Here is a 230686-nt window from a genome sequence, read left to right on the forward strand (position 1 = left end):
TGCTTCTAAAATCGACACAGATTTCTTGGCGAACTTCTGTGCAAACATTATCTGTAATATTACGAGACGTGAATGAGACAATTTAGGTAGATACATGTAAAAATCGCAATTGCCGATTAGTGAGGATAGTTTAAAGGAGGTCTTGGCATAAATCATTGGACCCGCACTGATCAGCCTACAACTGGCAAGAACTTCTAAATGAAATCAAAGACAGAGGGTAAAAGCCACCCCCATAACTCATCTCAGACGAATTGATAGACATAGTAGATGCGATGTATACAGCCTCTAAGGACACTTGTATCATGCATAGGTTGCATCTAAATAGACGCAGTATAGTGGTTAGTAAAATATATTTTGTAAATGAATAAAACAATGAAAAGGAAGATCTTTTTCTGCTAGAGCATAATGTGTCTTATTCCTGTACGCTTCACTAAAATATGAGGATCTCTTAAAATCTCCAAATGCTCATGTTGAAAAATATTAATAATTACTATATAGGGTGTGGACTAAATTGAATAAGAAAATTTCAACCTTTCGTGAAAAAATTATAAACGATATATATTCATTAGAAGAAGATGGTGTTTATAAAGATTTTGAACTAACAGTTGGAATTGCAACTGAATGGATAACTGGTTATGTATTAAATGCTTTACCAAAAAAAATAAAAGCCAGAAAGTCAGAAAGTTATTTATTGAAGAGTTCAAGAATTCAAGGTGGTTGGGGATTTAATTCAAATGTGGTAGCTGATGCTGATTCAACAGCCATAGTTATTGCTGGAATGAGTATTGAAAACGTTAAAAATAAGGATATAGATTTTTTAGAACAACATATTAGAGAGAGCGGGGGAGTCTCCACCTATATTGAACGTGACCTGTTATTAGCTTTTAATGACAATAATAAATATTTTCCAAAAGCTCCTTTAAATATCTATAGAGGCTGGTTACAGGAACATTTATCAACCTCATGTAATACACTTATTGCATTAAAATCAGTCTTATCAGACAAGAAAAAAGGAAAAATGGAAACATTTATAATGAATAATTTTTCTGATGGAGTTTGGTGGGACTATTGGTGGAAAGACTGGTACTATCCTACAATGGTTGCTGTACTTGCGCTTGAGGGCGATATATCTAATTATTACAAGCATAAGATTATAAGTTACATAAGTGAAACACAATTGATAAATGGTGGATGGGGTAAAAAAGAGTTCGAACCCTTTGCTACATCTTGTATTATGATTACACTAAAAACACTTGGATATGAACAATCAATTTTGTATACGGATGCAATTGAAAGCTTTATAAATAATTCAGATTATCGCGTTAACTTGTCTGGTAGAGCTAGAATGAAGGTGCCATCTGCTGATGAATTATCACATTTTAAAGGTACAATAGTAAAAGACAACGGTATTTTTACTTTAGCTACAATGTATAATGCACTTAATTATTGAATTGTAAATTGAATGGATGGATGTACATGAACCATATGTTTCCGGAAGAAGTCTATAAAATTGTTCGAGAAAAAGAAAAAGAAGCATTTCAAAAACATAGATTGAATTATGAACTTAGAATCACGCCATATTCATTATTTCCATATTTTTTTATTAAGGATTCAAAAAATCCCCGTAAGTATGGTGATTTATTTTGTTTAAGTCATCTATTATCACAGCAAATGTTTTTATTAGATAACTTTTTGGACGAACAACAACCCGTATCATCAGACTTATTAAAATGTTTTCACTGTCTTTCAGTTATTAATAGAGATTTATCAATAAAATTTGGTAGCTCAGTGTATGAACAATTAGAAAATTTGTTAGATAGAACCTTTAGTGTAGCAAAAAAGGAGGAAATATATAGAAAAAATGAACTCAATATTGATTCAGTAACAATTCACCCGTTAAATGATCAAGAATATCATACTTTCGTCATTGACAAAGTAGCTAGTTGGGAGATAGTTCCCTACATAGTAGGGATAATTGACGAGGTGAGTTCTAATCAATGGATACGTACATTGCAAAAGATGGCTTTGGTGAATCAGATGTTTGATGATATTATTGATTGGAAAGATGATTTACATAAACATCATTGGACTCATTGGACTCAACACCTCGCATCGATTTATAGTGTAAGGGATCCTTCAATATTGATACAAACATTAAAGAAAGACGAAAGTTTTATACAACTTATAGGCGATAGTTTATCCCGATTACTAACAACTTCTACTACTATTTGCGAGGATTTAGAAACACAAGGGCTTTATCAATTAAGTGATTGGTGGACTCGCTCCAAACTAACTACTATAAATAAAATTAACAAGAAAATAACAAGCAATAAGTAGTGAACCATAGTTATTGGATTATATTCTTTCTAGTTTTCGCAGTATAAAAGCTTTAAGTGGATCAGGAGGATCGATATGCTACTAGAAGTGGAAAAAATAAAAAAAAGTTATAAAGTGAAAAATAACATTGTAGAAGCAGTGAAATCAATAGATTTTAGATTAGAATCAAGAAACATCACTGCATTTCTGGGCCCGAACGGTGCTGGGAAAACAACTACAATTAAAATGATTGCAGGCCTAATTCACCCCGACTACGGTGACATACGAATTAATGGAAAAAGCGTTATTAATAAAGGACGTTTTGCTCTTAAGGATATAGGCGCTGTCCTAGAAGGAAGCAGAAATTTATACTGGCGTCTTACACCATTGGAAAACTTTGAGTATTGGGGAGGAATTAAGGGAGTATCCCGTTTAAAGACATTGCAAAGAGGCAAAGAACTAATGAGTGCCTTTGGTTTAGAGAGTAAGCTAAATAGTACTGTACAACAGTTAAGCCGTGGGATGCAACAACAGGTTGCTATATGTACGGCGCTTATTCACTCCCCATCGTTATTGCTTTTGGATGAGCCAACATTGGGATTAGATTTGGAGGCTTCGGATCGTATTCAGTCATTGTTAGAGGTTCTTGCTAAAGAGCAAGAAGTAGGTATTTTACTAACAACACATCAAATGGATGTGGCAGAACGATTATCAGATAGTGTTGCTATTATTAACAATGGGCAAATAATCAAACAAGGTTTTACTAAAAATGTTCTAAAGCAATTTAGTAGTGGTGAGACTTATATATTTGAATATGTTTTGGAGATACCAAGCGAAAAAAGGGAGCTATTAAGTAAATATAGGCCTGAGTATATAAATTTATCAACATTTAAAGTTGTCTTAACAGATGCACAAACGCCTTATGAAATTATTGATTTATTAGAACCATATTCAATACTACGTGTGGAAAAAGACAGTGCAGACTTGGCAACTGTTTTTAGATTCTATACAAGTAATCAAAAGAATTAAGAGATTAGAGAGGTTATAATAATGATTTTACACGCGTTCATTGCTGAATTTCGCAGAAATATTATTGAGTTTAAACGCTATCCTACGGAGTTTATCAGCCAAGTGTTTTTAGTGGTTGTAATTTTTTACGGTCTATTTTTGGGAGGGAAGTATATTACTGGAGGAGAAGTATTCGGAGATAGACTATCTGGTGTAGTCATCGGTTATGTTATGTGGGTATTGGTGTTAGATGCGATTGGAAGTATGGGCTATACTATCTCCGAGGAGTCTAAAAATGGTAACTTAGAACAAGTTTTTCTTAGTCCTTTAGGTGCAACAACAGTACTCTTTGTAAGAAACTTGGCTAACTTAGTATATTTAATGTTTTTTATCTTAATTGTTGTGGTTTTTATTATGGTATTGACGGGTCATTATTTAAGTCTTTCAATCATGAATTTAATTCCTCTCCTAATGGCTGTTGGTATTGCAATAGGAATAGGTTATATAGTTGCCAGCATGACAATAATATTCAAAAGGACTGATCAATTTTTAAATATGATTCAATTTGCCCTTTTGTTTGTAATCATGACACCTTTCACTGACTTTGGTGGTAACTGGTCATTGGTAGCTATTATCGTACCTTTTGCCCCAATGGTTGGACTGCTTAAGGAAATGATAATTAATGATTCTTCCCTTTTAGAAACAAGTTTATTGTTTTGGTGGAGTTGTATTAATTTGATAATTTGGTTAGGAGTAGGAGTATTTACTTTTCGTCTAGCTAACAAAAGAGCTAGGAAAATGGGAACACTTGGACATTATTAAAATCTTGAATGTTCATGTTTGTTTGATTTAAATGGTTGGAGCAATTACCTTTTAAAATAAAATATTTTCTTGTGTCAGAATGATTGGCGAAATCGCCTTAATATAAGGTTGGCATTTCGGTGATATTTGTATAAAGTGAAATGTGGTAGATTTTTTAAAGGGCTTCTGGTTTTTTAAGCTGGAACCCCTTTTGTAAATTGATTAATTAGTTCTTCTTTTTCAACTTCGTGTTTTTGCTTAAGTTTTTTATTTCGTAGATTCTTTGTCTAAGACGGTCGGTATGTATCCGAATATTCAGTTCTACATCTGCTTAATAGTTGAGGATTAACACTGTACTTTTGTGATATCTCATTTTGTTTCTTTTTCTTTTTTTCTCATAGTATTTTTATCTGATTTTCCATTTTTAGTGTCCAAACCTATGTATACATTATAGCTCTTCACAATACTTTCCTCCTCTACAGATAAGAATTATATCTCCACAATCAATTTTATGCCTTCGAAAATCCAATACGAGCTAATAACTAGTCTAAATCATTCAATATCTGTATTAAATGAAGGGTATAATGGCGGTTCTTACGATAAGTTCACCAACTGATTTTACTAAATGTTTTTTGTCACTAACTTTTAAACTCCAAAAAAATCAAAATTCATCATCTACTAATTTCCAAATGATAAAATAAAGTTCCGCTTTGTTCCACTGAGCCACATTATAAAGATTCCAGTTTTAAATTTTATAATTTATTCATTTTTTCAATTGTTTGTCCATATAATGTAACAGTTTGGTCGTGGATGAGGGTGATATTGATTGCTGGAGGTATATTTTGAATCAGACAAAGAAGTAATTAGCTTTTGTGAACATTTATTTCGCAGTCATAAACAAATTGAGTTGAATTGGAAAACAGATGATAAGTGGGGGAATCATCTGCAGTTTAAGGAGCATGTAGCTACAAAGGAATTGATGGATGCCATTACAGATACAATGGCAAATGTGTTTATGACTCACCGGTTACGTACAATGGTAAATCGAATTATTCAGGAGCACTACTATTATACGAACAATGAAGAGATTGAGCGAATTCATGATCTGACCTATTGGATTATAACTGGTGAGGATGAAGAAAGTAAGCGGCTTCGAGAGAACAAAAATCATCATGCATTTTTAAAGTCTTTATTTACTGAAAGCTTAAAAGAGAGTTTTGTTATTCACTTTGATTCCATCGTGAATTTCCGTTTGAAACCATTTAAGGATAAACTTATTTATTTTGTTGGCTTAGCAATTGATGAATTCAGGCGAGAAGAAGACCATCAAGCGTTTGTGGACATGCTTCGGGCATATGTGGAGAAGAAAGAACCAGGTTTACCAGTTATTCATATATTACAAGGAAGTGACTTTGCCTTTTTTAAACAAAATGGGAAGCAGATGACAAACATAGAGCTACGGGTTTTAATGAAACAGGAGCCACTCTATATTGTTGGCCTGCATGACAATGAATTTAATCTTGCGCCACTAATTGCAATGGCACCTGAAAAGCTAAAAATTTATGGCGATGATCCGGCAGAACCGAAAACATTAACGGTAATTAATGTTTTCCAAGAAAAAGTGGATTTCGAACCAATTAGCAATTTTCCTTTTCCTTATTATTTTAATAAATGATTTATCTAGTACTTGATTTTCCTCGAATGTAAAGCTATAATACACATTATACAAATGGAATGAATGAAAAGTATTGAGAAGGACATGATTATTTGCATTCGTATAGCTATGAAGAGAAGGAAGTCAAAGGCTGGAAGCTTCCTCTATACAAACAAATAATTACCACCTTTGAACTCTGTCAGTGAACCTAAAAGTAGTTGACAGCGTAGATTCTGCGTTAAAGAATGAATGAAGCCGTAATTAAATTACGGGAATTAGGGTGGAACCACGATGTATCCAACACTCGTCCCTTTGCATTAGTGCAGAGGGATGGGTGTTTTTTAATTTGTATCCAAAAAGCGGAAGTTCCTTTAGTTGCTGGGTGCTAGAGTGGACGTGGCTGTTTTGGCAGCTAAATTATTCGTATCATTCAAATTTATAGGTTTAAACGAGGAAAAGGAGTGTTTCAATTGGCAGAAATTATCATTACATTTCCCGATGGAGCTGAAAAGAGCTTTCCGCAAGGTACAACAGGGGAAGAAATCGCAGCATCCATTTCATCAGGGTTAAAGAAACAAGCATTAGCAATTAAACTGGATGGTGAGCTTGTAGACTTACGCCGTGGACTAGAATCTGGCGGGAAGCTTGAAATCATTACGTACAAAGATGAAGAAGGCATCGAAGTGATGCGTCATTCAACTGCGCATTTGCTGGCACAAGCTGTGAAACGACTTTATAAAGATGTGAAGTTAGGTGTAGGTCCTGTCATCGAAGAAGGATTCTACTATGATATTGATATGGAACATACCTTAACTCCAGAAGATCTTCCGAAGATTGAAAAAGAAATGAAGCGTATCATTGATGAAAATTTAGAAATTAAGCGCGTAGAGGTATCACGTAATGAAGCCCAAGTTCGATTCCAAGCTATCGGTGATGACCTAAAGCTTGAATTAATTGATGCGATTCCGGAAGATGAACAAGTAACCATTTACGAGCAGGGTGAATTTTTTGACCTATGTCGCGGAATTCATGTCCCATCAACAAGTAAAATTAAGGCATTTAAATTGCTAAGCATCTCTGGAGCTTATTGGCGTGGAGATAGTAACAACAAACAATTGCAACGTATCTATGGAACTGCATTTGAAAAGCCAAAAGAGCTTGAAGAACACTTACGTATTTTAGAAGAGCGAAAAGAACGTGATCATCGTAAATTAGGTAAAGAACTTGATTTATTTACTGTATCGCAAAAGGTTGGTCAAGGATTACCATTATGGTTACCAAAAGGAGCAACTATCCGTCGCAACATAGAGCGTTATATTGTTGATCTGGAGGAGCGTTTAGGATATGATCATGTCTACACTCCAGTACTGGGAAGTAAAACATTATATGAAACAAGTGGACACTGGGATCATTATCAGGACGATATTTTCCCGCCAATGGAGATGGACAATGAAACGTTAATTCTTCGTCCGATGAATTGTCCGCATCATATGATGGTATTTAAAAATAATTTATGGAGCTACCGACAACTTCCTGTTCGGATTGCAGAGCTTGGTACGATGCATCGTCACGAAATGAGTGGAGCACTTGCAGGGCTTCAGCGTGTGCGTGGGATGACATTGAACGATGCGCATATTTTTGCCCGTCCAGATCAGTTGAAAGATGAATTTGTCCGTGTTGTTGAATTAGTTCAAAAAGTATACAAAGACTTTGGTATTGAGGATTACTATTTCAGACTTTCTTATCGCGATCCGGAAGATAAAGAGAAATATATCGATAATGATGAAATGTGGGAAAAAGCACAAGCAACGTTAAAAGAAACAATGGATGATATGAACCTTGAATATGTGGAAGCAGAAGGCGAAGCAGCATTCTATGGTCCGAAGCTTGATATCCAGGTGAAAACTGCACTTGGTAAAGATGAAACATTATCAACGGTTCAATTGGACTTCCACTTACCAGAACGCTTTGATTTAACTTATATTGGGGAAGATGGAAAAGAACATCGCCCAGTCGTTATTCACCGTGGTGTTGTTTCTACAATGGAACGTTTTGTTGCATTCTTAATTGAGGAATATAAAGGTGCATTCCCAACTTGGCTTGCTCCTGTTCAAGTGAAGGTTATCCCAGTTTCTCCACAAGTACATCTCGATTACGCAAAAGATATTGTAGACAAACTTAGATTACAAGGTGTACGAGTCGAATTGGATGAACGCGATGAGAAAATCGGCTATAAAATCCGCGAAGCACAGACACAAAAAGTTCCATTTGCCCTCGTATTAGGCGATAAAGAGGTTGAAGGAGATGCTGTGAGCTATCGCCGTTATGGGGAACAAAAAACAGAGTCTCTTGCATACGATGATTTTGAAGCACTTATTAAAGAGGAGATTGCAGAGAAAAAATTAAGAAAGTAAGGTATTTTTCAGCTTAAAAGTTCTGTAGAAAACCTATTTTTTTGTATTGTACCTGCAGTATGCTATACTATAAGTAATAGAAAATGTGTATTTTTAAAAAAAGTTGACATAAATGATAGATGATGATACACTAATAAAGTTGATAAATTGAATGATCTTAAGACAAGTAGAAGCACCCGCTTCTCACCTGATTGACGCCGTTATGGTAGTTGACGGGTTCCGAACTCTTTTTTATAAAGTTATTGGAGACGTGTGGGTGCATGAAGTGCCCACACTTTTTTCATGCATAAAATCTTGTCAAGATAGATCAGTAACAAAAATATTTGGAGGTGGCTGGCTATTAGCAAGGATATGAACGTCAATGAGAAGATTCGTGCGAGAGAAGTACGACTTATCGATTCAAATGGTGATCAGCTGGGAGTTAAAACACGTCAGGAAGCATTGGAAATTGCACAAACACGCAATCTCGACTTAGTACTTGTTGCTCCAAACGCAAAACCACCAGTGTGTCGTATCATGGACTACGGGAAATATCGATTTGAGCAACAGAAGAAAGAAAAAGAAGCACGTAAGAAACAAAAAGTAATTAATATTAAAGAAGTTCGCTTTACTCCAGGAATCGGAGATCATGACTTTGAAACAAAGTTGAAAAATGCTCGTAAATTCTTGGAAAAAGGGGACAAAGTGAAAGCAGCAGTTCGTTTTCGTGGGCGTGCAATTACGCATAAAGAACTTGGGCGTGAAGTGTTAGATCGCTTTGCAGAGGAAGTTAAAGATATTGCTACGATTGAAACGAAACCGAAAATGGAAGGCCGTAACATGTTCATGATGGTTGCGCCATTAGCTGAAAAATAATCTAGCTTATAGTAAAGTGTTCAAGTTAAAATCTTTTTAAGCTGAGGTGCTTGAACCAATTCAAGGAGGAAATTATTATGCCTAAAATGAAAACTCATAGCGGAACAGCGAAACGTTTCAAACGTACAGGTTCTGGAAAATTAAAAAGATCTCATGCATATACAAGCCATATGTTTGCAAACAAATCTCAAAAACAGAAGCGTAAATTGCGTAAAAGTGCAGTGGTTTCTTCAGGAGATTTCAAACGTATCAAAGCAATGATACCTAAATAAGTTAAAAAATAAACGAACCGATTGAATATATATTGATTTACAATTGTACTAGGAGGGAATTATTATGCCACGTGTAAAAGGTGGAACAGTAACACGCAGACGTCGTAAACGCGTCCTTAAATTAGCTAAAGGTTATTATGGAGCAAAGAGTACTTTATTTAGAGTTGCAAAACAACAAGTAATGAAATCAGGTCAATACGCTTATCGTGACCGCAGACAGAAAAAACGTGATTTCCGTAAATTATGGATCGCACGTATTAATGCTGCTGCTCGTTTGAATGATATTTCTTACAGCAAATTAATGCACGGTCTTAAATTAGCAGGAATTGAAGTAAACCGTAAAATGTTGTCAGAGCTTGCTATTAATGATGAAAAAGCATTCGCACAATTAGTAAGTCAAGCAAAAGACGCTTTAAAATAATGATATTAAAGGGGCCAAATCCGAATTATGCTTGGATTTGGCCTTTTTCTCTTTATAACAGAATACATAGACAAAAACTCGAATATCAAGGAGGAACGAGAATGGAAGAACATAGCTCGTTTATTATGTATCTAATTAGTGTCAATATCATAGGCTTTATCCTAATGTATATTGATAAACGAAAGGCGATGAAAAAGCAATATCGCATTCCAGAGCGAACGTTTTGGGCATTGGCTATTCTTGGTAGCGCACTTGGAACATATATCGGTATGAAATTATTCCGTCATAAAACAAAGCATCGCTCCTTTATGATTGGTATGCCAATTTTATTCATTGTGAATATCGTTTGCTGTATCTATATTTTCTTCTTTATGTCATAAAGGCTCGTCTCTTGTCATATACATGTACTGTAAGCGGGGATGGTGCCGGGCATGATTTGGTTTCAGGTTGGTGCAAGACCAAGGAGGTTGTTTATGGAGTTATTTGGGAACTATGTACTGGCTTTTGTTGAGATGGGAGGTTTATTCGCACCGCTTTTCTTTATTTTATTCCATTTACTTCGGCCATTGTTTTTCCTGCCAGTCGTATTTATTTGTATCTCTGGTGGTGTATTATTTGGCCCGATGGCAGGTACCGTTTACTCCATTATAGGCATTACGTTATCTAGCATGTTTTTCTATCTAATGATTGACCGCATGCCGAAATCATTAGATCGGCTAATTCGTGTCAAACAGAAGCTATTGGGAAAGCATGGAGAATTGAACACGTCACAGGTTACCTTACTTCGGCTCATACCGTTTATCCATTTCCATCTGTTGTCACTTTGCCTTATTGAGGTTTCCTCAAGTTTCAAAGGGTATATGAAATCATCCTTATTATCCAATATTCCTTTAGCAGCGATTTATACCTTTATCGGTGGTTGGTTATCCAACCTAACTCCACTTCATCTCTTCGTATTTTTAGTAACCTTATTACCACTGCTGTATATTTTAAGGAGCAAAGAAATTATTATTAAATGGCAGGACTTCTTCCCAATATCGGAACATGAAAATCACTCATCTATTAAAATATAGGTGAGTGATTTTTTTGTCATGCATAAACGAGCTGTAATAACCCCAATGAATGAAGTTTCACTTTATTCAATCGGTGTCAAAATTAATTCATTGATTGGATGCTTCCACGTGATTTTTGCATATGGATAATGAATTAGGATTTCTTTCTCTAAAAAATATAAATCATCTCTCGTAAAACCACGTAGCTCGATTGGATCCCGTACAGTAATATGGATATCAACTACTTCAAAAGAATCTTCTGTTGTTCCAAGATATTTTTCACCATCAAATAGGCAGCCTTTATAAACAAGCTGCAAGTTTCTCTTGTTATCATACGTATCATCGTGGAAAAAGAAGTCATTGGATTCCTTAGCGATCCGCACCCTTCTTTCAGGATTACGAATATATTGAATCCACGTATAGACGAGGAGAACTAAGGCAATTACAATTAAAACGCGGAATAAAAGAACTACAACCATGTCACATCGTCTCCCTGTTTTTACTTTTAGATACATAAAAAGCCTTTTAGATGTTCATACGAACTAAGGTCGAGATAGGTTTCACTTATTTTTAAAAAACATGATACAATATGGAAGCGTACTAAATCTAGCTTGAATCAGGACTTTCTTCTTTAAAAAATCTTACCAGTATACATATATGAAATAACATAACATGTTATATATAATTGACTGGCATAAAATATGAATAAAATGGGGGATAGAAATGACACATACATTAAAAATTAAGCTAATCCATGAAGATGCGAAAATGCCATACCGCGCGAATGAAGGCGATGCGGGCTTAGATTTATTTTCAATAGAGGAAGAAATTATCAAAGCTGGAGAAGCTGCATTAATACGTACAGGAATCCAGATGGAATTGCCGAAGGGGACAGAAGCACAGGTTAGACCGAGAAGTGGGTTAGCTTTAAAACATGCTATCACGGTATTGAATAGCCCAGGAACAATTGATGAAGGATATCGAGGAGAAATCAAGATTATTTTAATTAACCATGGAAAAGAAGATTTTAAAGTAGAAAAACAAATGAGAATAGCTCAGATGGTTATTGCTCCGGTCTTAAAAGTAAAACTAGTTCAAGAGGAGGATGCATTATCTAGCTCTGATCGAGACAGCGGAGGTTTTGGTTCTTCTGGTGTATAAAAGTAAAGCTAATAAAGATACCCCTATTTGACGTTGTTCGTTTGATACATACTTTTTTAAAAAAGAGATACATTAGTAGAAGTAGATAAAACGTATTCAGGTTTGTGGTTTTCTTTATGAAGCGTATAATGAGTAGTACATAAACTAAACACGGGAGGTTTTTTTACATATGACCAAGTTAGATGAAACGCTAACCATGCTTAAAGCATTAACGGATGCAAATGGCATTCCGGGTAATGAAAAAGAAGTAAGGGACGTATTTGAATCCTATATTCGTCCACTTGCTGATGAGGTAACAGTAGATAATCTTGGAAGCTCGATTGCTAAAAAAGTTGGCAAAGCGGATGGCCCGAAAATTATGGTTGCGGGTCACTTGGATGAAATTGGCTTTATGGTTACGCGCATTGATGATAATGGTTTCGTTTACTTTCAAACGGTTGGAGGCTGGTGGAATCAAGTTATGCTAGCACAGCGTGTTACGATTATGGGAAGTAAAGGAGATATAACAGGTGTTATCGGCTCAAAACCTCCGCATATTCTAAGTGCAGAAGCACGTAAGAAGCCATACGAAATTAAAGATATGTTTATTGATATTGGGGCATCCAGCAAAGAGGAAGTAACAGAATTTGGTGTGAAGCCAGGCGATTCGGTTGTACCTTATTTTGAATTTACACCAATGAAAAATGAAAAATTATTGCTTGCAAAAGCATGGGACAATCGAATTGGACTTGCAATTGCCATCGAAGTATTGAAGCGATTAAAAGATGAAGAACATCCGAATGTTGTCTATGGTGTAGGTACGATTCAGGAAGAGGTAGGCTTACGTGGAGCAAAGACTTCAGCTCACGCAATTCAACCCGATATCGGCTTTGGTGTTGATGTAGGAATTGCCGGAGATACTCCTGGAATTAAAGAGAGTGATGCAGATAGTAAACTCGGAAAGGGTCCACAAATTGTCTTATATGATGCTTCCATGGTGTCACATAAAGGCTTGCGTGATCTTGTTGTGAAAACTGCTGATGAGAAGAATATTCCGTATCAATTTACATCGATGGCGGGTGGAGGTACCGATTCCGGATCCATTCATTTAACAGGAAACGGAGTACCATCCCTATCTATTACGATTGCAACACGTTATATTCATTCCCATGCTGGCATTTTACATCGAGATGACTTCGAAAACGCAGTAAAATTAATTGTGGAAGTGATTAAGAAATTAGATGCAACCACGGTTAGAGAGCTTGCATTAGCATAAATAGATGAACATTTTTATAAATACATGCTTTTTGACTTTTGTAAACTCGGAACAGGCAGATTTAAGCCAGGTTCCGGGTTTTTTATTAGCTAATTACTCGTTAGTTATAATTTGTAACTATTGACAGTAAGAAATGTACATGTTATATTTATATTGAATTAAAGATGTTTTAATTACGATATATTCTTAACTACATGGAGGAATTATAAATGAACCAATTACAAGGGATGCACCATGTTACTGCCATTACAAGCAGTGCGGAAAAGAACTATGAATTTTTTACTTTTACATTAGGAATGCGTCTTGTTAAAAAGACAGTTAACCAGGATGACATTCAAACCTATCATTTATTCTTCGCAGATGATGAAGGAAATGCTGGAACAGATATGACGTTCTTTGATTTTCCAGGAATACCAAAAGGAGTTCATGGAACAAATGAGATAGCTAAAACATCCTTCCGCGTGCCGAGTGATGCAGCATTAGAATATTGGGTAAAACGTTTCGATCGTTTAGAAGTGAAGCACACAGGTATTAAAGAACAATTCGGTAAAAAGACATTATCATTTATTGATTTTGATGAACAGCACTACCAGTTAATTTCTGATGAACATAATGCAGGGATTGCTTCAGGTACACCTTGGAAAAATGGGCCAATTCCATTAGAGTATGCAATTACCGGATTAGGACCAATTTTTGTCCGAATTGCTCAATTTGATTATTTTAAAGAGGTGCTTGAAAAAGTATTCGGGTTTAAAGAAATTGCACAAGAGAAAGATTTTCATCTATTTGAAGTTGGAGAGGGTGGAAATGGAGCACAAGTAGTTGTTGAACATAATACCGTGCTTCCGGTTGCTCGTCAAGGCTATGGTACAGTACACCACGCTGCCTTCGCAGTAGAAGATCGCGCTGAACTCGATGAATGGAACAAACGCATGCAGGGATTTGGCTTCCAGACGTCAGGCTTTGTTGACCGTTTCTTCTTTGGATCGCTTTATGCTCGTGTTGCACCACAAATTTTATTTGAATTTGCAACAAAGGGACCTGGATTCATGGGCGATGAGCCATATGAAACACTTGGTGAAAAATTATCATTGCCGCCATTCCTTGAGAAGAAACGTGAACAGATTGAAAAAATGGTGCGTCCAATTGATACAGTGAGAAGCACCATTCAAATTGAAAAAGAATATGAATAAGAGTTGAGCACGGCTGTGATGCAGCCGTGCTTTTTACGATCTAATTTATAATTTTTAAAGTCAGTATAGCTGATAATGAATTGTAAAGATTAACAAAAATTCCTGTTCAACTTAGCATTTTTTATTAGAAAACGAGCATTTATCTTTTAAAGGATTTTCTTAAATAAGTAGTTTAATGTAAACTGAATTTATAGGAATGATGTATGGAAGTATGTGAAAAAATCTACTTTAATTAACGGGAAGAAGAGTTGAACATGGAAATATATTTTTTACAGTAGTTATTGGAGGTAACAAAGAAATGTCTGGAATTACATTTTTAGCGTCATCCAAACCTTTTATAATACCAGATGAAATTCAAGATTATAATAATCAGACTATTTTTGAAAAAATGGAAGATTGGGTAAGTCTATCGGTGAATGAAGTAGATAATTCTGTATGGGAACAATCTGTAGTAGGACTTTTTACAATGCCTTACATTTATGAGATATCTGGTGCAAATAATAAATTGTTTTTATTATATCTTGAAAAGTATATGGAAGAAGGAGATGTTTTGGAACTTATAGATATTCCAGATCAACACGCCTTCGAATACTACAAGAGAAAGTTATTAGAAGAGACTGAACCGATTATAATTAATGTTGGAAGTTTCACTTATCAAAATAAAAATGGAAAATATCAGTTAAACCCTAAAAGGTGGGTAGAGGAATTAAGTCACAAAAATTACTTAACTCAATATGGTGTCACAACAATTGTAAAATATTAGGTCAATACTATCTGTCATACCGTATTTGGTTTTGATTTTGATTAAGTATTATTTATATAAAGTAATTAAATTTGTTCTTGGAGGGATTAGAATTGAAGAGACCAATTGGAGTTCAGATAGAGGGCAGTATTTATGCAAATAACAGTGACGATTTAACACAAGAAGAATTTTTAGATGCGTTTATTGAATTTGTTGAAAATAGAGGTTGGAGTTTTGGTGGAGGTAGTTTCTAAATCGATGAGGAGGGAAACCATATAGATGATATCGAATAGATTGTTTCACTAACGGGTGCAAGAGTGAAGCAAGCCTTGGTTTTTGCTGGTGTAGCAATTTGGTTACGGGCTAATCCGATTTATTTTTAAAAAAATAGAAGTAATAATCAAGGTATTGACGCTGTTCCACTATACCAGCAAACATCAGAAATGATTGTACTGCAATAGCGTGTGCCCTTGAATTAATGCGTCCTCCTAGAAGTAGTTTTACATTATCATTTTTAATTCCGTAATAATGGGGGATGTATTTATAGTAATTAGAAAAAATACAAACTGAACGAGATAGGGAGAAGAAATATATGGCTTATATTTTATTAATTATTGGCTTTGGATTGTTGATAAAAGGTGCTGACCTTTTTGTTGACGGATCTTCCAATATTGCTAAACTGTTACGGGTTCCGTCTATTTTAATCGGCTTAACCATTGTGGCTTTTGGAACCAGTTCACCGGAAGCAACTGTCAGTATTATTGCAGCACTGGAAGGAAGTGCAGATGTTGCACTGGGGAACGTAGTTGGAAGCAATATTTTTAACATTACCCTTGTTGCTGGCGTGGCAGCTTTCTTATATCCTTTGAGAGTTGAAAATGAGACTATTAGAAAAGAAATCCCATTTACCTTACTCGCAAGTGCGGCATTGCTAATTCTTATGAGTGATATTGCATTGCAAGGATCTGGTAGCAACTTGCTGACACGCAATGATGGATTTATCTTTTTATTGTTCTTATCCATCTTTATGTACTATGTAATTGAAATTGGACTTAAAAGCCGAAAAGATACAGCAGACGAACCAGTCACTGAGGAGATCAGCTGGGGTAAAAATATATTAATTACCATATTAGGGTTGGCTGCAATTATATTTGGGGGGGATCTGGTAGTAGCTAACGGTACAGAAATTGCTTACTCTCTTGGCATGAGTGAAACATTGGTGGGGTTAACGATTATTGCAATTGGAACATCCCTTCCTGAACTTGTTACTTCCGTCTCTGCAGCACTGAAAAAAGAAAGTGAAATCGCACTCGGCAATATTGTCGGGAGTAATATTTTTAATATCTTATTTGTGCTTGGTGCCTCGGCTTCTATCTCTCCATTAGCGGCAAATGATAAAATGTTTATTGATGTCATTCTTATGATTGTACTGACTATTATATTATTGGTATTCTCAAGAACCAGCTTCAAAGTTGGAAAGCGGGAAGGATTAGTGCTTGTCGCCGCCTACATTATTTACTTAGTGTATATTATATTACGGAATTAATGAAATAGCCGTTCATTTTTTATAGGCGTAGATCTTGATATACATGCAAGATTGTTAGCTTACCCGGATAATATACTTATATAATACAAACGGACGCAAAAGTTAAACGAAGCGAATATTAGAACAGTCGCTTTTTTCTTCGAGGGTTATTGTTTGAATAGTATGCTATTATTACAAAAGGAGTTATCTTACTAGTGGGCAGAAGAGTTGAATACGACACCGACACAAGAGGAAATCTATAGTGTTGATTAGGCTTTTTAGATAGTATAGTGATATTCAAAGGAGGAGAAAGCCCTTGGATAAATTATTAGTTTTCTTAATTATTGTAATAGCAGTGGTCTTCGATTACTTTTGGTTGGATAGGGAAGGAAAACGTTGGAGTTGGACGAAGAATTGGACCAAGTTTCAAAAAGGGTTATTGTTTTCTGCTTTTTTAATTCTAGCAGCAATAACCTACATGTTATCGTACCTCACAAGTTCTACACCATAACTACTCATTTCTTATAAATGTTAACTCACACTGATAGGAGGAGCTATGAGCGTTCTTAAAGAACGGCCACCCAACTACCATTTGAAATGCTTGCTCTACAGGGAAGGTTTATACTCGAAAGCATCTCCCCATAATACAAACCGATTCTCGGCAACATAAAAAAGGAAACTCCAAATCATCGGAATTTCCTTTAAAATAAATCTAGGCAAGATAACTCCCCATAACTTTTCGAACGTAATTTTGTGTTTCATTAAACGGTGGAATACCTTGATATTTTTCTACATTTCCTGGACCAGCATTATAAGCTGCTAAAGCAAGTTCAATGTTTCCGTTATAACGTGTAAGCATTTGGCTTAAATACTTCGTACCACCATCAATGTTCTGGCGTGCGTCATAGGAATTCGTTACACCTAATCCTGCTGCTGTTCCTGGCATGAGCTGCATCAATCCTTGGGCGCCAGCAGAACTTTTTGCCATCGCATTGTAATTGGACTCATGCTTAATAACAGCGTGGATCAGGTTTTCATCAACCCCATATTTTTGTGCTGCTTCGGTTATATGCGCTTGATAATTCGTAGGACCTGGCTGATTACTATAGTTTGGTGCAGCAGCCACAACGTTATAACTAATATCTGGTTTTGCATTGTATATATTATATGGCATGTTGTTTCGATAATCTGTAGGTATGCTATTCAGTCGTTGCGCTTGATTTATTTTCTCTAATAATAACTGTTGAAAGGGTATCGCCGACGTTTGGCTGGGTTCTGATAACGTTGCAGCAGAATTACCTGACATAATCGATAGTGCTTGATATTGTATCATTTGCTGTAAATCTCGTATTTCCATCGGGAATCACTCCTTTCCAATCCTTCTATCTATTATTTTACGATTAGTGGACAGGTTTAGCAATACTAAAATGTGACAATTTGTTTATTTGCTTCCTTAAGCAGATTCTTATAAAATGGATCTTCTCCAATACAAATAATGCTATCACAAAGCGTGCTGATCTCATCCATATCATGAGAAGTATACATAATCATTTTATTTTCCTTTATCGCGAGATTTTTCAGGTGATTACCAATTTCCTTTCTGGATTTCAAATCGATGCCAACGGTTGGCTCATCAAGAAGCAACAGGTCGGGCTCATGGATTAAACTAATCGCCATGTTCAGCTTCCGTTTCATTCCACCGGATAACGTTTTAACAGGTTCTTTCCATTTATCCAGCTCCATATCCAGACAAAGCTGTTGTAATTCTTGTTTCGACCTTCTTTTCCATGAAAGCTTTTCAAAAAAGACCATGTTTTCTTCTACGGAAAACTCTTCCCAAATTGCAATATCCTGAGGAACATAACCAATCTGCTTACGTACCTCTTTTCGTTTTTCACGGTATGACTTTTCATAAAGTACAATATTACCGTTTGTAGGGCTTGCTAGGGTAGCCAGAATGTTTAATAACGTAGACTTACCCGCGCCATTTTCTCCAACAAGACCAATAATTTCACCGGGCTGCACGGAAAAGGAGATTTGGTTTAAAATTAGTTTTTTTCCATAGGATTTTGTAATCGATTGTACTTTAAGCATTTAATTTCTCTCCTTTTGCAATCCAGATACTAACTAGGGCAAGGGGGACTAAAAGCCATGGATTCCAGAATGTTTGATCCAAGAACGGTTGAATCGGGTTAGCATCTAACAACCAGGGAAAACGTTTTGTCAGTCCATCGATAGGAAGTATAGCCCCGCTTAAAATAATTAAGAATAAGACTAGAATAAATGAAACACTGTAATAGAAGTAGCTGTTTTTAAACAGTAATGCTAGTAAAAAAGCACTTGTACTGATAAGAATTCTAAATGAAATAATTGCGCCAATCAGGTTGAAATCGATACTTTCACTGAGCAATTGTTTAAAAACAACGATACTTAAACCGTCGAATAACAAGAAAGCTATTACATAAAATCCAAGATTTTGGATTGCATAATTTTTATACGTAAAACGCATAAAAGCAAAACGCGGCATAAGTCCTGGACGCCGCTCTTTAATCAGCCAATCGGTCAATAAAAGCGTGGATAAGATGCTGAAAATCGCCCACAGTCCCCATGTATTTAAAATGGAGATGTCATTCTTCATTCCTACGCCTTCATCATTATAAGAAGAAAATGTCGTGGCAAGTAAATTTTCCTGTGCTTGAATTTCATTTGTTTTCGCAATAATTTCATCAAAAGAAACCATTGCTTCAGGTTGTAACCTTTCTTGCAAATCGGTAATGGTATGAGCTGCTTTCACTTTTCCCGTGTCCTGCTGCACATAGGAAATAAGCATTTCTCGAATTGGTGTATAGGCAAAAGAAAGGTTGGATTGATAGCTCGTTATAAGGCGATTACGACTGCCGTGTAAAATCTTTGCTTCATATCCGTCTTCTATTATAAATGCACTATCCAATTCATGACTTTCGATCTGACTGCGCGCTTCTGATTCGCTCAATTCATAGACGCGTAGAAGAGGGGAAGATTTCATTGTTTCAAGTAATGAATTTGCAAGCTCGCTATCTTCTTTAACTACCATACCAATCGGGATTTTACTATCCTCCTGTACTACATTTGTAATTTGTATCATACAAACAGTCGCAAGTATTGGAAGGAGAAACCAAAATAGATGGGAAATCCAGTGTTTCTTCCAGTGCATCAATCGAGTGTGGATGATTGACATCATATGGCAACACGCTCCTTCCAAATTGAAATACTAGTCAATATGAATGCTGCAGCAGCGTTCATTAGAAGGAGGGGAATATAATCTGCATAGAGTCGGTTGTTTAATAAAATATCTTGTATCCAGCTTAAAGCTTCATATGAAAATAAATAGGGCAGCAGATTTTGAATCCACAATGGATAGTAAATAACTGGAATAATCGCACCGCTTATGATAATGGACACAAACGTGAATACGGATTGTACGAGTAATCGAAGCTTATGTGACTGGGTAAGTGATTCGATAATGGCAAGACATTGCACGAAAATTCCACTATATAACAATGTGAGTAACGTAATTCGAATGTAATCCTCCAGAATAACGGTTTCCACCAAGATAGTTTCTAAAGCGATAAAAGATAGCCCAGCAAAGGATGCTGTAACGATGATGGTAATAAACATTTTTGCGATTGTCTGCTGAATTTCGAGTACACCATAAAGTCGCATCCGATTTTTTAGACGTGTTGGATTTTCTTTTGTAAAAAAAATATAAATGGTTAAGAGCCAAATCGAAACAAGAATAAACCAGCTTCCGACAGTGAAATATTGAATGGGAGACGACGTTGCTAGGTTTGTGATTTCTCGTTCCATTAAAACGCGGTCACGTCCAACTGTATAGAATAAAAACTCCTTAAATTGCTCGAAAACAAAATCATTTCTCTCTTCATCATCCATATTGAATTCCCGTGCATAGGAATTAATTGCAAGAATATTTGCTTGTGAGGCACGTATGTGACGGGAAACACTTTCAATAAGCTCGTTTACCATAAGGCTTTCTGCTTGTTGATTTGCATTTCCGGTTACAGGAATCTCCACTGATTGCCCTTGCATTAGATGGCTTGTGAAATTATCCGGAAACGTAATGTAAGCACTAATGCCATTATTTTCTATTGCTATTTTAGCTTCATTTTCGGTCATACTATGTATTTCTATAAATGATCCCAGTTGGGAAGAATGTTCGATAAGCTGGACGATCAGCTCAGTTTGTTCATTTTCATCTAAATTGACTAAGCCTACTTGAACGGTTTCATTCTCTGAAGGTATAAAATATGTAATTATAATTGCAGCAGCTAACCCGACAATAATAACCGGAAACATGAAAAGAAGAGGAAGTGATGACCACTTCCTCCTTAGCTGCATTAAATGATTTTTTATAAATAATTGTATGTGTCTCATGTAATGCATTGTGGCACGCTCGTTTCGTGTTTATAAATTAAAGGTAGTTTAAAAGCCGTTAGAACTAATTAGAATCCCATTCCGCCACTAGACATAAGGCCGAACAGCCATTGCTGGAAGCTTGGTGCTACATCGTTTTCAAAGTATTCCTGTAGTTCTGTAGTAGACATGCTACCTAAATCCTTCACATTATCTTCACTCAATGTTTCAACAGAATCAATTGTTTGGCCTTCTGTATTCATATTTAATGTGAACATATCTTGACTTAAGTCTGGAGTCTCTAAAGAAATTTGATGTGCTGCATTCATTTTATCAGCTTCATATGTTGCATCTCCTGTCCAATGCAAGCTTCCGCCGCCGCTAGCAGGATCTTCAACAGTGAACACACGATTAAATTCACGTGTACCATCTGCAAGTGTTTCTGTTCCGTCATAGGATAGAACAAAATCTTCAACTGTTAGATTGATAGAATCTGTAGCTTCGTTACCCTTCCAGTTCAAATCACCTGCAATATTCATTGTTCCTTCTTCGTATGCATCTGAGAATGCAACGTCATAATCAAAGAATTGATTTTTATCTGTTAACAATTGTGAACCGGTAATAGAAATTTTCGCTAGTTCCTCAGCATTCGTTCCCATTTCAAGAACGAATTCACGTTGGACAATCTTATTGTCAGCAATCCATAGTGATGATGTTAATCCATCTGGAATCTGCAATTCTTCTATACCATCTTTTGCTTCTGTGATACTAGCTTCAAAATCTTCAGTAAATGTATCCAATTCATCTTCCATATAGATACCGCCAAACTGCTGGGCAACCATTTGTTCCTTGGTGATTTCTTTTAGTTTATCATCCTTTTCCATCTTATCCAATACAGTAGTTAAGATGTCCTTAAATTGCTGCTCAGTAAGGTGTAACTCAATTTTTTCGGAATTAATAGATTCGCCATTAACTTCTACCGTCTCATCGCTGCTTGTAAATGCGTCATCTGGCAATTCATCATAAATCAATTTGAAGTATTCATCTTCTATATGTGTTTTGTATTCTTCAGGGAAGATTTCTCCTGCACTTTCAAACAGCGTATCTAACCCAAGTGTTTCTTCACCAGTAAATGTTGCTGGATCTACTTCATGAAGGAGTGGACCAAAATCTTGATCATTTAATTGTAAAACTTCTTCTAAGAAAGGCACCCCAACCATAACTTTCTCATCTGTTACAAAAACTTGAAGATCATTTATCTCCATCCCAGCGATATTAGCTGAAATCCCAGTATAAACTTGTTTGTTTTCCATATCGGTTTGAGAATCAAGCTTTATACTAGAGTTGTTAATTAATGTTGCAGGATCCATGCCGTATCCCATGCTTCCTGCTGCTGGATCATTGTATTCAGCAGTTAATTCAAGTGATGAAGCAGTTTTGTCAGTTTGCGTTTTTTCATACCAGTCAAATTCCGGTTGATAACGTTCCTCCGCTCGTTCCACCATGTATTCCCACGTATCTTTTTCAGCTAGAAAATATGCATTTTTCGGAGAATCCTTAATTAGCATAAATGCTAAGGCTGTTCCTCCGGCTAATACGACAATACCGACAATAAGTGCAATTAACCCTTTGGAAATTCCTTTTTTCTGCTGTTCATTCGTTGTACCTTCCACAAACTTACCCCTTTCTTTTCCTTCCTCTTACTTAGTTTATTATGAATCTCTGAAACATATAATAACAAACTGTTTCAACTTTTTATATCATTTAAAAACAAACTAGTCAAATGGTGCTAAAAAAAATACGAAACATCGTAATCCAAAAGGCTTTTGATCGTTTTAAATTCAAGATAATTTAGTAGGTAATTCAACTTATTGAAATGGTATAAAAAGTAAAAAACAATCTGTGAAACAAGAAGTAATTATAGGAATCTTACCACTGGTTAGGTAAAAATACTTATTTTTATTTGATTTTACAGTTTAAAGAAAAAGTCACAGTTGAGGATGTTCAAGGGAATATGATGGATTTTATAAGGGAGGGGGAGGTGATTGACAACCTCCTCCGAATAGTTTCTTATTGTAAATTTTGTGTCGCGGCTTTAACACCTTGTTCTAATGCATCAACCATTTCTTTTTTATCTTGCTCTTCCGATTGATTCCAAATTAATTCAAATAGCACACCAAGACCGGGAAGCATTTTTTCTTCACCGTTTTGTATAGCGTCAACAATCGTTGACTCCAGTTGCTGCTGATCGTTGGTTGCGATATTAGACAGAATTGCTTTTCGTAAATTTAAATCCATATAGACACTCCTCCACTTTTCAAATTATGGATAGTTTGACCAACGTATATAAAAATATGTATGATGGATAAAGAAATAATAAGAAGGATGAAACCAATGATTACGTCAGTAAAAAATGAAAAAGTAAAACAATGGAAAAAACTCCATAAGCGAAAAGAAAGAACACAGGCTGGTGCGTTTCTTGTAGAGGGATTCCATTTAGTGGAGGAAGCGGTAAAGAGTAATTGGACGGTTCGTGAAGTTATTATACAGGAGGGGGTCGAGCTGCCAAGCTGGACAGACAACTATCCAGTCGTTTCAATTAGCGACAATGTGATGGCATACATCTCCCAAACTGCGGCACCACAAGGAATTATTGCTGTTATTGAAAGTCGACAACAGACACAGCGCAGTGGCAATCATTTACTCCTTATTGATTCGATACAGGATCCTGGAAATTTAGGAACAATTATTCGAACTGCAGATGCTGCAGGGATGGATGGGATTATGCTTGGAGATGGAACAGTCGATCTTTATAATGATAAGGTCATTCGTTCAACGCAAGGTTCTATTTTTCATATCCCAATTATTCATGCAAACCTGGGAGAGATGGTTTCAGCATTAAAAGAAGAAGGCTTTACAATATGGGCAACAGCTTTAGAAAATGCGTCCAATTATAATGATATAATCCCAGGTAATAAAGTGGCGATTATATTAGGTAATGAAGGGGCTGGAGTACAAGCTGATTTGATTGAGCAAGCAGACAGGTCGGTAAAGATCCCAATCTATGGCCAAGCGGAATCATTAAATGTAAGTATTGCAGCAGGAATTCTTATGTATCACCTAAAAAGATAATCTTGCAAGTGGGTTCGAAATTATTTATAATGAATGTAATCTCAATATGTAAGCAAAGAAGGAGCTCGTTCCTATTTAGAATGTGATTCAGGGAGGAAATGCCTAAGACTGGGAGCATTTCTATCGCAATAATACGAACAATTCACTCTGGAGCTGGCACTTGGACCTTCAATCTGAAGTAAAGGTGTTCCGGATATAAATCCGTTATCAAGTTATAAGTTGGGCAGCAAACGTATGCTTTTCATACATACATTCTGTCAACAAGGGTGGTACCGCGAAATAATAGCCTCGTCCCTTTTTGGGATGAAGGCTTTTTTTATTTGTACAAAAGCAACAGGTATTCCACTTAGATGGCGTGGTCGACTTGCCAAGTTTTTAAAATCACATATTCAAGGAGGTAATTATCAATGAAAGAACAATTAGAGGCTCTACAGGCTGATGCATTGCAAAGAATTGCCGCAACGGAGACAATTCGAGAATTACAAGATATTAAAGTTGCGTATCTAGGGAAAAAGGGATCCTTAACGGGAGTTCTTCGTGGAATGGGCAAGCTTTCGAAGGAAGAGCGTCCAGTTGTCGGGGAAATTGCTAACCATGTAAGAACTGCAATCACAACGGCACTTGAAGAAAAAACAGAAAAGCTAGAACAAGCGGAACTGGAGAAACAACTTGAAGAAGAGACAATTGATGTTACATTACCTGGCCGTCCAGTGAAGGTAGGTGGTCCTCACTTATTAACGAATATCGTTCAAGAGATTGAGGATTTGTTTATTGGCATGGGCTACGAAGTAAGAGAAGGCCCGGAAGTCGAGACAGACTACTTTAATTTTGAAGCATTGAATTTACCGAAGAACCACCCAGCGCGTGATATGCAGGATTCGTTCTATATTACGAATGAATTATTGCTTCGTACCCATACATCACCAGTTCAAGCACGTACGATGCAGGAATATAACGGTGAAAAGCCTTTTAAAATGATTTGTCCTGGAAAAGTGTACCGCCGGGACACAGATGATGCAACACACTCTCATCAATTTACACAAATTGAAGGGCTTTATGTAGACAAAAATGTGCGCATGAGTGATTTAAAAGGTACGTTGGATAAATTCGCTAAGAAAATGTTTGGTGAAGACCGTGAAATCCGTTTGCGTCCTAGTTTTTTCCCGTTTACAGAGCCTTCCGTAGAGATGGATATTTCTTGTAAGGTGTGTGATGGAAAAGGATGCAGTGTGTGCAAAGGTACTGGATGGATTGAGATTCTTGGTGGAGGAATGGTTCACCCTAAAGTACTTGAAATGGGCGGATATGACCCAGAAGTATACAGCGGATTTGCATTTGGAATGGGACCTGAACGAATTGCCATGCTGAAGTACGGTGTGAATGATATCCGGAACTTCTATGCAAATGATATCCGATTCTTAAAACAGTACCATAAAGCATAAGTGAGATCACGAAGGAGGTAAAACAATTGTTAGTATCATATAACTGGTTAAAAAAATACGTTGATTTAGGAAATTTAACGCCTGAAGAGCTTGCCGCAAAAATTACGAAGTCAGGGATTGAAGTAGAGGGTGTCGAATATGTGGCAGAAAAGAGTACCAATGTTGTAGTCGGCTATGTAGAGTCATGTGAAAAACATCCCGATGCAGATAAGTTGAACCTATGCCAAGTTGATGTAGGTGAAGAGAAATTACAAATTATTTGTGGAGCACCGAATGTGGCACAAGGTCAAAAGGTTGCTGTAGCAAAGCCGGGAGCAGTTCTTCCAGGTAATTTCAAAATAAAAAAAGTGAAGCTTCGTGGAATTGAATCGAATGGTATGATTTGTTCCTTAAAAGAGCTGGGTATCGAAGAAAAATATATCCCAACCGATATTGCAGATGGTATATTTGTATTTCCAGAAGAGGCAACAGTCGGAGAACCTGTTGATGAGCTGCTCAACTTAAATGACGCTGTCCTTGAATTGGATGTTTTAGCAAATCGTGCAGATGCTTTAAGCATGCTTGGTATTGCATATGAGGTTGCAGCAATACTTGATCAGCCGGTAAAACTGCCGGATGAGGCAGTTCAAGTGGAAGAATCAGCAACAGTAGCTAATTATGTTTCCGTTGAAGTCGAAGCAGCAGAATTAAATCCCTATTACGGGGCATTTATGATAAAGGATGTGGAAATCAAACCATCTCCATTATGGATGAGAAATTACTTAATGGCAGCTGGCATTCGTCCAATTAATAATGTTGTTGACATTACAAATTATGTACTCCTCGAATATGGCCAGCCATTACATGCGTTTGATTATGATAGATTTGGCTCTGAAAAAATTGTTGTACGCCGGGCGAAACATGATGAGACTCTAACAACATTGGACGGACAAGAGCGAATATTAACTGACGAGAATCTTGTAATCACAAATGGTAAGGAACCTGTAGCATTAGCTGGTGTTATGGGCGGATTGGATTCAGAGGTTGCGAGTGAGACAACGAATGTTTTACTGGAAGCTGCTTATTTTGATGCCATTACAGTTAGAAAGACGGTAAAACAAACTGGTCTGCGCAGTGAGTCCAGTACCAGGTTTGAAAAAGGAGTCGATCCAAACCGTGTCCGTAAAGCAGGAGCTCGTGCATGCTTACTGCTGCAGCAATATGCTGGTGGTAAAGTAATAGCTGGGACTGCTGAATTTGATAGGTTAGACCGAACAGAAAAAGTCGTCGAAATTGATACACCACATATTAACAATCGACTAGGAACAGAAATGACAACGGATGATATTGCTTCTATCCTTAAGCGACTGCAATTTGACTATAAGCAAGATGACGATCATTTCACGGTACACGTACCTACTCGTCGTGGTGATATTACACTATTTGAAGATATGCTTGAAGAGGTTGCTCGAATTTACGGGTACGATAATCTTCCATTTACATTGCCAGAAGGTGCTGGACAGTCTGGAGGCTTGACCGTAAGACAGCATTTAAAGCGCCGGGTTAAAAACTTTGTTCAAGGTGCAGGTTTAATGGAAACATTAACCTATTCTTTAACAAATGAGCGGGATGTAAAACGTCTAATCAGCCCAGAGGTTGCAAGTTCAGCTGCGTCGCCTGTTGCTTTGGCAATGCCAATGAGCGAGGATCACAAATATCTTCGTCTTAGTATTTTACCGGAACTATTAAACGTTCTATCCTATAACCGCGCCCGTAGTCAAGTAAACCTTGGCTATTATGAAATGGGAAGTATTTTTATTTCGGGACAAAATGAACTATCAGAACAGCCAGATGAACAACTTCGTATCTCCGGAGCTCTAACTGGCATATGGTCGGAGCAAGCTTGGCAGCAAGAGAAAAAAGAGGTTGATTTTTATGTTGTGAAAGGAATTGTTGAAGGATTATTTGATTTTCTGCAAATCCCAGTGACATATAGTCAAACCAAGGTGACTGATATGCATCCAGGAAGATGTGCGGTAGTAAAAGTTGCTGATAAAACTGTTGGGTTCATTGGTCAGCTGCACCCAACACTTCAAAAACAACTTGACTTAAAAGAAACGTATGTATTTGATTTAAATCTGGAAGAAGTCTTTGCGGCATATGATGCTGTACCATCCTTTACTGCAATTCCGAAGTATCCTTCCATTGCTAGGGACATTGCGTTTATTTTAGACAAGAATGTACATGCTGGAGACGTGAAAAAGGTTATTGAGGAAGTTGGCGCACCACTTGTTAATCGTGTAGATATCTTTGACCTGTATCAAGGTGACAACTTGGAAGAAGGTAAGAAATCCATAGCGTACAGCCTACTTTATCAACATCCAGAAAAAACGTTGAAGGATGAGGAAGTAGAAGAATCTTACCAAAAAATAATCGCAGCCGTTAACGAAAAATTCAACGCCTATGTAAGATCTTAAACAGATAAAAGGCTTTCCTGCTACTCGTTGTAGTGGGAAAGCTTTTTTCAGGTTTAAATAAAAACAAGCACCGGGAAGTATCAAAGCGATCGTTGCTGCTCCAGCACGCTACCCAGCCAACTCAAAACACGCTACAAAAAATAGAGCATACCAGACAGCACTGGAATGCTCCAATTCATTATACTACACCAATACATGCAGTAATTATCAATCGTTATAATTCTTTTTAGGTGGTAATCCCCAACTAATTTCATCCAGTCCGTTTTCTTGCAAGATAGCGTTCGTTTTTGAAAACGGCTTGCTCCCGAAAAAGCCCCTATGTGCAGATAATGGACTAGGGTGTGGTGCACGAATAATGTAATGCTTGTTTGTATCGATTAGTTTTGTTTTACTTTGTGCTGCACTTCCCCAAAGGATATAAATAACAGGATCTTTTTTTGTGTTTAACACATCAATTACACGGTCAGTGAACGTCTCCCATCCCTTGCCTCGGTGTGAGTGGGCTTCACCAGACCTCACAGTTAGAACTGTATTTAAAAGAAGTACCCCTTGCATTGCCCATTCAACCAGATAACCGTGTGCAGGGGGTGGCAGACCAAGATCAGCGTGTAATTCCTTAAATATATTACGTAATGATGGTGGAATTTTCACCTCAGGCTGTACAGAAAAACTAAGCCCGTGGGCTTGATTTGGCCCGTGATACGGATCTTGTCCAAGAATCACAACTTTTACCTGACTAAACGGGGTGTAATGTAATGCATTAAAAATATTTTGCATCTTTGGGTAAATCGTATGTGTTTCATATTCTGTTTTCAAAAATGCTCGTAATTGCAGATAATATGGTTTTTGGAACTCACTTGCAAGTAAGGGTTCCCAGTCGTTTTGTAAAATGTTTTGCTTCATTATAAAACCCTTCCTATATAAGTCTATAAATAACGCTGAGCTTTTTTGGTGTTGGCAAAATGTGTCTTGGCGTATTTATCTAATATGGCAGCACCTTTTGTATTGATAACCTTTGCGATTGTTTGATCCACTTTAGCAGAGGCTCCTTTAGGAAGCGGGATACCAATGGCCTCAGAAAGCTTATCCATTTCTTTCACAAAGCTTGTTCTGGCAATAATAGATGCTGTAGCAACGGCGATTGAATGGCTTTCGGCTTTTGTAATAAAATATGTCTTTTCCGGCAGCTGTTGTTGTTCTGTGCCGATATGTCTACTATAGACAGCTGGTTCACAAAATTGGTCAATCAGGATACCATCAAGTTCAACCTTACCAATTTTATTTAATAAATTTGTAATTGCGTGATGGTGAAGCATGGCCTTCATTTTCCCTTGTGACCAGCCTTTTTTCTGTAGCCTATTGTACTTTTCATTCTGTAAAACAAGCAACGAGTATGGAATTTGAAGCTTGACGATATCCTTTGCTAATTTAGAAATAATCGGATCTGTAAGGTTTTTCGAGTCCTTTACTCCAAGCTCTTTTAGAGTGGCAAACTGACTTTTGTTCACATATGCTGCAGCAACGGTTATTGGACCGAAATAGTCACCAGTTCCAGCTTCATCCGAACCAATGTGACTACTTGTAAATAAGCTGGTATCCGGCGTATATCGTGTTTTGATTTGATTTTGGCTCGTCTTTTTTACTGTTTTAGTTGCTGAGGTACTCGAGCTTGTCTGCCATTTTCCTGCCTCTAATTCAGGTGCACTCCCTTGGAATAGAACCTTGCCAGATTTATAGGCTGTTATGACAGCAGCGCTTGTTTTCGCACGAAAGACAGCTCCAGGTGGGGTTTGTGTCAAAGCGCTTTTATAATGTAATTTCATTTCATTTATTGTATCTATTGGTAATACATGTACCTCTTGTCCCATCTACATCTCTCCAATCCTTGCATATATTGACTATAGCAAAATAGCTTTCATAATGAAATACTTCTTTTTAAAAGTACTTCGTGTTAATATTAAGTGAAGAATTTTTTGTTTGCAGGAGGTAACACCACATGGACGAGGGCGAAAAGCAACGTATTACAGTTGATATATATAATAGAACATATACAATAGTGGGACCAGAGTCAGAAAGTCATGTTCGATTAGTCGCAGGTCTTGTCGATCAGAAAATGAAAGAGCTGCATGAAATGAACCGGCAATTAGATACAACAAGATTAGCAGTCTTAACTGCTGTAAATACAATGAATGATTACCAAAAACTGAAAGAAGATTACGCAACCTTATTGGGGTCGCTTAGAAAGAAAGAGGATAAGTAAGTTATGTTAGACTTTATATTATTCATTATGTTGCTTTTCGGGTTTTTCATGGGCCTGAAAAGAGGATTTATATTACAATTACTCCACTTAACTGGATATATTATCGCATTTATTGTGGCAGTGAAGTATTATGATGTATTAGGTCCAATGCTATCACTTTGGATTCCATATCCAGAACTGTCGGAGGAAAGTGCATGGGCAGTCTTTCTGCAGTCGTTACCACTTGAGACAGCTTTTTATAATGCAATTGCGTTTGCGATTATCTTTTTCGCGGTTAAAATTGCATTGCAAATCATAGCTTCCATGCTCGACTTTGTAGCATCCATACCCATTATTAAATCCGTTAATAAAATTCTAGGCTCCGTTCTGGGGTTTTTAGAAGTATATTTAATTATATTCATCTTGCTGTATATTCTGGCGTTAACACCAGTTGAGACAATCCAGAATTGGATTAGCAACTCTTCAATAGCAGTTTTCATTATTGAGAAAACGCCTTATTTCTCAGAAAAGCTACTAGAGCTTTGGTTTACCTATACAGGTGGGGAAGCAAGTTAAATTTAAATCGTTATGATTTGATTACCGGAGACTGATTCATCGTATTAGGGATACGCTTGTAAGTTCGGAGCAGGTGGTATGAACTAAATAGAATCAGTCTTTTTTTAGAGGTTGCAGTTTTATATGAATACTTATGGAATAGGTGATAGTTGTGGCAATTAATAAAAAAGATGTTATTCAATTATTAGAGAGAATAGCCATTTACTTGGAGCTAAAAGGAGAAAATCCATTTAAAATATCGGCATATCGAAAGGCAGCTCAAGGCTTAGAACAAGATGATCGGTCATTAGCTGACATTGAGGATTTTACAAAAATCAAAGGAATTGGTAAAGGTACAAGCAATGTCATTGTAGAATTTATTGAGCAGGGTGAATCTCAAGCTTTGAAGGAACTAGCTGAGCAAGTACCGCCTGGATTAATTCCGCTACTAAATCTGCCAGGCCTTGGTGGCAAAAAATTGTCTAAGCTTTATCAAGAGCTTGGAGTTATTGATGCGGATACATTAAAAGAGGCTTGTCTAAGCGGGAAAGTAGAAAATCTTGCAGGATTTGGCAAAAAGTCAGCAGAGAAAATTGTCGCTGCATTAGAGGAGTCAGGGAAACGTCCAGAAAGACTGCCAATAGCGATTATGCTTCCATTAGCAGAGAGAATTGAAGCATATTTAACTGAAATTGAAGAAATTGAATCCTTTTCACGGGCTGGAAGTCTTCGCAGAATGCGGGAAACAATAAAGGACCTTGATTTCATCATTGCAACTTCCAATCCATCCGCTGTAAGAGAGGCACTACTTGTCATCCCGAATTTAAAGGAAGTCATCGCTAAAGGAGATACAAAGGTATCGGTAACATTGGAGGATGTGTATGATATCAATGTCGATTTCAGGTTAGTTTCAAAGACAGAGTTTGCAACGACCTTGCATCACTTTACTGGCTCAAAAGATCATAATGTTGCATTAAGACAGCTTGCTAAATCAAGAGGAGAGAAAATTAGCGAATATGGAGTAGAAGTAGAGGAAACAAACGAAGTACGGACATTTTCAAATGAAGCAGAGTTCTTTCGTTATTTTGGACTCCAATTTATTCCGCCAGAGGTAAGAGAGAACACGGGGGAAGTGGAAGCATTTAAAGAAGAAAAAAGATTGATTGAGCTTGCTGATATAAAAGGCGATTTACATATGCATACAACCTGGAGCGATGGTGCGCAATCACTGGAAGAAATGGCGAGCCATGTTCGTGCCATGGGGTATGCCTATATGGCAATTACCGATCATTCCAAATACCTCCGCGTAGCAAATGGGCTAGATGAATCGCGCTTGCGCAAGCAGAGAGAGGAAATTGCAGCTTTAAATGAAAAGTGGACAGATTTTCATATTTTCGCAGGGGTAGAAATGGATATTCTACCAGATGGCTCACTTGACTTCTCTGATGCGTTTCTTCGTGAAATGGATTATGTAATTGGTGCCATTCATTCTAGCTTCAACCAATCACAAGAAAAAATAATGAAGCGACTATATTCAGCATTAGAAAATCCATATGTATCATTGATCGCCCACCCTACTGGCAGGCTCATTGGAAGACGAGCAGGTTACAATGTTAATGTAGAGAAATTGATTGAGAAGGCAAAAGAAACAAATACAGCATTAGAAATCAATGCCAATCCGAACAGACTTGATTTATCTGCTGATTGGGTGCGTAAAGCTCAGGAAACGGGTGTAACAATCGCAATCAACACAGACGCTCATAGCTACCAAATGCTCGACCATATGGCATACGGAGTAGGAGTAGCTAGAAGAGGATGGCTTGAGAAGGATACCGTTATGAACACGTGGTCTAAAAAGAAACTCATGGATTATTTTAATCGTAATAAATAAAGGAATTTTGAAAAATCCTTTTAAAATGACAAGTAGGAATCAGTTCAGCTAACAGCGGTTCCGTTCTGTGGTCAATTTCGAAAACAGCGCGTCTTGTGGTTACCGGGCGCAGAGAGCTAAGCTGATAGAACTCATCGGTTCTTTTTGAACATGTGATATTTAAATAAGAAGCCTATTTAAAGGAGTAATTAAGCATGAACGAACGAATTCTCCGTGTACTCGAATTTAAAAAAATAATAGAAAATCTATCCATGCACGCAGCTACAACATTAGGAAAGGATTTTGTATCTAAGTTAAAGCCTGCGACAGAATTAAAACAGGTTATCGAGCTGCAGAATGAAACAGACGAAGCGAGCCAAATTGCTCGTTTAAACAGAACTATTCCGTTAGGGGGCGTCACAGATATTCGCCCTAGCTTGAAACGAAGTGCCATCGGTGGTGTGCTTTCAACACATGAATGTCTTGATGTTGCCAATACGATTTATGGTGGAAGGCAGGTAAAGTTGTTTTTTGATCAACTCGAGCTTGAAGAAGAAATACCAATTCTTGAAGGATTGGTGGAACGAATAACACCACTTCGTGAACTGGAGATGGAGATAAAAAATTGTATTGATGACCGCGGCCACGTAATAGACAGCGCATCAGCAAGCTTACGCAGTATTAGAAGCTCCATCCGGACGTTTGAGAATCGGATTCGAGAAAGATTAGAGAGCTACACAAGAAATAATAGCAGTATGCTTTCTGATGCAATTATAACAATCCGAAATGATCGCTATGTGCTCCCAGTAAAACAAGAATATAGAGGCGCAATTGGTGGGATTGTTCATGATCAGTCGTCATCAGGTCAAACCTTGTTTATGGAGCCTAAAGCTATTGTAGACTTAAATAATCAGTTGCATGGAGCGATTACAAAGGAAAAGCAAGAAATAGATCGGATTTTAAAAGAATTAAGCCAATCTATTGCAGTAGAAGAACATGATTTGGACCAAAATGTCATGCTGCTTGGTCAAATTGATTTCATATCTGCACGTGCTAAATTAGGTCAAGAAATGAAAGCAGCCCGACCAAAAATGAATGACCGAGGGTTCATTCAAATGAAGCAAGCAAGACATCCATTAATTCCAATTGATGAAGTGGTTGCTAATGATGTGGAGATTGGGAAAACGTATACCTCGATTGTAATAACAGGTCCGAATACAGGAGGAAAGACCGTTACACTGAAAATGGTGGGTCTTTGTACATTAATGGCGCAGTCCGGTTTACAAGTTCCCGCACTAGATGGCTGCGAGCTCGCAGTGTTCAAGGAAGTGTTTGCTGATATTGGGGACGAACAATCGATTGAACAAAATTTAAGTACATTTTCTTCACACATGACAAATATAGTAGAAATCATTAAGGAAGTAAATGATCATTCACTTGTGCTTTTTGATGAGCTTGGTTCAGGCACAGATCCACAGGAAGGTGCTGCACTAGCGATGGCCATTCTTGATGAAGTTGTTTCTCGCAATGCACGGGTAATTGCAACAACACATTATCCAGAGTTAAAGGCATATGGATACAATCGCAGCAATGTTGTGAACGCATCGGTTGAATTCAATGTCGAAACCTTGCAGCCTACCTACCGGTTGCTTATCGGAGTGCCTGGTCGAAGTAATGCATTTGAAATATCGAACCGATTAGGCTTGAATAATCATATAATTGAAAGAGCTAAAGGACTTGTAGGTGTTGATTCGAAAAGCGTTGAAACAATGATCGCTTCATTGGAAAAATCGCATTTAGAGGCGGAACGGGATTATGAAAAAGCACATGCAGTATTACTTGAAAGTGAGAAATTACGTGAAGACATCACAAAAGAATGGAAGCAATTAGAGCAAAAGAAGGAAGAGCTGTATAAAAAAGCTGAAGAAAAGGCAGAAAAAGCCCTGACGAAAGCTCGAGAAGAGGCGGAACGAATTGTAAACGAAATCCGTCAAATGAAAACAAATGTCTCACTAAAGGAGCATGAGTGGATTGAGGCTAAGAAAATGCTTGAGGAAGCTCAGCCACATTTGACCCAAAAGCAAAATAGACAGCCAGACAAAAAAGCTGCTGAACAAAGAGTACTTCAACCTGGTGATGAAATTAAGTTGCTAACTGTAAATCAGAAAGGTGAAGTTTTAGAAAAAGTAAATGATAATGAATTTTTAGTGCAGGTCGGAATCATGAAGGTTAAAGTGAAACGACATGAATTACAGTTTCTTGGTAAACCAAAGCAAACAATGGAAAAACCAATAGCAACGATAAAAGGATCGAATTATCATGTAAGTACAGAGCTGGATTTGCGTGGGGAACGCTATGAGGATGCCTTACTGAAACTAGAGAAATATATTGATGATGTTTTGTTAGCTGGCTATCCAAAAGCCTATATTATTCATGGTAAAGGTACCGGTGCTTTAAGAAAAGGAGTACAGGAATTCGTGAAGCGACATTCTCAAATTAAGAATGCGCAGCCAGGAGGAAGTGGCGAAGGTGGCAGTGGTGTAACTGTTCTTGAATTTTAATAAGCGGATATCTGTGCTTGTTACTATTTTAGTTAGGAAAGTATCTTACTTTCCTAACTGCATCTACAATTGATGCGTTGCTAAATGGTATGGCAAATTTCTAGAGAAGTAGGAGAGGTCGACTGTTATGGAAGGATTTTGGGAACATATCATCGTAGTTACAGCAGCCCGCTACAGTGTATTTGTCTTATGTACACTTGTCTTCTTAGCAATTTTTGAACTTGTAACATCTTATAAAAATTGGGAAGAAATAAGAAAAGGCAATCTTGCTGTTGCGATGGCAACGGGAGGAAAGCTATTTGGGATTGCAACGATTTTTCGCTATTCAATTGAACATAATGATTCTCTTTTGCAGTCAGTTGGATGGGGTGTTTTTGGTTTTGTTTTATTATTAATGGGTTATCTCATGTTTGAATTTCTTACCCCGCTTATGAAAGTAGATGAGGAAATCGGGAATGGAAATAAGGCTGTCGGCTTCATTTCCATGATTATATCCGCGGGATTAGCATTTGTAATCGGAGCCAGCATTGGATAAAGAGAGGGGAGATCAACAGTGGTATTAGATCGTTTAGCAAAAATATTAATTGTTGTGGCAGTGATTTTTGTAGTAGTAGGTATATTTTACTTAATATAAGTGGTTATTATATGACCAGCTTCTTATTCACTCCTCTTTTATTTTGTTACATAATAAAAAATCAAAAATTAATTAAAAAGATTTCAAAAAATAGAAATTAATCGGTATAATGGTTATAGTATAGTATAAAGGGGAGTGAAAAATGAAACCTAACCGAAAATGGCATGAACATTACCCGTCTGAAATACCTACGTCACTGAAGTATGAGAAAAAAGCCTTACACGTATACTTGGCAGAAAGTGCAAAAGCGTACAAAGAAAAGAAAGCGCTTTATTTTATGGGGAAGGAACTTTCCTATCATGAATTGTTTTTGAAATCAAAGCAAATGGCGAATTATTTACAGTCTCTAGGAGTGAGGAAGGGGGATAAAGTAGCTATAATGTTACCGAACTGTCCGCAGGCTGTTATAAGCTATTATGGTATTCTGATGGCGGGCGGAACGGTGGTTCAGACAAATCCACTGTATACAGAACGTGAATTGGAATATCAGCTAAATGATTCCGGCACTTCGGTAATTGTTTGTTTAGATATCTTGCTTCCTCGAGTTACAAAAGTAAAAGGAAACACAGAATTAAAACATACAATTGTTACAGGAATTAAAGATTACTTGCCATTTCCGAAAAACCTGATTTATCCGTTTATCCAGAAACGAGAGTATAACATGGTTGTTAAAGTAGAACAAAGTATAGATACGCATGTATGGCAATTAATGATGGAAAAGACACCGGCGGAATATATGGAGCCTGAAATAGATCCAGTTGAGGACTTAGCATTATTACAATATACAGGCGGTACAACTGGTCATCCAAAAGGTGTTATGCTTACCCATTATAACCTTACATCGAATGTCGAGATGTGTGAAAGCTGGTTATATAAAACAGAGAATGGAAGAGAAATTGTGATGGGTGTGCTTCCGTTTTTCCATGTATATGGAATGACCACCGTCATGAATCTCTCGATTAAGCAAGGTTCAAAAATGATTCTCATGCCAAAATTCAATGCATTAGACGTACTTAAAGCAATTGATAAACAAAGGCCGACCTTATTTCCCGGTGCGCCGACCATCTATGTTGCTTTACTGAACCATCCAGATTTGAAGAAATATGATCTTTCATCGATTAAAGCATGTATTAGCGGCTCAGCTCCATTACCAACTGAGGTTCAGGAACAGTTCGAGAAAATAACGAATGGGAAATTAGTTGAAGGCTATGGATTAACAGAATCGTCACCAGTAACACACGCGAACTTTGTCTGGGAAAACCGAGTGAATGGTAGTATCGGTGTACCATGGCCAGACACAGATTGTAAGATTTTTAAGATGGATGCAATCGATGAAGAAGCAGAAGTTGGGGAAGTTGGAGAGATTGCGGTAAAAGGGCCGCAGATCATGAAAGGTTACTGGAATAACGAAGAAGAGACGAATAATGTATTAAAAAACGGATGGTTATTTACAGGTGATTTAGGTTATATGAATGAACAAGGCTACTTTTATATTGTTGATCGGAAAAAGGATATGATTATTGCAGGGGGATATAATATTTATCCACGTGAAGTAGAAGAGGTTCTTTATGAGCATGAAGGCATTCAGGAAGCGGTGGTAGCTGGTATACCAGACGCTTATCGTGGAGAAACAGTCAAGGCCTATATTGTTCTTAAGCAAGATTACAGTATCACTGAAGATGCGTTAAACGAATATTGCAGAAAGCATCTTGCAGCATACAAGGTTCCGAGAATATATGAATTCCGCAAAGAACTACCTAAAACTGCAGTTGGTAAGATATTAAGAAGGAAGTTAGTTGACGAAGAGGTAGCCAGACAGACAGAAGAGTCTGTAACATCTATTTGAGCCTTGTGCTCTTCTTTCTTTATTTGATTATGGACAAGGTATATTATTGACAGAATAGTCTGTAGCAGTTAAAATGAAATTATGAATGACTATTCACTCAGTATGCAAAGTGAAACACATCTTAGGAGAAGACGCATGAAAAATAACAAACCCAAATATAACCAAATTATAGAAGCGGCAGTAAAAGTCATTGCAGAGAACGGCTATCATGGATCGCAAGTATCTAAAATTGCTAAAGCAGCTGGTGTTGCGGATGGTACAATCTATCTTTATTTTAAGAACAAAGAAGATGTGCTTGTATCTGTTTTTGAAGAGAAGATGGGTGAATTTATTAAGCAAATCGAAGAATCAACTAATCAAAAGCAAAATGCAAATGAGAAATTATTTACACTAATTAAAATGCATTTTGAACAGCTTTCTGCCGATTATCATTTAGCGATTGTTACCCAGCTGGAATTAAGACAATCTAATTACGACCTTCGCATTCAAATCAATAATGTTTTAAAGCGATATTTAACTGTATTGGATAATATCCTGAAAGAAGGAATACAGCAACAACTATTTCGTGATGATCTAACGATTCCGTTGGTACGCCAGATGATTTTTGGTACTTTAGATGAAATCGTAACGAATTGGGTTATGAATGAGCAAAAATATGACCTGAATAAACAAGTTCCAGCTGTTCATGACTTGTTTATGAAAGGGCTTTCGGTAGATTGAATCGAATCAGATTAAATCTAAGTATATAGAAGGAGGATATAATTAAATTGACAATGATTATGTATGAAGTTGAAGGAAATGTAGCGTATTTAACCATTAAAAGTCCACCCGCAAATGCATTATCACGGGGTCTTCTAAAAGACCTAAGTGAACAGCTTAACCGAATCGAACAAGAAAATCGTGTAAAAGCTGTTGTGTTAAAAGGGGATGGTAGGTTTTTCTCCGCGGGAGCTGATATTAAGGAATTTACCGATTTACAGAACGCATCCGATTATGCATCACTTGCAACAAATGGTCAGCGTGTCTTCAGTCGAATGGAACAGTTCCCTGTACCGATTATTGCTGCTATTCATGGTGCTGCATTAGGTGGAGGGTTAGAACTGGCAATGGCTTGCCATATCCGTATCGTAACAGAAAATACGAAACTTGGGTTACCTGAAGTGAACCTTGGAATTATACCTGGTTTTGCAGGTACACAGCGATTGCCTAGATATGTAGGTGCAGCAAAAGCATATGAAATGATACTTACTGGTGAACCAATTAGTGGAAGTCAGGCAGCTGCATGGGGTCTCGCGAATAGCGTTGTCGCTGAAGAAGAGCTTTTAAGTGAAGCTACGAAACTAGCAAACAAGATTGCGGCTAAAAGTAAACCAGCTATTCAGCATATCATGCATCTTGTTTCCGTAGCTAAAACAGAGGCATTTTCCAAAGGGGAAGAAGAAGAAGCTAATGCTTTTTCGCAAGTTTTTGGAAATGAGGATGCGCGAGAAGGGATTCAAGCATTTTTAGAAAAGCGTCAAGCTAATTTTAAAGATAAATAAGATAATATTTAAATTGATTAGGAGGATACTAGATGAATATTTACGTACTTTTAAAGAAGACCTTCGATACTGAAGAAAAAATTAGTGTAGCTGGCGGAACAATTGAAGATGAAGGTGCTGAATTCATTATTAACCCTTACGATGAGTATGCGGTTGAAGAGGCAATTACACAGCGTGATGCTCATGGAGGGGAAGTAACTGTTGTGACAGTCGGAGATGAAGACTCTGAAAAACAGTTACGCACAGCCTTAGCAATGGGAGCAGACAAAGCAGTACTAATTAATACAGAAGAAGACTTGGATGAAGGAGATTCTTTTACAACTGTTAAAATTTTAGAGGCGTACTTTGAAGATAAAGAAGTAGATTTAATTTTAGCAGGAAACGTGGCAATTGATGAAGCAAGTGGACAGGTTGGACCACGATTAGCTGAATTACTTGGGTTTCCATATGTTACAACCATTACTAATTTGGATATCAAAGATGAAACAGTTACGATTGAAAAAGATGTAGAGGGTGATGTAGAGATTATTGAAACAAGCTTGCCTTTATTAGTAACTTGTCAGCAAGGCTTAAACGAACCTCGCTATCCATCACTTCCAGGAATTATGAAAGCAAAGAAAAAGCCGTTGGAAGAGCTTGAAATTGATGATTTAGATTTAGATGAAGAAGATGTGGAAGCGAAAACGAAAACAATCGATATCTATTTACCACCTGAAAAGGAAGCTGGAAGAGTACTAGAAGGCGAAATCTCAGATCAAGTTAGTGAATTAGTTTCCTTACTTAAAAACGAAAAGAAAGTGTTGTAAAGAAAAAATAACGAGTTTAAAAACGATAAAATGGACCGAGGTCTGCTAAATTTGAAACGTCATTGGACTGAGATTACTCAGCCCGATTTACACTGGACGTGATGACTTCGACGTTTAACAGGGACGTATCGGTTCTTAGTCGAAAATCTCTTGTGCCGATGTGTTAATTTACAGGACTTTTTGAACAACTTCCTTTAGGGATGAAAGGGGAAATGACATGAGTGATAAATATATAGTAATTAGTGAAGTGAGAGATGGAGAATTGCGTCATGTATCATTTGAAGCAATTGCGGCAGCGAAAGAAATTAATGCTGATGCTGAAATCGTTGGTGTAGTTGTTGGTGATGGAAGTTTGGAAAGTTTGGCAAAAGAACTTATTTATTATGGTGCAGATCGAGTAATAAGTGTTTCTCATGAAAAACTGAAAACGTATACATCTGAAGGCTATGGGCAGTCGATAATGGCAATTATTAATGATGAAAATCCAGCCGGTATCATTATGGGGCATACTTCGATTGGGAAGGATTTATCACCGAAATTAGCGAGCAAATTAGAGACAGGACTTATTTCAGATGCTGTTGCAATTGAAAAGGACGATGATCAGCCTGTATTTATTCGTCCAATTTATTCAGGGAAAGCTTTTGAAAAGAAGATTATTACAAACGGAATTACTTTTGTGACGATTCGACCGAATAATATTTCCGCATTAGAAAAAGATGAATCCCGTTCAGGAGATATAGAGACAAAAAACGTTGATATAGCAGATATCCGAACCATCGTAAAAGATGTCGTTCGTAAAGCTTCTAAGGGAGTAGACTTATCAGAAGCAAATGTAATTATTGCTGGCGGCCGGGGTGTTAAAAGCGAAGATGGATTTAAGCCATTATATGAGCTTGCAGAGGTGTTAGGTGGAGCAGTCGGTGCATCACGTGGGGCCTGTGATGCAGAGTATTGTGATTACGCTTTACAAATTGGGCAGACTGGAAAGGTTGTAACACCAGATCTCTATATTGCAGTTGGAATTTCAGGCGCTATCCAGCATCTAGCCGGGATGTCTAACTCCAAAGTAATTGTAGCAATTAACAAAGATCCAGAAGCAAATATCTTCAATATTGCTGACTATGGAATTGTTGGTGATCTATTTGAAGTTATTCCGTTACTGATTGAGGAATTTAAGAAAGTGAAATAATCAATTGGATCTGGTGATAATATTCATCAGGTCCCTATTTTTTATCACGTATTAAGAGGCTGTAATACCCCCCATTTCTATACGTAACGGAATCCAAAAATAGTGAAAGAGGGAGGAAACAATCCGTAAATCCCTAATGAATGAAGTTTCACGTTATAATATGAAGCAAACTATTAGGAAGTATATACATCAGGTGATATACTCATAATAAGATTTATTCAATCTTGAGTTTTTATTAGGAGGTATATAATAATGGCAATTAAAAATGTATCAGATCAGAACTTCGCACAAGAAACTTCTAAGGGGCTTGTTTTAGCTGACTTTTGGGCACCATGGTGTGGACCGTGTAAAATGATCGCTCCAGTTCTGGAAGAAATAGATGGAGAAATGGAAGAAAAAGTACAAATCGTTAAGCTTGATGTGGACGAAAACCAAGAGACTGCTGGTAAATTCGGTGTAATGAGTATCCCTACACTATTACTGTTCAAAGATGGCAACGTAGTGGACCAAGTAGTAGGTTTCCAACCAAAAGAAGCTTTAGTAGACTTAATTAACAAACACGCGTAAAACGTGTATAATGAAATTAGAACAAATCCCTTGTTACGAATGTGACAAGGGATTTGTTCTAAAGAAAAAGGGGATACTTAAAGGATTTGAATGCAGATGAATGAGACAATAAAGGGTAAATTGGCTATATTGCCAGCACAGCCGGGTTGTTATTTGATGAAGGATAGGAATGGAATCATTATTTATGTTGGAAAGTCAAAGATGTTGAAAAATCGTGTTCGCTCTTATTTCAGAGGTGCGAATGACCAGAAAACACAACGTCTTGTACAAGAAATAGAGGATTTTGAGTACTTTGTAACTTCTTCTGAGATCGAAGCACTTATACTAGAGATGAACTTGATTAAAAAATATGACCCAAAATATAATGTGATGCTAAAGGATGATAAATCTTATCCATATTTGAAAATCACATCGGAAAGACATCCGCGCTTGCTCATTACACGTAAAGTTAAAAAGGATAAAGGCAAGTATTTCGGACCGTATCCAAATGTTTTGGCAGCAAGAGAAACAAAGAAATTACTGGATCGACTTTATCCGTTAAGAAAATGTAATAACCCACCAGGACGCCCTTGTTTATATTATCATATGCACCAATGCAAGGCGTGCAGCGAGAACCCCCCGTCAAAAGAGGAATATCAGTCCATTGTTCAAGAAATTGCTTCCTTTCTGCAAGGGGGATATAAAGAAATTAAATCAAACATAATGGCGAAGATGTATGAGGCTAGTGAACAGCTTCAGTTTGAACGTGCAAAGGAACTGCGTGATCAAATTCAGCATATTGAAGTCGTAATGGAACAACAGAAAATGACAATGAATGATCAAGTTGATCGAGATGTTTTTGGATACAGCTATAACAAAGGCTGGATGTGCATTCAAGTATTTTTTGTGAGGCAAGGAAAGCTGCTTGAAAGAGATGTGACGATTTTCCCATTCTTTGATGAACATGAGGAGACCTTCATTAGCTTTGTTGGTAGATTTTATCTACATGAAAACCATTTAAAACCAAAGCAAATACTAGTGCCTATTGGTACACAAGATGAACTACTGCATAAGCTACTTGAAATCGACGTGCATACCCCATTGCGTGGAAGAAAAAAAGAATTGGTGCAGCTAGCTATGAAAAATGCAGAAATTGCGCTAGAGGAAAAATTTCTATTAATTGAACAGGATGAAGAAAGAACGATTCAGGCGGTTGAGAAGTTAGGGGAGAGACTTCACATTGAAACGCCGCGTCGTATTGAAGCTTTTGATAATTCCAATATTCAAGGGACAGATCCAGTATCAGCGATGATCGTGTTTGAAGATGGAAAACCAAATAAAAAAGCGTATCGCAAATATAAAATTAGAGATGTAAAAGGTCCAGACGATTATGAAACAATGCGAGAAGTAATCCGAAGAAGGTATACAAGAGTACTGAAAGAAAACCTGCCACTGCCCGATTTGGTGATTGTTGACGGTGGAAAGGGTCAAATGTCAGCAGCTCTGGATGTACTGGAAAATGAGCTTGGTCTTGATATACCGCTCGCAGGACTAGCTAAGGATGATAAGCATAAAACAAGTGAATTGCTTTACGGAGATCCTCCAATTATGGTACCGCTGGAACGTCAATCTCAGGAATTCTACCTTGTGCAGCGTATTCAAGATGAAGTGCACCGGTTTGCTATCACATTCCATCGCCAGCTTCGTGGTAAAAACTTATTCCAATCGGAGCTAGATAAAATACCTGGAGTTGGAGAGAAGCGAAGAAAGTTATTGCTAACGCATTTTAAATCGGTGAATGAAATTCGGAACGCGAAAATAATGGATATTACAAAACTTGGCATACCTAGCAACATAGCAGAAATCGTAATTAATCACTTGAATAAAGAAGATTAAAAGAAAGGCAGGAGCATGTTTCGTAAATGCTCCTGCCTTTCTTTTGTGGATCCACACAATGCTGGTAAAATTATATTTTATGTAGTCTAGTTTGTTATAAAAACAGAAAATTCAATTTGGTGAATACGTTTGTTAATCTCTTCCACACATTCGCACTCAATTCCTTCTACTTGTTGAATGGCTTCTGCCAAAAATCCAGCTTCAAAGCGAAAGTCCACATTGAAAGGTGCATTTAACCGTAAAACAACGGAGTCGGATAGTAAGTGGAATACAAATACTTTTTTATTTTGTTTCATGAGATCCAATGTTCCCCAGCCAAGCTTGTCGAACAAGTATACAATGTCATCAAGTGTCGTTATTTCAAACTTACGTGCGAGATTTCTTCCCATAAAATATAGTATTGGTTCTGTATCTTGTCCAAGTAAATCAGGTAAGCTTACATATCTTAGGATGTCGTAGCCAGCCCCTGGTGTGTTTAATTCTTCAAGATGTGACAAATTTAATGGTTGATGCTTGTTTGACATCCTTTTCATCCTTTCCAACAAATCCAAAATAGTTTCCTTTCTCACATAAAGTACGATCAGAAGAACTACTCATATTATCTATTTAAATTGATAAAAAAACAAGTCATGTCATTCATTTTTTTCTTATTCTCAATTAAAAAAACAAGGATCTTTCCTTTGTTTTATTAAGGATATGTAAACTTATTTAACTAGAAGTCTGGGTTTCTATTCTATTCTAATTGAGAATCTAGTTTTCTTGACGCTTTTTGTAGTTAGAAGTACAATAAATGTGTTACGAATTTGTGCTATTTTATAAAGTCTGCCTTTTTCAAATAAAAGCGCTTCATTACTTTGTGGATAGCTACATATTATCTTATATTATTGAACGAGACTAAGGGGGGTAAACATGGCAGAGCATCGTGAGTTTTTTTACAGAAGATTGCATTCGTTATTAGGTGTTGTTCCAATCGGCCTTTTTATGGTTCAGCATTTAGTAATCAATCATTTTGCTGTGTATGGAGAAGAGAGTTTTAATCGGGCAGCAGGATTTATGGCAGGGCTTCCATTTGTATTGCTTTTGGAGATATTTGTCATTTATCTACCAATTTTGTTTCACGCAATCTTAGGGGTATATATTGTTTTTGTTGCACGAAACAATACGAGAACTTATGGCTTCTTCCGTAACTGGATGTTTAGGCTACAGCGAATCACTGGTATTGTAACACTTGTTTTCATTGCATGGCATGTATGGGAAACACGAGTGCAAATCGGCTTAGGTAATGTAGACCTTGATTACAGCTTGATGGAAGGGATTTTAACAAATCCATTCATGTTTTGGTTCTACGTTATTGGTGTAGTTTCCGCAGTATTTCACTTTGCTAATGGTTTATGGAGCTTTTTGGTTACATGGGGCATTACGCAGTCACCAAAATCGCAGAAGATTGCTACATATGCAGTAATTGTTGTCTTTTTTGCAATCAGCTATCTCGGTGTTAGAACATTGATTCAATTTGCGTACGGAGTTTAATAGAACAACCTCTAGAAAGAGAATAGGAGTGAGCTAACAAAATGAATAATCGTAAAGTCGCTGTTGTCGGCGGTGGATTAGCTGGATTAATGGCTACCATAAAAGCAGCCGAGGCAGGCGTAAAAGTAGATGTATTTTCTATCGTTCCTGTTAAACGCTCTCACTCTGTGTGTGCTCAAGGTGGTATTAATGGCGCTGTTAATACGAAGGGAGAAGGAGATTCTCCGATGATCCACTTTGACGACAGTATTTATGGTGGGGATTTTCTAGCAAACCAGCCACCAGTAAAAGCAATGTGTGAGGCAGCACCTGGAATTATACATATGCTCGATCGTATGGGAGTTATGTTTAATCGTACACCAGAGGGGTTACTAGATTTTAGACGATTCGGTGGTACACAGCATCACAGAACAGCATATGCAGGTGCAACAACAGGGCAGCAGTTATTATATGCGCTTGATGAGCAAGTTCGTCGCTTTGAAGTAGAAGGCCTTGTAACGAAATACGAAGGCTGGGAGTTCGTAAAAGCAATACTTGATGAGAATGGTGTAAGTAGAGGGCTAGTTGCTCAGGATATTAAGACACATGAAATTAAAGCGTTTCGGTCGGATGCAACGATTTTTGCTACTGGGGGACCAGGAATTATCTTTGGTAAATCAACAAATTCCATGATTAATACAGGATCTGCAGCAAGTATTTTATATCAACAAGGAGCTAAATATGCAAATGGTGAATTTATTCAAATTCATCCGACTGCAATACCTGGTGATGATAAGCTTCGCTTGATGAGTGAATCTGCCCGTGGTGAAGGTGGTCGAGTTTGGACATATAAAGATGGTGAACCATGGTATTTCCTTGAAGAAAAATATCCAGCATATGGAAACCTTGTGCCAAGAGATATTGCAACACGTGAAATATTTGATGTATGTGTAAACCAAAAACTCGGTATTAATGGCGAAAATATGGTTTATTTGGATTTATCGCATAAGGATCCAAAAGAATTGGATATTAAACTAGGCGGAATTATTGAAATCTATGAGAAGTTTGTTGGAGAGGATCCACGTAAAGTACCGATGAAAATCTTCCCAGCAGTTCATTATTCTATGGGTGGTTTATGGGTTGACTATGATCAAATGACAAGTATTCCAGGAATATTCGCTGCAGGAGAATGTGATTATTCACAGCACGGTGGAAACCGACTTGGAGCAAACTCCCTCTTGTCTGCTATCTTCGGGGGAATGGTTGCTGGACCGAAGTCAATCGAATATATTGATAAACTTGATGTCCATGTCGATGATTTATCTGAAGAAATGTATGCTTCCTATGAAAGTGAAGAAAAAGCTAATTTTGAAGAGCTTATGAATATGGAAGGTACAGAAAATGCTTATCAAATTCATAAGGAACTCGGTGAATTGATGACAGATAATGTAACAGTAGTTCGGGAAAATGCAAAGCTCGAGAAAACTGACGAGAAAATAAAAGAGCTGCTCAAGCGCTGGAATAATATTAATATCAATGATACATCTCGTTGGAGTAACCAGGGCGTTATGTTTACACGTCAGTTGAAACATATGCTTCATCTTGCTCGTGTTATTACGATCGGTGCTTTAAATCGTAATGAGAGTCGTGGTGCACACTACAAGCCGGAATTTCCGGAACGTAATGATGAGGAATGGCTAAAAACAACAATTGCTGAATTTAACGCAGAGACCAAGTCACCGGAATTCAGCTACGAGGAAGTCGATGTATCGTTGATTAAACCTCGTAAACGTGACTACACTACAAAACACTAAGGGGGAGTAAGTAGTAATGGCTGAACAAAGTACAGTTACATTTATTATAACTAGACAAGACGGCCCGGATTCTGCTCCTTATGAGGAAACGTTTGAAATACCTTACCGGAAAAATATGAACGTTATATCCGGACTCATGGAGATAAGACAAAATCCAGTGAACGCAAAAGGGGAAAAATCAACGCCTGTTATGTGGGATATGAACTGTCTGGAAGAAGTTTGCGGGGCATGTTCCATGGTTATCAATGGAACGGCCAGGCAATCGTGTGCAGCTTTAGTGGATCAGCTCGAACAACCGATTCGTCTCGAGCCGATGTCAACATTCCCAGTTATTCGTGATTTGATTGTTGACCGGGAACGGATGTTTGATGCACTAAAACAAGTAAAAGCTTGGATTCCAATTGATGGTACACATGATTTAGGTCCTGGACCAAGAATGCCTGAAAAGAAACGCCAATGGGCTTATGAGCTTTCTAAATGTATGACGTGTGGGGTTTGCTTAGAGGCTTGCCCGAATGTTAATGACAAATCAAATTTCATTGGGCCTGCTGCAATCTCTCAAGCTCGCTTATTCAATGCGCACCCAACTGGTGAAATGAATCAAAGTGATCGTTTGAATGGATTAATGGAGGATGGCGGTATTGACGGCTGTGGAAACTCACAAAACTGTGTACAGGTTTGTCCAAAAGGTATTCCATTAACAACATCTATTGCAGCAATGAACCGTGCGACAAACATTCAAGCGTTCAAAAATTTCTTTGGAAGTGACAACGCACATTAATTACTAGGTTGATAGATTATAAATGACCCTCTCCGTATTGGTGGTGAGGGTCATTTGTTTAACCACGCGGATTTGACTCTAGGTAAATTTAGATGACAAGACTTTTTTACGTGTATGTTGCAGCGCAATTGAAAGAAACTCCAAACTAATGATTATTTGCTTAATCTCTGGAACAATCGCCGTCCGGGATCGCTCCGGGCGGATGCTATCCGTGGGCATGGCTTCAGCCTCTTCGGAAGAAAACCACGTCCTGCGAGACTTCAGACACGTGCTGTTCCCACACAGGACAAGGAATGCTTCGACAGCTTTTACATCGCACGAATAAAATTGGTTTTTATTATCGAGGAGTCACCGCCCTGCGCTCACCTGGACTGGTAGCGCATCGATATCGTATTTATTAATTCCACAAGTAATAATTGGTGAGCATATACTAGCGGAGGAAATATACGTAGACTCCTGTGGGAAGAAGAGCATCGGTGAGACTACGCAGTGCGGCAGCACAAGGAGGCTCACCAGCTCCCCTTTGGATGCGCGAATTATATTTCCGGAGCGGGTAGACGCACAATCCATTTAAATACACTAATCCATAGTTTATATCAATTTGTAACTAAAAATATGTGTAAGTTAAGTAACTACCTACTCAATCTAGTTTATTCTACTTATGTGTATATAGAATTTTGATAGTAACCAGCTTGGAGGGGATCGTATGAAATCGGTTAATTATATTGATAATATGGATCAATGGCGTTCTGAATTTAGCTTTTTTACACCTATAAAAGTACGTTTTTCAGAAACGGATATGTATGGACATGTAAATAATGTTTCAGCATTTATTTATTTTGAAGAAGCGCGAGTCGACTATCTTAATTCGCTGGGTATTTTTAACAATCTCAAGAGCGAAGAAGAGGCAATTATAGTAGCAGATTTGCAATGTGATTACTTGCAGCAAATGTACTTCGATGAGCGTCTTAAAATGTATGTAAAAGTAGCAACGATTGGAAATACTTCGTTCGATGTACATTACATGGCTGTAAAAGACAACGAAGAAATTGCTCTAACTGGACGAGGACGAATCGTTTACATTAATCCGCAGAAAGGTCGTCCCACTCCAATGCCTGACGAAATGAAAAAGCTTTTAGGTGAATGTCCTAGTTGCGCTTATGCAAATAAGTAAGTTTTCTTTCTTATTTGCCAAACAAAATCGACTCCCCTGTAAAAGGGAAGTCGATTTTTTCAAAGCTTTAATTCCCCCATGCGAAGAAGTTCAACTACGGCTTGAGACCGCCCCTTAACTCCCAGTTTCTGCATAGCATTTGAAATATGGTTCCGGACAGTTTTTTCGGAAATAAACAATTCTTGTGCTATTTCTTTTGTTGTCTTATCCTGCACTAATAGTTCAAACACTTCTTTTTCGCGTTTGGTCAGTAATTGCTTCGGTTTATACTTGTTGTCCTTCAAATGTTACCCCCTCCTTGCTCTATAGAGCTACAGTTATGAAGGGAAATTATTTAGTCAATAATAGCTTATGAAGACCGTCAGAATCGGTGCGTACATTTAATGGAAATATCGAATTAAAATATAATGACCGGTTTTAAACAATTAAAGGCGAAAAAAGATAACGTTACCATATATATGCTTTTTTATTGAAAAAGTAATGATTAGTTCCCAATTTAGCGGATATCGTTTAATATATAATAAAGTAATCCATAAAAAGTGTTTTTTTGATTAACTGACGGTTTCTTGGACAAGTAGGGATTTTCCTATGATAGGCAAAATTATTTCGTTTTGAATATACTATGCAAAGAATATATCCCTTATTTAGGGACATCATGTGATAAACTATTCGTTAAGGAAAAATCTAGGGGGTAAAACTTTGGAAAAAGAAGTATTAGAACCAGCTGAATCGATAAAAAAAATGGAGAAGCAGCTCCGTTATATATCTGGAATGATCAAACAGAATGGTCGAAAAATCTTAAATAATTATCCAATCACATCACCACAATTCGTTGCTTTGCAATGGCTGTTAGAAGAAGGTGATTTAACGATTGGAGAGCTATCCAACAAGATTAGTCTAGCCTTTAGTACAACGACAGATTTGGTTGATCGCATGGAGAAAAATGAACTTGTTGAAAGGGTACGTGATACTAACGATAGAAGGGTAGTTCGAATACATTTATTAGAAAAAGGGAAAACAATTATTCGTGAAGTAATTCTGGAAAGGCAGGATTATTTAGGCAAAGTTCTCAATAAATTCAGCGAAGATGAGAAACATTCACTAAATCAATTGTTAGATTTCCTCTATCAGGAAATGAAAATAGTGAATGAGAAATAACAACAAAGAGGAGAAACAATTTTGGATAGAGCAATTGGTGTAATCGACTCGGGAGTTGGTGGCTTAACAGTAGTTCATGAACTCATGCGTCAGCTGCCAAAGGAGAAGTTAATTTATTTAGGGGATACGGCAAGATGCCCATATGGGCCAAGGTCTGAAAAGGAAGTAAAGCAATTCACTTGGGAAATGGTAGAATTTTTATTAACAAAAAATATTAAAATGCTGGTAATTGCATGTAATACAGCAACGGCATTTACATTGAAAGACCTTAAGGAAAAATTGGATATTCCTGTTATTGGTGTGATTAAGCCTGGTGCAAGGGCAGCAATTAAATTTACAGAAAATAATCAAGTCGGGATTATCGGAACGGAAGGCACTGTAAAAAGTGGTGCATATGAGCTAGCTTTAAAGAAAATTAAATCTGATATTCATGTAACTGCACTAGCCTGCCCTTTATTTGTCCCGATGGTAGAAAAAGGAGTTCTTGCAGGGAACCAGGCAAGAGAAGTGGTGGAAGAATCACTGGTTCCACTAAAACATGGTAAAGAAATGGATGTATTGATTTTAGGGTGTACCCATTACCCACTATTAAAAAATACGATACAAGAAGTGATTGGAAATCATGTAACCGTTATTTCTTCAAGTGAAGAGACTGCTAGAGAAACAAGTACCATTTTAGATGTTCATCATTTGTTGAATAAAGATGAACAATCACCTGTTCATCAATTTTATGCAACTGGTGACTTGGAAATTTTTATCGAAATTTCGAAAAGTATTTTTAAGGATTCAAACTTCCAAATGCTTACAATCAAAAAAGCGAACCTTAGTAAAAATCAGGTATTCTGAAAAAATCAGAGCCTGATTTTTTTTTTGAAGAAGAAAATATCATATTTTCATTTGTGTAGAATGCGATTTGTCATCTACCCGAATATATTTTTTCTGTTATTGATTGGTCTATTTTCGTTGAGGGCTCGTATATATAATAGTACAAACCATCGTAGGAGGTAATGGCATGCATAAGCGAGCAAAGCTTTTGATTGGTACGATTAGTATTTCGGTGATTCTATCTGGCTGTTTTCAGGGAGAACAATCGATGGAAGAGATGGACCCACCTCCGAATGCTGAGGCAGTTGATAATTTGGAAAATATATCTGAGGAAGACGTTATGAATGAAGAAAATGCTGAAGGAGAAGTCGATCCGGAAGAAACAGTTGCAAGACATTTATTTTTAATTGATGCAAATGGAATGGTGGCACCTCAAACAATTGAATTGCCAAACACAAAACAAGTTGCTACCCAGGTGGTTGAATACCTTGTTAAAGGTGGTCCCGTGACCGAGATGTTACCGAATGGTTTTCAAGCTGTGTTACCTGAGGGAACAGAGGTGCTGGGGATAAATCTTCAAGAAGATGGCACAATGATTGTAGATGTTTCAGAAGAATTTAAGGCATATGAGGCAGCGGATGAGCTGAAAATATTAGAATCAATTACCCACACATTGACACAATTTGAAAATGTATCAAAAGTGAAGCTTTGGATAAACGGACATCCACAAACAGAAATGCCAGTAAACGGTACGCCAATTGGTGAAGGATATTCGCGGACAAATGGTATTAACATTGCAGACACAGACACATTAGATTTACTTGAAAGCAGAGCTGTTACAATGTACTATCCTTCAGAACATGGCGAGAATCGCTATTACGTACCAGTCACACAACATATCGAAGTAACGGAGGAAAATGAATATAGCTCGATCGTTCAAGCGCTTATTGATGGACCAGGATATAAGACAAATGTTGTTCATGTTTTTAACCCGGATACACTATTAACAAATTCGCCTGATTTAAATGATGGTATACTCGAGCTTGTTTTTAGCAAAGATATTTTACAGGATTCGGAACAAGCTGTAATTGCTGATGAAGTAATGGAAACGTTGGTAAGGACATTAACAGAACAGGAGAACGTCGAGGCAGTTGATGTGAAAGTGGAAGATGTGGACCAGCTCGTTAATGAAAATGGTGAAGAGTATACGGAACCAGTAACTAAGCAAGCATTTACTCCAACAGAGAAACTTTAATCGAAAGAGGCTGCAACTTTTGCAAGCCTCTTTCTTAAATGATGGGAGATTTTTAGCTTCAACATGCAAAAAGCTGAAGCTTACACATGTTTTATGATTCAATAAGAGTAAGTAATATTAAGTGTATCAACGTGTTGCTTTTGCAAAAAATATGATAAGCTATTGTTGTAAGAGGAGGAATATTTATGAGAAATGATCAACGAGAAGTGAATAATTTAAGGCCAATAAAGATTACGAAAAACTATATTAGTCATCCTGAGGGTTCTGTCTTAATAGAGGTTGGAAATACGAAGGTAATTTGTAATGCCAGTATTGAAGACCGTGTTCCTCCGTTTATGCGAGGACAAGGTAAAGGATGGATTACTGCAGAATATGCGATGCTGCCGCGAGCAACTGCCCAACGTAATATTCGTGAATCTTCAAAAGGGAAGGTAAGCGGAAGAACGATGGAAATCCAACGATTAATTGGTCGAGCGTTACGTGCAGTTGTGGATTTAGATAAAATTGGTGAACGAACAGTATGGGTAGACTGTGATGTTATTCAAGCAGATGGAGGTACACGAACGGCATCGATTACAGGAGCATTTATTGCAGTTGTGCTTGCTTTTGGAAAGCTTCTGGAAACAAAAGCAATCTCAAAAATGCCAGTACGTGACTACTTAGCAGCAATTTCTGTAGGGGTCTTACCGGATGGTAAGGAAATATTAGATTTAAATTATGAGGAAGATTTCCAAGCACATGTTGATATGAATATTGTTATGACTGGCTCTGGTGAATTTGTAGAGATCCAAGGAACTGGAGAGGAAGCAACTTTTTCAAATAAGCAGTTACAGGCGATGCTAGGACTTGCTGAAGAAGGGCTCCAGCAAATCGTTGAAGTTCAGAAAGAACTAATTGGTAATTTAGCAGATCGTATAGGAGAAACAAATCCTGCAAAATAATAGGAGATCAATGATGAAACAAATTATAATTGCGACAAAAAACCAAGGAAAAGCAATAGAATTCAAGGATTTTTTTGCTAAGAAATCAATCGAAGCATTATCATTACTTGATTTAGACCAATCGACCCCAGATGTGGAGGAAACGGGATCAACTTTTGAGGAGAATGCTGCCTTAAAAGCGGAGCAAATTGCTACACTATTAGACATACCAGTACTTGCTGATGATTCGGGTTTAATGATTGATGCACTGGATGGGCGTCCTGGTCTTTTTTCTGCCAGATATGCTGGAGAGCCGAAAGACGACAAGGCAAACATTAATAAAGTTCTAGAAGAATTGAAAGAAGTAAGTGAAGACAAACGCACTGCGCGGTTTATTTGTGTGTTAGCTGTTGCTATTCCTGGTGAAGCAACAACCTTCCGGACCGGATATTGTGAAGGCAAAATAACCTTTTCGGAAAAGGGAGAAAATGGCTTTGGGTATGACCCGATTTTCATACCAGATGGATATGAAGTAACAATGGCAGAATTGAATCCGGAAGTGAAAAATCAAATCAGTCACCGTAGAAATGCGATTATTCAGTTGGAAAAATGGATACATACGTTATAAGTAGTTTTATATGCTTGCCTTTAAACTGGAGGTGATGATTTGGCAGAAGTATTAATTTTAAGTGATAGCCATGGTTTGACAAATGAAGTTGTTGCTATAAAAGAAAGACACGATGTGAAATGGTTAATTCATTGTGGTGACTCAGAGCTGGAATTTGATTCAGAGGAACTGCAAGGATTTTACCGAGTGGGCGGTAATTGCGATTTCGATGTTCGGTACCCAGATGAACAAACAATTGAGCTTGATGGCTTAACTTTTTATATTACACATGGACATCTATATGATGTGAAAATGAACCTTATTCGTTTATCGTACCGAGCGGAAGAAGAGAGAGCGCAAGTAGTTTGCTTTGGTCATTCACATATCGCTGGAGCAGAACAAGTTGATCATAAGCTTTTTATCAATCCAGGAAGTGTCCGATTACCTAAAAATAGAATGGAAAAAACGTATGCCATTATGCAATGGGATGACCCTTCTGATATAACAATTCATTTTTATAATTTAGATGGGGAACATGTGGAAGATTTAAAACAAAGTGCATCATTATAAAATTATTTTCAGGAAGTGTCTAGACACTTCCTGAAATTTTTAGGTGGAAAGTGTTGACAAAAGATTGATTCCTGCCTATAATAATTCTTGTCCGCTAAAAACAGCGAGAACAATCTATATTATTTTACATATACAGTTAAGTAGTGCATACTTTCACAACATATTCATACTTACAGAAAAAAGATGCGGGTGTAGTTTAGTGGTAAAACCTCAGCCTTCCAAGCTGATGATGAGGGTTCGATTCCCTTCACCCGCTCCAAAACATAATTGTCCCAGTAGCTCAGCTGGATAGAGCAACAGCCTTCTAAGCTGTGGGTCGCAGGTTCGAATCCTGCCTGGGACGCTTCTTAAAAGCCTTGTAAACATTTGTTTACAAGGCTTTTTTTATTTTAAAAATTGCATAGAGAACAGTTTAAGCTACTGATTAGGTATCAATTAATATCTCCCGTAAATAATTAACGACTTTCCTATACTAAAACTTAAAAAGCAGCATTGTTCATTCTCTATCATCAGTAATATTAACTTCAACGTTTTGCTGAGAATCTACTAGATTCAATCTTCTTATCTAATAAATATTTCAATTATATTTAAATATTTATATTGACGCACCTCAATCGAACTGTGTATAATCTAAATCGTAAACATTACGAATAGTAATGATTACGAATAAGTTAAGTTGAAAAGGAGCGTGTTAGGAATGAGAACTTCATTTTCAAAAGGGTTAGGTATACTAACACTCAGTCTACTAGTATTGGTTGGTTGTCAGGAAGCTGAACCGCAAGAAGGAGTTGCAGAAGGGCATATGGATACATCCTCAAGTGCATTGCATGATCATAACAGCAGTAACGATCATCAAGTAGCCGAGGATGTTGACGTCCAGGGGGTAGCAGATCATTATCATACAGGTGATATTGTTAAATTAACAGCTGTATTTGAAGAAGAAAGCGAGTCTGATCATTGGCATTGGTACATAAGAGATAATCAGGATGCTGAATGGAATCTTATCACAGAACAAAAAGGCAGCAGTTTTAAAGGCGAGGCAAATCGTAATGGTCAGCAGATAAAGGCAGTTCTATATAATGATGAACATGAAGCCTATGTACAATCAGTACCGATAGAAATTGTCATTGATGACCATGATAGTCATAGTCATCATCCACATGATGAACAAATCTACAATGGCTATTTTGAAGACAGCCAAGTTAAAGATCGAGAACTCTCTGATTGGGAAGGAGACTGGCAATCTGTATATCCATATCTAAAAGATGGTACATTAGATGAAGTGTTTACTTATAAATCAGAACATAATGGAGATAGAACTGCTGAAGAATATAAGCAATATTACGCACAAGGATACGAAACAGATGTTGATCGTATCATCATAGAAGAGGATACTGTAACATTCTTAAAAAGTGACAAAGAGTTAACAGGTGAATATGCTTACGATGGTTATGAGATTTTAACATATGAAGCAGGAAATAGAGGGGTTCGATATATTTTTAAATTAGCAGAAGATAGTGATGAGCTCCCTCAATTCATCCAATTCAGTGATCATAATATTTATCCAACAGATGCTGGACACTATCATCTGTATTGGGGAAATGATCGTGAAGCATTATTAGATGAAGTAGAAAACTGGCCCACTTACTATCCAAAAGATATGGATGGAGCTAGTATCGTGCACGAAATGATTGCGCATTAGAGGATAAAATGGAATAGAAGGATTGGTGCGTTGAATTGGAATTATACGCACCAATCCTTATTTAGTTTTATAGTTCCCGTATTAATTTAACTCCCATACCCAGTAAAATGTTCATTTATACCAGACGGTTTGTACAATCAAACAACTCCATATAGCAATATATTATTAGTATGGCCGGCCGATTTATACGTTATGAGGGAGGGAAAAGTATGTGTTTTTTCGATAATTTCTTTTTCGGAGATGTAAGAGGTCGCAGAGATCGTGACCGTAATCGTTCAAGATTTGTTTGCGAATGCCGAGAATTGAGGGGAGATCGTGATCGGAACCGTGACAGGGACCGTGATAGACGAGATGGATGCAGGCGCAATAGCCGTAGACGTTCTCGAAGATGTGGAGGATTTTAGAATCCTATCGTTATAAACGTTAGACCATACTTTCTTCACATTTGGATATTGTATAGAGCAAAACAGTCAACCCCCACATCTCTTAATGTATTTGATCGAACCCTCGCCAAATTCGGCGGGGGACTTTTACTAAAATTTATTCAAAAAGTGCTACTTCGTACGTATATACTTTTTCTGAATTTTTTCCGTATGATATAATATAAGTAAAGATAAAAGTTGAGGAATTTGAAGATGGACTAAATCTATAGTGTCTATAGGTTCAAAAAGTACGAATCGATTTTAATAACGATCCCTCTTTCACAATACGCGCCGTTTCGACGAGCTCCTATAGAACAACAATGGTTATTCCACCTCAAACCTTTTCTTTGAAAATTGCAATCATTCACATATTCATTTATACTTAAATGAGTAAAATTATTAAGCTTCGGAGCTGATTTTTTAAAAATCGAGTATAATAGTAGCGCTTACAATTGGGCGTCTAGAGTTTTATTGCTTAATTAAAATGCTGCTAAAGAGAAACCTATCATTGCAATTAGGTTTCTCTTTCTATATTGTTGTGTTTAATTTCTTTCAGTTTGGGTATTTATACAAATTAAAGAAATTCATATACTATATACTATAGAGAAAAGAGGTGAATCAATGAGTTCGAGATCAGAAAATGTAATACTCTTTCCGAAGCTCCAGAAAAGACTTGAGGAAGAAAGTTTATTTGCTTTACAAGAGAAACGCTATGAAGAGGCTTTAAGTAAGCTAAATCTTCTGTTAAGCTACCATATCGATAATCACGAAATTCTAATCGGAAAGCTAATTTGTCTAATGGAGCTAGGTCGAACAGCGGAAGCACAAGATCTATGCGAAGAATTGCTTCAATTCAGGAATGAAGATTATTATCACTATGTACATATTTACTTAACGATCCTTTTTCAGACGAATCAATATGATTTGTTAATGGAGCAGGTAGAATATGAATTTGAGAGTGGCGAGATTCCTGATTTGCTTGAGGAGCAATTTAGGCAGTTGTACGATATGAGTGAAAAAATGAAAATGGATTTAGCAGTAGAGAATAAAGGATCTATCATAGAAGAATTGTATGAAGCTATTAATCAGGATAATCATTTAGAACAATGGCGTATTGTAGATCGAATGCGGACTATGAAAGTGCAGCCTGATCGGGATGTTTCATTACTTTTAACAAATGAACATGTTCATCCTGTAATTAAAACGTCTCTTCTAATATGGTTGAAGGAAAATAATGTATCTGACGAAATAGAAATACATAAATTTAGTTTAAGCATGGGTATAGTACCTTTTGATTTAGAAGACATGAAGGACAATGACATCTATAACAAAATCCTATTTATTTTACGGGATATGGAGCAGGAAAACCCGACACTTTTTCAATTATTGAAGCAGCTTCTCTACCGCTATGTTTATGTTATTTACCCGTTTATGCCGCCCTTTGAAGAAGTTGACGAAATTGCAGAAGCGATTAAGAAAATAGGAAAGCAGTATTTACATATACCTACAAATAGTGACGAAGAAGTATCAGAAGCAATAGCACGAATTATGAAAGAGATTAGTATGTGTGATTCTTTATACTTAAGTATAATCGAAGAATAGATTAACGAAGCAGTAAATGCTTGAAAGCCGTACGAATTATGTTATAATGAGATGGTTGCAAATTCGAATATAACTATCATTCACACATTAGATTATGAAAATTGATTGATACAATAGATTTTGGAGGGATTTTGAATGACAGCAAAATGGGAAAAACAAGAAGGTAACAAAGGACAGTTAACGTTTGAAGTACCTGCTGAGGAATTTAATCTAGCATTGGACAAAGCGTTTAAAAAAGTATCTAAGGATGTACAAATTCCTGGTTTCCGTAAAGGGAAAATTCCACGTGGAATGTTTGAAAAACGTTTTGGTGTAGAGTCACTTTATCAGGATGCGGTAGATATCGTATTACCTGAGGCATATTCAAAAGCAATTGACGAAACAGATATTTTCCCAATTGCACAACCAGAAGTAGACATTGAGCAAATCGAAAAAGGTAAAGATTTGGTATTCACTGCGATTGTTGAAGTGAAACCAGAAGTTACGTTAGGTGACTATAAAGGACTTGAAGTAGAAGAAGAGTCTGTAGAAGTTACAGATGAAGATGTTGAAAACGAAATTAATACGATCCGTGAGCGTCACGCTGAACTTGTTGTGAAAGAAGATGGAAAAGTAGAAGATGGCGATACAGCAGTTATCGACTTTGAAGGATTCTTAGATGGTGAAGCATTCGAAGGCGGTAAAGGTGAAAATCATTCACTAGAAATTGGTTCAGGTTCATTTATTCCAGGATTTGAAGAAAAATTAATTGGTAAAGAAGCAGGAGAAGAAACAGAAATCGAAATTACTTTCCCTGAAGAATACCATGCAGAAAACTTAGCTGGTAAAGATGCTGTATTTAAAGTTAAGATCCATGAAATAAAATCAAAAGAACTTCCAGAACTTGATGATGAGTTCGCTAAAGATGTTGATGACGAAGTGGAAACACTTGATGAATTGAAAAAGAAAAAACGTGAAGAGCTTGAATCACAAAGAAAACAGGATGCAGATAATAAAAAACGCGAAGCTTTAATCGGGCAAGCATCAGATAATACGGAAGTTGATATTCCAGATGCAATGGTTGAGACAGAACTTGATCAAATGCTGAGAGAATTTGAACAGCAATTACAAATGCAAGGTATGACACTTGAAATGTACGCTCAATTCTCTGGACAAGATAAAGATGCATTAAAAGAGCAAATGAAAGAAGATGCAGCAAAACGTGTTAAAACAAATCTTACACTAGAAGCAATCGTGAAAGCTGAAAACATTGAAGCATCTGATGAAGATGTAAATGCAGAGCTTGAAAAAATGGCATCTATGTATGGCGTTGAAGCTGATCAATTAGTACAAATGCTAGGTGGAAGCAATGAAACAATTAAAAACGACTTAAAAATTAGAGCGGCAATTGATTTCCTTGTGGACAACAGTAAGGTTGCAAAGTAATAACATCAAATTATTAGTAAAACAAGGTGCGATTCATATCGCACCTTGTTTTACATTATTAGAGATGTAATTGTACGTTTAAAAAAGGTGGATAAGTAGGTCCAGTGAGACTTTCGCATGTTGCGATGTGACTTCGAGAATCCCGCACTTTGATTGTCAGCCGTCCGTTGACATAGCAAAGTGTCATCTTCACTGAGATTTCTGTGTAACCTCTGTAAATAAGTGAAATTTATCTTGTGTCTACATCATATAGTAACAATAACCAAAATGCTGAAGTTAAATTTATTGACTTTTTCTGTTAAATATCCATAATAGATAAAACAAGGTAAATTTATTTTTAGTTTGTTGTTTTTGAAAATAGAATCGTCGATTTACCGTATTTAGCTTGATGGAAAAAGTATATTGTTTTGTTTTTTAAATTGTATCTGATATGATGACTATAAAAGTTGAAAGCTGAATTTATTTAGCTCGTTTAGGGGTGAAATGGTATGTTTAAATTTAATGAAGAAAAAGGACAATTGAAATGTTCATTTTGTGGTAAGAGTCAAGAACAAGTACGTAAATTAGTCGCCGGACCTGGTGTTTATATATGTGATGAATGTATTGAACTTTGTACAGAAATCGTTGAAGAAGAACTAGGTACAGACGAGGATATGGAAATGAATGAAATTCCAAAGCCAAAGGAAATCTGTAATATTCTTGATGATTATGTCATTGGCCAGGATAAAGCGAAACGTAACCTTGCAGTTGCAGTATATAATCATTACAAACGAATTAACTCAACCAAGAGCACAGATGATGTAGAAATATCAAAAAGTAATATTGCAATGATTGGACCAACAGGTAGTGGTAAAACATTGCTTGCTCAAACGCTTGCTCGTATTATTAATGTTCCGTTTGCGATGGCAGATGCGACTTCATTAACAGAAGCAGGATATGTTGGAGAAGATGTCGAGAATATTTTACTCAAACTCATTCAGTCTGCAGACTATGATGTTGAAAAGGCAGAAAAAGGAATTATTTATATAGACGAAATAGATAAAGTCGCTCGTAAATCGGAAAACCCTTCGATAACAAGAGATGTATCGGGTGAGGGTGTACAGCAAGCGTTGCTGAAAATCCTTGAAGGTACAGTTGCAAGTGTACCACCACAAGGAGGACGTAAGCATCCGCATCAAGAATTTATTCAAATTGATACGACAAATATTCTATTTATCGTTGGTGGAGCATTCGATGGAATTGACCAAGTAATTAAACGTCGTCTAGGTAAGAAAGTAATCGGTTTTGGCTCGAACGAGAAGCAGGAAGATCTGGATATGGGTGAGCTGCTTTCCAAAGTATTACCGGAGGATTTATTACGCTACGGCTTAATTCCAGAATTTATCGGGCGTATTCCAGTAATCGGAAGCTTGACGCCATTGGACGAGGATGCGCTAATTGAAATTTTAACTAAGCCGAAAAATGCACTCGTTAAACAATATCAAAAGTTATTTGATATGGATAATGTGAATTTAGAATTCGAAGATGATGCACTTATTGAAATTGCTAAAAAAGCAATTGAGCGCAAAACAGGTGCCCGTGGATTACGCTCCATTATCGAAGGGATTATTGTTGACGTAATGTTTGATCTGCCTTCTCGTGAAGATGTGGAAAAATGCATCATTACGAAAGAAACAGTTACTGACGAAAACGGGAGCCCTAAGTTGGTTTTCCATGATGGAACCGTTAAAGAAGGAAATGAAAAGCATCCGAAAGAAAGTGCATAAGCTGAGGCTGATTGAGCAGGTACTACATTGTTAGAAAAACTAGGGCATTCGCCAGAATTTTTGGGAGTGCCTTAGTTGCACTTATGCAGTTAGTTTTTTTACTATTACTTAACTGCCTAAAAGGAACTGACTCAGTCAGCTCCTTTTTGTTTATAATTATAAACTTAGGTAATAATAAGCACAAAAGCGGAAGCGTCCGGTTAGCGACGTACGGACTGGACTGAGCCGTAGGAGATAAAGGAAACACGGCGACCGTAGGGAGTCGATGTTGACTTATCGTACGGAGGTGAGGGAAGTCTCGCTAGTCGTTGGGCGCTGAAGCTGGATGTGGCTGTTCCGGGAGTTACGATAACCTTTGTATTCTTGTTTTATTGCCTGTAAATAACGTTGAAATAAATAGAATACAGATTTAGAAATGAAACCATTTACAAGAGGAAGATTTTTCTATAAACTGAAGAAATACATAATGAATTTTTTAACACGAATGGTTTAAGATAACTAATTAAATACATATTTTATGGAGGTACAAATAATGACGAAAGAAAACATTCAAGTCCCCCTCCTTCCTTTACGTGGACTACTCGTGTTTCCGTCAATGGTTCTACACTTGGACGTAGGTAGAGATAAATCGATTGCTGCATTGGAAAAGGCAATGATGGACAATCAGCATATTTTCCTGGCAACCCAGAAAAAAGTGAGCTTAGATGATCCGGAACCAAGCGATATTTTTAATGTTGGTACATTGGCAAAAGTAAAACAGATGTTAAAGCTTCCAAATGGTACGATGCGTGTGCTTGTTGAGGGAATTTCGCGTGGAGAAATTCTCCGATATACGGAATCTCAAGATGAATTTTTAGTTGAAATCGAAAATTTGGAGGAAACGCATGGCGAAAAGCATGAAGAAGAAGCGTTAATGCGTTCCCTCCTTGAGCAATTTAAGCAATACATAAAGCTTTCCAGGAAGTTAACAGATGAGACCTATGCAACGGTTTCTGATATCGAGGAACCAGGTAGACTCGCAGATCTCGTCGCATCTCATTTAACGTTGAAAATAAAGGACAAACAGCAAATTTTAGAGATGATAAATGTGGCTGTTCGAATGAAGCATCTCATTAAAGTTATCTCCAACGAAAAAAAGGTTTTGGATTTAGAAAAGAAAATTGGACAACGTGTAAAAAACTCCATGGAAAAAACACAAAAGGAATATTATCTTCGTGAACAACTAAAAGCGATTCAAAAGGAGCTTGGCGATAAAGACGGCAAAACGAGTGAAGTAGATCAATTAAGGGAGAAGATTGAAAACTCCGATATGCCGGAGCATATCTTGAAGGTTGCTTTAAAAGAGTTAGGAAGATATGAAAAAGTACCACAAAGTTCTGCTGAAAGCTCTGTTATTCGTAATTACTTGGAATGGCTAATTCTCTTACCTTGGACAAAAAAAACACAAGATACAATTGAAATTAAACGTGCAGAGAAAGTGTTAAATCATGATCATTATGGTCTCGAAAAAGTAAAGGAACGAATTTTAGAGTATTTAGCTGTACAAAAGCTAACCAATACAATAAAAGGACCGATACTTTGCCTTGTAGGACCTCCGGGAGTAGGAAAAACTTCTTTAGCAAAATCAATCTCCAAGGCGATTAATCGAAATTTCGTACGTATTTCATTAGGAGGAGTTCGGGACGAAGCAGAGATACGCGGACATCGCAGAACCTATATTGGAGCAATGCCGGGTCGTATTATTCAAGGAATGAAGAAAGCTGGAACGGTTAATCCAGTATTCTTACTGGATGAAATCGATAAAATGTCAAATGATTTTCGCGGGGACCCGTCTTCCGCGATGCTTGAGGTGTTGGATCCAGAACAAAATAGTTCGTTCAGTGACCATTTTATTGAAGAAAACTATGACTTATCTAATGTGCTTTTTATTGCTACTGCAAATAACGTAAACAGTATACCTGGTCCCTTATTGGATCGTATGGAGCTTATCTCCATTGCGGGTTATACGGAGGTAGAGAAGCTGCATATTGCAAAACAGCATTTACTGCCAAAGCAATTGAAGGAAAATGGATTGAAAAAAGCTAATTTACAAATCCGGGAAAACGCAATTCTTAAGCTGATTCGCAGATATACAAGAGAAGCTGGAGTTCGTGGGTTAGAAAGACAGCTGGCAAAACTATGCAGAAAAGCAGCCAAAATTATTATTTCCAAGGAAAAGGAAAAAGTAATTGTAACCGAAAAAAGCCTGGAAGATTTACTAGGGAAGCCAGTTTTTCGCTATGGCCTAATGGAGCAAGAGGATCAAGTAGGAACAGCAACAGGCTTAGCATATACATCTGCAGGTGGTGATATTCTTTCCATTGAAGTAACCCATTATCCTGGTAAAGGCAAATTAACGCTCACAGGGAAATTGGGCGACGTAATGCAAGAATCTGCCCAAGCTGCATTTAGCTATGTACGTTCCAGAACAAAGGAATTTAATATAGAGTCCAACTTTTACGAGAAATATGATATTCATATTCACGTACCAGCAGGCGCAACGCCAAAGGATGGACCGTCTGCTGGAATAACAATAGCAACAGCTCTTGTATCATCTTTAACAGGCAGGGCAATTAGGAAAGAAGTAGGGATGACTGGGGAAATTACACTCCGTGGACGTGTGTTGCCAATTGGAGGTTTAAAAGAGAAATCATTGAGTGCACATCGAGCTGGATTAACAACCTTGATTATCCCAGAAGAAAATGAAAAAGATATAGAAAATATACCAGAAAGTGTTCGAAATGACTTAACTTTTATCACGGTGAATCACCTTGATCAAGTACTTGAGCACGCACTCGTGGAGGAGAAAAATGAAAGTAACTAACGCCGAAATCGTCATTAGTGCCGTTAGCAAGAAGCAATATCCAGGTGATATGCTACCAGAAATAGCATTAGCAGGACGCTCAAATGTAGGGAAATCGTCATTTATAAACAAGCTAATTAATCGGAAAAATTTAGCCCGTACTTCATCAAAGCCGGGGAAGACACAAACTTTAAATTTTTATAAGATTAACGAAGCCTTTTATTTCGTGGATGTACCGGGCTATGGTTATGCGAAGGTTTCAAAAAAGGAACGTGAAAAATGGGGAGGTATGATGGAGGAGTACTTTACGACAAGAGAAACATTAAAAGCCGCTATCCTTGTCACCGACCTTCGTCATGAACCAACAAAAGATGATTTGCAAATGTATGATTTTCTTAAATATCATGAGCTTCCAGTAATTATCATCGCAACGAAGCTTGATAAAATACCAAAGAATAAACGAGCACAGCATGTAAAACGAACAAAACAAACATTCGAAGTAGCACCAGATGATATTGTCATTCCATTTTCAGCTGAAACAGGTGAAGGGAAGGACGAATCATGGTCTGTCATTACCCATTATTTGAAAAACTAATGAAAAAAAAACCTTGTCTGAGGAGCAATCTCTGACAAGGTTTTTTTTGTCGTTCAGCCTAGTACTGTATTGTTCATGATCTTTGTCATATTATCGATCAGATTTAGGAAATAAACAATCGTATTTTATCCAGATCTTATCGCCTCAACCTTGGTAACGCATCTTACACCTAGTAACCGAACACTGAATATTAACATCCTGCTGCACATTCTTGAACTGCCAACCACATATTAGTGACAGTCCTGAAAACTTCTTGATTAGAAAGATTTTTTAGAAAACAGGAGTATATTTTAGAAAAGATGGGTATATGTATGCTGAAGGGAGTTATTATGCAGTAGGATCTGTAAATGTACATATACTGATGGATATCGTATTATAGCCAGTTCGTGTGCTATTTCAATTATTGCTATACTTTAATACATGGTAAAAGTGGAATGGTGGTGGCTGATACTATTTCAACTTACAGATCAGAGATGATAGCTGTTATTTAAATGAAAAAGGGGATGTGGAGAAAGGTGAAAAAACTGAAAATTGCGTTATTTTTGATGGTATCTATGATCTTACTAGCAGCTTGTGGAAATAGCGAATCTGCTAATGGAGATTCAAATGCAGCTGGTGATGGTGCTGCATATAATTTAGTTGAAGATGGCAAGTTAACATTTGCAGCTTCTGGTGAATTCAAACCATTTAGCTATATGGAAGGCAGTGATATGGTTGGTTATGATGTAGCTGTTGGAGAAGCGATCGCTGAAAAACTTGGCCTTGAGCCGAATCCGCAGCGGGCAAAATTTTCAGGCATTGTTACTGGAGTAACGGAAGGTCGTTATGATATCGCAGTTGCAAGTCATACAATAACAGAAGAACGTTTGCAGCAGGTAAATTTCTCTGAGCCTTATTACTATTCCGGACCGGTTATTTATACTAGACCTGATAGTAATATACAGACAGAAGACGACTTAGAAGGAAAAGAGATTTCTGTGGCCAGAGGTACAACATATCTTGAAGTGGCAGAGCAATATACTTCAAGCATACCTCAAGTAGATAGCGATGTAGTTGCTCTTCAATCGTTAGCAAGTGGTCATCACGATGCCGTAATCACGGATGATGTGACAGGATTTACAGCCATTGATGCAGGATTAGAAATTGAAGGGAAATTTCAGCTTGATGTCGCCGAGCAAGCAGTAGCGGTAAAAAAGGATAACACTGCATTGCTTGAAGCTGTAAATGAGGCCCTTGAGGAGATGAGAGAAAGCGGCGAGCTTGCCGCCTTATCTGAAGAATGGATTGGCGGTGACATTACCGAAGAGCCTGAGATAGAAGAATAAAACATGTGAATGTGCGCATCCGAGCATGCGCACATTCTTATCTAAAGGGGAGTTGAAGCACTTGGAAGACATACTGCATTTTTTTGATGTTTTCATTGGTAGTTATGATGTATTTCTCGATGGTTTATGGATTACGGTGAAGCTATCTGTTGTATCCTTATTAATTGCCATCGTTATTGGATTATTTGTAGCATTGCTTAAAATATCAAACATAAAAATTTTTGAATGGATTGCCGACGCTTACATATGGATTGTTCGTGGAACACCATTAATCGTACAAATTTTTATCCTATATTATGGTTTAACAGATATTTTATTAATTCCGATGTTCTGGGCTGGTGCTGCAGGATTAGCTTTTCATAGTGGAGCTTATATTGCGGAGATTATTCGCGGAGCCATCCAATCAATAGATAAAGGTCAGCGAGAAGCAGGTTTATCACTTGGGATGAATAAAGGTTTGACGATGAAACGAATTATTTTGCCCCAGGCATTCCGAAGAGCGGTTCCATCATTGGGAAATCAATTTATTATTGGAATTAAGGATTCATCCTTAGTTTCCTTTATTGGCATGCAAGATTTATTTGGTGTAGCAAGCACAATGGGCTCGAACACCTTTGACTATTTGCCTTACTACATGACGGTAGCCGTTTATTATTTACTAATCGTACTTGTATTGACGTTTATCGTGAATAAGATCGAAAAACGATTAGCAGTTAGTGATTAAGAAAGAGGGGAACCTAAATGAGTGAAGAAAGAGAAATGATTCGTGTAGAGCAGTTAAACAAGTCATTTGGTGAACTGCATGTTTTAAAGGATATCGATCTAACTGTAAAAGAAAGCGATGTTGTTGTATTAATTGGAGCTAGTGGTTCTGGTAAGAGTACGTTGCTGCGCTGCCTTAACTTTTTAGAAATAAAAAATAGCGGAAGTATTACTATTGATGGAGAACAAATTGAAAAAAAATCACATGACTTAAATAAAATCAGACAAAAAGTTGGGATGGTATTCCAGCATTTTAATTTATTTCCTCATATGACAGTGCTTGAAAACGTAATTGAAGCACCGACACAAGTTAAAGGTGTGAAAAAAAGCGAAGCAATAAAAGAAGGAAAGATATTGCTTGATAAGGTCGGACTAGGAGATAAATATGATGTGTATCCATCTAAATTATCCGGTGGGCAAAAACAGCGTGTAGCCATTGCACGTGCGTTAGCGATGAAGCCCGATGTGATGCTTTTTGATGAACCAACTTCAGCGCTTGACCCAGAGCTTGTCAATGAAGTGCTTGCAACGATGAAGGGATTGGCAGAAGAGGGCATGACGATGGTTGTGGTGACACATGAAATGGGGTTCGCTCGTGAAGTTGCGGATTGGTTGGTATATATGCATGAAGGAAGAATTGTAGAGTATGGTCATGCAGATGAAATTTTTAATAAGCCGAAAGAACAGCGAACTCGGGATTTTCTGAGTTCTGTATTGTAAAAAATCCCGGGGTCTCTTCAATCCCCGAGATTTTTTATTTACGTTTTAATAAGAAAAAGCCGATTATAATTAGGAGTACTGGCCAAAAGCGTTCCAATAAATCGATAACAGTATACAGCCAATCAAAATAGATTGGTAGATTGACAGAAAAAATTAAAAATACAGCTAGCGTGATAAGAATTAGACCAGTAAATAACCCTTTCTTTGTTTTAATAAATCGGACAAGAAAGGCAATCCCGACAATCAGTATGTAAACAGCCCAATGATCAATCCAAAAGGAATAGTGCTGGACACCATGTAAATGAATGCCAATTCCAAGTACAATTGTACCTGCCAGTAAATTTTGGTAATATTTTGAGCTGTATCCATGAATCAATAATGCAAGACCTATAATAATAAGTAAGGTTTGCCATGAATAAAAATTCGTTAAGATAGGTATTTTTAATTCGCGAAGCAGAAAATAAATCCCGATACCAATTAGTAAATAAGCAAGCAATGAATGTTGTTTTTTCACTTTCATAAAACCCCTCTACACCTGTGTTGAATTCTTGATTATCTGTGTGCAGTATGGTAAAGTACACACTAGTTATAATAATTATTATGTAGAAACTATTTTAATACTATATTTGAAAGAAACATTTCTTTAATACCTTTCTATACTAACATATTGTTTCCTTTTCTGTTCACAATTTCAGAAAATGGAAAAGGGAATGCATGTTATAATGGTAGGTGAGTTATTATATAGCATATACAATCGTTTAAACCGTGTAAATTATTTTGGGGGTAGACAAATTGCATATTTTAAAAGTTGGCTTCAATTATAAAACAGCCCCTGTAGAAGTTAGGGAAAAGCTTACATTTTCAGAGCAATCGCTTCACGAGGCGATGACTGAATTAAAAAAACGAAAAAGCATTCTGGAAAATGTGATCGTTTCGACATGTAACCGTACAGAAATATATGCGGTTGTTGATCAATTGCATACTGGCCGTTACTATATTAAACAATTTTTGGCTGATTGGTTCCATCTTGATAAGGAAGAATTCTCCTCCTATTTACGGATAACGGAAGATGATGGCGCCATGGAGCATCTTTTCCGTGTAACTACAGGTCTTGATTCGATGGTACTGGGAGAAACCCAAATTCTCGGTCAAGTGAAACAGGCATTTTTAACATCACAACAAATGAAAGCAACTGGAACTGTATTTAATGAATTATTTAAACAGGCAATCACTTTTGGGAAACGCGCTCATAAAGAAACGGCAATCGGTGAACATGCAGTCTCCATTAGTTATGCTGCTGTCGAACTGGCTAAAAAAATATTTGGAGACTTACAAAATAAGCACGTAGCTATTCTTGGAGCCGGTAAAATGGGCGAACTTGCCGCTAAGAACCTGCAAGGGTCTGGAGCAACTAAAATAACTGTTATTAATCGTACATTAGCAAACGCTAAAGACTTAGCTGCGAAATTCCAAGCCAAAGCAGAGAGTATGGATAATTTATTACCTGTTATCCAAGAAGCGGATATTTTAATTAGTTCTACAGGGTCAGATTCAATCGTACTAACGAAAGACATGCTTGAACCAATTCAGAAAAAGCGTAAGGGAAAAGCTTTGTTCCTTGTGGACATTGCTGTACCTAGAGATATTGATCCAGACATTAGCAATTTAGACAATGTCTTTTTATATGACATTGATAATTTAAATCATATAGTGGATGAAAATTTAGAAACAAGAAAAGCAGCTGCAGAACAAATTGAAATTTTGATGGAAGAAGAAATCGTGCTGTTCAAGGAATGGCTGAAAACGCTTGGTGTTGTTCCGGTTATTTCGGCTCTACGTCAAAAGGCGCTATCTATTCAATCTGAAACAATGAAAAGTATTGAAAGAAAAATCCCGGATTTGACGGTGAGAGAAAAGAAAGTAATCAGCAAGCATACAAAAAGTATTATTAATCAGCTGCTGAAAGAACCTGTAACACAGGCGAAAGAGCTTGCAGGAACCGATAATGCCGATCAGTCCTTACAGTTATTCATCGATATTTTTGGTATTGAAAAAGAAGTAAAAGCAGAATTTGAAAAACAGGCAAAAAAAAATGAAACAATGGAGTTAATATCAAAAGAAGAGAAGTCCTCCTTTTCGGCTCAAAATAAGTTTACAACGGCGTAGAAAATCATAGCAATCGTTCTGGCGGTTGTATAGGGATTTTATGCTTCGTGGACGTTAATCCTTCAAAATTATAAACAATTCTATCTTCGCAGAAAGGATTATTACATGAGATGAAGTGGATCTACGAAATAATTTTGATTCTATTTAGCCTTAGTTTAATTGGTTTTTTTATCGATTTTATACATCACAACCGGAAAGCAAATAAAATTGCTTTCTGGTTGATTTGTGTGGTCTGGTTATTGCAAACCGTTTTTTTCTTTTATGAAGTATTTGGTGAGAAAGGCTTTCCTGTTACGAATCTAGTGGATAGTCTATTTTTCTATTCTTGGGTATTGATTACACTATCCATAATCATCAATAAGCTTTTCAAAATCCGGTTTATTGTGTTTTTCATTCAAGTATTCGGCTTTTTTATATTATTATTATATTTTGCTGCGAGCACCACGCATAACCAATTGAATGACTCGATTCAATTTGTCCATGAAATATTAATTGCACATATTACGCTTGCAATTGTTTCCTATGGTTTCTTTACGGTTGCATTTTTACTCTCTATTATGTATTTAATTCAATATCGTTTCCTAAAAAGGAAAAAAGGGTTAAAATGGATGTGGCAATTAGGAGATTTGAAGCAATTGGATCGTTATAGTTTTATAGCCATCTCGATTGGGGTACCGCTATTATTAATTGCGATTATTTTAGGGGTAGTTTGGGCTTATTTTTCTGCCTCTGAATTTTATTGGTTTGACATGAAAACAATTGGCTCACTGCTTGTTCTAATTGTGTATGTCGGATATTTGGTTTTGCGCCTCGTTGTAGGATATGTTGGAAAGCCGTTAGCAACCTACAATACTGGAGCATTTTTAATATTGTTAGTGAATTTCTTTCTATTCAGCACGTTATCGAATTTTCACTTTTAAAGAACAAGTATGTTAAGGAGGTACACAACGAATGCGGAAAATTATCGTTGGGTCAAGAAAAAGTAATTTAGCTTTAACACAGACAAAATGGGTGATTGATCAGTTGAAGGCAGCTGGTGTTAAAAATGAATTTGAAATCAAGGAAATTGTTACAAAAGGTGATCGAATTTTGGATGTAACATTATCCAAAGTAGGTGGAAAGGGTCTTTTTGTCAAAGAGATTGAGCAAGCTATGTATGATAAAGAAATTGATTTAGCAGTACATAGCATGAAGGACATGCCATCAGAGTTACCGGAAGGCTTAATGATTTCATCAATCCCGATAAGAGAAGATCATCGAGATGCTTTTATTTCTAAAAACAATGTGAAGCTAACTGATCTACCAAAAGGCGCCATAATAGGTACAAGTAGCTTACGTCGCTCAGCCCAAATTCTTGCAGAGCGTCCAGATATTTCGATCAAGTGGATCCGCGGAAATATTGAAACGAGACTTCGCAAACTGAACGAAGAAGACTATGACGCGATTATTCTTGCTGTATCTGGATTGAAACGTGTTGGTTTAAGTGAAGAGTTGATTACAGAATACCTTGATCCGGAAATCGTTGTTCCAGCTGTTGGACAAGGGGCGCTCGCAATTGAAAGTCGAGCAGATGACGAAGAGATTCAGGGAATCCTGCAAGCTATTAATGATGATTTGACAACGAGAACGGTTACTGCTGAACGAACGTTTCTACATTTACTCGAGGGTGGCTGTCAAGTGCCTATTGGAGGCTATGCCTACCTGGAAGAAGATGAAGTCATATTAACAGCACTCGTAGGAACACCAGACGGTAAAACGATTTTAAAAGAAACGGTGCGAGGAACAGATCCGAAAGCTGTTGGAAAAGAAGCTGCGGAGGCTTTAATCAGCCAGGGTGCTAAGGAAATTGTAAATCGCGTAAAAGAGGAGCTCGACAAGTAATGGAGCAAACCTTACATGAAAGCAAAATTCTAATAACGAGAGAAGCAAGCCAAGCAAAAGAATTCTCGAAAAAGGTACGAGAGCTTGGTGGTATACCGATTGAGGTTCCTTTGCTTGCGATTTCATGTAAAGATACAGAAGCATCCCAGCACATCTTTTCCAAAATGGGTGAATTCAAGTGGATTTTTTTTACAAGTGCAAATGGGGTCCATTGTTTTTTTACCCTTGCGAAGAAATATAATATGAAACAGCTTCAAGGGCAACGATTAGCTGCTGTTGGTCATAAGACAGATTTAGCACTTAAAAAATATGGCTATCAAGCGGAGTTTATTCCGACAACATATCATGCTGAGGCAATGGCAGAGGAGTTTCTGCAGCAGTTCCCTAAGGCGGGGAAAATTTTGCTGGTTCGAGGGAATCTTTCGCGTGATACGCTTCCAGTGGAATTTACAAAGCACAACGTGCCACATGTTTTGTTGGAGGTTTATGAAACAGGATATAATTATGCAATGAAAGGTCGATTAAACGAACTGTTAACGGAAGACTTGATCGATTTTATTACTTTTACAAGTCCTTCAACAGTTGAGGCGTTTGTCAAAATGGTTGATACGATTCCAAAGAAAAACTATATTTGTATTGGAACAACAACCGAGCAACGTGCGACTGAACTCGGAATCCAATCTATCACACCGCCTGAGGAATTTACAATTGAAGCGATGCTGAAAACGATATGTAACTACATAAAGAAAGGATAGATTACGATGTCACAATCAATCAATTTTAAACGTCATAGACGGTTACGCTCTTCAAATGCGATGCGTTCGATGGTGCGCGAACACCATCTGAGAACAGAGGATTTTATTTACCCGATTTTTGTTATTGAAGGTGAAAATATTAAGAGCGAAGTTCCTTCCATGCCTGGAGTTTATCAGCTTTCTTTTGATTTGCTGCTTGATGAGGTAAAAGAAGTTTTTGAACTCGGTATACGTTCAGTAATTTTCTTTGGCGTAGTATCAGAGAAGGATGAGATAGGAACGGGAGCTTTTGCTGAAGATGGTATCATTCAACAGGCAACAAGACTAGTTAAAAAGGAATTTCCAGAATTGCTTGTTGTTGCAGATACATGTCTTTGTGAATATACTTCACATGGTCATTGTGGCGTTATCCATAATCATGACGTCGACAACGATGAATCCTTGCAGCTTTTAGCAAAAACAGCTGTCTCACAGGCAGAAGCGGGAGCCGATATTATCGCACCTTCTAATATGATGGATGGATTTGTAGCTGTTATTCGACAGGCGCTTGATGAAGCGGGTTATTCACACATTCCGATTATGTCCTATGCTGTCAAATATGCTTCAGCTTACTATGGTCCTTTCCGTGATGCGGCAGACAGCACACCACAATTTGGTGATCGAAAAACATATCAAATGGATCCAGCAAATCGACTGGAAGCCCTTCGAGAAGCGGAATCAGATGTCGCGGAAGGTGCGGATTTCTTAATTGTAAAACCAGCTATGTCATACCTGGATATTGTGCGCGAAGTACGTGACAATTTTAATTTGCCAGTAGTTGCTTACAATGTCAGTGGTGAATATTCCATGGTCAAAGCTGCAGCTCAGAATGGCTGGATTGATGAGAAAGCATTAGTAATGGAGAAGCTAACATCCATGAAGCGTGCCGGAGCAGATTTAATTATTACCTATTTTGCAAAAGATGTTGCGAAATGGCTTAAAGAAGATAACTAGAGGAGGCGGACTAAAGTGGTAAGATATAATCAATCTGTAGATGCGTACAAAGAAGCAGTTGATCTAATGCCGGGCGGGGTGAACTCTCCTGTACGTGCATTTAAGTCTGTTGGCATGTCACCAGTATTCATGGAGTCTGGTAAAGGATCTAAGATTTATGACATTGATGGCAATGAATATATTGATTATGTGTTAAGCTGGGGGCCATTAATTTTAGGCCATGCTCCCGACCATGTTGTAACAAAGCTAAAGGAAGTCGCTGAAAAAGGGACAAGCTTTGGTGCACCGACGCTGCTTGAAAACAAGCTAGCGAAATTAGTGATTGATCGTGTTCCTTCAATTGAAATGGTTCGAATGGTAAACTCAGGAACGGAAGCAACGATGAGTGCGATTCGTCTTGCTAGAGGGTATACCGGCAGAAATATTATTCTTAAATTTGAAGGGAACTACCATGGGCATGGAGATTCGTTATTAATTAAAGCTGGCTCAGGTGTTGCAACACTTGGATTACCAGATAGCCCGGGAGTTCCAGCGTCCATTGCTCAGAATACGATTACGGTTCCATATAACGATGTAGAAAGTGTTAAACTTGCCTTTGAAAAGTACGGGAAAGATATTGCAGCAGTTATCGTTGAACCAGTATCAGGGAATATGGGTGTTGTACCACCTAAAAATGATTTTCTGCAAAACTTGCGACAAATCACAGAGCAAAATGGTACACTCCTTATTTTTGATGAAGTCATGACTGGATTCCGTGTTGGTTACCACTGTGCACAAGGACACTTTCATGTTACGCCAGACCTGACTTGTCTTGGTAAGGTTATTGGTGGGGGATTACCTGTTGGAGCTTATGGTGGTAAACGCGAAATTATGGAAAGCGTTGCTCCTGCAGGTTCCATTTACCAAGCAGGAACCTTGTCAGGAAATCCACTTGCAATGACAGCAGGTTATGAAACCTTATCTGCATTGACAGAGGAATCATATGAGGAAATAAGCAAGAAAATAGATCGACTTGTAGAAGGATTCAAGCAAGCTGCGGCGGAATATGATATTCCTTTACATGTTAATCGAGCAGGTTCAATGTTTGGTGTGTTTTTTACAAATAAAGAAGTCATCAACTTTGAAACAGCTCAGCAATCAAACTTGGATTACTTTGCCCAATATTATCGTGCCATGATGGAAGAGGGAATTTTCCTGCCGCCATCGCAATTTGAAGGATTATTCCTATCAACTGCGCATACCGATGAAGATATTGAAAAAACAATCCAAGCAATCCGAACAGCTTTTTCTAAAATTGAAAAGTAAAAACTCAATCGTGAAAACTCCGGGCTAGTGACATGCGGACTGGACGTGGCGTTCACATTGAGAAAAAATAAGCCATTCCAATGGGGACATCCTTATATTAGGATTGTTCCAGATTGGAATGGCTTTTTTCATGCATATCTCTGTAGGTGGATTCATATAGATTATAAAGACATATCGGCATATTGGTTATATGTTGGCAGAAAAGAAAGTATAAAACTTTCCTTTTTGCAAAAGTGCAGGCGAAGGCGTTCGCTCAAGGATATTAACGAATGCCAAGTTTTTTAAAGAGGAGGGAATTCATTTGGCAGGCGATTCCAAAGCATTCACTTTTGATCTAGAGGAATCACTCTATTTTGAAAAGGGACAGGAAGTTGCGGAGTTAAGAGGAATAGCATTAGAACCTGAAATATCTATCCAGCCCTATGAGGAATATATTTCGATTCGCGGGAATATTGAGCTTCAAGGAGAATACGAAAAAGTAGAGTCTGAGCAAGATGATCGCTCACTGGATTTTGAAGACTTTCAAGCGAAACGTTATGTAGAAAAGGTAATAGATGAGGAAGGATTAGCTGCATTTTCTCATCGGTTTCCGGTAGAAATTTCTGTCCCGCCTTATCGTGTAGCAGACTTGAATGAGGTTACGGTACATGTAGATTCTTTTGATTATGAAATACCAGAACCAAGTCACTTAAAGTTGTACGCAACCATTGAAATACACGGGATTAATAGTGAAGTAGAGCACCAGCGTCAAGAAACGAAGGAAGTTAAGGATACAGAAGAAAAAGAAGTAGATACAGTGGTGGAGGGTAATTCTGTCTCTGAATTAGACTCATTCGAATTTGAATTAAGAAAACCACAAGAAGAGGAACTAGCTCTTACCGATTTATCGGAGACAGAGCTTGATGCAGGACCATTAGATGAACAAAAAACTGTTGAAAAAGAAGAAATACAAACAAGAGAAGAGAAGGATTTCGTTCAAGTAGAAGAAACAGAGGAAGCAGCAGAAACAGTGGAGAATACCGGGGACATTAGGTCAGAAGAAGCGGAACAAGAAGATCATGATCCAGATCGATGGAAAAAGAAATCACAAACATTAGCAGAATTTTTCAAACAATTGTCAGATGAAGAGGCAGAGACAACGGATATAGAAGCAGAAGAGACAGAAGAGTTGGTCACTGAAGAGGATATTGTTGCAGCTGAAGTAAATGAAACAGATAATTATGAAGAGCGTGTTCCAGAAGATGCAAGTTTATTATCGGATATTTTTAGAGAAGCAAAAGAAGAGCAGTTTACGAAAATGAGACTTTGTATTGTACAAAATCAAGACACAATAGAAACAATTGCTGAACGATTTTCCGTAAGCCCACTCCAATTGATAAAACAAAACCAGCTTGAGGATGACTTTGAGGTCCATGAGGGACAGTTGTTGTATATACCTGTCAATTAATAATCGAAAATGCCCCCTGACACTTACGAAACAAGGGGGTATCTCCTTTAGTAGGTGGTGATAAATGATGGAAGTAGTGAAAGACATACTGCAGGCTTATCGAATCTTTCCAACTGAAATCGAAAAGGTTACCGATCGTCTCTATCACATTAAAGACAGTCGTCGTGACTATGCCTTAAAGAAAAGTACATTAAAGCAAGAGGATATTGCTGCATGGGAACATGTTTATTATGTAGCAAATGAGAAAAATCTGTCAGAAATTGTGCCCGTTTATCTAACAAAAGATGGCAAGCTATATGAAGATGTAGATGGTTTCGTTTACTACCTTAGCCCTTGGCTGCTTTTTGCGCCTCGTTCAAGCAGTGAAACATCGATTGAGCGAACGATGGGACTATTAGCACATATCCATGACAGAACTCAGCAAAGTCAACGGATTTCAAAATCCAGCTTAAATAAAAACTTTCATACATACCAAACGTTCTGTGAGCAGCTTCCAAATGAATTATATTCCTATGTGCTTCGCTTTGAACAACAAGCCTACATGTCTCCGTTTGAATTGCAGGTTTGCACGCATTATCGAGATATAGAAACTGCATTAAACCGGATAAATGGAGAGGTAAGTGAATTTCTTGATCAGTCAGAAGAAGAAATAACATGGAATCTTTCCCTTTGCCATGGAAATCTCGCGCTTGATCATGTTTTGAACAACCATATTATTAATTGGGAGCAAGCGCGTTATGATCATGTCGCAGTGGATTTAACAAACTACTTCCATCAGTTAACCGGTGAATACGATCAACCAAATGAGTTAATAATGGAAGGTTTCAAAGTATATAAACGAAAGTATGATCTTGAAATGTTTGATATGAAATTACTATCCATTTATTTACTTAATCCAGCTGATTATATGACGATCATCCGAGATTATGTGAAAAGTACAAAAGAAAAACCACTGACTTATCAAGTCAGTGCATTACAGAAACAATATCGCAAGCTTATTTTTGCATTAAAATGGACAGATTTTATAAAAGAAGAATATGAAACAATAAATTTTGATGATCTGTCAAATTAAATCCATTCCAAATAAAAAGCGATTAATAGTCCAATTAATACACCTAATAAAAGCACATCAAAAGTCGTTGGGATTAACAACGTGCGGATTAACTGGAATATCGTGATCGGTAAAAGAATTCTCTCGAAGACAAAAAGGCATTGTCTTGCCCATGGTGGAAGTTTGTAACGATAAAATCTTGCCACAGGTAGCACCTCTTTCCTTTCTAAGCACATTTACGCTCTTTTTCTATACTATGTATGAATACACCAAATTGGTGCGGATAACAATAATAATAGTTGACGATACTCTAAGTAAGCTATAAAATAATATATATAATTATGTGAAATTATAACGTAAACGCGATGATAGGGAAGAGTACAAAATAAACGCCTTTAGAGAGGGAAATCATGAGCTGAAAATTTCCTAGGTAGATTGTTTTGGAAGGTCGCCCTTGATGCAGTTTCTTTGAAATTAAAATTTAAAGTAGAAGAAGCCGGTATTGACCGTTATCAATCAATGAAGTGTACAAACAATTTTGGTTTGTAAACAAAGGTGGTACCACGGAATCTAACCCTTTTCGTCCTTTATTTTTAAGGATGAAAAGGGTTTTTTGATTTTTAGTGACTGTTAAAAATAGGAGGTAAAGCAATGAGCACAAATGAACAAACGTCCCTTCCGTCGAAATACAATCCGGAGGAAGTGGAAAAAGGTCGTTATCAATTTTGGTTAGAAGGGAAATATTTTGAAGCTACTGGTGATCCAGATAAGGAGCCATTCTCGATTGTTATTCCGCCACCAAACGTTACAGGTAAGCTGCATTTAGGTCATGCATGGGATACAACAATGCAGGATACTATTTCTCGCATGAAGCGTATGCAGGGCTATGATGTATTATGGTTACCCGGTATGGACCATGCTGGAATCGCAACACAGGCGAAGGTAGAAGCGAAATTAAAGGAGCAAGGAACAAATCGTTATGAATTAGGACGTGAGAAATTCCTGGAAAAATCTTGGGAGTGGAAAGAAGAATATGCAGACTTTATCCGTTCTCAATGGGAAAAGCTAGGTCTAGGACTGGACTATTCACGTGAGCGTTTTACGCTGGATGAAGGTTTGTCTGATGCGGTAAAGGAAGTATTCATTAAACTATATGAAAAGGGTCTTATTTATCGTGGAGAATACATTATTAACTGGGATCCGCAAACAAAAACTGCCCTATCCGATATTGAAGTAATTTATGAAGAGGTCCAAGGTAAGTTTTATCATATGCGTTATCCAATTAAAGATAGTGATGAAACAATTGAAATTGCGACAACACGTCCAGAAACAATGCTTGGTGACACCGCAGTTGCTGTACATCCGAAAGATGAGCGTTATAAGCATTTAATCGGCAAAAAAGTAGTGTTGCCAATAGTTGGTCGTGAAATTGAAATTGTTGCAGACGATTATGTAGATATGGAATTTGGCTCAGGAGCGGTTAAAATTACACCGGCCCATGACCCGAATGACTTTGAAATTGGTAACCGTCATAATCTAGAACGCGTTCTCGTTATGCATGAAGATGGCTCCATGAATGAGAACGCCGGTAAATATCAAGGGTTGGATCGTTTTGAATGCCGTAAGCAAATAGTGAAAGATTTGCAGGAACAGGGCGTTCTATTTGAAATTGAGGACCATATCCATCAAGTTGGACACTCGGAGCGCAGTGGTGCAGTTGTTGAGCCATACTTGTCAACACAATGGTTCGTTAAAATGGAACCATTGGCTAAAGAGGCGCTGGATTTACAACATGAAGAAGGTAAAGTTAATTTTGTACCAGAACGCTTTGAGCGTACGTACTTTAACTGGATGGAAAATATCCGTGATTGGTGTATTTCTCGTCAGCTTTGGTGGGGACATCGCATTCCAGCTTGGTACCATAAAGAAACAAAAGAAATATATGTTGGAAAAGAAGCACCGGCTGACATCGAAAATTGGGAGCAGGACGAAGATGTACTGGATACATGGTTCTCCTCTGCATTATGGCCATTTTCAACGATGGGCTGGCCGAATGAAGAATCTGCAGAGTTTAAACGCTACTTCCCAACCGATGTACTTGTAACAGGTTATGACATTATCTTTTTCTGGGTAGCGCGGATGATTTTCCAATCGAAGGAATTTACTGGTGAAAAACCGTTCAAGGATGTACTTATTCATGGATTAATCCGCGATGCAGAAGGTCGGAAAATGAGTAAGTCACTAGGAAATGGTGTTGACCCGATGGATGTTATTGAGAAATATGGTGCCGATTCATTACGTTATTTCTTGTTAACTGGATCAACACCTGGTCAAGATTTACGCTTCCATTGGGAAAAAGTGGAGTCAACGTGGAACTTTGCGAATAAAGTATGGAATGCATCTCGCTTCTCCTTAATGAACATGGAAGGCTTCACCTATGAAGATATTGATTTAACTGGAGAGCTAACACTAGCAGATAAATGGATTTTAACGCGTTTAAATGAAACGATTGATCATGTGACGAAAAACACAGCGAAATATGAGTTTGGTGAAGCTGGTCGTCATTTATATAACTTTATTTGGGATGAGCTTTGTGATTGGTATATTGAAATGGCAAAACTTCCATTATATGGTGACGATGAAGCGAAGAAAAACACAACCAGATCTGTACTTGCACACGTTCTTGATCAGACAATGCGGATGCTGCACCCATATATGCCATTTATTACAGAAGAAATCTGGCAGCAGCTTCCACATCAAGGGGACTCAATTACGATAGCAAATTGGCCAGTAGTTGAAGAGAAGTATCATGATGAAACAGCAGCTGCTGAAATGAAACGGCTCGTAGCAATCATAAAATCGGTTCGTAATAGCCGTGCAGAGGTAGATACACCGATGTCGAAGCAAATTCAAATGCTAATCCAAGCTGAAAATGAAGCCGTAATGCAAGAATTAGAAGGAAATCGTGGTTATTTAGAGCGTTTTTGTAACCCAAGCGAACTAACAATTTCTGTTAACCTTGATGTTCCAGAAAAAGCGATGGCTTCTGTCGTAACTGGCGCTGAAATATTCCTTCCTTTAGAAGGGCTGATTGATTTCGATAAGGAAATTGAACGGTTAGAGAAAGAGCTTACAAAATGGACGAAAGAAGTGGAGCGGGTTCAGAAGAAGCTTTCCAATCAAGGATTCGTTAGCAAAGCACCAGCCGCAGTTGTGGAGGAAGAAAAGCAAAAAGAAGCAGATTATCTTGATAAACAAGCAAAAGTGAAAGCAAGACTTGAGGAGTTAAAGGGTTAAATCAAACTAATGCAAAAATCGGAAGTCCAATTTGAGGACTTTCGATTTTTATCTAATGCGCTGTTTTATATGACCAACATATGTCTCAAGGATATTTATATCACTACACGCACTTAATGTTCTCGAGCCGACAACATCCTCAATCTCGTTGAACAGAAGCTTACCATCATGTCCAATTAAAAAGTCTATCCCAACCATACCGAAGTCAAAGTGATCGATAATTTTATGGATCAGTTTTCCCTCCGAGTCATTTAGTGAATAGAGTCTCGCGTCTCCACCTAATGTAAAATTGGCTCGAAAATCGGTCGTGCTTTCGCGTAATACTGCACCAATAATTTCTTTCCCAACGACAAACACACGAAGATCTTTCCCCATCTGAACGGCTGTTGGTTGCATGATAATGTTGCCCTGGATTGACTTTCTGCATGTCAGCCAATCCTGCTTGTTCGTTATATAAAAAACCTGCTTGCCGCCTCTGCCACTCACTTCTTTCACAATAAATGGATAGTCAAGTGACGGAATGTCCTGCATTAACTCTTTTTTACTGTATATCGTATCAACCATCGGTAATCCAAGCTGATTGATATGATGATGCGTAAGCGCCTTATCATTGCAGATCGTAGCTACGGTAGAGGAATTAAAAACGGTAACACCCTTTGCCTCCAAATGAAGGTTCAATAAAGGCTCGATTGTCCTAACGATAGCGAAATCCGGCAGCTGTACGGGCTCGTTATGAATAAGCGCTTGCTGTTTATTTTGCATGATTCCGATTGTCAGATCTTCTCGGTGAACAAGCTGTAACGACAATTCTTGTAAACTTGCTTCCTCGATAAACCACTCAATAAATGCTTTGTTTCGGATGGCATCTTCTTCCTGATAAATGAGCCAACCAGTTTTCATGATAATACCCCCAAAATATGTTCCATGATGTAGTCGGCTGCATTAATACCAGTACAGTCTAGTAAGTTTCGGATATGTGCATTCGAGTTAATTTCACAAACAAGCCGTTTATCATCTGGACCAATTAACAAATCGACTCCTGCAAAATCTGCATTAATTGCTTTCGTTGCGGCAACGGCTAGCGCTGCTTCTTCCTTCGTAGGCGTATACACGCTCATTGCCCCTCCAGATGTCACATTCGCGCGAAAATCATTTATATTAACTCGCTCCATCGCTGCAACAACTTGGTTGCCAACGACTTGTAGGCGTAAATCCTTTCCGTAACTGGAGGGAATAAATTGTTGGAATAAATAAGGTTTGCCTTGGATGGCATCGATTTTAGTAATAATCTCTTCTAGACTATGTAATAAATAGACCTGTTCTCCAAAGGACCCAAAGGCTTCTTTAATAATTAACGGTAGACCTAATTGTTCGATAGCTTTCTCGACTAATTTATGATCAATGTTTCCGGTTGTGAAGATTTTCGGTGCAACAATTGTTTTAGGCATCGGGATGTTGTGAGTTGCCATGTATTGATAGGAAGCGATTTTATCATCGCTAATTTCAATTGCTTTTGAGCTGTTAAAAACTGTTATCCCTAGTAATTCAAGCTGTCTTGCCAAATAAATATCTTTATCAGCAAAAACGACAAAATCTGGAAGCTCTGCTTTATCTAGTTGAACAATTCCAAGCTGATCTGTAGCTAATAGACTGAGTAATGCATTGTTTTTTAAAATTTTCATGTCAATGCCTTGTTTTGTTGCAGACTCTTGAATCATTTCCGCATAATCAAGAAATTTATTTCCTGGCAGGTTTCCATTGTAAATAATCCATCCATTTGGTTTCATTTGATTCTATCCTTTCTGCTATAATAACGTTACTTCTTATCGAAAGTGGTGTAATTATGTTTACGACATTTCCAGAAATTGAAGATTTTTTCAATAGCCGAAAAGCTTTTGGTATTAAGCCTGGCATAGATCGAATTCATCGGCTGCTTGCATTATTAAATCATCCAGAAAAGAGCGCGCCTGCTATTCATGTGGCGGGCACAAACGGGAAAGGCTCGACAATTCAATTTATAAAAAATGCTTTACAAGCAAATGGTTACAAGGTAGGTGTTTTTACATCACCAAGCTTAACTGGATTAACTGGTCATATGAAGCTAAATGATTCTGAAATAACGGAGCAGCTATTTGTTGATCTATGTAATGAACTGTATCCTCATGTAATTCAGCTTGACCAAGAAAATGATCCTCCCACGGAATTTGAAATGATTACCGCGCTGGCTTTTCTTTATTTTTCAGAACGCGTTGATATTGCTCTGATTGAGGCAGGGATGGGCGGAAGAGAGGATACAACAAACTGTTTCCAACCAATCCTGTCCATTATAACAAATGTTGCAAAAGACCATACAGCTTTTCTGGGGAATTCTATTTCTGAAATTGCCTATCAAAAAGCAGGAATCATTAAAACGGGTGCTCCTGTTGTTGTTGGCCATTTAGAAACGGAAGCATTTACAGTGATTAAAGCGGAAGCTGAGAAACATTATACACCTGTCTATCAATTGGGGAAAGATGTTATTTATAATCACAATCAAGGTCAAAGCATGACATGGTATAGTAAAGAGAGAATGGTACATTTAAAGCTGCTGATGTATGGTGACTACCAGTTCCAAAATGCGGCGCTTGCTCTAATGGCACTCGAAAAGCTCAATGATGCTGGTTATCAAATTTCCTTTTCTAAAGCATCACCAGCAATAGAACAAACTAGGCTAGCGGGAAGATTTGAGATCGTAAATAAGAACCCGCTAATAATTCTTGATGGCGCCCATAATCCTGCTGGAGTTGCTGCGTTTATAAAAACCGTTAATGAACACTTTGCGGAAAAGGATAAGCAATTATTAGTTGCTGTATTTAAAGATAAAGAGCTTGATGCCATGCTTGAGCAACTGAGTACTTCGTTTACGTCAATTACGCTAACGACCTTTCAGCATCCACGTGCAGCAAAGGCAGTGGACCTATATCGCTTAGCCCCTGCAAAACAAAAGCGCATTGCTGATGATTGGAAACAGGAAGTAAATCAAATACTACAAGGCAAGGGTAACGGCGTGTGGTTTATTACAGGTTCTCTCAACTTTATTTCGCTTGTTAGAGAATATATCTTTTCGAGAAATTAAACAAAGGAAAAAGCCAAATTATGTTGAACGATTTTTTAATTGATTGTCATTTTTCGTCTTACTTTTTAAAAATCCTGTGCTAGAGTTATAGAAACAATCCATAACCGGTCACAGGAGGGGAAATTGTGGGAAAACATAAGGCAATTCTTGTAGAAAAAAATGGTGATCAGCTTAAATACAAGCTGCATGATAAAAAACACTCTTCTACAACAACTAAACAAACAGCAGCTTCCGTCGAAGATTCTGATAAATCAATTCCTGTATTAACCGGGTCTAGTAAATCAAAAAATGCTTTTAGTAAAAAGAGACCTGGGAACTTTCACACATTTAAACCACTAATAGTTGCAATTATATCTGCACTTATTATAGGGTCTGCACTTGGATTCTTCTTGCTTCGCTTATTTGTTGATGTAGAAGGACAAATAGCAGGCGAAGCGACAGACCATGTACCTAGTGCAGCATTAGCTGAAAATAACGCTCCTGCTGCGGATTCTACCGATGTCCAACTGGACTCGTTACAAGCGCATGTTTTACAGGCTGGTATTTTTTCGGAAGAAGCCAATGCAGTTGAATGGGCGGACAGCTATCTAGCAAAAGGGGTTCCAACCATGATTTGGGAGAAGGATGATCAGTATTTTCTTCTAGCTGGAATTGCGGCTACAAAGGAAGAGGCGGCACAGCTGGCAGATAGTTTGAAAGCAAAGGGTTCAATTGAAATCTATGTGAAGGAATGGAGTACATCAACTGGAGAAGTTCGACTAACAGAAAGTGAACAAGAGTGGATTCTTAAATTTCAGGAGGTTTGGAATAACGCTTTAGCTGGTTGGACTGGAGAACAAACCTTGTCAGCAGAGACCTGGAATGAACTAGCTGGTACTGCCCCTGAGAACTCTGAAACGTTAACACCGCTATTGTCGGCTATTAAAGACCCAGATGAACAAGCAACACAACTGTTGCAGATGATGTATTATTATGAACAACTTAAACAATAATCTGAAGTCAAAAAACAGGTGAAAAATTACCTGTTTTTTATTTTTTTAATCGTATTCACTAGTGAAAGAATTGTTTTCTATTTGGGAAAATAAGATTTTGTAGGCTGCTTTCCTTATTAAAATAGATTTTTAGTAAGTTGTTGGCTTGTCTAGAAGAAGATATGATAATCCTAATCATAAAGAGAGGAGGAGCCATATTGAATATGCAAGAAATTATGATAAAAGATGTACCAAAAGAAGAACGACCACGGGAACGATTGCTAAGTCATGGAGCTGAGCCACTATCCAATCAAGAATTACTATCTATTCTTATTGGCAGCGGCACGAGAGATGAATCCGTCATGTCAGTTGCCAATCGTGTACTTATGCATTTTGAAGGGTTAAAGCTATTAAGAGGAGCTACGATTGAGGAACTAACTTCAATTAAAGGTATTGGTACAGCGAAGGGATTACTGATTTTATCAGCAATCGAACTTGGTCGACGAATGCATGCATATAAGTCAATTGATAAATATGTTATTCGTTCACCAGAGGACGGTGCAGATTACATTATGGAGGAAATGCGGAGTTTAAATCAAGAGCACTTCGTAGCCTTATTTTTGAATACAAAAAATCAAATTATTCACAGGCAAACAATTTTTATAGGGAGTCTGAATGCAGCAATTGTACATCCCCGTGAGATCTATCGAGAAGCTGTTAAACGATCAGCCGCATCAATTATCGTTGCCCATAATCACCCCAGTGGAGACCCCGAACCATCTCAAGAAGACATTCATGTAACAAGACGATTAGTTGAATCAGGAAAAATGATTGGAATCGATCTTTTGGATCATTTAATTATTGGAGATCGAAAATTTGTATCATTAAAAGAAAAAGGCTACTTATAACACTATCTATTTTGTGGATTTTTTCGTATAATTATAGAAGGATTTACTAGCAGCGCCATTTTTCAAGATTAGAATGAAAGTGGCGCTTCTTATGATTACGAGATGAGTGCAAGGTATGTCAGTTTTTTAATGTGGATTGGATGATAGGTTGCAACGGATAAGATGAATCGATATAGTTAGACTACATATGTAAAGCGAAAGGTGATTCGGAGAGGAAGATTTTATTGGGCATTTTTAGTTTTTCACAGGACTTTGGAATCGATTTGGGTACAGCTAATACATTGGTTTATGTAAAAGGAAAAGGTATTGTTGTGCGTGAGCCGTCAGTTGTTGCTCGTAATACAGAAACTGGCCAGATCGAAGCAGTAGGCAGTGCAGCAAAGAACATGATTGGAAGAACACCTGGCAATATTTCTGTTATACGCCCGATGAAGGATGGTGTTATTGCAGATTACGATACGACAGCAGCGATGATGAAATATTATATTAAAAAGGCAATGAAAAATCGTTCCATGTTTGCAAAAAAGCCGAATGTTATGATTTGTGTACCATCCGGTATTACGATGGTTGAAGAGCGTGCAGTTATTGATGCTACAAAACAGGCGGGGGCAAGAGACGCTTTTCCAATCTCAGAACCGTTTGCGGCAGCGATTGGAGCAGGGTTGCCGGTTTGGGAACCGACTGGGAGTATGATAGTTGATATTGGTGGGGGTACAGCAGAAGTAGCTGTCATCTCACTAGGTGGAATTGTAACGAGTCAATCAATTCGTATTGCAGGTGACAATATGGACGAGTCCATTATAAGTCACATACGTAAAAAATATAGCTTGCTTATTGGTGAGCGTTCCGCAGAATCGATTAAGATGGATATTGGGATGGCTCGTAAAGCAGATCCCGATGTTGAAATGGATATTCGTGGGCGGGATTTATTGACAGGTTTACCGAAAACCGTTACGGTAACAGCGGAAGAAATTTCCCTCGCTTTGGATGATACAGTTGATGCCATTGTTGATGCAGTAAAAGTTACACTGGAACGAACACCACCTGAACTTGCAGCTGATGTAATGGATCGTGGCATTGTCCTATCTGGTGGAGGAGCATTACTCAAAAATTTAGATCAAGTAATAAGTGACGAGACGAAAATCCCTGTTTTTGTTACAGAGGAACCTTTGGAAAGTGTGGCAATTGGTACGGGCAAATCACTGGACTATATTCAGCAGTTCCGCTCTAGCCCAAATGTCTCATCTCGTCCTTTAAATTAATAAGTAGGTGTCTTAGGTGCAATTTTTTCGTAATAAACGACTTTTTATTCTATTAATTGGTTTTATAGTTTTGGTAGCTTTGATAGGCTATTCACTAAATAATCGGGAAAATTTAAGTACTCCCGTAAAATTTATTAATGATGCGGTTGGGTGGACACAGGAAGTGATTCATACTCCAGTCAAATTCATTACGAATATTGTTTCAAATATTAATGATTTTAAAAACACATATGAAGAAAATCAATTATTGAAAGAACAGCTGTCACAATATCAAACATTGACTTATGAAGTTCAAGAAATCAAAAAGGAAAATGAAGAGCTCATGGCTTTATTGGAAATTGAGGACTCAGCTAGAGATTATAATCCGATTCAAGCAACGGTTATCTCTAGGTCTCCTGAACGTTGGGTTGAGCAGGTGACAATCAATAAAGGTAGACAGGACGGTGTAGCCAATAATATGGTTGTTATCACCGCAGAAGGTATGGTAGGCAAAATTCAAAGTGCTTCCGAATTTACTTCAACAGTGCAGCTTTTAACTGGATTTGATCAGTTTAATCGTATTTCTGCAACAATCTCTAGAGGTGACGATGAGAAAAATATCTTTGGAATGATTGAAGGATTTGAAGAAGAAACAAATTCATTGCTGTTCCGGATCATTGAAGAGTCAGACAAAAATTTAGAAGAAGGAGAACTTGTTGTTTCTTCTGAGCTAGGCGGAGAATTTCCTGCTGGGCTTCCTATTGGGAAAGTCAAGGAAGTTGTATCTGATCAATATGGATTAACCCGTATTGCGATGGTTGAGCCAGCTGCTGATTTATACGAATTAGGTCACGTCATCGTTGTTGACCGTGCTTTGGAGTCAGCAGAGGGAAGCAATGATGAGGAGGAAGTTGAGTGATGAAACGACTATACATTCCTCTCATTCTTTTTCTGTTAACTATTTTAGAGGGTGTTGCACTAGATCTCTTGCCATCTGAACTTATAATGAGCGATATGCTTATGGTACCGCATTGGGTTTTTGCGTTTCTAGTATATATGGCAGTTTTCTATGACAATGATAATACGTATCATTCTGTCGTCTATGCATTACTTTTTGGATTATTAATTGATATTGTATATACGGGAATACTCGGTATTTACATGTTTACGTATGCATTAATAATTTATATAATTCATGGCCTTAAGAAAATGCTCCAGGGGAATTTTTATGTTTTATTGTTACTCGGAGCCGTTGGATTTATTCTAGTAGATCTTTCTATTTATGTTATTTACATGGTTGTAGGATTAACAGATATGGTCTGGGAGAACTATTTAACAGGACGTCTTCTGCCAACAGGCGCTTCAAATTTAGTGTTTTTACTAATTGTTTATCCTTTCATAGCAAAACGGCTTGCTAGATGGGGAAGAGAACAGTTAACTGGAAGTAGCACACTGTGAGTGAAAAAACTTACCTGTGTGTTTACATATGAAACTACCGCAGGCTATTTTGTAACGAGGTGAACTTGCTGTGCTTGACAAGAAGCAAATAATATTAATTAAAGGTACGAGAGAAGGGTTGAGTTTATTTATAGATGAATCAGCATCCTTCCATGATGTCATAAAAGAACTAAAAGATAAGATTATGGCAAGCAAGCCAAAGGAAAATGAACCAATTGTTTCTGTAAAGGTTAAATTAGGCAATCGACTTTTAAATGAGGAACAAGAAATAGCATTAAGAAACATTATAAGTGTTGATAATCGTTTTGAAATTACTGCGATTGAATCTGATTTAATAAGTAGAGAAGATGCTTTAAAATGGCGGGAAGAAAGTGAAATAAAAGCCATTAATCGAATTGTAAGATCTGGTCAAATATTGGAAGTTGAGGGAGACCTCCTATTAGTTGGAGATGTCAATCCTGGTGGAAAGGTAGTTTCTACAGGTAATATATATATTATGGGCAATTTATATGGAATTGCTCATGCTGGTGTAATGGGAGACCGGGAAGCTTTCATAACGGCTTCTTATATGAAGCCGACACAACTTCGGATCGCTGATTATATAAGTCGAGCCCCTGATTATGAATCGGATGGTGTGTACATGGAGTGTGGAATTATCGATGAAGAACAAGATAAGATCATTATTGATTCGTTAAAGGTTCTTTCCCGTAAGCGTAAGGAAATAAGCGGATTTGAAAGGAGAATAAATAATGGGTGAGGCAATCGTTATTACATCTGGGAAAGGTGGTGTCGGTAAGACAACGACATCAGCTAATATCGGAACCGCTTTGGCACTAATGGAAAAAAAAGTTTGTTTAATAGATACAGATATTGGTTTAAGAAATTTAGATGTCATTATGGGGCTGGAAAACCGAATTATTTATGATATCGTTGATGTAATTGAAGGGCGTTGTAAGCTTAAACAAGCATTGATTAAGGACAAGCGATTTGATTATCTATCATTATTGCCTGCAGCACAAACAAGTGATAAAACGGCTGTTACTACAAGCGGAATGAAAGAAATCGTAGCTGAACTGAAGCAAGAATATGATTATATCATTATCGATTGCCCTGCTGGAATTGAGCAAGGATTTCAAAATGCTGTTTCAGGCGCGGATCGAGCAATCGTTGTAACAACTCCTGAGAAATCTAGTGTACGTGATGCCGATCGAATCGTCGGATTACTAGAAAAAGAGGATATGAGTGAATCGCCCCGTTTAATTATTAATCGAATTCGAAACCATATGATGAAGAACGGGGATATGATTGATATTGAAGATATCGTACAATTGCTATCCATTGATTTGATTGGTGTGGTTATTGATGATGATGAAGTGATAAAAGCATCAAACAAGGGAGAACCAATTGCAATGAACCCTAATTCAAAGGCGTCTATTGCCTATCGTAACATTGCTAGAAGAATACTTGGTGAGACCGTACCTTTACAATCTCTCGAGGATGAAAAAGGTGTGTTTCAGCGTTTTAAAAAGTTCTTCGGCATGCGTGCGTAAATGAGCCATCAGCATAAAATGAAGCAAATTATTATACCTAATTGACGAAATATGAAATAAAAGCTGGAATGAAAACATTAATTTTCATTCCAGCTTTTTTGTTCATACTGCATTCCTAATGTACATATACATGTACAAATGACTTTGAAGGAATGTGAGGAAAATGGACAAAGATAAAGATATCAAAAAGGTTCGCAAGGCGATTGAACAACGAAAAAAAATGCGAGGACTTCCTTCTGGAGGAACAACAAAGCAATTACTTCCATCCATTCCAGGAGAGGAAGAAAAGCATGGTTACTACTCGATGTTCACTCATCATGAAGAAGTGTCTAGTCGTAATAATCGTGTTGTGACGAGTATGGCAATGAAGGGAATATTATCAGCCATGCTTTTCTTTGGAACAGCCTTGCTGTGGCAGACTGATACAACATTACTGGAGAAGCCTAGAGAATGGACAAGCCAAGTTATGAAGAATGAATTTCCTTTTGCAAAGGTAAATGTATGGTACAAAGAAACGTTTGGAAGACCTTTATCTCTTTCACCACAACCAGTTTTAGAAACGAATGAAGATCAGTCAATGGCGCTCCCTGTAAATGGTAACATTACGGAAACATTTCAAACAAATGGGACAGGAATTATGATCACCCCTGAAGAAACAACCAATGTAACTTCCATTCAGGAAGGTGTTGTTATTTTTGCAGGGAATGACAGAGAAACCAATAAAACGATAACAATACAGCATGCGGATGGAACTGTGACCAACTATGGAAATCTTAGTTCTATTGATGTACATCTCTATCAATTTATTGCAGGTAATCAACAAATAGGGAGCTTTACTCCGGAAGCAGACAATGAGACGGTGTTTTTCTCCATTGAAAAAAATAACGATTATGTCGATCCAGTCCAGGTGATTCAGGTTGATGAGCTTCCTTAACTATCTCCCGAAAATTCATATCCATCCGATCTTATTTATATTTATTGTCATTTCTTTTTTGACAGGTACATTTCTGGAATTATTTATTATCTTTGCTTTAGTATTGTTCCATGAGCTTGGACATTATATTGCAGCAAGGATGATGAAGTGGCGAATCAGATATATTGTACTTTGGGCATTCGGAGGGGTTATGGACACGGAAGAGCATGGAAATAAAACGATGAGGGAGGAGGCGTTTGTAACACTTGCTGGTCCTTATCAACATCTTGTCGTTTATTTTCTCTGCTTTCTTGTCGAGACCTTTCAGCTTATGCCGGCATCAATACTAGAATTGATATTATACTACAATACAATACTCCTTCTTTTTAATTTAATACCAGTATGGCCATTGGACGGAGGGAAACTGCTTTTACTTGCTGTTTCATATTTTTTTCCTTACAAAAAAGCGTACCAATTTACGCTCATATTTTCAATGGTCTTTATTACAATAGTACTTATACTTCAACTTTTATTTTTCCCATTTACGTTAAGTGTATTTTTTATATGGGTCTTTCTTTTTATGGAAAATAGAAGTGATTGGAAGCAGCGTTCGTATGTCTTTATGCGCTTTTTATTAAGGCGGTATGAAGGTGATGCAGCAGTTAAAGGAGTTCTCCCGCTTACAGTTCCTTCTGACATCTCCTTTCTTGACTTATTCTCACGTTTTAGAAGGGAAAAGAAACATCCGATTTATATTGTGTACGCTGAAAATAATCGAAAATCTGTTGATGAATCAGATTGTTTGCAAAGCTATTTTTATGAAAGAGAATATAACCAATCCATTGGAGATGCATTTTTATATAAATAATTGTTCTGAAACAGAAGACTCCTTGCTTTGGAGTCTTTTTATGATGTAAGATAGTGTTATTATGAATTGCGTTGTATCATAAATATAAGATGCTAAAATCTTAGTATGTAATTATAAGCAAGTTCTTGACAAACAGTGTCAATACATGATAACATCAATACGTTATTGATCGTAGCACCCGTGCTACAACCGCGCAGAACAGGTTTTAAACTTTTTGAAGTACCTGTATGGCGAGTCTGAGACTATTAAGGAGGTGCAAGTATGTACGCAATTATTGAAACAGGTGGAAAACAAGTTAAAGTTGTAGAAGGACAAGAAATCTACGTAGAAAAAGTTGCAGCTGATGCAAATGAGACTGTTACGTTTGATAAGGTTCTTTTCGTTGGTGGAGATGATGTTAAAGTTGGTGCTCCATTCGTTGAAGGTGCAACAGTTACTGCTAAAGTTGAAAAACAAGGCCGTCAAAAGAAGGTTATTGTTTATAAATACAAACGCAGAAAAAACTATCATCGTAAACAAGGTCATCGTCAGCCTTATACGAAACTAGTAATCGAAAAAATTAACGCATAAGGGTTTTGAATATGATTCATGTTACTGTATTTCAAACAGACAAGCAAATTACTGCTTTTGAATTATCTGGTCATGCGGAGAGTGGTCCATATGGTTATGATCTTGTATGTGCAGGTGTATCTGCTGTATCAATTGGTGCAGTAAATGCAGTAATGGAATTATGTGATACAAATCTGGAAATTGAACAAGGAGCAGAAGGTGGTTACTTACACGTAACATTACCGAAAAGGCTACCATTTGAACAAATGGAAAAAGTCCAGCTCTTATTCAAGGGAATGCTTATTTCACTGAAATCGATTGAACTTGAATATAGTCAATTTATAAAAATCGAGAACAAGTAAGGAGGTGCAGTCCATGATCCGTCTAGATTTACAATTTTTCGCAACGAAAAAAGGTGCAGGTAGTACGAAAAACGGTCGTGATTCTGAATCTAAACGACTTGGCGCAAAACGTGCAGATGGTCAGTTTGTAACTGGTGGTTCAATTTTATACCGTCAACGCGGTACAAAAATCTACCCAGGTGAAAACGTTGGCCGTGGTGGTGACGACACACTTTTTGCTAAAGTCGATGGCGTTGTTAAATTCGAACGCTATGGTAGAGACCGCAAAAAAGTAAGTGTATATCCGGTTGCTCAAGAAGCTTAATGAAATTCATCAAACTCCAGTCAATCATTTTGGCTGGAGTTTTTGTTTATCGATAATATCTAACATCTTTATCTCACCAATGCTATGTTGCGTAAAATATACTAAAAATTTTTGGACTGCAATTTTTCTTCTGAAAAGAAATAGGTGGAAGCTTTATTGGCTTGCTTCCGCTTTTGGTTTATTTCTGCTATACTTTCATAATAATGGGGGGAGAGCATGATGGGGGAGCGGGTTGTACAAATCTTACAGCATTATCGTCATGATTTAATGAATCATTTGCAAATTGTCCAAGGATATGTTGGGATGAGAAACATAGAGAAAGCTGAGAAGAAACTTGGCGAAATTGTAGATTATTACAATGAAGAACGGAAACTAATGAGTTTGAATATGCCAGAATTTATGATTTGGATTATCCAATTTAATGTGCGTTATGAAAATTTACGGCTAACATATAAAGTTCATTCGGAGTATAAAAACCTGCATGTATCGGATTCTATACTTGTAAAACAGTTTCAGGATTTTATGGAACGATGTGTGGATATTCTTAATCCAGAAGAGCTTTATGAGGTTACTCTAGTCATAGAAGAAAGCTCGGATACAAGCATGAAAATAATGCTTTCAATCCCTTGCGAAACGGATGAAGCAGAACAATTAATGGAAAGCATCAAGAAAATGCAAAGAGATGGAGCTGCGGAAATAGTGATTGCTAAAACGATGGTTGGACTATGCTTTGGTTTAATTATTTCGCAGTAATAATGAGGTGAATCACAATGTTTGTAGATCAAGTCAGTGTATACGTGAAAGCTGGAGACGGTGGTAATGGTCTTGTAGCTTATCGAAGAGAGAAATATGTACCGATGGGCGGTCCTGCCGGCGGCGATGGCGGTAACGGTGCAGATATTATATTTAAAGTGGATGAAGGGCTTAACACGTTAATGGACTTTAGATATAACCGCCACTTTAAAGGAAAGCGCGGAGAAAATGGAATGAGTAAGACACAGCATGGCAAAAATGCTGCGCCTCTAATTCTACCTGTTCCCCCAGGCACGACAGTTCTTGATGAAGATACTGAGGAAGTAATTGCTGACTTAACGGTGCATAACCAGCAAGCTGTCATCGTTCGTGGTGGGAGAGGCGGACGTGGGAACACGCGTTTTGCAACACCGAGAAACCCAGCGCCAGATATGGCTGAAAACGGAGAGCCAGGACAGGAAAGAAACATTAAAGTGGAGTTAAAGCTAATTGCGGACGTTGGACTCGTTGGGTTTCCAAGTGTTGGAAAATCTACCTTCTTGTCAGTAGTAAGTGCAGCTAAACCTAAAATTGCGGATTATCATTTCACAACACTGTCACCAAACCTAGGTGTTGTTGACACAGGTGATCAGCGAAGCTTTGTTTTAGCGGATCTTCCAGGGTTAATTGAAGGTGCATCGGTTGGCGTTGGCCTTGGCCATCAGTTCCTTAGGCATGTGGAACGAACACGTGTAATTGTTCATGTTATTGATATGGCAAGTATTGAAGGCAGAGACCCATATGATGACTATTTGAAGATTAATCAAGAATTAGAAGCGTATGACGCGAACTTATCAAAACGACCGCAGCTTATTGCGGCTAACAAAATGGACATGCCTGGAGCAACAGAAAATCTAGAGAGATTTAAAGAACAATTAGGGGAAGGTTTACCTATTTATGAAATTTCGGCATTGACAAGAGAAGGATTAAGAGACATTCTATTTGCAATCGCTGACCTCTTGGAAACGATACCTAAAAATAAGACAGAAATAGAGGATATCGATGAAACGGTTGTTTACCGTTATCAGAAAGAAGAAGAACCATTCCATATTACAAGAGATCCAGACGGTGCCTTTGTACTTTACGGAAATAAAATTGAAAAGCTATTTAAAATGACAGATTTTCAGCGAGATGAAGCTACACAACGCTTTGCAAGACAACTGCGTGGCATGGGTGTAGACAAGGCATTAAGGGAAAAAGGTGCAAAAGATGGCGATACGATTCGCTTATTAGATTTTGAATTTGAATTCATTGAATAAGCATAGTTTTGCTTTTAGGGGGAGGAACTGTTTTTGACGGAGATAGGCTATTTAGGACCAAAAGGGACATTTACAAAATTAGCAGTTGATACTGCTTTTGGCGATGAAGTGAAGCAAAGCTTTCAAACGATACCGGAATGTATTGATGCTGTCGATAATGGCGCCATTGATATTGGTGTTGTTCCCCTGGAAAATGCGATAGAGGGAACAGTGCAGATTACGGTTGATTATTTAATTCATCAGGTAAGGCTTCCAGTGGTTGCTGAAATCGTTGTACCAATTCAACAGCATTTGTTAGTACGAAAAGATTTTAATGGAAAACTATCGGATATTCAAGAAGTGCATTCGCATAGTCATGCGATAGCGCAGTGCCATCAATTTTTACATCAAAATTTGCCACATGCCAGCACTGTTTTCTCAACTTCTACAGGGAAAGCAGCTGAGATTGTAAGCGAGCAAAACGAACCGATCGCTGCAATAGGAAATAAGCTTGCCGCTAGTGAGTATGGCTTACAAATATATAAGGCTAACATACATGATTATCCAAATAATCACACGCGCTTTTTAGTGCTTACAAAGGACAGAGATTTGGTGCAAATTAAGCATGAAGCCCATTTGGAGCGCACAAGCTTACTAATTGGATTACCAAGTGATAAGCCGGGAGCGTTACATCAAATACTATCTGCATTTTCTTGGCGTAAAATGAATCTATCAAAAATCGAATCACGTCCAACGAAAACAGGACTTGGAAATTATTTCTTTATTATAGATGTTGACCAACCGTACGATAATGTACTATTCCCAGGTGTGAAGGCAGAATTGGAAGCATTAGGTTGTGAAGTAACCATTCTCGGTACATATCCAGTTTACCATATGAATATTTAGAAAAAAGTCAGGTCGAAAAGCCTGGCTTTTTTAGTGTTTTATTTTACAGAATGACCTTGATTGATTTAATTTTAGGGAATCGCTTTTCTATCTCTTTTGTAAAAATAGCTTACTTATTTAAATGATTTCCTGCAAAAGACTGTCATAATTCATGGGCAACTTTTATTCAAGTAGTGCATATGCTGATATAGAGTAATTAGCCCAGATTCTAAAGCAATGAAAGGAGTATGGTTCATTTTGAAAATACACATTGTACAAAAAGGAGACACTTTGTGGGAACTCTCCAAAAAGTATGGCGTTGATTTTGAAGAGTTAAAAGCAATGAACTCACAGTTATCAAGTCCAGATATGATTATGCCAGGAATGAAAATAAAAATTCCAGGAGATGCCAAATCTGTAAAAAAAGAAACAGTAAAGCAAGTCAAAAAAGAAGAAGTTAAGCAGCCGTATGTCGACATGTCACCAAAGCCAATGCCAGTAATTAAAGAAGACGATACGAAATTGCACCAAGTTGTAAAACCAGAAATGCCTGTTCCATCACTGCCGCAAATGCCAATTATGGATCAGGATATAAATCAATATACGACAATAAACTTTCAGCAGATGCCTTATCCCATGAAAGCACCTGAAGGAAAACCAAAGCAGGAGATTAAACCAAAGCAAGAAATGAAACCACCTAAACAGGAAATAAAGAAGGAGGTTAAAAAAGAAGTAAAGCAACCGATTCCTGAACAGAAACCAGTTATGGAGCCGATGCATCAGCCCATGATGGAACCAATGCATTATCAAATGCCAATGTATCATCATCCCATTCAACCGTGTTGCCCTCCAATGATCCCGATTTTTATCCATCCTTGTCCGCCTTCACCTTGTCATCATCATCATCACGGGGCACATCCTCATGGAGGGTTTATGGCACCTCAATTTATGCCTCCTCATCAAGGTGGACAGTATGCAGCTGATATGTCAGATTGCGGATGTGGATCAAGGGAGTTGGTGGATTACTATCCAGCAAATACAGCTGACATTTCTGGAGAAGAACGTTTTAAGCCAATCCAACCGTTAACGACTGGCCAAACGTATCCACCACAATTTGAGAGACAGAAGACAGATGGTATTACTTACCCGAAACCACCAATGTTCCCGCAGTTTAATTCAACAAATAATAACCATGAAAGTGAATAATCATAATTATATTTTCTAACGAGACGAATGCAGTTCGTCTCTTTTATTTTGCGTCTTTTTTGCTGCAGTATTTTGAATGCTCATTTGTCTTCATGGAACAGCATCCTTTAAATTGAAAAAAGTTAAATTAGTGATAAAATAAATGATAAACAGGCAATTTGCAAGGAGAGATTAGCATGGAAAATGAAGTAAATAAAATTGTTAAGTGGTTACAGGAGCAAGTAAAACAGGCTCAAGTAGACGGATTACTTGTGGGAGTAAGTGGCGGGCTTGATTCAGCTGTGGTTGCGAATTTAATTAAGCGCGCTTGTCCAGATAACTCTCTTGGTGTAATGATGCCAATTTATACATCAGATTCAAATCTTTATGATGCGCGAGATGTTATTGAACAAGCATCCATTGATTCACTAATCGTTGATTTAACGGATACACATCACGTAATGTACGAGCAAATTCAGAACCGTCTTAAAGAAAAGGGACAGTTCAATAAAGCGAATGATCAGCTTGCGGGTGCAAACCTCAGAGCAAGACTTCGTATGAGTACATTATATACCATTGCTACTAACTATAATTATTTAGTTGTAGGTACTGATAATGCAGCGGAATGGTATACTGGTTACTTTACAAAGTATGGTGATGGTGGCGTAGATATACTGCCGATCGTTGATTTTACAAAAACAGAAGTTAGAGAAATAGCTGCATTTCTTGGTGTTCCTGAACAAGTGGTTACAAAGAAGCCAAGTGCTGATTTATGGGAAAATCAGACAGATGAGAAGGAAATGGGAGTCGCTTACGATGTCATCGACGCTTATTTGAAAGGTGAAGAAATCTCGGCTGAAGATAAAGCAACAATTGAAAGAATGCACGAGCGAAGTGAACATAAACGTACAAGCTTACCGAAATATAATCGAAACTAGTTTTCCTTAATTTAACTGTGTAAATAGACCTCCATTATACAAACTACCTGTAAGGAGGTCTATGTTTATGAATAGAAGAAAATCGATATGCTTCATTCTGCTGTTTATGCTTCTCATCGGCTGTAATGCAGAAAATGAAACATCTGAGCAGCGAAAGGATGACGTCGTTCAACCAATCCATTTTGAGCCTAAGACGGATGCAAATAATCGTTATGAATCCAAACAGCCATCCATTGGCGAGCGGGGTGGATATCCACAAAGTAAGCAGGAGGGTGTTAACGCCTCTGACTTTACTCATTACTCGGATGCCTTTACGAACGAAGAGTCAGCTCGTATAACAGAAGAGTTAAGCAAACAAAAGGATATTATACAAGCACAGGTTGCATCGACAGAAGATCGTATTGTGGTTGCCGTCATACTTCGCGAACACTTTAACCATGATGTTACACAAAATATCAAACAAGAGGTTAGAGAAATTATACCAAATACTGACAAGCAAGTTATTGTATATACTGATGATATTGAATGGGACCGTATGAAAAACCTGGACGCAAGATTACGGGCGAAGAATAATGGAGATGATCTAGAAACGTTTATTGAAGACCTTTTTCAATTAAAAGACTAACTAATGAACCGACCTATATACTAACCTTGAAATATCCTCTATATGGTTTATTCTTTTCCTGCACTGCTTTTTTTGATATAGTAAGGAAAGAATTTCTAGAGAGGAGAATATCCGAGTGGCTGGTCATTCTAAATGGAAAAATATACAGAAAAGAAAAAATGCACAGGATGCAAAAAAAGGAAAAATCTTTATGCGTCATGCTAAAGATATTTATATAGCGGCAAAACAAGGTGGATCAGACTTGGATACAAATGCCGGGCTTCGAATGGCAGTTGAAAAAGCGAAAGCTGATAATATGCCGAATGATAATATTGAGCGTAATATTAAAAAGGCTACGGGAACACTTGATGGAGCAAATTATGAAGAAATTACGTATGAGGGTTATGGTCCGGGTGGTGTAGCTGTTATTGTTCATGTATTGACGGACAATAAAAACCGTACAGCTGCAGAAGTGAGGCATGCGTTTAAAAAGAATGGCGGGAACTTAGGTGAAAGTGGAAGTGTAGCCTTTATGTTCGACCGAAAAGGCTACATTGTTATTTCTAACACAGACGGTTCCATCGAAGAAGATGAATTAACTTTAGCTGTACTTGAAGCGGGCGCAGAAGATATCGAATCCCATGAGGATGCATTTGAGATTTATACTACACCAGATGAATACCAAGAAGTGGTCGATCACCTTATGCAAAATGGTTATGAAATTGCGGATAGTGAGGTAACGTTAATTCCACAAAATTATAACAAGCTTTCAACTGAAGATGAAGAAAAGATGATGACACTTCTTGATACATTAGAAGAGAGTGAGGACGTTCAGGATATCCATCACAATTTGGAAACGTCCGATTAAATCTGTGATAAACTTCTATTTCGATTAGGAATAGAAGTTTATCTTTGTGTTATGAATTCTGCTTATGACCTTAAGTCATAGGGTGACAACATTCGATAAGTAAGAAGGTAACCTCTCCAATGAATGAACTTTTATGTTAAAATAAGTGAAGGAATGATTATATGATAGCGTATATTAAGGGGCAGCTTGTGTCTGTTTTAAATGAGTCGGTTGTCGTTGATGTACATGGGATAGGTTATGAAATAATTTGTGCCAATCCATTTGCATTTCAATCTGCATTAAACAAAGAATTACTTATACATACATACCATCATGTCCGTGAAGATAGTCAAATCTTATATGGATTTAAAAATGAAGATGAAAAATATTTGTTTATTAAACTTATATCGGTCTCTGGTATTGGCCCAAAGGGTGCCTTAGCGATTCTTGCAGGTGTCGATATTTCTGAATTTGTAGCTGCTGTTGAAAGGGAAGACGACAAATTTTTGACAAGCTTTCCTGGGGTCGGAAAAAAAACAGCCCGTCAAATGATTCTCGATTTGAAAGGAAAACTAACTTCCGTATTCTCGATTCAAGTTGAGATTGAACAAGTTACAGCTTCAGCAGACTCGAATGCTGCAGTCTACAAGGAAGCAGAAGAAGCATTGCAAGCGCTAGGCTATACAGACCGAGAATTAAAAGCTGTAATTCCATTGCTAAGAAAAGAAAATATCTCCAATACAGATGAAATTATTCGAAAAGCACTAGGGTTACTTGTTAGAAATTAGGAAAGGTGGGACGGAAGATGGAGGATCGGATGGTAACTGGTGAATTACAAGAAGATGATACGTCGATTGAATTGAGTCTTCGTCCTGAAAGTTTAAAGCAATATATTGGACAAGATAAAGTAAAAGAGAATCTGAGCATTTTTATTCAAGCTGCAAAAATGCGGAATGAACCACTTGATCATGTATTGTTATATGGACCTCCTGGTCTTGGAAAAACTACCCTTGCAGCAATTATTGCAAATGAGATGGGGGTTAATTTTCGATCGACATCAGGACCAGCGATCGAACGGGCGGGAGATTTAGCAGCAATCTTGTCTTCCCTTGAGCCTGGCGATGTTTTATTTATTGATGAGGTGCATCGCCTGCCACGTTCGGTGGAAGAAGTATTGTACTCTGCAATGGAGGATTTCTTTCTTGATATCGTAATTGGAACCGGACCTAGCGCACGATCGGTTAAAATTGATTTACCACCATTTACACTTGTCGGAGCGACAACACGAGCAGGATTGCTGACAGCACCACTCCGTGATCGTTTTGGTGTGTTAAGCAGGCTGGAATTCTATGAAGCAAAAGATTTATGCGCGATTGTGGAACGAACAGCTGAAATTTTCCATACAACCATAACAAAGGAAGGTGCAATCGAGGTTGCACGGAGATCAAGGGGCACACCGCGAATTGCAAACAGATTGCTAAAGCGAATACGAGATATTTCCCAAGTAAAAGGGGAAGAGGAAATTTCGCTTGAAACAACAGATCAGGCACTAGGCATGCTTCAAGTAGATGATGCCGGACTTGATCATATTGATCATAAGTTATTAAAAGGTATAATTGATGGGTTCCAAGGTGGGCCAGTTGGATTAGATACAATTGCTGCAACGATTGGTGAAGAACCACAAACGATTGAGGATGTCTACGAACCATATTTACTGCAAATTGGATTTATTCAACGAACACCAAGAGGAAGAATTGTAACGGCTAAAGCATACCAGCATTTTGGCATAACAAAGCATGAGGAATGATAAAATTGGGTAAGCTTTTTATCGTAATCGGTATTTTATTTGTCATTATCGGGTTAGTCTGGACGTTTATTGGGAAATTACCGGGGGACATCGTAATTAAAAAAGGGAATTTTACGATGTACTTTCCGATTGTGACATCAATCGTGATTAGTATTATTTTATCCATTATATTTTTCATCTTCGGTCGATTCCGTTAAGATACAGTAAGGAGTTTCATTATGAATATTGAAGACTTTGATTTTGATTTACCTGAATCGTTAATCGCACAAACACCGTTGAAGGATCGTACGGCATCCCGATTGCTTGTGTTGAATCCGGCGACGAAGGAAATAACACATCAGCATTTTGCAGATATCAAAAATTATTTTAAAAAAGGGGATTGCCTCGTACTAAATGATACTCGCGTACTGCCTGCAAGGCTATATGGTGTTAAAAAAGATACGGGTGCTAATATTGAGGTCCTTTTATTGCATCAAGAAGCACAGGATACATGGGAAGTACTTACCAAGCCAGCTAAAAAGGTGAAAGTAGGCACAGAGTTAATCTTTGGTGATGGAAAGCTGAAAGCGACCTGTACTGGATTAAAAGAGCATGGTGGAAGAGAAATGAAATTTTCTTATGATGGTATTTTTTATGAAGTGCTCGATGAGCTTGGTGAAATGCCGCTTCCGCCTTATATTAAAGAACAGCTTCCAGAAAAAGAACGTTATCAAACTGTTTATGCAAAGGAAGAAGGATCAGCTGCAGCACCGACGGCAGGGCTTCATTTTACAACCGAGCTTTTAGAAGAAATTAAAGAGCTTGGTGTAAACATCGCTTTTATCACGTTACATGTTGGTTTAGGTACGTTCAGACCTGTTAGCGTCGATGATATTGATGAACACGAGATGCATTCTGAATTCTATCAGATGACAGAAGAAACAGCTGCAACATTGAATGAAATAAAAGCAAATGGCGGTCGAATCATATCTGTGGGTACTACATCAACAAGAACGTTAGAGACAATCGCCAGGGACAATGACGGCAAGTTTGTAGCAAGCAGTGGTTGGACAGATATCTTTATTTATCCACCTTATCAATTTAAAGCAATCGATGGATTAATAACAAATTTCCATCTTCCAAAGTCAACATTAATTATGTTAGTTAGTGCACTTGCAGATAGGGAAACAGTTTTACATGCTTATCGAGAAGCGGTTAGAGAGCAATATCGATTCTTCAGCTTTGGAGATGCGATGTTAATTTTATAAAAGAGGTAAGAATAAAATGACACCAATAACATATGAATTAATTAAAACAGATAAACAGACAGGTGCTCGGCTTGGTCGAGTTCATACCCCACATGGTTCATTTGATACACCAACATTTATGCCGGTAGGAACACTTGCAACAGTAAAAACAATGAGCCCTGAAGAGTTGCAGCAAATGAATGCGAATATTATCTTGTCAAACACATACCATCTATGGTTACGGCCTGGGGAAGATATTATCCGTGAAGCAGGTGGACTTCATAAATTCATGAACTGGGATGGAGCGATTTTAACGGATTCCGGTGGTTTCCAAGTGTTTAGTTTGAGTGATATGCGTGAAATCACGGAAGAGGGTGTCCACTTCCGAAGTCATTTAAATGGGGACAAGCTCTTTTTATCTCCAGAAAAGGCAATGCAGATCCAAAACGCACTTGGGTCTGATATTATGATGGCATTTGATGAGTGTCCACCATATCCAGCTTCTCATGAATATATGAAAGCTTCTGTTGAGCGGACATCTCGCTGGGCAGAGCGTTGCCTAGAAGCGCATGAGCGAAAAGATGTACAAGGCTTATTCGGCATTATTCAAGGTGGCGAATATGAGGATCTCCGAAAGCAAAGTGCTCAGGACCTAGTATCGTTAGATTTCCCTGGTTATGCGATCGGTGGTTTATCTGTAGGTGAGCCAAAGGATATTATGAACCGCGTGCTCGAATCAACGACACCATTAATGCCTGCAAATAAACCACGTTACTTGATGGGGGTAGGTTCACCAGACTCATTGATTGATGGAGCAATTCGTGGAATTGATATGTTTGACTGTGTGCTGCCAACCCGAATTGCACGAAATGGTACATGCATGACTTCAAATGGGCGATTAGTTGTTCGGAATGCGAAATATGCACGCGATTTTGGTCCAATTGATGAAAATTGTGATTGTCATGTATGTAAAAATTATACACGTGCATATATCCGTCATTTAATAAAATGCAATGAAACGTTCGGATTCAGACTTACGACTTATCATAACCTGCATTTTCTGTTAAAATTAATGGAGCAAGTTCGAGCTGCTATAAAAGAAGATCGTCTTGGAGACTTCAAGGAGTCCTTCTTTGAGCAATATGGTTTAAATAAACCGAATGCAAAGAACTTTTAATGCTTAAGAATAGAAAGGGGTGAATGTTCATGGAAATGCTCGTTTCATTATCACCGATTATTTTGATGTTTGTTATTTTCTATTTCCTGCTTATCAGACCACAGCAAAAGCGTCAAAAGCAAGTTAGAGAAATGCAAAGCGATTTACAAAAAGGCGATGATATCGTAACAATTGGTGGGCTTCATGCAAAGGTTCATGCACTAGATGAAGGAACAGTTGTTCTTATCACAAATGATGGTGCCAAGCTTACGTATGACCGCTCTGCAATTCGTGAAGTAAAACAAGGGTAAGTGTATCCATGTTATAAGCTAAGGAACGTTGGTCTTTGGCTTATACAGATACATGTATTATGTATGAACGTACATAGAATAAACAAAATACTCAGCAGGCAGTTAAAAATAAAAAGAAGTTAGTGCAATTTGCATTAACTTCTTTTTATATGGATTTAATTGTGTAGCGCACCTATTCAACTTGACCGCCAATAAGATTGACTCCAATAATTCCGCCTACTAATGCAGCAGCTAGAAAGCCAAGATGATGGATTGACTGCTCTAATGAAAAACCTTGCTGGTATCCTAAATATTGCACTAAAAAAATCAGTAATGTAAAGCCTAGCCCAATGGTTGTACCGATTAACCATCCTTTTGATTTCCCTTTTGCTCCTGCGGTAATTCCGCCTAGAAATAAAGCGAGTATACCAATAATTAATGTAGTCCACTTTAATCCTGGTTCATCAAAAGCTGTAAACTGTAAGACAAGTGCTAAAACTACACTAGACAATAAAATAATACCAAGTACTACAATCCAGCCATACAACAATGCAGTTAATTGATTTTTTTGCATATTCCATTCTCCTCTCTCATGATTGTCTGCTTATGTCCATTTTATTCGGACAAATTGTATTTAGAAGAAAATATTTATAATTTTCCAAGCATACAATATTAGTACCCAGATCTCCAAATGCGAACAAATTATGTTGAAAGAGGGCTAATATGGATGTCATACTAGCAATAGTAATATTTATCGTCAGCTATTTTTTTATTATGACCGAACGAATTAATCGTGCAACAGCTGCACTATTTGGTGGAACGCTCTTACTATTAACAGGGATCTATACAACAGAGGATATATTTTTCCACTATATTGATTGGAATACGATTGCATTATTGTTTTCCATGATGGTGATCATATCAATTACAGAAAAGACAGGTCTATTTACGTTTATTGCCATTCGCTTTGCGCAAAGTGTACGAGGAGACCCTATGTTCTTATTAATCGGTTCGATAGTACTCACCGCAATAGGGTCTGCTTTTTTGGATAATGTAACAACGGTTTTAATTTTTGTTCCAGTCATGCTAAAAATCACAAAGCTTCTGAAGCTTCCGGCATTTCCTTACTTATTAATGATTATTTTCAGTTCGAATATTGGAGGGACGGCAACACTGATTGGTGATCCACCGAATATCATGATTGGACAGGCGGTAGAGCATTTTACATTCTTAACCTTTCTCGCACATACTGCACCAGTAGCACTATTTTTGTTAATTCTACTCATCTTGATTAGTTATCTTTTATTCCAAAGAAGATTAAAAACGTATCAGCCAAATCTAAGCGAACTCCTCTCCATTGATGCAAAAGAAAACCTGGTAGAGTCCACTATATTATATAAATCGGTCACAGTCCTAATTATGACCGTTACAGGCTTTCTTCTACACGCTGCAGTACATGTTGAAATGACCACAATCGCTTTAACAGGAGCAATTTTATTATTATTGCTAACAGAAAAAGATGTGAAAACAGAAGAAATCTTATCTAAGGTAGAATGGGTAACGTTATTCTTTTTTATTGGTTTATTCACAATTGTTGGAGGTCTGCAGCATACAGGTGTTATTGATGAAATAGCTAGATTAATTGTTGTTTCAACAGAAGGGGATTATGTGAAAACAACATTACTCATTTTATGGATATCCGGCTTTGCTTCCGGCTTTATCGATAATATTCCATTTGTTGCCGCGATGATACCAGTTATCCAAGAGTTTGAAACATATGGCATGGTATATTTAGACCCGATTTGGTGGGCGTTAGCACTGGGATCCTGTTTAGGGGGAAATGCAACGCTTTTAGGTGCATCAGCAAATGTAGTTGTTGCTGGATTAGCAGAAGCTGATAATCAGAGAATTTCCTTTCTGCGTTTTATGAAATATGGAATTGTGATTGTCGTATTATCTTTAATCGTTTCAACAGTGTATATATATATTCGCTATTTGATTCCTTACATGGGATAAGAAAATGACACCTGTTATTCAAGTGTCATTTTTTTATTTCTTCTTATTGAAAAATGGTATTTGTCTAAGCTCATCTTTCGTAATAAATTTTAAAGCAAACAAAAGAATGATATAGATGGCTCCAAGTATAACTAAAACAGATAGAAAAAGAATTACATGTGGTTCCATCGTTTCATAGATACGTTTCAGAAAACTACCAAACAACCAAGTGAAAGCAAGAAGAACAATCATTTTACAAATATCTAGAAAAGGGATAGAATACCCAATTACTTTTCTCAGTACAGCCAAATGTAATAATGTAACCAGGACAACCCCTGTACATAATCCAATTGCTGCCCCCATAATTCCAAAATTTGGGTTGGAGGCAAGTATAACTAATACAACGGACTTTAGTGCAACACCAAAGAGACTATTCCACATGGCAGGCTTTGCAAGGTCGAGGGCCTGCAGTGCAGCTTGAAGCGGTGACTGAATGTAATGCAGTAAAAAGAATGGAGCCATCAGCACTAAATAATGGCTTGCATCTCCTGTTCCATACATATACGTAAGTAATTGTACGGCGAATATCGAGAGGACTACAGTTGAAATACCTCCAGATGCAAATGAGATACGGATTGATTGGTGAATCCGGTAATGAATTAAGGCTATATTTTTCTTTGCTTCTGCTTCTGCAATAGATGGTACGAGTGCAACAGCAAGGGAATGGGTAATAAAAGTTGGGAGAAAAAGTAATGGCATCACATAGCCAGTTAGTTCTCCATATTGCTTCGTAGCGACAGCACTTGCAACCCCGGCAATTGCCAAGCTTTGGACAACGAGTATTGGTTCTAGAAAGTTCGAAATAGACCCAATCATTCTGCTTCCCATGCTTGGAAGGGCAATGGATAGCAGTTCTCTGACAACATTTCTACTTGATTTCAAATAAGAGAAAAAACGATGTCTTAATCGTAAGGTTTTCTTTCGCTTGAATGTATAAATCATATACATTAGGGATATAAATTCTCCAATGATGACACTTATCATTGCTCCAGCAGCAGCGTATTCAATGCCATATGGAAGTAAAAGATTTACGAAAAATGCAACACAGGTAATTCTTACAAGCTGCTCAATCACTTGTGCATAGCTTTGCGGCTTCATGTTTTGCTTTCCTTGGAAATAGCCTCTTAGCACAGCTGCAATTGCAGTAATCGGGATAATTGGGCTAATTGCAAGAATAGGGAGCATTGCCCGACTATCGGTTAACAAAGTAGAAGCGATGTATGGAGCGCCAACAGCCATTACAATGGTAAATACAATACTTGAGATAAAGGTAATCATGAGAGATATTACAACAATCTTTTTTACTTTTGCTTGGTCATTAGCAGCGTCTGCCTCGGCTACTCTTTTGGATATTGCAACCGGTAAACCAAGTTGTGTTAATGTCATTACTAAAAAGAGTGTTGGGAGAGCCATCATATATAAGCCAATACCTTCTTCTCCCATTAGCCTTGCCACAACAATTCGATTAATGAACCCCATAAAACGAGTAATCATTCCAGCAACGATTAAGATGATTGCCCCTTGTAGAAATGTTTGTTTGGTCATTTTATTCGACCCGCCTTCTCAAATAATAAAAATTACTATACAATGATATATATGCTAAATAGTGGACAAAGCATGACAAGCTAAAAAAGTATACGATAGGAATTGGTGGGATAACATGGAAATTATACAGGGCGTTAACGAGTGGAAGCAGGTCGTTCAACCGGCTTTGGAAAGTAAAGCGGATGAACTGGAAATGATGGGTTATTCGCAGGCAACACCTGATGATGTTTGGAATTGTCTCGTACAAAAAGTATGGAAAGGCGAACCGGATAAACGAATTCATGAAGTTATACAGGATATTTTTCATATGGCATCCAACACGTATTTAAGCTATTTAACAATAAGCTCATACCAAAACGAAGATTTGATGGCTTCAATTGCCGCACTAACTGGAGCAGGAGAGACGATAAAAGAATAAAATTTACATATACATATCGTAATAGTTATTGGTATAAAAGGAGGCACCAAATTAATGAAAAAGAGAGGCAGAATTGTTGCCTTTTTTCTAGTAGTTATTGCTTTAGCAGTGACGATTGGAACAACGGTACCAGGAATTACAAAAAATATTAATCTTGGTTTGGATCTTCAAGGTGGATTTGAGGTCCTTTATGAAGTGGAACCTGTTGATAGCAGTCAGGAAGTAACGAGAGGCTTAATGGAAGGGACGGTTCAAACATTAAATGATCGCGTGAATCGTTTAGGAATAAGTGAAGCGGTTATTGATATTGAGGGTGAAGATCGAATTCGTGTCCAGCTCGCAGGAATTGAAAACCAGTCAGAGGCAAGAGATATGCTGTCCACCTCTGCTCAACTGTCCTTTCGAGATGTGAACGATCAAGAGCTATTAGATGGTACGGATGTAAAAGAAGGCAGCGCAAAGCAGGATTTCGATCCAAATACAAATGCTCCAATTGTAACTTTAGAATTAAAAGATGCAGCAAAGTTTGGAGAAGTGACAACACAAATCAGCCAAATGAATATCCCTGACAACAAGCTTGTCATATGGATGGATTTCCAAGAGGGGGATTCGTATGAAGAAGAAGCTTCTAAGAGTGAGCCAAAGTTTGTATCTGCACCAAATGTTAGTGAACCGTTACATACAACAAATGTAATGATCAGTGGTGATTTTACAGTTGAATCTGCGAAACAATTAGCGGATATTATTAATTCTGGTTCATTGCCAGTGCATATGACAGAAATATTCTCAACTTCAGTTGGTGCGCAATTTGGAGAGCAAGCGTTAAATCAAATGATTTTTGCTGGAGCTATAGGGATTGGTTTAATTGTATTGTTCATGTTAGTTTTCTATCGATTCTCAGGCTTCATTGCAACCATTAATTTAGCCTTCTATATTTATTTGGTTATATTAGTATTTCAGCTCTTAAATGGTGTCTTAACACTATCCGGAATTGCAGCCCTTATATTAGGGGTTGGTATGGCAGTTGATGCGAATGTTATTACATTTGAGCGTATTAAAGAGGAATTACGAATTGGAAAATCTGTTAAAGCAGCATTCAAAGCAGGAAATAAAAGTTCCTTTATGACCATCCTGGATGCAAACCTAACAACAATTATTGCTGCAGTCGTATTATTTATTTTTGGGACAAGCTCTGTTAAAGGGTTTGCAACGATGTTAATCATCAGTATTTTGATTAGCTTTTTAACGGCTGTCTTAGGAACAAGAATACTTCTTGGACTCTGGGTGCAAAGCGGATTCCTTACAAAACGAAAAACATGGTTTGGTGTGAAAAAGGATCAGATAAGAGATATTGCAGAAGAAGAAAAAGAACCTAGACTGTTCAATCGAAAAGTTAATTTCGTTCAACACCGTAATAAATTTTTCATTGGAACATCTGTGCTTGTTATCCTAGGTGCCATTTCTATCTTAATATTTCAGATTAATCCCGGAATTGATTTTACAAGTGGTTCCAGAGTTGAAGTTGTTTCGGAAAGCAGCTTGACTGCAGAAGAGGTAGAATCTGGATTTGAAGAGCTAGGACATGAGGTTAAATCAATCGTCCTGTCCGGTGAAAATAGTGAGCTTGCAGTAGCAAGATTTGATGGTGTTTTATCGGATACCGAGGTGGAAGAGGTTCGCGTTTATTTTAATGAACGATATGGACATGAGCCTAGTGTCAGTGTCGTTTCGCCAATTGTAGGGCAGGAACTCGTAAAGAATGCTATCTACGCAGTTGGAATTGCAGCGATCTTCATGATTATTTATGTCACATTCCGTTTTGAATTTTTCTTTGCAATAACAGCATTATTGACACTTCTGCATGATGTGTTTTTTATGCTGGCTATATTCAGTGTTGCACAAATTGAATTCGATATTACCATTGTTGCGGCAATCCTAACGATTGTGGGTTATTCCATTAACAATACGATCGTTATCTTCGATCGAATTCGAGAGAACATACGTAAGAAGAAACGTGTCAAATCGTTTAAGGAACTTACAACTATTGTGAATACAAGCATTATCCAATCCTTTACAAGAACAATGAATACATCAATTACTACAATTGTTGCCGTAATCGCATTCCTAATACTCGGAGCTTCTTCTATCACAAGCTTCGCATTTGCATTAACAATTGGGCTTGTTGCAGGAACTTATTCTTCCTTATTGTTAGCTTCCCAGTTATGGCTCGTATGGCGTGGTAAATCAGTAAAAGAAAAACCATTAGATTTCACGAAGAAAAAAGCGGCAGAAGGACCACAGGTATAATTAGACGGAGAATCCCTTGTCTTTAGAGTTAGTTAATAGACAAGGGATTTTTGCTTTAAGTTGATTGAAGTTTACCAAGAAAGGGTAATCTAACAAAATAGATAGACACAAGAAGGGAGAATAGTTATGACAAAAGGACAAACCTACGTTATTTTATCCATTATTTTCGTTATTATTGTAGCTGTTTTTGCTGTTACAAATGTGGATGCAGTCGAGGTGAACTATTTATTCTGGACGCAGGAATCCCCATTAATACTTGTTATTCTATTTTCGGTGTTAATGGGTGGGATTATAACAGCTTCTGTGGGCGCAATACGATTTTATCGTATACAAAGGGAACTCAAGCGATTAAAGGCCGAAAATACGAGATTGCTTGCTAAATCAGAAGAGAACGGTCAAACGGCTGAGCGCAAAAAAAGAAGTGATTTAACGAAAACAAAATAATTCTAATTGCTACCCCTGCCTGTCTCTAGTATAATAGATTAGTCAGGGGTGAAATCATGTTACAAAGTAAAGCAAATTGGAAATATACGTCACTACAAGAAGAAGCAGTAGAATGGGAAGACGATGCAGTTGCATTATCTCCAATTGTCAAACAACTATTGCAGCAAAGAGGAATAACGAGTATTGAAGAAGCAAGACAATTTTTATCACCTGATATTAAAAATTTACACAGTCCGCTTAAAATTGATTCAATTGAAAGAGCAGCAGTACGTGTACATAAAGCGATAGATAATGATGAAAAAATCTTAATTTATGGAGATTATGATGCGGATGGTGTCAGTTCAACTACAGTTTTAATAAAAGCTTTGGAAGAGCTTGGGGCGAATTGTGATTTCTATATACCAAACCGATTTACAGAAGGATACGGGCCGAACGAAGCAGCTTTTCGAGCAGCAGCAGAAAATGGATTCACATTAATTATTACAGTAGATACAGGCATTGCGTCAGTTTATGAGGCGCATGTGGCGAAGGAATTAGGAATTGATTTAATCATTACAGATCACCATGAGCCGCAAGAAGAATTACCGGATTGCTTTGCCATCATTCATCCAAAATGCTCAGAAGGTTATCCATTCCAAGAGCTTGCAGGTGTCGGTGTAGCATTTAAATTTGCCCAAAGTCTACTCGGCTATTTTCCGAAGCACTTGCTAGAGTTTGCTGCAATTGGAACAATAGCAGACCTCGTTCCACTCGTGGATGAAAATAGAGTACTCGCATTTTATGGATTGCATGCATTAACGATATCGCAAAACCCAGGAATTAAAGCCCTTAAACGGGTTTGTAAAGTTGAGGGCAATGTGACGGAAGAAGATGTCGGTTTCTTGATCGGCCCAAGAATAAATGCCGTTGGCCGACTGGAAAACGCTGATTTAGCAGTTCAATTGTTATTAACAGATGACGATGAAATTGCACAGGAAATGGCAGAAGAAATTAATGTGATAAATGACGAACGCAAAAAGATTGTAAATAACATTTTTCAAGAGGCACAGCAAATCGTGGAATCCTCTGCAACACACGATGTAATTATCGTTGCAAAAGAAGGATGGAATGAAGGCGTGCTTGGAATTGTTGCGTCCAAATTAGTTCGAAAATATGATCGCCCTGCAATTGTCTTAACAATTAAACCAGAATTGAATACTGTTAAAGGTTCAGCAAGAAGCATACCTGCTTTTGATTTTTTCAAAAATGGGATGCGGATTAGAGAGTTATTTACACATTTTGGAGGACATGCACAGGCTGCAGGAATGACATTCCCACTTGATAATCTACCACTTGTACAAGAAAAGTTAGATACGTTTATTCGAGAAGAGCTTACAGAATCAGATTTTAAACAGGTAATTGAAATTAGTGCACAGCTAAAAGTGGAAGAAATCGATGAAGAACTTGTCCAAGAAATCGATAGACTCGCACCATTTGGTATGAAGAACCCTAAACCAGTCTTTGAATTGAAGGAAGCACCGGCTGATGCCAGGAAGATTGGTAGTGCAAAGAACCATCTGAAGCTTCTATTCAAAAAAAATGATCAAACACTAGATAGTATAGGCTTTGGTATGGGGGAATTGTACGAGCATATTTCTCCAAGTGCAGTATTATCATTAGTTGGAGAGCTTGGAATCAACGAGTGGAATGGTCATCGTAAAGCACAGTTTCTTATTGAGGATATGAAGATTGATGAATGGCAGTTATTTGATTATAGGGGAAAGAAAAATCGCAACGTGCACTTAGATACAAATAACGCATTTGTAATTACCACATCCAGTGAACCTGTTTATGCAGATGTTGAGCAAATTAACTATGATACATCAATTCATGCTTTGGAGGAAAAGCAAACACTGTATATTTATGACCTGCCGGCTAACCTTGCACAGCTCAAGGCTATTATAAAGCAAACAAAGCCGGTTAATATAGTTGCGTGTTATCATATTGAAGACAGTGCGTATCTATCAGCTTTTCCATCTAGGGAAGAGTTCGTTTGGTTCTACGCACTTGTTCGAAAACGAAAAGTGCTTGATTTAAAAACAGAGCTACAGACTATTATGAACCATAAAGGCTGGAGTAAGGATCGAATTATCTTTATTTCAAACGTGTTTTTTGAACTGGGATTTGTTAAAATAGAAAATGGAGTTATTGAGTTGGAGACAAATCCGGAGAAAAAGGATTTAAGTGACTCGAAGCTATATCAAGAACGGTTGAATAGAGCGGATATTGAGAAACAGCTTTATTATTCGAATTATGAAGAATTGAAAATGTGGATGGAAAGCTGTATGGATTACTTGAATATCCCCGAGGAGGAAGTAGTAAATGGATTATAAGCAACATATAAAAATTGTTGAAGATTGGCCAAAAGAAGGAATTAAATTTAAAGATATTACACCATTAATGGCGGATGGAAAAGCATATAAAGCAGCAGTAGATGAAATCGTAACATATGCGAAAGAAAAGCAGATCGATATTGTTGTTGGACCCGAAGCTAGAGGGTTTATTGTAGGGTGTCCAGTTTCCTATGCACTCGAAATAGGCTTTGCTCCTGTTCGAAAGGAAGGCAAGTTGCCGCGTGAAGTAATTAAAGTAGATTATGGTCTCGAATATGGTACGAATGTACTGACCATTCATAGAGATGCAATCAAACCGGGACAACGGGTTTTGATTACGGATGATCTGCTGGCAACTGGCGGAACAATTGAAGCTACGATAAAGTTAGTGGAAGAGCTCGGCGGTATCGTTGTCGGCTGTGCTTTCTTAGTTGAACTCGGCTACTTAAACGGTAAAGAAAAGCTAAAAGACTATGATGTATTAACATTAATGACATATTAAATTTTTTATAAGGTCTGACGTCTATTTCTCGTCAGACCTCTTATTATAGAGATTTTACAATGGACACATTATACGGAAAAGCATATAATTAAAAATATTTAAGGGTTTCGTATTCTATGTGCTACAATTGTTGAAGAATATCAATTATTAAATAATGCAGACGGCTAGTAAAGGTGATTTCATGGCAAAAGACGAAAATGTAACAATTAATGACATTATCAATATGGCAACAAAGTATCTAGCTACTGAGGATGTGGCGTTAATTAAACGCGCTTATGACTTTGCAAACGAGGCACACCATAATCAATTTCGAAAATCTGGCGAGCCATATATTATTCATCCAGTGCAAGTAGCAGGTATTCTTACTCAACTCGAAATGGATGCAGAAACAATCGCAGGCGGATTTTTGCATGATGTTGTGGAGGACACGGAAGTAACTCTTGCCGATTTAGAGCAAGCATTTAATGTTGAGGTAGCCATGCTTGTAGATGGTGTCACAAAACTCGGAAAAATTAAATACGAGTCGAAGGAAGTTCAACAAGCTGAAAATCATCGAAAAATGTTTGTGGCAATGGCGAAAGATATTCGCGTAATTTTGATTAAACTTGCAGATAGACTGCATAATATGCGGACATTGAAGCACCTTCCTCCAGAAAAGCAACGTCGAATTTCTAATGAAACCCTGGAGATTTTTGCGCCGTTAGCTCATCGACTGGGAATTTCAACTATTAAATGGGAATTGGAAGATACGGCTCTACGCTACTTAAATCCACAGCAATATTATCGTATTGTTCAATTAATGAAGCAAAAACGTGAAGAACGGGAATCATATATTAAAGAAGTAATTCAGGAATTAGCTGTCGAATTGAATGATGTCAATATTGAAGCAGAGATGTCTGGTCGCCCAAAACATCTATATAGTATTTATCAAAAAATGGTCAAGCAAAATAAACAATTCAATGAAATATATGATTTATTAGCCGTTCGGATTATAGTGGAAAGCATTAAAGATTGTTATGCAGTTCTGGGAATTATCCACACAAACTGGAAGCCAATGCCTGGAAGGTTTAAAGATTATATTGCAATGCCAAAGCAAAATTTATATCAATCACTTCACACGACTGTGATTGGGCCGAAGGGTGATCCACTCGAGGTGCAAATTCGTACAAAAGAAATGCATGAAATCGCAGAGTACGGAATTGCTGCTCATTGGGCATATAAAGAAGGAAAGCAAGTGAAGAGTGGGAAGAAATCATTTGAGGAAAAATTAACGTGGTTTAGAGAAATTCTTGATTGGCAAAATGACACCCATGATGCAGAAGAATTTATTGAATCTTTAAAGATCGATTTATTTTCCGATATGGTCTATGTCTTCACACCAAAAGGCGAGGTAATCGAACTTCCTTCCGGTTCCATTCCACTTGATTTTGCTTATAAAATCCATACTGAAATCGGAAATAAAACGATTGGTGCTAAAATCAATGGAAAAATGGAACCACTGGATTACAAGTTGGAAAATGGCGATATTGTGGAGGTTATGACATCAAAGCATTCTTATGGACCTTCTCAAGATTGGCTGAAGATGACGCAAACTTCGCAAGCGAAGAGTAAAATTAAACAATTTTTTAAGAAACAGCGTCGAGAAGAGAATGTAATTAAAGGAAAAGAAGCTGTTGAAAAAGAAATTCGGGCATTGAATATTGAACCGAAGGAAGTACTTGTTCCTGAGAATATGCAGCGCGTGTTTGATAAATTCAATTTTACTGGCGAGGAAGATATGTATGCAGCAGTCGGTTACCAAGGAATTACAGCTGCATTAATCGCTACCAGGCTGACAGAAAAAATCAGACAGACAAAGCAGAAGGTACAAGATTTAGAAACAACGCTCGAAGAAGTTAAAACGGAAACTAAAACACAGCGTTCGCATAAACGGGATTCTGGTGTAAAAGTTGAAGGTGTTGATAATCTTCTAGTTCGACTCGCGAAATGCTGCAACCCGGTTCCTGGTGACGATATTCTTGGGTATATTACGAAAGGTAGAGGTGTATCGGTACACCGTTCAGACTGTCCTAACGTACAAACACAGGAAGCAAAGGAACGCTATTTGCATGTAGAATGGGAAGAAGGCAACTCAGATCGTAAACAATACCATGTGGATATTCAAATTACAGGATATGATCGGAGAGGTCTGCTTAACGAAGTCCTTCAGGTTGTCAATGAGATGAAGACGAATATGACACATGTAAATGGTAAGTCTGATCGCAATCGAATTGTCGTTATACAAATTACAATACTCATTCATAATACAGGACATTTACGTAAGGTTGTTGAACGCATTAAGCAAATTAGAGATGTATATACAGTAACACGAACTGTTCAATAAATTGTGCTGATTGATTGGATTAAGGGAGTTTTTGATAATGAAGGCAGTAATACAACGAGCAAAAGATGCCAGTGTAACGGTAAAGGGTGAAGTTATAGGTGAAATAACCGATGGATTTGTCGTGTTACTTGGGGTGACACATGATGATACCATTGAAGATGTTCAGTATCTTGTAAATAAAATTGTTTATTTGCGTGTCTTTGAGGATGAGAATGAAAAAATGAATTTATCATTAAAAGACATTGGTGGGAGTATCTTGTCGATTTCCCAGTTCACGCTGTACGGTGATACACGAAAAGGAAGAAGGCCAAGCTTTATACAAGCTGCGAAGCCAGATTTTGCAAATGAACTGTACATGTCTTTTAACGCATCGATTAAAGAGCAAGGAATTCCTGTGGAGACAGGTGAATTTGGTGCAATGATGGATGTGCAATTAACAAATGTTGGACCTGTTACACTAATTATTGATAGCAAGGATAAATAGAAAAAATAAGGGAGGCAATCTAATCTGCCATCCCTTATTTTTTATTAGGGAATTCATTAAACTGAATTTTTTAATGCTGTTATTCTGCAAGGTATTTAGCTAGACCCTGCATAATACCGTGTACAAGCTGTTGCTGATAAGTTTGTGTTTGTAGCTGTGCCTCTTTTTCAGGATTAGATATAAAACCAAGTTCTAGCAACACTGAGGGTTTAAGGTTTTGACGAATTACATATAAGTCACCCTCATGTATACCTCTGTCTCGTTCTCCACTTTCTTCAATTATGCCCTGTTGAACTTTTTCTGCTAGATTTTCACCCTGATCTGTGTAATAGAAGGTTTCGATACCAGAAACATTTGGGAATTCAGGGATGCTGTTATAATGGATACTTAAAAATGCATCCGTGTCGAGAATGTTGGAGTAGGTGATCCTGCTAGCTAGTGAAATGAATTCATCTTCCTTCCTAGTGAGAAGTACATTTGCCCCTAGTGCTAAAAGTTCTTTCTCGAGTTCATGTGCAGTTAAATAAGCAATATCTTTTTCATAAGATTCGGATGCGCCAATCGCACCCACATCACGTCCGCCATGACCAGCATCGATAACAATCGTTTTATTTTTCCATATATTACTGTTTGATTTAGTGTCTTTAGATTCGACAAGACTTTTCTTAACAAAGCCAGTAATCTCATCATTTGCAACTTCATACCAATTATTTGTAGCCGAAATAACTTCTAATTTAGTATCTTTTTCAGCAAAATGTACAATGGCATAATCCGTAGAAGGCCCTTCACGAAGCTGTGTATTATCATGCTGGATAATGATGCTATCCATATCACTATGTACTTCGCCTTCCTCTGTTTCATTCGATTGAGGTTCGGAAAGCGTAACGAATTCCAATGCAACCCAGCCGGTTTCATCTTCTAAATTAATTTCTACCCAATCGTTTTCTTGGCCAGTGACGGTAAATGTTTGACCAGAATCAAGTTTTCCAATGCTTTCATAGTCTGTACCTGGTCCACTACGGACATTTAAATTTGAAACATTTATGGTAGCTTCAGCTGCACGAACGTTAAATGGTTCCGATAGCAAGAATAATACCGCTATAAATAAAAATAATATAATTTTTCTTGAATGCACGACGTTCCTCCCTAACCTTAAGTAGTTTATTTCATTTACTAAGTATAATAAAAATCTCATTTAAAGGCAAAGCTAGAGGTAAAGTGATGTACAATTATAAGGAGGAGTTCGTCCGTGCGAATGAATGAAAAACAATGGAACATTGGAAATCAAAAGGATATTTTATCTCCAGATTTACATCGATTTACCGAATTAGAAGGAAGGGGAACCAATCTGGAAATAGCAAGTGAGTTAGGAATTGCAATCGAAGATGTCAAATTATTAAAGAAAAAGCTGAATCGTGCTTGACAATCATTTCGGTTCCGCTTAATATAATAGACATTCCAATATATATTAAATACCGTTGAAGGAAAAAGTAATTGAAGTACCACTGGTGTAGAGAGAAAATGTCAATGGCTGTGAGCATTTTCCCAGATGGCTTAATGAAAGACACTCCTGAGGTTTTATATCGAAATAGAGTAGGTATGAACGTTTTGCAGGCGTTAACTGTGAAGAGCGGGTGCTGTTATTTTAGCATCAACTAGGGTGGCAACGCGGGAAAAATCCCGTCCCTTATTTTATATAAGGGACGGGATTTTTCTAATTTATTACAATTAATAAGGAAACAGGGGGTTTTGAGATGAGTATGAAGGCACCAAGAGGAACGGTGGATATCTTACCAAAAGACGCAGCCAAATGGCAATATGCAGAAAATAAAATTAAAGATGTGTGTGGTCGATTCCATTTTAAAGAAATCCGCACCCCTTTATTTGAACATACGGAAGTATTTCAACGCGGAGTTGGAGATTCTACAGATATCGTTCAGAAAGAAATGTATACTTTTGAAGATCGTGGAGGAAGAAGTCTTACATTACGCCCAGAAGGCACTGCATCCGTATCACGGGCATTTGTTGAAAATAAATTGTTCGGGGATCCAAATCAGCCAGTTAAACTATACTATTTTGCTCAAATGTTTCGTTATGAGCGTCCTCAAAAAGGGCGTATGCGTCAATTGAATCAATTTGGTGTAGAGGTACTTGGTAGTGCTGATCCAGCAGTTGATGCAGAAGTAATCGACCTTGCGATGACAGTATATAAAGAGCTCGGATTAACATCATTAAAATTAGTGATTAATTCACTTGGAGATAAAGAAAGTAGAGATAACCACAGACAAGCGCTTGTCAATCACTTTGAACCATATAAAGAAGAGCTTTGTTCGGATTGTCAAAAACGATTATCGCAAAATCCACTTCGTGTGCTCGATTGTAAAAAAGATCGTGATCACCCAACAATGAAAACAGCTCCTTCAATTCTTGACTATCTAAATGAGGCATCGAAAACCTATTTTGAGCAAGTTCAAGAATATTTAACGATAATGAATATCGATTTTGTAGTTGATCCAAATCTTGTTCGTGGACTTGACTATTATAACCATACTGCATTTGAAATTATGAGTGAAGCAGAGGGTTTTGGTGCTATTACAACGCTTGCAGGTGGTGGGCGATACAATGGTTTAATCGAGGATCTTGGAGGACCAGAAACTCCTGGAATAGGGTTTGGTATGGGATTTGAACGTCTACTTATGGCACTTGAGGCAGAAAACATTGAAATTCCAATTGATGAGAGTCTTGACTGCTTTGTTGTTGCAACCGGATCAGGTGAAGTTGAAAAAGAAGCAACACGACTCGTACATGAACTAAGAACGAACGGAATCCAAGTGGATAAAGATTATCAAGGTCGAAAAATGAAAGCACAATTCAAAGCTGCTGACCGTTTCCAATCGAAATATGTTTTAGTACTTGGAGATGAAGAACTTGAAAAGAAAACCATTAATTTGAAAGAAATGGAAACCGGACAACAATTAGAAGTGCCAGTAGAGAATCTAATTGAAGAATTGCGAAAAAGGCTTTTAGGAGGAAAATAGAATGAATGAAAGAATTTATACAGAAAAATTAACAGAAGCAATGATAGACCAGGAAGTACTCCTAAAAGGATGGACACAGAAAAGACGTGATTTAGGTGGTTTAATTTTTATTGATTTACGTGATAAATCAGGACTAGTTCAAGTTGTCTTTAATCCAGATAACTCACAGGAAGCATTAGAAATTGCGGAGCGGATTCGTTCGGAGTATGTTGTAGAAGTACGAGGAACAGTTGTTAAACGTGATGAATCAACAATAAATCCGAATATGAAGACCGGAAACATTGAGGTTGTTGCTTCATCCGTGACGATTTTGAATAAAGCGAAAACACCACCATTTGCAATCCAAGATGAGACTGATGTTTCCGAGGATGTAAGGTTAAAATACCGTTACTTAGATCTTAGAAGAAATGAATTACAGGAAACGTTCAAGCTGCGTCACAAAACAACCCAAATCATTCGGAACTTCTTGAATGACCATGAATTTTTAGAAATGGAAACACCAATATTGACAAAGAGCACTCCAGAAGGAGCGAGGGATTATCTCGTACCTAGTCGCGTGCATTCAGGTGAATTTTATGCATTACCACAATCACCACAGTTATTTAAACAGCTCATTATGGTAAGTGGATTTGAAAAGTATTATCAAATTGCTAGATGCTTCCGAGATGAAGACTTACGGGCAGATCGCCAGCCTGAATTTACACAAATTGATATTGAAACCTCCTTCCTGACGAGTGACGAAATCATGGAAATGACGGAAAGCATGATGCAGAAGGTTGTTAAGGAAGTAAAAGGCATTGATATTGAACTTCCTTTGCCTCGATTGCCATATGATGAGGCGATGGAGCGTTTTGGTTCTGATAAGCCGGATACAAGATTTGGACTTGAATTAGTCCAAGTATCGGATGTTTTAGCGGACTCAACGTTCAAAGTGTTCCAAGGGGCAATTGAATCAGGTGGGAAGATTGCACTCTTAAATGTAAAAGGTAAGGCTGCTACCTTCTCTCGTAAAGATATTGACAAATTAACGGACTTTGTAAAGGTGTATGGTGCCAAAGGACTTGCTTGGGTGAAGGTAGAAGGAGACGAATTAAAAGGACCTATTGCTAAATTCATCACGGAGAATGAAAAATCAAGTCTTTTGGAAAAAGCGGAAGCAACAGATGGAGATTTGCTTTTATTTGTAGCAGATAAAACCACTGTCGTATATGACAGCCTTGGAGCACTACGCCTGAAGCTAGCTAAACAGCTTGAGCTTATCGATGAATCAAAATTCAACTTTCTCTGGGTAACAGATTGGCCGTTACTTGAGTATGATGAGGAATTAGGCAGATATTTTGCGGCACATCATCCATTTACATCGCCAGTTGAGGAAGACCTAGGTAAATTAGAAACAGACCCAGCTAATGTTAAAGCAAATGCGTATGATCTTGTGTTGAACGGTTATGAGCTAGGCGGAGGATCGATTCGTATCTATCAGAAAGAACAGCAAGACCATATGTTTAACGTGTTAGGTTTTACAGAAGAAGAAGCTCAAGAACAATTTGGGTTCCTGCTTGAAGCTTTAGAGTATGGAGCACCACCACATGGTGGCATAGCGCTTGGTCTTGATCGGATTATCATGCTGCTTGCTGGTAGATCGAACCTGCGGGATACAATTCTTTTCCCGAAAACTGCCTCTGCATCTGATTTAATGACAAATGCACCAAGTGAAGTTAGTCATGCACAGCTAGATGAACTTGCTATCAAGCTTTCAGAGAAAAGTGCAACTAAATAATTTACAAACACTTATACAATGAGTGCGGATATTACGGAAAGCAATTAAGCAATCCTTCCTAGATTGACCATGGCTAACAAGTCATTTTCAAACTAGGAAGGAAGAAATGATGAGTTCAAATTTAATAGTTTTAAATATTGAAAAAAATCATCTGGTGTGTTAAGATAAATTTACAAATCAGCAAATTTCATTTCAATCCTGATGTGTTCGTCTATTATAAGTATTTTGACCGAACAATTGTATACTTGGGAGCTCGTTCTTGTTTTTGTAGTGAATGCATGCCTTTATGATTATTCATTCCTGGAAGCATGATATCTATAAAACTGGGCACCCACCTGTCTGAAGCGGGATCAAAGCTCAAGATAGAACGGCACAATCGGGATTGACCGAATACATAAACGAGAAAGGAAAAAGGACCAAAGGGCCCTTTTTCCTTTCTCGTTTATATTAATTTGATCCATGAGCTAATTGTTCTAAGTTACCATTCTTATCCATTCGGAAGGCGGGAGCTGTACGACTTTCTTTATCATCGAGTACAGTCATTTTTCGGGCTCTGTCCATAATTTGAATGAAAGTCTGGTAATCTTCTTGAATTGAGACCAGTTGATCCTCTGTAGATGAAAGCTGTTTTTCTAGTTCTTGAACTTTCGATTTTAACAGGTTATTTTCTTTTTCAAGTGCCTCTGATACTGCTTTTGATTGAGAGGAAGCATTCGATTCCTTTTTTAATTCTCTTAAGTACTGAATCACCATATCAATGTTTAAGCTTGGTGCTTCTGCTGCAACAATAGAATGCGTATTAAGATTAGTTTCTACCACTTCTGTTACTGGAGACAATGAAATGGCAGGTACTCTTGTTTTCTTTGTCGAAGTATTTAATGCTCTTTTCTTTTCTTTTCGTTGTCTTTTTGCAAGATCGATAGCACTCTCATATTTTGACCTTACTTCGGCGTTCCAGCGGAAACCGCAAGCTGCAGATGTGCGATTTAAATGGTCTCCAACCTCATCAAATGCATTTAATTGTGTACTGCCCTCTCTAATATGGCGCAGCACTGTTTCTGCAAGTAGTAAATCATCTTCATGTGACCAAGCGTCTTGTCTAACTTTAACCAATATATTCAACTCCTTTTTCATAGTAGCACAACAATAGATTGCATGTTTTAAGTCTATTATTACCGCATAAAAAAGGAATTATACATATTGGGAAAATCTCTTATAGAGGTCGTTCAAAAAGTCCGGTGAAAATGACGCTTCGAGACCAGAGGATCTTCGACTAACTCCCGAGACGTCCTTTGTCGAACGTTGAAGTTACCACATTTTGCGGAAGGTCGTTGGCTTTCTTTACCTGTGTCAGATTGTCTGCTCAAAGCTACACCGGTCGAACTGCAGCTTACTTTTCATCCTTCTTTTGAATACGCACTTATAGGTTATTTCTTACTCTCACTCTGAATTTTATCATGAACCTGCTTTAATGCTTGTTCGAATTTACCACTACTTTTTGGTTGGTAGTAGTTTTTATTTTTGATAGAGTCAGGTAAATACTGCTGCTGAACCCAAGCCCCATCGTAATTATGTGGATATTTATAATCAATCCCTCGACCAAGCTTTGCTGCGCCAGTATAATGTGCATCTTTTAAGTGTGCTGGGATATCACCGCTTTTTCCACTTCGAATATCGGATAAAGCTGCGTCAAGCGCTTTATATGCCGTATTTGATTTGGGGGAAAGGGCAAGTTCAACAATCGCTACAGCTAATGGGATTCTAGCTTCAGGGAACCCAAGTCTTTCTGCAGCTTGAACTGCTGCAACAGCACGTGGACCAGCCTGTGGATTTGCAAGACCAATATCTTCATAGGCAATGACAATCATTCGACGGGCGATACTATCAAGGTCACCTGCTTCAATTAATCTGCCTAAATAGTGCAGCGCAGCATTCACATCGCTTCCACGAATTGATTTTTGGAAAGCAGAAAGCACGTCATAGTGTGCGTCGCCATTTTTATCATGTGAAAAACTTTTCTTTTGCATGCATTCTTCAGCTGTGTCCAAATCAATTATAATTTTGTTATCCTTATTTTCAGGCGTGGATGCGACCGCAAGCTCCAGTCCGTTTAAAGCAGATCTTAAATCGCCATTAGCTGAATTCGCAATATGGTCAATTGCCGGATCTGTAATAACAATATCTTTATTTCCATAACCATTTTCACTATTTTCCAAAGCACGGTGAATCGCAGTTTTTACATTTTCTGAAGTTAAACCATGCAATTCAAATAAATGACATCGACTACGAATTGCTGGATTAATTGAATGATAGGGATTGCTTGTCGTACAGCCGATTAATGTTACTAAATTGCTTTCTAAATGAGGCAGCAGGAAATCTTGCTTTGCTTTATCTAAGCGATGTACTTCATCAAGTATTAAGACGACCTGTCCCATCATCTTTGCTTCTTCGACTACTATTTCCATATCTTTTTTCTTGTCAGCAACTGCGTTAAGCATTTTAACTGGAAGACCGACACTTTTAGCAAGTGCATATGCCATGGAAGTTTTCCCCGTTCCAGGTGGTCCAAAAAGAATCATCGATGCTAATTGGTTTGCTTGTACCATTCGATTTATGATTTTTCCTTCGCCGACAAGGTGTTCCTGTCCAATAATATCTGTAACTAATTCAGGTCTCATTCGAAATGCGAGAGGTTTTTGTTTCATTTATATCTCCCTTTATATATAATTAATTAATTGTATTAGGATTGCTAAAATGCAAGACCTACTCCATTCATGCTATAATAACAAATATTATAAACGAATGGGCGTTTGAAAGAAACAGAGGTGCATAATAGATGAAAATTTCAACTAAGGGTAGATATGGTTTAACCATTATGATAGCTTTAACAAAAAAGCACGGGGATGGTCCTTTATCGTTAAAGGCAATTGCCCAAGAAAATAACTTATCGGAGCATTATTTAGAACAACTTGCTTCACCGCTACGAAATGCCGGATTGATTAAAAGTATCCGTGGTGCATATGGTGGATATATTTTATCGAAGGAACCGAAGGAAATTACGGCAGGGGATGTTATCCGTGTTCTGGAAGGTCCCCTTACAATTGTGGAAGGAATTGAAGATGAGCAACCTGCACAGCAAGCGTTGTGGTTACAAATTCGTGATGCGGTAAAGAACGTTTTAGATAATACCACTTTAGAAAATTTAGCAAATCATGATGATGATGAAGTGCAGGATTCTTACATGTTTTATATTTAAGGACAAAAGCGGAAGCGCCGGGGTAACGATATATGGACTCCCCGTACTTAGGGGTAGTCTGGCTTGTCGATCATTCTTGCGGAAGTGAGGTCAGTCTCGCTTGTCGTTGGGCGCTAAGCTGGAAGCAGAAAGGAAATGTATTATGGAACCAATTTATTTGGATCATGCTGCAACAACGCCAATGGATGAGGAAGTTATTCAAGCAATGCTTCCAGTATATAAAAAAAGTTTCGGTAACCCATCAAGTGTGCATTCTTTTGGAAGAAAAGGACGTCAGATACTTGATGAAGCTAGGCGTGTTATGGCGTTAAGCATTAACGCGAATGAAAAAGAAATTACCTTTACAAGTGGAGGGACCGAAGCAGATAACCTCGCGCTTTTAGGAACGGCGTTAGCAAATCGGCAAAAAGGAAATCACATTATAACAACGGTACAAGAGCATCATGCAGTACTTCATACAGCTGAAGAGCTTGAGACCCTTGGTTTTGATGTTACGTATATTCCGGTGTATGAAAATGGAAAAATACGGATTGAGGATGTACAAGCTGCATTAACAGAACAAACGATTCTTGTGTCAATAATGTTTGTCAATAATGAGACGGGAATTATTCAGCCGATTAAGGAAATAGGAGAACTTCTGCATAACCATCAAGCATATTTCCATACAGATGCCGTACAAGCATATGGTTTAATTGATATAGATGTGAAGGAATTGGGAATTGATATGCTTACGGTTTCTTCGCATAAAATAAATGGGCCAAAAGGTATCGGTTTCTTGTATGCAAATGAAAAAGTCATGTTAAAATCACTGCAACATGGTGGGGAACAGGAACGTAAACGTCGCCCAGGGACGGAAAATGTTGCTGGTGCTTTTGGTTTTCAAAAAGCTGTTGAGCTAGCAATGGAAAATAAAGTGAGCAGGAAAGAACAGTATCAGGCATATAAAGAGCTATTTATTCGAACGTTAGAAGAAAATGGAGTACAATTTGAAGTGAATGGAGATATGCAAGCGGCTATAGCTTCGATTATTAACATTAGTTTTCCAGGAACAAATGTTGAAGCACTTTTAGCGAATTTCGACTTAGATGGAATTGCGGCTTCTAGTGGCAGCGCATGTACGGCAGGAAGCGTTGAACCGTCACATGTATTGACCGCTATGTTTGGAAAGGATAACCCATGCACAACGAATTCGGTTCGATTCAGTTTCGGCATTTTTAATACAGAGGAAAATGTGAAAGAAGCAGCTAAACGTGTTTCTCGAATCGTCAAACGATTAACAGCATAAAGTTAAATTTTGACATGGGGATCTTTACAACCTCATTGAATGTTAGTTGAACGGATTAAATCCGTAACCTCAAGTACTTGGAACAACCTCTATAAAGGATAGTGAAGAAAATGAAAAATAATAAAGATACACGTGTCGTAATTGGCATGAGTGGAGGTGTTGATTCATCTGTAGCTGCATTGCTTTTGAAAGAACAAGGCTACGATGTTGTTGGCATCTTTATGAAAAACTGGGATGACACAGATGAATTCGGTGTTTGTACGGCTACGGAGGATTTTGATGATGTCGTCCGCGTCTGTAATCAGCTGGATATTCCGTATTACTCTGTAAACTTTGAAAAGCAATATTGGGACAAAGTGTTCACATATTTTCTTGATGAATATAAAGCTGGACGTACACCAAATCCAGATGTTATGTGTAATAAAGAAATCAAATTCAAAGCGTTTCTCGATCATGCTTTGGCACTTGGTGCAGACTATTTAGCTACTGGTCATTATGCACAAGTACGTGAAATAGATGGACGTGTCGAAATGCTCCGTGGAGTAGATGACAATAAAGATCAAACATATTTCTTAAATCAATTATCATCCGATGTTTTAGAAAAAGTGATGTTCCCACTCGGCCATTTACCAAAATCCGAAGTAAGGAAGATCGCAAAGGAAAACGGTCTTGTTACGGCTGATAAAAAAGATTCTACTGGTATCTGTTTTATAGGTGAGCGGAATTTCAAAGAATTTCTTAGCGAATATTTACCGGCACAGCCTGGTGAGATGCAAACATTGGATGGCATGGTAAAAGGTCGTCACGATGGTTTAATGTACTATACAATTGGACAGCGTCAAGGTTTGGGGATCGGCGGTTCAGGGGATCCATGGTTTGTTGTGGGGAAAAATTTGAAAGAAAACATTTTGTATGTTGAACAGGGCTTCAGTCACGAAACACTTTACTCAGATGCTTTAGTTGCAACAGATGTTAACTGGATAAACCCGGATGTCATTACTGAAACGTTTACATGTACAGCAAAATTCCGTTATCGTCAAAAAGATAGTAATGTAACAGTTACTGTTCAAGAAAACGGAAACGTTTATGTGGAATTTGCTGAAAGCGAACGTGCGATTACTCCGGGACAAGCAGTCGTATTTTATGATGGAGATATTTGTCTTGGTGGAGCTACAATCGATCAAATTATAAAAAATAATCGCGCATTGGATTATGTTGGTTAAGTAAGGAGTTTTATCGTGGACAAGAATGCACAAGCAATACAATATATGAAAGAACAAAATTTTGAAGAAGCAGCAAAGTTATTCAATGAAGTGATTGAAAAGCATCCAAATGACGCAGTTGGTTATATAAATTTCGCCAATTTGTTAATGCAAGTGAATGAAAATGATCGCGCACTGCTTTTTTTAGAAAGGGCAGTTGAATTAGATCCATCGGCTGCTACTGCTTATTATGGATTAGGTAATCTATATTTTGAACAGTCTGCATTTCCAAAAGCGCAAGCCAATTTTCAAAAAGCAATTGAGTTAGGATTAGAAGAAAGTGATGTCTATTTCATGCTCGGTATAACTTTGCAAAGTCAAGAACAACCACGCCTAGCATTACCCTATTTATTAAGGGCAACGGAACTAAATCCGGATGATGAAGAAGTGCTTTTCCAATATGGGCTTTCGCTCGCACAAAGTGATAGTTTAGCTGATGCAGAGGCGATCTTTAAACGGGTACTTGAAATCAATCAGGCACATAGTGATGCCCATTACAATTTAGGCGTTATTTCATTGTTTAATGAAAAGGTGCAAGATGCATTGAAACATTTTGATGAAGCATTACGCATTCAACCAGACCATCTGCTTGCATTGAACGGTAAGCAAAACGTGGAGCAGTTTATAAACGAAAACAAGAAATAAAAGGTGTAGCTTCCAGTTTAGCGATTTACGAATAACTTCCTCATTTAGTGAGATTTGCTGTATCGACCGTCCCATCGAAGAAGATAGCGACCCCAAAAATTGTATGGTGTCGATGTTTGCATCATGGGACATGCGGTGAGGGGAGTCTGGAGCTGAAATAAGATAGTGGGGTTGTTTCAGATGGAACAGGATCAACAAACAATGGATGAACAAGGGTATATTAAAGGAGAAATATTGTATACCATTTTTCATAATGAAGCAGAGCATTTTTCTATCATTAAGATCCGAGTTCAGGATACAAATGAAGATTTTAAAGAAAAAGAGATTGTTGCAAAAGGCTATTTTTCCAACCTCCAAGAGCAAACCCCCTATTTCTTTTATGGAACGTTTGAAAGACATGCCAGGTTTGGATTGCAGTATAAGGTTTCTTCCTATAAAACGATTGTACCGAATACAAAGGATGGTTTAGTAGCCTATTTATCAAGCGATCTCTTTTATGGTATCGGGAAAAAGACTGCGGAACGAATCGTTGAACATTTAGGTGAAACAGCAATCACCCAAATTTTGAATGATGGAAGTATTTTGCAAGGTGTACCAGGACTTAAAAAGGAAACTGCTGAACGTTTAGCATCAAGCATACAGGAGAATCAAGGATTTGAACATATTGCAGTGTATTTAGCCAACTATGGTGTTGGGTTAAAAATGGCACAGCGAATTTATAAAGAATATAAAGATGAAGCTATTGAAGTTTTAGAAGAAGATCCGTACCAGTATGTCTTCGCAATAGAAGGATTTGGTTTTCGGACAGCAGATGACATTGCAAGACAGAATGGATTATCGATGACACACCCAAATCGAATTGGAGCTGGGTGTATTTATATCCTGCAAAAATGTATTCAAGATGGTCATGTGTATATCCCGATAGAATTTTGTGTAGACCAGGTTGGGGAACTGCTTAGCATCCATTCCGAAGAGGTTCGTATTATTACTGAACAAATGGAAGAATTGAATAAAGAGAAGAAAGTTATCATGAAAGATACTAAGGTGTACCTACCTTCGCTTTATTATGCAGAAGATGGCTTTGCAGCGAATTTAAAACGGATTATGGAGAAGCCCATTAAAGATGAAACACCGCTAGCTGAAATGATGAAAATAACGGGTGATATTGAAGAATCGGAAGTACTTAGCTATGGGAAAGAACAGTTTTCTGCGATTAATCAGTCGTTGCATTCAAAAGTAATGATTCTAACCGGTGGACCTGGAACTGGAAAGACAACGGTTATTAAAGGGATTTTAAAAGCATATGCGACAATACATGATGTTTCACTTAATCCGAAAGATTATGATGATCCAGCTGAATTTCCATTCGTTTTAACTGCGCCAACAGGCAGAGCTGCAAAACGCTTGAATGAGTCGACTGGTCTTCCAGCACTGACCATTCATAGACTACTGGGTTGGAATGGGAGCAATGGGTTCAATAAGGATGAACAAGAACAGCTATCCGGAAAAATTCTAATTGTTGATGAGTTTTCCATGGTAGATATTTGGCTTGCGAACAGTTTATTTAAGGCAATTCCAGATGAAATGCAAGTATTGCTTGTTGGTGATGAAGACCAGCTTCCATCTGTTGGACCTGGACAAGTATTAACAGATTTATTAAATAGTAAATTACTACCGCTAGTTCGTCTGAATGAAGTATACCGCCAAAAAGAAGGATCGAAAATCATTCAGCTCGCACATGAAATAAAAAATAATCAACTGACAGTCCAATCGTTACAGAATGATAAAGATTTTAGTTTTATTGCATGTAATGAACATCAAATGCTTCAAGTAGTAACATCAATTTTCACAAAGGCTAAAGAGAAAGGACTTGATGTCAAGGAGATTCAAGTATTGGCTCCTATGTATCGAAGTCAGGCAGGGATCACGATGATTAATCAACAGTTACAGCAGTTGATTAATCCAAAAACAAAAACGAAGCGGGAAGTAAAGTACCATGATGTGGTTTACCGAGTTGGAGATAAAGTGATTCAGCTTGTCAATCAACCAGAGGATGGCGTATATAATGGCGATATTGGGGAAGTTGTTGCTATTTTTCGAGAGGAAGAGAATGTAGATAATGTGGAGCAGGTTGTGATTGCTTTTGATGATAAAGAAGTTGTTTATGAACGAAACAACTATATTAATTTTACACATGCTTATTGTATTTCGATTCATAAGTCACAAGGCAGTGAATTTCCAATTGTAATTCTTCCGGTTGTATCAACCTATTATCGAATGCTGCGAAAAAATTTATTGTACACAGCAATTACGAGAAGCAAAGAGTCTTTAATTATTTGTGGTGAACAACAGGCATTTTTAAAAGGGATTCAAACAATGGATACAAATAAACGCTATACGTCCTTGAAAGAGCAATTAAGTGGAAGAATGAAAGATTTGAAAATGGAAGAAGCCGAAGAAGTGGATGAGGAAGAAATCTCACCGTATGATTTCATGTAATGAAGGTATAAAAAATATACAAGCGGGCAAGTATAGTAGCGTAATACTCGAAAAGGAGTTAAAATCATGCTACGATGCCCGAACTGTAATGGAAAAGACATTGGAAAGATAGGAACACAGGATTATTATTGCTGGACTTGCTTTATTGAAATGACAGTGACAAGCAATGAATTAATGGTGCATCAAATCGAAGCTGATGGAAGCTTAAGCTCATTGGATGATTTGTTTACCAAAGAGGAAAGAAAATTACCATAAACACTCCCGGCTTAGGATAGCGAGATAATACAAAATGCCCCCGAGGAGTGTTTATCATGGTTGAGGACAAAAAGCGCTTTCGATTACTGTATTGGCTATTAATTGGGATTGTGTTATTTATATTTTCCTTTCTACTTGTAAAAACAATGCCATATTACGAAGCCTTTTTTTCATTTTTATGGAAGCTTTTCATTCCGTTTTTAATTGCAGCATTAATTGCATATTTGCTTCATCCATTAGTGGAAAAATTACATGAGTGGAATATTCATCGAGGTCTAGCGATCCTGTTAATCTATTTAATATTTTTTGGCGGGGTTGGTTATTTATTTTACAAAGGATATCCAGCTATTGTTCACCAGGTCCGTGATTTAAACGAAAATCTCCCTGAATTTATTCGCATGTATGAAAGCTGGATTTATCAAGTATACAGCTATACTTCGTTTTTACCTGAAACAGTACATGACAAAATTGATCAGCTGATAGCAACTTTAGAAACTTCCTTGGATAATTTACTTGGTAGGCTTGCCTTAGGCTTTACACGAATTTTCGACATGATTCTTATTATAACGGTTATACCAGTACTCGTTTTTTACTTCATCAAGGATTATGTGAAGATCGAATCTTTTTTTATGTGGTTTATTCCAAATAAATATAAGGATGAAGCGGCTGAATTATTGAGAGAAGTTGATAAAGGACTTGGAGGCTATATTCGAGGACAGCTGATCGTCAGTTTATTTGTTAGTATTGCATGTCTAATCATTTTTAAATTGCTTGATGTTAATTACGCGCTGCTATTAGCGATTGTAATGGGAGTTACAAATATTATTCCGTATTTCGGACCAATCATTGGTGCAATCCCTGTGGTGATGATTTCCTATACAATAGGGGGGAACACTGTAATATTTGTGATTATTGCTATTTTTGTCATTCAAGTAATCGAAGGGAACCTTTTATCTCCGTATATTATGGGGAAAACGGTTAAAATTCATCCTGTAGCAATCATCTTTGTTTTATTATTAGGTGGTCAATTATTTGGGGTCTGGGGTATGATATTGGCTGTCCCTGCATTAACGATTTTAAAAGTGATTGCCATACAGTTTGTTTCTCTACGGTCTAATCATTGACAATGCAACAAAAGTTTTTTATAATTACGCTATCATAATAAATGAAACGCGAAGAAGGCACAAAGTACATGAGCAGCTAGTTTAAAGAGAGGGGTTTCCTTGGTTGAAAGAAATCCTAAACATAGCCTCATGGAAAGCTAAGCTGGAGTACGGCTAATCCCCGTCGGTCTCATACCGTTACCATGTTTAAGTGATGAATGATTTTATCATTCATAATTAGGGTGGTACCGCGAACAAATCTCGTCCCTGCATTCAATGCAGAGAGGGGATTTTTTAATTTTATCACGCATTAACGAGCTGTAATCCCCCCATTTTTAAGTGTGAGGGAACCCGAATCGCGTGAAGGTTGGGGGAAACAGCCTGTAAATTCCTAATTTTGTTCAACTAACATTCAGTGGAGGAAGAACGAAAACCCCACTGAATGAAGTTTCGCTTTATAAAACGTTTGGAGGAATGATTCATGAAACAATTAAGCTCAGCAGAAATAAGACAACTCTTTATTGACTTTTTCAAAGAGAAAGGACATCAGGTAGAACCAAGTGCTTCTCTTGTTCCTGTCGAAGACCCAACATTATTATGGATTAACAGTGGGGTTGCAACATTGAAGAAATATTTCGACGGTCGAGTAATTCCGGAAAACCCGCGTATTGTGAATGCACAGAAGTCCATTCGCACAAATGATATTGAAAATGTTGGCTTCACGGCAAGACACCATACATTTTTTGAAATGCTAGGGAATTTCTCCATTGGTGATTATTTTAAAAAAGAAGCAATAACTTGGGCCTGGGAGTTTTTGACGGATGAGAAATGGATCGGTTTTGATAAAGAATTACTATCTGTTACCGTACATCCAGAGGATGATGAAGCATATGACATTTGGCTGAATGAAATTGGAATTCCAAAAGAGAGAATTATTCGCTTAGAGGAAAACTTCTGGGATATTGGTGAAGGACCAAGTGGACCAAATACGGAGATCTTCTATGACCGTGGTGAAGCATATGGAAATGATCCCAATGATTCAGAGCTTTATCCAGGTGGAGAGAATAGCCGTTATTTGGAAGTGTGGAATCTTGTATTTTCCCAGTTCAATCATAATCCAGATGACACGTACACATCGTTGCCAAAGAAAAATATTGATACTGGGATGGGCCTTGAGCGATTGACATCGATCATTCAGCAGGTACCAACGAATTTTGATACGGATTTATTTATGCCAATTATCCGTAAAACGGAAGCTATTGCAAATACTACCTATGGAAATAGTGATGAGGGTGATACGGCATTTAAGGTCATTGCTGATCATATCCGCACGGTAAGCTTTGCAATAGGTGATGGTGCGGTTCCATCAAATGAAGGCAGAGGCTATGTACTACGAAGACTCATACGACGAGCAGTTCGATTTGCAAAAGAAATTGGAATTGAGAAATCATTTATGTATGAGTTAGTCGATACCGTTGGTGAAATAATGAAAGACTTCTACCCAGAAGTTTTACGTCAGCGTGAATTTATTCAAAATATTATCAAGGTGGAAGAGGAGCGTTTCCATGAAACGCTAAATGATGGATTGCATATACTATCATCCATTATGGATCGAGAAAAAGCTGCAGGAAATACGATGTTTCCTGGTGAGGAAGTATTCCGACTTTATGATACGTACGGTTTCCCGAAAGAGCTTACTGAAGAATATGTAGAACAACAAGGTTTCACTATTGATCAGGAAGGTTACGAACAGGAAATGGAAAAGCAACGTGAGCGTGCTAGAAATGCAAGACAAAAGGTAGATTCCATGCAAGTTCAAGATACAGTTTTAAGTGAAATCAAGATTGAAAGTGAATTTGTCGGCTATGATCAGCTTGAAGTGGATACAACGATAGCATCCATTATTGGTGGAAAAGAAGTTGTAAACACCATGAAAAAAGGTGATGAAGTTTTATTATTTTTAGATCGGACTCCTTTTTATGCTGAAAGTGGTGGGCAGGTTGCAGACCATGGTTGGATATACACAGAAAATGCATCTGCGTATGTACTGGATGTACAGAAGTCACCAAAAGGCCAGCATATTCATCGTGTTGAAATTAAAGAAGGTGAATTTCATGCAGGTGAGAGCGTAAAAGCAATGGTGGATGAGCGCTTCCGTACAGCAGTCATCAAAAACCACACGGCAACACATTTGCTCCATCAGGCGTTGAAGGACGTTTTAGGCACACATGTAAACCAAGCGGGTTCATTAGTGACACCAGAGCGATTACGCTTTGATTTTTCCCATTTTAATCCTGTAACGAAGGATGAACTGAAACAGATTGAACACATTGTTAATGAAAAAGTGTGGGAATCAATTTTCTTGTTTATAGATAATAAGAAACTGGATGAAGCAAAAGAGATGGGTGCAATGGCTTTATTCGGTGAAAAATATGGCGATGTTGTAAGAGTTGTTCAAATTGGTGATTACAGTCTAGAGTTATGTGGTGGTTGCCATGTGACGAACACTTCTGAAATTGGCTTATTCAAAATTGTATCAGAAAGCGGTATTGGGGCTGGTACAAGAAGAATTGAAGCTGTTACAAGTAAACATGCATATGAATACCTCAATGATAAATTAGAAATATTTAGCAGATCTGCAAACCTTGCTAAATCAAAAGAAGAACAGCTTCCAGAACGAATCGAAGGATTGCATCAAGAAATTAAAGGATTACAAAAAGAGAATGAGTCCTTAAGTGCGAAATTATCCAATTTAGAAGCTTCATCTATCTTAGATAAGGTAGAATCCATTCAGGATATAAGCCTTCTAGCTCAAAAGGTAAACGTGAAAGATATGAATCAATTACGTAAGATGCTCGACGAATTGAAGCAAAAGTTAGATTCTGGTGTCATTTTACTTGCGGCTGAAAATGATGGAAAGGTTCAATTAGCTGCAGGTGTGTCAAAAGATTTGATTGAGCAAGGCTTACATGCTGGGAACCTAATCAAACAAGCTGCAACCATTTGCGGCGGTGGTGGCGGTGGACGCCCAGATATGGCACAAGCAGGTGGTAAAAATCCAGCAAAAATTGCAGAAGCACTAGAAGCAGCTAAACATTATATAATTGAAAATATTAAGCAGGCTTAAGCAACATTTTTGGACTGAAGTTCTAACGAAAAGTAGGGACAGTTTGTATCCTTCTTTGGAAAAAGATATAATAATTTGTATAAACATGTTAGAATATGAATTAGAAGCGATTGTATTATAACAAGGCAAACTTGGAACGAGGTGTCACGATGAGTTCAATAGATAAGACAATGAAATTTAATTTCTCAGAGGAACCATTCGACCAGGATATAAAAGATATTCTTCTGACGGTACATGAGTCTCTGCAAGAAAAGGGATATAATCCGATCAATCAGATAGTAGGTTATTTATTGTCGGGCGATCCAGCGTATATTCCAAGATACAATGATGCCAGAAATTTAATTCGCAAAGTTGAACGAGATGAAGTTATTGAAGAATTGGTTAAGTTTTATTTGGAACAGCATAAAGATAAGTAAAGGATAAGCAGATGAAAATTGTAGGATTAGATGTAGGTTCAAAAACGATAGGTGTAGCAGTGAGTGACGCTTTTGGTTGGACAGCACAGGGTGTAACAACGATAAAATGGGATGAAGCCGATATTCATTCAGCGGATGCTGAACTAAAATCAATTATAGAAACGCATGAAATCGGAAAAGCTATCGTTGGATTACCGAAGAATATGAATGGTACAATTGGCGAACGTGGTGAAGCATCAAAAAGATACGCACGTCATTTGGAAGAAGTACATGGTATACCAACCGAGTTGTGGGACGAACGGCTTTCAACCATCGCAGCAGAACGCGTACTTTTGGAAGCAGATATGAGTAGGAAAAAAAGAAAAAAGATAATTGATAAAATGGCAGCAGTGATGATACTGCAAGGCTATCTTGATCAAAAATAAAGGAGTGATAGTATGGGATTAGAAGAAAAGGAAAGAATTATTATACCAGATGAAAATGGTGAAGAGCATCTATTTGAAGTATTATTTACATTTGATGTAGATGAAACAGGACAAACATATATTGCAGTTGTTCCTGCTGAACAAGCAGATGATGAGGAAGTAGAAGTATATGCATTCCGATATGAGGAAACAGACGACTCCGACTTATCACTCTTCCCAATTGAATCAGATGAAGAATGGGACATCGTTGAAGAAATGCTAAACACATTAGCAGAGGAAGAAGATGAATCGTAAGTATTAATTTCATAAAAACGGAGCTGATGTCATTTTTGACATCAGCTTTTGCTTGATTGATGGAAGGTTAAGACGTGCTATCTATATCAAAACGTTTATTTCAGAAAGGTAGGTCTTATCCAAACCAAATCATTAAAAAAGTGGAAGGATAAAAATCCGCTAAACCTTTTAAACTGTAAATCAACCTATTATTGCTATAGAACCGCATGTGCCTTTGTTGAATTCCGCTATATTATGGATAAAAATATCATTTTTTAGTATAATATAGCGGATGAAAGGGGGATATTGGATGTCCAAAAAGAAAGGGTCAGGCAGTTTTAAGGACAACCTTATTACCAGAAGCCAAGAGGCAAGTACTGTAAGAAAGATTGTATTGATTATACTTGTTGCTTTGTTCCTGATATTAGCCATTGGTGCAATTTCAGGCTATTTATACGTGAAATCGGCTCTGGAGCCTGTAGATGCAGAAAGTGAAGAAGAAATTACAGTAGAAATACCAATCGGTTCTTCAAGCTCAAATATTGCTGCAATTTTAGAGGAAAACGGAATTATTAAAGATGGAAGAGTTTTTCGGTTCTATGTAAAATTTAATAATGAGTCTGATTTTCAAGCGGGTGAATATACCTTTACACCTGCCATGACATTTGATGAAATTATAGAGTCACTGAAAAATGGACGCGTAATACTGGATGCGGTCCATACCGTGACCATTCCTGAAGGATTAACAATTGATCAAATTGCTGAAATATATAGTGAGCGATTTGACTTTACAAAAGAGGAATTTCTCGAAACCGTTAATGATCGAGCTTATGTTAAAGAATTGATGGAACGATACCCAAATCTTTTATCAGAAGAAATACTCGATCCCGATATTCGAACACCATTAGAAGGCTATTTATTTGCTTCGACTTATGATTATTACGTCGAATCCCCAAGCATTGAATCAATCGTTGAGGGAATGCTTGATCAAACACAAAACGTAGTATCTAAATATATGCCAGCTATTGAGGAACTAGATTTTAATGTACACGAAGCACTTACATTTGCTTCACTCGTTGAAAGAGAAACGGCAAGCGAGGAACAAAGACAACAAATTTCAGGAGTATTTTATAATCGCTTGGAAGCGGAGATGCCACTTCAGACAGACCCTACTGTTCTATACGCTTTAGGGGAGCATAATGAGATTGTTACGTATGAGGATTTGGAAATAGATTCCCCGTACAACACATATAAAGTCACTGCATTGCCAATTGGCCCAATTGCCAATTTTGCGGAAAGCTCTTTAAACGCCGTAGTTGAACCAGCAGATACGGATTATATGTATTTCCTGCACGACAAAAAAGGGGAAATATATTATGCTGAAACGTACGAGGAGCATTTACAAAACAGGGATGAATATATGAAATAATTATCTGGGAATGTGAAATATCTATTTCACATTTCCCGTTTTTATAAGTATAAAAGGTACTATAACGAGCAAAGAGGTAAAAGAATGAACGAAGAAATAACTAAATATTTAACAGCTCTATTACCAGATCAAGAAGATTGGATAACTAAACTCGAATCGGAAGCCAAAGCTGATCAGGTGCCGATTATGGATAGGTCAGGCATGAACTTTGTAGCACAGCTCGTGCGATTAACACGTCCCGGGCAAATATTAGAAATAGGAACAGCGATTGGATATTCTGCTTTACGAATGCAAGCAGCGAGTTCCAATGCTTTCATTATAACAATTGAAAAAGACGAACAACGCTATCTTCAAGCAGTAAAAAACATTGAAGCATTAGGTAAACAAGAACACATCGAGGTAATACAAGGGGATGCTCTAGACATACTTGTAGAACTAGCTGAACATGGAAAACGGTTTGACTTGATTTTTATTGATGCGGCAAAGGGTCAATATGAGCGTTTCTTTGAACTTGCTAACCCAATGTTAAATCCAAATGGCATTATCATTTCGGATAACGTGTTATTCCGAGGATTCGTCGCGAACCCTCTTGATGTTCCGAAGCGTTATCAGAAGATGGTAGATAAAATAAGAAATTACAATGAGATGCTAACGAATCATCCCGACTTCAAAACAACGATTTTGCCAATAGGAGATGGAGTAGCAGTAAGTTATAAAATGAAATAAGGAGAGGTGCTTTTTCGTGCGGGACAAGCCAGTAGTTATCGGTGTAGCCGGTGGAAGTGGCAGTGGTAAAACATCTGTAACACGCTCCATCTGTCAACGCTTTACAGATAAAACCATTCTTGTTGTAGAACAAGATTATTATTATAAAGATCAAAGTCATCTTCCATTGGAGGAAAGGTTAAACACGAATTATGACCATCCATTAGCGTTTGATAATGATTTGCTAATTGACCATTTACGTGATTTAATGAATCATAAACCTATCGAAAAGCCTGTTTATGATTATAAAATTCATACACGATCAGATGAAGTAATACATGTAAAACCGAAAGAAGTAATTATTGTTGAAGGAATTTTAATACTTGAAGATCCACGGCTAGTTGATTTAATGGATATTAAAGTATTTGTTGATACAGATGCCGATCTTCGTATTATTCGCAGGTTATTAAGGGATATTAAGGAAAGAGGTCGCTCATTAGATTCCGTTATTGACCAGTATATTAATAGTGTACGACCTGCTCATTTACAATTTATCGAGCCTTCGAAGCGATATGCAGATATTATAATTCCTGAAGGTGGACAAAACCATGTAGCGATTGATATAATGGCTTCTAAAATCGAAACAATCTTAGCAAAAAAATAAAGTGTAGGTTCAAAAAGAAGGATGGAAAGGACCGAGCAGTTCGAGGCGGCGTAGCTTGGAGCAGGCGATTTTACACGCAGGAAAAGTGATTTTCTTTTCCAAAGAGTGGAAAAGTAAGCCAACGAGCTTCTATAGCATGTGGTGACTTCGACGTTGACACAGGACGTGTCGGAAGTTAGTTGAAGGTCATCTGTTCTCGAAGTGTCATTTTCACCGGACTTTTTGAACGACCACTAAAACAAAAAGATTGAAAAACGGTTACAAATCTGCCATAGTAATCTTTAGTATATTTTTTTTATCGTCAGCATAAGCTTTAACGCTTATTTTTATTTGTATAGTGAAAAGAAGGAGTGTTTTGAATGGTTGTAGAGAAAAGTTATTATATGACACAAGAGGGGAAAGAAAAATTAGAGAAGGAATTACATTATTTGAAAACAGATCGACGTCAAGAGGTTGTGGAACGAATTAAAGTTGCACGAGACTTTGGCGATCTATCTGAGAACTCCGAGTATGATGCGGCAAAAGATGACCAAGCATTTGTTGAACAACGTATTACACAAGTGGAAAAAATGATTCGCAATGCAGTCATCATTGAAAATGATAATGATAATCCAGATGTTGTTTCTTTAGGTAAAACCGTAACTTTCATGGAATTACCTGATGGAGATGAAGAAACCTATACAATCGTTGGAAGTGCGGAAGCGGATCCATTTGAAGGAAAAATTTCCAATGATTCTCCAATGGCAAAAAGCTTATTAGGTCATGAAATTGGGACAGAGGTAGCAGTGGCAACCCCTGGTGGCGATATTCAAGTTAAAATTACGAAAGTGGAGTAGTAATTTATAAATCAATCTTACAATGAGTAGTGGATACTATGTTTAAATGGACATGGTAGCCACTATTTTTTATAGGTATACCCAACTTTTTATTCCCCGTAACAACATATTATGTATTTTTAATCCTAACACATTCGATCTTTATTAGATAATCATAGAGAAAAATGTATATCATTATAAACTTTTTCGTATTGGAGTTACCAATTTAGAAGTATTACTATTATTGTAAGACCTATTAGAAGATAATGGAGGTGCTACTAATTGGTTAAGCTGACGACTGAAACATTGTTTAGTAATGATTTACTAAGTCAAATCAGAGATAAGTTTGCATTTGTTGATATTGATCCCCATACACAGAAGAAGCGACTGTTTCTTGACAACGCAGGAGGATCCTTTCGACTGAAAAGCGCCAATGAAAAATTTGCGCAGTTCGATTTGATTCCAGATCATCCCGGACGTGACCATGAAACAGCAAAATTTTTATTTGAAATTGAACAACAGGGAATAAATGATACGCGAACAATATTTAATGCGAAAGAAGGGAGCATTGCAACTTACCTAACTGCTTCCCAGGCTATGTTTGAAATTACTGGTGTGATTGCTGAGAATATTGAGGGATCAAATATTGTTACTACCGCATTAGAGCATCCATCTGCATTTGATGCAGCCAAGTTTTATGCAAATAAGTTAGGAAAGGAATTTCGTGTTGCTAACACTAACCCTGTAACAGGAGGAGTGGATGTAGATGAAATAACGAAACTTATTGACAGCGACACTTGTTTTTTGAGTGTTATTTATGCATCGAATATTTCAGGCGCCATTTTAGATATTGAGACAATTGTAAAAGAAGCAAGAAGAATAAAACCAGATTTATATATTATTATTGATGCTGTGCAGCATGCCCCACATGGTTTAATTGATATCGAAAAAACCCCTGTAGATGCGATGAATATAGCACCGTATAAATTTTTCGGAGTGAGGGGAAGCGGGATTGCTTATCTTTCTGAAAGAGCTGCAAAACTTCCACATCACCGCCTGTTTGGAAAGGATAACAGTGATTTACAACTTGGCAGTTCAACACCTGGACATTTTGCTTCCATCAGTGAGGTTGTAAATTATGTTTGCTGGATAGGAAGTAAATTTTCCGATGAGCATGATAGAAGAAAAATGTTTGTAGAAGGAATGAATCGGATTGCTTTACATGAACGATCTCTTCTTGAAGTTATGCTGGATGGAACAGATAAAGCAAAAGGGTTAAGAAATATCCCGGGCATCACCGTCTATCTTGACTATGAAGATTTGTCCAAAAGGGATTTTATCGTTGCTATTCGTATAGAGTCTTTTGACTATCATGAAGCGGTTAATCAATATGGAGCTGAAAACATTATTGTTTATGATCGTGTAGCATCAAGCATTTATTCCAAAAGAATGTTGCAATCATTTGGAATGGAAGGTGCAATTAGGATATCGCCTTTACACTGTAACACTGTAGAGGAAATTGAAGAATTCCTAGAAGTTACACAAAAAATCGTTGAAAGAAATATAAAAAGTATCATATGAAAGAGAAATAGAACAAATTTTTGAACGCTCATCTTGGAGTGAGCGTTTATTCTGATTTAAAGGAAGACAAACTCCTCTTATTTAAAAATGTAATAAAATCCATACCGGCTTTTGAAAGTGGTTGGGGCTTTTTATAATACAACATAATATTTTGATAAGCGTTTATATCATTAATTTTATAGAAAAATAATTTATCGGTTGCCTCTACGTAATGGGTAACTCCAGCACGTACAAAAGCAATCCCTTTTCCATTACAAGCAATATAATAGGAAGTAAGCATCTGATCTAGATACATGGTTACACTGGGTGTGAAACCTGCCTTTTTACACATCTTCAAACTTCTCTGGTACATATCGTTTCCCTTTTTTAGCAATAGGAAATTTTCTTTTTCAAATGCTTTTAGATTGACTTTCGGATATTTCTCACTCAAATATTGCCCATTTACAACATCTTTGAAAGTTAGACGATATTTTTCCAAGGCATTGTTTATTTTATAATAGGAAGGAACTGCAAGTATAATATTTTCTCTTTCCCAAGCATAAGAATCGAATACTTTAGGATCTCCTTTCATTTCAACATCTATCACAATATCAACAGTGCCTGAGCGCAGATCTTTCATTAAATCATCTGCATTAGCCTCGAGGAGATGCACCATATAATCTGGATATTTAAGTTTAAATTCCTGAACGACTGTTGGTAAAATATAAGTGCAGAAGAAGGAAGCTCCCCCAACATTGATAGACGTCTGTTTATGATCCGCTAAGCTATTAAAATAGGATCGCATTTCTTTTTCTAGATGCATGATGTACTCGATTGATTCAATATAATATCTTCCTGCTGGTGTTAGTTGGATTGGATTACTACTCCTATCAAAAATAGGAAGACCAATTTCTGCCTCTACCTTCTTAATTGTCGCACTAAGTGCTGGCTGTGAAATATAAAGCTTTTCTGCTGCTTTTGAGAAACTTCTATTCAAATATACTTCATATACATAATCCATATTTTTGAGCATTAGAGTCCTGGAATCCCCTTTACTATAGACGTACTTTAAAAATTTCCCTTTTATACTATTTTTAAAAAGAAGTATGTACATTCACTTTTTATGTACCATTTTATTTGGCATATAGAGAAAAGGATATATCATTATAAATGTTTTCGTATTGGAGTTGTAATCCTTAAAGAGCTACTATTATAACTATAGAGAATAATCAAGGATTATGCAAAGTGGTAAGGAATGACAAAGAGAGGGAGGGAATACGTATGAGCTTATTAGAAGAAAAGTTTTTAAAACTAGGTGCTGAATATGCGCCAGGACAAGAAGTACGACAGAATACCGTTGAGGTTGATATTCACAAGAAGAGAATGCTTGGGTCATCTGTTGATTTTTCACATGGTGATGTTGATGCTTTCGAGCCAATACCAGGATCATTGGACATTTTTATTGAAGGTGTAAATTCTGGTGGGAAACAGGCCTACACGGAGTATCGTGGAAGTAAAAATATCCGTGAGGATGCAGCAGAAAAGCTTTCGATTTTTGCAGGTACAACGATTAATGCAGAGCAGAATCTTATTATTACGCCAGGCACGCAAGGTGCACTTTTTCTAGCTATGGGAGCTTCCATTTCAAGAGGGGATAAAGTTGCAATTGTAGAACCAGACTATTTTGCTAACCGAAAACTAGTCGAATTTTTTGATGGTGAGGTTGTCCCTGTCCATATGGACTATTTCGATAATGACAATTCAGCAGGTTTGAACTTAACGCAGTTAGAGGATGCTTTCCGAGCTGGTGTTAGACTCTTTTTATTCTCTAATCCTAATAATCCTATAGGCGTCATTTATTCACAGGAAGAAATATATGAGATTGCAGAACTGGCTCAAAACTATGGGGTAACAGTTATCGTTGATGAGCTGTATTCCCGTCAAATTTTTGATGGACGTGCGTATACACATCTTTGTGCACAGAATATCTTAAATCCCGAAAATATAATCACGATTATGGGTCCATCAAAAACCGAGTCGTTAAGTGGGTATAGGCTTGGAGTAGCATTTGGGTCTGCCAAAATCATCGATCGTATGGAGAAACTACAGGCTATCGTGTCCCTGCGTGATGGCGGCTATAACCAAGCCGTATTGAAATCTTGGTTTTCTGAACCGAAAGGATGGATGGAAAAAAGGATTGCACAACACCAGGCAATTCGGGATGATTTGGTTAAAAAGTTCTGGAATGCGCAAGGCTTTAAGGTAAGAGCTACAGAGGCAGGGAGTTATCTATTTCCACAGTTCCCCGAATTAACTATTTCTATATATGATTTCGTAAAGGTACTTCGCGTTCAAGCAGCTGTTACAGTAACCCCGGGTACTGAATTTGGACCAAAGTTTAAAGATAGCTTTCGCATAAATTTCTCACAAAATCATCAGGTCGCAACTGATGCAATTGACCGTATTATTCAAGTAGTAGAGGAGTACCGTAAATGATTACCTCAGAAAAGAGAAACAATCCTATTCCACAGGGAACTATGTTCTGACAACACGATGAAGAAAAAAATGGTGTGTTGACTCAACGTCGGGAAGTGGGCATATTGAAGTCGATATGCTTTTCATAAAGATAAAAATGAATTGGGAAGTTTATAAAACATTATTATCCGGCATTTTTAGTTTAAATGCCAATTCAGCAGGAATAAAAGAAGAGGTGACAGATGTATATTTGGAACGTACATCTGTCACCCTTATTAAAATCATTTACTCCGCAATCTCAAATTCCTCAGCTTCAGAATCAACAATAATGAAGTATTCATTTACATTGGAATCAAGCTTCCATTCTCCTGCATTTTCGTCATAAATGACTGTTAGTTTTCTCGATCTCGTGTACTGATCCTCATCCCTATCCCGTAATAGCCATCCTAGGTTACTGTTTGGTTCATGAAACACATGGTGTACATAAAATTCAAGCGTATAAGCATCCTTGTTTTCGTCAAATTTCGGATCACTTACTTTTGATAGATCATAAGTAGTGTGAACTAGCTTTCCGGTATAATCTGGATCTTCCTTCTCGACGTCAGCAATTTGATCTTCTAATTTTTCTTTGAAATTCTCAGTAATACCATCTTTTAGTAGTGATGCATCTCTTTCAGAAAGTGCTATTTGATACTGTGCGATCGTTTCATTCAATTGTTCCATTAACGCATGGAGGGCTTCGTCATTTAGTGCATGTAGTTTGTTAAAATTCACGTGGTCACTATCAATTGTTATCTCTTCACTCTTTACAACTCCCCATGGATAATCTTTTCTAATATCCAAGGAAACAGAATTGTCATTTGGAAAGGTACCAATTGATTGTTCGCCTTCCGAAATCGTTATGTCAGTTTCTTCATCGTTAATATATAACGTAAAATCGTCCTCAAGTGCATGGACAGTAATCGGTGCAAGCGGAAGTTCAAATTCATGGAACCCTGCTTGCTGACGGTTATTAAAAAGTTCAAGATCATCATGTTGCTCTGCCGTTACATATGTATTATCAAATAAAGCTTGCACAGAATAGACTCCAGGCATAAATGGACCGAAGCTTTCTTCAAAAGTTTCCTCTGTTGTAGTAGCAACCTCTTCTTCATTTATGGATAATGTAATGTTTTCATTTTCTGCTGCTAGGGTAATCATAGCAGGAATAACTTCAAACTTGTAATCGTCAAATAATGCCCAGGCCTTCCCATCATGGATAAGATTTAACGTCGCATAAACATCATCCATGTATGCAGTGCCATTATTTCCATCGGTTTGGTTGATAAATTCTGCTTGACTATGAAACTTGGAAATAAGCTCATCTAGTGATTCGGGATTAGAATTAAGATAATTGATAAATGCACTTGTATTCTCATCGGTTATTTCAAATGATTCAACAGCTGGAACGAGTAAGGACTTAAGTTTTGCTGTATCTTCGTTAGCAACTGCATCTTCGAAAGCAGATATGCTTTGTTCTGTACCAAAAGACTTGTTTCCAACTACATATAAACTGATAACTGCAATGAATAATACTCCTACAATAGCTCCTATGACTAGAAATATTTTCTTATTTCTCGGTGCTTTTTGTTCTGAAACGTTAGACCCGCATTCCGGACAAAATTTCTTTACGCCAGAAAGATTGTGGCCACAATTCGGACACTTCATAAAAATAGTTCCTCCCTTTAATCTATGTAAGTATTTTCATATTATCATAAGACGAACGAAATAGGATGCTACTTATAGACTGTTTATTTCAATAGAAATTAGTATATTTAATATTAGTCACACTCAAACTTTAGTTCGTAATATACACATATTTATTTATAAAGTACTATCAAAAAGCGATTTTTTGAAAGATGGAAAACGTTAACAAACATTTCATTATTATTACATTTACATTACATTCCCGAAAAAAGTCAGCTAATTATTTCCATCTAGTTATATTGATCTATGTCAATGCGATTATACAATTCCTTATTTTCCCAATCGGAAATATGAATAATTTTTTGAAAATAAAATAAAGCATTCTATTTTTTAATGATTCTTTCAAAAAGAGACTAGAAGACGAACATTTAATCGAAATTGTCGATATATTATATGTATTTATCCAAATATCTTAAATTAAAACTATATCCTTATCTTAAATTCAAGATAATTCCCGAACTAAACCAGGACTATATAACTGTTTTTGGTAAAACCCCTTAAAATTATGTGACAGATTTAGTAATATTATGTGAGTAAAAAGTGAAGGCATAATTAATATGGTGGTGAATGAATTGAAAAAAATACGAATTGTCGTGGCAGACCATAATAGTAGCTATATGGAATCATTATCAGCCTTTTTGCGCATATCAGAGGAAGCGTCACGATTTATCGTTACATATTTTTCTGAACAAGGTAAACTGGAATCCTATTTAAAACGAGGAGACATAATCGACATTATGTTAATTAGCCCAGAGCTATATGATCCAATGCTAAATTTAGCTCCTGAAACATGCATTATTCTACTCGAGGATGATCAGCTATCGACAAGGAGAGAATCGATGGAAGCTGTGTTTCGATACCAGCGGTTAAATCAACTTATTTCCAGTATCCTTGCAATCTATTATGAGCGAAATCAATCAGCAGGTAAGCTGCTGGCAAGAAGCAAGAAAACGAAAGTAATAACAGTATATTCTCCAATAGGAGGATGTGGTAAGACGGCAATTGCTACAAACTTAAGTAAGCAGTTGGCACTTAATCATGCGAAAGTATTTTATTTAAATCTTGAGCTATTAAATACTACAAGACTATATTTTACATCTGCTGAAGATAATCCGTCATTGCAAATATTTTATTATGTAAAAGCAGAATCACCTCAGCTTTTGTCTAAAATTGAAGCGTTGAAAAAGTACGACGCATATTCAATGGTTGATTATTTCGACATTGAGATTAGTGCCGATGAGTTGCTTGAATTCAATGAGGCTGATGTAAAGCGATTAATTAATGGAATTGTTGAAACAGGTGCTTATGATTATATTGTTGTCGATCTTGATAGTTCCTTGCACGAAAGAAACATCGCAGCTATCAAAGAATGCGACCAGATCATCTGGCCAATTGCAAACGATGTGCAAAGTTTATTAAAAACAAAGTCGTTTTTTGAGGAAGAACTAAAGTTGATGGGTAAAGAAAACATCGTTAAAGATAAGCTAACAGTTCTTTTAAATAAGTATACTGGATCGATGGTAGGTACGATGGGGGAGTATGGGATATCCGTAGATGGCTACCTGCCATTTATAGAAAACTGGATCAACATGCAATCCAGCTCTGAAATATTAGGAAATGAACAATTTAATCAAGAGCTTCAATCCATTATTCACGATAAGATTATAGTCGAACTGGAGGGGGTTTCTACCATTGGTTGAGGAACAAATTGTGAAGAATCTCATTCGGCAGCTTAGAGAAACCTTAGATTTAATGCACTCGATTACGAATGATGAATTAAAGGAATATGTAGAGGCTGCAGTATTTGACTATGCGAAGGAGCAACATTTGAAGTCTACGGAGATTAAATATCTCGTTGAGCGAGTCTATAACTCATTTCGTGGTTATGACGTTCTACAGCCATTAATTGATGATAAGACAATTACAGAGATTATGATTAATAATCATAAAGAGATTTTTATCGAACGATTTGGTTCAACGACAAAGGTAGATATTCAGTTTGAAAGTGAGCAAAAATTAGAGGATATCATTCAATCGATTGTATCGAAAGTGGATCGTGTGGTTAATGAATCTTCACCAATTGTTGATGCCAGATTACAAGACGGATCTAGGGTAAATGTGGTTCTTCCACCGATCGCCTTAAAAGGCCCAGTAATGACGATTCGGAAATTTCCTGATAAACCGCTGCTCATTGAGGATTTAATCAAATATGATTCGATTTCCGAAGAAGCAGCTGAATTCTTAAGGAAACTTGTCATCTCGAAGTATAATATTTTTATTGGTGGAGGTACGGGTTCAGGAAAAACAACATTTTTAAACGTACTTTCAAATTTTATTCCGCAACACGAACGAATCATTACGATTGAGGATTCTGCTGAGCTTCAAATTAAAAATGTTCCGAATCTTGTTAGTTTGGAAACACGAAATGCAAATACAGAAGGAAAGGGAGAAATTACAATTCGTGATTTAATCAAATCTTCCTTGCGTATGCGGCCAGATCGAATCATCGTCGGGGAAGTACGTGGTGCCGAAGCACTTGATATGCTGCAGGCGATGAACACTGGTCATGATGGTTCGCTTTCCACTGGTCATGCTAACTCTGTAAAAGATATGCTGAGCAGACTTGAAACAATGGTGCTGAATGGTGCAACCCTACCAGTGGAAGTTATTCGTAAGCAAATTTCTTCAGCGATTGATATTATGATTCACTTAATGCGCTTGCGAGATAATTCAAGGAAAATTGTCGCGATAAGTGAAGTGCTTGGTGTTGAAAATGGTGAAGTCGTTTTAAATCCACTTTATGAATTCGTGGAAGAAGGAGAAAAAGAGAATGGTGAAGTAATCGGAAAACTCGTTTCTACAGGTAATAATCTGGTTAACCAGTCAAAAGCGAATCTTGCAGGTATCGAAGTAGATCATGAAAAGGTAAGCGGGTGATGCTATGGCGGATATTATTTTAGTTATCCTATTGGTTGCTTTAGTAGCAGGGTATATTATCGCTGTATCAAAAAGAAAGAAACGAGAGGAAAATCAAACGGAACTGGCGGATGAAGTTGCCAAAAATACAGAGCTGGAACAACTAAAAAAGAAGCATTTTATGGAACGGATGCGTCATCGATCAGATAAGCAAATCGAGTCACATCTTGTCGATTACGCGGAGTATCACCTCTTGATGAGAGAGTATATCTTTTATGCAGCTCTTGCAATCATATTTTTCGCATTTATCGGTTATTTATTTTATGAAAGCTTTATAGCTGCGATTATCTTTGGGGCTGCTGGATTGTTTTATCCGAAAATCCAGAAGAAAACACTCTTAGAAAAACGCAAGGAAAAATTAAAATTACAATTTAAGGAAGCAATTGCCTCGCTGTCCTCATCGCTTGCAGCAGGTAGGTCAATCGAGAATAGCTTCAAAGAAGTTGTGTCAGATCTATATCTTCTATATCCAGATCCAAAAACAGAAATTATTCAGGAGTTCGAGATTATTAATCGACGAATTGAAAATGGAGAGACAATCGAGAATGCAATTTTAGATTTCAGTATCCGTTCCGATATTGAAGATATTCAAAATTTTGCGGATGTTTTCATTACGTGTAAGCGGTCTGGCGGGAACCTCGTAGAAGTTATTCGAAGAACGTCAGATATTATTAGTGAAAAAATTGATATTCAGCAAGAAGTTGCCGTCATGATTGCATCCAAGAAATTCGAATCACGAATTTTAAGTGTTGCACCGGTAGGAATGATTTTATTATTGAAATACAGTGCAGAGGATTACTTAGCTCCAATGTATGATTGGAGTTCGGGCGGTCCGCTGATTATGACAGTTTGTTTGGGGATCCTTATTTTTTCCTATTGGTTTGGGCAGCGAATTATGGATATTAAGGTGTGATGAAGTATGATGGTCTATGGCATATTGACCTTAGTGATAATTTTTATATATTTTGGAATTTCCGTTAAAGTTGGGAAGCAATATGATGTAGTTGTTGAGGACTTTAAAAACGACTATCCGCTAATGTTTATGGCTCCTGTATCATTATTTATTATTGATAATTTAAAGATTATGGAGCGGCTATACAGTCAAATTGCAAAAATACAACAAAAAATGATTAGTTTATATGGCAACAGAACAGCGTTGCAGCATACGAGAATGTATGTGGCACAACTAATTTCAACGTCACTTGTATGTTTATTAGGAACATTTTTATTTACGTTATTATCTGAAGGTGATGTGACGATCTTTATCGTTGGGATTTTATTCACTGTTCTAATTCCATATGCAATGATTAGCAAGCTCTCGAGTCAAGAAAAGGAACGGAAGGAAAAAATTCTTACGGAGCTCCCAGAAGTAGTGAATAAAATTATTTTGTTAGTGAATGCCGGGGAAACAGTGCAGCAAGCATTAATCCGATGTGTTACGCAAACAAATGACCCGAATTCTCCACTAATTAAAGAATTAACTGAAACAGTTAATAAAATGGTGAGTAATGAACCTTTTCATCAAGTATTGAATGATTTAAGTAAAAAATGTGGTGTACAAGAAATCTCGATTTTTACTACAACAATTTTATTAAATTATCGTAAGGGTGGTAATGATTTAATTCTTGCATTACGTGAATTGTCTCATGAGTTATGGGAGAAGCGAAAGTCCATTTCCAAGACAAAAGGGGAAGAGGCGTCATCTAAGCTCGTATTCCCGCTTATACTCATTTTTGTAGCGGTTATGATTATTGTTGGTTTTCCTGCACTTACCATCTTGTAAGTACAGGTTACAAAATATAAAACAAAAGAATTTTAGGAGGAAGAAAAATGAATATGATTAAAGAATCGATTAAGAACTTTTGGAATGATGAGGAAGGCTTACAGACATTGGAAATTATGTTGATTATAGCTGTTATTGTCGTAATTGCATTACTATTTAGAGATCGAATTATGGTTTGGATTGAGGATTTATTGAATTTCGGTGATAAGAATATTGGTGAATTCCAGCAGGAGTAACCTTTTGAGGGGACTTAAATTATGCAATTCATGAAAAAATATTTAAAAAGAATTAAAAAGGATGAGCATGGGGCATTTACTATCGAAGCATCAGTAATATTCCCGATATTATTACTTTTAACCTTAAGTTTTATCTTTTTTGCACTGGTAATCTATCAGCAATCCGTTCTCCACTACAGTGCAAATACAGTAGCAGAACGACTGGCATTTGTTTGGGATAACAGTGATAAAGATATTGATACTGGGGAATTTGATAAATATACTACTTTCCCTGGTGGAGATGGTCTCTACTGGAGATTAACAAGTGATCAGTACCTATCTCAGTTTGGAATTGATATATTCTCCAGAGGAAATGCAACCGTACAAATTGGTTCTGGCGGTGGTGGCAGTTTACCACAGCAGAAGCTGGGAAGAGCTACAACGGATATCCTGCCACCCGGAGCCACTGGTGAAGTGCAATACAACAATGGGTTAGCAGGTAGTGAAATCGTTGTTAAATTAAGAAGTCCCTTGAATTTGCCTTCCTCATTGAGCAGCTTGTTTGGTATAAATGAAATTGAGGCAGAGGCCAGTCATGTAGTTACAGAACCTACTGAATTTATTCGAACAACAGACTTGGTTATGTATGCTGTAAAATCAATAGCAGATTACTCCGGGTATATAACAAAATTTATATCTGGAAATTAAAGGAGGGTAATTTTGAAGAAAAGATTTAAAACAGCATTTCGGCACTTTATAGTGAATGAAAATGGAGCTGTTTCTATTTATGTTATTATAGTTACCCTCTTACTATTCTTATTTAATGCAGTATTAATAGATTTTGTTCGAATAATGGTGGCTGAGAACCAGGTGGAGCAGGCTTCTAAAAGCGCAATTCGTTCTGCATTCTCTTCCTACAATAAGGACGTACAGAATAAAGGATTGTTTATCATAAATGAAAATGCTGAAGATCCAGGAGAGATATTTGAGAAGGTATTTGAAAATAATTTACAAGTAGAAGAAGGTAGCTATTTCAGATTTGTAGATACGAAAATGGAGAGTACTAGCTTCGCACCTGATTCTGGGCGTACTTTTTCTAATAAGGAAATTGTTAAACACCAGATATTAGAGGATATGAAATACACTGCACCGATAGAGTTTGGGAAAGTTATACTAGATGGTATCCTGCCTTATTCCTGTACCATGCTGGAAGCAGAAATATATGTTGATATTTCCAAAGATGTTAACGATTTAGTTAAAGATAGAGATGCAGAAATGGAAAAAGCAATTAACCATATGAAGAATGCCTATAATCAATTAGATTCAGTTGATAATAAGGTTAATGGTACAAATGCATCTACATATCCTAACCTAAATAATCTTGGTAATGCGATAGATCATTTTCCAACATACATTGAAGATGAAGATTCAGAGTTTGAAGATGACCTCAGGAATTTATTGAAAGATATTCGGGATAATGCAAATACAAATAAAACCGAATTAGAAGCTGCAATTGTTGATTTGAACAATGCAAAGGAAATTAATGAAGCTATTCAGAAAAAAATTGATGATACAAGGGAAGAAGTTGAAGGAAAATATGGAGACCTTTCCGATAGTCAATGTAGTGATAGCTCCATGTCAGATGTTCAAAATGAAATAAGTGAATTAACGGATATGATAAACGATTATGTTTTGGATAGCTCTTTTTTCACAACAGCCCGTTCTAATATTGAAGAGGCTTTGGATAGTGTTGATGATGGCGGTCAACCAGGAGCATCGACAAGGCTTTTGCCATATGTAAAATATCAAATTGAAACATTATCTGAGATACTTGAATTTGATTTAACAGCTTTTCGTCCACCATTCAATAATATTATCAGTAAGTTTAATACAGCACTGAATGATACAGATGAGGCCAGAAAATATATTGATAATAATTATGAGGAAACAGACACTGGAGTTGATGGTGGAGAAGATAACAGTGGTCTTTCGGATGCATTGAGAGAACTTGAAAAAATAAAAGACATCTTTCAAAAAGGAATTGCTTTTACGCAGGATTTCCCAGTCTATACTGAACTAGAATCATTAGTTCAAACATATGGCAATGCTTCGTTGAACAACCCGGGAAACCTTGACTTGGAGGATCCTGAAGATAGTGCATCAGATGCATTTGATATCGTATCAAATTTATTTAAGAGTCTTGGGGACCTATCCACTGAAATTAGAAACAAAGCATATATAAATGAGTATATTCTTACGAGATTTGAAGCAGATGACAGTTTAGGTATAATGGAACCTGGCAGTTATCCGGAAAATTTTCTATTTATAAATAGAGAAGTGGAATATATTTTATATGGTCATCATGCACCGGGAATAAATTATGCAAATGCATTATTGGAATTATCAGCAACAAGATTTGCGTTTAATTTTATTTCATCATTTTCACAACCGCAAGTGCAAGCAGTAGTACTTCCGTTACCAAAATTTTTGGCCGCAGTAGGTTGGTCTTTTACCGAGACAGTAAATGATATTACAAAGTTGACTAAAGGTGAGGAAGTTCCATTATTGAAAATTAGGGGAGTTAGATCATTCTCAACAGATTACAAATTTTATTTAAGGCTTTTCTTGTTTCTGCATCCAGATCCGGATGATGAACGTATCACTCGAATTCAGTCTGTCATTGATCAGAAATCATCTGATGATTTAGAAAATGCACCCATCTATGCCACAGCAAATGCAGAAGCTTCGATTGATTTGTGGTTTCTTCCAGGAATCATTGATATGCTTGGAAGTACAAATATATTAGAAGGTCAGGTAAGAAATGGCAGATACTATATCGATACGGAAACAAACTACTCTTACTAAGTATGACAGGAGGAATATGAAATGAAAAAACTGTTTATGGGTCTGTTTTCTATTGCATTATTATCAAGCTTGCTCGTTGCTTGTAATAATGATGAACAAGATGAAGAAGTGGAGGACACTCCAGTTACGGAAGAAGAGACATCAGAAACACCTGAGGATGAGGCTACCGAGAATGAAGATGAAGATACTTCTGAAGGTGAAGAAAATAATCAGGAAGATGATTCAAATGAATCAGCATCAGAAAACAACGGGGAGTATCCTGAGAATCAAGAAGGTTTAGGTATTGGCGATACTGGACATATCGGCAGCAACTTTGGCGAATTTGAGATTACGTTAAATTCAGTGGAAATAAAAGATGAAGTTGCTAATGATCCATCACGAGAAGGGAATTATGTACTTGTAGACGTGACTGTTAAAAACCTGACGAATGAACCGATGCCTGGTGCAGATGCATTAGGTAATACATTCCTATCTACAGACAGGGAATCAACTGGATTTGGATGGTTTAATATGGATGGTGTTGCAGAAGAGTGGCCAGAAATAGCACCCGGTGAGTCACATACTGGAGTTTTATTGTATGATCTTCCAGTTAATGACTTGTATGTGTTAAATACCGGAAGAAATTTTTCTGGTCTATCCAATGTAGTAGCATTTGAATTTACACAAGACGAAGCTAAATAACATGGAAATATAGACGAACATACTGGGGCTATTCTTATAATAGTAAGAATAGTTCTGGTTTATAAGTCTGTTTGGAGGATGCAGAATGCGATTAAAAAGTGAAAATGGAAGTATTACACTGGAAGCTGCGCTAGTTTTACCGTTCTTTATGTTATTTATAGTTTTTATGGCTTCTATCATCCGTATCTCTGTAGCAGAAATTGCACTGAACAAGTCTGTATCTGAAACAGCACAAATCATTTCAACACATGCCTATCCGGCAACGATTCTATCAGATCAAGTCGAGAATCTTGCAAGCGATAAACTGTCTGGTATTAGTACCAATATTATTAGTTTGGAGGACGTTGAAAAATTAGTTGGCACATCGTTAAAAGAGCTTTTGGATTTTGATCCTTCAAGTTCAAATTATATAGACCAACTTGGAGCGTCAGTTGTAACTCCAATCGTTCAGGAGAAATTTGCAGATAATATGAATTCCAATTCCGCCACGGGATCTAATATAAATGTTGAAGTTGAATTACCAGGATCGATCAATGGTGGTGCTGACTCGTACATTGGCATTACGGCAACTTACGACTTAGATTTAACTGTACCATTTGTTGATAGGACGATAACAATTAAAAAGCAGGCATATGAACGTCTTTGGGTTGGCGGATACTAATTTGAAGAAGAATAATACGTAGGTAAGGTGAACACATGTTGCAAATGAATGATTATTTCCTCTTTTTATTTATCATAATTGCATTTTTATGGGATATCCGAATCCAAAAAATACCAAATTGGTTAACAGCAGGTGGGATGTTGCTAGCATTTATCTTGCATCTTATTACAAATGGTATTGATGGATTCCTGTTTTCTGTTTTTGGTTTGATCGTTGCAACTGTGGTATGCCTGGTACTTTATGGTTTTAAAGCAATTGGTGCAGGTGATGTGAAGCTATTTGCAGCAATAGGTGGATTTGCAGGGATTCAAATCGTATTATATATCCTTATGTATTCCATTGTTTGTGGAGGGGTAATTGGTATACTTCTATTAATAATTACTAGAACGAAGCTGTATATCTTGTATAATAAAGGAATCCTTTTTTTAAATAGAAAATGGGATAAACAATTTGCCATTATTGATAAAGAATCGAAAATTATTTCTTTCCCTTTTATGTATGCAGTCCTTCCAGGGGTTATATTAACTTATACCTTTCTATTCATTTAAGTATTCTTAATTTCATTTTTTGTATGTAAAGGAAGTTTCTAGTTACGAGAAAGGGAGAGTCAGATGCTCGGGGTTCATGATTATATACTTTTTCTATTTTTAATAATTGCTTTCATTTCCGATATTAAAAATCAAAAACTACCGAACTGGCTAACTGCCGGCGGGATAGTTGTCGGGATAATTTATCATTTCATTACAGATGGTTTTGGCGGTCTTTTATTTTCTCTTCTTGGGTTATTAACTGCTGGCGGGATTTTCCTGATTTTGTACATCTTTAAAGCTATTGGAGCTGGAGATGTTAAGTTATTTGGAGCAATTGGTTCTTTGGTAGGCTTCGATATGGTGGTTAATATGATGGTTCTTTCAATCGTTTTTGCTGGAATACTTAGTGCACTAATTTTATTATTAACGAAAACATTTATGAAAAAAATGATTGATGCGTTTTTTTATTTAAGAGATTCATTGTATATGAAAGACTATCGTAAATTAGAGGATTATAAGAAAAACAAGGCTACAAGATTTCCATTTATGTATGCAGTAGTTCCAGCAGTTGTTATCACTTACATATATCCAATTATTTGATGCATGAAAAAATGAATAAACGCATTTTTCCAACACCTCATTTTCATATTAAATCGAGATTTTAGGAAGCTGTATGAATATAAAGTCACAAAAGCAACTTGTTTTCCTTTTAAGAATGCTGATGCACAGCAATAATAGTTGTGTCTATTAAAGATTAAGAATGGTATTTAAGGCTAGCTGGAAAACAATCAACTATTTATTTAAATAGTACATAATCATGTAGGAGGAAAAAGAATGGGAACAATTTACAATCTGGAATATGATTATTCGACAGAGAATGGTCAATCAATCGTATTTTCCAAAAAAGACAACAAAAAATTAACGGCAGATAATTTAAATGCGGTTCAATTGAAGATGATTCAATCTAATCGAATACCACATATGCTGCCAATGTCATTGGAGCATATTGACCTAGTTACAAAGCTCCATTATGATATAAATTCAAAACAGAAGCTAATTTCCTACTTTCGTGATAATAAAGCATCAATGAATGATTATTATCAGTTATTTCTTTCTCTTATCAATACACTTGAGGAAGCCAGTTCCTATATGCTTGATCAGAAAAATTATATCTTACAGATGGAATTTCTATTTATCGGGCAAAATGCGAGCGATGTATATTTAACCTATTTACCAGTTATTGACCTTGATAAAAATACTAGTGTAATAGAAGATATGAAAAAACTATTAACGGACGTCGCTGGTGAAATTGAAGGTCTACAAGGAAATGAATTTAAAAGTATTTTGAACTACATTAAAAATGCATCCTTTAGTTTAAGTGGGTTAAAAACATTATTATTAGAGTTGATTTCACTTCGTTCTAATGTCAACCAAATGTATTCGAACCATGACTATCTGAATGGTAACCAGATGGAAGGAAGCTTTACGGAAAATCAAAACGCAGCAGAGCAGACGCGTTCTGAGCCAATTGTTGCTGGCAGTCAAAGTATGACGAAGAAAAAAGGGAAAAAGAAGCTACCGCCATTGACTTCTAGAACGAAAGTATATCTAATCATGGGCTCATTATTAGCCATAGCTCTCATTTGGAAGCTTTACGACATGTATAGAAATCCAGCCGTACTGCTAACAAGCAGTATCTTAACAGTTACTGTCATTGTAGCCGTATTTGTATTTTGGAAAATCTGGCGACCAGGTGTTGCTGCAGTTGAGACAGAAGTACCACAAGCAATAGATCAACCAATACATAATCAATCAAATCCGGAACCAAAAGTAAGACAAAAGCAGCAAAGATTTAATGTACAGATACCGAAACAACAGTATCAAACACAGTTTAGTCCTTCAAATGTTGCGCCAGTTGCAGCAGCGCAGGCAGATACAAGGTTATTAGCACCAGATAATGAAGATACAGTGCTTTTAGAGGAAGAATCTAATTTATCCGTTGCTACGATGGAGAAGGAAGTTGACATTTCGGCTACACTCATCCGTACGTCAGCAGATGAAGCACCACAAACGATTGCAATCCATACAAATAACTTCTTAATCGGCAGAAACGAAGAGGCAGTTAACTACCCTGATACAGCTGTTGGCGTTTCAAGAATACATGCTGAAATTATTAAAATTGATAGTTCAAGCTTTGGTATTAAGGATTTAGGCTCGAAGAATGGCTCTAAATTAAATGGAGATCCAATGGTTCCATATAAGGTCTACGCATTAAAGGAAGATGATGAATTCGAACTTGGAAAAGCACATTATACATTCAAGTGGAGCAGTTCACAATGAGCAGAAATTGGCAAACCGGTGTAGCTACACACCAAGGTATGAAAAAAAGTAAAAATGAAGATTCCTATTTACATTTGATGGAGAAAGATACAAATGGAAATGAAATTGCTTTATTTGTAGTTGCAGATGGCATGGGTGGCTATCAAATTGGTGATATTGCAAGTCGTTTTGCGATTGCAGAGCTGGAGAAATGGTGGAATAAGAGAATATCAAAGTTAATTCGAAGAAAAGATACAATCGAGCGTGTTTTAAAAGAAACTGAACATACATTGCAGCAGATTAATAAAGGAATTAAAGCTCTATCACAGCAAACAGGGAAGAAGATGGGTACTACACTTTCGATGATTGTCATGTATCAAGGATCGTACGCAGTTATTCATATAGGTGACAGTAGAATCTATCATATGAAAAACTGGAATTACGGTCTTCAGCAATATTTTCAACAAGAAGCTGTAAACGAGCAATATCTGTCGAGTCTATTAGAGGAACAGCACACAGAAATTCTTGAAACAGAGCCTGAGCTTCTAAAGCTGACGGAAGACCACTCGTGGGTGCAGGCACAAGTAACAAATGGAATATTGAGTGAAGAAGAGGCAAGAAGCCACCCAAAAAGACATGTACTCACGCAATGTCTTGGAATTGAAAGTACAATTAATGTGTATAGCCATAAAGGAACTTATCAAGCAAGTGACCTTTTTCTAGTTTGCAGTGATGGATTTTACTCATTGTTCTCCAATGAAGAAATTAAGAATATGCTGGTTAGTTTGGAAAAAGAGTACACCAATCTTCAAGCGATCTGTGATTACTTAATTAATTTCTCTAATTTTTCCGATGCAAATGATAATATTACGCTCATGCTTATTCGTAATTTATATGTAAATACGGATTATGCAGCAGAAAAGAAAGGGTTCTTTTCATTCTTAAAAGGAACCAAATTGTGATAGACGAGGTGTTTTGCGATGAATAAACATAATATCCATATTAAGAAAGGCGATATTTTAAATGGAAAATACCACGTTCTGTCACATATAGCTTCAGGCGGTATGTCAGAAGTTTATCTCGTTGAGGAAGTGAACGATACAAATCGGCGCTGGGCGGTAAAAATTACAAATATGGAAAGTAAGCTAGCATCCAAATTAATTGACGAGACAAAGCTGCTAAGTGAACTAGAACATTCTAACTTGCCACGTGTCATTGATTTTTTCTCAACAGAGAATTATTTCTTCCTAGTTCAGGAATACATTGATGCAGTGTCATTATCGGATTACTTTCAGCTATACAATAATCAATTGTCAGTAGATACGATCATAAAAATTGGAGTACAGCTGTGCGATGTACTTCACTATTTACATACACAGAAACCATTTCCTATTGTTTATCGAGATATTAAACCAGGAAACATTATGATCAATAAGGATAGAGAGATAAAGCTAATTGATTTCGGAATTGCAAGGAAGTTTCAGCATAATCGGATGAAGGACACCGTTCAAGTTGGCACAGTTGGTTTTGCAGCCCCGGAACAATTTGAAAAAAAACAAACCGATACGCGAACTGATTTATTTTCACTCGGAGCATTATTATATTACTTATTATCCCAAGGGAAATATGTCTATATCGTTCAAAAGCCAATCAAAAAATTACATAAAAGGCTTCCCAAAAGTCTTGATAGATGTGTTACACAATTAGTTGAACTCCAGCCAGAAGATCGCCTTCAAGATGCTCGAGAGGCAAAGATATTAATGCTAAAAGCAAAAGAAGAATGGGAAAATAAAAGGAGCCAAAAGTGGGATTGGTCGATTATTCGTCCCATTTCAATTGTATCGATATCGATTGTATTAATTGGTTACATTATCATTTCATTTATCTAAACTAAAATTTGAGGAGGTAACATGCATGGCAGAGCAAGAAAAGCTGCAATTTGGAACGATTGAGGAAAAAGATGATGTCGTCGTATATGAAATACCAATAGCGGAAACGAATCTAGTAGAAGCAGAGCAGCTTGAAGAGTTGAAACGAAAGGATGCTTTGTTTTTTGAATGTCAGCATTATGTAGTTGAACAGCAAATCATTCGGATATTTTATAAAAAAGAAAGCAATTATAAAAAATTAAAAGATTATAGGCATGTATCCAATGAATTAAAGAAAAAAGCTGCATTGAACATGTTGAAGATAGAGAGCTTGATTGGTACCCAGTATACAACATTGGTTCATCCCGAAAATATTTATGTAAATGCAGAAGGTGATATTAAATTTGCTCACCGAGGAATTCGTTCTGTCTTTCCAAAAGAGGAAATGAATACAGCTGAGCTTTTAGAAGAACTGAAGAGGGTTTTGTTATACGTTTACAGTTCCTATCAATTTAATGAAATTAGCGAAAAGCTGGCCGGCCTGAAATTTAATGAGCCGATTGCAGAAAGTATTCGTCGCGTTCAGTCAATAAGTGATTTAAAACAAATCCTTCATACGGAACAAAGATCACCTGCACCGCCACCAATTAAGCAGCAAGCTGAAAAAACGCAAAATCCGAATAAAAAAATGACGCTCTTATCAGGAGTGCTTCTCGGTCTTATTATTGGGATGCTTGTCATTTATGTGATTCAAGTTATTCCACTTAACAACGAAGTAAATTCCGCAGCAGCTGAAGGGGAAGCGAAGTCGGCGGAGAATATCGAAATGCTAACTGAGAAAAATAAAGAGATTCAGCAGTTACTAGATGATAACCGAACCGTTATGCATGCATATCGTTCTACGATTGTAGGAGATACTGAAGAAGCAATTACGCAATTTGAATCAGCAAATCAACTGGATGAAAGTGCAGAACGTACATTAATGGAACAATATATTGAATTAGATACTGTTGAAAGTCTTACAGCTGCAGCTGGCCTGGGGGAAGCATATCATATAGAGGTTATAAAATCACTTGTTGCAAAGAATTCAGATAAGGCAAAAGAAGCAATTTTAGCAATTGAATCCAGTCTGGCCGAGGTACAAATTGAACAAGCTTGGATCAATAAATCTTATGAGGAAGTTGTAACGCTTTATGATGCATTAGCAGACAACAAACGCGCTAAATTATTAGCAGCAAGAAGTTATATTCAATTAGATGATACAGACGAAGCAATTAAACTAGCAAAAGATCTTGATAATAAAAAGCTTCACATTACAGCACTGAAAAGGGAAAAAAAGTTGATTGAAGCAAATGATGATTTGGATAAAGATGAAAAAGAAGAGGCAATAGATAAAATTGATGATCAGATTGATGATCTTAATTAATGTGTAAATCTGAATTTTACTGCGTAAATTGGTACTGATACATCGAGAAAGCTGTATAATATTGCATTATACAGCTTTAATTAATTTAGAAGGAGGGATTCATGAATGGCTGATTTTTTTGCAACCATAATTGATTTTGTCAGAGGTATAATTGAGCCTATCTTTCGCTTTATTTTTGAGTCAATACTATGGGTAATTATATTCTTTAGAGATCTATTGGTTCAAACAGGGATTGTTGACAGTGTAATAACAGCTACTGTCATACCTATTGTAGTGCTGTTAGGTATTTTCCTAGTATTGGTAGGATGGATATGGGGACCAATACGAAGAACTTATGGATCTGATTAAATGAATAATATATAACATATGCTCTTTTTCGCAAAGAACCACTGTTTTTCACGCAGATAATGCTGGAGAGGTTGCTTTCTGTATACCTATCATTATCGGAGTAATTTTAGTAGGTATATTTATCGGTCCGATATACAAAAGAAGTGTTTATCAGAAGGGTTTTTATCGACATAAGAACCGTAAAAGCAGAAAGTGATTGATGTATATGAATCAGCATATTATATATGGTATGATACTATAATAGAGATAGATGATATTCAATAAACTATCAGTATGTCATTGGGAGTTCGGTTGATTTTCCCGTAACAGATGTAATAAACTTATGTTATTCTATTTTTTGAACATGAACTTTAGGAAGGGGGAAATGAAATGAGTGAATCAGACAAACATTCACGTTTAAACAAATTTGAAAAACGCAGAAAAAACACAAAATTAATTTCCATTTTCCTTATCGCTGGTGCACTTCTCATCATCATATTGCTTGGTATGTGGTTATTTGGCGGTGGCGATGATGAAACTGAAGAGCAAACAGGAAATAATGAAAATGAATCCTCAGATTTTCTAATTACGGAAGAGGATGAGGAGGACGCTGAGGGTAATAATCCTGAACAGGAAGAAAGCGAAAATGATTTAGCTTCAGACGAGGAAGCTGAAAATGAAAATGAAGAAAATAATGCTGATGAGGAAATTGAAACAGAGACCGCTGAACCTTCAGATGATAATGTTGCAGAAGCATATACTGGGGATTGGTCACCTGTTGGAACTGAACAAGAAGGTCCACATACAACAACATTTGATGAAGGCTCACAAGATCGAATCGAAATGCGAAGAGCAATTACACAAGCTACTGGTTTAACCGGAGATGATATGATTGAATGGTGGATTGAAAATGGTGGCGATCAAAAGGTAATTGCTACTGTATCTGACACAGCAGAAACGGAAGTATTTCGAGTATTTCTATCGTGGGTTGATAATGAAGGATGGCAGCCTACGAAGGTTGAAATTCTAATTGAAAATGATAAAAAATAGAAGTAGATTGATGGAGGATATAGTATGACAATCGGAATTATAGGTGCAATGGATGAAGAGGTTGCACTATTATTAGACCAGATGACAGAAAAACAAGAACAAACAGTAGCAAATTGCTTATTTGTTCAAGGGAAATTACAGGATAAATCTGTAGTTCTGTTAAAATCAGGGATTGGGAAAGTGAATGCGGCAATGGCTACTACCATCATGCATGAACGTTTTGCACCAACACATGTTATTAATACAGGATCTGCTGGCGGTTTTGCTAGCAATCTGGAAGTGGGAGATATCGTCATTTCGACTGAGGTTGTACATCATGATGTTGATGTAACTGCCTTTAATTATAGCTATGGACAGGTGCCTGGACTACCTCCAATGTACGAGGCAGATAAAACGTTGGTTGAAAAAGCAGTAGCTGCAGTAAAAAATATGGATATAAATTGTGAACAGGGAATTATTGCAACTGGTGATTCGTTTATGGAAGATCCCGAGCGTGTTGCATTTGTTCATGAAAAATTTCCGACGATGCTTGCTTCAGAGATGGAAGCAGCAGCTGTTGCACAGGTTTGCCATCAGTATAACAAGCCATTTGTTATTATTCGTGCATTATCTGATATTGCCGGAAAAAAATCGTCCATCTCGTTTGATCAATTTCTTGAAACAGCGGCTAAAAATGCAGCCCAGCTCATTATCGCTGTAGTTAAGAGTTTATAAACGAGAATTAAATAAAAAGCAAAAGCCCAGAGACAATGATAAATTCATGTTTCTGGGCTTTTTTATCATTTGGAAGCCTTCCAAATTAATTATTGCGCTCTTTTCGATAGTACTCATGAAACACTTTCATGAGCGCTCTTTTTTCAATTCGTGAGACATAGCTTCGTGATATGTTTAGCTTTTTTGCGATTTCCCGCTGTGTCATTTCGTTATAGTCATTTAATCCATAGCGATAAACAATTACCTCTCGCTCTCGTTTATCGAGAACAGAAAAATACTTTTGCATTTTGGCGATCTCCATATTCAATTGGATGTATTCAATTACATTATCATTCTCTGCCTCAAGAATATCAATTAGACTGATTTCATTGCCTTCTTTGTCTTGACCAATTGGATCGTGCAAGGAAACGTCTTTTTTCACCTTTTTTAATGCGCGAAGGTGCATCAATATTTCGTTTTCTATACAACGAGCAGCATATGTTGCCAATTTTGTTCCCTTATCTGTTGAGAAGCTTTCGACCCCTTTTATAAGACCAATGGTTCCAATTGAAATTAAATCCTCCATATCCTCACCAGTATTCTCAAACTTTTTTACAATGTGAGCAACAAGTCTTAAATTATGTTCAATAAGTTTGTTTCTGGCTGTTTCACTTCCATTTTGCATTTCCTCGATGTATTTCGCTTCTTCGTCAGAGGGTAATGGTTGCGGGAATGCATGGTTTTTTACATAAGAAACAAAAAAGAGGGCTTCCTTAATTAGAAGAGCAAGCACAGATAAAATCCCGGACAAACGCAATCACCTCCTAAGTGAACAGTCTGCTTCAAGATTGGGCTTTTGCCTATATAACATCTTTATGACTTAAAGAGAGGATTCGTGTCTGTCCACGAAAATTTGTTATGGAAACAGGCTTTTTAAGGTTTTAGTTGATTTGATAACGGACTTATTCATCAAATACTTTGTGAAAAGATAAAGGTTGGTTTGTAACTCGTACCTATATTACATACTAGCGATAAGATTAAAAAAACGTTCATCGCATCCAATAAATGGGTGCAGTAGGTGGTCAAGAGGATTGGATTATTGGAGTAGCACAGGAGCTAGCAAAGCAATAGATTTTGACGATATAACTTTGGAATGAGCACGTTACAATAAATAGTTTCATATAGGTCAAATGAACGTCATCTTACGCTAAATATCTAACTTTTGTATTAAATTCAAAAAACAGAGTTGACATGATTCGTTACCAGGTGTATGATGTGAACAATTCCTATTAATTGAATATGATTTTTCTTATCAAGAGTCAGGGGAGGAACTGGTCCTACGATCCTGCGGCAACCGTTACAATGATGTAACAAGGTGCTAATTCCAGCAAGCAAATGCTTGAAAGATGAGATGAGTGATTTAGAACCTCTTCCTCATCAGAAGAGGTTTTTTCATTTGATTAAAAACCAAGTAATATCATGGGAAAGATTATATTGCGATTAATAGGTAAATTTGAAAAGGGAGCGAAGAAAATGGGTGTAACAAAAACAGATAGCTTGTACAGAAAGGATTATTTTGGAAGGCTTCAGGAACTAAAGAAATATGCACCAGATGCGTTCGAGTCATTTTTTGCTTTTAATAATCGAGCATTGGCTGAAGGGGAATTATCCGTAAAGTTAAAGGAATTAATTGCAGTTGCTGTGGCACACATTACTGGATGTCCGTATTGTATTGATTTACATGTGAAAAATGTCAAAAAGCAGAAAGCAAGTAAGGAAGAGGTGGCAGAGGCGATTTTCGTTGCAACAGCATTAAAGGCGGGATCAGCTGCGGCACATGGAGTAAATGCACTAAATGCTTACGATGGAAATAGTGACGAGGAATTGTATAAAGCATCGTATTTCAACCGAATAAAGGAATTTTCTAAGTTGAACGATGAAACCTTTAAGGCATTTTTAAATTTTGATCACCATTCCATAAAAGCAGAAAACTTAAGTGAAAAAGAAAAAGAGTTAATTGCAGTTGCTTGTGCACATACAACAGGTTGTGCGTATTGTATTAATTTGCATACGAAAAATGCAAAAAATACAGGAGCAAACTTAGCAGAGATTTCTGAAGCAATTTTTGTTGCTGTAGCACTGAAAGCTGGATCGGCAATCGCGCATAGTGTAAATGCCTTAAACGCTTTTGACGAGTAGTATTGTTTCTGATAATCGTGCGAGCAGTAAAGCCATATCTAAGCAAATTTATAGGAGGAGTGTTCCAGTTGGAAAAACAAATTCATCTGAACGGCTTTGTACAAAATTCACCATCGCCTCATTCCATGGGGTTATGGAAACATGAAAAAGATAAGGGGGCTTTTCATAATCGAATTCATTATTGGACAGAAACAGCGCAAGTGTTAGAGCGAGGAAAATTTGATGCCGTATTTATTGCCGATGTGCTAGGCACGTATTCTGTTTATGGTAGTAATCATGATGCTGCAATTAAGCATGCTGTGCAATTGCCGGCACATGATCCATTAATGCCAATTGCAGCTATGGCAGCGGTCACAAAGCACATCGGATTCGCTCCAACGATTTCAGCAACCTATGCCCAGCCATACGCACTTGCACGCCAGCTTTCAACACTGGATCATTTGACAGAAGGAAGAATTGCTTGGAATGTAGTCACATCGTATTTAGAGAGTGAGGCAATTAATCTGGGCCTGTCAGGTAGATTGCCTAAAAATTTACGCTATGACCGTGCTGATGAATTTCTTGAGGTCGTTTACAAGTTATGGGAACACAGCTGGGAAGACGAAGCGGTTGTTTATGACAAGGAGACGGATACCTTTGCAGATCCTAAAAAAGTACATACGATCGATCACACAGGTGAATTTTATCATGTACCTGGTCCACATTTGACGGAGCCATCACCACAACGGACTCCAGTACTTTTTCAAGCTGGTGCTTCTTCGAGAGGAAGAGATTTTGCAGCCAAACACGCTGAAGCAGTTTTCACAAAGGGACATTCACTGGAAGCAATGAAAAATTACGCTGCAGATATTCGAAAACGTGCAGTAGAGCAGGGAAGAAATGCAACGGATATTCGTATTTTTCCAATGGTTCTTCCCATTATTGGTTCTACAGAGGAAGAAGCATTTGCTAAATACGAGAAATTAAAAAGCCTTGTTAGTTATGAGGGGACAGCTGCATTGCTATCTGGGCATACAGGTATCGATCTATCTAAATATAATCCGGATCAGTATTTAGATGACATGGAAACAGAAGCAGTACAGGGGAATTTAGACATGTATACAAAGGATCCCCAAAAAAGGTGGACACTTCGTGAGGCACTTCAAAATCATGGTCTAGGCAATGGCACGGCAAAATTTATTGGCACACCAGAACAAATAGCAAATAAATTACAGAAATGGGCTGTTGAGGCTAACGTAGATGGTTTTAATATTGCACAATCGTATTCATTAGAAACTTTTCGGGAATTTGTTGACCATGTTGTACCTGAATTACAAAGGCGAGGAATATATCGAACAGATTACGAAGGTAATACATTAAGAGAAAATCTTTTTGAAACCAAAAGTCCATATTTGCCCAACAATCATCCGGCAAGAAAATTGAAATTACATGTATAAGGTGTGATGGTATTTTTAAATTCTTATACTTACATTCAAAAACCAAGCACATAGTATTTTTACTACGGTTAATTAGCTGATAATTCAGAGAAAGGGGTCAGTGCATGCAAGCTACCACATTATATACATGGATAGGTTTTTCACTCTTTCTTGTGGTTATGCTTTTTCTTGGTTATATTGGCGCCAGAAAAACGAAAAATGTCCGTGATTTTGCAACTGGAGGAACAACGTTAGGACCAGTCATCTTAGGCCTATCTTTTGCTGCAACCTATTTGAGCGCTGCAACCTTTCTAGGATATCCAGGATGGTCTTATGACTGGGGTCTATCTAACTTATGGCTTTTCTTAGCAATGATAGGTGGCGGCCCAATAGGAATGCTAATGGTTGCAAAAAAGGTAAGAAAGTTGAATACCAAACAAAAATCACTATCATTACCAGACTGGCTTGGCGATTTTTATAATAGTGATATTTTGCGAGTGGGAACAGGGTTAATTTTACTTTTTAATATTTTTTACATAGCTGCGCAATTTGTAGCTGGTGCAAGGATATTTGAGTATCTGCTTGGTATGAATTATTCAACAGGTTTGATTCTTATTACGGCTATTGTGGTGTTATATGTGTTTGCAGGTGGCGCACTTGCGGATATCTATACAGATGCTGTACAGGTAATTATGATGGCTATTGCTGGATTAGCAGTATTTATTTCAGGGATTGTTATATTTTGGGATGGGGGAGTCACTGCAACTTTTGCAGGTATTGTTGATAATTTAGCTGCGCAGGATGGTAACCTTGTTAAGGTTTTTAATCCGGAATCACTACATTTTTATTCAATCGGACCGGTAATAGGTGCCATAACAATCCAGTGGGCTTTTGCCTCGGCACCCCATTTATTTAATAAGGTATTGGGTTTGAAAAGAGAAAGTGATTTAGGAAAAATGATTTTAGTTTATGTTATAACAGCTTCCCTATGTGTGTTAGTACTGTTTGGTGGATTGTATAGCAGAGTAGCTATTGGTAGTGGAACAGAAACAACTGACTTAGCCCTTATGGAGTATATCGCATGGGCATTCCCAGCAATTTTTGTTGCGATATTTGGTGTAGTTATACTTGCTGCAGCTATGTCAACGACTGATGGGTTATTTGTATCGATTTCAACCGTATTTGCTAATGATATTTTTCTTAAATTTCTAGTGAAACGCGGATATGTAAATGTGAGTGAAGAAAAGGCGCAACAAATCGCTCTTCTCATTAGCAGATGGAGTGTTCCACTAGTCGGATTAGCAGCATTTCTGCTTGTGCTTAACCCACCAAGGTATATGGGGGACGTCATGTGGATTGGGATTTCAGGTGTAGCAGCGGGGACCCTCGGTCCAATCTTGTATGCTGTTTATGCTAAAAGGAAAGTATCTCCACGCGCAGCAGAAGGATCGATGTTTATTGGATTATTATCATATCTTATCTTATATTTTGGCGGGATCATCCCCAGTACAATGTCTGCCGGTGCAGTAGCAACATTTATTGGAATCGCAGTCATATTGATTTTGTCAAAAATCTTTAAGGAACCCGACCAAGAATATGAAAGTATACAAGAAGCAAAGTGAATGGATTAGAGAATGGGGGAGAAGCGATTGTTTGTTAATGAAATGTTAACAGTTTGGCTATATGGTCTAATTGCTATATATGCTATTGTTGGTTTTTCTCTTTGGAAATGGTACTTTGGAAAAGATTAACCTTTTCTTTAAATAACAAATTGCCCTGGGATCTTTGATAGAGCCTAAGGCAATTTGTTGTATGTTTGCAGTTTGAATGTAAATTAGTCCTTACTGATTCTAAATCTACACACTTAGATTATACTTAATCGAACAATTTCGTATTGCGATTTCCTTGTCACTATGCGGGTGTTTTTTATCTTCTGTGATTTGATACTTCTCAAGCCCTTTACCAGCAATGATAATAATATCTCCGGGTTCACTCTTGTCGATAACAAGGCTTATGGCAGCCTTTCGATTCGGAATGCAGATATAATTATTGTGCTTCATTCCTTGTTCCATATCCGTTAAGATAGCATTAGAATCCTCATATCTTGAGTCATTAATTGTTAAAATTACAAAATCAGCTACAGATGCTTTCTCAGCCATAATGGGACGTTTCGATTCATCTCGATCTCCGCCGGTACCAACCACTAATAGAATACGATTCTGCTTAAATGGTTGGACAGAAGCGATTACTTTTTCTATCGCATCTGGGGTATGTGCGTAGTCAATGTAAATTGATATTGGTGCTTCAAGGTCGAGCTTTTGCATTCTGCCATTTATGTGGGCTATATTAGCGAGTGAGCGGACTAACGTTTTTACAGAAATCATTGTTTTACTATATACGGTTGCGATTGCAGCTACTACATTATATACATTAAATTCGCCAATTAATTTTGTAGTGACGGGAAAATTCCCTTCTGGAGATCCTAATGTAAAGCAGGTATGGTCCTCATAGTAGGTAATATTGGTTGCTCGAAAGTCAGCTTCGTTATAAATGCCGTAAGAAATCACTTCAAATGGTGTCATGCCATTATATATCTCATACCACGGATCATCCCGATTTAGAATAACATTTTTTTCTTCTGTCAAATTATTTCCAAGCTGCGCAAAAAGGAGACCTTTTGTGTAGCCATACTGCTCCATCGTCTTGTGATAGTCAAGATGATCCTGTGAAAGGTTTGTAAAAGTTACTACATCAAAATTAACTCCACGTTGCCTTCCTTGTGCGAGACCATGAGAAGATATTTCCATAACTATGTGACCCATTCCGTGCTCGGCTACTCTATGAAGTATTTTTTGATTCGTTAGTACATCACATGTGGTGTTATCACTTTCTACGGATTCATTTAGAAGATCAATTCCATTTGTACCAAGCAATGCAGCTTGCTGATTATTCTTTTCAAGTAACTGCTTAATTAGTGTTGTGACTGTTGTTTTACCATTTGTTCCAGTCACACCGTACACAGTCATCTTGTTTGAAGGATAATGATAAAACTTATTTGCAAGAATTGCCAGTGCTTTTGCAGTATCTTTTACAATAACTAAAGCAAACTTTGTAAGGTCAATAGGAAGTTTTTCTTCTGCAATAATAATTGTTGCTCCATTATGAATGGCTTGTGAATAATAAGAATGACCATCTGATCGGAAGCCTCTAATACAAACAAATAATGATTCTTTTTTCACTTTTCTGGAATCCTGTTCAATGGAATGGACTTCTTCTGGTAGTGCACCATATATTGATTTTATTTTTAAGCTGCTTAGTAACTCGTAAGTATTCAACGTGGAAAACCTCTCTATTCAGTGTTAACAAAACGAATAAATTCATCTAACCATAGGTATTCCCGTTTCTATTATTTTTTAATCGAGAATTTACATATGAAGCAGGAGAGGAAATTAAAAAATGGATCATCAGCTTGTGATGATCCATTTTTTAAAATTTAATTCTTTATCATTACGAATAAGATTTATCCTTATTCTTTATCTTGTTCAAATTTCTTTCTTAAATCGTCCTGTATACTGTTTTTAGCGAGAGGTACCCCATTGTAATATGCAGAACGATTAACCATCAACGCTGATAAAGGTGCTGTGATAAACAGAAATAGAATGGCTAGCAAAACCTTTCCGTTGATTATACCTGTCGGAATGAAATAGATGAACGTAGCTAGCATCAATGTGACAACCCCAAGGGTTGAACTTTTACCAGCAGCGTGCATTCTACTATATACATCCGGAAGGCGAATGACACCAATTGCGCTTAAAATAGTGAAAAACGTACCGATTAAAATGAATATGCTCGTAATAATCTCAATCACGGTCAAAGACAGCACCTCTTTCCATGAATTTTGACATGGCCACCGTTCCAACAAAAGCCAGAATACTTAACACAAGGATAATGTCGGAGTATGCAATGGTTTCTTGAAGGATCATGATAATCCCGATAAAACCAACTAATGTTACTCCAATACAGTCCAATCCAAGTATTCGATCTTGAGTGGAGGGACCTTTAATTATTCTTGTTAAGAACAGAACCAAAGAAATTGATAATACTAAAAGTGAAAAATAAAGAATAACTTGAAACATTATTTCGTCACCTCCATGATCGCTCGTTCAAATGAGTTACGAATTTGTTCGATCATATCTTCCTTATCCGGTACATCGATAGAGTGAATATAAATAGTCTTTCCGTCGCTTGAGAAATCCATTGATACAGTACCAGGTGTCAAGGAAATAAGTGCAGCAAGTAAGGTTATTTCAACATTCGTTTCTAATCTCGTTTCTACTGCTACAATTCCAGGCTGATTATTAAGTTTTGGGCTTAGAACAATTTTAATGACATCAAGATTAGCTTTAATGAGCTCGATAATGAAAAGCATGATCAACTTAATAATTGCCCACACTCGATTCATATAAAAATTAAAAACAAGAAAACGGCGCAGGATGAACAATATAATAATTCCTATTATGTATCCAAAAAGAAAACTTGTAGCCGTGTAACTATTCTGTAGAAACATCCATGTAACGGCAATTATTATATTGACTAAAATTTGGAAAGCCATAGCAACTACTCCTTCAGAACAGATTCAATATAAATTGATGGATCCATGATTTGTTCAGCTACTTGTAACGAATATTGGAAAATAGGCTCAGCAGCAATACCTAAAATGATTGTTAGTGCTACGAGAGGCGCAATTGGTAATAAAAGTTTACCGATAGGCAGCTTTGCTTGTTCATTTGTATGTTTTTGTTTTCCCCAAAAAGCATAACTAAATATCTTCATCATAGAGAAAAGGGTTAGTAAACCGACTAGTAAAGCAACACCGGAAATAATATATTGTTCTTCCTGAAAACCAGCTAAAATAATCGGGAACTTACTGAAAAAACCACTGAAAGGCGGAATACCAGCAAGTGAAATAGCACTAATAAAAAACAACCAAGATAATACAGGGTGCGTTTTAAGCAGCCCACCCATTTTCTTCAAATCCGTTGTACCAGTAACTCGCTCAGCAGCTCCTGCAAATAAGAAGAGAGCGGTTTTCACAATCATATGATGTACAATATAATAAATTGCACCGGCAACTGCTAGAGGGGTGAAGATTCCAAGTCCCATTACCATATAGCCAACCTGGCTAATGATATGATAAGAAAGTATTCGTTTGAAATCGAATTGAGAAACTGCACCTAACACTCCAAACAACATTGTAAATCCAGCAATTGTAACTATAACAGCTTTATGTGTATAGCTCGGTTCGTGGTAGAAAACCAATGTGAATACACGAATAATAGCATAAATACCAACCTTTGTTAGCAAGCCTCCAAACAGGGCAGCGATAGCAGCAGGTGGACCGAAGTATGATTTTGGAAGCCAGAAATAAAGTGGGAATAAGGCTCCTTTAGATGCGAATACAATAAAGAACATAATCGCAATGACATTTACCACTCCAGTTTGTTCAAGTTCAGCAATTCGTTCCGAAATATGAGCCATGTTTAGTGTGCCTGTCACAGAATATAGCCATGCAACTGCAACGACAAATAGCGCTGAGGCAAAAACATTTATAATGACATATTTAAATGACTCACGAAGCTGATATTTTGTCCCACCGTTAACAATAAGAGCGTAAGAGGACAACAGCATTACTTCAAAAAATACAAACAAGTTAAATATATCACCTGTTAAAAAAGCACCATTTACCCCAACCAGCAAGAAAAAGTAGAAAGGATAAAAGTAAAACTTCTCACGCTGTGGTGTAATGGTTTTAAATGCAAAGAATAAACAAGCTGCACTTAATAGACTGGTAAGTAAGATCATTAATGTTGCAAACATATCAGCAACCAGTACAATACCAAATGGTGCAGACCAATTTCCTGCTTCTAAAACAATAATCCCATTCTGATAGACAACAATTGCTAAATAGATTGACAGCAACAGCATCCCAACAGCAGTGAACCCACTCACCACTCGCTGAAGGCGATGGTGTTTTGGGAATATAATTAATACAGCTCCGATAATAAATGGAATAATTATCGGAAGGATAATTAAATTATTCATCAGCAGATCCCCTTAATTCTTCTAAATCATCTGTCTTATGTTCTTTATACGTCCGATAAGCCATTACTAAAAGAAACGAAGTAACTCCAAAAGCAATAACAATCGCTGTTAAGACGAGAGCTTGTGGCAATGGGTCTGTATAGGCATCGGCATCTAAATTTAATAGTGGTGGTGCACCACGCTGAAGTTCTGACATCGTGATCAGTAGTAAGTGCACACCATGAGATAACAGTAAAGTTCCTAAAATAACGCGTATGATACTTCTCGACAAGAATAAATAGACACTTACGGTAAAGATGATACCTATTACAATTGACATTAGTACTTCCATTATTTATCATCCTCCGCAATTGCTAAAATAATTGTTAAGGCAGCTCCGACTACAACGAGATACACTCCTAAATCAAATGGGAGTGCAGTAGTTAATTCTACCTCGCCAAAGATCGGAAATTGGAAATAATCAAAGAAATGTTTTAAGAACGGAAATCCAAATAACATGGATGCGACTCCCGTAAAAACAGCGAACAGCAATCCAACGCCGATCATGGTCGTGAAATTGAAAGGTATTGCCTTCTTAATTGTTTTCATATCAAAAGCTAAATATAAAACTAAAATAGCGCTTGCTGTCATTAATCCACCGATAAAACCACCACCTGGATTATTATGACCGGCCAAGAATAAGTAGAATGAAAAAGCAAAGATGATTAATGTTATGAGCCGCATAGAGACTTGTAACATCATATCATTTGGTCTCATTTGTTTCACACATCTTCACTCCCTTTTAGTCGCAATTTGATCATTGATACCACTCCAATAGCTGCAATTCCTAATACAAGGATTTCAAGCATCGTATCAAGTCCACGGAAGTCGACGAGAATAACGTTGACAATATTGTATCCACCAGCTAAAACCTTGGAATTCTCAATAAAATATGCTGCAATGGAAGTGAAATCTGTTTCACTGCCTAGAGCGAATGCACTCAGTGAAACGAGAGTTATCATAACACCTACAGCAATTGAAACAATTAAATTAATGAGTTTAAACGACGGTTTAATCTTCTCTTTACGAAGTTCAGGTAAGTGGTAGAAAACAAGCATAAACAAGATAACAGAAACTGTTTCTACTAATAACTGTGTTAATGCTAAATCAGGAGCACGGAATATCGTAAACATTAGTGCAACTAAGAAACCAGCAACACCCGCCACAATAATAGCTGTAATTCGATTATTAATAAATGGTACAGCAACAACAGAAATTACTAATAGAATCGCAACGATCCACATATAAGGATCAATTGGTGACAAGTTATCCGTATTGATTGCAAATGCATCGTAACGGAACATCGTATAACCGATGAGCAGGACGATGAACGTACACATATAAAGAAAATAATCCCGTAACATTCCTGTCATTTGTGCTCTGGTAAGTACTTGTGAACCTTTAATCAATCCATTATAGCCACTGTCATATACATGGTTAAATATATCCTGTTCACTTCTATAGAAAGCAGATTTTGACCATTTCTTCATTGTTAGGAAGAATATTGTACCGATAGCAATGACACCAATGGTCATCCACAACTCTAATTTAAACCCGTGCCAGTGGTAAATGTTCACATAAAATTGCTCTCCTGGCTCTAGAATACCTGGAAGAATGGCAGCCATAGCCGGTTCAATCAATGTGTAAGCAAGAATATTTGGGAATAAACCAAAAATAACTACAAGTGAACCGAGAATAATTGGACTGATCAGCATCCCAATTGGAGCCTCATGCACGTGTTTGACTGCAAGCTTTTCAGGCTGGAATTTTCCGGTGAACGTTTTAAAGAAAAGAATAGCACAATATAAAAATGTAAAGATGCTAGCAATCCACGCCAAAACAGGTAAAACTATTCCCCATGTTTCCACACTGAAAATGCCGTATTCAGTTACGTTTACCATTGCAGTAAAGAAAAGCTCTTTACTGAGAAAGCCATTAAACGGCGGTAGTCCGGCCATTGCTGCTAACCCGATTAAAGAAACAGTAGCAGTAATCGGCATGAGTGTCATTAAACCACCAAGCTTACGAATATCACGTGTACCTGTTTCGTGATCAATGATGCCTGCTGTCATAAATAAACTGCCTTTAAATGTCGCATGGTTTATTAAATGGAAAACAGCAGCTAAGATTGCAGTTGTATAGAGTGCATTATCTCCATCATTAAAATAATAGGCAACAGAGCCGACTCCAAGCAGACTCATAATCATCCCTAGTTGACTTACCGTAGAGAAAGCCAAAATAGATTTTAAATCCTTTTGTCTTACCGCTGAAATTGAACCCCATATGAGTGTTGTTAATCCGACAAGTGAAATAATCCAGAACCATTCGGCAGCACCGCCAAAAATAGGTGTCATTCTGGCAACTAAATATATCCCAGCTTTAACCATCGTTGCCGAATGCAGATAAGCACTAACAGGGGTAGGGGCTTCCATTGCATCAGGTAGCCAAATATGAAATGGAAATTGTGCTGACTTGGTAAATGCGCCGAGTAGTATTAAAATCATTGCAGGTAAGAATAGTGAGCTAGTTGCAACAAGGTCAACATTTGCAATAATTTCCCGAACACTAAACGTTCCTGTCATGACATAAAGCAGTGAGAATCCACCTAGCATGGAAAGCCCGCCAAAAACGGTAATATACATAGATTTCTGTGCTCCATATGTAGATTTCTCACGATGGAACCAATAGCTAATAAGGAGAGCCGATGAAATACTTGTAATTTCCCAAAATACATAAAGGACGATCAAGTTATCTGATAAAACGACTCCTAGCATTGCGCCCATGAATAACAATAGGTAAACATAGAAGTTATTGAGTTTTTCTTTATGTTTAGATAAGTAATAGATAGAATATAAAACTACAAGTGTACCTATTCCTGATATTAGTAATGCAAATAATAAGCTAAGCCCGTCTATGTATAAATCAAAGCTGATTCCAAGTGAAGGAACCCAAGGCACAGAGCGTAGAACAACGTCCCCATTCGCTGTTACAGGTAAAAAGGATAGAAAGTAAATAAATAAAACGAGCGGTAATATTAATACAAACCAGCCCGTATGTATCCTGCGTACATATTTGTACATGAACGGGATGAGAATGGCTAATAAAAATGGGGAAATCGTAGCCCAATGTAAAGCTGTCAAATAAAATTCCTCCTTTATTTAGAAATTGAACAACCGTTCTAAGTAGAATGAAATAAGGTCCAGATTTTTATATTTACTTAACAAATGTCGGATGAATTTTGACCCTTTTTACAGTATAACCTAATTTTAAGTGAGTTGCATGTCTTACAATGCGTCAATTTTCAGCATCTTACAGTTCCTTTTAAATAGGAAGAGATTTTAACAGAGGGTTAATAGTTTGGAAAATAAAAAATGGCCAGAACCCTTACATGAATAGGGTTGTGGCCTTTTATTTCTTATATTATGCTTTGTTAACCTGAACGTTTAATTTTTTGTGTTAGACATCTTTTGTGAATTTCTTCTTCAAATAGCGATAAAAAGTCAGGGCTTAAATTTAATTCACATGCTGTATAATAGGATTCTAATAGTAAATCATCTGATAAATTTTCCATAATACAGCCCTCCTAAAATTTAGAATTTGCTTGCTGAATCTATTAATAATTTAACATGATTATACAGTAAGAACAAGGCGCAAGTTATCTACATCGACCTGTAGATAACTTGTGTATAAGGATTTGTGAATGCTTGATGTTGCTAATATGAGAACAACAAATATTGTTGATAAAGTTATCCACAATTAGAAAATTGTATGAATTTGTCGAACGATTCTTTCGGATTTTAGCGATAAACAACGAATGCAAAGCAGGAAAACTTCATATAAATAATAGTTACACTTAAATGCGCAAACTAAACTGCTTGCGCTTTGAATGTCTGTTCAAAAGGGGGAGATTTTTTGAACAACTGCTTTAAATCTCTAGTAAGTTATTATACGATTAGGGTATAATGTGGTATTGGATAAAAAATGAACTGATTTGCAGTTATATTGAGGTGTAATGGATGTTATCGAATTTTTTGCCTAACGAACATGTAAAAAGCGTGTTCGACATACAACCAGAAATTCTGAAGCGAAAAGGTATCAAAGGGATTATTACGGACTTAGATAATACACTTGTAGCTTGGGATGTAAAAAATGCTACTCCTGAAATTATTCAGTGGTTTAAACTGATGAAAGATCATGATATTAAAGTGACTATTATTTCAAATAATAATCAAGAACGGGTACAGGTTTTCTCGGAGCCACTTGAGACACCCTTTGTGTATAGTGCAAGAAAACCATTAGGTCGTGCATTTAAAACAGTAGCAAAAGAGATGGGTCTGAAAAGAGAGGAAATTGTAGTAGTCGGGGATCAAATCCTGACAGATGTGCTTGGAGGAAATTTCGCTGGATTCTATACGATTCTTGTTGTTCCTATCGTTCAAACAGATGGAAAAATTACAAGGATTAACCGAAAAATCGAGCGGAGAATTCTAAATTACATGCGCAGAAAAGGAAAGATTAGCTGGGAGGAATAGATTTGGAAATTATTTATTGTCAAGGATGCGGAGCTGAAATTCAGACAACTGATCCAGAAAAGATTGGTTATACACCAGCATCCTCATTAAATAAAGAAATGGTATTATGTAAGAGATGCTTTCGTTTAAAGCATTACAATGAAATACAGGATGTTGCAATCACGGATGATGATTTTCTAAAAATGGTCAGCACGATTAGAGATGCAAATGGTCTTGTTGTTCATATGATCGATATTTTCGATGTTAATGGAAGCTTAATTAAAAGCCTCCCAAGAATAACAGGCGATAATCCAATTATATTGGTAGGGAATAAAGTGGATCTGTTGCCCAAATCAACGAACCAGAACAAGCTTACTCAGTGGCTGCGTTCAGAAGCGAAAGAAATAGGAATAAAAGTGAAAGATGTTTTCTTAATCTCTTCTGCAAAAGGATCAGGAATTGAAGAGCTCTCGCAGCAAATCGATGCCTATCGTGAAAATAAGAATGTTTATATTGTTGGAACTACCAATGTTGGGAAGTCTACTTTTATTAATCGTTTAATTAAACAATCAAGCGGATATACTGACGTCATTACAACTTCCTATTTCCCGGGAACCACATTAGGTTTTATCGAAATACCGCTGGATGATAGCAGCGCATTGATTGATACACCAGGGATTGTCAACAAACAGCAATTAACTCACTATTTATCGGATGAAGATTTGAAAATCGTTACGCCAAAAAAAGAAATAAAAGCCAGAATATATCAGCTTAATCATGGACAAACACTCTATTTTGGAGGGTTGGCTCGAATTGATTTTATTAAAGGAGATCGGCAGTCTTTTGTTTGCTATTTCTCAAACGAGCTTCCGATTCACCGGACCAAACTAGAAAATGCAGATGAATTGTATAAAAACCATGTAGGAGAATTATTATCACCGCCGAATCAGACCACGTTAGAGCAGTTACCAAAACTTACCGAGAGTACGTTTAAATTGAACGGGGAGAAAACGGATATTGTTTTTCCAGGGCTTGGCTGGGTAAGTATTTCAGGTAGTGACACGACAGTAGCTGCGCATAGTCCGAAAGGCGTTTCCGTTACAATTCGCAAGTCATTGTTGTAATCAAGGGGAGGGAGAATGATGGATTATCGCTTAAAGCTGATTGGTTATCCGATACAGCATTCCTTGTCTCCATGGATACATAATAAATTCCTGGAGCGGACACATCTAAAAGGAACTTATACGTTGCATGAGATTAGTCCTGATGCATCATTTGACGAAAATGTACTAACCTTAAAAAAAGAAAAAGTAGATGGTTTTAATGTTACAGTGCCATATAAAGAAGAGATCATTCCATATTTGAATATGCTTGATGATACAGCGAAGCAAATGGGGGCTGTAAATACGGTTGTATATCGAGAGGGAAAATGGATTGGCTATAATACAGATGGAATCGGATATCTGCGATCATTAGAAAGCAAATATCCTACCTTTTTTCAGAACAAATCAAAACGTATTTTGTTGATTGGTGCTGGTGGAGCAGCAAGAGGAATATACTATGCACTGGATAGAGCTGGGTTTGATTGTATTGATATCGCAAACCGAACGAAGGCAAGTGCAGAAGAAATAGCAAAGCTCGCCACCCTATCAAGTAATACGAAAGTTGTATCTTTAAAAGAGGCTGAAGAGGGAATAGGAAATTATGATTTAATTATCCAAACAACGTCCGTAGGAATGAAACCGAATGTTGATACTTCCATTCTTTCATTTAGCCAGGTGAAAGAAAATGCAATTGCCAGTGATATTGTTTATCAGCCGCTACAAACAAAATTTCTCAAAGAAGCAGAAAAGAATGGCGCTGCTATACACTATGGGCATACAATGCTATTGTACCAAGCACAATATGCTTTCGAAATTTGGACAAACCAAAAGGTACCTATGGATGATTTGGATTTACAACTACAAACTATTTTGGAAGGAAGATAATTTTTATGTTAACAGGTAAACAAAAACGTTTTTTACGAGCTGAAGCGCACCATCTGAAGCCAATATTTCAGGTTGGAAAAATTGGTGTTAATGATAATATGATTGAACAAATAGGAGAAGCATTAGAAAAAAGAGAATTGCTTAAAGTAAGTGTGCTACAAAATTGTATGGAAGATAAGGACGCTGTTGCTGAGCAGATTGCTGATGGGACGGAGGCTCATATTGTTCAAATCATCGGAAATCAAATTGTGCTTTATAAAGAGTCAAAGGAAAATAAACAACTAAGATTACCATAAGATCCAAGTGTTCGGTTTACTAACATTTGTCAAGAATGAACGGTAGAGGAGTTTGACATGGAACGGATTGGAATATTGGGTGGAACATTCGACCCCCCGCATTTAGGTCATTTATTGATTGCTGAGGAAGTAAGGTTAGCGATGGACCTTCAGGAAGTCTGGTTTATCCCTACTTATACACCTCCGCATAAAACAGCATCCAAGACAAGTGCACAGGATCGTATTCAAATGCTGCACTTAGCGACGAAGAGTAATCCTCACTTTAAAGTGAATACAATTGAAATAGAACGTACAGGTAAATCATATACTGTAGATACAATGAAAGAATTGCAAAAGTTGCACCCTGAAAAAGAGTTTTACTTTATTATTGGCGCAGATATGGTTGAATACTTACCGAATTGGCATAAAGTAGATGAATTATTTTCACTTGTACGCTTTGTGGGGGTGAAGCGATCGGGATATCAGCTTGTTACAGAATATCCGATTACGGAAATCGATATTCCAATGATTGATATCTCATCATCGATGTTGAGAAATTGGTTGCGTAGGAAGCGGTCGGTTCATTACATTGTACCAGAACCTGTCATTTCCTACATTAAGGAGAAAGATTTGTATGAATATAACAGAAGCAACTGAAAAAGTAAAACCCCATTTAACAGTGAAAAGGTTTGAGCATACGCAGCGTGTTGCAGAGACTGCTGTTAAGCTTGCTCATCTCTATGAAGCGTCACCAAAGAAGGCAGAGCTTGCTGCTATTCTTCATGATTATGCAAAATACCGTTCACTTGACGAGATGGAGCGCTGGATAAGGAAATCCACTCTTCCAAAAGATCTTCTCGATTATCATCATGAACTATGGCATGGACCAGTTGGGGCTATTTTGATAGAGAGGGAATTCGGTATTGTGGATAAGGAAATTCAAAGTGCTGTTCAGTACCATACGACGGGTAAGGCTGGGATGAGCAAACTTGACAAGATTATTTTTCTTGCGGATTATATCGAGCCGGGCAGATCTTTTCCGGGAATAGACAAAGTTAGAGGTATTGCTGAGCAGAATCTAACACAGGCGTGTTGGATGGCATCCAAAAATACAATAACCTATTTAATGTCTAAAAACGTAACCGTTTATCCAGATAGTTTTCATGCGTATAATGATTTAACAAGACAAATTACTGGAGGTAGTTCCTTATATGAAAAATAAAGAAATTATCGATTTAATTGCTGAAGCTTGCGATGATAAACGAGCTGAAGATATTATTGCTTTAGATATGAATCAAGTATCATTAGTGGCGGATTATTTCTTAATCTGTCATGGTAACAATGAAAGACAGGTGCAGGCAATAGCACGTGGAATCAAAGATGTGATGGATGAAAATGGAATTCAAGTTAAGCGAATAGAAGGATTTGAATCCGCACGCTGGATTCTTGTCGATGTTGGAGACATTGTTTGTCATATTTTTCACAAGGATGAACGGAATTATTATAATTTAGAACGTCTATGGGGAGATGCTTCTCGCGTAGCCTTACAACTTGGTCAGGAAGGCTAATCATGGCATATCAGCAAATGGCTTCCTTGTATGATCAATTGATGGTAAACGCTCCTTATGATGCGTGGGTTTCTTTCACAGAAGAAATGATAAAGCAAACTGGAAAAGAAGCTGAAAGGATAGCTGACCTTGGATGTGGTACTGGAGAAATTGCAACAAGATTAGCAGAACGTGGCTATCATATAACTGGTGTAGATTATTCGACAGAAATGCTTACGCATGCAGCACATAAAGCAGAGGAAAAAAATCTTTCTATACAATGGATACATCAGGATTTAACGAAACTTACTGGTTTATTCGAGTATGATGTAGCTATCAGTTATTGTGATGTTATGAATTATATAACAGAACCAATGGATTTGCAGAAATCCTTCCATAATATAGCGAATTGCTTAAAGGAAGGTGGGCTTTTCATTTTTGATGTTCACTCCTTGTCTCATGTAGAGAAAAATTATATGAATCAAACATTTGCTGAGGTAACTGATGAGGCTTCTTATATTTGGTTTTGTTCAGCTGGAGATGATCCTGGTGAGATGTTTCATGATTTGACATTCTTTGCTTTAGAAGAAGAAACATATAAACGTTTTGATGAATTTCATCATCAAAAAACGTATCCGGTAACATTTTACAAAAAAATATTAAAAGAGTCAGGCTTTGAAAACATTAAATTGTTTGCTGATTTTTCAACAAAAGTGAATAATGTAGATGAAAATTCAGAGCGAATTTTCTTTTTAGCTGAAAAAAGGTCAGGATAATTGAGATTCCTGATCTTTTTTTATTAGCAGGATTTTATAAAATGATGAAGAATATATCTATAACTACAGGAATTATCTTCTGTAGAAACGCCTCCTACTAACTATTATAGAATGGATGTGAAAAGGGTTGTTAAACCTTCTTAAAAAATCCTCGTTTTTCATTGCCTTAACGATTTTAGTTGTTTTATTCCTCATTTTCACTCGTGATGCGACCGAAGAACAAGAAACGATTCTAGATTTACAAGCTGTTTCATCCACAGAAGATCCATCTGATAAGCTAGCAGAAGCAATTCAAGACTCAAATACAGCTGCAGTTGTTGATATCAAAGGTGCAATTGCAAAACCAGGGGTTTATGAAGTATCACCAGATGCAAGGGTGAATGATGTTATTTTAACAGCAGGAGGGTTTACTTCTGATGCTGACCAAAGTCAAATTAACCTCGCGCAAAAAGTGCAGGATGAAATGATTATTATTGTGCCTAAAATTGGGGATGAGATTGAGAGTGGAGCAGGTTCTGTTGAAAGTAATGGAAAGATTAAAGTAAATATGGCCACGCAGGAGGAAATCGAACAGCTTCCAGGAATTGGTCCAGCCAAGGCACAAGCAATTATTCAACACCGAGAGGAGCATGGTTTATTCAATTCGATTGAAGATTTGCTAAACGTTTCAGGAATTGGTCAAAAAACATTGGAGAACATGCAGGACACCATACAAATTCCGTAAAATGAAACTTTAAATAAAGGTGTTTTTCTTTCCAGCTGATTGCCAGCACTACAAGGGAAACCAGCAGGCTTTGTTCAGAATCCGAAATTTATGGGAGTTTCCCCTCACCTTTTTGTCTTTTGGTTTACTTATTGTACAGATATGGGGTTTATAGCCGGTTAATCTATGATTGTGATAATTGACGAAAATTCACTTTGGAATGTACACTAGGGGGAGAATACGCAAAGGGGAATACATATGGAAAGAATTTCATGGGATCAATATTTTATGGCACAAAGTCACTTGCTTGCGCTTCGTAGTACTTGTACAAGACTAATGGTGGGAGCAACAATTGTCCGCGACAAGCGGATAATAGCAGGTGGCTATAATGGAAGTGTATCTGGCGGTGTTCATTGTATTGATGATGGTTGTTATGTTATTGATGGTCATTGTGTACGAACTGTTCATGCAGAGGCAAATGCACTCTTGCAATGTGCAAAATTTGGTGTTGCAACAGATAATGCAGACATTTATGTAACGCATTTTCCATGTCTACAATGTACAAAGCAGTTAATTCAAAGTGGTATCCGAACGGTTTATTATGCGGAGGACTATCACAATCATGAATATGCCATTCAATTATTTAAAGAGGCAGGCGTTCAAACGAAAAAAGTAGAACTTGATTATCTTGCTGTAGATACAAACTATCAGGAAAAAGCAGAGCTGATGAAAAATGTGCTGGATAAACTAGATACAGTAGCAGGAAATGATAAGGAAGCACATGTACTTCGAGAACAAGCTGAAAAACTGTTTTTAAAATAGCTTAATCAAATGCAGAAAAAAAGCTTAACTCACCTATTCAGGTTAGATAGGTGAGAAGCTCTCTGCCTAAAGAACAATTTCATAAACGGAAATAGGTGAATTTTCAATTGAAAGGATATTGGCATTTCGCTGCGCTCGCAGTAGGTGCAGCGATTGTTAGAATTTATTTCGCAAATGATTGGATAATTATTGTTTTCTTACTTTGGATATCGTACTTATACTTTTATGGAAGATTAAAGAAAGTTCCGATTTTCATTTCATTAATCATGTTCTTCTTTTTTTCACTTTATATCCCTCCACCGACTAGTCAATCCTCCACAGCATTATCAAGTGAGACCGCGCATTATATTGGTGAAATTGTATCCCCTGTCCAGTTAACACAAGACAAGCTGGAATTTGTCCTAGAAGAGCAACATTCAAAACAAAACATCCTCATTCTTTATTTTCCTGATAATAATAAACAAACGGCCGAGATTGAACCAGTCCTAGATAGCTTCAAGTATGGCGCAAGTTGTATGGTAAGTGGCAGTGTGGAACTTCCGAATAAAAGCAGAAACCCCGCCCAGTTTGACTATCGAGAATATTTATTGAAAAGCGGCATAACCTACCAGCTTATACTAGAAGATTTAACACACGTAGAATGTGACGGATCTAAGTTTCTTGAACGTTTTTATATGCTGCGCGAACAGCTGCTAAATCATGTAGAAAGTCGGTTTAGTGCATATACTGCTTCATGGTTAACTGCTATTGTGTTTGGTGATGATTCAAAGATGGATTCGGAAACAGAGGATATTTTTCAACGTTGGAGTCTATCGCATATTATCGCTATTTCTGGCTCCAATATCGGTTTGATTGTTGCGTTGTTTTATTTTTTACTTGTAAAACTAAATCTGCTTACACAAGAAAAAGCGCAATGGCTTATGGTTTTCTTTTTACCTGTTTATGCCCTGTTAGCAGGTGGAGATCCTTCTGTATGGAGGGCATCGATTATGGTGGTGCTGTTCATTCTGCTAAATAAATTTAAATTTCGTTTTAGTTATACAGATATATTGAGCATTGTGTTTATTTTACTCATATTTCTTGATAATACTATTATGTATCATGTAGGATTTCAATTATCTTTCCTCGTAACGTTTGCCATTCTTTTATCGAAGAATTGGGTTGGTGGAACGAAATCTCCCTTCTGGCAATTACTACAAATTAGCTTCGTCTCCCAAATGGTTATTATTCCAATTCAATTTAATTACTTTTCTATTTTCCAACCTTTATCCATTATACTTAATTTAATTGTGATTCCATATTTTACCGTTTTTGTTATTCCGTTGATGTATATACTTGTTCCGTTAAGCTTTTTGCCGAATGTATTTATCAATTTATTGGATTCATTATTTTTTCTTATTCATCAAATGATTATTGCTTTTATTGATTTAATCGATTCTGTTCTTTACTATCCATTTTTAACTTCAGGATTTCCGTTTATCGCGATAATTATTTATTTTGGGTTGTTCCTTTTGTTTATGCATGATTTGGAACGAGGGATGTTGATTAAAGCCTTTCGTTCAGGCTTGTTAATGACGTTGTTGATAATGGGTATCGTTGCTAGACCGTATTTTTCCTCGGAGGGAACCGTAACAATGTTCGATATAGGCCAAGGAGACGCGTTTTTAATTGAACTGCCATATCGGAAAGGCGTCATCATGATTGATGCTGGTTCTCGATTTTCTTTTGAAGATATGAATCCTACAGATAGTGTTTATCAGCAGATATTACGACCCTACTTTTATTCTCGCGGTATTAGAGAGCTCGATTCACTTATACTTACACACGAGGATACGGACCATATAGGGAGCGCTGAATTTATTTTCAAAGAAATGGAAGTTGAACAATTAATTGTAAGTAGATATTTTGATTTATCAGTGTTGCAAAAATGGTCGCAGATACGAAAGAAACCGGAATTGGTTCTAGTGAAGGGCGGAGATATAATTACGGTTTCCGATCAACAATTACATGTGCTTGCCCCAGACCAAGATCGTGCATCATCAAATGAAAATTCCATTGTAGTATTTACCGAATTTGGTGGAGTAAGCTGGTTATTTACAGGTGATATTACAAAAACGGAAGAAAGCGTGTTAATACAAAACTATCCTAATTTGTCGGTGGATGTATTAAAGGTTGCACATCATGGGAGCAGTACATCTACAGATCAAGACTTTATTGAAACGGCTGATCCAAGATTTGCTCTCATTCCTGTTGGGGTAGATAATTCCTACGGGCATCCGACACCAGAGGTTTTAGAAACACTTGAAAAGTTTGATGTGGAAATATTACGAACCGATCAACATGGCGCGGTGCAATTTAAGTACGATGATGGAGGAACATTTTTCCCGTTTTTACATAAACTACGTGGAGAAGACAAATAAAATGAACAAAGAGACTGTGGGATACAGTCTCTTTCAACAAATTTTAGGTAAAAGGTAACGATTACATGTTCAGCCTGCTATTATCCGAAGAAACTAATTGCCGCCCCGACCGCAAAGATTAAGAAAAAGAAAACGAATGAAAAAACAAATCCTAGAGCGGAGTCAACTACATCATTTCCTTTATACTGCACATCTTTCTCAAATTCATTCACAATATACCCCTCCTATGTCATCAACATTAGTATAAATTAAATGATAAAAAAAATCTACTTAATGCTAAAAAGGTGTTTTTAAAATTATTCATCACCATATTTAGTAAGACTTAACATCTATACTTTTGCTGTGTCAGTATAAGCTAATGACAAGTAAAAATATCGTCTGCTGTACAGTTTCTAGAGCTGAATATCAGGCGTTTATATAGATGCATTTAGAGGTGCTTTCGGTATGAAGGCATCTCTATTCAAACAAAAGTTCTTGCCATTCCATCTGTTCCGATTTACCATTATAACTATATTAAGTTGGAGTGGATTATAGATGTCTTATATAGAAGTAGTCAAGCAATTAAAGAAAAACCAAATTTCCTCTGTTTATCTTGCGTATGGTGTAGAGTCGTTTTTCTTGCAAAATTTAAAACAGGAATTAATTAAACGTGTCTTGAATGGAGAAGAGGAGAATCTTTCGTTATACGATCTTGAAGAAACGCCGATTCAAGAAGTTGTTGCCGATGCAGAAACCTACCCGTTTTTTGGAGAAAAAAAACTAGTCATTGCCACCAACCCTGAATTTTTAAAGGCCAAGCCCGGTAAATTACCATTTGAGCATAAATTAGAACCGTTAGAGCGTTACTTAAGTGAACCAGCATCGTATTCTGTGCTTGTACTTATGGCGCCGTATGAGAAAATCGACGAACGGAAAAAAATCAGTAAGCAATTGAAAAAGCATGCGACAATTGCAGTTTGCAACGAAGTAAAAGAGCAGGAGTTATCACAGTGGATTAATACTTTAGCAAACCAACTACAAATAACAATTGATCGAGATGCATACGAAATTTTCGAAACTGAATTGTCTACAAATCTTCATTTGCTGGAAAATGAATTATCGAAGTTAGCTCTATATGTTGGAGAGGGTGGTGTAATTACCAAAGAAGTCGCTGAGAACCTAGTCTCACACACCTCAAGCAGCTCATCATTACGACTGGTAGATGCTGTTATGGAGCGGAATTTACATAAGGCAATTGCTATATTTAAGGATTTAGAAAAAATGAAAGAAGAACCAATTGCCTTGATTGGTCTGCTTGCTTTTCAATTTCGAACTATACTGCGCGTCAAGCTATTGAAGCAGAAAGGTTATGGACAATCCCAAATACAAAAAAGCATCGGTGCCCATCCATACGTCGTAAAAATTGCTTTAAGCAGAGAAAGACAATTTTCTACTCAAAAACTTCAGGATGTTATTCGGAAATTGGCAGATACAGATGCATTAATGAAGCAAGGTAAAATGGAAAAGGACCTCGCTTTTGAACTTCTGCTTTATGATCTAATTCAAACGGCTTCGTAGTGCAAAAAAGGAAAGTTCTTGAATAGCAGTGTGTAGAGATAGAGGTGGACGTGGCTGCTTCGGCAGCAAAATCAACAGCATTCATATTTAATCTTTCTGAGCCACTAAAAAAACGATCCATGAAGGATCGTTTTTTACGTTTTATAGGCTGTTTACTTTTTTAGTAAGACGGGATTTTTGACGATCTCCAGCATTTTTGTGGATAAGTCCTTTTTGAACAGCTTTGTCAATACGTTTTACAGTATTTTTTAATGCAGCTTTTGCGTTTTCCACGTCATTTGCCTCAACTAAATTTTCTACACGACGGATTTCAGAACGCATTTCTGTTTTTTGTGGTCCGTTATTCGCACGTTTTTTATTGTTAACCGTTACACGTTTGATTGCAGATTTAATATTAGCCATTTAATTCACCTCCTAAAAATGAACGAAATTCTAAGCGTTTCGTAATAATGTTCAATAATCCTATCAAAGTCAATCATTACATTCGTTTAACTTTCAATGTGGACAAAGAGTATTTTACCAAAGGAACAGGATGTTTTCAATAAAATTGTTAGAACATGGAACATTTCGTATGTTTTTTTGTCAATGGTTCATTCTATTACTGATAAGTATTGTAAGTATTGAATGAAAGGAAGACAAGCTAATGGCTGATGAAAATAAGGTGTTCCAGGTACGGACGGATTTAGCGGTTGAAGCTAGGGATATGTATACAGAGACAGTGGAAAAAGAAAGTGAGTTAAAAGGTGTTACGTTTAAAGAAAGACACGAGGCCGATATAAAAATATCTTACGTTGATATTGATGAAACAGGAGCAAAATTGCTTGGGAAAAAACCAGGAAATTATGTAACGATTTATGCTGATGGTGTTAAAAAACAGGATACAGCTAGACAAGAAGCTGCTGCCAAAGTACTTGCTAAGGAGATTGAGCAACTGCTTGTTCGCAATAATATACCGACCGATGCCACTGGATTAATTGTTGGTCTTGGAAATTGGAATGTTACACCAGATGCTTTAGGACCAATGGCTGTTGAAAAAATACTTGTTACAAGTCATTTATTTAAACTTCAGCAGGAGACAGTAGCTGAAGGGTATCGTGAAGTCGCAGCTGTAACCCCTGGAGTAATGGGAGTTACAGGTATTGAAACAAGTGATATTATTTTTGGAATTACGGATAAGTATCAACCTGATTTTGTTATTGCAATTGATGCGCTTGCTTCCAGATCAATTGAGCGGGTGAATGAAACCATACAGCTTTCCGATACTGGAATTCATCCTGGATCAGGTGTTGGAAATAAAAGAAAGGAAATAAGCAAGGAAACATTGGGTGTACCGGTTTTAGCAATTGGTGTACCAACGGTTGTTGATGCTGTAACAATTACTAGTGATACAATCGATTTTCTATTAAAACACTTTGGACGTGAATGGAATGAGAAAGATAATCCGTCTAAATCTCTAGCACCGGCGGGGATGGCATTCGGCGGGAAGAAGTTAACAGAAGCTGATTTGCCGAATGATGAGCAGCGTCAAACCGTTTTGGGGATGGTTGGTGGACTTTCTGAAGATGAGAAACGAAAGCTTATTTCAGAGGTATTAACACCTATAGGGCATAATTTGATGGTTACGCCAAAAGAAGTTGATGGGTTTATGATTGACATGGCGAATGTCATTGCTAATGGTTTAAATGCTGCCCTTCATGAAAATGTGAACGTCGATAATTTTGCTTCATACAGTCGATGAATTAAAAAGGGGGGCCGATTACTCTATTAATTGGCTCTATTTTTTAGAAACATGGTTCTACCTTCCACATTTAACTCATAGATTTAAAACAAGAGTTAACTGTCAGGAAGGTGGGATCATGTATTTTTATGAAAAACAATCACCTAAATCGAAATGGGCATAGCATATATAGGAAAAGTGGTCTTTATCTTATTAGTATCCTTATCCTATTTATCAGTATAGGAATTTTAACAACTGCACAGCCGGCATACCGTTTCTCATCCAGTCTATTAACAGAATGGACAAGAGATATTGATGGTTTTGTATTTTATAACTTGCTAAGTATGGAAAATCGGGCTTTTAAACAAGCATTTCCGGAGGATCGCCAACTACCTAAGCTTTCAAGTGTGCTCTTTCAAGTTGCAACAAATTTAAAGCCAGATGATCCAAGAAGTTTATTGGGAAATGAAATTCCTGGATTTTCTATCTATGATAGGCAAATATTAATTGCTGGTGAAGGAACAAACTATACAAACCTGCCTTTTGAATCGTCACCACCTCTTGAAGAAGTTTTGAGAGACCGTGAGGCTTTAATCGATGAACCGAATGAGGAGAAGGATCAAAAAGAAGAGGATAAAGAAGGTAGTGAAAATAAAACCCAAACAACAGATGGTAGAAAAGTGGTTTATATTTATAACACACATACACGTGAATCATTCTTACCACATTTACCAGACGTTACAGATCCAGATCTCGCTTTCCATGGTGAGGTGAATATTACAAAGGTAAGTGACCATCTCGCCAAAGCTCTTGAGGCAAAAGGGATTGGGGCTGAGGTAGAAGATACGGATATTGACAAAGTACTTAATGATAAAGGTATGAAGCGCTCGCAAGCTTATGATGCCTCTCGAGAATATGTAGAAGAGGCAATAGCAATGAATGATGAAATCCAATTTGTATTTGATTTGCACCGGGACTCAGCTCGTAAAGATGTGACAACAAAAGAGATAAATGGTGAATCGTATGCCAGAATTATGTTTGTTGTTGGAATGGAACACCCTGAACATGAGAAAAACATCAAAATAGCTTCTGAGTTACATGACTTGATTGAAGAAAAGTATCCAGGCATAAGTAGAGGTGTTGTCCAGAAAGAAGGTTCAGGTGTTGACGGCATTTATAATCAAGATCTCTCAGATAATGCGGTTCTAATTGAATTTGGCGGTGTTGACAATAATTTAGATGAATTATACCGAGCGGCAGATGCAGTTGCAGATGTATTTAGTGATTATTATTGGGATGCAGAAGCAGTACAAGCAAATCCATAGGAGGTACGGTCAATGCGATTTATTTTAATTCTACTTTTACTCGCAGTTTTCTTTCTATCAGGGATAGTATATGGGATGAACAAAGAAGCACCCCAAACAGCAGAGGAAAACGACGCTGTTGTTGAAGTAATAGAAGATACAGAGGAGCAAGCATCTACTGCTGAAACAGTTACGATACCAGTAAGTCAACCGATGGCTGATGCGGGCAAGGACACTGCTGTGCAATATACTCAAAATGCCGCATCTATATTAGGGGCTGGGGTTAAAGGCTTTTTTGAACTATTAATGCAAGTGTTATATCAAACTGCTCAATTATTTTTCTAGGTTATAAAGATTAAGTGATGATATCGGTGGTTTATCAAAACGTATTGGAAATCATCCATAGGGATGTAATCGTACTGCATCTCATTCAGATTGATATAAATCTGGCCGTTTATGCGTTTGTTCTTGAATATAACAGCCTCTATTGCTATAATCAACCTAGTATTTATTGGCTTTTATTTTGAAACTTTCACCCGGATAGTGGATTGAAAGTATTGTAGGAGTGAGCAACACGAATGGTGAAAAAACAACGAAAAGTACGTAATTTTTCGATTATAGCTCATATTGACCATGGGAAATCAACTTTAGCAGATCGAATTTTAGAAAATACACAAACTGTTACAAAACGTGAAATGAAGGAACAGCTACTGGATGGAATGGATTTAGAACGTGAACGTGGAATTACTATTAAGCTTAATGCTGTTCAATTGTCATATACGAGCAAAAGTGGAGAGGAATTTATCTTTCATTTAATTGATACGCCTGGACATGTCGATTTTACATATGAGGTTTCCAGAAGTCTTGCTGCTTGTGAGGGAGCTATCCTTATCGTGGACGCCGCGCAGGGGATTGAGGCTCAGACCTTAGCTAATGTTTATTTGGCATTGGAAAATGAATTAGAGATAATTCCTGTCATTAATAAGATTGATTTGCCAAGTGCAGATCCAGAACGTGTTAAAAAGGAATTAGAAGATGTGCTTGGTATTGATGGCGATGAAGTAATTCTTGCTTCAGCAAAAGCGAATATTGGAATTGAAGATATATTAGAAAGAATTACAGAAGTTGTGCCAGAGCCTGCTGGTGACTCAGAAGCACCATTAAAAGCATTGATATTCGATTCTTTATATGATTCCTATCGTGGGGCTATTTCCTATGTATGTGTTAAAGAAGGAACGATTAAAGTCGGAGATAAAATTCAAATGATGTCATCTGGAAAACAGTTTGAAGTAAACGAAGTTGGTGTATTTACCCCAAAAGCACTTGCTAAGAATGAACTAACTGTCGGAGATGTAGGCTATATAACAGCATCGATAAAAAACGTTGGAGATACACAGGTAGGAGATACAATAACACTTGCGAATAGACCAGCTGATGAAGCACTACCGGGTTATCGAAAGTTAAATCCTATGGTGTTCTGTGGGCTATATCCAGTTGACTCAAATGACTATAACGATTTACGAGAAGCATTAGAGAGATTGGAATTGAATGATTCTTCCTTGCAATATGAACCGGAAACTTCTCAGGCACTAGGATTTGGTTTCCGTTGCGGTTTCCTTGGCTTGTTGCATATGGAAATTATTCAGGAACGAATTGAACGAGAATTTAATATTAATCTCATAACAACTGCACCAAGTGTTATTTTTGAAGTAGAAAAGACGAATGGTGAAGTTACAACGGTCGATAACCCATCCAAAATGCCAGATCCACAAGTGATCCAGGAAATTCGGGAACCGTATGTAAAAGCGACCATAATGGTACCGAATGATTATGTTGGTGCAGTAATGGAAATTGCTCAGAAGAAACGTGGGCAGTTTATTGATATGCAGTATTTAGACGATATTCGTGTGAATGTTATTTATCATATCCCGCTTTCTGAAATCGTTTATGATTTCTTCGATCAGTTAAAATCGCATACAAAGGGATATGCTTCATTTGATTATGAACTAATTGGCTATCAGCCTTCCCAGCTTGTGAAAATGGATATTCTACTTAATGGTGATACAATTGATGCATTATCATTTATCGTCCATCGTGATTTCTCTTATGATCGTGGAAAACAAATCGTCGATAAAATGAAAGAGCTAATACCGAGGCAGCAGTTTGAGGTTCCTGTCCAAGCAGCAATTGGAAATAAAATTGTTGCACGTTCGACGATTAAAGCGGTACGTAAGGATGTAACAGCCAAGTTATATGGTGGAGATATTTCACGTAAACGTAAATTACTTGAGAAACAAAAAGAAGGTAAGAAACGAATGAAGATGGTTGGATCTGTGGAAGTGCCGCAAGAAGCATTCATGGCTGTACTTCAAATGGGCGACGATTAATTAATAGAATTGTGTCTTATGGGAGAACTTGAACACAGCTTTTCTGTGGGATGGTTTTCCTTTTTGACTTTTTCGTTTACGGGAGTTGAACAATTTATGGAATCCATACAATCGGTTTATATTCATATTCCATTTTGCAGACAAATTTGTCATTACTGTGATTTTGTAAAGTTTTTCTATAATGAGGAACTAGCTACAGAATACCTAGAGGCTTTATTTCAAGAAATAGATACTGTTTTGCCAGGCGACAAGCACAAGATGAGAACAATGTACATCGGTGGTGGTACACCAACAGCCTTGACGATGAAACAATTACACACTTTATTTCGATTTTTAAATAAAAAATTTGATTTTTCAAGTTTTGAAGAGGTTTCGATTGAAATAAATCCAGGCGATATTGATGCGGATAAAACCAAATTATTAAAGGACTATGGTATCACTCGAATATCATTTGGTGTACAAGTAATGGATGATAGGATGCTTGAACAGCTTGGTCGTGTGCATCGTGTGAAGGATGTTTATGATACAGTGCATCTACTGAAGCAGCGTGATTTTGCAAATGTGAGCCTTGATTTGATATATGCTCTACCAAATCAAACGGTTGAGCAATTCCAAGCTTCGTTGGATGAAGCCCTTTCTTTTGGGCTGCCACATTATTCCACGTATGCTTTGCAAATTGAACCAAAAACTATTTTTTATCAAAAGCATAAAAAAGGACAGCTCCATCGTCCGCCGGAAGACGATGAGGTAATGATGTATGAAATATTAAAGCGTACGATGAAATCGAAGGGTATTCATCAATATGAGGTAAGCAACTTTTCTTTGCCGGGATTTGAAAGCAAACATAATCTAACCTACTGGAATAACGATTATTATTACGGTTTTGGTGCTGGGGCACATGGTTATTTACCTGGAAAACGAGTTACAAACATTCGCCCACTGCCAGCTTATGTAAAAAAAGCATTTGCAGATGGAAAACCAATATTGCAAGTAGATAAGGTTAGCATAAAAGAAAGAATTGAAGAAGAAATGTTTCTAGGACTTCGAAAAATAAACGGTATTGACAAGAAACATTTTCAAGAGCGGTTTGGAATCGAAATAGAACGGTTATATAAAAAAGAGCTTGAAAATCTACTGAATAATGGTTTGATTTACGAGGATGTTCAATCGATTCGGTTAACAGAACAAGGGATGCTTCTTGGCAATCGCGTCTTTGAAAAATTCCTGCTGGACAGAGATCCTACAATAGAAACAATCTCCTAAGAGAGGTTTTTCAAAAAAAACGGTGAAAATGACAAAAATCGAAATCAGTAGACCTTCGACTGAGTATCGACACGCCCTTTGTCGAATGTCGAAGTCACACATCCTGTGCAAGTCCGTTCCGCACGTATTAACTGCATACGTTCTGCTCCTTGGAAAAGAAAATCACTTTTTCCTGCGTGCAAGATCGTCTGCTCAAAGCTACACTGCCTCGAACTGCGACGCACAGGACGTGCTAGTGTCGGCATCGCAACAAGGCTTTTCTAGGGGCGAGTAATCGCAGCCCCATGACATTGCGACTTTAGACGACCTCGGTCTTTTTCATCCTACTTTTTGAACACGCATTAAGACGTTCTAATTGACAAAAAAATAGTCATTTGATAATTTTATAGTAGTATTAGCACTCGGGTACATAGAGTGCTAACAGGAGTGATCATCATGCTAACAGAGAGGCAACTTACAATTTTACAAGTCATAATTGATGATTTCATTGATTCAGCGCATCCAATCGGGTCACGAGCACTTTCTAAAAAAGAAAACCTTCCATATAGTGCAGCAACGATTAGAAATGAGATGGCTGATTTAGAAGAACTGGGTTTCTTGGAAAAAACTCATACATCTTCCGGGAGAGTTCCATCAGAGAAAGGCTACCGTTATTATGTAGACCATTTGATTGGTCCGATTATAAGTCCGAGCCCAAATGAAGTAACGATTATTAAAAATATTATCGACGATGGCTTTTTTGAATTTGAACAAATCGTGCAAATGTCTGCAGAGGTTCTATCGAAGCTTACGAGCTATACATCGATTATTCTCGGTCCAGAAATGTTTGAAACGAAACTGAAACAAATCCAAATTCTTCCGCTTTCAGCGCATACCGCTGTAGCTATTCTGGTTACAAATACAGGACATGTGGAGCACCGTTCATTTTCAATACCTGAAAAGGTCCGTGCTTCGGATCTAGAGAAAATGGTAAATATAATGAATGATAGCCTTAAGGGAGTGCCGATTGTTCAATTGCAAGAGAAATTAGCAACAGAGGTTGCTCAACTGATGAAGATGTATATTGATGATTTTGATACATCGTTTGACTATTTGAAATCTGTTTTCTTGAGTGAACATCCTGTCAAACTATATATTGGAGGTAAATCCAATATATTGATGCAACCTGAATTCAACGATGTTGATAAAATTCGCTCATTCTTTAACATGATGGAAAAAGAAGACGAGATAGCTAATTTACTCAAAAACACGAAAAGTGGTATTGAAGTAACGATTGGTAATGAGAACGAAGTAGAAGCAATTAAGGACTTAAGTTTGATAACTGCTTCTTATCACATGGAAGGGGACCATATGGGAACTATTGCATTACTTGGTCCTACGAGAATGGAGTATAGAAAAGTCATCACTCTACTAAGAGGCTTATCAAATGAAATGACAGACGCATTGTACATGTGGTACAAAAATGATGATGCATAAATGAATCAATTAATCTTAGGTCTTAGCATCTATGCTAGTTCAGTAACCAATATAGTTTCATTAAAATGCTATTCATGATATAGTCTTACTTGGCAAATAGGAAAGTAATACTTTTCTATTGACAATGCACAGGTGAAGTCATTTGCTGAAAGCCTTGGCGAATGTAATTTTTCTAAGAATTTTTTAATATGGAGGTGGCATTGGTGGAAGATCAAAATAAAGATACAATAACAGATGAGAGATCCATCACCAATGATGAAGTTGAAGTGATTGATTCTGCCAATCAAGAGACAACGGAATCAACCGAAACTGATTCAGCTAGCACGGAAGAGCTAAAAACAGAGAATGAGGCACTGAAAGCGGAAAAGGATGAAGTATTCAACCGATTGCTTCGCTTACAGGCTGAATATGATAATTTCAAAAAACGCTCGCAAAAAGAGAAAGAAGCAGAACGTAAATATAAATCACAAGATTTAATCAATGAACTGCTTCCTGCTCTAGATAATTTTGAAAGAGCTCTACAAGTAGAAGTTACGGAAGCAAACGCAAGTCTTTTTGATGGAATTACGATGGTATATCGTCAATTTCAAGATGCATTAAAGTCACAAGGTGTTGAAGTGATTGAAACAGAAGGAAAAGCTTTTGATCCTACTTTACATCACGCAGTAATGCAAATCGAAGATGAAGAAATCGAATCGAATACTGTTGTAGAAGAATTACAAAAAGGATATCTGCTCAAAGATCGCGTAATCCGTCCAGCAATGGTTAAAGTGAATAAATAATCGGATAGGTAGTTTAAGGAGGATATTGTAATTATGAGTAAAATTATTGGTATTGACTTAGGAACAACGAATTCATGTGTAGCAGTGATGGAAGGCGGCGAAGCGGTAGTTATTCCGAATCCGGAGGGGAACCGTACAGCTCCATCTGTTGTTGCATTTAAAAATGGTGAAAGACAAGTGGGGGAAGTTGCAAAACGTCAAGCAATTACAAACCCAAATACAATTCAGTCCATTAAACGTCATATGGGAACAGATTACAAAGTTAAAATTGAAGATAAAGAATATACACCTCAAGAAATTTCAGCTATTATTCTACAATATATTAAATCTTATGCAGAGGATTATATTGGTGAAAAGGTTGATAAAGCGGTAATTACTGTTCCAGCTTATTTTAATGATGCTGAGCGTCAAGCAACTAAAGACGCAGGTAAAATTGCTGGATTAGAAGTTGAGCGTATTATTAACGAACCGACTGCAGCAGCCTTAGCATATGGTATTGATAAAGATGATCAAGACCAAACAATTTTAGTGTATGACCTTGGTGGTGGTACATTTGACGTATCCATTCTAGATATTGGTGACGGTACATTTGAAGTAATTTCAACTGCAGGGGATAACCGCCTAGGTGGAGATGACTTTGATGATGTTATCATTAACTATATGGTAGAAGAATTTAGAAAAGAAAACGGAATTGACTTGTCGAAGGATAAAATGGCTACGCAACGTTTGAAAGATGCTGCAGAGAAAGCGAAAAAAGATCTTTCTGGTGTATCTCAAACACAAATTTCATTACCATTTATCACAGCTGGTGAAGCAGGACCGTTGCACTTGGAAATGAATTTAACACGTGCAAAGTTTGAAGAATTATCTTCTGATCTCGTTGAACGCACAATGATTCCAACTCGTAAAGCACTATCAGATGCAGGGTTATCAACAAATGAAATTCATAAAGTAATCCTTGTTGGCGGTTCAACTCGTATCCCAGCTGTTCAAGAAGCTATTAAAAAGGAAATTGGTAAAGATCCATCTAAAGGAGTTAACCCAGATGAGGTTGTAGCATTAGGTGCTGCAATTCAAGGTGGAGTATTGCAAGGTGACGTAAAAGACGTTGTCCTACTAGACGTTACACCACTTTCATTAGGTATTGAAACAATGGGATCTGTATTTACAAAATTAATTGAGCGTAATACAACAATTCCTACAAGTCATTCTCAAGTGTTCTCAACTGCTGCTGATAATCAAACAGCTGTTGATATCCACGTTCTTCAAGGGGAACGAGAAATGGCTGCAGATAATAAAACATTAGGACGTTTCCAATTAACGGATATCCCGCCAGCACCAAGAGGAATTCCGCAAATTGAAGTTTCCTTTGATATTGATGCAAATGGTATCGTTAATGTTCGTGCAAAAGATATGGGTACGAATAAAGAACAATCTATTACAATTAAATCATCTTCAGGTCTTTCAGATGAAGAAGTAGAAAAAATGGTACAGGACGCTGAAGAAAATGCAGAAGCTGATAAAAAGCGTCGTGAAGAAGTAGAATTACGCAATGAAGCAGACCAATTAATCTTTACTACAGATAAAACAATTAAAGATCTTGGAGATAAAGTTTCTGAAGAGGATAAGCAAAAAGCAGAGTCAGCAAAAGAAGAACTAAAAGCTGCAATTGAAGCGAATGATATCGATCAAATTAAAGAGAAGAAAGAAGCATTACAAGAACATGTACAACAGCTATCCGTAAAATTGTATGAGCAAATGCAACAAGATTCACAAGCTCAGCAAGGTCAGGAAGCAAATGATTCAAGTGATGATGTTGTTGATGCAGACTACTCTGAAGTTGAAGATGACAACGAAAAAAAGTAAGTAATGAATAAAGGATAGACCTAACCAAAAGTCAAAGTCAGGATTCTCTTGACTTTGACTTTTTTAAAGAAAATCATGATTTGCTATAAAGCAATCATTGATGATATGATAAAACCTATGCTATAGTGTGTCGGGAGAGTGAAGAAGGTTGAGCAAGCGAGATTATTATGATGTACTTGGAGTCGAAAAAGGCGCTTCAAAAGAAGAAATTAAAAAATCGTATCGGAAATTGGCAAGGAAATATCACCCAGATGTGAATAAAGCAGACGATGCTGCCGATAAATTTAAAGAAGCTAAAGAAGCATATGAAGTATTAGGTGACGATCAGAAACGTGCACAATATGATCAATTTGGTCATGCTGGAGCTAGTGGTCAGGGCTTTGGTGGTTTTGGCGGTGGAGCACAAGACTTCGGTGGCTTTGGCGATATATTTGATATGTTCTTCGGTGGCGGTGGTCGTACACGTGATCCAAATGCACCACAACAAGGAGCAGATTTGCAATATACGATGGTATTAGATTTTGAAGAAGCAATTTTTGGGAAAGAAACAGATATTACAATCCCTAGTGAAGAAGAATGTGATACATGTAACGGTTCTGGTGCTAAGCCAGGCACAAGCAAGAAAACATGTTCACACTGTAATGGATCTGGTCAATTGAATCAAGAACAGAACACGCCATTCGGTCGTGTTGTTAACCGTAGAGTATGTCATTACTGTAATGGAACTGGTAGTATCATTCCAGATAAATGTAATACATGCGGTGGAACTGGAAGCGTGAAAAAGAACAAAAAAATTCATATCAACATTCCTGCTGGTATTGATGAAGGTCAACAAATTCGCGTAACTGGAAAAGGTGAGCCAGGTAAAAACGGTGGACCTGCTGGTGATTTGTATGTTGTCGTTCAGATTAGACCACATGACTTCTTTATACGTGAAGGAGATCATATTTTCTGTGAATTGCCATTAACTATTACCCAAGCAGCATTAGGTGATGAAGTCGAAGTTCCTACTGTACACGGAAAAGTAAAACTGAAAGTGCCTGCTGGAACTCAAACCGGGAAAACCTTCCGTCTTAAAGGGAAAGGTGCACCGAATGTACGTGGACGTGGTCAGGGAGATCAGCATATTAAAGTGAAGGTAATGACTCCTACACAATTGACTGATAGACAAAAAGAACTGCTTCGTGAGTTCAATGAAATTGGTGGAAATGAATCTACTGATGAACAGGACGAAAATATTTTCCAACGTTTTAAAAAAGCGTTTAAAGGTGATTAACGATGCTGTTCAGCAGCATCGTCTACATAATTTTCAGGTGAGCATCTTGAAGGATAAGAAGCACAGTATATATCCAAGAGAGTCACTATCCAATGAAATGGGTGAATAATATAATGAAATGGTCTGAAGTTTGTATTCATACGACAAATGAAGCAATTGAGCCGATTTCTAATATTTTACATGAAACGGGTGCAAGTGGATTAGTCATTGAAGACCCGCAGGATTTAATAAAAGTACGTGATAATGTTTATGGAGAAATTTATGATTTAGATCCAAATGCATATCCTGAAGAAGGTGTGCGAATCAAGGCTTATTTACCGATGAATAGCTTTCTCGGTGAAACGGTGGAACAAATAAAACAAGCCATCAATAATTTATTGATTTATGATATCGATCTAGGCAAAAACCATGTTTCCTTAAGCGAGGTTAATGAGGAAGAGTGGGCAACTGCGTGGAAAAAATATTATAAACCTGTGAAGGTTTCCCAAAAAATAACCATAACACCAACGTGGGAAGAGTATACACCAGTTTCCAGTGATGAAATCATTATTGAACTAGATCCTGGCATGGCTTTCGGTACGGGCACACATCCTACAACAGTGCTAAGCATGCAGGCGTTAGAAACCTATTTAACAAGTGATGATGCAGTTATCGATGTTGGTTGTGGCTCGGGTGTACTTAGTATTGCTGCTGCAAAGCTTGGCGCAAAAGAAGTCTATGCATATGACCTGGATGAAATAGCTGTAAAAAGTACACAGCAAAATGCAAAGCTAAATGGGCTTGATAACCAGATTGTTGTTGCTCAGAATAATTTACTTGACCACGTAAACAAACAAGTAAATGTCATTGTTTCCAATATACTGGCAGAAATTATCGTTCGTTTTGTGGACGATGCATGGGATAATCTTGTAAGTGATGGATTATTTATAACATCAGGAATTATTCAGAATAAGAAGCAACTCGTCAAAGATAAACTTACGGAACAAGGTTTCGAAATTATAGCTGTAAATGAGATGGAAGATTGGATTTCCATTGTAGCTAGAAAAAAATAAAAAAAGTGACATACATGAAGTGGGTGTGCAAATGCAAAGATATTTCGTTCCATCTTCTCATTTTCAAGACAAGCTAATTCGAATTACAGGTGATGATGTTCATCATATTACCCGTGTCATGCGATATAATATTGGGGATAAAATTATTTGTAATAGCGAATATGGTAAGGCTGCCCTCTGTCAGATTTCACAAGTAACAAGTGATGAAATTCAAGCTACAATTGAAACTTGGCTTGACGAAAATGCAGAATTACCAATTAATGTTACAATTGCTCAAGGTATCCCTAAAGGCGATAAATTTGATTTAGTCCTGCAAAAAGGAACGGAGCTTGGTGCGTATGCATTTATTCCATTTCAAGCTAAACGCTCGATAGCAATTTGGGATCAAAAGAAGGCAGAAAAAAAGCAACAACGATTTGAAAAAATCATTAAAGAGGCAAGTGAGCAAAGTCATCGTAATATAGTTCCTCATATGAAAAAACCAATGTCGATTGAGATGTTGATTGAAGAAAGCAAAAACTATCATGTGAAACTTTTTGCATATGAGGAAGAGGCAAGGGTTTCGAACCCTAATACTTTTGGTAATATAGTTAATAGATTTGAAGCTGGACAAAACATTCTAGTTTGTATCGGTCCAGAAGGTGGGTTTTCTGAGAAAGAGGTAAACATACTAAAAGAAAACGATTTTCTTCCCGTTCGGCTAGGTCCTAGGATTTTAAGAACAGAGACTGCCGCGCTTTATGCGCTCGCAAGCATATCGTATCATTTTGAAGAAATGAGGTGTTCGGAATGCCAACAGTAGCATTTCATACATTAGGCTGTAAAGTGAACCATTATGAAACAGAAGGAATTTGGCGGATGTTTATGGAAAAGGGCTATGAACGTGTTGATTTTGATCACGATTCAGATGTCTATGTTATTAATACCTGTACAGTTACCAATTCCGGAGATAAAAAGAGCAGACAAGTAATACGAAGAGCAATTCGGAAAAACCCGAATGCAGTTGTTTGTGTAACGGGCTGCTATGCTCAAACTTCACCAGGTGAGATTATGGAAATTCCTGGTGTCGACGTTGTAGTAGGAACACAGGAAAGAAAAAATATCTTTACGTATATTGAAGAACATCAAGAAACGAAAGAACCGGTTAATGGTGTTTCTAACATTATGAAAAACCGTGTGTTTGAAGAAATGGATGTACCTGTTTTTACAGACCGTACCCGAGCATCCTTGAAAATTCAAGAAGGCTGTAATAATTTCTGTACATTTTGCATTATCCCATGGTCACGTGGATTACTCCGTTCAAGAGAACCTGAGAATGTAATCAGACAAGCAGAGAAATTAGTGGAAGCTGGTTATAAAGAGCTTGTCCTCACTGGTATCCATACGGCAGGTTATGGTGAAGATATGAAGGATTATAACTTTGCAATGCTTCTTAGGGAATTGGAACAAGTAGAAGGATTGAAACGGATTCGTATTTCTTCCATTGAGGCAAGTCAAATTACAGACGAAGTGATTGATGTATTGGATAAATCAGAGAAAATTGTCAGGCATTTACACATTCCATTACAAGCTGGCTCTGATTCTGTTTTAGCAAGAATGCGCAGAAAATACTCAACAGCTTTCTATAAAGAGAAGGTAAGTAAAATTCGAAAAGCGTTACCTGGCTTGGCAATTACATCAGATGTTATTGTTGGATTCCCAGGCGAAACGGAAGAAGAATTTATGGAAACGTACAATTTTATAAAAGAGATTGGTTATTCAGAGCTTCATGTATTCCCGTTTTCAAGAAGAACTGGTACCCCAGCTGCACGTATGGATAATCAAGTAGATGATGAAGTGAAAGAAGAGCGTGTTCACCGCCTTATTTCATTGTCTGACCAATTAGCGAAAGAATATGCTTCCGGGTATGAGAATGAAGTTCTCGAAGTTATTCCGGAAGAGCGTATCCTGGACGAGAACCACCCTGAATTGCTTGTAGGTTATACAGATAATTATATGAAAGTGCAATTTGAAGGCACTGCAGACATGATTGGCAAGATTGTTCGTGTGAAAATCACGAAATCTGGATATCCATATAATGAAGGTACATTTGTTAGGGTTATGGAACATGCAACACATGCTGGTGAAAAGATAGTTAATCAATAACGTATTTAGAAAGGAAGTTTAAGGTGAGTAATAAATTAGCTAAATATATTGATCATACACAATTAAAGCCGGATACAACGAAGGAACAAATAAAGAAATTGGTTGAAGAAGCGAAGGAGTACGATTTTGCATCTGTATGTGTCAATCCGCATTGGGTTGCTTATTGCTTTGAGAACTTAAAAGAAACAACAGTAAAGGTTTGTACTGTAATTGGTTTTCCACTGGGAGCTAATTCAACGACTGTTAAAGCTTTTGAAACAGAACAAGCAATCAAAGACGGTGCAACAGAAGTGGATATGGTCATTAATGTTGGAGAATTAAAGTCTGGGAATGACGATCTTGTAAAAGCTGATATTCAAGCTGTTGTGAATGCGGCTAAAGGGAAAGCTTTAACAAAAGTAATCATTGAAACAGCTTTGTTAACTGATGATGAGAAAGTTCGTGCTTGTCAATTAGCAAAAGAAGCAGGTGCTGATTTTGTTAAAACTTCTACAGGCTTTGCAAGTGGCGGTGCAACGGTTGAAGATGTTCAACTGATGCGCGAGACAGTTGGTGCCGAAATGGGGGTTAAAGCATCTGGCGGTGTTCGTGATTTAGAAGGAATGAACGCAATGATTGAAGCAGGTGCAACCCGCATTGGTGCTAGTGCTGGAGTCGATATTATCAATGGAATTACAGGCACTGACGATTATTAATTCAGCAAAATTAGTAATAAAAGAAGTATTTACTAGTATAATTAGTTAAATAATCGTTGACCAGATTGTAGGAATATATTATACTTTAAAAAGGCATGAGAAGGTAGTCATGTCGGTATAAATTGGTTTTGTGCTTCGGAGGGAGGGAAATTAGCATGTCAAATACAACTCGCGTTCGTAAAAACGAGTCTCTTGAGGATGCTCTTCGTCGCTTCAAACGCAGTGTGTCAAAAAGTGGTACACTACAGGAATATCGTAAACGTGAACACTATGAGAAACCTAGTGTTAAACGTAAGAAGAAATCTGAAGCTGCTAGAAAGCGTAAATTCTAAAGAGGGTGCAAGCGTATGACGTTACTTGATCGATTGAACCAAGACATGAAGCAAGCTATGAAGAACAAGGATAAAGAAACGCTAAGCGTTATTCGCATGGTGAAAGCTTCTATCCAGAATGAATCGATTAAACTTAGTAAAGATACACTATCTGAGGACGAAGATCTAACAATTTTATCCAGAGAAGTTAAACAACGGAAAGATTCCCTCCAAGAATTTAAATCTGCTGGACGTGAAGATTTAGTTGAAAAACTTGAAAATGAATTGGTAATTTTACAAAAGTATTTACCGAAGCAACTTTCGGATGAAGAACTACTTTCAATTATCCAAGTAACGATTCAGGAAGTAAATGCTACATCAATGAAAGATATGGGTAAAGTGATGGGCGCTGTAATGCCTAAGGTTAAGGGCAAAGCAGATGGCTCTCAAATAAAAAAACTTGTACAACAAGAATTACAATAATAAGTTAAAGAATCTCAAGTCATTAGGCTTGGGATTCTTTTCTTGTTCGTAAGTAAACGAAAAAATTTGAATGCTGTGGATAACTTAGTTATCTAAACAGTTACGTCCAGCTCCAGCGCCCAACGACTAGAGCGAGACTTGCCTCACCTCCGTACGTCGCTAACCGGGCGCTTGCACTTTTATTCAATATGAAAATTATAAGCCTTTTAGAAATGTGGAAGATAAGCACCATCAAAGTTTCTCAATGGATAAGATTATGATAGTATCTAATTATGACATAACTCCTGTTAGAGAACTACTAGTCGCTAGGTCTTTGGTCGATACGTTGGTGCATTTGTGCAAATTGAAATGATGTATACTTTTCTATTTGCTAAAAATTGAAACCAATCCCATACCACTTCCGTATTAATTGATAACAGGCTGAGGGAGGTGAATAATGATGTCGAGGAAACGACTCAAACAATACATACTCATAATTGCAGCCATCTCCATAGCACTTATTTACCTTGTTTTGGATAATATTTCAATTGCTAGTGCCGAGGAACAAGGTGGTGGAAAGTCAGTTTATGTTATACCGATTGAACGAGAAGTAGAGCGTGGGCTAGAGGCTTTTTTAGAGCGCACAACTTCGGAAGCGGTTGAAGCTGGTGCCGATCATATTATTTTTGAAATTGATACTCCAGGCGGGAGGGTCGATGCAGCAGGTCAAATCGGTCAAATTATCCAGGGTCTACCAATCCCGACAACAGCATTTATCGTTAATGAGGCATTATCAGCTGGTTCTTATATCGCGTTATTTTCTGAAACCATTTACTTCAAGCCACATGCAACAATGGGTGCAAGCGGTGTGATTAATTCTGATGGTACAGCAGCAGATGAAAAAGCGCAATCAGCTTGGTTTGCGGCAATGAAAAGTGCTGCTGAATCTACTGGGAGAGATCCACTTTATGCATTAGCTATGGCCGATAGTAGTATTGACCTGCCTGAATACGGGGCACCTGAAGGAAGGTTTTTAACACTTGGCCCAGCAGATGCTGTAGAAGTCGGTTATGCGAATGGAATTGTGGATGATCGAGTGGAATTGCTGCATGAACTTGGTTTGTCGAATGCTTCCATAATTGAGACAGAACCGACTGTCGCAGAGGAAGTAGCACGATTTCTAACAAACCCAATTGTAATCCCAATTCTTCTATCTGTGGCAAGTCTTGGCTTAATCGTGGAATTGTATTCTCCTGGATTTGGAGTACCAGGAATAATGGGGATTGTTTCTTTATTATTATTTTTCTACGGTCATATCGTTGCAGGACTAGCAGGTATGGAAGCTGTCATACTACTAGTACTAGGTATTATTTTGATTGTAGCTGAATTTTTTGTCCCAGGTGGGATTTTAGGACTCCTTGGAATTGGTGCCATCATCGGTTCATTATTTATGTCAGGATACGATTTAGGTCATATGTCGATGAGTATCGGAATTGCATTTCTTGTTACGCTAATTGTTGCAATTATTCTTTTTAAACGAATTGGCATGGATAAAGGGGTTTTTCGACATATTATTCTTAGGGATAGTACTGCAACAGAGCAAGGATATGTATCATCCACAAATCGGTTGGAGTTAATCGGTATGGAAGGTATTACTGCCACCCCTTTACGACCATCGGGCATTGGAGAATTTGACGGTGAACGAATTGATATTGTCTCAGAAGGAAGCTTTATTGATCGTAATAAGTCTGTTAAAGTGGTAAGAGTTGAAGGAGTTCGTGTCGTAGTTAGAGAAGTATAATGCTGTACATGAAAATCATAAGGAGGAATTTTTAATGTCATTAACAGAATTAATGCCGCTTATTATTATTGCGGTAATCTTAATTGCAGTTGCAATTTTATTCACGTTTGTACCAGTGGCGCTATGGATTAGTGCTTTAGCTGCTGGAGTAAAGGTTAGTATTTTTACACTAATTGGAATGCGATTACGTCGAGTTGTTCCAAACCGTGTAATTAATCCTTTAATCAAAGCACATAAAGCAGGTTTAAACGTCAAAACAAACCAATTGGAAAGTCACTACCTAGCGGGTGGTAACGTAGATAGAGTAGTAAATGCTTTAATAGCTGCGCATCGTGCAAATATTGAGCTTCCATTTGAACGCGGGGCTGCTATCGACTTAGCAGGGCGTGACGTATTAGAAGCTGTTCAAATGAGTGTAAATCCGAAAGTAATTGAAACTCCATTTATTGCTGGTATCGCGATGGATGGTATCGAAGTAAAAGCACTTGCTAGAATTACTGTACGTGCAAACATTGATCGACTTGTCGGAGGAGCCGGGGAAGAAACAGTTATCGCTCGTGTTGGTGAAGGTGTTGTAAGTACAATTGGTAGTTCAGACACACATGCAAAAGTATTAGAAAATCCAGATTCGATTTCACAGACAGTATTAAGTAAAGGCCTTGATTCAGGAACAGCTTTTGAAATTCTGTCGATTGATATTGCCGACGTGGATATCGGTAAAAACATTGGAGCTATCCTACAGACAGACCAAGCTGAAGCTGATAAAAATATCGCACAGGCAAAAGCCGAAGAACGCCGTGCAATGGCGGTTGCTCAAGAGCAAGAAATGGTTGCAAGAGTTCAAGAGATGCGTGCGCATGTTGTGGAAGCTGAAGCAGAGGTTCCAAAAGCACTTGCCGAAGCATTACGCACAGGAAAAATGGGTGTTATGGATTATATGAATTATAAAAACATTGATGCTGATACTGGTATGCGTGATACAATTGGTAAATTAACTAAAGATAGCAGTGAAGATGATCAAAAATAATGTTCATCAATAAAAGCGGAAGTGCCCGGTTAGCGACGTACGGACTGCGCCCCGAACTTGGGGTGGTTCGACGAGTCGAACATTCCTACGAAGGCTAGTCGCTGGGCACTGGAGCTGGATCATGAAATTGAAGGAGGGGTCTGATGGGCTGGATTTTCGATAACCTCTTCATAATTATCATTATTATTTCAGGGATTATCGGCTTTTTTAACAACTCGAATGAGAAGCAGAAACAACAAGAAAAAGAGAAGAAAAAAGCACCTCCACAAAGGCCGGGAAGAACAGTGTCAGAAGGAACTCGAACTCCAGAACGCAAGCCGCAGCCTGTAGCAGAGCAAAGAGTATATCGTGAAGAAAGATCACGAGATACGGTTTCAACTGCCTCAATTGCAGAGCAGCAAAAGCAGCAAATGGAGAAGCTGGCTAGTAAGTATAGCACTATTTCAAATTCAAAAATTGAGGATTTGAAGTCACAGGCGGATAGTGGAAGTATTTTACTTGAGCCTGAGAAGGAAACAAGTAAAAAACAAGAAAGACTGAAGAAACAAGTAGTTGGCAATCTTGGTGCAAAAGGATTAGTTAATGGCATTATCATGTCTGAAATACTAGGACCACCGAGAGCTAAAAAGTCATATAAAAATGTTTTAGACGATCGAATCAAATAAGTTGAATCTTAACCACTGCTACATAAGCTTAATTGCTTATATAGCAGTGGTTTTTTATGATTTTATCTCATTTGCAAGGAAACTGCGACGAAACTTACAAATATGTGCAATAATACCCCTCCGAGATTGCTACGGGCGAATGCTTTCCGTGGGCAGGTGTCTGAAGCCTCATCCGGACTAGTTAGTGAAAAGTACTGTTTCTGTTTCAATCAACTATGTTAGTGAAAATCAGTGAGCCCATTCTGGCGTAGTGTTTCCACAGCGGATAAATCCACAATTCCTCAATGCACATTAGTGTGAAGTTTATATTTTATATAAATCATCAGACCACATAAAACCCACTTTTTTATCAAGCATTTTGTTCTTATGTATTAAGCACCTTCATACATATGTATGTGAGGGGGGATCATCATTGGCTAAATGGCAACAAAGATTACGCACCTTGTTAACAGAACAATTCTCTCTTCCTTCTGATATAATCCTTGAAATGCCTAGAATTACGGTAATTGGAAACATACACATATACATTGAAAACCATCAAGGCTTGGCTGTATATTCCGAAAATGAACTAAAGTTAAAAACCAATAATGGCTATGTTCAAATTAGGGGTACTTCCTTTGTGCTAAAAATGATGCTTCCTAAAGAAATTTTACTCGAAGGAACTATTTCTGAAGTGAAATTCTTAGGAAACTAAAGCCTTGAACAAGAGGAGGATACAATTGAAGCATTTAAATAGTAAAGCAGTAACTGGCTATGTAACAATTCTAGTAAAAGGTACAGCTCCTGAGATGTTTTTTCAAAAATGTGCGAATGCTGGAATTTCAGTTTGGGATGTAAAAAAAAGAGACACCGATTTATGTGAAGGTAATATAAAGCTCTCCGATATCAAACAAATGAAACATATCAGAAGGAAAACAATTTATAAAATTACGTTTACTGGTAAGAACGGTTATCCATTTTTAATTAGACGATTTTTAAAAAAGAAGCCATTGGTACTTGGGTTATTTTTCAGTGTACTTCTCTTCTTTTTTTTATCGAATATTATTTGGGAAGTTAAAATTAGTGGTGTTCCAAAAGATATTGAAGAAAAGATAGACAAGCAGTTAGTTAGTTACGGAATTCATCCAGGGGCTTGGCTTTTCTCCCTGGATCCTCCAACAGCGATTCAACAAAAACTAATGAAGGATGTGCCTGAACTTCTTTGGGCTGGCGTGGATCAAAAAGGGACAACCTTCTATTTAGAGGGAGTAGAAAAGGTTGTCGTTGAAGAAGCGGATCCAAAACAACCCCGAAATTTAGTTGCTGCGAAAAAAGGCGTTATTACAAATTTATATGTATCAAAAGGGACCTCTCATGTACAAGTGAATGATTATGTGGAACCTGGTGATCTCTTGGTTTCTGGAATATTGAAAGGACAAGTGGTAGAAGACGAAGAAAATGAATCGGAAGAACGACAGGAACAAGCTAAAGAGCTAGTGGCTGCTGAAGCTGAAATTACAGCAAATACCTGGTATGAGGTTTCCGTTACGGTACCGCTTGAATTTAATTATGAAGAGATAACAGGAAACCAAAAAAAGAAATATTATCTTAAAACAGGAGAATTTCAGTTACCAATTTGGGGATTTGGAGAGCCTGATTATAAAGAAATTCATCGAGAATCAAATGGTAATAACCTACGTTTTTTTAAATGGGAGCTCCCGATAGAAATTGTTGAAACCATTTTAAGTGAGAAGACGTATAATAAAGTGAGCCGAACAAAAGAAGAAGCTATTGAAGCAGGAATTGATCAAGCTATTATTCAACTACAAAATGAACTAGGTGCTGAGGCAACAATATTGTCTGAAAAAGTTTTGCATGAAAGTATAGAGCATGGTAAAGTAAACTTAACCCTATTTGTTTCAGTTGAGGAAAATATTGTAAGAGTAGAACCATTAAATCAAGGAGACTGATTATGCCAGGTAACTTAATTGAAATTGAATTGCATTTAACAGGTACGAATGAAGCGCTCGCATTATTCGGCATAAACGATAAGCATCTGAAGCAGCTAGAAAATCTTTTAAACGTGTCCATCGTATCTCGTGGAGAAGCTGTTCGAGTTTCTGGTTCGGAGGAAGCGATTGCGCTTGTCCAAGAAATTCTTCTCACTCTTTTATCGGTTATTAGAAAAGGGCAAACCATTTCTGAACGAGATGTCGTTTACGCTGTTGACTTAGCAAAAAAAGGTGAAATTAAACAACTAGAAGCGCTTTTCGAAGACGAAATTACGAAAAATGTAAAAGGCAAATCAATTCGTGTAAAAACGCTTGGTCAAAAAAACTATATCGCTGCGATTAAGGCGAATGACCTTGTCTTTGGAATCGGTCCAGCCGGAACCGGTAAAACATATCTCGCTGTAGTAATGGCAGTGCATGCATTAAAAAATGGACTTGTTAAACGAATTATTCTAACGCGCCCGGCTGTAGAAGCTGGTGAGAGCCTCGGATTTTTACCTGGGGACTTAAAGGAAAAAGTAGATCCTTATTTACGTCCTCTATATGATGCACTTCATGATGTGTTAGGGGCGGAACATACACAGCGTTTGATCGAGAGAGAGACAATTGAAATTGCGCCACTTGCTTACATGCGTGGACGGACGCTGGATGATGCATTCGTTATTTTAGATGAAGCGCAAAATACAACACCAGCCCAAATGAAGATGTTTTTAACCAGATTGGGCTTTGGCTCAAAAATGGTTATCACTGGTGATATTACCCAAATTGATTTGCCTAAAGGGGTTAAATCGGGTTTGCATATTGCACAGCAGCTATTAGCTTCTATAGAGGGAATCTCATTGATACATTTGAATCAAACGGATGTTGTAAGGCATCCACTAGTTCAACGTATCATTGCAGCATATGAAACTGAAAACTAGAAATAGAATAAAACAGGAAAGACCCTAGGCTATACGGGTCTTATTTCTGTATAGATGCTTGATAAAGTGAAACCCCGTAAAGTAGCGTTTCACTTTCCTCCCCATTGCTTGTTAGAAATACAAGGGAATGAGCTAAAGACCATTAAACAGAATAAGGAATTCACTGGACTGTTTCCCCCGGCCTTTACATATTTGGTTTCTAAAATTAGAGCGGGGATACAGTACGTTGATGCGTGATAAATTGGGGTGATACGAATGAAAGAGCGAATAAGTAAAAAGCTCGAGTCGTTAGGGAAAAAACATAGTTGGCTATTCATATTATTACCAGTAGTTTTATTAGGTGTCTTTTTCTTTTTTATAACGCTAAATAATGTTCAAACAGAAATCTACGATATTGAACGATTCAGTAATGCAAGTGAAACGATTCGTTCTCCTATCACAATTGAGAATGAACAAGAAACGGAACGGAAAACAAGGGAGACCGTTCAATCTGTGCAAGATAGATATAGCATATCCAATGAAGTTACGATGGAGCAAGTAAGTTTTGTGGAGGAAATATTTGACGGTATTTTCAAACTAGAAGAAGAAAGTGAAGGTAGGCGTGATGAAGAGGAAACACCTGCACCTCTTACAGATCAAGAAAAAGTAATCCAATTAAAGCAAATTTTATCTGATGAAATAAGCAACTCTGTAAAAGACGGTACATTGATCCACCTTTTACAATTCAGTGAAGACGAATTGGATGCGGGAAAAGAGATACTGGCAGAAGCACTTGAGGAAACATTAAACAATGGTGTACGTACAGAGAATTTGGAAACTGCAAAGGCAAATGTCAATCAGTATATTGAATATGCGGATATAGAAGAAACTTTGAAGGAACCATTAATGGAGCTCACAAATTTTGCTGTGGTTGAAAATTCTTTTTTTGATGTGGAAAAAACCTCAGAGGCAAGAAAAGAGGCTGCAAGCAGTGTTGATCCAGCTATGATTCGTGCTGGTGAGGTAATTGTTAGAGAAGGACAAACGATAACGAATGAAATTTATGAAAAGCTGGATCTTGTTGGATTGCTGGACGAGCAGAGTAATATTTATCCAGTAATCGGGCTTGCATTGCTTATTATCATGATTTGCAGCTTTATAACTATAGAGATGCATCACCTATCCAAGCAAAATAAATGGAGCTTGGAAAAAATGCTTGCAATCTTTTTTATTAGCATGATTGTCGTTTCTTTAATGAAGATAATTAGTGTCTTTACAACACAGTCCAACCAGCTTTTTTTCGTTACCCCAATTGCCACGGGGGTTATACTAATTAAAATGTTAATCAATGAAAGATTAGCTATTGTGATGTCTATACTTTATGCTATTTTAGGAAGTGTTATATTTAATGGGCAAATAGCAGGTTCTTTAAATGTGGAAGCTGGGATTTACTTCCTTGTCAGTCAATTAGCTGGGATTATCTTTTTAATGAATGTGAAGGATAGACTAACCATCTTAAAGACTGGGCTTGGTGTAGCTCTTGTAAATATTGTTACTGTATTACTATTTTTATTTCTTTCCTTTGAAAAATATTCCTGGTTTGACCTTTTTGTACATACAAGCTTCGGACTAACGTCAGCAATTCTAGCAACAGTATTAGCTATTGGTTTACTTCCATTTTTCGAAATGATACTTGGAATTCTTTCAGATATAAAATTATTACAGCTTTCTAATCCAAATCAACCACTTTTGAAAAAATTATTAACAGAATCACCTGGAACTTACCATCATTCAGTTATGGTTGCAAACATAAGCGAAACAGCTTGTGAAGCGATTGGTGCAAACGGATTGCTGGCTAGAGTTGGTGCCTATTATCATGACTTAGGTAAAACGGCCCGACCACATTATTTTATAGAGAATCAATTATCTGTTCGGAATCCCCATGATTTTATCGATCCGAAAAAAAGTGCCGAGATTATTATACGACACCCATATGACGGAGCTGAATTGTTAAATAAGCATAAAATGCCGAAAGAAATTATTGATATTGCCAAACAACACCATGGCACATCCTTATTGAAATTCTTCTATTATAAGGAGAAGGAAAAGAATCCGGATGTGGAAGAATCCGTTTTTAGGTATCCGGGACCTAAGCCTCAAACAAAAGAAGCAGCTATTATTTGTATTTGTGACTCGGTTGAAGCAGCAGTCCGATCCTTAGAAGAGCCTACAACCGAAAAAATTGAAGATATCGTAGCCTCCATCGTAAAGAGTCGACTCGCTGATGGACAATTAGATGAAAGTCCTTTAACATTAAAGGAGCTACATGTTATTCACCGAACCATTATTGAATCGTTAAAAGGAATATTTCATTCCAGAATTCAATATCCATCGAAGGAGGCAAAATAATGTACATTGATTTTCATGATGAAACAAATACTGTGACAAGTGACTATGTTGATTTATTAGAACGTTTACTTCAATTCGCAGCTGACAAAGAGGGTATATCTAAAGAAGCGGAAATGTCCGTTAATTTCGTTGATAATAAAGAGATCCAAGCGCTTAACCGTAATTACCGCGGGAAAGATGCACCTACCGATGTTATTTCTTTTGCGATGCAGGAATCGGTTGAAGGGGAGATTGAAATAGTTGGTGAGGATATGCCGTTAGCACTTGGAGATATAGTTATTTCCGTAGATAAGGCGAAGGAGCAAGCAACCGAATATGAGCATTCCTATGAAAGAGAACTTGCATTTTTGACGCTACACGGTTTCTTGCACTTGTTGGGATATGACCATATGAATAAATCAGATGAAGCGACAATGTTTAAAAGACAAGAAGAAATACTAGGTGCGTTCGGAATTGAAAGATAAGAAACGTAAAATTGGATTTAATTATGCCTGGAACGGGATCAAGGAGATCGCGCAAACAGAACGTAATTTTAGAATACATTTGTTAGCAACGTTATTGACAATAACTGCCGGGTTTCTATTTAAGCTAACAATGGTAGAGTGGGCTATTATTGTTCTAACCATTGGACTGGTACTTATGGCAGAGGTAACGAATACCGCTATTGAGAAGCTTATTGATTACTTAAGACCGGAGATACATCCTGCAGCTAAAATAATAAAAGATGTTGCTGCTGGTGCTGTATTAATTGCCGCTATTATTGCTGCGGTTATTGGATTGCTTATATTTTTGCCAAAATTGTATAATTTTTTCTAGAAGAGGCCGGGATATAACGAAAGTGTTTAACTTTAAAGGCGAACCGTGCACAAACTTAGTGACATAGACTTCTGCGGGAGAGAAGGTGATAGGTGAGACACCGAAGTGCGATAGCACAGGGGGCTCACCAGTTACCTCTAAATGTGTGAAGTGTATTTCTAGAGTTGGTTGTTCGTATTTTTCCTATGTTAAAATACTTTTGCCCCAGCCTCTTCTTTTTGGCGTGTTTTACTTTCATATAATACGGGTAAGAGAAGGTTAAGTTTACATATTTTTATGTTAATCTTTGCATTTGGAATTTATTGTGGTAATTTAGGTGAAAAGATAATCTTTTTAAAGCTTTTGTCGATTGAATGAAAGCTTGCATTATTTGTAGTATTATAATGTAAAGAATCACATATTAAAGAAATCGTCGCGGAGGACACAGCATGGAAACAAATCATCAGTTTAAATCAGGATTTATTACAATAATTGGAAGACCCAATGTTGGGAAGTCAACATTTATGAATCGTGTTATAGGGCAAAAGATTGCTATTATGAGTGATAAGGCACAGACAACCAGAAATAAAATCCAAGGTGTGCTTACAACGGAGGATGCACAGCTTATATTTATCGATACCCCGGGGATTCATAAACCGAAGCATCGACTGGGCGATTTTATGGTAAACGTAGCAGAAAGTACACTTAATGAAGTGGATGCTGTTTTGTTTATGATTAATGCAAAGGAAGGTTATGGAAAAGGTGATCAGTATATTCTAGATCGTTTGCAAAAAGTAAATAGCCCAATCTTCTTAATCATTAATAAGATAGATTTGGTTCATCCCGATGAATTACTGGCATTGATTGATCAGTATAAAGATAAGTGTAAATTTGAAGAAATTATTCCAATTTCTGCCTTGGAAGGAAACAATGTAAATCATTTAGTCGATGTTCTGAAAAGTCACATACCTGAAGGTCCTCAATACTATCCAGAAGATCAAGTAACCGACCATCCGGAACGCTTTATTATTGCTGAACTAATTCGGGAAAAAGTATTGCATTTAACAAAAGAAGAGGTACCTCATTCGATTGCAGTTGCAATTGAAAATATCGAAAAAAGAGAGCAAGAGAAGCTGCTCGTTCAAGCAACAATTATTACAGAAAGAAGCACACAAAAGGGTATTTTAATTGGTAAGCAAGGAAGTATGCTTAAAAATATTGGGAAAAATGCTAGGAAAGATATTGAAGCTTTACTGGGCTCTAAAGTATACTTAGAGCTTTGGGTTAAGGTTAAGAAAGATTGGCGGAATAGACAAAGTCAACTGCTTGAATATGGCTATCGCAGTGATGAGTACTAAATAAATGCTCGAAAAGAGGATAAAAAGGACTGAGGTCTGTTATGGTTGCAATCTCCATAGCAACACTAATAATACATCTGTACGTTGCAGATTTTCAGCACTTGACGTGTCATTTTTACCGGGCGTTTTGAACAACCTTTAAACTTGGTAATTTTTAATACTAATGAATTTCAGCTAAAGTGCCACTCTAAATAGTAAGTTACATTTTCATTAAATTGTGTTTCAAAAAGGAGGATAAAAAGGACCGAGGTCGGCTAAGGTCGCAACGTCCTGTTGCAACGCCGACACTAGCACGTCCTATGCGTCGAAGTTCGAGGCGGCGAAGCTTTGAGTACCGGGCTTCCCCAGGATGTGGTGACTTCTGTGTTGTCCACAGGACGTGGACGGTTTTAACAGAAGTTCATTGAATCCCTTGATACGTGAGGAACGGAAAGGCAAGCCAACGATGAAATTCGACGTGTCATTTTTACCGGACATTTTGAAAATCCTATTAAACATTAAAGAAAGGTGGGGTTTCTTGTGATCGAACTAACGTGGAAAATATTTAGTCAGACAGGAAACATTGAAACCTATTTATTATTAAAGGAAATAGAAAATGCAACATCGCAACAAGAGTTTGGACAGACTGAAACAGAAGTAACACTAGATGCAAAAATATAACATTATCGAATACCATGAAGGTTTGAACTGAAGGAATGGTTGTGTGAGTGAATAGGCTGACAGAACCATTCCGCCAATGAGAAGCAATAATCAATAATCTTAACCGAAGCTTTCATCTTCATAGGAGGAGATGAAATAATCTGCATCTGTGGTTCTTTTTGTACAAGAAAAAGGGTGAAGCTGTGTGCTAGAGAAAATAGATGGAATCATCATTAAAACAAGGGATTATGGAGAAACCCATAAGCTTGTAACAATCCTTAGTAAAAACATTGGAAAATTCACAGCGCTTGCTAGAGGAGCTAAAAAACCAAAAAGTAGGATGGCTGCGGTTATACAGCCGTTTATACGCGCTCAACTATTTGTATATGTGAATCAAGGCTTGAGCACGATTCAGCAAGGAGAAATCGTTAATTCCTTTCGTCCAATTCGGGAGGATATTGTTAAAACCGCTTATGCAGCCTACATGACAGAGCTTACAGATAAATTACTTGATGAAAAAAGTCCAGATCCATACCTGTTTGATCAATTTGTTCATACCATGACTTGGATATCTGAAAATGAAGAAGCCGAGATACCATTAATGATGTATGAGTTGAAGTTATTCGAAAAAGGTGGAATTGCTCCTACTGTTGACCGTTGTACCAATTGTGGCAATCGACAAATGCCATTCGCATTTTCCATTGCTGAAGGTGGAATGCTCTGTACCCGCTGCAGGTACATTGATGGGGAAGCAATCGGGCTTCCAGATACGATCGCTAAATTACTTTTTATGTTTTCATCAGTTGGTTTAGAACGTATCGGGACTATCACCATCAAGCCAGAAAATAAGGAGCTTCTTCGAAATTTATTAAATGCATATTATGACCAATATGGTGGATTTTATTTAAAAACAAGGAAATTTCTAACACAGCTTGACAAACTAATGTAGCTAACGATTGACAGAATGAAAAGGATAAAGTATGATTTTTACATATTTCAATATTAAATAATGATTTGCGAAGATGGAGATAAGTACCAGTTCCAATTCTATTTAAAGCGAGTCCGGGATAGTGTGAGCTGGATAACTAGATGTCTGGGAAAGGAACTCCTGAGCAAAGTAAATAAAGTGGCTCTAATACAGATTGTTCAAAAAGGCCGATGAAAATGACACAACATAAGGGTGTTGATCGAAACTATCGACACGTTCTGTGTCAAGTATCAAAGTCATCACAACTTGTGGAAACTTGCAGGCTTGCTATTCATCCTTTTTTGAACACGCAATTATATGGAGCAAATAGGGTGGAACCGCGGTAAAAACCGTCCCTATGTCTATAACATGTAGACATAGGGACGGTTTTTTAACGTTTTAAGATTAATGAATCTGGAGGTAAATTTTAATGAATATCCAAGAAATGATTTTAACATTACAAAAGCATTGGTCAGATCAAAATTGTATTTTGATGCAAGCGTATGATACGGAAAAAGGAGCAGGAACGATGTCACCAATGACATTATTACGCAGTCTTGGACCAGAACCATGGAATGTTGCTTATGTAGAGCCATCAAGAAGGCCTGCAGATGGACGATATGGTGAAAATCCAAACCGTTTGTATCAGCATCATCAATTTCAAGTGATTATGAAGCCATCTCCAGCGAATATTCAACAACTCTACTTAGATTCTTTAGTAAAGCTTGGAATTAATCCGCTTGAACATGATATTCGCTTTGTCGAGGATAATTGGGAAAATCCCACATTAGGTGCTGCTGGACTCGGTTGGGAAGTATGGCTTGATGGTATGGAAATAACCCAATTCACATATTTCCAGCAAATAGGTGGACTTGAAGCAAATCCAGTAACCGTCGAAATAACTTATGGAATTGAACGTCTTGCTTCCTACATCCAAGATAAGGAAAATGTGTTTGATTTAGAATGGAATAACGGTGTAACGGTGCGTGATATCTTTTATCAGCCGGAGTTCGAGCATTCCAAATATACGTTTGAAGAATCTGATACTGAAATGCTCTTCCAGCTTTTTTCTATGTATGAGAAAGAAGCAGAGAGCACGATGAATAAAGGACTTGTATTTCCTGCATATGATTATGTTTTAAAATGTTCGCATACCTTTAACTTACTTGATGCCAAAGGTGTTATATCTGTGACCGAACGGACTGGTTACATCTCACGAATCCGCAACTTAGCCCGCAGTATCGCCAAAACCTATGTTGCAGAACGTGAGAAGTTAGGATTTCCAATGCTTGAAAAGGAGGAAAATTAAATGGCAAGAGATGTATTATTTGAAATCGGACTAGAAGAGCTACCTGCACGATTTATCGATGATGCAGAGCAGCAATTATTATCAAAAACAGAAGCGTGGTTAAAAGGACTTCGAATTCATTTCGGCTCGATTACTTCATTTGCAACACCGAGACGTTTAGCTGTCTATATTCACGAAATGGAAGAATTCCAAACCACAATTGAGGAAGAAGCTAAGGGGCCTGCTGAGAAAATCGCTAAAGATGAAAATGGCGATTGGACAAAAGCAGCTATTGGTTTTACAAGAGGCCAAGGGAAAACACCTGACGATATTTATACGAAAGAGATTAAAGGTATATCCTATATTTTTGTGAAAAAGCATATCGAGGGGAAGCCTGTTCAAGAATTGCTTCCTGATTTCAAAGCAATACTAGAGTCGATTCAATTTGGCAAAAATATGCGCTGGGCAAAAGAAACACTTCGTTATGCCCGTCCGATTCGTTGGCTTGTTGCATTATTCGGGAGCGAAGTTATTCCGTTTGAAATCACTAGCGTACAAACAAGCAATATAACATATGGTCATCGTTTCTTAGGGAAAGAGATCCGTTTAGCTACAGCTTCTGAATACGAGTCTTCCTTGCTTGACAATTATGTAATTGTAAATCCTAAAAAACGTGAGGAAATGATTATTGAAGGTATTAAAACACTTGAAGAGGCCAATAATCTGTTGATTCCGGTTGACGCTGATTTACTAAATGAAGTAAGGAACCTTGTTGAATATCCAACAGTATTCATAGGGGCATTTGAAGAAGGTTTTCTAAATTTACCATCAGAGGTTCTCATTACTTCTATGAAAGAACACCAACGGTATTTTCCTGTAACAGCTACAGACGGGCAATTATTAGCACGTTTTGTTGGGGTTCGAAATGGAGATGTACATGAACTTGCGACTGTAATTCGAGGAAATGAAAAAGTTCTCCGTGCACGATTAGCAGATGCAGAGTTTTTCTTGGAAGAAGACCTTAAACAATCCATTGATTTTTATCAGAAAAAATTAGAACGTGTTGTTTTCCAGAAAGAATTAGGAACGATTCATGATAAAGTGGAGCGAGTTGTTCATATAAGTACAAAGATAACAGATTTAATTGGACTCGATGGTGATCAAAAGGAAAAAGTAGTAAGAGCTGCAACAATAAGTAAATTTGATCTTATGACAAATATGGTTAATGAATTTACTGAACTACAGGGAATTATTGGCGAAAAATACGCACTTCATTTTGGTGAGGATTCACTTGTTGCTGGAACAATACGCGAGCATTATTTACCAAAGCAAGCAAATGGAGAGCTTCCTAAAACATTAATTGGTTCGATAGTAAGTATTGCCGATAAGCTGGATACAATTGTGGGATGTATCTCTATAGGTTTAGTTCCAACGGGTTCCCAGGATCCGTATGGACTTCGCAGACAAGCAACAGGTGTATTACGTATCATAGCTGATAGAAAATGGGATATTTCACTGGAAACCCTGCTAGAGATTGTTACTTCTTTATATCAAACATTAGATATCGAGCTGGAAAACCAAGAAAAGGTAGCGATAGAGCTTAAAGAATTTTTCCAACTTCGCGCATCTTATTTGCTTAAAGAATTAAATGTCGAGCAGGATGTGATTAATGCGGTTGTACATCGCGCAATAGGAAACTTTGATTATACAATTGCAAAGGCAAAACTTTTATCTGAAAAGCGTAATGATGAAAACTTTAAGCATATCCAAGAGGCATTAGTTCGAGCCCTTAATTTATCTGATAAAGCAGAGGGTACAATTGTACGCACAGAACTATTTCAAACAGAATCTGAAGTAGCTCTATTTTCGCAATATAACGTGGTTCGCGACACATTCAATACGTACAATAAGCAAAAAAATGCGGTTAAGGCATTAGCATGCTTAGAGGAATTAGCTATTCCAATCCATACATTCTTTGACAATAATATGGTAATGGCAGATGAAGAGGATATACGTACGAATCGTCTTTCGCTTATCAATGTACTTTCTATGTTGATTAAAGAATATGCTGATCTACGATTAATACAATGGAAACAGCACTTTTAAGCACAAGAGCGGAAGCGCCCGGTTAGCGACGTACGGACTGCGCCCCGAACTTTGGGGTGGTTCGACGAGTCGAAGATTCCTACGTAGAAGATAAAGGAAACATGCCCCATTAGGGGTATGCCGACGTTAGGCGCAGCCTGGTTTTAGTCGGCCATCCTTTACCAAGAGGCGATGTTGACTTTCACCGCAAGGGTATAAGTGCGACTAGGCCTCATGTCTTAGCCAGTCGGCAAGTCTTCTTTATCGTACGGAGGTGAGGGAAGTCTCGCTACAGCTTTAGCGCTGTAGCTGGACGTAATCAAAAGTATAACGTATTTTCCCTTTTTGCTATATAATATAAAGAAATAGTATGACATATTGTTTTCGGGTGGTGAAAAGGTGGAATTATCCAAAAGACAGGAACAAATCATTGAAATAGTTAAAGGTAACGGTCCAATTACAGGAGAACATATTGCAGATCGATTAAATTTGACACGAGCTACCTTGAGACCGGATTTAGCAATCCTAACCATGGCCGGGTACTTAGACGCCCGCCCGCGTGTCGGTTATTTTTATACGGGGAAAACTGGTTCGGAATTACTTACAGAGAAAATAAAAAAATTCAAAGTACATGAATTTTTACAAGTACCTGTCGTTGTCAAGGATAGTGTGTCTGTATATGACGCCATATCAACCATGTTTCTTGAAGATGTCGGAACATTATTTGTTGTAGATGATAACTCCTGTTTAACAGGAGTACTATCCCGCAAAGACTTGTTGCGAGCAAGTATTGGGCAACAGAATTTAAGTGCTGTCCCTGTACATATAATTATGACAAGGATGCCAAATATTGCAGTATGTCGAAAAGATGACCTGCTAATTGATGCTGCTCAAAAATTGATAACAAGACAAATTGATGGATTGCCAGTTGTTAAAGAAATAGATGCGGGGCTTGAGGTCGTGGGCAGAGTGACGAAGACGACAATGACAAAAGCATTAGTAGAGTTAACAATAGGTGACCATGTGTAAGAAAACTTCAAAAGGGATGGAGGAGAGTTGTCGTAATGAATACTCAACCAATTGTTTTTGTATTATCTGACTCTGTGGGGGAAACTGCTGAATTAGTGGTAAAGGCAGGTCTAAGTCAGTTTACGAATGGGGATTACAAAATACAGCGTGTACCATATGTTGAGGATAAAGAAACAATCGATGAATTCCTGCAAATCGCGAAAGAAAAAAGAGGAATGATTGGGTTTACACTTGTTGATCCTGAGTTAAGAAACTATTTGAACGAACGATCAAAGTTAATGCAAGTAGAAGCTATTGATATAATGGGACCAACACTTGAAGCAATGGAGCGTGTATTTGATAAAAGTCCCCGACAGGAAGCAGGACTGATACATAAGCTTGATGAGGACTACTTTAAAAAGATAGAAGCAATTGAGTTTGCTGTAAAATATGATGATGGAAGAGATCCCCGGGGGATAGCTCGTGCAGATATTATTTTAGTTGGTGTCTCTCGTACATCCAAAACACCATTATCTCAGTATTTAGCACATAAACGCATTAAGGTGGCTAATGTACCGATTGTGCCTGAGGTTGACCCTCCAGAAGAATTATTTGAAGTTGACCCAGCGAAATGTATTGGACTTCGTATCACTGCTGACAAATTAAATGGCATTCGAAAAGAAAGGTTAAAGGCTTTAGGATTAGGTGATCAAGCGACATATGCAAATATGGATCGTATTCATCAAGAGCTTGATTATTTTGATAAGGTAATTAACAAGATTAAATGTCCAGTAATAGATGTTTCCCACAAAGCAGTAGAAGAAACTGCGAATCTTATCATGCGTATGATTCAAAAATAATTGAATTGGATTATGCAAAACGTTCTGCTCCTATACACGAGCAGAATGTTTTCTGTTCTTAGGAAAATAAGTCATTATAATAGATATCTTTTATAAAATGTATTATAATAAATCTTTGTGTAAACATATACGTAAAAAAGCTATCCTCTACTGTTATTCTGAAAAATAAAACATTCATTAACAAGAAGGATTTTAGGGTGATTATGTAGAATTACTTTATTAAAGATAGCTCTACTATTGTTAAAATCTCAATAGTTGGTTATTCGTTAGTTTATATTTTAGCTGCAGGAGGTACAATAGTAATTAAATATGGAGTAGATGGAAATGACCTTCTTAGACTTACCGATCGTAACAGAGGGTAATTTTTTTCGGTTTTGAAGAAAAAAATGTCGAAACATGAAGGATTTTTTTAATCCGTCACGAATATTAGTATAGTATGGTGGTTAATATGGCCAATCAAATACCAGAAGAGGTTATTGAAGAGATTAGAAAGTCCAATGACATTTTAGATGTTGTTGGCGAGTACGTACAATTAAAGAAGCAAGGTAGAAACTACGTCGGTTTATGTCCATTTCATGGAGAGAAAACACCATCTTTTACGGTAACTCAGGAAAAACAGATTTTTCATTGTTTTGGATGTAGTAAAGGTGGGAATGCTATAACTTTCATGATGGAGATCGAGAGTTTTTCCTTCTATGAGGCTTTGAAATTCCTCGCCGATAGAAGTGGGATTACGCTTCCAGATAGTGGGATGAATAAGGAATCATCAATGTCTTTAGAAAGCCAGAATGTTTTATCGGCGTATGACTGGCTACGTAAGCTTTATCATCACCTTTTACGCTTTACAAAGGATGGAAAAGAAGGGTATCACTATCTGAAGGAAAGAGGAATGGATGACGAAACAATTGAAGCCTTTCAGTTAGGGTTTGCACCTAATGCACAAGACTTCATTGCGGAATTTCTTGCTAAAAAAGGATTTCAGCAACAATTATTAGTAAAAGCTGGCATTATTTCCGAGCTCGATAACAATCGAGTTACGGACCGATTCAGAGGAAGAGTAATTTTTCCAATCCGAAATCATATTGGAAAAACTGTAGCTTTCGGTGGGCGCTCGATAACAGATGAGCAGCCGAAATATTTAAACAGTCCCGAGAGCGAGCTATTTCAAAAAGGCAAGCTACTATATAATTTTGACTTAGCCAAAAAACATATTCGCAAGCAAAATGAAGTTGTTTTATTTGAAGGGTATATGGATGTCATTTCAGCATATCAAGCTGGGGTGAAAAACGTAGTGGCCACACTTGGAACATCGTTGACCGAACCTCAGGCAAAACTTTTAAATCGTTATGTTGATACGGTCGTTATTTGCTACGATGGTGACAAAGCGGGTCAAGCAGCAACATATAAGGCTGCGAATTTATTACGAAGTGTTGGCTGTGCAATAAAAGTAGCAAACCTTGATGAAGATATGGATCCTGACAGCTTTATTAAAAAGCATGGATCAGAGGCTTTTATGAATCAGGTCATAAAAGCAAGTGACACGTATATGAGTTTCTATATGCGCTACCTCCAAAAAGATTATAATCTAAATTTGGAAGGGGACCGCATATCCTATATAGAAAATATATTGAAAGAGCTTGCCATGATTGAGAGCCCTATTGAAAGGGAATATTATTTAAATGAATTGAGCGAAGCACATCAGATTTCTATTGAAACTTTATCAGCGGAAATGCAAGGCTACAGGCATAAACAAGAAAAGCTTGAGGATAAGCCGGGAAAGAACAGATATACTAATAACACAGCATTCAAACAACGTAGTAAGAAACTTCTTCCAGCTTTTTATAACGCAGAGAAAAAATTAATAGCATATATGTTGCAGAACTCTCATATTACAGAGAGGGTACAAAATGAATTAGGTGCAAGATTTAATGTTGATGACTATAAAATTATTGCCACCTATTTATATGCTTATTATGAAGAAGGACATTCGGCTGATATGAGCTTATTTATTGAAAGGCTTCATGATGACCGATTGAAACAGCTTGTAGCAGAGATCGCTATGACACCGATAAGAGAAGAAATAAGTGATAAGGAAATTAATGATTACATTCGGATTATTCAACATGAATCGAATGACTCTGTTAATATCAAATCACTGAAAGAGCAGCAAAAGATTGCTGAGCAGCAAAATGATCCCTTAAAAGCAGCTCAAATAGCAATGCAAATCATTAATCTTCAAAAGCAATTGAAAAATACAAATTAATTATCTAATTAGTCAAGAAGGAGGGGGACTCATGACCGACAAGAAGCCTTCGCAAACAAAGGAAACTGAAATGACGCTTGACCAAGCAAAGGAAAAGCTTGTTGAAATGGGTAAAAAACGCGGTACGTTAGCCTATGAAGAGGTGGCAGACCGTTTATCCAACTTTGATATTGAATCCGATCAGATGGATGAATTCTATGAGTACCTGGAAGAACAAGGTGTAGAAGTGATTGGTGAATCTGATGAAGATCCAAACATGCAGGAGATCGCAAAAGAAGAGGAATTTAATTTAAACGACTTAAGTGTTCCTTTAGGAATTAAAATAAATGATCCTGTTCGTATGTATTTAAAGGAAATCGGAAGAGTAAACCTATTATCGGCTGCTGAAGAAATTGAGCTCGCATCAAGAATTGAAGAAGGCGATGAAGAAGCAAAACGTCGCTTAGCAGAAGCTAACTTGCGTCTAGTTGTAAGTATCGCAAAACGCTATGTAGGTCGAGGTATGCTTTTCCTTGATTTAATTCAGGAAGGTAACATGGGTCTGATTAAGGCTGTCGAAAAATTTGACTATCGTAAAGGCTTTAAATTCAGTACGTATGCAACATGGTGGATTAGACAAGCAATCACACGAGCAATAGCTGACCAAGCTAGAACTATCCGGATTCCTGTTCATATGGTAGAAACGATTAATAAATTAATACGGGTGCAGCGTTCCTTATTGCAGGATTTAGGCCGTGAACCAACACCAGAAGAAATTGGTGAAGAGATGGAGCTTAGTCCTGATAAGGTTCGTGACATTTTAAAGATTGCCCAAGAACCTGTTTCACTTGAGACTCCTATTGGGGAAGAGGACGACTCACACTTAGGAGATTTTATCGAGGACCAGGAGGCGGTATCTCCATCCGATCATGCTGCATATGAGCTATTGAAAGAGCAGCTTGAAGACGTGTTGGATACTTTAACAGATAGAGAAGAAAATGTTTTGCGTCTTCGCTTTGGCCTTGACGATGGGCGTACAAGAACACTCGAAGAAGTTGGTAAAGTCTTTGGTGTAACAAGAGAACGCATCCGTCAAATCGAAGCAAAAGCACTTAGAAAATTAAGACATCCAAGCCGTAGCAAACGATTAAAGGACTTTTTGGACTGATAGGTGTGGTCATTATTCGCAAGTACTGTGAATGATGACTATCCTGGCTTCCATCCTATCCATCCTGCATAGGGGTGATACTTTTGGCGGCAGAACGAATCGCTGTTATTGTTAAAGAAATTAAGTATTGGAAAGAAAACCGCTTGCTTCCTGAAACCTACTGTGATTATCTTCTTGCATTATACACAAATGGTGAAGCCTTCTCAGAAGAGGCGGATAACAATATTAAAATAAGACAATGGACAGTATTAGATGTAACACATTTAATATTATCATTGCTCATGATACCGTTTTCACTTCTTGTCTTATATTTTACTGAATTTGCTTCCGTTTTGCAACTCGGCATTTTACTGTTATTCTTTAGCTATTTAGTATGGATAATGAATTATTTTCGTAAAATTGGGCATCCTTATTTACACGTACCGCTTATTGCGTCACTATTAGTATTGCTATTATTTACTACGTTTATCTCGAAATTAATCCTGGATAGTAATATGCTACAAATTACAGTTTTAATTAGTAATTTTATCTATTGGTTTATAGTAAGTAAGCAAAGAAAAATAAAATATCTACAAATAATTAGTATTTTAGCGATAATATTTACTTTGCTGTATACTGGTTTTCTATATTTATAACTTATTCCTTTAAAAAAAACCAATTTTCGAGTAAACTATATAATGTATGTATAAATATATAATGGGGAGTACATAAGGAGGAACTACAAATGAGAAGAAACCCAGTTGTACCGTATGCAATTATTGCAATTTTAGGGGTACTAACAGTAGTCATTATTTCATTTGTCGGCTTGAATCAGCGTGCAGATATTCAAGTTGCTGAAGAGGGCGGATCTGAACAAACAGAAGAATCACAAGAAGGGGAAACTACAGGCGGAGACCCTGAAGCAGTTTTTCAGGCAAACTGCGCGGCGTGCCATGGTGGTGACTTATCTGGTGGAATGGGACCTGCTTTAACAACTGTAGGATCCACTCATTCTGCTGATGAGATTGCAGACATCATTCAAAATGGTATCGGTTCGATGCCAGCACAATCCCAAGTTGCTGGTGAAGAGCTAACAGCCCTTTCTGAATGGCTTAGTGAACAAAAATAATGAATGAGTAAGATGAAGTCTAAGCTTTCTGCTAAAACAGAAAGCTTTTCTTTTTTACATAGGAATTTGCTTTTAGAAATATGACTTTAGGTAGATTCAAATTCTAGAGGTGTTTAAACATCCTCTAAAAGGAGAATACGATGATAAATACATTAAAACTATCAGAACGTTTAAAGAAGGTTTCCTCATTTCTTCCGGAAGGAGCTCATTTTGCTGATATTGGTTCCGACCATGCTTATCTGCCATGCTATGTATGCTTACGTGATCAAAAAGCAAAGGCTGTAGCAGGTGAAGTCAATATAGGTCCATTTAATAGCGCAAAATCAACTGTAGAGGCCTATCAACTTTCCAATCGCATTGATGTAAGACTTGGTAATGGGTTAGAGGTGCTGGGTGACGATACAGATATTAAGCAGGTTGTAATAGCGGGTATGGGAGGCTCCTTAATTAAGACAATTTTGGATGAAGGAAAATCCAAATTATCAAGTGTACAACGAATTATAGCCCAACCGAATGTGGATGAGCGTAATGTACGCAGATGGCTTTTAAAAGAAGGGTTTATTGTTATCGATGAAACTATTATGGAAGAAAATGGACATCGTTATGAAATAATTGTAGCAGATAAAAAAGGAACGGATGAACTTATAGATCCTTATACGAAAAAGCAACTAGAAAGACAGTTACTGTTTGGCCCTATATTGTTGAAAAATAAAACTGGTATATTTCATGAGAAATGGCAATCAGAATATAAGAAGCTATCAAGAATTATTAATCAAATGAAAGAAGCGAGTAATGTCGATAACGAAAAAATTGAACGATTTGAAAAAGAATTATTGTGGATTAAGGAGGAATTACAGGATGAAGAACAACGTAACTAATTCAGATGTTTTTCAGCTTATGGAACAATGGGCTCCAAAGGAACTTGCCTATGACTGGGATAATGTTGGATTACAAATTGGTTCCTATCATAATCCTGTAACAAAAGTTCTTATCACACTTGATGTAATGGAAAATGTTGTAGATGAAGCAATTGAAAAGGGAGCAAATCTGATCATCGCACATCATCCATTCTTGTTTAAACCCATAAAACAGGTTAATATAGACACACCGCAAGGAAGAGTTATTCAGAAATTGCTAGAAAATCATATCTCTGTTTATGCAACACACACCAATTTGGATATTGCTCCTGGTGGTGTGAATGATATGCTAACTGACGCACTAGAATTGGAAGAAAATGATATGCTAGTAGAGACAGACAGAGAAAAGCTGTATAAAGTAGCGGTATATGTTCCAGAAACACATATTGATGAGGTAAGAGAGGCATTCGGTGAAAGTGGCGCTGGACATATTGGTAACTATAGCCATTGTACATTTCAGTCAAAAGGACAGGGAACTTTTAAACCGTTAGAAGGTAGTCAGCCATTTCTTGGAGCAAAAAATGAGTTAGAATTGGTAAATGAAGTGAAGATGGAAACAATTGTCCCTAAAGCAATCTTGCATAAGGTGATAAATGCTATCGTTGCTGCCCATCCCTATGAAGAAGTGGCATATGATGTTTTCCCGCTGGAAAATGAAGGGAAGCGTTACGGGATTGGCAGAATTGGTTCTTTGAAGAATAAAACAGATCTAAATAGCTTTTGTGAATATGTAAAAAAAGCACTTGATATTCCGGCTCTTCGCGTTACAGGTGACCTGAATAAAAAGATTCAGAAGGTAGCTGTTCTTGGCGGTAGTGGTGAAAAGTATATTCATCATGCAAAGAAAAAAGGAGCAGATGTCTACATTACTGGAGACATGACTTTCCATATGGCGCAGGAAGCCAGTCTTATGGGCCTTGGGGTTATTGATGCCGGCCACTATATTGAGAAAATAATGAAGCAATTTACGGCAGCATATTTGAAGGAACATTTGGATAAGGAAAATTTAACCATTCTTGTCTCCGAATCGAATACAGATCCTTTTCAGTTTGTGTAAAACAGAAAAAGACAAAAGGAGTATTACAACTATGAAAAAAAATAACTTTGACCCTTTCGCTTTCGAGCCTCCATTAAATCATGCTATTGAGAAGCTGAGATTTAACCAACCAACAGAAATACAAAGCAAAGTAATACCTGCAATTCTAAAAGGAGAAAGTGTAATTGGTCAATCGCGCACTGGATCTGGGAAGACACATGCCTATTTACTTCCACTTTTTAATCGAATTAATACGAATAAACGAGAAGTTCAATTTGTGATAACAGCTCCTACACGAGAACTAGCAACACAAATTTACAACGAAGTAAGAACAATTATTGACTTTGCGGAAAAAGAAGGCACATGGGTTGCGAAGCTATTAGTAGGTGGAACTGATAAACAAAAAATGGCGGAGAAATTAAAAACACCACCACATATAATTGTCGGCACACCAGGTAGAATTCTCGACCTTGTTAAGGATGAGGCGATTTCAATTTATTCAGCGACTTCTTTCGTAATTGATGAAGCAGATCTAATGCTGGACCTTGGTTTCATTGAAGACGTGGATCAATTACTAATCCGGTCGCAAAAAGATATTCAATTAATGGTATTTTCAGCGACAATTCCACAACGTTTACAGCATTTTTTCAAAAAGTATTTGGAAAATCCGTTATATGTGAAAATAGATGAGCATTTCTCGCCGGAAACGATGGAGCATCGATTAATTGCGCGTAAACATCGTAATGAAGCAGATATTATTTATGATATATCAGAAGCAATCCAGCCATATTTGGCAATTGTTTTTACAAATGGAAAAAAACAAGCAAACGAACTAGCTGATTCATTACAGGAAAGAGGGTTAGACGTTGGCTTAATTCATGGTGGGCTAACACCCAGAGAGCGAAAACGTGTCCTGAAGGATATTCAAAATTTACGCTATCAATACGTCGTTGCAACAGACTTGGCAGCCAGAGGAATTGATATTAAAGGAGTCAGTCACGTCATTAACGCTCAAATACCAAAGGAAGAGGAGTTTTATATTCATCGCGTTGGCCGAACTGCAAGAGCTGGAATGGAAGGTACAGCAATCAGCATCTATGATGAAGCGGATTTGCCATTAGTTGAAAAACTCGAACAAAAAGGACTAACCTTCACCTATATGGAAGTGAAAAATGGAGAATGGAAAGAAGCAAAGTCCTGGAACGAACGGCACTTACGCACAAAAACAACCACGAATATTGAAAAAGAGGCTTGGAAACAGGTTCGTAAAGCGAAAAAGGTAAAGCCGGGCTATAAGAAAAAAATGAAAAAACAGCAAGAGTCCATTAAACGTCAATTATCAAAGCGTACTAAATATAAGAAATAGATTTTATAGAAATAGGGAGAGGTGCAACAAGTGTTAAAAATTGGATCACATGTATCAATGAGCGGAAAAAAAATGTTGTTAGGTTCAAGTGAAGAAGCTTTAGCATATGGAGCAAATACTTTTATGATTTATACCGGTGCACCACAAAACACGAGAAGAAAGCCAATTGATGAATTAAATATAATGGCGGGTCGTGAACATATGGAGCAGCATGGTATGTCGGATATCGTTGTACACGCACCATATATTATTAATATTGGAAATGCGATAAAACCTGCTACATTTGAACTTGGTGTCAATTTCCTGCGTAATGAAATTGACCGCACTGCAGCTATCGGAGCAAGTCAAATTGTGCTCCACCCTGGTGCCCATGTTGGTGAGGGGTCGGAAGTTGGAATAAAAAAGATTATTGAAGGGCTAAATGAAGTGCTTGAAAAAGATAGCACAGTCCAAATTGCATTAGAAACTATGGCTGGAAAAGGCTCAGAAGTAGGTCGTACATTTGATGAACTAGCAAAAATAATTGATGGTGTCACACATAATGAAAATCTTTCTATCTGTATGGATACATGCCATATTCACGATGCAGGTTATGACGTTGTTAACGATTTTGATGGTGTCCTGAATGAATTTGATAAAATTATTGGAGTGGACCGGATTAAAGTTGTTCATGTAAATGACAGTAAAAATGAACGCGGCGCTCATAAAGATCGACATGAAAATATTGGTTTTGGACATATTGGTTTCGAAGCATTACATTATGTTGTTCACCATCCACAGTTAACCGCATTACCAAAAATTCTTGAAACACCGTATGTAGGAACAGATAAAAAGGATAAAAAAGCTCCATATAAGCTGGAAATTGATATGATTCGCAACGGATCGTTTGTAGAGGATTTAAAAGAGAAAATTATGAATTCATAATAAAGGAATAGCGCCTGCGCTATTCCTTTATTATTGAAATAAATGTTCTAAGCCATAGGATTGAACTAATGTATACAATAATTGCTCTGCTTTAGTAGCCGTTTGTTCATCAGTTATTGTTGCTAAATGTTTAAACATTTCTTGACGTGCTTTTTGATTAAATGGGTCACGTGTATTCTTACGTAAGTATATGGCGATTTGCTGTGCTTGCTTTTCAGTTAATTGGAAACCATACTGTTTACTGTAGTGTAGAAGCTCTTCAGCTGAAAGGTTCTTTAGTTTGTTTTTTATCATTTCCTTAATAAATATTGACATGCATTCATCCTCCTCATAATTACACCTTATTCTATGCCCAGTTGTTCAATTGGTGAAATTTAATCATTTAACCTCTTAGAAGGCGTCTTTGCTTTACTTAGAAGTCCTTGATACTTTAAAGTACAAGCTTTGGGCGGATAGCACAATGGCACTTAACAGATAAAAAAGTGTTATATTTTCTTATCTGCCAATAAATAACACCTTTATAAATTGATTCTTTCCATAAACTATAATTGCACCTCATTAATGGATAAGGAGGTCTTGAAGATATGGACGAAATGAACAGACGTACAGATAAAACGACACCAGCTCCAAATCACGGAGAACATACCGAAGACCAGGATTTTATCGGGATTGAGTCAGATAGTTTAAGGAATGAGGAATTTGCTGCCGAATTTACA

Annotated in this window: 223 protein-coding genes, 2 tRNA genes, 1 other RNA gene, 1 riboswitch and 6 other annotated features (1 of these 233 only partly in view); of the genes, 191 read left to right on the plus strand and 35 right to left on the minus strand. The window is 37.3% G+C overall.

Annotated elements, in window-relative coordinates; translation table 11 throughout:
• The first annotated feature begins 511 nt into the window (after positions 1–511).
• From D1B32_RS07875 to D1B32_RS07930, 11 genes are all read left to right on the plus strand, one after another.
• Positions 512–1450 (plus strand): prenyltransferase/squalene oxidase repeat-containing protein, encoded by a 939-nt coding sequence (locus D1B32_RS07875; protein WP_095307297.1) that lies wholly within the window; start codon positions 512–514, stop codon positions 1448–1450.
• Between the two features lie 26 nt (positions 1451–1476).
• Positions 1477–2337: a hypothetical protein gene (locus tag D1B32_RS07880; protein ID WP_095307296.1), complete on the plus strand. Its 861-nt coding sequence runs from the start codon at positions 1477–1479 to the stop codon at positions 2335–2337.
• A 75-nt stretch (positions 2338–2412) separates the two neighbouring features.
• On the plus strand, positions 2413–3345 hold the full coding sequence (locus tag D1B32_RS07885; protein ID WP_118889051.1) for an ABC transporter ATP-binding protein: 933 nt from the start codon (positions 2413–2415) through the stop codon (positions 3343–3345).
• A 21-nt stretch (positions 3346–3366) separates the two neighbouring features.
• Entirely contained in the window at positions 3367–4146 is a 780-nt protein-coding gene (locus tag D1B32_RS07890) for a hypothetical protein (protein WP_095307293.1), read from the plus strand.
• A gap of 805 nt (positions 4147–4951) precedes the next feature.
• Positions 4952–5800 carry a putative sporulation protein YtxC gene (ytxC, locus tag D1B32_RS07895; RefSeq protein ID WP_118889052.1) on the plus strand — a complete coding sequence of 283 codons (849 nt, stop codon included), beginning with the start codon at positions 4952–4954 and terminating at the stop codon, positions 5798–5800.
• Positions 5801–5864: 64 nt separating this feature from the next.
• Positions 5865–6094, plus strand: a binding site (T-box leader).
• A gap of 155 nt (positions 6095–6249) precedes the next feature.
• On the plus strand, positions 6250–8193 hold the full coding sequence (thrS, locus tag D1B32_RS07900; RefSeq protein WP_118889053.1) for a threonine--tRNA ligase: 1944 nt from the start codon (positions 6250–6252) through the stop codon (positions 8191–8193).
• A gap of 158 nt (positions 8194–8351) precedes the next feature.
• Positions 8352–8480 (plus strand) — a sequence feature (ribosomal protein L20 leader region).
• Between the two features lie 64 nt (positions 8481–8544).
• Positions 8545–9048 carry a translation initiation factor IF-3 gene (gene infC, locus D1B32_RS07910; RefSeq protein WP_118889054.1) on the plus strand — a complete coding sequence of 168 codons (504 nt, stop codon included), beginning with the start codon at positions 8545–8547 and terminating at the stop codon, positions 9046–9048.
• Positions 9049–9125: 77 nt separating this feature from the next.
• Positions 9126–9320: a 50S ribosomal protein L35 gene (gene rpmI / locus D1B32_RS07915; RefSeq protein WP_095307287.1), complete on the plus strand. Its 195-nt coding sequence runs from the start codon at positions 9126–9128 to the stop codon at positions 9318–9320.
• 64 nt (positions 9321–9384) lie between these two features.
• Positions 9385–9741 carry a 50S ribosomal protein L20 gene (gene rplT / locus D1B32_RS07920; RefSeq protein WP_095307286.1) on the plus strand — a complete coding sequence of 119 codons (357 nt, stop codon included), beginning with the start codon at positions 9385–9387 and terminating at the stop codon, positions 9739–9741.
• Between the two features lie 101 nt (positions 9742–9842).
• Positions 9843–10121 carry a DUF1294 domain-containing protein gene (locus D1B32_RS07925; protein WP_095307284.1) on the plus strand — a complete coding sequence of 93 codons (279 nt, stop codon included), beginning with the start codon at positions 9843–9845 and terminating at the stop codon, positions 10119–10121.
• Between the two features lie 93 nt (positions 10122–10214).
• On the plus strand, positions 10215–10814 hold the full coding sequence (locus D1B32_RS07930) for a TVP38/TMEM64 family protein (protein WP_095307283.1): 600 nt from the start codon (positions 10215–10217) through the stop codon (positions 10812–10814).
• 62 nt (positions 10815–10876) lie between these two features.
• Here D1B32_RS07930 and D1B32_RS07935 read toward each other — a convergent pair whose 3' ends face one another.
• On the minus strand, positions 10877–11272 hold the full coding sequence (locus tag D1B32_RS07935; RefSeq protein WP_095307282.1) for a sigma-w pathway protein ysdB: 396 nt from the start codon (positions 11270–11272) through the stop codon (positions 10877–10879).
• A 244-nt stretch (positions 11273–11516) separates the two neighbouring features.
• Between D1B32_RS07935 and dut the strand changes: the two genes are divergently transcribed.
• The 7 genes from dut to D1B32_RS07965 all read left to right on the plus strand — a co-directional run bounded on the left by dut (position 11517) and on the right by D1B32_RS07965 (position 17180).
• Complete coding sequence (dut, locus tag D1B32_RS07940; RefSeq protein ID WP_095307280.1) at positions 11517–11954, plus strand: dUTP diphosphatase; 438 nt, start codon at positions 11517–11519, stop codon at positions 11952–11954.
• A 169-nt stretch (positions 11955–12123) separates the two neighbouring features.
• Positions 12124–13209, plus strand: coding sequence for a M42 family metallopeptidase (locus D1B32_RS07945; protein WP_095307279.1), 1086 nt, complete (start codon positions 12124–12126; stop codon positions 13207–13209).
• 209 nt (positions 13210–13418) lie between these two features.
• Entirely contained in the window at positions 13419–14402 is a 984-nt protein-coding gene (locus tag D1B32_RS07950; RefSeq protein WP_118889055.1) for a ring-cleaving dioxygenase, read from the plus strand.
• A 298-nt stretch (positions 14403–14700) separates the two neighbouring features.
• Entirely contained in the window at positions 14701–15165 is a 465-nt protein-coding gene (locus tag D1B32_RS07955; RefSeq protein ID WP_118889056.1) for a hypothetical protein, read from the plus strand.
• Between the two features lie 92 nt (positions 15166–15257).
• Positions 15258–15398 carry a YggL 50S ribosome-binding family protein gene (locus D1B32_RS24015; protein WP_168927289.1) on the plus strand — a complete coding sequence of 47 codons (141 nt, stop codon included), beginning with the start codon at positions 15258–15260 and terminating at the stop codon, positions 15396–15398.
• Between the two features lie 338 nt (positions 15399–15736).
• Positions 15737–16690 (plus strand): calcium/sodium antiporter, encoded by a 954-nt coding sequence (locus D1B32_RS07960; RefSeq protein ID WP_118889057.1) that lies wholly within the window; start codon positions 15737–15739, stop codon positions 16688–16690.
• Between the two features lie 295 nt (positions 16691–16985).
• Positions 16986–17180, plus strand: a complete 195-nt coding sequence (locus tag D1B32_RS07965) for a hypothetical protein (protein WP_095307273.1) — start codon at positions 16986–16988, stop codon at positions 17178–17180.
• A 201-nt stretch (positions 17181–17381) separates the two neighbouring features.
• Here the strand turns inward: D1B32_RS07965 and D1B32_RS07970 are convergent, their stop codons facing one another.
• From D1B32_RS07970 to sspI, 6 genes are all read right to left on the minus strand, one after another.
• Positions 17382–18026 carry a lytic transglycosylase domain-containing protein gene (locus D1B32_RS07970; protein WP_118889058.1) on the minus strand — a complete coding sequence of 215 codons (645 nt, stop codon included), beginning with the start codon at positions 18024–18026 and terminating at the stop codon, positions 17382–17384.
• A gap of 65 nt (positions 18027–18091) precedes the next feature.
• Positions 18092–18763, minus strand: a complete 672-nt coding sequence (locus D1B32_RS07975) for an ABC transporter ATP-binding protein (protein ID WP_118889059.1) — start codon at positions 18761–18763, stop codon at positions 18092–18094.
• Positions 18756–19889, minus strand: coding sequence for an ABC transporter permease (locus D1B32_RS07980; RefSeq protein WP_118889060.1), 1134 nt, complete (start codon positions 19887–19889; stop codon positions 18756–18758). The genes D1B32_RS07975 and D1B32_RS07980 overlap by 8 nt, the downstream gene beginning before the upstream one ends.
• The gene (locus D1B32_RS07985) at positions 19886–21109 is read right to left on the minus strand and encodes an ABC transporter permease (RefSeq protein WP_095307268.1); all 1224 of its coding nucleotides are present in this window, start codon (positions 21107–21109) and stop codon (positions 19886–19888) included. Before D1B32_RS07985 ends, D1B32_RS07980 begins: the two co-directional genes overlap by 4 nt.
• A 59-nt stretch (positions 21110–21168) precedes the next feature.
• Entirely contained in the window at positions 21169–22752 is a 1584-nt protein-coding gene (locus D1B32_RS07990; protein ID WP_240033756.1) for a DUF6583 family protein, read from the minus strand.
• 397 nt (positions 22753–23149) lie between these two features.
• Positions 23150–23377: a small acid-soluble spore protein SspI gene (gene sspI / locus D1B32_RS07995; RefSeq protein WP_118889061.1), complete on the minus strand. Its 228-nt coding sequence runs from the start codon at positions 23375–23377 to the stop codon at positions 23150–23152.
• Positions 23378–23473: 96 nt separating this feature from the next.
• On the opposite strand from sspI, the gene D1B32_RS08000 reads away from it, so the two are divergent.
• From D1B32_RS08000 to pheT, 3 genes are all read left to right on the plus strand, one after another.
• Positions 23474–24211 (plus strand): TrmH family RNA methyltransferase, encoded by a 738-nt coding sequence (locus D1B32_RS08000; protein ID WP_118889062.1) that lies wholly within the window; start codon positions 23474–23476, stop codon positions 24209–24211.
• 407 nt (positions 24212–24618) lie between these two features.
• A complete protein-coding gene (pheS, locus tag D1B32_RS08005; RefSeq protein WP_095307264.1) occupies positions 24619–25653 on the plus strand; it encodes a phenylalanine--tRNA ligase subunit alpha in 1035 nt (344 codons plus the stop codon).
• 26 nt (positions 25654–25679) lie between these two features.
• A complete protein-coding gene (gene pheT, locus D1B32_RS08010) occupies positions 25680–28109 on the plus strand; it encodes a phenylalanine--tRNA ligase subunit beta (RefSeq protein WP_118889063.1) in 2430 nt (809 codons plus the stop codon).
• 207 nt (positions 28110–28316) lie between these two features.
• Here pheT and D1B32_RS08015 read toward each other — a convergent pair whose 3' ends face one another.
• Both D1B32_RS08015 and rnhC read right to left on the minus strand, forming a co-directional pair.
• A complete protein-coding gene (locus D1B32_RS08015) occupies positions 28317–29012 on the minus strand; it encodes a uracil-DNA glycosylase (protein ID WP_118889064.1) in 696 nt (231 codons plus the stop codon).
• 23 nt (positions 29013–29035) lie between these two features.
• The gene (gene rnhC / locus D1B32_RS08020) at positions 29036–29977 is read right to left on the minus strand and encodes a ribonuclease HIII (protein ID WP_118889065.1); all 942 of its coding nucleotides are present in this window, start codon (positions 29975–29977) and stop codon (positions 29036–29038) included.
• A gap of 128 nt (positions 29978–30105) precedes the next feature.
• Here rnhC and zapA point away from each other — a divergent pair, with 128 nt between their 5' ends.
• The 12 genes from zapA to uvrC all read left to right on the plus strand — a co-directional run bounded on the left by zapA (position 30106) and on the right by uvrC (position 43792).
• A complete protein-coding gene (zapA, locus tag D1B32_RS08025; protein WP_095307258.1) occupies positions 30106–30369 on the plus strand; it encodes a cell division protein ZapA in 264 nt (87 codons plus the stop codon).
• 3 nt (positions 30370–30372) lie between these two features.
• Positions 30373–30924, plus strand: coding sequence for a CvpA family protein (locus tag D1B32_RS08030; protein WP_118889066.1), 552 nt, complete (start codon positions 30373–30375; stop codon positions 30922–30924).
• 151 nt (positions 30925–31075) lie between these two features.
• Complete coding sequence (gene polX, locus D1B32_RS08035) at positions 31076–32794, plus strand: DNA polymerase/3'-5' exonuclease PolX (RefSeq protein ID WP_095307256.1); 1719 nt, start codon at positions 31076–31078, stop codon at positions 32792–32794.
• 194 nt (positions 32795–32988) lie between these two features.
• On the plus strand, positions 32989–35334 hold the full coding sequence (locus tag D1B32_RS08040; RefSeq protein WP_118889067.1) for an endonuclease MutS2: 2346 nt from the start codon (positions 32989–32991) through the stop codon (positions 35332–35334).
• Positions 35335–35461: 127 nt separating this feature from the next.
• Positions 35462–35869, plus strand: coding sequence for a DUF350 domain-containing protein (locus D1B32_RS08045; RefSeq protein WP_095307254.1), 408 nt, complete (start codon positions 35462–35464; stop codon positions 35867–35869).
• 241 nt (positions 35870–36110) lie between these two features.
• The gene (locus D1B32_RS08050) at positions 36111–37814 is read left to right on the plus strand and encodes an AMP-binding protein (protein WP_118889068.1); all 1704 of its coding nucleotides are present in this window, start codon (positions 36111–36113) and stop codon (positions 37812–37814) included.
• A gap of 135 nt (positions 37815–37949) precedes the next feature.
• The gene (locus D1B32_RS08055; RefSeq protein WP_118889069.1) at positions 37950–38534 is read left to right on the plus strand and encodes a fatty acid metabolism transcriptional regulator FadR; all 585 of its coding nucleotides are present in this window, start codon (positions 37950–37952) and stop codon (positions 38532–38534) included.
• A 47-nt stretch (positions 38535–38581) separates the two neighbouring features.
• A complete protein-coding gene (locus tag D1B32_RS08060) occupies positions 38582–39355 on the plus strand; it encodes an enoyl-CoA hydratase (protein WP_095307247.1) in 774 nt (257 codons plus the stop codon).
• A gap of 32 nt (positions 39356–39387) precedes the next feature.
• Positions 39388–40161: an electron transfer flavoprotein subunit beta/FixA family protein gene (locus D1B32_RS08065; RefSeq protein WP_095307246.1), complete on the plus strand. Its 774-nt coding sequence runs from the start codon at positions 39388–39390 to the stop codon at positions 40159–40161.
• A gap of 217 nt (positions 40162–40378) precedes the next feature.
• Positions 40379–41350, plus strand: a complete 972-nt coding sequence (locus tag D1B32_RS08070) for an electron transfer flavoprotein subunit alpha/FixB family protein (protein WP_095307245.1) — start codon at positions 40379–40381, stop codon at positions 41348–41350.
• Positions 41351–41602: 252 nt separating this feature from the next.
• Positions 41603–41917: a thioredoxin gene (gene trxA / locus D1B32_RS08075; RefSeq protein ID WP_095307243.1), complete on the plus strand. Its 315-nt coding sequence runs from the start codon at positions 41603–41605 to the stop codon at positions 41915–41917.
• A 96-nt stretch (positions 41918–42013) separates the two neighbouring features.
• Positions 42014–43792, plus strand: coding sequence for an excinuclease ABC subunit UvrC (uvrC, locus tag D1B32_RS08080; protein ID WP_118889148.1), 1779 nt, complete (start codon positions 42014–42016; stop codon positions 43790–43792).
• A gap of 86 nt (positions 43793–43878) precedes the next feature.
• Here the strand turns inward: uvrC and D1B32_RS08085 are convergent, their stop codons facing one another.
• The gene (locus D1B32_RS08085; RefSeq protein ID WP_095307241.1) at positions 43879–44316 is read right to left on the minus strand and encodes a YslB family protein; all 438 of its coding nucleotides are present in this window, start codon (positions 44314–44316) and stop codon (positions 43879–43881) included.
• Between the two features lie 385 nt (positions 44317–44701).
• On the opposite strand from D1B32_RS08085, the gene D1B32_RS08090 reads away from it, so the two are divergent.
• The 4 genes from D1B32_RS08090 to D1B32_RS08105 all read left to right on the plus strand — a co-directional run bounded on the left by D1B32_RS08090 (position 44702) and on the right by D1B32_RS08105 (position 49070).
• Positions 44702–45322 (plus strand): succinate dehydrogenase cytochrome b558 subunit, encoded by a 621-nt coding sequence (locus D1B32_RS08090; RefSeq protein ID WP_095307239.1) that lies wholly within the window; start codon positions 44702–44704, stop codon positions 45320–45322.
• A gap of 41 nt (positions 45323–45363) precedes the next feature.
• On the plus strand, positions 45364–47115 hold the full coding sequence (gene sdhA / locus D1B32_RS08095; protein WP_095307238.1) for a succinate dehydrogenase flavoprotein subunit: 1752 nt from the start codon (positions 45364–45366) through the stop codon (positions 47113–47115).
• A gap of 16 nt (positions 47116–47131) precedes the next feature.
• On the plus strand, positions 47132–47896 hold the full coding sequence (sdhB, locus tag D1B32_RS08100) for a succinate dehydrogenase iron-sulfur subunit (RefSeq protein WP_095307236.1): 765 nt from the start codon (positions 47132–47134) through the stop codon (positions 47894–47896).
• A 706-nt stretch (positions 47897–48602) separates the two neighbouring features.
• Positions 48603–49070: an acyl-CoA thioesterase gene (locus D1B32_RS08105; protein WP_095307235.1), complete on the plus strand. Its 468-nt coding sequence runs from the start codon at positions 48603–48605 to the stop codon at positions 49068–49070.
• A gap of 59 nt (positions 49071–49129) precedes the next feature.
• On the opposite strand, the gene D1B32_RS08110 is transcribed toward D1B32_RS08105, so the two are convergent.
• Entirely contained in the window at positions 49130–49354 is a 225-nt protein-coding gene (locus D1B32_RS08110) for a helix-turn-helix domain-containing protein (protein ID WP_118889070.1), read from the minus strand.
• A gap of 457 nt (positions 49355–49811) precedes the next feature.
• On the opposite strand from D1B32_RS08110, the gene D1B32_RS08115 reads away from it, so the two are divergent.
• From D1B32_RS08115 to D1B32_RS08195, 17 genes are all read left to right on the plus strand, one after another.
• Entirely contained in the window at positions 49812–50228 is a 417-nt protein-coding gene (locus D1B32_RS08115; protein WP_187393141.1) for a MarR family winged helix-turn-helix transcriptional regulator, read from the plus strand.
• A gap of 21 nt (positions 50229–50249) precedes the next feature.
• On the plus strand, positions 50250–51074 hold the full coding sequence (gene racE / locus D1B32_RS08120) for a glutamate racemase (protein WP_095307232.1): 825 nt from the start codon (positions 50250–50252) through the stop codon (positions 51072–51074).
• A 166-nt stretch (positions 51075–51240) separates the two neighbouring features.
• Positions 51241–52308 (plus strand): GerMN domain-containing protein, encoded by a 1068-nt coding sequence (locus tag D1B32_RS08125; RefSeq protein ID WP_118889071.1) that lies wholly within the window; start codon positions 51241–51243, stop codon positions 52306–52308.
• Between the two features lie 185 nt (positions 52309–52493).
• Positions 52494–53249 carry a ribonuclease PH gene (gene rph, locus D1B32_RS08130; protein WP_095307229.1) on the plus strand — a complete coding sequence of 252 codons (756 nt, stop codon included), beginning with the start codon at positions 52494–52496 and terminating at the stop codon, positions 53247–53249.
• Between the two features lie 13 nt (positions 53250–53262).
• A complete protein-coding gene (locus D1B32_RS08135) occupies positions 53263–53856 on the plus strand; it encodes an XTP/dITP diphosphatase (protein ID WP_118889072.1) in 594 nt (197 codons plus the stop codon).
• 39 nt (positions 53857–53895) lie between these two features.
• Entirely contained in the window at positions 53896–54405 is a 510-nt protein-coding gene (locus D1B32_RS08140; RefSeq protein WP_095307224.1) for a metallophosphoesterase, read from the plus strand.
• A gap of 185 nt (positions 54406–54590) precedes the next feature.
• A tRNA-Gly gene (locus tag D1B32_RS08145) sits at positions 54591–54664 on the plus strand.
• 10 nt (positions 54665–54674) lie between these two features.
• A tRNA-Arg gene (locus tag D1B32_RS08150) sits at positions 54675–54748 on the plus strand.
• Positions 54749–55102: 354 nt separating this feature from the next.
• Positions 55103–56107: a metal-binding protein ZinT gene (locus tag D1B32_RS08155; protein ID WP_118889073.1), complete on the plus strand. Its 1005-nt coding sequence runs from the start codon at positions 55103–55105 to the stop codon at positions 56105–56107.
• A gap of 1043 nt (positions 56108–57150) precedes the next feature.
• Positions 57151–58131 carry a tetratricopeptide repeat protein gene (locus tag D1B32_RS08160; RefSeq protein ID WP_095307221.1) on the plus strand — a complete coding sequence of 327 codons (981 nt, stop codon included), beginning with the start codon at positions 57151–57153 and terminating at the stop codon, positions 58129–58131.
• 135 nt (positions 58132–58266) lie between these two features.
• The gene (gene tig / locus D1B32_RS08165; RefSeq protein WP_095307220.1) at positions 58267–59556 is read left to right on the plus strand and encodes a trigger factor; all 1290 of its coding nucleotides are present in this window, start codon (positions 58267–58269) and stop codon (positions 59554–59556) included.
• Positions 59557–60044: 488 nt separating this feature from the next.
• A complete protein-coding gene (gene clpX / locus D1B32_RS08170; RefSeq protein WP_118889074.1) occupies positions 60045–61322 on the plus strand; it encodes an ATP-dependent protease ATP-binding subunit ClpX in 1278 nt (425 codons plus the stop codon).
• A 532-nt stretch (positions 61323–61854) separates the two neighbouring features.
• Complete coding sequence (lon, locus tag D1B32_RS08175; RefSeq protein WP_118889075.1) at positions 61855–64185, plus strand: endopeptidase La; 2331 nt, start codon at positions 61855–61857, stop codon at positions 64183–64185.
• Positions 64172–64759 (plus strand): ribosome biogenesis GTP-binding protein YihA/YsxC, encoded by a 588-nt coding sequence (gene yihA, locus D1B32_RS08180; RefSeq protein WP_095307214.1) that lies wholly within the window; start codon positions 64172–64174, stop codon positions 64757–64759. Before lon ends, yihA begins: the two co-directional genes overlap by 14 nt.
• A 515-nt stretch (positions 64760–65274) precedes the next feature.
• Positions 65275–66084: a transporter substrate-binding domain-containing protein gene (locus D1B32_RS08185; RefSeq protein WP_187393139.1), complete on the plus strand. Its 810-nt coding sequence runs from the start codon at positions 65275–65277 to the stop codon at positions 66082–66084.
• Between the two features lie 61 nt (positions 66085–66145).
• A complete protein-coding gene (locus tag D1B32_RS08190) occupies positions 66146–66808 on the plus strand; it encodes an amino acid ABC transporter permease (RefSeq protein WP_095307208.1) in 663 nt (220 codons plus the stop codon).
• A gap of 17 nt (positions 66809–66825) precedes the next feature.
• On the plus strand, positions 66826–67566 hold the full coding sequence (locus tag D1B32_RS08195; RefSeq protein WP_118889076.1) for an amino acid ABC transporter ATP-binding protein: 741 nt from the start codon (positions 66826–66828) through the stop codon (positions 67564–67566).
• Between the two features lie 34 nt (positions 67567–67600).
• On the opposite strand, the gene D1B32_RS08200 is transcribed toward D1B32_RS08195, so the two are convergent.
• Positions 67601–68086, minus strand: coding sequence for a LiaI-LiaF-like domain-containing protein (locus D1B32_RS08200; protein WP_285844516.1), 486 nt, complete (start codon positions 68084–68086; stop codon positions 67601–67603).
• 272 nt (positions 68087–68358) lie between these two features.
• Between D1B32_RS08200 and hemA the strand changes: the two genes are divergently transcribed.
• The 8 genes from hemA to D1B32_RS08240 all read left to right on the plus strand — a co-directional run bounded on the left by hemA (position 68359) and on the right by D1B32_RS08240 (position 77185).
• Positions 68359–69732: a glutamyl-tRNA reductase gene (gene hemA / locus D1B32_RS08205; RefSeq protein WP_118889077.1), complete on the plus strand. Its 1374-nt coding sequence runs from the start codon at positions 68359–68361 to the stop codon at positions 69730–69732.
• A gap of 110 nt (positions 69733–69842) precedes the next feature.
• A complete protein-coding gene (locus tag D1B32_RS08210; RefSeq protein ID WP_118889078.1) occupies positions 69843–70652 on the plus strand; it encodes a cytochrome c biogenesis protein in 810 nt (269 codons plus the stop codon).
• Positions 70653–70683: 31 nt separating this feature from the next.
• The gene (gene hemC / locus D1B32_RS08215) at positions 70684–71613 is read left to right on the plus strand and encodes a hydroxymethylbilane synthase (RefSeq protein WP_095307203.1); all 930 of its coding nucleotides are present in this window, start codon (positions 70684–70686) and stop codon (positions 71611–71613) included.
• Positions 71613–72368 (plus strand): uroporphyrinogen-III synthase, encoded by a 756-nt coding sequence (locus tag D1B32_RS08220; protein WP_118889079.1) that lies wholly within the window; start codon positions 71613–71615, stop codon positions 72366–72368. Before hemC ends, D1B32_RS08220 begins: the two co-directional genes overlap by 1 nt.
• 6 nt (positions 72369–72374) lie before the next feature.
• The gene (gene hemB / locus D1B32_RS08225) at positions 72375–73361 is read left to right on the plus strand and encodes a porphobilinogen synthase (RefSeq protein WP_095307201.1); all 987 of its coding nucleotides are present in this window, start codon (positions 72375–72377) and stop codon (positions 73359–73361) included.
• Between the two features lie 15 nt (positions 73362–73376).
• On the plus strand, positions 73377–74666 hold the full coding sequence (gene hemL / locus D1B32_RS08230; RefSeq protein WP_118889080.1) for a glutamate-1-semialdehyde 2,1-aminomutase: 1290 nt from the start codon (positions 73377–73379) through the stop codon (positions 74664–74666).
• A gap of 301 nt (positions 74667–74967) precedes the next feature.
• Positions 74968–76113 carry a stage VI sporulation protein D gene (gene spoVID, locus D1B32_RS08235; protein WP_118889081.1) on the plus strand — a complete coding sequence of 382 codons (1146 nt, stop codon included), beginning with the start codon at positions 74968–74970 and terminating at the stop codon, positions 76111–76113.
• 64 nt (positions 76114–76177) lie between these two features.
• Positions 76178–77185 (plus strand): YutH/CotS family kinase-like spore coat protein, encoded by a 1008-nt coding sequence (locus D1B32_RS08240; protein ID WP_118889082.1) that lies wholly within the window; start codon positions 76178–76180, stop codon positions 77183–77185.
• Here D1B32_RS08240 and D1B32_RS08245 read toward each other — a convergent pair.
• Positions 77182–77370 carry a YszA family small membrane protein gene (locus D1B32_RS08245; RefSeq protein ID WP_095307196.1) on the minus strand — a complete coding sequence of 63 codons (189 nt, stop codon included), beginning with the start codon at positions 77368–77370 and terminating at the stop codon, positions 77182–77184. The genes D1B32_RS08240 and D1B32_RS08245 overlap by 4 nt on opposite strands.
• Positions 77371–77520: 150 nt before the next feature.
• Positions 77521–77755: a binding site (T-box leader), on the plus strand.
• A 60-nt stretch (positions 77756–77815) separates the two neighbouring features.
• Here D1B32_RS08245 and D1B32_RS08250 point away from each other — a divergent pair.
• Positions 77816–80461 carry a valine--tRNA ligase gene (locus tag D1B32_RS08250; RefSeq protein WP_118889083.1) on the plus strand — a complete coding sequence of 882 codons (2646 nt, stop codon included), beginning with the start codon at positions 77816–77818 and terminating at the stop codon, positions 80459–80461.
• 48 nt (positions 80462–80509) lie between these two features.
• On the opposite strand, the gene D1B32_RS08255 is transcribed toward D1B32_RS08250, so the two are convergent.
• Positions 80510–81361: an ATP-grasp domain-containing protein gene (locus tag D1B32_RS08255; RefSeq protein WP_118889084.1), complete on the minus strand. Its 852-nt coding sequence runs from the start codon at positions 81359–81361 to the stop codon at positions 80510–80512.
• Positions 81358–82248 carry an ATP-grasp domain-containing protein gene (locus D1B32_RS08260; RefSeq protein ID WP_118889085.1) on the minus strand — a complete coding sequence of 297 codons (891 nt, stop codon included), beginning with the start codon at positions 82246–82248 and terminating at the stop codon, positions 81358–81360. Before D1B32_RS08260 ends, D1B32_RS08255 begins: the two co-directional genes overlap by 4 nt.
• Positions 82249–82304: 56 nt before the next feature.
• Between D1B32_RS08260 and D1B32_RS08265 the strand changes: the two genes are divergently transcribed.
• From D1B32_RS08265 to yajC, 26 genes are all read left to right on the plus strand, one after another.
• The gene (locus D1B32_RS08265; RefSeq protein WP_118889086.1) at positions 82305–83576 is read left to right on the plus strand and encodes a bifunctional folylpolyglutamate synthase/dihydrofolate synthase; all 1272 of its coding nucleotides are present in this window, start codon (positions 82305–82307) and stop codon (positions 83574–83576) included.
• Positions 83577–83701: 125 nt separating this feature from the next.
• Positions 83702–84568 (plus strand): SPOR domain-containing protein, encoded by an 867-nt coding sequence (locus D1B32_RS08270; protein WP_158586222.1) that lies wholly within the window; start codon positions 83702–83704, stop codon positions 84566–84568.
• 203 nt (positions 84569–84771) lie between these two features.
• The gene (radC, locus tag D1B32_RS08275; RefSeq protein WP_095307212.1) at positions 84772–85455 is read left to right on the plus strand and encodes a RadC family protein; all 684 of its coding nucleotides are present in this window, start codon (positions 84772–84774) and stop codon (positions 85453–85455) included.
• A gap of 224 nt (positions 85456–85679) precedes the next feature.
• Positions 85680–86717 carry a rod shape-determining protein gene (locus D1B32_RS08280; protein WP_095307189.1) on the plus strand — a complete coding sequence of 346 codons (1038 nt, stop codon included), beginning with the start codon at positions 85680–85682 and terminating at the stop codon, positions 86715–86717.
• 16 nt (positions 86718–86733) lie between these two features.
• Positions 86734–87615 (plus strand): rod shape-determining protein MreC, encoded by an 882-nt coding sequence (gene mreC, locus D1B32_RS08285; RefSeq protein WP_118889088.1) that lies wholly within the window; start codon positions 86734–86736, stop codon positions 87613–87615.
• On the plus strand, positions 87615–88154 hold the full coding sequence (mreD, locus tag D1B32_RS08290; protein ID WP_187393142.1) for a rod shape-determining protein MreD: 540 nt from the start codon (positions 87615–87617) through the stop codon (positions 88152–88154). Before mreC ends, mreD begins: the two co-directional genes overlap by 1 nt.
• A 70-nt stretch (positions 88155–88224) precedes the next feature.
• Positions 88225–88911: a septum site-determining protein MinC gene (gene minC / locus D1B32_RS08295; protein ID WP_095307185.1), complete on the plus strand. Its 687-nt coding sequence runs from the start codon at positions 88225–88227 to the stop codon at positions 88909–88911.
• Positions 88904–89704, plus strand: coding sequence for a septum site-determining protein MinD (gene minD / locus D1B32_RS08300; RefSeq protein ID WP_095307184.1), 801 nt, complete (start codon positions 88904–88906; stop codon positions 89702–89704). The genes minC and minD overlap by 8 nt, the downstream gene beginning before the upstream one ends.
• A 163-nt stretch (positions 89705–89867) precedes the next feature.
• Positions 89868–90638: a M23 family metallopeptidase gene (locus D1B32_RS08305; protein ID WP_095307183.1), complete on the plus strand. Its 771-nt coding sequence runs from the start codon at positions 89868–89870 to the stop codon at positions 90636–90638.
• On the plus strand, positions 90625–91485 hold the full coding sequence (locus D1B32_RS08310) for a M50 family metallopeptidase (RefSeq protein ID WP_095307181.1): 861 nt from the start codon (positions 90625–90627) through the stop codon (positions 91483–91485). The genes D1B32_RS08305 and D1B32_RS08310 overlap by 14 nt, the downstream gene beginning before the upstream one ends.
• A gap of 177 nt (positions 91486–91662) precedes the next feature.
• Positions 91663–91733, plus strand: a sequence feature (ribosomal protein L21 leader region).
• 13 nt (positions 91734–91746) lie between these two features.
• A complete protein-coding gene (gene rplU / locus D1B32_RS08315; protein ID WP_095307180.1) occupies positions 91747–92055 on the plus strand; it encodes a 50S ribosomal protein L21 in 309 nt (102 codons plus the stop codon).
• Positions 92056–92066: 11 nt separating this feature from the next.
• Positions 92067–92396: a ribosomal-processing cysteine protease Prp gene (locus tag D1B32_RS08320; protein WP_118889089.1), complete on the plus strand. Its 330-nt coding sequence runs from the start codon at positions 92067–92069 to the stop codon at positions 92394–92396.
• Between the two features lie 13 nt (positions 92397–92409).
• Positions 92410–92700, plus strand: a complete 291-nt coding sequence (rpmA, locus tag D1B32_RS08325) for a 50S ribosomal protein L27 (protein ID WP_095307178.1) — start codon at positions 92410–92412, stop codon at positions 92698–92700.
• A gap of 216 nt (positions 92701–92916) precedes the next feature.
• Positions 92917–93453 (plus strand): Spo0B domain-containing protein, encoded by a 537-nt coding sequence (locus D1B32_RS08330; RefSeq protein ID WP_118889090.1) that lies wholly within the window; start codon positions 92917–92919, stop codon positions 93451–93453.
• A gap of 17 nt (positions 93454–93470) precedes the next feature.
• Entirely contained in the window at positions 93471–94751 is a 1281-nt protein-coding gene (obgE, locus tag D1B32_RS08335) for a GTPase ObgE (protein WP_095307175.1), read from the plus strand.
• 33 nt (positions 94752–94784) lie between these two features.
• Positions 94785–95636 carry a prephenate dehydratase gene (pheA, locus tag D1B32_RS08340; protein ID WP_095307174.1) on the plus strand — a complete coding sequence of 284 codons (852 nt, stop codon included), beginning with the start codon at positions 94785–94787 and terminating at the stop codon, positions 95634–95636.
• Between the two features lie 237 nt (positions 95637–95873).
• Complete coding sequence (gene safA, locus D1B32_RS24435; protein ID WP_118889091.1) at positions 95874–96821, plus strand: SafA/ExsA family spore coat assembly protein; 948 nt, start codon at positions 95874–95876, stop codon at positions 96819–96821.
• Positions 96822–96997: 176 nt separating this feature from the next.
• Positions 96998–97738, plus strand: a complete 741-nt coding sequence (gene nadE, locus D1B32_RS08350; protein WP_118889092.1) for an NAD(+) synthase — start codon at positions 96998–97000, stop codon at positions 97736–97738.
• A 67-nt stretch (positions 97739–97805) separates the two neighbouring features.
• Positions 97806–98363 (plus strand): YhcN/YlaJ family sporulation lipoprotein, encoded by a 558-nt coding sequence (locus D1B32_RS08355; RefSeq protein WP_095307170.1) that lies wholly within the window; start codon positions 97806–97808, stop codon positions 98361–98363.
• A gap of 115 nt (positions 98364–98478) precedes the next feature.
• Positions 98479–99210: a YebC/PmpR family DNA-binding transcriptional regulator gene (locus tag D1B32_RS08360; RefSeq protein ID WP_095307169.1), complete on the plus strand. Its 732-nt coding sequence runs from the start codon at positions 98479–98481 to the stop codon at positions 99208–99210.
• Positions 99211–99371: 161 nt separating this feature from the next.
• Positions 99372–99977: a Holliday junction branch migration protein RuvA gene (ruvA, locus tag D1B32_RS08365; RefSeq protein WP_095307168.1), complete on the plus strand. Its 606-nt coding sequence runs from the start codon at positions 99372–99374 to the stop codon at positions 99975–99977.
• A 17-nt stretch (positions 99978–99994) separates the two neighbouring features.
• The gene (ruvB, locus tag D1B32_RS08370) at positions 99995–100996 is read left to right on the plus strand and encodes a Holliday junction branch migration DNA helicase RuvB (RefSeq protein ID WP_095307167.1); all 1002 of its coding nucleotides are present in this window, start codon (positions 99995–99997) and stop codon (positions 100994–100996) included.
• Positions 100993–101193: a DUF2905 domain-containing protein gene (locus D1B32_RS08375; RefSeq protein ID WP_168927290.1), complete on the plus strand. Its 201-nt coding sequence runs from the start codon at positions 100993–100995 to the stop codon at positions 101191–101193. The genes ruvB and D1B32_RS08375 overlap by 4 nt, the downstream gene beginning before the upstream one ends.
• 21 nt (positions 101194–101214) lie before the next feature.
• A complete protein-coding gene (gene queA, locus D1B32_RS08380) occupies positions 101215–102243 on the plus strand; it encodes a tRNA preQ1(34) S-adenosylmethionine ribosyltransferase-isomerase QueA (RefSeq protein ID WP_095307165.1) in 1029 nt (342 codons plus the stop codon).
• 16 nt (positions 102244–102259) lie between these two features.
• Positions 102260–103399 carry a tRNA guanosine(34) transglycosylase Tgt gene (gene tgt / locus D1B32_RS08385; protein ID WP_095307163.1) on the plus strand — a complete coding sequence of 380 codons (1140 nt, stop codon included), beginning with the start codon at positions 102260–102262 and terminating at the stop codon, positions 103397–103399.
• Positions 103400–103428: 29 nt separating this feature from the next.
• Positions 103429–103689, plus strand: a complete 261-nt coding sequence (gene yajC / locus D1B32_RS08390; RefSeq protein ID WP_095307162.1) for a preprotein translocase subunit YajC — start codon at positions 103429–103431, stop codon at positions 103687–103689.
• Positions 103690–103861: 172 nt separating this feature from the next.
• On the opposite strand, the gene D1B32_RS08395 is transcribed toward yajC, so the two are convergent.
• Positions 103862–104242, minus strand: coding sequence for a TIGR04086 family membrane protein (locus D1B32_RS08395; protein WP_095307161.1), 381 nt, complete (start codon positions 104240–104242; stop codon positions 103862–103864).
• A gap of 149 nt (positions 104243–104391) precedes the next feature.
• Between D1B32_RS08395 and D1B32_RS08400 the strand changes: the two genes are divergently transcribed.
• A complete protein-coding gene (locus D1B32_RS08400) occupies positions 104392–105684 on the plus strand; it encodes an ArsB/NhaD family transporter (RefSeq protein WP_095307160.1) in 1293 nt (430 codons plus the stop codon).
• Positions 105685–105717: 33 nt separating this feature from the next.
• On the opposite strand, the gene spoVB is transcribed toward D1B32_RS08400, so the two are convergent.
• Positions 105718–107268, minus strand: a complete 1551-nt coding sequence (gene spoVB / locus D1B32_RS08405) for a stage V sporulation protein B (RefSeq protein WP_095307159.1) — start codon at positions 107266–107268, stop codon at positions 105718–105720.
• Positions 107269–107383: 115 nt separating this feature from the next.
• On the opposite strand from spoVB, the gene D1B32_RS08410 reads away from it, so the two are divergent.
• From D1B32_RS08410 to dtd, 7 genes are all read left to right on the plus strand, one after another.
• The gene (locus tag D1B32_RS08410; protein WP_095307157.1) at positions 107384–107686 is read left to right on the plus strand and encodes a post-transcriptional regulator; all 303 of its coding nucleotides are present in this window, start codon (positions 107384–107386) and stop codon (positions 107684–107686) included.
• Between the two features lie 54 nt (positions 107687–107740).
• Complete coding sequence (gene secDF, locus D1B32_RS08415) at positions 107741–109993, plus strand: protein translocase subunit SecDF (RefSeq protein WP_095307156.1); 2253 nt, start codon at positions 107741–107743, stop codon at positions 109991–109993.
• Positions 109994–110119: 126 nt separating this feature from the next.
• Positions 110120–110437: a LapA family protein gene (locus tag D1B32_RS08420; RefSeq protein ID WP_095307155.1), complete on the plus strand. Its 318-nt coding sequence runs from the start codon at positions 110120–110122 to the stop codon at positions 110435–110437.
• 56 nt (positions 110438–110493) lie between these two features.
• Positions 110494–112809 carry a single-stranded-DNA-specific exonuclease RecJ gene (gene recJ / locus D1B32_RS08425; protein ID WP_095307154.1) on the plus strand — a complete coding sequence of 772 codons (2316 nt, stop codon included), beginning with the start codon at positions 110494–110496 and terminating at the stop codon, positions 112807–112809.
• Complete coding sequence (locus tag D1B32_RS08430) at positions 112799–113311, plus strand: adenine phosphoribosyltransferase (RefSeq protein ID WP_095307153.1); 513 nt, start codon at positions 112799–112801, stop codon at positions 113309–113311. Before recJ ends, D1B32_RS08430 begins: the two co-directional genes overlap by 11 nt.
• A gap of 181 nt (positions 113312–113492) precedes the next feature.
• Entirely contained in the window at positions 113493–115694 is a 2202-nt protein-coding gene (locus D1B32_RS08435; RefSeq protein ID WP_095307151.1) for a RelA/SpoT family protein, read from the plus strand.
• Between the two features lie 37 nt (positions 115695–115731).
• A complete protein-coding gene (gene dtd, locus D1B32_RS08440; RefSeq protein WP_095307150.1) occupies positions 115732–116178 on the plus strand; it encodes a D-aminoacyl-tRNA deacylase in 447 nt (148 codons plus the stop codon).
• 79 nt (positions 116179–116257) lie between these two features.
• Here the strand turns inward: dtd and D1B32_RS08445 are convergent, their stop codons facing one another.
• Positions 116258–117313 (minus strand): N-acetylmuramoyl-L-alanine amidase family protein, encoded by a 1056-nt coding sequence (locus D1B32_RS08445; protein ID WP_118889093.1) that lies wholly within the window; start codon positions 117311–117313, stop codon positions 116258–116260.
• A gap of 114 nt (positions 117314–117427) precedes the next feature.
• Between D1B32_RS08445 and D1B32_RS23700 the strand changes: the two genes are divergently transcribed.
• The 4 genes from D1B32_RS23700 to ssrS all read left to right on the plus strand — a co-directional run bounded on the left by D1B32_RS23700 (position 117428) and on the right by ssrS (position 121380).
• Positions 117428–117601 (plus strand): hypothetical protein, encoded by a 174-nt coding sequence (locus D1B32_RS23700; RefSeq protein WP_158586224.1) that lies wholly within the window; start codon positions 117428–117430, stop codon positions 117599–117601.
• 46 nt (positions 117602–117647) lie between these two features.
• Positions 117648–117869, plus strand: a binding site (T-box leader).
• A 63-nt stretch (positions 117870–117932) separates the two neighbouring features.
• The gene (gene hisS, locus D1B32_RS08450) at positions 117933–119216 is read left to right on the plus strand and encodes a histidine--tRNA ligase (protein WP_118889094.1); all 1284 of its coding nucleotides are present in this window, start codon (positions 117933–117935) and stop codon (positions 119214–119216) included.
• 1 nt (position 119217) lies between these two features.
• A complete protein-coding gene (gene aspS, locus D1B32_RS08455) occupies positions 119218–120993 on the plus strand; it encodes an aspartate--tRNA ligase (protein ID WP_118889095.1) in 1776 nt (591 codons plus the stop codon).
• Positions 120994–121185: 192 nt separating this feature from the next.
• A non-coding RNA gene (ssrS, locus tag D1B32_RS08460) (6S RNA) lies at positions 121186–121380 on the plus strand.
• A gap of 60 nt (positions 121381–121440) precedes the next feature.
• Here ssrS and D1B32_RS08465 read toward each other — a convergent pair.
• Both D1B32_RS08465 and D1B32_RS08470 read right to left on the minus strand, forming a co-directional pair.
• Positions 121441–122106 (minus strand): RsfA family transcriptional regulator, encoded by a 666-nt coding sequence (locus tag D1B32_RS08465; RefSeq protein ID WP_095307145.1) that lies wholly within the window; start codon positions 122104–122106, stop codon positions 121441–121443.
• 314 nt (positions 122107–122420) lie between these two features.
• The gene (locus D1B32_RS08470; RefSeq protein ID WP_095307144.1) at positions 122421–123698 is read right to left on the minus strand and encodes a replication-associated recombination protein A; all 1278 of its coding nucleotides are present in this window, start codon (positions 123696–123698) and stop codon (positions 122421–122423) included.
• 131 nt (positions 123699–123829) lie between these two features.
• On the opposite strand from D1B32_RS08470, the gene cymR reads away from it, so the two are divergent.
• From cymR to D1B32_RS08550, 16 genes are all read left to right on the plus strand, one after another.
• On the plus strand, positions 123830–124249 hold the full coding sequence (gene cymR, locus D1B32_RS08475) for a cysteine metabolism transcriptional regulator CymR (RefSeq protein WP_095307143.1): 420 nt from the start codon (positions 123830–123832) through the stop codon (positions 124247–124249).
• Positions 124250–124391: 142 nt separating this feature from the next.
• Complete coding sequence (locus D1B32_RS08480) at positions 124392–125534, plus strand: cysteine desulfurase family protein (RefSeq protein WP_118889096.1); 1143 nt, start codon at positions 124392–124394, stop codon at positions 125532–125534.
• Between the two features lie 110 nt (positions 125535–125644).
• Positions 125645–126757 (plus strand): tRNA 2-thiouridine(34) synthase MnmA, encoded by a 1113-nt coding sequence (gene mnmA, locus D1B32_RS08485; RefSeq protein ID WP_095307141.1) that lies wholly within the window; start codon positions 125645–125647, stop codon positions 126755–126757.
• 15 nt (positions 126758–126772) lie between these two features.
• A complete protein-coding gene (locus tag D1B32_RS08490; protein WP_095307140.1) occupies positions 126773–127441 on the plus strand; it encodes a tetratricopeptide repeat protein in 669 nt (222 codons plus the stop codon).
• 180 nt (positions 127442–127621) lie between these two features.
• Positions 127622–129940, plus strand: a complete 2319-nt coding sequence (gene recD2, locus D1B32_RS08495; RefSeq protein WP_118889097.1) for an SF1B family DNA helicase RecD2 — start codon at positions 127622–127624, stop codon at positions 129938–129940.
• A gap of 66 nt (positions 129941–130006) precedes the next feature.
• Positions 130007–130195, plus strand: a complete 189-nt coding sequence (locus D1B32_RS08500; protein ID WP_095307137.1) for a YrzR-like zinc ribbon domain — start codon at positions 130007–130009, stop codon at positions 130193–130195.
• Positions 130196–130251: 56 nt separating this feature from the next.
• Positions 130252–131319, plus strand: a complete 1068-nt coding sequence (locus D1B32_RS08505; RefSeq protein ID WP_095307136.1) for an AI-2E family transporter — start codon at positions 130252–130254, stop codon at positions 131317–131319.
• 42 nt (positions 131320–131361) lie between these two features.
• Positions 131362–131570, plus strand: a binding site (T-box leader).
• Between the two features lie 209 nt (positions 131571–131779).
• Positions 131780–134425: an alanine--tRNA ligase gene (gene alaS / locus D1B32_RS08510; protein ID WP_118889098.1), complete on the plus strand. Its 2646-nt coding sequence runs from the start codon at positions 131780–131782 to the stop codon at positions 134423–134425.
• A 149-nt stretch (positions 134426–134574) separates the two neighbouring features.
• On the plus strand, positions 134575–134841 hold the full coding sequence (locus tag D1B32_RS08515) for an IreB family regulatory phosphoprotein (RefSeq protein ID WP_095307133.1): 267 nt from the start codon (positions 134575–134577) through the stop codon (positions 134839–134841).
• Positions 134842–134852: 11 nt separating this feature from the next.
• A complete protein-coding gene (gene ruvX, locus D1B32_RS08520) occupies positions 134853–135266 on the plus strand; it encodes a Holliday junction resolvase RuvX (protein ID WP_095307132.1) in 414 nt (137 codons plus the stop codon).
• 12 nt (positions 135267–135278) lie between these two features.
• On the plus strand, positions 135279–135560 hold the full coding sequence (locus D1B32_RS08525; protein ID WP_095307131.1) for a DUF1292 domain-containing protein: 282 nt from the start codon (positions 135279–135281) through the stop codon (positions 135558–135560).
• 289 nt (positions 135561–135849) lie between these two features.
• Positions 135850–136968, plus strand: coding sequence for an endolytic transglycosylase MltG (gene mltG, locus D1B32_RS08530; protein ID WP_118889099.1), 1119 nt, complete (start codon positions 135850–135852; stop codon positions 136966–136968).
• A gap of 84 nt (positions 136969–137052) precedes the next feature.
• On the plus strand, positions 137053–137694 hold the full coding sequence (locus D1B32_RS08535; RefSeq protein ID WP_095307128.1) for an O-methyltransferase: 642 nt from the start codon (positions 137053–137055) through the stop codon (positions 137692–137694).
• 16 nt (positions 137695–137710) lie between these two features.
• Entirely contained in the window at positions 137711–138337 is a 627-nt protein-coding gene (udk, locus tag D1B32_RS08540) for a uridine kinase (RefSeq protein WP_095307127.1), read from the plus strand.
• A 359-nt stretch (positions 138338–138696) separates the two neighbouring features.
• Positions 138697–139173 (plus strand): transcription elongation factor GreA, encoded by a 477-nt coding sequence (gene greA / locus D1B32_RS08545; RefSeq protein WP_095307126.1) that lies wholly within the window; start codon positions 138697–138699, stop codon positions 139171–139173.
• 261 nt (positions 139174–139434) lie between these two features.
• Positions 139435–140733 (plus strand): aminotransferase class V-fold PLP-dependent enzyme, encoded by a 1299-nt coding sequence (locus tag D1B32_RS08550; RefSeq protein WP_095307125.1) that lies wholly within the window; start codon positions 139435–139437, stop codon positions 140731–140733.
• Positions 140734–140779: 46 nt separating this feature from the next.
• Here the strand turns inward: D1B32_RS08550 and D1B32_RS08555 are convergent, their stop codons facing one another.
• Positions 140780–141745 (minus strand): LysR family transcriptional regulator, encoded by a 966-nt coding sequence (locus D1B32_RS08555; RefSeq protein ID WP_095307123.1) that lies wholly within the window; start codon positions 141743–141745, stop codon positions 140780–140782.
• Between the two features lie 248 nt (positions 141746–141993).
• Between D1B32_RS08555 and D1B32_RS08560 the strand changes: the two genes are divergently transcribed.
• The gene (locus D1B32_RS08560) at positions 141994–143208 is read left to right on the plus strand and encodes a pyridoxal phosphate-dependent aminotransferase (protein WP_118889100.1); all 1215 of its coding nucleotides are present in this window, start codon (positions 141994–141996) and stop codon (positions 143206–143208) included.
• 264 nt (positions 143209–143472) lie between these two features.
• Here D1B32_RS08560 and D1B32_RS08565 read toward each other — a convergent pair whose 3' ends face one another.
• The gene (locus D1B32_RS08565) at positions 143473–144894 is read right to left on the minus strand and encodes a zinc ribbon domain-containing protein (protein WP_095307121.1); all 1422 of its coding nucleotides are present in this window, start codon (positions 144892–144894) and stop codon (positions 143473–143475) included.
• Positions 144895–145505: 611 nt separating this feature from the next.
• Between D1B32_RS08565 and D1B32_RS08570 the strand changes: the two genes are divergently transcribed.
• From D1B32_RS08570 to mtnN, 18 genes are all read left to right on the plus strand, one after another.
• Complete coding sequence (locus D1B32_RS08570; protein WP_158586225.1) at positions 145506–146633, plus strand: AAA family ATPase; 1128 nt, start codon at positions 145506–145508, stop codon at positions 146631–146633.
• On the plus strand, positions 146626–147870 hold the full coding sequence (locus D1B32_RS08575) for a TadA family conjugal transfer-associated ATPase (protein ID WP_240033757.1): 1245 nt from the start codon (positions 146626–146628) through the stop codon (positions 147868–147870). Before D1B32_RS08570 ends, D1B32_RS08575 begins: the two co-directional genes overlap by 8 nt.
• A 4-nt stretch (positions 147871–147874) precedes the next feature.
• Complete coding sequence (locus D1B32_RS08580) at positions 147875–148822, plus strand: type II secretion system F family protein (protein WP_095307119.1); 948 nt, start codon at positions 147875–147877, stop codon at positions 148820–148822.
• Between the two features lie 6 nt (positions 148823–148828).
• Positions 148829–149692: a type II secretion system F family protein gene (locus tag D1B32_RS08585; protein WP_095307118.1), complete on the plus strand. Its 864-nt coding sequence runs from the start codon at positions 148829–148831 to the stop codon at positions 149690–149692.
• A gap of 47 nt (positions 149693–149739) precedes the next feature.
• Positions 149740–149928 (plus strand): Flp1 family type IVb pilin, encoded by a 189-nt coding sequence (locus D1B32_RS08590; protein WP_118889101.1) that lies wholly within the window; start codon positions 149740–149742, stop codon positions 149926–149928.
• A 21-nt stretch (positions 149929–149949) separates the two neighbouring features.
• Positions 149950–150615 (plus strand): TadE/TadG family type IV pilus assembly protein, encoded by a 666-nt coding sequence (locus D1B32_RS08595; RefSeq protein ID WP_095307116.1) that lies wholly within the window; start codon positions 149950–149952, stop codon positions 150613–150615.
• A 12-nt stretch (positions 150616–150627) separates the two neighbouring features.
• Positions 150628–152772, plus strand: a complete 2145-nt coding sequence (locus D1B32_RS08600) for a DUF5702 domain-containing protein (RefSeq protein ID WP_118889102.1) — start codon at positions 150628–150630, stop codon at positions 152770–152772.
• Positions 152773–152793: 21 nt separating this feature from the next.
• On the plus strand, positions 152794–153453 hold the full coding sequence (locus D1B32_RS08605) for a DUF4352 domain-containing protein (protein WP_118889103.1): 660 nt from the start codon (positions 152794–152796) through the stop codon (positions 153451–153453).
• An 85-nt stretch (positions 153454–153538) separates the two neighbouring features.
• Positions 153539–154114, plus strand: coding sequence for a TadE/TadG family type IV pilus assembly protein (locus tag D1B32_RS08610; protein ID WP_118889104.1), 576 nt, complete (start codon positions 153539–153541; stop codon positions 154112–154114).
• Positions 154115–154158: 44 nt separating this feature from the next.
• On the plus strand, positions 154159–154662 hold the full coding sequence (locus D1B32_RS08615; RefSeq protein ID WP_158586227.1) for an A24 family peptidase: 504 nt from the start codon (positions 154159–154161) through the stop codon (positions 154660–154662).
• Between the two features lie 63 nt (positions 154663–154725).
• Positions 154726–155244, plus strand: coding sequence for an A24 family peptidase (locus D1B32_RS08620; protein WP_118889106.1), 519 nt, complete (start codon positions 154726–154728; stop codon positions 155242–155244).
• Between the two features lie 234 nt (positions 155245–155478).
• Positions 155479–156984 (plus strand): DUF6382 and FHA domain-containing protein, encoded by a 1506-nt coding sequence (locus tag D1B32_RS08625; protein WP_118889107.1) that lies wholly within the window; start codon positions 155479–155481, stop codon positions 156982–156984.
• Positions 156981–157925 (plus strand): PP2C family protein-serine/threonine phosphatase, encoded by a 945-nt coding sequence (locus tag D1B32_RS08630; protein ID WP_118889108.1) that lies wholly within the window; start codon positions 156981–156983, stop codon positions 157923–157925. The genes D1B32_RS08625 and D1B32_RS08630 overlap by 4 nt, the downstream gene beginning before the upstream one ends.
• 18 nt (positions 157926–157943) lie before the next feature.
• Complete coding sequence (locus tag D1B32_RS08635) at positions 157944–158852, plus strand: serine/threonine protein kinase (RefSeq protein ID WP_095307105.1); 909 nt, start codon at positions 157944–157946, stop codon at positions 158850–158852.
• Between the two features lie 25 nt (positions 158853–158877).
• A complete protein-coding gene (locus D1B32_RS08640; protein WP_118889109.1) occupies positions 158878–160257 on the plus strand; it encodes a type VII secretion protein EssB/YukC in 1380 nt (459 codons plus the stop codon).
• A 105-nt stretch (positions 160258–160362) separates the two neighbouring features.
• A complete protein-coding gene (locus tag D1B32_RS08645) occupies positions 160363–160605 on the plus strand; it encodes a hypothetical protein (protein WP_118889110.1) in 243 nt (80 codons plus the stop codon).
• Between the two features lie 369 nt (positions 160606–160974).
• Complete coding sequence (locus D1B32_RS08650) at positions 160975–161634, plus strand: YrrS family protein (protein WP_118889111.1); 660 nt, start codon at positions 160975–160977, stop codon at positions 161632–161634.
• 24 nt (positions 161635–161658) lie between these two features.
• A complete protein-coding gene (mtnN, locus tag D1B32_RS08655; protein ID WP_118889112.1) occupies positions 161659–162348 on the plus strand; it encodes a 5'-methylthioadenosine/S-adenosylhomocysteine nucleosidase in 690 nt (229 codons plus the stop codon).
• Between the two features lie 85 nt (positions 162349–162433).
• Here the strand turns inward: mtnN and sigK are convergent, their stop codons facing one another.
• Positions 162434–163138, minus strand: a complete 705-nt coding sequence (gene sigK, locus D1B32_RS08660) for an RNA polymerase sporulation sigma factor SigK (protein ID WP_095307099.1) — start codon at positions 163136–163138, stop codon at positions 162434–162436.
• A 495-nt stretch (positions 163139–163633) separates the two neighbouring features.
• Positions 163634–163740, plus strand: a riboswitch (SAM riboswitch).
• A 120-nt stretch (positions 163741–163860) separates the two neighbouring features.
• On the opposite strand from sigK, the gene D1B32_RS08670 reads away from it, so the two are divergent.
• The 3 genes from D1B32_RS08670 to D1B32_RS08680 all read left to right on the plus strand — a co-directional run bounded on the left by D1B32_RS08670 (position 163861) and on the right by D1B32_RS08680 (position 167563).
• On the plus strand, positions 163861–164526 hold the full coding sequence (locus D1B32_RS08670) for a carboxymuconolactone decarboxylase family protein (protein ID WP_095307098.1): 666 nt from the start codon (positions 163861–163863) through the stop codon (positions 164524–164526).
• Positions 164527–164594: 68 nt separating this feature from the next.
• Positions 164595–165962, plus strand: coding sequence for an LLM class flavin-dependent oxidoreductase (locus D1B32_RS08675; RefSeq protein ID WP_095307097.1), 1368 nt, complete (start codon positions 164595–164597; stop codon positions 165960–165962).
• A gap of 104 nt (positions 165963–166066) precedes the next feature.
• Complete coding sequence (locus D1B32_RS08680) at positions 166067–167563, plus strand: sodium:solute symporter family protein (protein ID WP_118889113.1); 1497 nt, start codon at positions 166067–166069, stop codon at positions 167561–167563.
• A 234-nt stretch (positions 167564–167797) separates the two neighbouring features.
• Here D1B32_RS08680 and D1B32_RS08685 read toward each other — a convergent pair whose 3' ends face one another.
• From D1B32_RS08685 to D1B32_RS08725, 9 genes are all read right to left on the minus strand, one after another.
• Positions 167798–169276, minus strand: coding sequence for a UDP-N-acetylmuramoyl-L-alanyl-D-glutamate--2,6-diaminopimelate ligase (locus D1B32_RS08685; protein WP_118889114.1), 1479 nt, complete (start codon positions 169274–169276; stop codon positions 167798–167800).
• A 191-nt stretch (positions 169277–169467) separates the two neighbouring features.
• Positions 169468–169809: a monovalent cation/H(+) antiporter subunit G gene (gene mnhG / locus D1B32_RS08690; RefSeq protein ID WP_316246654.1), complete on the minus strand. Its 342-nt coding sequence runs from the start codon at positions 169807–169809 to the stop codon at positions 169468–169470.
• The gene (locus D1B32_RS08695) at positions 169802–170077 is read right to left on the minus strand and encodes a Na(+)/H(+) antiporter subunit F1 (protein WP_118889115.1); all 276 of its coding nucleotides are present in this window, start codon (positions 170075–170077) and stop codon (positions 169802–169804) included. Before D1B32_RS08695 ends, mnhG begins: the two co-directional genes overlap by 8 nt.
• Entirely contained in the window at positions 170077–170553 is a 477-nt protein-coding gene (locus tag D1B32_RS08700; protein ID WP_095307092.1) for a Na+/H+ antiporter subunit E, read from the minus strand. Before D1B32_RS08700 ends, D1B32_RS08695 begins: the two co-directional genes overlap by 1 nt.
• 5 nt (positions 170554–170558) lie before the next feature.
• Entirely contained in the window at positions 170559–172043 is a 1485-nt protein-coding gene (locus tag D1B32_RS08705; protein ID WP_095307091.1) for a Na+/H+ antiporter subunit D, read from the minus strand.
• Positions 172036–172374: a Na(+)/H(+) antiporter subunit C gene (locus tag D1B32_RS08710; protein ID WP_095307089.1), complete on the minus strand. Its 339-nt coding sequence runs from the start codon at positions 172372–172374 to the stop codon at positions 172036–172038. The genes D1B32_RS08705 and D1B32_RS08710 overlap by 8 nt, the downstream gene beginning before the upstream one ends.
• A complete protein-coding gene (locus D1B32_RS08715) occupies positions 172374–172808 on the minus strand; it encodes a Na(+)/H(+) antiporter subunit B (protein ID WP_118889116.1) in 435 nt (144 codons plus the stop codon). The genes D1B32_RS08710 and D1B32_RS08715 overlap by 1 nt, the downstream gene beginning before the upstream one ends.
• Positions 172805–175222: a Na+/H+ antiporter subunit A gene (locus tag D1B32_RS08720; RefSeq protein WP_095307087.1), complete on the minus strand. Its 2418-nt coding sequence runs from the start codon at positions 175220–175222 to the stop codon at positions 172805–172807. Before D1B32_RS08720 ends, D1B32_RS08715 begins: the two co-directional genes overlap by 4 nt.
• Before the next feature lie 290 nt (positions 175223–175512).
• Positions 175513–175653, minus strand: coding sequence for a sporulation histidine kinase inhibitor Sda (locus D1B32_RS08725; protein WP_095307086.1), 141 nt, complete (start codon positions 175651–175653; stop codon positions 175513–175515).
• Positions 175654–176098: 445 nt separating this feature from the next.
• Here D1B32_RS08725 and D1B32_RS08730 point away from each other — a divergent pair, with 445 nt between their 5' ends.
• From D1B32_RS08730 to D1B32_RS08780, 11 genes are all read left to right on the plus strand, one after another.
• Entirely contained in the window at positions 176099–176614 is a 516-nt protein-coding gene (locus tag D1B32_RS08730; protein ID WP_095307085.1) for a YqeG family HAD IIIA-type phosphatase, read from the plus strand.
• Between the two features lie 2 nt (positions 176615–176616).
• A complete protein-coding gene (gene yqeH / locus D1B32_RS08735; RefSeq protein WP_095307084.1) occupies positions 176617–177717 on the plus strand; it encodes a ribosome biogenesis GTPase YqeH in 1101 nt (366 codons plus the stop codon).
• Positions 177718–177735: 18 nt separating this feature from the next.
• A complete protein-coding gene (gene aroE / locus D1B32_RS08740) occupies positions 177736–178581 on the plus strand; it encodes a shikimate dehydrogenase (protein ID WP_095307083.1) in 846 nt (281 codons plus the stop codon).
• Positions 178582–178586: 5 nt separating this feature from the next.
• Positions 178587–178877: a ribosome assembly RNA-binding protein YhbY gene (yhbY, locus tag D1B32_RS08745; RefSeq protein WP_095307081.1), complete on the plus strand. Its 291-nt coding sequence runs from the start codon at positions 178587–178589 to the stop codon at positions 178875–178877.
• A gap of 57 nt (positions 178878–178934) precedes the next feature.
• Positions 178935–179513, plus strand: coding sequence for a nicotinate-nucleotide adenylyltransferase (locus D1B32_RS08750; protein ID WP_095307080.1), 579 nt, complete (start codon positions 178935–178937; stop codon positions 179511–179513).
• A complete protein-coding gene (gene yqeK, locus D1B32_RS08755) occupies positions 179491–180078 on the plus strand; it encodes a bis(5'-nucleosyl)-tetraphosphatase (symmetrical) YqeK (RefSeq protein ID WP_095307079.1) in 588 nt (195 codons plus the stop codon). The genes D1B32_RS08750 and yqeK overlap by 23 nt, the downstream gene beginning before the upstream one ends.
• Positions 180068–180424 carry a ribosome silencing factor gene (gene rsfS, locus D1B32_RS08760; RefSeq protein ID WP_095307078.1) on the plus strand — a complete coding sequence of 119 codons (357 nt, stop codon included), beginning with the start codon at positions 180068–180070 and terminating at the stop codon, positions 180422–180424. Before yqeK ends, rsfS begins: the two co-directional genes overlap by 11 nt.
• A gap of 2 nt (positions 180425–180426) precedes the next feature.
• Entirely contained in the window at positions 180427–181179 is a 753-nt protein-coding gene (locus tag D1B32_RS08765) for a class I SAM-dependent DNA methyltransferase (protein ID WP_095307077.1), read from the plus strand.
• 127 nt (positions 181180–181306) lie between these two features.
• Positions 181307–181903, plus strand: a complete 597-nt coding sequence (locus D1B32_RS08770) for a helix-hairpin-helix domain-containing protein (RefSeq protein WP_118889117.1) — start codon at positions 181307–181309, stop codon at positions 181901–181903.
• Positions 181904–182140: 237 nt separating this feature from the next.
• On the plus strand, positions 182141–182704 hold the full coding sequence (locus tag D1B32_RS08775) for a ComE operon protein 2 (RefSeq protein ID WP_095307075.1): 564 nt from the start codon (positions 182141–182143) through the stop codon (positions 182702–182704).
• A gap of 107 nt (positions 182705–182811) precedes the next feature.
• The gene (locus tag D1B32_RS08780; protein ID WP_095307074.1) at positions 182812–185124 is read left to right on the plus strand and encodes a DNA internalization-related competence protein ComEC/Rec2; all 2313 of its coding nucleotides are present in this window, start codon (positions 182812–182814) and stop codon (positions 185122–185124) included.
• An 80-nt stretch (positions 185125–185204) separates the two neighbouring features.
• Here the strand turns inward: D1B32_RS08780 and D1B32_RS08785 are convergent, their stop codons facing one another.
• On the minus strand, positions 185205–185336 hold the full coding sequence (locus D1B32_RS08785) for a YqzM family protein (protein WP_095307072.1): 132 nt from the start codon (positions 185334–185336) through the stop codon (positions 185205–185207).
• A 322-nt stretch (positions 185337–185658) separates the two neighbouring features.
• Here D1B32_RS08785 and holA point away from each other — a divergent pair, with 322 nt between their 5' ends.
• The gene (gene holA, locus D1B32_RS08790; protein ID WP_095307070.1) at positions 185659–186681 is read left to right on the plus strand and encodes a DNA polymerase III subunit delta; all 1023 of its coding nucleotides are present in this window, start codon (positions 185659–185661) and stop codon (positions 186679–186681) included.
• A gap of 141 nt (positions 186682–186822) precedes the next feature.
• Here holA and rpsT read toward each other — a convergent pair whose 3' ends face one another.
• Positions 186823–187083 carry a 30S ribosomal protein S20 gene (gene rpsT, locus D1B32_RS08795; protein WP_095307068.1) on the minus strand — a complete coding sequence of 87 codons (261 nt, stop codon included), beginning with the start codon at positions 187081–187083 and terminating at the stop codon, positions 186823–186825.
• 241 nt (positions 187084–187324) lie between these two features.
• Between rpsT and gpr the strand changes: the two genes are divergently transcribed.
• The 39 genes from gpr to D1B32_RS08995 all read left to right on the plus strand — a co-directional run bounded on the left by gpr (position 187325) and on the right by D1B32_RS08995 (position 229970).
• Positions 187325–188419: a GPR endopeptidase gene (gpr, locus tag D1B32_RS08800; RefSeq protein ID WP_095307066.1), complete on the plus strand. Its 1095-nt coding sequence runs from the start codon at positions 187325–187327 to the stop codon at positions 188417–188419.
• A gap of 128 nt (positions 188420–188547) precedes the next feature.
• Positions 188548–189723 carry a stage II sporulation protein P gene (gene spoIIP, locus D1B32_RS08805; RefSeq protein ID WP_118889118.1) on the plus strand — a complete coding sequence of 392 codons (1176 nt, stop codon included), beginning with the start codon at positions 188548–188550 and terminating at the stop codon, positions 189721–189723.
• A gap of 12 nt (positions 189724–189735) precedes the next feature.
• Entirely contained in the window at positions 189736–190047 is a 312-nt protein-coding gene (locus D1B32_RS08810) for a hypothetical protein (RefSeq protein ID WP_118889119.1), read from the plus strand.
• Between the two features lie 233 nt (positions 190048–190280).
• Complete coding sequence (gene lepA / locus D1B32_RS08815; RefSeq protein WP_095307060.1) at positions 190281–192089, plus strand: translation elongation factor 4; 1809 nt, start codon at positions 190281–190283, stop codon at positions 192087–192089.
• Between the two features lie 96 nt (positions 192090–192185).
• Positions 192186–193352, plus strand: a complete 1167-nt coding sequence (gene hemW, locus D1B32_RS08820) for a radical SAM family heme chaperone HemW (protein WP_118889120.1) — start codon at positions 192186–192188, stop codon at positions 193350–193352.
• A gap of 435 nt (positions 193353–193787) precedes the next feature.
• The gene (gene hrcA / locus D1B32_RS08825) at positions 193788–194828 is read left to right on the plus strand and encodes a heat-inducible transcriptional repressor HrcA (RefSeq protein WP_095307057.1); all 1041 of its coding nucleotides are present in this window, start codon (positions 193788–193790) and stop codon (positions 194826–194828) included.
• A 203-nt stretch (positions 194829–195031) separates the two neighbouring features.
• Positions 195032–195610 (plus strand): nucleotide exchange factor GrpE, encoded by a 579-nt coding sequence (grpE, locus tag D1B32_RS08830; protein WP_240033758.1) that lies wholly within the window; start codon positions 195032–195034, stop codon positions 195608–195610.
• 33 nt (positions 195611–195643) lie between these two features.
• Positions 195644–197476 carry a molecular chaperone DnaK gene (gene dnaK / locus D1B32_RS08835; RefSeq protein ID WP_095307055.1) on the plus strand — a complete coding sequence of 611 codons (1833 nt, stop codon included), beginning with the start codon at positions 195644–195646 and terminating at the stop codon, positions 197474–197476.
• 148 nt (positions 197477–197624) lie between these two features.
• Positions 197625–198752: a molecular chaperone DnaJ gene (dnaJ, locus tag D1B32_RS08840; RefSeq protein ID WP_095307054.1), complete on the plus strand. Its 1128-nt coding sequence runs from the start codon at positions 197625–197627 to the stop codon at positions 198750–198752.
• A gap of 113 nt (positions 198753–198865) precedes the next feature.
• Complete coding sequence (gene prmA / locus D1B32_RS08845; RefSeq protein WP_118889122.1) at positions 198866–199804, plus strand: 50S ribosomal protein L11 methyltransferase; 939 nt, start codon at positions 198866–198868, stop codon at positions 199802–199804.
• A gap of 31 nt (positions 199805–199835) precedes the next feature.
• Positions 199836–200606 (plus strand): 16S rRNA (uracil(1498)-N(3))-methyltransferase, encoded by a 771-nt coding sequence (locus D1B32_RS08850; RefSeq protein ID WP_118889123.1) that lies wholly within the window; start codon positions 199836–199838, stop codon positions 200604–200606.
• Positions 200594–201949: a tRNA (N(6)-L-threonylcarbamoyladenosine(37)-C(2))-methylthiotransferase MtaB gene (gene mtaB / locus D1B32_RS08855; RefSeq protein ID WP_095307050.1), complete on the plus strand. Its 1356-nt coding sequence runs from the start codon at positions 200594–200596 to the stop codon at positions 201947–201949. Before D1B32_RS08850 ends, mtaB begins: the two co-directional genes overlap by 13 nt.
• Positions 201950–201972: 23 nt before the next feature.
• The gene (deoC, locus tag D1B32_RS08860) at positions 201973–202644 is read left to right on the plus strand and encodes a deoxyribose-phosphate aldolase (RefSeq protein WP_118889124.1); all 672 of its coding nucleotides are present in this window, start codon (positions 201973–201975) and stop codon (positions 202642–202644) included.
• Positions 202645–202799: 155 nt separating this feature from the next.
• On the plus strand, positions 202800–202976 hold the full coding sequence (rpsU, locus tag D1B32_RS08865) for a 30S ribosomal protein S21 (RefSeq protein WP_010650937.1): 177 nt from the start codon (positions 202800–202802) through the stop codon (positions 202974–202976).
• A 15-nt stretch (positions 202977–202991) separates the two neighbouring features.
• Entirely contained in the window at positions 202992–203438 is a 447-nt protein-coding gene (locus tag D1B32_RS08870) for a GatB/YqeY domain-containing protein (protein ID WP_095307048.1), read from the plus strand.
• Positions 203439–203874: 436 nt separating this feature from the next.
• Positions 203875–205218, plus strand: coding sequence for an NfeD family protein (locus tag D1B32_RS08875; protein WP_118889125.1), 1344 nt, complete (start codon positions 203875–203877; stop codon positions 205216–205218).
• A gap of 34 nt (positions 205219–205252) precedes the next feature.
• On the plus strand, positions 205253–206245 hold the full coding sequence (gene floA, locus D1B32_RS08880; RefSeq protein WP_095307046.1) for a flotillin-like protein FloA: 993 nt from the start codon (positions 205253–205255) through the stop codon (positions 206243–206245).
• A 143-nt stretch (positions 206246–206388) separates the two neighbouring features.
• Complete coding sequence (locus tag D1B32_RS08885) at positions 206389–206910, plus strand: YqfB family membrane protein (protein ID WP_095307045.1); 522 nt, start codon at positions 206389–206391, stop codon at positions 206908–206910.
• 412 nt (positions 206911–207322) lie between these two features.
• A complete protein-coding gene (gene yqfC / locus D1B32_RS08890; protein ID WP_095307044.1) occupies positions 207323–207604 on the plus strand; it encodes a sporulation protein YqfC in 282 nt (93 codons plus the stop codon).
• Positions 207605–207629: 25 nt separating this feature from the next.
• Positions 207630–208859, plus strand: a complete 1230-nt coding sequence (gene yqfD, locus D1B32_RS08895; RefSeq protein WP_118889126.1) for a sporulation protein YqfD — start codon at positions 207630–207632, stop codon at positions 208857–208859.
• A gap of 2 nt (positions 208860–208861) precedes the next feature.
• A complete protein-coding gene (locus D1B32_RS08900) occupies positions 208862–209821 on the plus strand; it encodes a PhoH family protein (RefSeq protein ID WP_095307041.1) in 960 nt (319 codons plus the stop codon).
• A 255-nt stretch (positions 209822–210076) separates the two neighbouring features.
• Positions 210077–212209 carry an HD family phosphohydrolase gene (locus D1B32_RS08910; protein WP_118889128.1) on the plus strand — a complete coding sequence of 711 codons (2133 nt, stop codon included), beginning with the start codon at positions 210077–210079 and terminating at the stop codon, positions 212207–212209.
• Positions 212209–212673: an rRNA maturation RNase YbeY gene (ybeY, locus tag D1B32_RS08915; protein WP_118889129.1), complete on the plus strand. Its 465-nt coding sequence runs from the start codon at positions 212209–212211 to the stop codon at positions 212671–212673. The genes D1B32_RS08910 and ybeY overlap by 1 nt, the downstream gene beginning before the upstream one ends.
• Complete coding sequence (locus tag D1B32_RS08920; protein ID WP_240033759.1) at positions 212663–213025, plus strand: diacylglycerol kinase family protein; 363 nt, start codon at positions 212663–212665, stop codon at positions 213023–213025. Before ybeY ends, D1B32_RS08920 begins: the two co-directional genes overlap by 11 nt.
• A 428-nt stretch (positions 213026–213453) precedes the next feature.
• Entirely contained in the window at positions 213454–214362 is a 909-nt protein-coding gene (gene era / locus D1B32_RS08925; protein WP_095307037.1) for a GTPase Era, read from the plus strand.
• A gap of 519 nt (positions 214363–214881) precedes the next feature.
• The gene (locus D1B32_RS08930; protein ID WP_095307036.1) at positions 214882–215022 is read left to right on the plus strand and encodes a YqzL family protein; all 141 of its coding nucleotides are present in this window, start codon (positions 214882–214884) and stop codon (positions 215020–215022) included.
• A gap of 184 nt (positions 215023–215206) precedes the next feature.
• Positions 215207–215950: a DNA repair protein RecO gene (gene recO, locus D1B32_RS08935; protein ID WP_118889131.1), complete on the plus strand. Its 744-nt coding sequence runs from the start codon at positions 215207–215209 to the stop codon at positions 215948–215950.
• Between the two features lie 448 nt (positions 215951–216398).
• Positions 216399–217277 carry a glycine--tRNA ligase subunit alpha gene (gene glyQ / locus D1B32_RS08940; protein WP_095307033.1) on the plus strand — a complete coding sequence of 293 codons (879 nt, stop codon included), beginning with the start codon at positions 216399–216401 and terminating at the stop codon, positions 217275–217277.
• Complete coding sequence (gene glyS / locus D1B32_RS08945) at positions 217278–219362, plus strand: glycine--tRNA ligase subunit beta (RefSeq protein ID WP_118889132.1); 2085 nt, start codon at positions 217278–217280, stop codon at positions 219360–219362. It begins immediately after the preceding gene.
• Between the two features lie 378 nt (positions 219363–219740).
• Entirely contained in the window at positions 219741–220370 is a 630-nt protein-coding gene (gene ccpN, locus D1B32_RS08950) for a transcriptional regulator CcpN (RefSeq protein ID WP_095307031.1), read from the plus strand.
• Between the two features lie 35 nt (positions 220371–220405).
• Positions 220406–221209 (plus strand): pyruvate, water dikinase regulatory protein, encoded by an 804-nt coding sequence (locus D1B32_RS08955; protein WP_095307030.1) that lies wholly within the window; start codon positions 220406–220408, stop codon positions 221207–221209.
• A gap of 448 nt (positions 221210–221657) precedes the next feature.
• Positions 221658–223472 carry a DNA primase gene (gene dnaG, locus D1B32_RS08960; RefSeq protein ID WP_095307029.1) on the plus strand — a complete coding sequence of 605 codons (1815 nt, stop codon included), beginning with the start codon at positions 221658–221660 and terminating at the stop codon, positions 223470–223472.
• A gap of 31 nt (positions 223473–223503) precedes the next feature.
• A complete protein-coding gene (gene rpoD / locus D1B32_RS08965; protein ID WP_095307028.1) occupies positions 223504–224619 on the plus strand; it encodes an RNA polymerase sigma factor RpoD in 1116 nt (371 codons plus the stop codon).
• Positions 224620–224702: 83 nt separating this feature from the next.
• A complete protein-coding gene (locus D1B32_RS08970) occupies positions 224703–225254 on the plus strand; it encodes a hypothetical protein (RefSeq protein ID WP_095307026.1) in 552 nt (183 codons plus the stop codon).
• 89 nt (positions 225255–225343) lie between these two features.
• Positions 225344–225727, plus strand: coding sequence for a cytochrome c550 (cccA, locus tag D1B32_RS08975; protein WP_095307025.1), 384 nt, complete (start codon positions 225344–225346; stop codon positions 225725–225727).
• Positions 225728–225867: 140 nt separating this feature from the next.
• Positions 225868–226605, plus strand: a complete 738-nt coding sequence (locus tag D1B32_RS08980) for a tRNA (adenine(22)-N(1))-methyltransferase (protein ID WP_118889133.1) — start codon at positions 225868–225870, stop codon at positions 226603–226605.
• Positions 226586–227701, plus strand: a complete 1116-nt coding sequence (locus tag D1B32_RS08985) for a Nif3-like dinuclear metal center hexameric protein (RefSeq protein WP_095307023.1) — start codon at positions 226586–226588, stop codon at positions 227699–227701. The genes D1B32_RS08980 and D1B32_RS08985 overlap by 20 nt, the downstream gene beginning before the upstream one ends.
• A 31-nt stretch (positions 227702–227732) precedes the next feature.
• Positions 227733–229046 carry a DEAD/DEAH box helicase gene (locus tag D1B32_RS08990; protein WP_118889134.1) on the plus strand — a complete coding sequence of 438 codons (1314 nt, stop codon included), beginning with the start codon at positions 227733–227735 and terminating at the stop codon, positions 229044–229046.
• A 30-nt stretch (positions 229047–229076) separates the two neighbouring features.
• Positions 229077–229970, plus strand: a complete 894-nt coding sequence (locus tag D1B32_RS08995; RefSeq protein WP_118889135.1) for a deoxyribonuclease IV — start codon at positions 229077–229079, stop codon at positions 229968–229970.
• 30 nt (positions 229971–230000) lie between these two features.
• On the opposite strand, the gene D1B32_RS09000 is transcribed toward D1B32_RS08995, so the two are convergent.
• Positions 230001–230285, minus strand: coding sequence for a DUF2624 domain-containing protein (locus D1B32_RS09000; protein WP_095307020.1), 285 nt, complete (start codon positions 230283–230285; stop codon positions 230001–230003).
• Positions 230286–230554: 269 nt separating this feature from the next.
• On the opposite strand from D1B32_RS09000, the gene D1B32_RS09005 reads away from it, so the two are divergent.
• Positions 230555–230686: the beginning of a hypothetical protein gene (locus tag D1B32_RS09005; protein WP_095307018.1), read on the plus strand. Its footprint extends 243 nt past the window's final position; the window shows 132 of its 375 coding nt (coding positions 1–132); the start codon lies at positions 230555–230557; its stop codon lies off the right edge, out of view.

The sequence above is a fragment of the Oceanobacillus profundus genome (assembly GCF_003515705.1).
Classification (GTDB): Bacteria; Bacillota; Bacilli; order Bacillales; family Amphibacillaceae; genus Oceanobacillus; species Oceanobacillus profundus.

Excerpts from the sequence above, each read along its gene's own strand:
- glyQ (WP_095307033.1), top strand. The coding sequence starts at position 216,399 with ATGAATATCCAAGAAATGATTTTAACATTACAAAAGCATTGGTCAGAT.
- yqeK (WP_095307079.1), top strand. The coding sequence starts at position 179,491 with ATGAATATAACAGAAGCAACTGAAAAAGTAAAACCCCATTTAACAGTG.
- ruvB (WP_095307167.1), top strand. The coding sequence starts at position 99,995 with ATGGAGGATCGGATGGTAACTGGTGAATTACAAGAAGATGATACGTCG.
- D1B32_RS08900 (WP_095307041.1), top strand. The coding sequence starts at position 208,862 with ATGCCAGGTAACTTAATTGAAATTGAATTGCATTTAACAGGTACGAAT.
- cymR (WP_095307143.1), top strand. The coding sequence starts at position 123,830 with ATGAAAATTTCAACTAAGGGTAGATATGGTTTAACCATTATGATAGCT.
- queA (WP_095307165.1), top strand. The coding sequence starts at position 101,215 with ATGAATATTGAAGACTTTGATTTTGATTTACCTGAATCGTTAATCGCA.
- D1B32_RS08525 (WP_095307131.1), top strand. The coding sequence starts at position 135,279 with ATGGGATTAGAAGAAAAGGAAAGAATTATTATACCAGATGAAAATGGT.
- D1B32_RS08725 (WP_095307086.1), bottom strand. The coding sequence starts at position 175,653 with ATGGAAAATTTATCAGATGATTTACTATTAGAATCCTATTATACAGCA.
- radC (WP_095307212.1), top strand. The coding sequence starts at position 84,772 with ATGCAAGAAATTATGATAAAAGATGTACCAAAAGAAGAACGACCACGG.
- D1B32_RS08730 (WP_095307085.1), top strand. The coding sequence starts at position 176,099 with ATGTTATCGAATTTTTTGCCTAACGAACATGTAAAAAGCGTGTTCGAC.
- D1B32_RS08375 (WP_168927290.1), top strand. The coding sequence starts at position 100,993 with ATGATAAAATTGGGTAAGCTTTTTATCGTAATCGGTATTTTATTTGTC.
- rpmA (WP_095307178.1), top strand. The coding sequence starts at position 92,410 with ATGATCCGTCTAGATTTACAATTTTTCGCAACGAAAAAAGGTGCAGGT.
- D1B32_RS08240 (WP_118889082.1), top strand. The coding sequence starts at position 76,178 with ATGATGGAAGTAGTGAAAGACATACTGCAGGCTTATCGAATCTTTCCA.
- dnaG (WP_095307029.1), top strand. The coding sequence starts at position 221,658 with ATGGCCAATCAAATACCAGAAGAGGTTATTGAAGAGATTAGAAAGTCC.
- D1B32_RS08670 (WP_095307098.1), top strand. The coding sequence starts at position 163,861 with ATGGGTGTAACAAAAACAGATAGCTTGTACAGAAAGGATTATTTTGGA.
- yhbY (WP_095307081.1), top strand. The coding sequence starts at position 178,587 with ATGTTAACAGGTAAACAAAAACGTTTTTTACGAGCTGAAGCGCACCAT.
- holA (WP_095307070.1), top strand. The coding sequence starts at position 185,659 with ATGTCTTATATAGAAGTAGTCAAGCAATTAAAGAAAAACCAAATTTCC.
- uvrC (WP_118889148.1), top strand. The coding sequence starts at position 42,014 with ATGAATGAGACAATAAAGGGTAAATTGGCTATATTGCCAGCACAGCCG.
- yajC (WP_095307162.1), top strand. The coding sequence starts at position 103,429 with ATGGAAATGCTCGTTTCATTATCACCGATTATTTTGATGTTTGTTATT.
- spoVB (WP_095307159.1), bottom strand. The coding sequence starts at position 107,268 with ATGACCAAACAAACATTTCTACAAGGGGCAATCATCTTAATCGTTGCT.
- ruvA (WP_095307168.1), top strand. The coding sequence starts at position 99,372 with ATGATAGCGTATATTAAGGGGCAGCTTGTGTCTGTTTTAAATGAGTCG.
- D1B32_RS08640 (WP_118889109.1), top strand. The coding sequence starts at position 158,878 with ATGGCAGAGCAAGAAAAGCTGCAATTTGGAACGATTGAGGAAAAAGAT.
- mreD (WP_187393142.1), top strand. The coding sequence starts at position 87,615 with ATGAAACGACTATACATTCCTCTCATTCTTTTTCTGTTAACTATTTTA.
- D1B32_RS08420 (WP_095307155.1), top strand. The coding sequence starts at position 110,120 with ATGACAAAAGGACAAACCTACGTTATTTTATCCATTATTTTCGTTATT.
- D1B32_RS08505 (WP_095307136.1), top strand. The coding sequence starts at position 130,252 with ATGGTTGAGGACAAAAAGCGCTTTCGATTACTGTATTGGCTATTAATT.
- D1B32_RS08565 (WP_095307121.1), bottom strand. The coding sequence starts at position 144,894 with ATGAAGTGTCCGAATTGTGGCCACAATCTTTCTGGCGTAAAGAAATTT.
- D1B32_RS08605 (WP_118889103.1), top strand. The coding sequence starts at position 152,794 with ATGAAAAAACTGTTTATGGGTCTGTTTTCTATTGCATTATTATCAAGC.
- D1B32_RS08160 (WP_095307221.1), top strand. The coding sequence starts at position 57,151 with ATGAGTTCGAGATCAGAAAATGTAATACTCTTTCCGAAGCTCCAGAAA.
- D1B32_RS08115 (WP_187393141.1), top strand. The coding sequence starts at position 49,812 with ATGGAGAAGCAGCTCCGTTATATATCTGGAATGATCAAACAGAATGGT.
- D1B32_RS08265 (WP_118889086.1), top strand. The coding sequence starts at position 82,305 with ATGTTTACGACATTTCCAGAAATTGAAGATTTTTTCAATAGCCGAAAA.
- D1B32_RS08090 (WP_095307239.1), top strand. The coding sequence starts at position 44,702 with ATGGCAGAGCATCGTGAGTTTTTTTACAGAAGATTGCATTCGTTATTA.
- D1B32_RS08320 (WP_118889089.1), top strand. The coding sequence starts at position 92,067 with ATGATTCATGTTACTGTATTTCAAACAGACAAGCAAATTACTGCTTTT.
- D1B32_RS08630 (WP_118889108.1), top strand. The coding sequence starts at position 156,981 with ATGAGCAGAAATTGGCAAACCGGTGTAGCTACACACCAAGGTATGAAA.
- D1B32_RS08750 (WP_095307080.1), top strand. The coding sequence starts at position 178,935 with ATGGAACGGATTGGAATATTGGGTGGAACATTCGACCCCCCGCATTTA.
- obgE (WP_095307175.1), top strand. The coding sequence starts at position 93,471 with ATGTTTGTAGATCAAGTCAGTGTATACGTGAAAGCTGGAGACGGTGGT.
- D1B32_RS07960 (WP_118889057.1), top strand. The coding sequence starts at position 15,737 with ATGGCTTATATTTTATTAATTATTGGCTTTGGATTGTTGATAAAAGGT.
- D1B32_RS07980 (WP_118889060.1), bottom strand. The coding sequence starts at position 19,889 with ATGATGTCAATCATCCACACTCGATTGATGCACTGGAAGAAACACTGG.
- nadE (WP_118889092.1), top strand. The coding sequence starts at position 96,998 with ATGGAAAATGAAGTAAATAAAATTGTTAAGTGGTTACAGGAGCAAGTA.
- rplU (WP_095307180.1), top strand. The coding sequence starts at position 91,747 with ATGTACGCAATTATTGAAACAGGTGGAAAACAAGTTAAAGTTGTAGAA.
- aspS (WP_118889095.1), top strand. The coding sequence starts at position 119,218 with ATGAATGAAAGAATTTATACAGAAAAATTAACAGAAGCAATGATAGAC.
- gpr (WP_095307066.1), top strand. The coding sequence starts at position 187,325 with ATGGCTGATGAAAATAAGGTGTTCCAGGTACGGACGGATTTAGCGGTT.
- D1B32_RS08070 (WP_095307245.1), top strand. The coding sequence starts at position 40,379 with ATGAGTGATAAATATATAGTAATTAGTGAAGTGAGAGATGGAGAATTG.
- dtd (WP_095307150.1), top strand. The coding sequence starts at position 115,732 with ATGAAGGCAGTAATACAACGAGCAAAAGATGCCAGTGTAACGGTAAAG.
- D1B32_RS08480 (WP_118889096.1), top strand. The coding sequence starts at position 124,392 with ATGGAACCAATTTATTTGGATCATGCTGCAACAACGCCAATGGATGAG.
- sdhA (WP_095307238.1), top strand. The coding sequence starts at position 45,364 with ATGAATAATCGTAAAGTCGCTGTTGTCGGCGGTGGATTAGCTGGATTA.
- D1B32_RS08765 (WP_095307077.1), top strand. The coding sequence starts at position 180,427 with ATGGCATATCAGCAAATGGCTTCCTTGTATGATCAATTGATGGTAAAC.
- D1B32_RS08430 (WP_095307153.1), top strand. The coding sequence starts at position 112,799 with ATGGATTATAAGCAACATATAAAAATTGTTGAAGATTGGCCAAAAGAA.
- D1B32_RS07945 (WP_095307279.1), top strand. The coding sequence starts at position 12,124 with ATGACCAAGTTAGATGAAACGCTAACCATGCTTAAAGCATTAACGGAT.
- D1B32_RS08030 (WP_118889066.1), top strand. The coding sequence starts at position 30,373 with ATGTTAGACTTTATATTATTCATTATGTTGCTTTTCGGGTTTTTCATG.
- D1B32_RS08125 (WP_118889071.1), top strand. The coding sequence starts at position 51,241 with ATGCATAAGCGAGCAAAGCTTTTGATTGGTACGATTAGTATTTCGGTG.
- D1B32_RS08155 (WP_118889073.1), top strand. The coding sequence starts at position 55,103 with ATGAGAACTTCATTTTCAAAAGGGTTAGGTATACTAACACTCAGTCTA.
- ybeY (WP_118889129.1), top strand. The coding sequence starts at position 212,209 with ATGTACATTGATTTTCATGATGAAACAAATACTGTGACAAGTGACTAT.
- yihA (WP_095307214.1), top strand. The coding sequence starts at position 64,172 with ATGAAAGTAACTAACGCCGAAATCGTCATTAGTGCCGTTAGCAAGAAG.
- greA (WP_095307126.1), top strand. The coding sequence starts at position 138,697 with ATGGTTGTAGAGAAAAGTTATTATATGACACAAGAGGGGAAAGAAAAA.
- D1B32_RS08195 (WP_118889076.1), top strand. The coding sequence starts at position 66,826 with ATGAGTGAAGAAAGAGAAATGATTCGTGTAGAGCAGTTAAACAAGTCA.
- D1B32_RS08580 (WP_095307119.1), top strand. The coding sequence starts at position 147,875 with ATGGCGGATATTATTTTAGTTATCCTATTGGTTGCTTTAGTAGCAGGG.
- clpX (WP_118889074.1), top strand. The coding sequence starts at position 60,045 with ATGTTTAAATTTAATGAAGAAAAAGGACAATTGAAATGTTCATTTTGT.
- minD (WP_095307184.1), top strand. The coding sequence starts at position 88,904 with ATGGGTGAGGCAATCGTTATTACATCTGGGAAAGGTGGTGTCGGTAAG.
- D1B32_RS08045 (WP_095307254.1), top strand. The coding sequence starts at position 35,462 with ATGGAAGGATTTTGGGAACATATCATCGTAGTTACAGCAGCCCGCTAC.
- zapA (WP_095307258.1), top strand. The coding sequence starts at position 30,106 with ATGGACGAGGGCGAAAAGCAACGTATTACAGTTGATATATATAATAGA.
- hemC (WP_095307203.1), top strand. The coding sequence starts at position 70,684 with ATGCGGAAAATTATCGTTGGGTCAAGAAAAAGTAATTTAGCTTTAACA.
- hemW (WP_118889120.1), top strand. The coding sequence starts at position 192,186 with ATGGAATCCATACAATCGGTTTATATTCATATTCCATTTTGCAGACAA.
- hemB (WP_095307201.1), top strand. The coding sequence starts at position 72,375 with ATGTCACAATCAATCAATTTTAAACGTCATAGACGGTTACGCTCTTCA.
- D1B32_RS08650 (WP_118889111.1), top strand. The coding sequence starts at position 160,975 with ATGAGTGAATCAGACAAACATTCACGTTTAAACAAATTTGAAAAACGC.
- hrcA (WP_095307057.1), top strand. The coding sequence starts at position 193,788 with ATGCTAACAGAGAGGCAACTTACAATTTTACAAGTCATAATTGATGAT.
- recJ (WP_095307154.1), top strand. The coding sequence starts at position 110,494 with ATGTTACAAAGTAAAGCAAATTGGAAATATACGTCACTACAAGAAGAA.
- rpmI (WP_095307287.1), top strand. The coding sequence starts at position 9,126 with ATGCCTAAAATGAAAACTCATAGCGGAACAGCGAAACGTTTCAAACGT.
- rph (WP_095307229.1), top strand. The coding sequence starts at position 52,494 with ATGAGAAATGATCAACGAGAAGTGAATAATTTAAGGCCAATAAAGATT.
- tig (WP_095307220.1), top strand. The coding sequence starts at position 58,267 with ATGACAGCAAAATGGGAAAAACAAGAAGGTAACAAAGGACAGTTAACG.
- D1B32_RS08355 (WP_095307170.1), top strand. The coding sequence starts at position 97,806 with ATGAATAGAAGAAAATCGATATGCTTCATTCTGCTGTTTATGCTTCTC.
- sspI (WP_118889061.1), bottom strand. The coding sequence starts at position 23,377 with ATGGATTTAAATTTACGAAAAGCAATTCTGTCTAATATCGCAACCAAC.
- D1B32_RS08990 (WP_118889134.1), top strand. The coding sequence starts at position 227,733 with ATGAAAAAAAATAACTTTGACCCTTTCGCTTTCGAGCCTCCATTAAAT.
- dut (WP_095307280.1), top strand. The coding sequence starts at position 11,517 with ATGACACATACATTAAAAATTAAGCTAATCCATGAAGATGCGAAAATG.
- secDF (WP_095307156.1), top strand. The coding sequence starts at position 107,741 with ATGAAAAAGAGAGGCAGAATTGTTGCCTTTTTTCTAGTAGTTATTGCT.
- aroE (WP_095307083.1), top strand. The coding sequence starts at position 177,736 with ATGGATTATCGCTTAAAGCTGATTGGTTATCCGATACAGCATTCCTTG.
- D1B32_RS08220 (WP_118889079.1), top strand. The coding sequence starts at position 71,613 with ATGGAGCAAACCTTACATGAAAGCAAAATTCTAATAACGAGAGAAGCA.
- D1B32_RS08255 (WP_118889084.1), bottom strand. The coding sequence starts at position 81,361 with ATGAAAACTGGTTGGCTCATTTATCAGGAAGAAGATGCCATCCGAAAC.
- D1B32_RS07880 (WP_095307296.1), top strand. The coding sequence starts at position 1,477 with ATGAACCATATGTTTCCGGAAGAAGTCTATAAAATTGTTCGAGAAAAA.
- D1B32_RS07885 (WP_118889051.1), top strand. The coding sequence starts at position 2,413 with ATGCTACTAGAAGTGGAAAAAATAAAAAAAAGTTATAAAGTGAAAAAT.
- rplT (WP_095307286.1), top strand. The coding sequence starts at position 9,385 with ATGCCACGTGTAAAAGGTGGAACAGTAACACGCAGACGTCGTAAACGC.
- D1B32_RS08330 (WP_118889090.1), top strand. The coding sequence starts at position 92,917 with ATGATGGGGGAGCGGGTTGTACAAATCTTACAGCATTATCGTCATGAT.
- dnaK (WP_095307055.1), top strand. The coding sequence starts at position 195,644 with ATGAGTAAAATTATTGGTATTGACTTAGGAACAACGAATTCATGTGTA.
- D1B32_RS08105 (WP_095307235.1), top strand. The coding sequence starts at position 48,603 with ATGAAATCGGTTAATTATATTGATAATATGGATCAATGGCGTTCTGAA.
- infC (WP_118889054.1), top strand. The coding sequence starts at position 8,545 with ATGAACGTCAATGAGAAGATTCGTGCGAGAGAAGTACGACTTATCGAT.
- D1B32_RS08050 (WP_118889068.1), top strand. The coding sequence starts at position 36,111 with ATGAAACCTAACCGAAAATGGCATGAACATTACCCGTCTGAAATACCT.
- trxA (WP_095307243.1), top strand. The coding sequence starts at position 41,603 with ATGGCAATTAAAAATGTATCAGATCAGAACTTCGCACAAGAAACTTCT.
- lepA (WP_095307060.1), top strand. The coding sequence starts at position 190,281 with ATGGTGAAAAAACAACGAAAAGTACGTAATTTTTCGATTATAGCTCAT.
- D1B32_RS08955 (WP_095307030.1), top strand. The coding sequence starts at position 220,406 with ATGAATACTCAACCAATTGTTTTTGTATTATCTGACTCTGTGGGGGAA.
- mtaB (WP_095307050.1), top strand. The coding sequence starts at position 200,594 with ATGCCAACAGTAGCATTTCATACATTAGGCTGTAAAGTGAACCATTAT.
- D1B32_RS08250 (WP_118889083.1), top strand. The coding sequence starts at position 77,816 with ATGAGCACAAATGAACAAACGTCCCTTCCGTCGAAATACAATCCGGAG.
- D1B32_RS07935 (WP_095307282.1), bottom strand. The coding sequence starts at position 11,272 with ATGGTTGTAGTTCTTTTATTCCGCGTTTTAATTGTAATTGCCTTAGTT.
- rnhC (WP_118889065.1), bottom strand. The coding sequence starts at position 29,977 with ATGGGACAAGAGGTACATGTATTACCAATAGATACAATAAATGAAATG.
- D1B32_RS08555 (WP_095307123.1), bottom strand. The coding sequence starts at position 141,745 with ATGCTCAAAAATATGGATTATGTATATGAAGTATATTTGAATAGAAGT.
- era (WP_095307037.1), top strand. The coding sequence starts at position 213,454 with ATGGAAACAAATCATCAGTTTAAATCAGGATTTATTACAATAATTGGA.
- D1B32_RS08695 (WP_118889115.1), bottom strand. The coding sequence starts at position 170,077 with ATGTTTCAAGTTATTCTTTATTTTTCACTTTTAGTATTATCAATTTCT.
- recD2 (WP_118889097.1), top strand. The coding sequence starts at position 127,622 with ATGGAACAGGATCAACAAACAATGGATGAACAAGGGTATATTAAAGGA.
- mnmA (WP_095307141.1), top strand. The coding sequence starts at position 125,645 with ATGAAAAATAATAAAGATACACGTGTCGTAATTGGCATGAGTGGAGGT.
- D1B32_RS08500 (WP_095307137.1), top strand. The coding sequence starts at position 130,007 with ATGCTACGATGCCCGAACTGTAATGGAAAAGACATTGGAAAGATAGGA.
- D1B32_RS08590 (WP_118889101.1), top strand. The coding sequence starts at position 149,740 with ATGAATATGATTAAAGAATCGATTAAGAACTTTTGGAATGATGAGGAA.
- D1B32_RS08810 (WP_118889119.1), top strand. The coding sequence starts at position 189,736 with ATGCGATTTATTTTAATTCTACTTTTACTCGCAGTTTTCTTTCTATCA.
- D1B32_RS08515 (WP_095307133.1), top strand. The coding sequence starts at position 134,575 with ATGAGTTCAATAGATAAGACAATGAAATTTAATTTCTCAGAGGAACCA.
- D1B32_RS08065 (WP_095307246.1), top strand. The coding sequence starts at position 39,388 with ATGAATATTTACGTACTTTTAAAGAAGACCTTCGATACTGAAGAAAAA.
- D1B32_RS08615 (WP_158586227.1), top strand. The coding sequence starts at position 154,159 with ATGAATGATTATTTCCTCTTTTTATTTATCATAATTGCATTTTTATGG.
- D1B32_RS08585 (WP_095307118.1), top strand. The coding sequence starts at position 148,829 with ATGATGGTCTATGGCATATTGACCTTAGTGATAATTTTTATATATTTT.
- sdhB (WP_095307236.1), top strand. The coding sequence starts at position 47,132 with ATGGCTGAACAAAGTACAGTTACATTTATTATAACTAGACAAGACGGC.
- D1B32_RS08645 (WP_118889110.1), top strand. The coding sequence starts at position 160,363 with ATGGCTGATTTTTTTGCAACCATAATTGATTTTGTCAGAGGTATAATT.
- D1B32_RS08610 (WP_118889104.1), top strand. The coding sequence starts at position 153,539 with ATGCGATTAAAAAGTGAAAATGGAAGTATTACACTGGAAGCTGCGCTA.
- rpsT (WP_095307068.1), bottom strand. The coding sequence starts at position 187,083 with ATGGCTAATATTAAATCTGCAATCAAACGTGTAACGGTTAACAATAAA.
- D1B32_RS08260 (WP_118889085.1), bottom strand. The coding sequence starts at position 82,248 with ATGAAACCAAATGGATGGATTATTTACAATGGAAACCTGCCAGGAAAT.
- glyS (WP_118889132.1), top strand. The coding sequence starts at position 217,278 with ATGGCAAGAGATGTATTATTTGAAATCGGACTAGAAGAGCTACCTGCA.
- D1B32_RS08135 (WP_118889072.1), top strand. The coding sequence starts at position 53,263 with ATGAAACAAATTATAATTGCGACAAAAAACCAAGGAAAAGCAATAGAA.
- D1B32_RS08680 (WP_118889113.1), top strand. The coding sequence starts at position 166,067 with ATGCAAGCTACCACATTATATACATGGATAGGTTTTTCACTCTTTCTT.
- D1B32_RS08400 (WP_095307160.1), top strand. The coding sequence starts at position 104,392 with ATGGATGTCATACTAGCAATAGTAATATTTATCGTCAGCTATTTTTTT.
- D1B32_RS08980 (WP_118889133.1), top strand. The coding sequence starts at position 225,868 with ATGATAAATACATTAAAACTATCAGAACGTTTAAAGAAGGTTTCCTCA.
- D1B32_RS08875 (WP_118889125.1), top strand. The coding sequence starts at position 203,875 with ATGATGTCGAGGAAACGACTCAAACAATACATACTCATAATTGCAGCC.
- lon (WP_118889075.1), top strand. The coding sequence starts at position 61,855 with ATGACGAAAGAAAACATTCAAGTCCCCCTCCTTCCTTTACGTGGACTA.
- D1B32_RS08620 (WP_118889106.1), top strand. The coding sequence starts at position 154,726 with ATGCTCGGGGTTCATGATTATATACTTTTTCTATTTTTAATAATTGCT.
- D1B32_RS08775 (WP_095307075.1), top strand. The coding sequence starts at position 182,141 with ATGGAAAGAATTTCATGGGATCAATATTTTATGGCACAAAGTCACTTG.
- rsfS (WP_095307078.1), top strand. The coding sequence starts at position 180,068 with ATGAAAAATAAAGAAATTATCGATTTAATTGCTGAAGCTTGCGATGAT.
- D1B32_RS07985 (WP_095307268.1), bottom strand. The coding sequence starts at position 21,109 with ATGCATTACATGAGACACATACAATTATTTATAAAAAATCATTTAATG.
- D1B32_RS08625 (WP_118889107.1), top strand. The coding sequence starts at position 155,479 with ATGGGAACAATTTACAATCTGGAATATGATTATTCGACAGAGAATGGT.
- D1B32_RS08560 (WP_118889100.1), top strand. The coding sequence starts at position 141,994 with ATGAGCTTATTAGAAGAAAAGTTTTTAAAACTAGGTGCTGAATATGCG.
- D1B32_RS08000 (WP_118889062.1), top strand. The coding sequence starts at position 23,474 with ATGATTACGTCAGTAAAAAATGAAAAAGTAAAACAATGGAAAAAACTC.
- cccA (WP_095307025.1), top strand. The coding sequence starts at position 225,344 with ATGAGAAGAAACCCAGTTGTACCGTATGCAATTATTGCAATTTTAGGG.
- D1B32_RS07955 (WP_118889056.1), top strand. The coding sequence starts at position 14,701 with ATGTCTGGAATTACATTTTTAGCGTCATCCAAACCTTTTATAATACCA.
- D1B32_RS08085 (WP_095307241.1), bottom strand. The coding sequence starts at position 44,316 with ATGTCAAACAAGCATCAACCATTAAATTTGTCACATCTTGAAGAATTA.
- tgt (WP_095307163.1), top strand. The coding sequence starts at position 102,260 with ATGACACCAATAACATATGAATTAATTAAAACAGATAAACAGACAGGT.
- D1B32_RS08595 (WP_095307116.1), top strand. The coding sequence starts at position 149,950 with ATGCAATTCATGAAAAAATATTTAAAAAGAATTAAAAAGGATGAGCAT.
- D1B32_RS07975 (WP_118889059.1), bottom strand. The coding sequence starts at position 18,763 with ATGCTTAAAGTACAATCGATTACAAAATCCTATGGAAAAAAACTAATT.
- D1B32_RS08885 (WP_095307045.1), top strand. The coding sequence starts at position 206,389 with ATGGGCTGGATTTTCGATAACCTCTTCATAATTATCATTATTATTTCA.
- D1B32_RS08705 (WP_095307091.1), bottom strand. The coding sequence starts at position 172,043 with ATGAATAATTTAATTATCCTTCCGATAATTATTCCATTTATTATCGGA.
- rpoD (WP_095307028.1), top strand. The coding sequence starts at position 223,504 with ATGACCGACAAGAAGCCTTCGCAAACAAAGGAAACTGAAATGACGCTT.
- D1B32_RS08985 (WP_095307023.1), top strand. The coding sequence starts at position 226,586 with ATGAAGAACAACGTAACTAATTCAGATGTTTTTCAGCTTATGGAACAA.
- D1B32_RS08200 (WP_285844516.1), bottom strand. The coding sequence starts at position 68,086 with ATGAAAGTGAAAAAACAACATTCATTGCTTGCTTATTTACTAATTGGT.
- spoIIP (WP_118889118.1), top strand. The coding sequence starts at position 188,548 with ATGAAAAACAATCACCTAAATCGAAATGGGCATAGCATATATAGGAAA.
- D1B32_RS08850 (WP_118889123.1), top strand. The coding sequence starts at position 199,836 with ATGCAAAGATATTTCGTTCCATCTTCTCATTTTCAAGACAAGCTAATT.
- D1B32_RS08910 (WP_118889128.1), top strand. The coding sequence starts at position 210,077 with ATGAAAGAGCGAATAAGTAAAAAGCTCGAGTCGTTAGGGAAAAAACAT.
- D1B32_RS07970 (WP_118889058.1), bottom strand. The coding sequence starts at position 18,026 with ATGGAAATACGAGATTTACAGCAAATGATACAATATCAAGCACTATCG.
- D1B32_RS09000 (WP_095307020.1), bottom strand. The coding sequence starts at position 230,285 with ATGTCAATATTTATTAAGGAAATGATAAAAAACAAACTAAAGAACCTT.
- D1B32_RS08535 (WP_095307128.1), top strand. The coding sequence starts at position 137,053 with ATGAACGAAGAAATAACTAAATATTTAACAGCTCTATTACCAGATCAA.
- D1B32_RS08310 (WP_095307181.1), top strand. The coding sequence starts at position 90,625 with ATGAGCTTCCTTAACTATCTCCCGAAAATTCATATCCATCCGATCTTA.
- D1B32_RS08710 (WP_095307089.1), bottom strand. The coding sequence starts at position 172,374 with ATGGAAGTACTAATGTCAATTGTAATAGGTATCATCTTTACCGTAAGT.
- D1B32_RS08410 (WP_095307157.1), top strand. The coding sequence starts at position 107,384 with ATGGAAATTATACAGGGCGTTAACGAGTGGAAGCAGGTCGTTCAACCG.
- D1B32_RS08015 (WP_118889064.1), bottom strand. The coding sequence starts at position 29,012 with ATGAAGCAAAACATTTTACAAAACGACTGGGAACCCTTACTTGCAAGT.
- D1B32_RS08210 (WP_118889078.1), top strand. The coding sequence starts at position 69,843 with ATGAAGTGGATCTACGAAATAATTTTGATTCTATTTAGCCTTAGTTTA.
- D1B32_RS08055 (WP_118889069.1), top strand. The coding sequence starts at position 37,950 with ATGAAAAATAACAAACCCAAATATAACCAAATTATAGAAGCGGCAGTA.
- D1B32_RS08040 (WP_118889067.1), top strand. The coding sequence starts at position 32,989 with ATGAACGAACGAATTCTCCGTGTACTCGAATTTAAAAAAATAATAGAA.
- floA (WP_095307046.1), top strand. The coding sequence starts at position 205,253 with ATGTCATTAACAGAATTAATGCCGCTTATTATTATTGCGGTAATCTTA.
- D1B32_RS07925 (WP_095307284.1), top strand. The coding sequence starts at position 9,843 with ATGGAAGAACATAGCTCGTTTATTATGTATCTAATTAGTGTCAATATC.
- D1B32_RS08395 (WP_095307161.1), bottom strand. The coding sequence starts at position 104,242 with ATGCAAAAAAATCAATTAACTGCATTGTTGTATGGCTGGATTGTAGTA.
- ruvX (WP_095307132.1), top strand. The coding sequence starts at position 134,853 with ATGAAAATTGTAGGATTAGATGTAGGTTCAAAAACGATAGGTGTAGCA.
- pheS (WP_095307264.1), top strand. The coding sequence starts at position 24,619 with ATGAAAGAACAATTAGAGGCTCTACAGGCTGATGCATTGCAAAGAATT.
- D1B32_RS08635 (WP_095307105.1), top strand. The coding sequence starts at position 157,944 with ATGAATAAACATAATATCCATATTAAGAAAGGCGATATTTTAAATGGA.
- mtnN (WP_118889112.1), top strand. The coding sequence starts at position 161,659 with ATGACAATCGGAATTATAGGTGCAATGGATGAAGAGGTTGCACTATTA.
- hisS (WP_118889094.1), top strand. The coding sequence starts at position 117,933 with ATGAGTATGAAGGCACCAAGAGGAACGGTGGATATCTTACCAAAAGAC.
- D1B32_RS08435 (WP_095307151.1), top strand. The coding sequence starts at position 113,493 with ATGGCAAAAGACGAAAATGTAACAATTAATGACATTATCAATATGGCA.
- rpsU (WP_010650937.1), top strand. The coding sequence starts at position 202,800 with ATGTCAAATACAACTCGCGTTCGTAAAAACGAGTCTCTTGAGGATGCT.
- D1B32_RS07930 (WP_095307283.1), top strand. The coding sequence starts at position 10,215 with ATGGAGTTATTTGGGAACTATGTACTGGCTTTTGTTGAGATGGGAGGT.
- D1B32_RS08700 (WP_095307092.1), bottom strand. The coding sequence starts at position 170,553 with ATGGCTTTCCAAATTTTAGTCAATATAATAATTGCCGTTACATGGATG.
- prmA (WP_118889122.1), top strand. The coding sequence starts at position 198,866 with ATGAAATGGTCTGAAGTTTGTATTCATACGACAAATGAAGCAATTGAG.
- mltG (WP_118889099.1), top strand. The coding sequence starts at position 135,850 with ATGTCCAAAAAGAAAGGGTCAGGCAGTTTTAAGGACAACCTTATTACC.
- D1B32_RS08305 (WP_095307183.1), top strand. The coding sequence starts at position 89,868 with ATGGACAAAGATAAAGATATCAAAAAGGTTCGCAAGGCGATTGAACAA.
- alaS (WP_118889098.1), top strand. The coding sequence starts at position 131,780 with ATGAAACAATTAAGCTCAGCAGAAATAAGACAACTCTTTATTGACTTT.
- D1B32_RS07890 (WP_095307293.1), top strand. The coding sequence starts at position 3,367 with ATGATTTTACACGCGTTCATTGCTGAATTTCGCAGAAATATTATTGAG.
- D1B32_RS08870 (WP_095307048.1), top strand. The coding sequence starts at position 202,992 with ATGACGTTACTTGATCGATTGAACCAAGACATGAAGCAAGCTATGAAG.
- D1B32_RS07950 (WP_118889055.1), top strand. The coding sequence starts at position 13,419 with ATGAACCAATTACAAGGGATGCACCATGTTACTGCCATTACAAGCAGT.
- D1B32_RS08470 (WP_095307144.1), bottom strand. The coding sequence starts at position 123,698 with ATGAAACAAAAACCTCTCGCATTTCGAATGAGACCTGAATTAGTTACA.